The sequence below is a fragment of the Enterobacter sp. RHBSTW-00975 genome (genome assembly GCF_013615235.1).
Taxonomy (GTDB): domain Bacteria; phylum Pseudomonadota; class Gammaproteobacteria; order Enterobacterales; family Enterobacteriaceae; genus Enterobacter; species Enterobacter ludwigii.
Genome location: NZ_CP055883.1, coordinates 3907521 through 4133656, shown reverse-complemented (window position 1 = coordinate 4133656; position 226136 = coordinate 3907521). Strand labels below are relative to the sequence as shown.

General features: G+C 54.6%; 229 protein-coding genes, 2 tRNA genes, 6 pseudogenes and 1 riboswitch (2 of these 238 cut by a window edge). Of the genes and pseudogenes, 147 read left to right on the top strand and 90 right to left on the bottom strand.

The annotated features are described in order from the left end of the window. Together exuR and HV340_RS19950 are read right to left on the bottom strand one after the other, a co-directional pair. Positions 1-421 carry the 5' portion of a transcriptional regulator ExuR gene (gene exuR / locus HV340_RS19955; RefSeq protein WP_014171726.1) on the bottom strand. 356 nt of this gene lie to the left of the window's left edge, so the window shows 421 of its 777 coding nt (coding positions 1-421); it begins with the start codon at positions 419-421; its stop codon lies beyond the left edge, outside the window. 117 nt (positions 422-538) lie between these two features. Continuing rightward, a complete protein-coding gene (locus HV340_RS19950) occupies positions 539-1837 on the bottom strand; it encodes an MFS transporter (RefSeq protein ID WP_014171725.1) in 1299 nt (432 codons plus the stop codon). A 473-nt stretch (positions 1838-2310) separates the two neighbouring features. Between HV340_RS19950 and uxaC the strand changes: the two genes are divergently transcribed. Together uxaC and HV340_RS19940 are read left to right on the top strand one after the other, a co-directional pair. Beyond that, complete coding sequence (uxaC, locus tag HV340_RS19945; protein ID WP_040018780.1) at positions 2311-3723, top strand: glucuronate isomerase; 1413 nt, start codon at positions 2311-2313, stop codon at positions 3721-3723. A 17-nt stretch (positions 3724-3740) separates the two neighbouring features. Then, complete coding sequence (locus HV340_RS19940; RefSeq protein WP_121339858.1) at positions 3741-5228, top strand: altronate dehydratase family protein; 1488 nt, start codon at positions 3741-3743, stop codon at positions 5226-5228. A gap of 101 nt (positions 5229-5329) precedes the next feature. Here HV340_RS19940 and sstT read toward each other — a convergent pair whose 3' ends face one another. The 4 genes from sstT to HV340_RS19920 form a co-directional block, all read right to left on the bottom strand. Next, a complete protein-coding gene (gene sstT / locus HV340_RS19935; RefSeq protein ID WP_014171722.1) occupies positions 5330-6571 on the bottom strand; it encodes a serine/threonine transporter SstT in 1242 nt (413 codons plus the stop codon). A gap of 235 nt (positions 6572-6806) precedes the next feature. Then, on the bottom strand, positions 6807-7775 hold the full coding sequence (locus HV340_RS19930; protein WP_025202952.1) for a TerC family protein: 969 nt from the start codon (positions 7773-7775) through the stop codon (positions 6807-6809). 263 nt (positions 7776-8038) lie between these two features. Beyond that, positions 8039-9037, bottom strand: coding sequence for a Gfo/Idh/MocA family oxidoreductase (locus HV340_RS19925; protein ID WP_059306157.1), 999 nt, complete (start codon positions 9035-9037; stop codon positions 8039-8041). A 70-nt stretch (positions 9038-9107) separates the two neighbouring features. Next, a complete protein-coding gene (locus HV340_RS19920; protein ID WP_025202954.1) occupies positions 9108-9611 on the bottom strand; it encodes a M48 family metallopeptidase in 504 nt (167 codons plus the stop codon). A gap of 85 nt (positions 9612-9696) precedes the next feature. Here HV340_RS19920 and rlmG point away from each other — a divergent pair, with 85 nt between their 5' ends. Then, the gene (gene rlmG, locus HV340_RS19915; RefSeq protein ID WP_014171718.1) at positions 9697-10833 is read left to right on the top strand and encodes a 23S rRNA (guanine(1835)-N(2))-methyltransferase RlmG; all 1137 of its coding nucleotides are present in this window, start codon (positions 9697-9699) and stop codon (positions 10831-10833) included. Between the two features lie 105 nt (positions 10834-10938). On the opposite strand, the gene HV340_RS19910 is transcribed toward rlmG, so the two are convergent. The 3 genes from HV340_RS19910 to lsrR form a co-directional block, all read right to left on the bottom strand. Then, entirely contained in the window at positions 10939-12960 is a 2022-nt protein-coding gene (locus HV340_RS19910) for an NADPH-dependent 2,4-dienoyl-CoA reductase (RefSeq protein WP_063925606.1), read from the bottom strand. A 160-nt stretch (positions 12961-13120) separates the two neighbouring features. Further along, on the bottom strand, positions 13121-14701 hold the full coding sequence (lsrK, locus tag HV340_RS19905; RefSeq protein ID WP_020883580.1) for an autoinducer-2 kinase: 1581 nt from the start codon (positions 14699-14701) through the stop codon (positions 13121-13123). A gap of 33 nt (positions 14702-14734) precedes the next feature. Then, positions 14735-15706, bottom strand: a complete 972-nt coding sequence (gene lsrR / locus HV340_RS19900) for a transcriptional regulator LsrR (RefSeq protein WP_020883581.1) — start codon at positions 15704-15706, stop codon at positions 14735-14737. Between the two features lie 215 nt (positions 15707-15921). Between lsrR and lsrA the strand changes: the two genes are divergently transcribed. From lsrA to lsrG, 6 genes are read left to right on the top strand one after another with little or no spacing between them, the layout of a single operon-like run. After that, entirely contained in the window at positions 15922-17409 is a 1488-nt protein-coding gene (lsrA, locus tag HV340_RS19895) for an autoinducer 2 ABC transporter ATP-binding protein LsrA (RefSeq protein WP_059306154.1), read from the top strand. Continuing rightward, the gene (lsrC, locus tag HV340_RS19890; RefSeq protein WP_059306153.1) at positions 17406-18437 is read left to right on the top strand and encodes an autoinducer 2 ABC transporter permease LsrC; all 1032 of its coding nucleotides are present in this window, start codon (positions 17406-17408) and stop codon (positions 18435-18437) included. The genes lsrA and lsrC overlap by 4 nt, the downstream gene beginning before the upstream one ends. Beyond that, entirely contained in the window at positions 18438-19421 is a 984-nt protein-coding gene (lsrD, locus tag HV340_RS19885) for an autoinducer 2 ABC transporter permease LsrD (protein WP_014171712.1), read from the top strand. Then, positions 19418-20419 (top strand): autoinducer 2 ABC transporter substrate-binding protein LsrB, encoded by a 1002-nt coding sequence (gene lsrB, locus HV340_RS19880; protein WP_059306152.1) that lies wholly within the window; start codon positions 19418-19420, stop codon positions 20417-20419. Before lsrD ends, lsrB begins: the two co-directional genes overlap by 4 nt. Positions 20420-20430: 11 nt before the next feature. Further along, positions 20431-21318, top strand: a complete 888-nt coding sequence (lsrF, locus tag HV340_RS19875) for a 3-hydroxy-5-phosphonooxypentane-2,4-dione thiolase (protein ID WP_014171710.1) — start codon at positions 20431-20433, stop codon at positions 21316-21318. Further along, positions 21315-21608 carry a (4S)-4-hydroxy-5-phosphonooxypentane-2,3-dione isomerase gene (lsrG, locus tag HV340_RS19870; RefSeq protein WP_020883586.1) on the top strand — a complete coding sequence of 98 codons (294 nt, stop codon included), beginning with the start codon at positions 21315-21317 and terminating at the stop codon, positions 21606-21608. The genes lsrF and lsrG overlap by 4 nt, the downstream gene beginning before the upstream one ends. A gap of 38 nt (positions 21609-21646) precedes the next feature. Here lsrG and HV340_RS19865 read toward each other — a convergent pair whose 3' ends face one another. After that, positions 21647-22495: a dihydrodipicolinate synthase family protein gene (locus tag HV340_RS19865; RefSeq protein WP_059306150.1), complete on the bottom strand. Its 849-nt coding sequence runs from the start codon at positions 22493-22495 to the stop codon at positions 21647-21649. A 12-nt stretch (positions 22496-22507) separates the two neighbouring features. Continuing rightward, complete coding sequence (locus HV340_RS19860) at positions 22508-23194, bottom strand: B3/4 domain-containing protein (protein ID WP_059306149.1); 687 nt, start codon at positions 23192-23194, stop codon at positions 22508-22510. 42 nt (positions 23195-23236) lie between these two features. On the opposite strand from HV340_RS19860, the gene HV340_RS19855 reads away from it, so the two are divergent. Then, a complete protein-coding gene (locus HV340_RS19855; protein WP_047956134.1) occupies positions 23237-23839 on the top strand; it encodes a helix-turn-helix domain-containing protein in 603 nt (200 codons plus the stop codon). A 33-nt stretch (positions 23840-23872) separates the two neighbouring features. Here HV340_RS19855 and ygjG read toward each other — a convergent pair whose 3' ends face one another. Beyond that, positions 23873-25252: a putrescine aminotransferase gene (ygjG, locus tag HV340_RS19850; protein ID WP_020883590.1), complete on the bottom strand. Its 1380-nt coding sequence runs from the start codon at positions 25250-25252 to the stop codon at positions 23873-23875. Positions 25253-25688: 436 nt separating this feature from the next. Between ygjG and HV340_RS19845 the strand changes: the two genes are divergently transcribed. After that, the gene (locus tag HV340_RS19845) at positions 25689-27209 is read left to right on the top strand and encodes a PAS domain-containing methyl-accepting chemotaxis protein (protein WP_059306148.1); all 1521 of its coding nucleotides are present in this window, start codon (positions 25689-25691) and stop codon (positions 27207-27209) included. Between the two features lie 335 nt (positions 27210-27544). Then, entirely contained in the window at positions 27545-29104 is a 1560-nt protein-coding gene (locus HV340_RS19840; protein WP_014171702.1) for a methyl-accepting chemotaxis protein, read from the top strand. Here the strand turns inward: HV340_RS19840 and HV340_RS19835 are convergent. Beyond that, positions 29101-29601, bottom strand: coding sequence for a PadR family transcriptional regulator (locus tag HV340_RS19835; protein WP_226876167.1), 501 nt, complete (start codon positions 29599-29601; stop codon positions 29101-29103). The two genes, HV340_RS19840 and HV340_RS19835, sit on opposite strands and share 4 nt — an antisense overlap. Before the next feature lie 140 nt (positions 29602-29741). Here HV340_RS19835 and HV340_RS19830 point away from each other — a divergent pair, with 140 nt between their 5' ends. Further along, a complete protein-coding gene (locus HV340_RS19830) occupies positions 29742-30506 on the top strand; it encodes a siderophore-interacting protein (RefSeq protein WP_059306146.1) in 765 nt (254 codons plus the stop codon). Here HV340_RS19830 and HV340_RS19825 read toward each other — a convergent pair whose 3' ends face one another. Then, positions 30507-31676: a DNA repair protein gene (locus HV340_RS19825; RefSeq protein WP_059306145.1), complete on the bottom strand. Its 1170-nt coding sequence runs from the start codon at positions 31674-31676 to the stop codon at positions 30507-30509. A 280-nt stretch (positions 31677-31956) separates the two neighbouring features. Further along, positions 31957-32532: a phage repressor protein CI gene (locus HV340_RS19820; protein WP_025202968.1), complete on the bottom strand. Its 576-nt coding sequence runs from the start codon at positions 32530-32532 to the stop codon at positions 31957-31959. A gap of 287 nt (positions 32533-32819) precedes the next feature. Between HV340_RS19820 and HV340_RS19815 the strand changes: the two genes are divergently transcribed. The 25 genes from HV340_RS19815 to HV340_RS19695 all read left to right on the top strand — a co-directional run bounded on the left by HV340_RS19815 (position 32820) and on the right by HV340_RS19695 (position 50389). After that, positions 32820-33158 carry a DUF5347 domain-containing protein gene (locus HV340_RS19815; RefSeq protein WP_040018793.1) on the top strand — a complete coding sequence of 113 codons (339 nt, stop codon included), beginning with the start codon at positions 32820-32822 and terminating at the stop codon, positions 33156-33158. Between the two features lie 67 nt (positions 33159-33225). Next, positions 33226-33453 carry a DUF2732 family protein gene (locus HV340_RS19810; RefSeq protein ID WP_040018794.1) on the top strand — a complete coding sequence of 76 codons (228 nt, stop codon included), beginning with the start codon at positions 33226-33228 and terminating at the stop codon, positions 33451-33453. Continuing rightward, entirely contained in the window at positions 33453-33674 is a 222-nt protein-coding gene (locus HV340_RS19805; RefSeq protein WP_020883597.1) for a TraR/DksA family transcriptional regulator, read from the top strand. Before HV340_RS19810 ends, HV340_RS19805 begins: the two co-directional genes overlap by 1 nt. A 7-nt stretch (positions 33675-33681) precedes the next feature. Continuing rightward, positions 33682-35877, top strand: a complete 2196-nt coding sequence (locus HV340_RS19800; RefSeq protein WP_181216560.1) for a replication endonuclease — start codon at positions 33682-33684, stop codon at positions 35875-35877. A gap of 109 nt (positions 35878-35986) precedes the next feature. Next, the gene (locus HV340_RS19795) at positions 35987-36427 is read left to right on the top strand and encodes a DinI-like family protein (protein ID WP_020883599.1); all 441 of its coding nucleotides are present in this window, start codon (positions 35987-35989) and stop codon (positions 36425-36427) included. Positions 36428-36550: 123 nt separating this feature from the next. Further along, the gene (locus HV340_RS19790; protein ID WP_020883600.1) at positions 36551-36754 is read left to right on the top strand and encodes a tail protein X; all 204 of its coding nucleotides are present in this window, start codon (positions 36551-36553) and stop codon (positions 36752-36754) included. Next, positions 36745-36966, top strand: coding sequence for an HP1 family phage holin (locus HV340_RS19785; protein ID WP_014171693.1), 222 nt, complete (start codon positions 36745-36747; stop codon positions 36964-36966). Before HV340_RS19790 ends, HV340_RS19785 begins: the two co-directional genes overlap by 10 nt. After that, positions 36950-37459, top strand: a complete 510-nt coding sequence (locus tag HV340_RS19780; protein ID WP_014171692.1) for a lysozyme — start codon at positions 36950-36952, stop codon at positions 37457-37459. The genes HV340_RS19785 and HV340_RS19780 overlap by 17 nt, the downstream gene beginning before the upstream one ends. Next, positions 37456-37869 (top strand): Rz-like lysis system protein LysB, encoded by a 414-nt coding sequence (lysB, locus tag HV340_RS24545; protein WP_059306143.1) that lies wholly within the window; start codon positions 37456-37458, stop codon positions 37867-37869. The genes HV340_RS19780 and lysB (HV340_RS24545) overlap by 4 nt, the downstream gene beginning before the upstream one ends. Further along, positions 37769-38014, top strand: a complete 246-nt coding sequence (gene lysC, locus HV340_RS19770) for an Rz1-like lysis system protein LysC (protein ID WP_072126476.1) — start codon at positions 37769-37771, stop codon at positions 38012-38014. The genes lysB (HV340_RS24545) and lysC (HV340_RS19770) overlap by 101 nt, the downstream gene beginning before the upstream one ends. Then, a complete protein-coding gene (locus HV340_RS19765) occupies positions 37977-38444 on the top strand; it encodes a phage tail protein (RefSeq protein WP_059306142.1) in 468 nt (155 codons plus the stop codon). The genes lysC (HV340_RS19770) and HV340_RS19765 overlap by 38 nt, the downstream gene beginning before the upstream one ends. A gap of 109 nt (positions 38445-38553) precedes the next feature. Continuing rightward, entirely contained in the window at positions 38554-39195 is a 642-nt protein-coding gene (locus HV340_RS19760) for a phage baseplate assembly protein V (RefSeq protein ID WP_032678996.1), read from the top strand. Next, positions 39192-39542 carry a GPW/gp25 family protein gene (locus HV340_RS19755; protein ID WP_014171687.1) on the top strand — a complete coding sequence of 117 codons (351 nt, stop codon included), beginning with the start codon at positions 39192-39194 and terminating at the stop codon, positions 39540-39542. The genes HV340_RS19760 and HV340_RS19755 overlap by 4 nt, the downstream gene beginning before the upstream one ends. A 5-nt stretch (positions 39543-39547) precedes the next feature. Further along, entirely contained in the window at positions 39548-40456 is a 909-nt protein-coding gene (locus tag HV340_RS19750) for a baseplate assembly protein (protein WP_181216192.1), read from the top strand. Then, on the top strand, positions 40449-40979 hold the full coding sequence (locus tag HV340_RS19745) for a phage tail protein I (RefSeq protein ID WP_040018803.1): 531 nt from the start codon (positions 40449-40451) through the stop codon (positions 40977-40979). The genes HV340_RS19750 and HV340_RS19745 overlap by 8 nt, the downstream gene beginning before the upstream one ends. An 11-nt stretch (positions 40980-40990) precedes the next feature. After that, positions 40991-43072 carry a tail fiber protein gene (locus HV340_RS19740; protein ID WP_080472781.1) on the top strand — a complete coding sequence of 694 codons (2082 nt, stop codon included), beginning with the start codon at positions 40991-40993 and terminating at the stop codon, positions 43070-43072. Between the two features lies 1 nt (position 43073). Next, complete coding sequence (locus HV340_RS19735; protein WP_025202977.1) at positions 43074-43505, top strand: tail fiber assembly protein; 432 nt, start codon at positions 43074-43076, stop codon at positions 43503-43505. A gap of 314 nt (positions 43506-43819) precedes the next feature. Continuing rightward, on the top strand, positions 43820-45007 hold the full coding sequence (locus HV340_RS19730) for a phage tail sheath protein (protein ID WP_025202978.1): 1188 nt from the start codon (positions 43820-43822) through the stop codon (positions 45005-45007). An 11-nt stretch (positions 45008-45018) separates the two neighbouring features. Beyond that, positions 45019-45537 (top strand): phage major tail tube protein, encoded by a 519-nt coding sequence (locus HV340_RS19725; RefSeq protein WP_014171681.1) that lies wholly within the window; start codon positions 45019-45021, stop codon positions 45535-45537. A 56-nt stretch (positions 45538-45593) separates the two neighbouring features. Further along, entirely contained in the window at positions 45594-45902 is a 309-nt protein-coding gene (locus tag HV340_RS19720) for a phage tail assembly protein (RefSeq protein WP_014171680.1), read from the top strand. A 32-nt stretch (positions 45903-45934) separates the two neighbouring features. Continuing rightward, positions 45935-46054, top strand: a complete 120-nt coding sequence (locus HV340_RS19715; RefSeq protein WP_014171679.1) for a GpE family phage tail protein — start codon at positions 45935-45937, stop codon at positions 46052-46054. Beyond that, positions 46047-48494, top strand: coding sequence for a phage tail tape measure protein (locus tag HV340_RS19710; protein ID WP_059306378.1), 2448 nt, complete (start codon positions 46047-46049; stop codon positions 48492-48494). The genes HV340_RS19715 and HV340_RS19710 overlap by 8 nt, the downstream gene beginning before the upstream one ends. A gap of 11 nt (positions 48495-48505) precedes the next feature. Next, entirely contained in the window at positions 48506-48970 is a 465-nt protein-coding gene (locus HV340_RS19705) for a phage tail protein (RefSeq protein WP_014171677.1), read from the top strand. Next, positions 48967-50121 carry a phage late control D family protein gene (locus HV340_RS19700; protein WP_059306379.1) on the top strand — a complete coding sequence of 385 codons (1155 nt, stop codon included), beginning with the start codon at positions 48967-48969 and terminating at the stop codon, positions 50119-50121. The genes HV340_RS19705 and HV340_RS19700 overlap by 4 nt, the downstream gene beginning before the upstream one ends. Positions 50122-50188: 67 nt before the next feature. Continuing rightward, positions 50189-50389 carry an ogr/Delta-like zinc finger family protein gene (locus tag HV340_RS19695; RefSeq protein ID WP_025202983.1) on the top strand — a complete coding sequence of 67 codons (201 nt, stop codon included), beginning with the start codon at positions 50189-50191 and terminating at the stop codon, positions 50387-50389. 167 nt (positions 50390-50556) lie between these two features. Here the strand turns inward: HV340_RS19695 and HV340_RS19690 are convergent, their stop codons facing one another. Genes HV340_RS19690 through HV340_RS19680 form a run of 3 tightly spaced genes read right to left on the bottom strand, consistent with a single transcriptional unit; the run spans position 50557 to position 52811 of the window. Then, positions 50557-51642, bottom strand: a complete 1086-nt coding sequence (locus HV340_RS19690; RefSeq protein ID WP_063160408.1) for a tyrosine-type recombinase/integrase — start codon at positions 51640-51642, stop codon at positions 50557-50559. 2 nt (positions 51643-51644) lie between these two features. After that, a complete protein-coding gene (locus HV340_RS19685) occupies positions 51645-52184 on the bottom strand; it encodes a hypothetical protein (protein WP_063160409.1) in 540 nt (179 codons plus the stop codon). A gap of 3 nt (positions 52185-52187) precedes the next feature. Beyond that, entirely contained in the window at positions 52188-52811 is a 624-nt protein-coding gene (locus HV340_RS19680; RefSeq protein ID WP_180244708.1) for a phage repressor protein CI, read from the bottom strand. A gap of 100 nt (positions 52812-52911) precedes the next feature. Here HV340_RS19680 and HV340_RS19675 point away from each other — a divergent pair, with 100 nt between their 5' ends. The 17 genes from HV340_RS19675 (at position 52912) to HV340_RS19595 (ending at position 62904) form a co-directional block, all read left to right on the top strand. Next, complete coding sequence (locus HV340_RS19675) at positions 52912-53148, top strand: hypothetical protein (RefSeq protein WP_063147870.1); 237 nt, start codon at positions 52912-52914, stop codon at positions 53146-53148. Positions 53149-53182: 34 nt separating this feature from the next. Next, entirely contained in the window at positions 53183-53692 is a 510-nt protein-coding gene (locus HV340_RS19670) for a phage regulatory CII family protein (RefSeq protein WP_062856345.1), read from the top strand. A 7-nt stretch (positions 53693-53699) separates the two neighbouring features. Further along, complete coding sequence (locus HV340_RS19665) at positions 53700-53924, top strand: phage filamentation protein Fil family protein (RefSeq protein ID WP_017441498.1); 225 nt, start codon at positions 53700-53702, stop codon at positions 53922-53924. After that, positions 53914-54114 carry a hypothetical protein gene (locus HV340_RS19660; RefSeq protein ID WP_017382392.1) on the top strand — a complete coding sequence of 67 codons (201 nt, stop codon included), beginning with the start codon at positions 53914-53916 and terminating at the stop codon, positions 54112-54114. The genes HV340_RS19665 and HV340_RS19660 overlap by 11 nt, the downstream gene beginning before the upstream one ends. Before the next feature lie 69 nt (positions 54115-54183). Further along, entirely contained in the window at positions 54184-54609 is a 426-nt protein-coding gene (locus HV340_RS19655; RefSeq protein ID WP_023307010.1) for a tellurite resistance TerB family protein, read from the top strand. Beyond that, a complete protein-coding gene (locus HV340_RS19650; RefSeq protein ID WP_017382390.1) occupies positions 54609-54758 on the top strand; it encodes a DUF3927 family protein in 150 nt (49 codons plus the stop codon). The genes HV340_RS19655 and HV340_RS19650 overlap by 1 nt, the downstream gene beginning before the upstream one ends. Before the next feature lie 102 nt (positions 54759-54860). Next, positions 54861-55094: a DUF2732 family protein gene (locus HV340_RS19645; protein WP_062856344.1), complete on the top strand. Its 234-nt coding sequence runs from the start codon at positions 54861-54863 to the stop codon at positions 55092-55094. Further along, on the top strand, positions 55094-55321 hold the full coding sequence (locus HV340_RS19640; RefSeq protein ID WP_058673041.1) for a TraR/DksA family transcriptional regulator: 228 nt from the start codon (positions 55094-55096) through the stop codon (positions 55319-55321). The genes HV340_RS19645 and HV340_RS19640 overlap by 1 nt, the downstream gene beginning before the upstream one ends. Next, positions 55318-56175: a DNA adenine methylase gene (locus HV340_RS19635; RefSeq protein WP_063933729.1), complete on the top strand. Its 858-nt coding sequence runs from the start codon at positions 55318-55320 to the stop codon at positions 56173-56175. Before HV340_RS19640 ends, HV340_RS19635 begins: the two co-directional genes overlap by 4 nt. Before the next feature lie 42 nt (positions 56176-56217). Further along, positions 56218-58521, top strand: a complete 2304-nt coding sequence (locus HV340_RS19630) for a replication endonuclease (RefSeq protein WP_181216191.1) — start codon at positions 56218-56220, stop codon at positions 58519-58521. A gap of 151 nt (positions 58522-58672) precedes the next feature. Next, positions 58673-59368: a DNA adenine methylase gene (locus tag HV340_RS19625; RefSeq protein ID WP_171857803.1), complete on the top strand. Its 696-nt coding sequence runs from the start codon at positions 58673-58675 to the stop codon at positions 59366-59368. A 159-nt stretch (positions 59369-59527) separates the two neighbouring features. Next, positions 59528-59716, top strand: a complete 189-nt coding sequence (locus tag HV340_RS19620; RefSeq protein WP_014884914.1) for a hypothetical protein — start codon at positions 59528-59530, stop codon at positions 59714-59716. Between the two features lie 10 nt (positions 59717-59726). Then, positions 59727-59960 (top strand): DinI family protein, encoded by a 234-nt coding sequence (locus tag HV340_RS19615; RefSeq protein WP_017382383.1) that lies wholly within the window; start codon positions 59727-59729, stop codon positions 59958-59960. Between the two features lie 73 nt (positions 59961-60033). Next, on the top strand, positions 60034-60294 hold the full coding sequence (locus tag HV340_RS19610) for a hypothetical protein (protein WP_181216190.1): 261 nt from the start codon (positions 60034-60036) through the stop codon (positions 60292-60294). A 291-nt stretch (positions 60295-60585) separates the two neighbouring features. Then, entirely contained in the window at positions 60586-61392 is an 807-nt protein-coding gene (locus tag HV340_RS19605) for a TIGR04255 family protein (protein WP_032707279.1), read from the top strand. A 17-nt stretch (positions 61393-61409) separates the two neighbouring features. Next, positions 61410-62054: a helix-turn-helix domain-containing protein gene (locus HV340_RS19600; protein WP_032707276.1), complete on the top strand. Its 645-nt coding sequence runs from the start codon at positions 61410-61412 to the stop codon at positions 62052-62054. 10 nt (positions 62055-62064) lie between these two features. Continuing rightward, a complete protein-coding gene (locus tag HV340_RS19595; RefSeq protein ID WP_181216189.1) occupies positions 62065-62904 on the top strand; it encodes a hypothetical protein in 840 nt (279 codons plus the stop codon). 49 nt (positions 62905-62953) lie between these two features. Here the strand turns inward: HV340_RS19595 and HV340_RS19590 are convergent, their stop codons facing one another. Together HV340_RS19590 and HV340_RS19585 are read right to left on the bottom strand one after the other, a co-directional pair. Continuing rightward, a complete protein-coding gene (locus tag HV340_RS19590; RefSeq protein WP_181216188.1) occupies positions 62954-64003 on the bottom strand; it encodes a phage portal protein in 1050 nt (349 codons plus the stop codon). Further along, on the bottom strand, positions 64003-65766 hold the full coding sequence (locus tag HV340_RS19585) for a terminase ATPase subunit family protein (RefSeq protein ID WP_175418807.1): 1764 nt from the start codon (positions 65764-65766) through the stop codon (positions 64003-64005). The genes HV340_RS19590 and HV340_RS19585 overlap by 1 nt, the downstream gene beginning before the upstream one ends. Positions 65767-65915: 149 nt before the next feature. Here HV340_RS19585 and HV340_RS19580 point away from each other — a divergent pair, with 149 nt between their 5' ends. The 17 genes from HV340_RS19580 (at position 65916) to HV340_RS19505 (ending at position 75775) form a co-directional block, all read left to right on the top strand. After that, a complete protein-coding gene (locus HV340_RS19580; RefSeq protein WP_053444897.1) occupies positions 65916-66743 on the top strand; it encodes a GPO family capsid scaffolding protein in 828 nt (275 codons plus the stop codon). A 15-nt stretch (positions 66744-66758) separates the two neighbouring features. Next, positions 66759-67907 carry a phage major capsid protein, P2 family gene (locus HV340_RS19575; protein WP_181216187.1) on the top strand — a complete coding sequence of 383 codons (1149 nt, stop codon included), beginning with the start codon at positions 66759-66761 and terminating at the stop codon, positions 67905-67907. 3 nt (positions 67908-67910) lie between these two features. Further along, positions 67911-68564 carry a phage terminase small subunit gene (gene gpM, locus HV340_RS19570; protein WP_006777754.1) on the top strand — a complete coding sequence of 218 codons (654 nt, stop codon included), beginning with the start codon at positions 67911-67913 and terminating at the stop codon, positions 68562-68564. Positions 68565-68662: 98 nt separating this feature from the next. Continuing rightward, the gene (locus HV340_RS19565; protein ID WP_014884903.1) at positions 68663-69130 is read left to right on the top strand and encodes a head completion/stabilization protein; all 468 of its coding nucleotides are present in this window, start codon (positions 68663-68665) and stop codon (positions 69128-69130) included. Continuing rightward, positions 69130-69333, top strand: coding sequence for a tail protein X (locus HV340_RS19560; RefSeq protein ID WP_000868184.1), 204 nt, complete (start codon positions 69130-69132; stop codon positions 69331-69333). Before HV340_RS19565 ends, HV340_RS19560 begins: the two co-directional genes overlap by 1 nt. 3 nt (positions 69334-69336) lie before the next feature. After that, positions 69337-69552: a hypothetical protein gene (locus HV340_RS19555; protein WP_014884902.1), complete on the top strand. Its 216-nt coding sequence runs from the start codon at positions 69337-69339 to the stop codon at positions 69550-69552. After that, positions 69533-70048 (top strand): lysozyme, encoded by a 516-nt coding sequence (locus HV340_RS19550; RefSeq protein ID WP_004206870.1) that lies wholly within the window; start codon positions 69533-69535, stop codon positions 70046-70048. Before HV340_RS19555 ends, HV340_RS19550 begins: the two co-directional genes overlap by 20 nt. Then, positions 70045-70473, top strand: a complete 429-nt coding sequence (lysB, locus tag HV340_RS24540; RefSeq protein ID WP_047726018.1) for an Rz-like lysis system protein LysB — start codon at positions 70045-70047, stop codon at positions 70471-70473. The genes HV340_RS19550 and lysB (HV340_RS24540) overlap by 4 nt, the downstream gene beginning before the upstream one ends. Next, positions 70358-70606 carry an Rz1-like lysis system protein LysC gene (gene lysC / locus HV340_RS24360; RefSeq protein WP_226866662.1) on the top strand — a complete coding sequence of 83 codons (249 nt, stop codon included), beginning with the start codon at positions 70358-70360 and terminating at the stop codon, positions 70604-70606. Before lysB (HV340_RS24540) ends, lysC (HV340_RS24360) begins: the two co-directional genes overlap by 116 nt. Continuing rightward, a complete protein-coding gene (locus HV340_RS19540) occupies positions 70569-71000 on the top strand; it encodes a phage tail protein (protein WP_181216186.1) in 432 nt (143 codons plus the stop codon). The genes lysC (HV340_RS24360) and HV340_RS19540 overlap by 38 nt, the downstream gene beginning before the upstream one ends. After that, positions 70993-71439, top strand: coding sequence for a phage virion morphogenesis protein (locus HV340_RS19535; protein ID WP_181216185.1), 447 nt, complete (start codon positions 70993-70995; stop codon positions 71437-71439). Before HV340_RS19540 ends, HV340_RS19535 begins: the two co-directional genes overlap by 8 nt. Before the next feature lie 68 nt (positions 71440-71507). Then, positions 71508-72086: a phage baseplate assembly protein V gene (locus HV340_RS19530; RefSeq protein ID WP_014884896.1), complete on the top strand. Its 579-nt coding sequence runs from the start codon at positions 71508-71510 to the stop codon at positions 72084-72086. Next, positions 72083-72442 carry a GPW/gp25 family protein gene (locus HV340_RS19525; protein ID WP_032665788.1) on the top strand — a complete coding sequence of 120 codons (360 nt, stop codon included), beginning with the start codon at positions 72083-72085 and terminating at the stop codon, positions 72440-72442. The genes HV340_RS19530 and HV340_RS19525 overlap by 4 nt, the downstream gene beginning before the upstream one ends. Further along, a complete protein-coding gene (locus tag HV340_RS19520) occupies positions 72429-73337 on the top strand; it encodes a baseplate assembly protein (RefSeq protein ID WP_047726008.1) in 909 nt (302 codons plus the stop codon). Before HV340_RS19525 ends, HV340_RS19520 begins: the two co-directional genes overlap by 14 nt. Continuing rightward, positions 73330-73935 (top strand): phage tail protein I, encoded by a 606-nt coding sequence (locus tag HV340_RS19515; RefSeq protein WP_047726006.1) that lies wholly within the window; start codon positions 73330-73332, stop codon positions 73933-73935. The genes HV340_RS19520 and HV340_RS19515 overlap by 8 nt, the downstream gene beginning before the upstream one ends. Continuing rightward, on the top strand, positions 73932-75338 hold the full coding sequence (locus HV340_RS19510; RefSeq protein ID WP_249415709.1) for a phage tail protein: 1407 nt from the start codon (positions 73932-73934) through the stop codon (positions 75336-75338). The genes HV340_RS19515 and HV340_RS19510 overlap by 4 nt, the downstream gene beginning before the upstream one ends. Positions 75339-75340: 2 nt before the next feature. Continuing rightward, the gene (locus tag HV340_RS19505; protein WP_181216184.1) at positions 75341-75775 is read left to right on the top strand and encodes a tail fiber assembly protein; all 435 of its coding nucleotides are present in this window, start codon (positions 75341-75343) and stop codon (positions 75773-75775) included. On the opposite strand, the gene HV340_RS19500 is transcribed toward HV340_RS19505, so the two are convergent. After that, positions 75756-75941, bottom strand: coding sequence for a hypothetical protein (locus HV340_RS19500; protein ID WP_181216183.1), 186 nt, complete (start codon positions 75939-75941; stop codon positions 75756-75758). The genes HV340_RS19505 and HV340_RS19500 overlap by 20 nt on opposite strands. 453 nt (positions 75942-76394) lie before the next feature. On the opposite strand from HV340_RS19500, the gene HV340_RS19495 reads away from it, so the two are divergent. The 9 genes from HV340_RS19495 (at position 76395) to HV340_RS19455 (ending at position 84527) form a co-directional block, all read left to right on the top strand. Then, positions 76395-76952: a recombinase family protein gene (locus HV340_RS19495; RefSeq protein WP_181216182.1), complete on the top strand. Its 558-nt coding sequence runs from the start codon at positions 76395-76397 to the stop codon at positions 76950-76952. 80 nt (positions 76953-77032) lie between these two features. Continuing rightward, positions 77033-78205: a phage tail sheath protein gene (locus HV340_RS19490; protein ID WP_181216181.1), complete on the top strand. Its 1173-nt coding sequence runs from the start codon at positions 77033-77035 to the stop codon at positions 78203-78205. 9 nt (positions 78206-78214) lie between these two features. Next, positions 78215-78730: a phage major tail tube protein gene (locus tag HV340_RS19485; RefSeq protein WP_007848874.1), complete on the top strand. Its 516-nt coding sequence runs from the start codon at positions 78215-78217 to the stop codon at positions 78728-78730. A 54-nt stretch (positions 78731-78784) separates the two neighbouring features. Beyond that, positions 78785-79087 (top strand): phage tail assembly protein, encoded by a 303-nt coding sequence (locus HV340_RS19480; RefSeq protein ID WP_014884889.1) that lies wholly within the window; start codon positions 78785-78787, stop codon positions 79085-79087. A gap of 14 nt (positions 79088-79101) precedes the next feature. Then, on the top strand, positions 79102-79221 hold the full coding sequence (locus tag HV340_RS19475; RefSeq protein WP_007848878.1) for a GpE family phage tail protein: 120 nt from the start codon (positions 79102-79104) through the stop codon (positions 79219-79221). Beyond that, on the top strand, positions 79214-82657 hold the full coding sequence (locus HV340_RS19470; protein ID WP_181216180.1) for a phage tail tape measure protein: 3444 nt from the start codon (positions 79214-79216) through the stop codon (positions 82655-82657). Before HV340_RS19475 ends, HV340_RS19470 begins: the two co-directional genes overlap by 8 nt. Then, positions 82657-83142 carry a phage tail protein gene (locus HV340_RS19465; RefSeq protein ID WP_014884887.1) on the top strand — a complete coding sequence of 162 codons (486 nt, stop codon included), beginning with the start codon at positions 82657-82659 and terminating at the stop codon, positions 83140-83142. The genes HV340_RS19470 and HV340_RS19465 overlap by 1 nt, the downstream gene beginning before the upstream one ends. Further along, on the top strand, positions 83139-84239 hold the full coding sequence (locus HV340_RS19460) for a phage late control D family protein (protein ID WP_181216179.1): 1101 nt from the start codon (positions 83139-83141) through the stop codon (positions 84237-84239). Before HV340_RS19465 ends, HV340_RS19460 begins: the two co-directional genes overlap by 4 nt. Before the next feature lie 69 nt (positions 84240-84308). Further along, positions 84309-84527, top strand: coding sequence for a DNA-binding transcriptional regulator (locus tag HV340_RS19455; RefSeq protein WP_015386379.1), 219 nt, complete (start codon positions 84309-84311; stop codon positions 84525-84527). Between the two features lie 136 nt (positions 84528-84663). Here the strand turns inward: HV340_RS19455 and HV340_RS19450 are convergent. Beyond that, positions 84664-84739: transfer RNA gene (locus HV340_RS19450), tRNA-Ile, on the bottom strand. Positions 84740-84863: 124 nt separating this feature from the next. On the opposite strand from HV340_RS19450, the gene mug reads away from it, so the two are divergent. Further along, on the top strand, positions 84864-85370 hold the full coding sequence (mug, locus tag HV340_RS19445; RefSeq protein WP_025202984.1) for a G/U mismatch-specific DNA glycosylase: 507 nt from the start codon (positions 84864-84866) through the stop codon (positions 85368-85370). 83 nt (positions 85371-85453) lie between these two features. On the opposite strand, the gene rpoD is transcribed toward mug, so the two are convergent. The 3 genes from rpoD to rpsU all read right to left on the bottom strand — a co-directional run bounded on the left by rpoD (position 85454) and on the right by rpsU (position 89527). Further along, entirely contained in the window at positions 85454-87301 is a 1848-nt protein-coding gene (gene rpoD, locus HV340_RS19440; protein ID WP_020883616.1) for an RNA polymerase sigma factor RpoD, read from the bottom strand. A gap of 150 nt (positions 87302-87451) precedes the next feature. Next, a complete protein-coding gene (gene dnaG / locus HV340_RS19435) occupies positions 87452-89197 on the bottom strand; it encodes a DNA primase (RefSeq protein WP_059306380.1) in 1746 nt (581 codons plus the stop codon). A 114-nt stretch (positions 89198-89311) separates the two neighbouring features. After that, positions 89312-89527: a 30S ribosomal protein S21 gene (rpsU, locus tag HV340_RS19430; RefSeq protein WP_001144069.1), complete on the bottom strand. Its 216-nt coding sequence runs from the start codon at positions 89525-89527 to the stop codon at positions 89312-89314. A gap of 236 nt (positions 89528-89763) precedes the next feature. Here rpsU and tsaD point away from each other — a divergent pair, with 236 nt between their 5' ends. Next, positions 89764-90777: a tRNA (adenosine(37)-N6)-threonylcarbamoyltransferase complex transferase subunit TsaD gene (gene tsaD / locus HV340_RS19425; RefSeq protein WP_020883618.1), complete on the top strand. Its 1014-nt coding sequence runs from the start codon at positions 89764-89766 to the stop codon at positions 90775-90777. A 40-nt stretch (positions 90778-90817) separates the two neighbouring features. Here tsaD and ureG read toward each other — a convergent pair whose 3' ends face one another. The 10 genes from ureG to plsY form a co-directional block, all read right to left on the bottom strand. Next, complete coding sequence (gene ureG, locus HV340_RS19420; RefSeq protein ID WP_020883619.1) at positions 90818-91435, bottom strand: urease accessory protein UreG; 618 nt, start codon at positions 91433-91435, stop codon at positions 90818-90820. Positions 91436-91444: 9 nt separating this feature from the next. Beyond that, positions 91445-92119, bottom strand: a complete 675-nt coding sequence (locus HV340_RS19415; RefSeq protein ID WP_063925601.1) for an urease accessory protein UreF — start codon at positions 92117-92119, stop codon at positions 91445-91447. After that, positions 92119-92658 carry a HupE/UreJ family protein gene (locus tag HV340_RS19410; RefSeq protein WP_032680263.1) on the bottom strand — a complete coding sequence of 180 codons (540 nt, stop codon included), beginning with the start codon at positions 92656-92658 and terminating at the stop codon, positions 92119-92121. The genes HV340_RS19415 and HV340_RS19410 overlap by 1 nt, the downstream gene beginning before the upstream one ends. Positions 92659-92667: 9 nt before the next feature. After that, positions 92668-93150, bottom strand: coding sequence for an urease accessory protein UreE (gene ureE / locus HV340_RS19405; RefSeq protein ID WP_063925600.1), 483 nt, complete (start codon positions 93148-93150; stop codon positions 92668-92670). A 9-nt stretch (positions 93151-93159) separates the two neighbouring features. Next, positions 93160-94863, bottom strand: coding sequence for an urease subunit alpha (ureC, locus tag HV340_RS19400; protein ID WP_063925599.1), 1704 nt, complete (start codon positions 94861-94863; stop codon positions 93160-93162). Then, positions 94856-95170, bottom strand: coding sequence for an urease subunit beta (locus HV340_RS19395; protein ID WP_063214087.1), 315 nt, complete (start codon positions 95168-95170; stop codon positions 94856-94858). The genes ureC and HV340_RS19395 overlap by 8 nt, the downstream gene beginning before the upstream one ends. 10 nt (positions 95171-95180) lie before the next feature. Then, positions 95181-95483 carry an urease subunit gamma gene (locus HV340_RS19390; RefSeq protein ID WP_003862556.1) on the bottom strand — a complete coding sequence of 101 codons (303 nt, stop codon included), beginning with the start codon at positions 95481-95483 and terminating at the stop codon, positions 95181-95183. A 10-nt stretch (positions 95484-95493) separates the two neighbouring features. Next, positions 95494-96321 carry an urease accessory protein UreD gene (locus HV340_RS19385; RefSeq protein WP_063925598.1) on the bottom strand — a complete coding sequence of 276 codons (828 nt, stop codon included), beginning with the start codon at positions 96319-96321 and terminating at the stop codon, positions 95494-95496. A gap of 116 nt (positions 96322-96437) precedes the next feature. Then, positions 96438-97904 (bottom strand): MFS transporter, encoded by a 1467-nt coding sequence (locus HV340_RS19380; RefSeq protein ID WP_040018814.1) that lies wholly within the window; start codon positions 97902-97904, stop codon positions 96438-96440. Positions 97905-97996: 92 nt separating this feature from the next. Beyond that, complete coding sequence (plsY, locus tag HV340_RS19375; protein ID WP_020883628.1) at positions 97997-98611, bottom strand: glycerol-3-phosphate 1-O-acyltransferase PlsY; 615 nt, start codon at positions 98609-98611, stop codon at positions 97997-97999. A 107-nt stretch (positions 98612-98718) separates the two neighbouring features. On the opposite strand from plsY, the gene folB reads away from it, so the two are divergent. Both folB and bacA read left to right on the top strand, forming a co-directional pair. After that, the gene (gene folB, locus HV340_RS19370) at positions 98719-99087 is read left to right on the top strand and encodes a bifunctional dihydroneopterin aldolase/7,8-dihydroneopterin epimerase (protein WP_025203002.1); all 369 of its coding nucleotides are present in this window, start codon (positions 98719-98721) and stop codon (positions 99085-99087) included. 107 nt (positions 99088-99194) lie between these two features. Further along, positions 99195-100016, top strand: a complete 822-nt coding sequence (bacA, locus tag HV340_RS19365) for an undecaprenyl-diphosphate phosphatase (protein ID WP_014171656.1) — start codon at positions 99195-99197, stop codon at positions 100014-100016. A 10-nt stretch (positions 100017-100026) separates the two neighbouring features. Here bacA and HV340_RS19360 read toward each other — a convergent pair whose 3' ends face one another. Together HV340_RS19360 and HV340_RS19355 are read right to left on the bottom strand one after the other, a co-directional pair. Then, positions 100027-101268, bottom strand: a complete 1242-nt coding sequence (locus HV340_RS19360) for a multifunctional CCA addition/repair protein (RefSeq protein WP_063925597.1) — start codon at positions 101266-101268, stop codon at positions 100027-100029. Positions 101269-101329: 61 nt separating this feature from the next. Then, entirely contained in the window at positions 101330-101950 is a 621-nt protein-coding gene (locus HV340_RS19355) for a TIGR04211 family SH3 domain-containing protein (protein ID WP_025203004.1), read from the bottom strand. A 229-nt stretch (positions 101951-102179) separates the two neighbouring features. Here HV340_RS19355 and HV340_RS19350 point away from each other — a divergent pair, with 229 nt between their 5' ends. From HV340_RS19350 to hldE, 3 genes are read left to right on the top strand one after another with little or no spacing between them, the layout of a single operon-like run. Beyond that, the gene (locus HV340_RS19350) at positions 102180-103481 is read left to right on the top strand and encodes an inorganic triphosphatase (protein WP_032678982.1); all 1302 of its coding nucleotides are present in this window, start codon (positions 102180-102182) and stop codon (positions 103479-103481) included. Between the two features lie 17 nt (positions 103482-103498). Next, positions 103499-106357 carry a bifunctional [glutamate--ammonia ligase]-adenylyl-L-tyrosine phosphorylase/[glutamate--ammonia-ligase] adenylyltransferase gene (glnE, locus tag HV340_RS19345; protein WP_181216559.1) on the top strand — a complete coding sequence of 953 codons (2859 nt, stop codon included), beginning with the start codon at positions 103499-103501 and terminating at the stop codon, positions 106355-106357. Between the two features lie 40 nt (positions 106358-106397). Beyond that, positions 106398-107828 (top strand): bifunctional D-glycero-beta-D-manno-heptose-7-phosphate kinase/D-glycero-beta-D-manno-heptose 1-phosphate adenylyltransferase HldE, encoded by a 1431-nt coding sequence (gene hldE, locus HV340_RS19340; protein WP_020883633.1) that lies wholly within the window; start codon positions 106398-106400, stop codon positions 107826-107828. Positions 107829-107923: 95 nt separating this feature from the next. Here hldE and ubiK read toward each other — a convergent pair whose 3' ends face one another. Continuing rightward, on the bottom strand, positions 107924-108220 hold the full coding sequence (gene ubiK, locus HV340_RS19335) for a ubiquinone biosynthesis accessory factor UbiK (protein WP_020883634.1): 297 nt from the start codon (positions 108218-108220) through the stop codon (positions 107924-107926). Between the two features lie 117 nt (positions 108221-108337). Beyond that, a riboswitch (FMN riboswitch) is annotated at positions 108338-108488 on the top strand. Positions 108489-108593: 105 nt separating this feature from the next. On the opposite strand from ubiK, the gene ribB reads away from it, so the two are divergent. After that, positions 108594-109247: a 3,4-dihydroxy-2-butanone-4-phosphate synthase gene (ribB, locus tag HV340_RS19330; protein WP_014171649.1), complete on the top strand. Its 654-nt coding sequence runs from the start codon at positions 108594-108596 to the stop codon at positions 109245-109247. Between the two features lie 67 nt (positions 109248-109314). Here ribB and zupT read toward each other — a convergent pair whose 3' ends face one another. Continuing rightward, positions 109315-110088 (bottom strand): zinc transporter ZupT, encoded by a 774-nt coding sequence (gene zupT / locus HV340_RS19325; protein WP_014171648.1) that lies wholly within the window; start codon positions 110086-110088, stop codon positions 109315-109317. Positions 110089-110284: 196 nt separating this feature from the next. Here zupT and ygiD point away from each other — a divergent pair, with 196 nt between their 5' ends. Then, the gene (ygiD, locus tag HV340_RS19320) at positions 110285-111073 is read left to right on the top strand and encodes a 4,5-DOPA dioxygenase extradiol (protein ID WP_020883636.1); all 789 of its coding nucleotides are present in this window, start codon (positions 110285-110287) and stop codon (positions 111071-111073) included. A gap of 69 nt (positions 111074-111142) precedes the next feature. On the opposite strand, the gene HV340_RS19315 is transcribed toward ygiD, so the two are convergent. From HV340_RS19315 to tolC, 3 genes are all read right to left on the bottom strand, one after another. Further along, complete coding sequence (locus HV340_RS19315) at positions 111143-112303, bottom strand: glutathionylspermidine synthase family protein (RefSeq protein WP_014171646.1); 1161 nt, start codon at positions 112301-112303, stop codon at positions 111143-111145. Between the two features lie 2 nt (positions 112304-112305). Next, positions 112306-112971: a DUF1190 family protein gene (locus HV340_RS19310; protein WP_014171645.1), complete on the bottom strand. Its 666-nt coding sequence runs from the start codon at positions 112969-112971 to the stop codon at positions 112306-112308. A 190-nt stretch (positions 112972-113161) separates the two neighbouring features. Beyond that, complete coding sequence (tolC, locus tag HV340_RS19305; protein WP_020883637.1) at positions 113162-114640, bottom strand: outer membrane channel protein TolC; 1479 nt, start codon at positions 114638-114640, stop codon at positions 113162-113164. A gap of 204 nt (positions 114641-114844) precedes the next feature. On the opposite strand from tolC, the gene nudF reads away from it, so the two are divergent. Genes nudF through parE form a run of 5 tightly spaced genes read left to right on the top strand, consistent with a single transcriptional unit; the run spans position 114845 to position 119253 of the window. Beyond that, a complete protein-coding gene (nudF, locus tag HV340_RS19300; protein WP_014171643.1) occupies positions 114845-115477 on the top strand; it encodes an ADP-ribose diphosphatase in 633 nt (210 codons plus the stop codon). Continuing rightward, positions 115474-115896: a DUF1249 family protein gene (locus HV340_RS19295; protein ID WP_014833293.1), complete on the top strand. Its 423-nt coding sequence runs from the start codon at positions 115474-115476 to the stop codon at positions 115894-115896. Before nudF ends, HV340_RS19295 begins: the two co-directional genes overlap by 4 nt. Positions 115897-115923: 27 nt before the next feature. After that, the gene (cpdA, locus tag HV340_RS19290; RefSeq protein WP_014171641.1) at positions 115924-116751 is read left to right on the top strand and encodes a 3',5'-cyclic-AMP phosphodiesterase; all 828 of its coding nucleotides are present in this window, start codon (positions 115924-115926) and stop codon (positions 116749-116751) included. Next, positions 116751-117332 (top strand): esterase YqiA, encoded by a 582-nt coding sequence (yqiA, locus tag HV340_RS19285; protein ID WP_025203008.1) that lies wholly within the window; start codon positions 116751-116753, stop codon positions 117330-117332. The genes cpdA and yqiA overlap by 1 nt, the downstream gene beginning before the upstream one ends. A 28-nt stretch (positions 117333-117360) precedes the next feature. Then, positions 117361-119253 (top strand): DNA topoisomerase IV subunit B, encoded by a 1893-nt coding sequence (parE, locus tag HV340_RS19280; protein WP_020883640.1) that lies wholly within the window; start codon positions 117361-117363, stop codon positions 119251-119253. An 83-nt stretch (positions 119254-119336) separates the two neighbouring features. On the opposite strand, the gene HV340_RS19275 is transcribed toward parE, so the two are convergent. Beyond that, positions 119337-121478 carry a TonB-dependent siderophore receptor gene (locus HV340_RS19275; protein WP_047355865.1) on the bottom strand — a complete coding sequence of 714 codons (2142 nt, stop codon included), beginning with the start codon at positions 121476-121478 and terminating at the stop codon, positions 119337-119339. 384 nt (positions 121479-121862) lie between these two features. Between HV340_RS19275 and HV340_RS19270 the strand changes: the two genes are divergently transcribed. The 5 genes from HV340_RS19270 to HV340_RS19250 are packed head-to-tail and all read left to right on the top strand — an operon-like array spanning position 121863 to position 126536. After that, the gene (locus tag HV340_RS19270) at positions 121863-122675 is read left to right on the top strand and encodes an ABC transporter ATP-binding protein (RefSeq protein WP_014171637.1); all 813 of its coding nucleotides are present in this window, start codon (positions 121863-121865) and stop codon (positions 122673-122675) included. Further along, a complete protein-coding gene (locus HV340_RS19265; protein ID WP_063925595.1) occupies positions 122672-123655 on the top strand; it encodes an iron ABC transporter permease in 984 nt (327 codons plus the stop codon). Before HV340_RS19270 ends, HV340_RS19265 begins: the two co-directional genes overlap by 4 nt. Beyond that, the gene (locus HV340_RS19260) at positions 123652-124692 is read left to right on the top strand and encodes an iron ABC transporter permease (protein WP_063925594.1); all 1041 of its coding nucleotides are present in this window, start codon (positions 123652-123654) and stop codon (positions 124690-124692) included. Before HV340_RS19265 ends, HV340_RS19260 begins: the two co-directional genes overlap by 4 nt. Before the next feature lie 9 nt (positions 124693-124701). Then, a complete protein-coding gene (locus HV340_RS19255; protein ID WP_063925635.1) occupies positions 124702-125652 on the top strand; it encodes an iron-siderophore ABC transporter substrate-binding protein in 951 nt (316 codons plus the stop codon). Continuing rightward, the gene (locus HV340_RS19250) at positions 125649-126536 is read left to right on the top strand and encodes a MurR/RpiR family transcriptional regulator (RefSeq protein ID WP_014171632.1); all 888 of its coding nucleotides are present in this window, start codon (positions 125649-125651) and stop codon (positions 126534-126536) included. The genes HV340_RS19255 and HV340_RS19250 overlap by 4 nt, the downstream gene beginning before the upstream one ends. Positions 126537-126541: 5 nt before the next feature. On the opposite strand, the gene HV340_RS19245 is transcribed toward HV340_RS19250, so the two are convergent. Beyond that, complete coding sequence (locus tag HV340_RS19245) at positions 126542-127381, bottom strand: AraC family transcriptional regulator (protein ID WP_020883647.1); 840 nt, start codon at positions 127379-127381, stop codon at positions 126542-126544. 166 nt (positions 127382-127547) lie between these two features. On the opposite strand from HV340_RS19245, the gene HV340_RS19240 reads away from it, so the two are divergent. From HV340_RS19240 to HV340_RS19230, 3 genes are read left to right on the top strand one after another with little or no spacing between them, the layout of a single operon-like run. Then, entirely contained in the window at positions 127548-129362 is a 1815-nt protein-coding gene (locus HV340_RS19240) for a DUF2264 domain-containing protein (RefSeq protein ID WP_181216178.1), read from the top strand. A 32-nt stretch (positions 129363-129394) separates the two neighbouring features. After that, positions 129395-130660: an oligosaccharide MFS transporter gene (locus HV340_RS19235; protein WP_025203155.1), complete on the top strand. Its 1266-nt coding sequence runs from the start codon at positions 129395-129397 to the stop codon at positions 130658-130660. 27 nt (positions 130661-130687) lie between these two features. Then, on the top strand, positions 130688-131875 hold the full coding sequence (locus tag HV340_RS19230) for a glycoside hydrolase family 88 protein (protein WP_032680288.1): 1188 nt from the start codon (positions 130688-130690) through the stop codon (positions 131873-131875). A gap of 58 nt (positions 131876-131933) precedes the next feature. On the opposite strand, the gene HV340_RS19225 is transcribed toward HV340_RS19230, so the two are convergent. The 4 genes from HV340_RS19225 to qseB form a co-directional block, all read right to left on the bottom strand. Continuing rightward, positions 131934-132248 carry a putative quinol monooxygenase gene (locus HV340_RS19225; protein ID WP_014171627.1) on the bottom strand — a complete coding sequence of 105 codons (315 nt, stop codon included), beginning with the start codon at positions 132246-132248 and terminating at the stop codon, positions 131934-131936. Positions 132249-132278: 30 nt separating this feature from the next. Further along, entirely contained in the window at positions 132279-132860 is a 582-nt protein-coding gene (locus HV340_RS19220; RefSeq protein ID WP_014171626.1) for an NAD(P)H-dependent oxidoreductase, read from the bottom strand. 105 nt (positions 132861-132965) lie between these two features. Continuing rightward, positions 132966-134315 carry a quorum sensing histidine kinase QseC gene (qseC, locus tag HV340_RS19215; RefSeq protein WP_121339833.1) on the bottom strand — a complete coding sequence of 450 codons (1350 nt, stop codon included), beginning with the start codon at positions 134313-134315 and terminating at the stop codon, positions 132966-132968. Next, positions 134312-134971: a quorum sensing response regulator transcription factor QseB gene (gene qseB, locus HV340_RS19210; protein WP_040018828.1), complete on the bottom strand. Its 660-nt coding sequence runs from the start codon at positions 134969-134971 to the stop codon at positions 134312-134314. Before qseB ends, qseC begins: the two co-directional genes overlap by 4 nt. 138 nt (positions 134972-135109) lie before the next feature. On the opposite strand from qseB, the gene HV340_RS19205 reads away from it, so the two are divergent. The 4 genes from HV340_RS19205 to ftsP all read left to right on the top strand — a co-directional run bounded on the left by HV340_RS19205 (position 135110) and on the right by ftsP (position 140262). Continuing rightward, complete coding sequence (locus HV340_RS19205) at positions 135110-135511, top strand: NirD/YgiW/YdeI family stress tolerance protein (RefSeq protein ID WP_020883653.1); 402 nt, start codon at positions 135110-135112, stop codon at positions 135509-135511. A gap of 118 nt (positions 135512-135629) precedes the next feature. Continuing rightward, positions 135630-137888: a DNA topoisomerase IV subunit A gene (gene parC, locus HV340_RS19200; RefSeq protein WP_063925592.1), complete on the top strand. Its 2259-nt coding sequence runs from the start codon at positions 135630-135632 to the stop codon at positions 137886-137888. 164 nt (positions 137889-138052) lie between these two features. Then, complete coding sequence (plsC, locus tag HV340_RS19195) at positions 138053-138790, top strand: 1-acylglycerol-3-phosphate O-acyltransferase (protein ID WP_020883654.1); 738 nt, start codon at positions 138053-138055, stop codon at positions 138788-138790. Between the two features lie 59 nt (positions 138791-138849). After that, positions 138850-140262 (top strand): cell division protein FtsP, encoded by a 1413-nt coding sequence (ftsP, locus tag HV340_RS19190; RefSeq protein WP_020883655.1) that lies wholly within the window; start codon positions 138850-138852, stop codon positions 140260-140262. A 33-nt stretch (positions 140263-140295) separates the two neighbouring features. On the opposite strand, the gene HV340_RS19185 is transcribed toward ftsP, so the two are convergent. Beyond that, entirely contained in the window at positions 140296-141771 is a 1476-nt protein-coding gene (locus HV340_RS19185) for a TrkH family potassium uptake protein (RefSeq protein ID WP_059306216.1), read from the bottom strand. A gap of 200 nt (positions 141772-141971) precedes the next feature. On the opposite strand from HV340_RS19185, the pseudogene HV340_RS19180 reads away from it, so the two are divergent. Continuing rightward, positions 141972-143147 (top strand): annotated as a pseudogene (locus HV340_RS19180) (YgiQ family radical SAM protein); the annotation flags it as partial. 135 nt (positions 143148-143282) lie between these two features. Here HV340_RS19180 and HV340_RS19175 read toward each other — a convergent pair. Then, positions 143283-143918, bottom strand: coding sequence for a hypothetical protein (locus tag HV340_RS19175; protein ID WP_023279901.1), 636 nt, complete (start codon positions 143916-143918; stop codon positions 143283-143285). Positions 143919-144531: 613 nt separating this feature from the next. On the opposite strand from HV340_RS19175, the gene HV340_RS19170 reads away from it, so the two are divergent. The 5 genes and pseudogenes from HV340_RS19170 to HV340_RS19150 all read left to right on the top strand — a co-directional run. Then, positions 144532-145779, top strand: coding sequence for a site-specific integrase (locus tag HV340_RS19170; protein WP_007897923.1), 1248 nt, complete (start codon positions 144532-144534; stop codon positions 145777-145779). Further along, positions 145766-147532 (top strand): hypothetical protein, encoded by a 1767-nt coding sequence (locus tag HV340_RS19165; RefSeq protein ID WP_007897920.1) that lies wholly within the window; start codon positions 145766-145768, stop codon positions 147530-147532. Before HV340_RS19170 ends, HV340_RS19165 begins: the two co-directional genes overlap by 14 nt. After that, positions 147520-149637, top strand: a complete 2118-nt coding sequence (locus tag HV340_RS19160) for a hypothetical protein (protein ID WP_017384059.1) — start codon at positions 147520-147522, stop codon at positions 149635-149637. The genes HV340_RS19165 and HV340_RS19160 overlap by 13 nt, the downstream gene beginning before the upstream one ends. A 3-nt stretch (positions 149638-149640) precedes the next feature. Beyond that, positions 149641-150069 (top strand): hypothetical protein, encoded by a 429-nt coding sequence (locus HV340_RS19155; protein ID WP_017384060.1) that lies wholly within the window; start codon positions 149641-149643, stop codon positions 150067-150069. Between the two features lie 90 nt (positions 150070-150159). Further along, positions 150160-150824: pseudogene (locus HV340_RS19150) on the top strand (IS3 family transposase); the annotation flags it as partial. 570 nt (positions 150825-151394) lie between these two features. On the opposite strand, the gene HV340_RS19145 reads toward HV340_RS19150, so the two are convergent. Continuing rightward, a complete protein-coding gene (locus tag HV340_RS19145; protein WP_032415288.1) occupies positions 151395-151703 on the bottom strand; it encodes a helix-turn-helix transcriptional regulator in 309 nt (102 codons plus the stop codon). Between the two features lie 95 nt (positions 151704-151798). Further along, positions 151799-152923: an alkene reductase gene (locus HV340_RS19140; RefSeq protein WP_023279877.1), complete on the bottom strand. Its 1125-nt coding sequence runs from the start codon at positions 152921-152923 to the stop codon at positions 151799-151801. A 260-nt stretch (positions 152924-153183) separates the two neighbouring features. Between HV340_RS19140 and HV340_RS19135 the strand changes: the two genes are divergently transcribed. From HV340_RS19135 to HV340_RS19115, 5 genes are all read left to right on the top strand, one after another. Further along, the gene (locus HV340_RS19135; RefSeq protein ID WP_158002126.1) at positions 153184-154116 is read left to right on the top strand and encodes a LysR family transcriptional regulator; all 933 of its coding nucleotides are present in this window, start codon (positions 153184-153186) and stop codon (positions 154114-154116) included. Positions 154117-154198: 82 nt separating this feature from the next. Continuing rightward, positions 154199-155074 (top strand): MBL fold metallo-hydrolase, encoded by an 876-nt coding sequence (locus tag HV340_RS19130; protein WP_017384065.1) that lies wholly within the window; start codon positions 154199-154201, stop codon positions 155072-155074. Positions 155075-155252: 178 nt separating this feature from the next. Then, positions 155253-156032, top strand: a complete 780-nt coding sequence (locus HV340_RS19125; protein ID WP_048702732.1) for a DMT family transporter — start codon at positions 155253-155255, stop codon at positions 156030-156032. A 75-nt stretch (positions 156033-156107) separates the two neighbouring features. Then, the gene (locus HV340_RS19120; RefSeq protein ID WP_023279881.1) at positions 156108-156944 is read left to right on the top strand and encodes an AraC family transcriptional regulator; all 837 of its coding nucleotides are present in this window, start codon (positions 156108-156110) and stop codon (positions 156942-156944) included. A 294-nt stretch (positions 156945-157238) separates the two neighbouring features. Then, positions 157239-157898: an SDR family oxidoreductase gene (locus HV340_RS19115; protein ID WP_007897903.1), complete on the top strand. Its 660-nt coding sequence runs from the start codon at positions 157239-157241 to the stop codon at positions 157896-157898. A 41-nt stretch (positions 157899-157939) separates the two neighbouring features. On the opposite strand, the pseudogene HV340_RS19110 reads toward HV340_RS19115, so the two are convergent. Beyond that, positions 157940-158536 (bottom strand): annotated as a pseudogene (locus tag HV340_RS19110) (LysR substrate-binding domain-containing protein); the annotation flags it as partial. Between the two features lie 447 nt (positions 158537-158983). After that, entirely contained in the window at positions 158984-159310 is a 327-nt protein-coding gene (locus HV340_RS19105) for a four-helix bundle copper-binding protein (protein ID WP_022649401.1), read from the bottom strand. Between the two features lie 431 nt (positions 159311-159741). Between HV340_RS19105 and HV340_RS19100 the strand changes: the two genes are divergently transcribed. Both HV340_RS19100 and HV340_RS19095 read left to right on the top strand, forming a co-directional pair. Continuing rightward, complete coding sequence (locus tag HV340_RS19100) at positions 159742-160875, top strand: glutathione-independent formaldehyde dehydrogenase (protein ID WP_022651297.1); 1134 nt, start codon at positions 159742-159744, stop codon at positions 160873-160875. Between the two features lie 569 nt (positions 160876-161444). Beyond that, a pseudogene (locus tag HV340_RS19095) lies at positions 161445-161735 on the top strand (transposase); the annotation flags it as partial. Between the two features lie 80 nt (positions 161736-161815). Here the strand turns inward: HV340_RS19095 and HV340_RS19090 are convergent. Continuing rightward, positions 161816-164467, bottom strand: a complete 2652-nt coding sequence (locus HV340_RS19090) for an excinuclease ABC subunit UvrA (protein WP_012561117.1) — start codon at positions 164465-164467, stop codon at positions 161816-161818. A gap of 616 nt (positions 164468-165083) precedes the next feature. Between HV340_RS19090 and HV340_RS19085 the strand changes: the two are divergent. Next, positions 165084-166217, top strand: a pseudogene (locus HV340_RS19085) (IS3 family transposase). 199 nt (positions 166218-166416) lie between these two features. On the opposite strand, the gene fghA reads toward HV340_RS19085, so the two are convergent. The 5 genes from fghA to HV340_RS19060 form a co-directional block, all read right to left on the bottom strand. Next, positions 166417-167253, bottom strand: a complete 837-nt coding sequence (gene fghA, locus HV340_RS19080) for an S-formylglutathione hydrolase (RefSeq protein ID WP_012561110.1) — start codon at positions 167251-167253, stop codon at positions 166417-166419. A gap of 64 nt (positions 167254-167317) precedes the next feature. Next, positions 167318-167716 carry a VOC family protein gene (locus tag HV340_RS19075; RefSeq protein ID WP_012561111.1) on the bottom strand — a complete coding sequence of 133 codons (399 nt, stop codon included), beginning with the start codon at positions 167714-167716 and terminating at the stop codon, positions 167318-167320. 43 nt (positions 167717-167759) lie between these two features. After that, positions 167760-168869, bottom strand: a complete 1110-nt coding sequence (gene frmA / locus HV340_RS19070) for an S-(hydroxymethyl)glutathione dehydrogenase (protein ID WP_017384070.1) — start codon at positions 168867-168869, stop codon at positions 167760-167762. Between the two features lie 34 nt (positions 168870-168903). Beyond that, positions 168904-169179 (bottom strand): formaldehyde-responsive transcriptional repressor FrmR, encoded by a 276-nt coding sequence (gene frmR / locus HV340_RS19065; RefSeq protein WP_017384071.1) that lies wholly within the window; start codon positions 169177-169179, stop codon positions 168904-168906. A 113-nt stretch (positions 169180-169292) separates the two neighbouring features. Next, a protein-coding gene (locus HV340_RS19060; RefSeq protein ID WP_223195083.1) for an IS1 family transposase occupies positions 169293-169990 on the bottom strand; the annotation gives its coding sequence in 2 pieces (ribosomal slippage) (positions 169293-169741 and positions 169741-169990; 699 coding nt in all). 400 nt (positions 169991-170390) lie between these two features. Between HV340_RS19060 and HV340_RS19055 the strand changes: the two genes are divergently transcribed. Next, positions 170391-171374, top strand: coding sequence for an MDR family oxidoreductase (locus tag HV340_RS19055; RefSeq protein ID WP_023280857.1), 984 nt, complete (start codon positions 170391-170393; stop codon positions 171372-171374). Positions 171375-171436: 62 nt separating this feature from the next. Here the strand turns inward: HV340_RS19055 and HV340_RS19050 are convergent, their stop codons facing one another. Both HV340_RS19050 and HV340_RS19045 read right to left on the bottom strand, forming a co-directional pair. After that, positions 171437-172093 carry a TetR/AcrR family transcriptional regulator gene (locus HV340_RS19050; RefSeq protein ID WP_023280966.1) on the bottom strand — a complete coding sequence of 219 codons (657 nt, stop codon included), beginning with the start codon at positions 172091-172093 and terminating at the stop codon, positions 171437-171439. A gap of 423 nt (positions 172094-172516) precedes the next feature. Continuing rightward, complete coding sequence (locus HV340_RS19045) at positions 172517-172813, bottom strand: helix-turn-helix transcriptional regulator (RefSeq protein WP_023314851.1); 297 nt, start codon at positions 172811-172813, stop codon at positions 172517-172519. Positions 172814-173671: 858 nt separating this feature from the next. Here HV340_RS19045 and HV340_RS19040 point away from each other — a divergent pair. Then, the gene (locus HV340_RS19040) at positions 173672-175798 is read left to right on the top strand and encodes a P-loop NTPase fold protein (protein WP_181216177.1); all 2127 of its coding nucleotides are present in this window, start codon (positions 173672-173674) and stop codon (positions 175796-175798) included. Here HV340_RS19040 and HV340_RS19035 read toward each other — a convergent pair. Continuing rightward, positions 175791-176911 (bottom strand): IS3-like element ISSen4 family transposase gene (locus HV340_RS19035; RefSeq protein ID WP_085950818.1). Its coding sequence is split into 2 segments (ribosomal slippage): positions 175791-176653 and positions 176653-176911, totalling 1122 coding nucleotides; the frame shifts between segments, so codons are not numbered across the junction. The genes HV340_RS19040 and HV340_RS19035 overlap by 8 nt on opposite strands. A gap of 91 nt (positions 176912-177002) precedes the next feature. Here HV340_RS19035 and HV340_RS19030 point away from each other — a divergent pair. The 3 genes and pseudogenes from HV340_RS19030 to HV340_RS19020 form a co-directional block, all read left to right on the top strand. Continuing rightward, positions 177003-178172, top strand: coding sequence for a hypothetical protein (locus HV340_RS19030; protein ID WP_022651850.1), 1170 nt, complete (start codon positions 177003-177005; stop codon positions 178170-178172). Between the two features lie 204 nt (positions 178173-178376). Next, complete coding sequence (locus tag HV340_RS19025; protein ID WP_000140246.1) at positions 178377-178706, top strand: hypothetical protein; 330 nt, start codon at positions 178377-178379, stop codon at positions 178704-178706. A gap of 114 nt (positions 178707-178820) precedes the next feature. Further along, a pseudogene (locus HV340_RS19020) lies at positions 178821-179828 on the top strand (DUF3362 domain-containing protein); the annotation flags it as partial. A gap of 35 nt (positions 179829-179863) precedes the next feature. On the opposite strand, the gene dkgA reads toward HV340_RS19020, so the two are convergent. Both dkgA and yqhD read right to left on the bottom strand, forming a co-directional pair. Further along, the gene (gene dkgA, locus HV340_RS19015) at positions 179864-180691 is read right to left on the bottom strand and encodes a 2,5-didehydrogluconate reductase DkgA (protein WP_014171617.1); all 828 of its coding nucleotides are present in this window, start codon (positions 180689-180691) and stop codon (positions 179864-179866) included. 105 nt (positions 180692-180796) lie between these two features. Next, positions 180797-181960: an alcohol dehydrogenase gene (gene yqhD / locus HV340_RS19010; protein ID WP_020883658.1), complete on the bottom strand. Its 1164-nt coding sequence runs from the start codon at positions 181958-181960 to the stop codon at positions 180797-180799. A 195-nt stretch (positions 181961-182155) separates the two neighbouring features. Between yqhD and HV340_RS19005 the strand changes: the two genes are divergently transcribed. Beyond that, positions 182156-183055, top strand: coding sequence for an AraC family transcriptional regulator (locus HV340_RS19005; protein WP_020883659.1), 900 nt, complete (start codon positions 182156-182158; stop codon positions 183053-183055). 47 nt (positions 183056-183102) lie between these two features. On the opposite strand, the gene yghB is transcribed toward HV340_RS19005, so the two are convergent. Further along, entirely contained in the window at positions 183103-183762 is a 660-nt protein-coding gene (gene yghB / locus HV340_RS19000; protein ID WP_014171613.1) for a DedA family general envelope maintenance protein YghB, read from the bottom strand. A 149-nt stretch (positions 183763-183911) separates the two neighbouring features. Continuing rightward, complete coding sequence (gene metC, locus HV340_RS18995; RefSeq protein ID WP_025203159.1) at positions 183912-185099, bottom strand: cystathionine beta-lyase; 1188 nt, start codon at positions 185097-185099, stop codon at positions 183912-183914. Positions 185100-185350: 251 nt separating this feature from the next. Between metC and exbB the strand changes: the two genes are divergently transcribed. Both exbB and exbD read left to right on the top strand, forming a co-directional pair. Beyond that, positions 185351-186082, top strand: a complete 732-nt coding sequence (gene exbB / locus HV340_RS18990) for a tol-pal system-associated acyl-CoA thioesterase (RefSeq protein ID WP_014171611.1) — start codon at positions 185351-185353, stop codon at positions 186080-186082. A 4-nt stretch (positions 186083-186086) separates the two neighbouring features. After that, entirely contained in the window at positions 186087-186512 is a 426-nt protein-coding gene (exbD, locus tag HV340_RS18985) for a TonB system transport protein ExbD (protein WP_014171610.1), read from the top strand. Positions 186513-186557: 45 nt separating this feature from the next. On the opposite strand, the gene HV340_RS18980 is transcribed toward exbD, so the two are convergent. Both HV340_RS18980 and HV340_RS18975 read right to left on the bottom strand, forming a co-directional pair. Continuing rightward, positions 186558-187010, bottom strand: coding sequence for a hypothetical protein (locus tag HV340_RS18980; protein ID WP_020883661.1), 453 nt, complete (start codon positions 187008-187010; stop codon positions 186558-186560). A 1-nt stretch (position 187011) separates the two neighbouring features. Beyond that, the gene (locus HV340_RS18975) at positions 187012-187416 is read right to left on the bottom strand and encodes a hypothetical protein (RefSeq protein ID WP_020883662.1); all 405 of its coding nucleotides are present in this window, start codon (positions 187414-187416) and stop codon (positions 187012-187014) included. A gap of 102 nt (positions 187417-187518) precedes the next feature. On the opposite strand from HV340_RS18975, the gene HV340_RS18970 reads away from it, so the two are divergent. Both HV340_RS18970 and HV340_RS18965 read left to right on the top strand, forming a co-directional pair. Next, a complete protein-coding gene (locus HV340_RS18970; RefSeq protein WP_020883663.1) occupies positions 187519-188022 on the top strand; it encodes a hypothetical protein in 504 nt (167 codons plus the stop codon). Positions 188023-188103: 81 nt separating this feature from the next. Continuing rightward, complete coding sequence (locus HV340_RS18965) at positions 188104-188592, top strand: TIGR00645 family protein (RefSeq protein WP_014171606.1); 489 nt, start codon at positions 188104-188106, stop codon at positions 188590-188592. A 53-nt stretch (positions 188593-188645) separates the two neighbouring features. Here HV340_RS18965 and HV340_RS18960 read toward each other — a convergent pair whose 3' ends face one another. After that, positions 188646-189686, bottom strand: a complete 1041-nt coding sequence (locus HV340_RS18960; RefSeq protein WP_032680300.1) for an aldo/keto reductase — start codon at positions 189684-189686, stop codon at positions 188646-188648. Between the two features lie 244 nt (positions 189687-189930). On the opposite strand from HV340_RS18960, the gene HV340_RS18955 reads away from it, so the two are divergent. Continuing rightward, positions 189931-191478, top strand: a complete 1548-nt coding sequence (locus HV340_RS18955; RefSeq protein WP_181216176.1) for a methyl-accepting chemotaxis protein — start codon at positions 189931-189933, stop codon at positions 191476-191478. An 80-nt stretch (positions 191479-191558) separates the two neighbouring features. Here HV340_RS18955 and HV340_RS18950 read toward each other — a convergent pair whose 3' ends face one another. Both HV340_RS18950 and yghU read right to left on the bottom strand, forming a co-directional pair. Continuing rightward, positions 191559-191891 (bottom strand): glycine zipper domain-containing protein, encoded by a 333-nt coding sequence (locus tag HV340_RS18950; protein WP_020883667.1) that lies wholly within the window; start codon positions 191889-191891, stop codon positions 191559-191561. Positions 191892-192051: 160 nt separating this feature from the next. Then, the gene (gene yghU / locus HV340_RS18945; protein WP_032678965.1) at positions 192052-192921 is read right to left on the bottom strand and encodes a glutathione-dependent disulfide-bond oxidoreductase; all 870 of its coding nucleotides are present in this window, start codon (positions 192919-192921) and stop codon (positions 192052-192054) included. A 213-nt stretch (positions 192922-193134) separates the two neighbouring features. Here yghU and gss point away from each other — a divergent pair, with 213 nt between their 5' ends. Next, positions 193135-194997 carry a bifunctional glutathionylspermidine amidase/synthase gene (gene gss, locus HV340_RS18940; RefSeq protein WP_063925589.1) on the top strand — a complete coding sequence of 621 codons (1863 nt, stop codon included), beginning with the start codon at positions 193135-193137 and terminating at the stop codon, positions 194995-194997. A gap of 65 nt (positions 194998-195062) precedes the next feature. Here the strand turns inward: gss and pgaD are convergent, their stop codons facing one another. From pgaD to pgaA, 4 genes are read right to left on the bottom strand one after another with little or no spacing between them, the layout of a single operon-like run. Further along, the gene (pgaD, locus tag HV340_RS18935; RefSeq protein ID WP_014171599.1) at positions 195063-195494 is read right to left on the bottom strand and encodes a poly-beta-1,6-N-acetyl-D-glucosamine biosynthesis protein PgaD; all 432 of its coding nucleotides are present in this window, start codon (positions 195492-195494) and stop codon (positions 195063-195065) included. Then, positions 195491-196822 carry a poly-beta-1,6-N-acetyl-D-glucosamine synthase gene (pgaC, locus tag HV340_RS18930; RefSeq protein ID WP_032678962.1) on the bottom strand — a complete coding sequence of 444 codons (1332 nt, stop codon included), beginning with the start codon at positions 196820-196822 and terminating at the stop codon, positions 195491-195493. The genes pgaD and pgaC overlap by 4 nt, the downstream gene beginning before the upstream one ends. After that, positions 196815-198818: a poly-beta-1,6-N-acetyl-D-glucosamine N-deacetylase PgaB gene (pgaB, locus tag HV340_RS18925; protein ID WP_181216175.1), complete on the bottom strand. Its 2004-nt coding sequence runs from the start codon at positions 198816-198818 to the stop codon at positions 196815-196817. The genes pgaC and pgaB overlap by 8 nt, the downstream gene beginning before the upstream one ends. Positions 198819-198826: 8 nt before the next feature. Continuing rightward, the gene (gene pgaA / locus HV340_RS18920; protein WP_181216174.1) at positions 198827-201265 is read right to left on the bottom strand and encodes a poly-beta-1,6 N-acetyl-D-glucosamine export porin PgaA; all 2439 of its coding nucleotides are present in this window, start codon (positions 201263-201265) and stop codon (positions 198827-198829) included. Between the two features lie 671 nt (positions 201266-201936). Here pgaA and HV340_RS18915 point away from each other — a divergent pair. Continuing rightward, positions 201937-202464, top strand: a complete 528-nt coding sequence (locus HV340_RS18915; protein WP_044857798.1) for a LuxR C-terminal-related transcriptional regulator — start codon at positions 201937-201939, stop codon at positions 202462-202464. A 54-nt stretch (positions 202465-202518) separates the two neighbouring features. Here the strand turns inward: HV340_RS18915 and HV340_RS18910 are convergent. Both HV340_RS18910 and HV340_RS18905 read right to left on the bottom strand, forming a co-directional pair. Beyond that, positions 202519-202594 (bottom strand) — tRNA-Phe (locus tag HV340_RS18910). 95 nt (positions 202595-202689) lie between these two features. Then, positions 202690-203403, bottom strand: a complete 714-nt coding sequence (locus tag HV340_RS18905) for a DUF554 domain-containing protein (RefSeq protein WP_014171594.1) — start codon at positions 203401-203403, stop codon at positions 202690-202692. A gap of 255 nt (positions 203404-203658) precedes the next feature. Here HV340_RS18905 and HV340_RS18900 point away from each other — a divergent pair, with 255 nt between their 5' ends. Continuing rightward, entirely contained in the window at positions 203659-205794 is a 2136-nt protein-coding gene (locus HV340_RS18900) for an ornithine decarboxylase (protein WP_104440369.1), read from the top strand. A gap of 49 nt (positions 205795-205843) precedes the next feature. On the opposite strand, the gene HV340_RS18895 is transcribed toward HV340_RS18900, so the two are convergent. Together HV340_RS18895 and HV340_RS18890 are read right to left on the bottom strand one after the other, a co-directional pair. Then, positions 205844-206536, bottom strand: a complete 693-nt coding sequence (locus HV340_RS18895; RefSeq protein ID WP_014171591.1) for a response regulator — start codon at positions 206534-206536, stop codon at positions 205844-205846. After that, the gene (locus HV340_RS18890) at positions 206526-208151 is read right to left on the bottom strand and encodes a sensor histidine kinase (RefSeq protein ID WP_160890523.1); all 1626 of its coding nucleotides are present in this window, start codon (positions 208149-208151) and stop codon (positions 206526-206528) included. The genes HV340_RS18895 and HV340_RS18890 overlap by 11 nt, the downstream gene beginning before the upstream one ends. Positions 208152-208496: 345 nt before the next feature. Here HV340_RS18890 and HV340_RS18885 point away from each other — a divergent pair, with 345 nt between their 5' ends. The 8 genes from HV340_RS18885 to citG are packed head-to-tail and all read left to right on the top strand — an operon-like array spanning position 208497 to position 215814. Then, positions 208497-209858, top strand: a complete 1362-nt coding sequence (locus HV340_RS18885; protein WP_014171589.1) for a 2-hydroxycarboxylate transporter family protein — start codon at positions 208497-208499, stop codon at positions 209856-209858. A 17-nt stretch (positions 209859-209875) separates the two neighbouring features. Continuing rightward, positions 209876-210739: a fumarylacetoacetate hydrolase family protein gene (locus HV340_RS18880; RefSeq protein ID WP_014171588.1), complete on the top strand. Its 864-nt coding sequence runs from the start codon at positions 209876-209878 to the stop codon at positions 210737-210739. 10 nt (positions 210740-210749) lie between these two features. Further along, the gene (gene citC, locus HV340_RS18875; RefSeq protein WP_181216173.1) at positions 210750-211775 is read left to right on the top strand and encodes a [citrate (pro-3S)-lyase] ligase; all 1026 of its coding nucleotides are present in this window, start codon (positions 210750-210752) and stop codon (positions 211773-211775) included. 16 nt (positions 211776-211791) lie between these two features. Continuing rightward, positions 211792-212085, top strand: coding sequence for a citrate lyase acyl carrier protein (citD, locus tag HV340_RS18870; RefSeq protein ID WP_151711734.1), 294 nt, complete (start codon positions 211792-211794; stop codon positions 212083-212085). Next, positions 212082-212957 (top strand): citrate (pro-3S)-lyase subunit beta, encoded by an 876-nt coding sequence (citE, locus tag HV340_RS18865; RefSeq protein ID WP_014171585.1) that lies wholly within the window; start codon positions 212082-212084, stop codon positions 212955-212957. Before citD ends, citE begins: the two co-directional genes overlap by 4 nt. A gap of 10 nt (positions 212958-212967) precedes the next feature. Then, complete coding sequence (gene citF / locus HV340_RS18860; protein ID WP_063156846.1) at positions 212968-214485, top strand: citrate lyase subunit alpha; 1518 nt, start codon at positions 212968-212970, stop codon at positions 214483-214485. Between the two features lie 2 nt (positions 214486-214487). After that, positions 214488-215027 carry a citrate lyase holo-[acyl-carrier protein] synthase gene (gene citX / locus HV340_RS18855; RefSeq protein ID WP_063925585.1) on the top strand — a complete coding sequence of 180 codons (540 nt, stop codon included), beginning with the start codon at positions 214488-214490 and terminating at the stop codon, positions 215025-215027. Then, positions 215005-215814: a triphosphoribosyl-dephospho-CoA synthase CitG gene (gene citG / locus HV340_RS18850; RefSeq protein WP_063925584.1), complete on the top strand. Its 810-nt coding sequence runs from the start codon at positions 215005-215007 to the stop codon at positions 215812-215814. Before citX ends, citG begins: the two co-directional genes overlap by 23 nt. 18 nt (positions 215815-215832) lie before the next feature. Here the strand turns inward: citG and HV340_RS18845 are convergent, their stop codons facing one another. The 4 genes from HV340_RS18845 to mutY all read right to left on the bottom strand — a co-directional run bounded on the left by HV340_RS18845 (position 215833) and on the right by mutY (position 219818). Further along, the gene (locus HV340_RS18845) at positions 215833-217089 is read right to left on the bottom strand and encodes a nucleoside permease (protein WP_020883685.1); all 1257 of its coding nucleotides are present in this window, start codon (positions 217087-217089) and stop codon (positions 215833-215835) included. Between the two features lie 244 nt (positions 217090-217333). Continuing rightward, a complete protein-coding gene (gene mltC, locus HV340_RS18840; protein ID WP_025203253.1) occupies positions 217334-218410 on the bottom strand; it encodes a membrane-bound lytic murein transglycosylase MltC in 1077 nt (358 codons plus the stop codon). 56 nt (positions 218411-218466) lie between these two features. After that, entirely contained in the window at positions 218467-218739 is a 273-nt protein-coding gene (locus HV340_RS18835; RefSeq protein ID WP_032678953.1) for an oxidative damage protection protein, read from the bottom strand. Positions 218740-218765: 26 nt separating this feature from the next. Beyond that, complete coding sequence (mutY, locus tag HV340_RS18830) at positions 218766-219818, bottom strand: A/G-specific adenine glycosylase (protein ID WP_169814973.1); 1053 nt, start codon at positions 219816-219818, stop codon at positions 218766-218768. Positions 219819-219962: 144 nt separating this feature from the next. Here mutY and trmB point away from each other — a divergent pair, with 144 nt between their 5' ends. The 3 genes from trmB to HV340_RS18815 are packed head-to-tail and all read left to right on the top strand — an operon-like array spanning position 219963 to position 221781. Then, entirely contained in the window at positions 219963-220682 is a 720-nt protein-coding gene (trmB, locus tag HV340_RS18825) for a tRNA (guanosine(46)-N7)-methyltransferase TrmB (RefSeq protein ID WP_020883687.1), read from the top strand. Then, positions 220682-221008 carry a YggL family protein gene (locus tag HV340_RS18820; protein WP_032678951.1) on the top strand — a complete coding sequence of 109 codons (327 nt, stop codon included), beginning with the start codon at positions 220682-220684 and terminating at the stop codon, positions 221006-221008. The genes trmB and HV340_RS18820 overlap by 1 nt, the downstream gene beginning before the upstream one ends. 56 nt (positions 221009-221064) lie before the next feature. Beyond that, positions 221065-221781: a DUF2884 domain-containing protein gene (locus HV340_RS18815; protein ID WP_020883689.1), complete on the top strand. Its 717-nt coding sequence runs from the start codon at positions 221065-221067 to the stop codon at positions 221779-221781. 61 nt (positions 221782-221842) lie between these two features. Here the strand turns inward: HV340_RS18815 and HV340_RS18810 are convergent, their stop codons facing one another. The 6 genes from HV340_RS18810 to HV340_RS18785 form a co-directional block, all read right to left on the bottom strand. Continuing rightward, the gene (locus tag HV340_RS18810) at positions 221843-222205 is read right to left on the bottom strand and encodes an endonuclease domain-containing protein (RefSeq protein ID WP_020883690.1); all 363 of its coding nucleotides are present in this window, start codon (positions 222203-222205) and stop codon (positions 221843-221845) included. 63 nt (positions 222206-222268) lie between these two features. Next, positions 222269-223411 (bottom strand): radical SAM family heme chaperone HemW, encoded by a 1143-nt coding sequence (gene hemW, locus HV340_RS18805; RefSeq protein ID WP_063925582.1) that lies wholly within the window; start codon positions 223409-223411, stop codon positions 222269-222271. Continuing rightward, positions 223404-223997: an XTP/dITP diphosphatase gene (locus tag HV340_RS18800; RefSeq protein WP_014171572.1), complete on the bottom strand. Its 594-nt coding sequence runs from the start codon at positions 223995-223997 to the stop codon at positions 223404-223406. The genes hemW and HV340_RS18800 overlap by 8 nt, the downstream gene beginning before the upstream one ends. A 3-nt stretch (positions 223998-224000) precedes the next feature. Beyond that, positions 224001-224297, bottom strand: coding sequence for a DUF167 family protein YggU (yggU, locus tag HV340_RS18795; protein WP_014885193.1), 297 nt, complete (start codon positions 224295-224297; stop codon positions 224001-224003). Further along, entirely contained in the window at positions 224294-224860 is a 567-nt protein-coding gene (locus tag HV340_RS18790) for a YggT family protein (RefSeq protein ID WP_014171570.1), read from the bottom strand. The genes yggU and HV340_RS18790 overlap by 4 nt, the downstream gene beginning before the upstream one ends. A gap of 21 nt (positions 224861-224881) precedes the next feature. After that, positions 224882-225583: a YggS family pyridoxal phosphate-dependent enzyme gene (locus HV340_RS18785; RefSeq protein ID WP_025203259.1), complete on the bottom strand. Its 702-nt coding sequence runs from the start codon at positions 225581-225583 to the stop codon at positions 224882-224884. A 17-nt stretch (positions 225584-225600) separates the two neighbouring features. Here HV340_RS18785 and HV340_RS18780 point away from each other — a divergent pair, with 17 nt between their 5' ends. After that, a protein-coding gene (locus HV340_RS18780) for a type IV pilus twitching motility protein PilT (protein ID WP_063925581.1) crosses the window boundary here: on the top strand, positions 225601-226136 show its 5' portion. It continues 490 nt past the right edge of the window; the window shows 536 of its 1026 coding nt (coding positions 1-536); it begins with the start codon at positions 225601-225603; the stop codon falls past the right edge of the window.

The window sequence follows — 226136 nt, the reverse complement described above, 5'->3', positions numbered from 1 at the left end:
CTGAATCACGGAAACATTTTTCCTTGCGCGCGTTTTCCTGGATTTCCATCAGCTTCATGATGTCCTGCTTGGTCACCTGAGTCGCTGCAAATTCCGCAATATTGCTTTCGATAAGCTGGCGCGCCTGGAGCAGTTCAAACGGACCGTAGCTGGCGAATTCGAGACTTTCGTCGGCGACCGGGGAGTGTTTCGGCTGATTAGAAATCACGTGAATGCCGGAGCCTTTGCGAACTTCAACGTAGCCTTCCACTTCCAGCATGATAATCGCTTCACGCACCACGGTGCGGCTGACGCTTTTTTCATCAGCGATAAAGCGCTCAGCGGGGAGTTTATCACCGACAAGGTAGACACCTTGCTCGATGCGATCTTTCAGCTCGGCAGCAAGTTGTTGATATAAACGACGTGGTTCGGTGATTTCCATATGCGCTCCAGGCAGGGTACGGCGGATTATTTGTTATACCACTTTTGCGTGCCAGTCTCCAGATTTTGCCATGAAAAAAGCCGCCCGGAGGCGGCTGCTGTGACATCAGGAGGGGCGCTAACTTTGCGTTGCCGGTCCCCCCAGGGACTCTTTTAGCACCTCTTCTGCCGACTTACTTTTCAGCACCGTCCAGATAACCACTGCACCCATCAGGTCGAAGATAGCCAGTACGGCAAACAGCGGGCTGAAGCCGATGGTGTCCGCCAGCGCACCGACCACCAGAGCAAACAGGGTGCTCGCCGTCCAGGCAGCCATACCGGTCAGGCCGTTAGCGGTAGCCACTTCGTTACGCCCGAAGACGTCAGAAGAGAGCGTAATCAGCGCACCGGACAGTGACTGGTGAGCAAAACCACCGACGCACAGCAGGGCGATTGCTACATACGGGCTGGTGAAGAGGCCGATCATGCCCGGGCCAATCATCAGCACTGCGCCCATCGTCACGACCATTTTACGGGAGACGATCAGGTTCACGCCAAACCAGCGCTGGAACAGCGGTGGCAGATAACCGCCAACGATACAGCCCAGATCGGCAAACAGCATTGGCATCCACGCGAACATCGCAATCTCTTTCAGGTTAAAGCCATAGACTTTAAACATGAACAGCGGGATCCAGGCGTTGAAGGTCCCCCAGGCGGGTTCGGCGAGGAAGCGCGGCAGGGCGATACCCCAGAACTGACGGGTACCCAGAATCTGCCAGACCGTCATTTTTTTGCCGTTGTTGGTCTGATGCTGAGCTTCCTGACCCCCAATGATGTATTCGCGTTCGTCTTCAGACAGTTTTTTCTGATCGCGCGGGTGTTTATAGAAAATCAGCCACGCCATGGCCCACGCAAAGCTCAGTACACCAGAGATAATGAACGCCATCTGCCAGCTGTGCATCACGATAGCCCACACCACCAGCGGTGGTGCAATCATCGCACCGATGGAAGAACCGACGTTGAAATAGCCGACGGCAATAGAACGCTCTTTCGCCGGGAACCACTCAGAGCTGGCTTTCAGCCCGGCCGGGATCATTGCCGCTTCCGCTGCACCTACCGCACCACGTGCCAGCGCCAGACCGCCCCAGCTGCCTGCCAGCGCCGTGGCGCCGCAGAAAATAGCCCAGGCGATGGCGAAGAAGGCGTAGCCGATTTTGGTCCCGAGAATATCCAGAACATAGCCTGCGACAGGCTGCATGATGGTGTAAGCCGCGGAATAAGCAGCAATGATGTAGGAATATTGCTGAGTGGAGATATGCAGCTCTTCCATCAACGTCGGGGCTGCGGCTGCCACGGTGTTACGTGTCAGGTAGCCCAGCACGGTGCCTAACGTCACCAGTGCGATCATATACCAACGTAACCCTTTAATTTTACGCATCTAAAACCTCATCGTTATGTTAATTCCGTGCCTTGCACGGCAACCTCTCGACCGTGTCCGGGAGCGGTTGTGTAACGGGAGGGGCTTAACCGGGAGATGTCCCGGAACGGCCCGAACCTTGCCATAAGTAAGCGTGCATAAGTCGGTATCCGTACCGTTAAAACCGATGTTTTCACACCGGGAATGCATTCCGTCGGCTTAGTGTTTGCGACGGCGAAAAGATAACTTGTCATACAACTTTAAAAGGTGAGTGACATCACAAATGCATGATTATTTGTAGGGACATTATGTGTTACGGATAAAGCCAGTTCTGGCGCGGCCTGGCGAAGGGTTTACCTCATTTGAGGTAATTAATTTGTCTGCGTTTATTGATCTAACTCACGAAAAAATGTTCTGTCTCTGGAAATTGGTGTGATAACTTTGCAGCATCTGAGCATAAGCTTTCTGACGCTCTCGTTACGAGGAAGACGATAATGACACCGTTTATGACCGAAGATTTTCTGTTAGATACCGAATTTGCTCGCCGCCTGTACCACGACTACGCCAAAGACCAGCCAATTTTCGACTACCATTGCCATTTACCGCCGCAGCAGGTTGCCGAAAATTACCGTTTCAAAAACCTGTATGACATCTGGCTGAAAGGTGACCACTACAAATGGCGTGCGATGCGTACCAACGGCGTGGCTGAGCGCCTGTGTACCGGTGATGCAAGCGACCGCGAGAAGTTTGACGCCTGGGCGGCGACCGTTCCGCACACCATCGGCAACCCGTTATATCACTGGACGCACCTTGAGCTGCGCCGTCCGTTCGGCATCACCGGAAAGCTGCTCTCCCCGGCTACCGCCGATGAAATCTGGGATCGGTGCAATGAATTACTGGCGCAGGATACCTTCTCCGCCCGCGGCATCATGAAGCAGATGAACGTGAAGATGGTGGGGACCACTGACGATCCGATTGACTCCCTGGAACATCACGCTGTGGTCGCCCGCGATACCTCGTTTGATATTAAAGTGCTACCAAGCTGGCGTCCGGATAAAGCCTTTAATATCGAACAGGCGACGTTCAATGATTACATGGCGAAGCTGGCGGAAGTGTCTGACACCGACATTCGTCGTTTTGCAGACCTGCAGAGCGCGCTGACCAAACGTCTGGACCACTTCGCGGCACACGGCTGTAAAGTCTCTGACCACGCGCTGGATGTGGTGATGTTTGCGGAATCAAATGAAGCTGAGCTTGATAGCATTCTGGCACGTCGCCTGTCCGGTGAATCCCTGAGCGAGCACGAAGTGGCACAGTTCAAAACGGCGGTGCTGGTCTTCCTCGGTGCGGAATATGCTCGCCGCGGTTGGGTGCAGCAATACCACATTGGTGCCCTGCGCAATAACAACCAGCGTCAGTTTAAACTGCTGGGCGCGGACGTGGGCTTCGACTCCATCAACGATCGCCCGCTTGCTGAAGAACTCTCTAAGCTGCTGAGCAAACAGAACGAGCAAAATCTGCTGCCAAAAACCATCCTCTACTGCCTGAACCCGCGCGATAACGAAGTGCTGGGTACCATGATCGGTAACTTCCAGGGTGAAGGTATGCCAGGCAAGATGCAGTTCGGTTCCGGCTGGTGGTTCAATGACCAGAAAGACGGGATGGAGCGTCAAATGACGCAGCTGGCACAGCTGGGTCTGTTAAGCCGCTTTGTGGGCATGTTGACCGACAGCCGTAGCTTCCTTTCTTACACGCGCCACGAATATTTCCGCCGCATTCTGTGCCAGATGATTGGCCGCTGGGTGACCGCGGGTGAGGCCCCTGCCGATATTCAGCTGCTGGGCGAAATGGTGAGAAACATCTGCTTTAACAATGCGCGCGACTACTTCGCCATTGAACTGAACTAAGGCCGTTTGAGGTTGATATGCAATACATCAAAATCCATTCGCTGGATAACGTTGCCGTCGCGCTGGCGGATCTGGCCGAAGGTGAAGTTGTCACCGTTGATAACCAGGCGGTAACCCTGCGTCAGGCGGTGACTCGCGGGCATAAGTTTGCCGTGAAGCCGATCGCCCAAGGAGACAACGTTGTTAAATACGGTCTCCCGATTGGTCATGCGCTGGCGGATATTGCGCCGGGTGAGCATATTCATTCCCACAACACCCGCACCAATCTGAGCGATCTGGACGAGTACAGCTATCAACCTGATTTAGCGGCGGAAGAAGCGCAGGCGGCGGATCGCGAGGTACAGATCTACCGCCGGGCGAACGGTGAGGTGGGGATCCGCAACGAGCTGTGGATCCTTCCCACCGTCGGCTGCGTGAATGGGATCGCGCGTCAAATCCAGACGCGTTTCCTGAAAGAGACCCACGACGCCGAAGGTACGGACGGTGTGCACCTGTTCAGCCACACCTACGGCTGTTCTCAGCTTGGCGACGACCACATCAACACCCGCACCATGCTGCAAAACATGGTCCGCCACCCGAACGCGGGCGCGGTGCTGGTGATTGGCCTGGGCTGCGAGAACAATCAGGTGGATGCGTTTCGCGACACGCTGGGTGAGTTTGACCCCGAGCGCGTGCACTTTATGGTGTGTCAGCACCAGGATGATGAAGTGGAAGCGGGCATTGAGCACCTTCACCAGCTGTATGAGGTGATGCGTCACGACAGGCGTGAGCCGGGCAAGCTGAGTGAGCTGAAGTTCGGCCTGGAGTGCGGCGGGTCTGATGGCCTGTCCGGGATCACCGCGAACCCGATGCTGGGCCGCTTCTCAGATTATGTGATCGCCAACGGCGGTACGACGGTGCTGACAGAAGTGCCGGAAATGTTCGGCGCTGAACGTATTCTGATGAGCCACTGTCGCGACGAAGAGACGTTTGAGAAGACCGTCACCATGGTGAACGACTTCAAACAGTACTTTATCGCCCACAACCAGCCGATTTATGAAAACCCGTCTCCGGGTAACAAAGCGGGCGGGATCACCACGCTTGAAGAGAAGTCTCTCGGTTGCACGCAAAAAGCGGGTGCCAGCCCGGTGGTTGATGTCCTGCGCTACGGTGAACGTCTGAAAACGCACGGTCTGAATTTGCTCAGCGCACCGGGTAACGATGCGGTTGCGACCAGCGCGCTGGCCGGCGCCGGCTGCCACATGGTGCTGTTCAGCACCGGGCGCGGGACACCGTACGGTGGCTTTGTGCCGACGGTCAAAATCGCGACCAACAGCGAGCTGGCAGCGAAGAAAAAACACTGGATCGACTTTGATGCAGGCCAGTTGATCCACGGTAAAGGGATGCCGCAGTTGCTGACGGAATTCGTGGATACCATTGTGGAGTTTGCCAACGGTAGACAGACCTGTAACGAGAAGAATGACTTCCGCGAACTGGCGATCTTCAAGAGTGGCGTGACGCTGTAAGTGTGGTGCGGGTGATGCCCTCAACCCTGTGGAGAGGGTCAAACACTAAAACGGCAACCTTCGGTTGCCGTTTTGCTTTACGTTTGTCACCGGGCTTTTGTTTACCCGCGTAACGCGTTCTTCGCTAAACGCGCGTCTTCCGCCTGGCATGCCGCTGCGGTGAACAGCACGTCCGTTGAGGAGTTCAGTGCGGTTTCGCAGGAGTCCTGCAATACACCGATGATAAAGCCGACGGCCACTACCTGCATGGCAATCTCATTCGGGATACCGAACATATTGCACGCCAGTGGGATCAGCAGCAGCGAACCACCCGCCACACCCGATGCACCACACGCACACAGCGACGCCACCACGCTCAACAACAGCGCCGTGGGCAGATCGACCGGAATGCCCAGCGTATGCACAGCCGCCAGCGTCAGCACGGTAATGGTAATTGCCGCACCCGCCATATTCACGGTCGCACCCAGCGGGATGGAAACCGAGTAGGTGTCGCGATCCAGATTCAGCTTCTCCGCCAGCGCCATGTTAACCGGAATGTTTGCCGCAGAGCTGCGGGTGAAGAATGCATACACACCGCTCTCGCGCAGGCAGGTTAACACCAGCGGATACGGGTTACGGCGGATCTGCCAGAACACCAGCAGCGGGTTAATCACCAGCGCAACCAGCAGCATGCAACCAATCAGTACCACCAGCAACTGCGCATAGCCCAGCAGTGCGCCAAAGCCGGTGGTCGCCAGTGTGGAAGAGACCAGACCGAAGATGCCGATTGGCGCAAAGCGAATCACAATTTTGACCATAAAGGTCACGGCGTTCGACACGTCGTTGACCAGGTTTTTCGTTGTTTCGTTGCCGTGACGCAGGGCAAAACCAAGACCGATCGCCCAGACCAGGATGCCGATGTAGTTAGCGTTCATCAGTGCCGTAATCGGGTTAGAGACCATGCTCATCAGCAGGCCGCGCAGCACTTCCACAATACCGGATGGCGGGGTGATATCACCCGCAGCGCTGGTCAGGTGCAGCGAGGACGGGAACAGGAAGCTGAAAACGACGGCTGTTAAGGCTGCAGAGAAGGTGCCCAGCAGATACAGGAACAAGATAGGGCGAATGTTGGTTTTTTGTCCGTGTTGATGATTGGCAATTGACGCCATGACCAGCATCAGCACCAGCACCGGTGCGACGGCTTTCAGTGCGCCAACGAAAATGGTGCCAAGCAGCCCCGTCGCTTCCGCAGCCGGTTTTGACACCATTGCCAGCAGAATCCCCAGTACCAGCCCTACCAGAATTTGTTTAACGAGACTGCCTTGCGCCAGGCGCGCAAAGAGACCAGTTGATTGTGTGCTCATAAAAATTCCTAAGTGAAATTGCGTTCCATCCTTTATGTGCTCTAAGTCACATTTATGTCCGGATGTAAGAAAATGTTTGCCTGGTTGAGTATAGGGAAACCGGATGCGGAGGGAAGCGTAAAATGCTGCATTTTACGTGTTGCGTCATAGTTTTTAACTATTCATTTACAAAAGTGTGCTGGCCCTCTCCCTGGGGGGAAGAGGGCCAGCGTAAAGGCAGCAGGAAGGACCGTAATTACTCCACCTGTTGCTTCTTATCGTGCTGACGATTAACCCAGGTATTGATAAGCAACGTCACGATCAGAATGCCAAACACCACACCGAGCGAGATAGCGATAGGGATGTGGTAGAAATCGACAATCAGCATCTTGATACCGATAAACACCAGGATCACCGACAGACCATATTTCAGCATTGAGAAGCGCTCAGCCGCGCCTGCCAGCAGGAAGTACATGGCACGCAGACCGAGGATGGCGAACAGGTTAGATGTCAGCACAATGAACGGGTCAGTGGTGACCGCGAAGATAGCCGGAATGCTGTCTACCGCGAAAATCACATCGCTCAGCTCAACCAGAATCAGCACCAGCAGCAGCGGCGTGGCAAAAAGCAGGCCGTTCTTACGCACGAAGAAGTGCTCGCTCTCGATCTTGTCGGTCATGCGCAGATGACCACGGATCCACTTCACCAGCGGACGGTCGCCAATGGCGGAGCCATCTTCTTTTGCCAGCGCCATTTTGATCCCGGTGAACAGCAGGAATGCGCCGAAGACATACAGCAGCCATTCGAACTGCGTAATCAGCCAGCTTCCGGCGAAGATCATAATCGTACGCAGGATAATCGCACCCAGCACGCCGTACACCAGCACGCGACGCTGCAGGGCCGCAGGCACGGCAAAGTAGCTAAACAGCATCAGCCAGACGAAGACGTTATCGACCGCCAGGGCTTTTTCAATCAGATAGCCGGTGAGGAACGCGAGCGCCTGAGGATCGGCAACCGCGCGGCCTTCCGTTGAGGCCAGGTACCACCAGAAGGCAGCACAGAAGAGCAGGGAGAGGGTGACCCACACCAGTGACCAGGCCGCAGCCTGTTTCATGGTCATGCCATGTGCGCCGCGACGCCCCTGCAAAAAGAGGTCGATCGCCAGCATGATGAGCACGACAACCGCGAATCCGCCCCACAACATGGGAGTGCCGACAGAATGCATACTATTTTCCTTACACATAAAAAACAAAAACGGCCATGGTCAGAAGACGATAGCCGTTAGCTTTTTATGCATAGACCTCGCCTTCCGGCAAGGTCTCACTTACAACCAAAAAGACGGGCTTTTTGATTGCCCGGCGACCGGATGCGGTTTTGCACGCATCGTAATGACGATCCACCGGCAAGGAAGTTACTCCCCTTTGCAGGTAACAAAATATGTCAGACCAGTGATTTCGTCAATGGTCTGCACCGTTTCATTACACAGCTTTACGCGATAGCTTCTGCGCCCACGCCATCTGCAGGGAAGACCACGCCGGTTTGACGGCGGATCTCGGTTTGCAGTTTCGCCGTGGTGCGGCTGACCGCCAGCCCAGGGTGATTCACTTCGTTGTCTTCCACCAGACGGGCGAAGACCTCTGCCTCATAGAGCATAGTGTTAATATGCTGAGGCTGCGTCAGCTCCTGCGCTTTGCCGCCGCGTGGGACAATGCTCAGCTTCTGACACTCGGAAATCTTCTCGATAACCAGTGAGCCCGCTTCGCCCTGAATTTCGCTGGGCAGAACGGAATCGCTCACCTTGGAGTGCTGCAGCGTAACGCTGAAATCACCGTAATCCAGCACCACAATACCGTGCGCATCCACACCGCTTTCCAGCAGGCTGGCCGTGGCGGTGACGCCGTGCGGCTCGCCCCACAGCGCCACGGCAGAGGCCAGACAGTAAAAACCGATGTCCATAATCGAGCCGTTAGAGAAGGCCGGGTTAAAGGTGTTCGGGTTTTCACCGTCCAGATAACGCTGATAGCGCGACGAGTACTGACAGTAATTAATAAACGCTTTACGCACTTTGCCAATCTTCGGCAGAGACTGCTGTAACAGCAGGAAGTTTGGCAGGCTGGCGGTTTTGAACGCTTCGAACAGCACCACCTGATTGTCGCGGGCAAGCTGAATCGCGGCTTCCACTTCCTGAATGTTCGAGGCCAGCGGCTTCTCGCAAATCACATGTTTTTTATGGCTAAGAAACAGCGACGTTTGCGGAAAGTGCAGGGAGTTTGGGCTGGCGATGTAGACCGCGTTAATGGCGTCACTTTGCGCCATCTCATCGAGTGACGTGAACAGATGTTCAACCAGATAGTCGTTCGCGAAACTCTGCGCCTGCTCCAGGCTGCGGGAATAGACTGCGGTGAGCTTAAATTTGCCGGTTTCATGGGCGGCGTCGACGAACTGGCGGGTGATCCAGTTCGTGCCAATAACTGCGAAACGTATCATAAACGTTTACGTACTCCGTAGCAGGGAACCTTTAGCCACTGTAGCACGTGATTATTGCAAAACCAGTGCGCTACTGCGCATTACTCTTTAACGATAAATGCGTAAGCCATAAACGGGTATCGAACTCCAGCTGGTGGTACTGCGGCTCCATATGGCAGCACAGGGAGTAGAAGGCCTTGTCGTGCTCTTTTTCCTTCAGGTGTGCCAGCTCATGCACCACGATCATCCGCAAGAACGCTTCCGGCGCGTGACGAAACACGGTGGCAACGCGGATCTCCGCTTTCGCTTTGAGCTTGCCGCCCTGAACACGGGAAACGGCAGTGTGCAGGCCGAGCGCGTTTTTTAGCACATGGATCTTGTTGTCGTACATCACCTTATTGATGGGTGGCGCGCTCTTCAGATAGGTGTTTTTCAGATCCTGGGTATACTGCCAGAGCGCCTTATCGGTCGCGAAGTCATGCGTACCCGGATAGCGTTTTTCCAGCACCGCGCCCAGCTTTTGCTCGGCAATTAAGCTGCGAACCTGAGAAAGTAAGTTCTCCGGGTAGCCCTGGAGATAAGTTAGTTGGTTCATCAACGCCCCAATTTGACAATAAAACGGGTATACTCACGCACCCTTTTCAGGGATAACGCCGAAATTTTACCATTCAGGAGGGCCGATGAGCCACTTAGACAACGGTTTCCGTTCACTCAACCTTAAACGTTTCCCGGAAACGGACGACGTTAACCCGCTTCAGGCGTGGGAAGCGGCGGATGAATATCTGCTGCAACAGTTGGATGACACTGAAATCAGCGGCCCGGTTTTGATCCTGAATGACGCGTTTGGCGCGCTGGGCTGCGCTCTGGCAGAACACACGCCTTACAGCATCGGTGATTCCTACTTGAGCGAGCTGGCGACGCGGGAAAACCTGCGCCACAACGACATCGACGAATCCAGCGTTAAGTTCCTCGACAGCACCGCGGACTACCCGCAGGCGCCGGGCGTGGTGCTGATCAAAGTGCCGAAAACAATGGCGCTGCTGGAACAACAATTGCGCGCACTGCGCAACGTCGTAACCCCACAAACGCGTATTATCGCGGGGGCCAAGGCGCGTGATATCCATACCTCAACGCTGGAACTGTTCGAGAAAGTGCTCGGCCCAACCACCACGACGCTGGCCTGGAAAAAAGCGCGCCTCATTAACTGTACTTTCAGTGCCCCCGAACTGGCCGACGCGCCAGAAACCCTGAGCTGGACGCTGGAAGGCACTGACTGGACAATCCACAACCACGCGAACGTCTTCTCCCGCACCGGCCTTGATATCGGGGCGCGTTTCTTTATTGAAAATCTGCCGGATAACCTGGAAGGCGAAATCGTCGATCTGGGCTGTGGTAACGGTGTGATTGGCCTGACGCTGCTGGCGAAGAACCCTGACGCGAGCGTTGTATTTAGTGATGAGTCGCCGATGGCGGTGGCCTCCAGTCGTCTGAACGTTGAAACCAACATGCCGGACGCGCTGGATCGTTGCGAGTTTATGATTAATAACGCGCTGTCGGGCGTTGAGCCGTTCCGCTTTAATGCCGTGTTCTGTAATCCCCCGTTCCACCAGAAACACGCCCTGACGGATAACGTCGCCTGGGAGATGTTCCACCATGCACGCCGCTGCCTGAAAATTAACGGCGAGCTGTATATCGTGGCGAACCGTCACCTGGACTACTTCCACAAGCTGAAGAAGATCTTCGGTAACTGCACCACGGTTGCCACCAACAACAAGTTCGTGGTGCTGAAATCCGTCAAGCTGGGTCGCCGCCGCTAACGCGGGGCGCTGAGTTTACACCGGCCTGCCTCGCGTGCAGGCCCGGTGAGCCTCGCGTGCAGGCCCGGTGAGCGTTGCGTGCAGGCCCGGTGAGCGTTGCGTCACTCAGAGACTCAAGGCCAGCGTTGTGCCCTGCGCAATGGCGCGTCGCGCATCCAGCTCCATCGCCACGTCGCATCCGCCGATCATGTGTACCGTTTTTCCCGCCTCACGTAGCGGATCCACCAGATCGCGCTTCGGCTCCTGACCCGCACACAAAATCACATGATCCACCTGCAGCAGCTGCGGCTCACCGCCGATCAGCACGTGCAGCCCCGCGTCATCGATCTTCTGATAGCTCACCGACGGTATCATCTTCACCCCGCGAGAGAGCAGGGTTGTGCGATGGATCCAGCCCGTGGTTTTGCCCAGTCCTTCACCGGGTTTGCTGGCTTTACGCTGCAGCATGACGATCTGACGCGGGCTTTTCGGCAGCTGGGGTCCTTCCGGTCGCAAGCCGCCGGACTGGTTAAGGCTGGTGTCGATACCCCATTCCACGCAGAAGTCGGCAATGTTCTGGCTGGTGGGTTCGCCGGGCTGACTTAAGTACATCGCGGTATCGAACCCGATCCCGCCGCAGCCGATGATCGCCACTTTTGCCCCCACCGGCGCTTTGTCACGCAAAACGTCCAGATAGCTCAGGACTTTCGGATGATCGATGCCCTCGATCGCAGGCCTGCGTGGTGCGATCCCGCTCGCAAGGATCACCTCATCGTACTCCATTACATCCGCCGGGTTTACAAACTGGTTGAGGCGCAGATCCACGCCCGTCAGGTCGATCATTCGGCGGTAATAGCGCAGGGTTTCGTAAAATTCTTCTTTGCCCGGGATCTGTTTGGCGATATTGAACTGCCCGCCAATCTCAGCGGCGGCATCGAACAACGTCACGCTGTGGCCGCGCGAGGCGGCATTCACCGCAAACGCCAGACCCGCCGGGCCGGCACCGACCACGGCCAGGCTTTTTTTATGCACCGCCGGGAAAATCGGCATTTTGGTTTCGTGGCAGGCGCGGGGGTTGACCAGACACGAAGTGACCTTGCCAACAAAAATCTGATCCAGACAGGCCTGATTACAGCCGATGCAGGTGTTAATCTCATCTGCACGCCCGCTCTGCGCTTTGGAAAGCAGCTCGGCATCTGCAAGGAACGGACGCGCCATGGAGACCATGTCGGCATCCCCGGCGGCGATCACATTTTCCGCCACCTGCGGGTCGTTAATGCGGTTAGTGGTCACCAGCGGGACAGACACTTTCCCTTTCAGCTTGCGCGTGACCCAGCTGAACGCCGCGCGTGGCACCGGCGTGGCGATGGTCGGAATACGCGCCTCATGCCAGCCGATGCCGGTATTGATGATGGTCGCGCCGGCGGCTTCAATCGCCTGCGCCAGTTGCACGGTTTCGTCGAACGTCCCGCCGCCTTCCACCAGGTCGAGCATCGACAGGCGGTAGATAATAATAAAATCCGCCCCGGCACGTTCACGCACGGCGCGCACCACTTCCACTGCAAAGCGCATGCGGCGCGCGTAGTCGCCACCCCACTCATCGTCGCGCTGGTTAGTGCGGGCCGCGAGGAATTCGTTGATCAGGTAGCCTTCCGAGCCCATCACCTCAACACCGTCATAGCCCGCTTCACGCGCCAGTGCCGCACAGCGGGCGAAGTCGTCAATCAGCGTCAGGATCTCATCGTGGCTGAGGGCATGGGGCGTAAAGCGGTTAATCGGGGCCTGAATGGCCGACGGTGCGACCAGATTCGGTTGATAGCTGTAACGCCCGGTGTGCAGGATCTGCAGGGCAATTTTCCCGCCCTCCCGGTGAACGGCGTCAGTGACCACGCGATGATGCGGCAGCTGGCTGGCGTCGTTCAGCACCGCACCGCCTTCCATCCCCACGCCAGAAGGCGCAGGGGCCACCCCGCCGGTAACAATCAGCGCCACCCCGTGACGTGCACGCTCGGCATAGAAGGCCGCCAGACGTTCGGCCCCGTCCGGATGTTCTTCAAGCCCGGTATGCATTGAGCCCATCAGCACGCGGTTTTTAAGGGTGGTGAACCCCAGATCGAGGGGGGCAAATAACGACGGGTAGTGGCTCATAGTCTCTTCCAGTGTAAAATTATTGTTATGTGGTCGGATGAGTTACTAATTTAGCCAGCGATGAGTAAAAGGGAAAAGGGGAATGCGGCGATTGTGATGGGATTCAAATATTGGTGTGGTCTGATGCCCTCTCCCTGAGGGAGAGGGGGCGTTATAGCTCTCAGGGAGAGGGGGCACGCACTAAACCCGGTGCCTGCCACATCGATGTCGTCAGTCCGCTGTCCACCAGCCCAAGCTGGTCGGCATAAACGGCCTGCCACTTCTGCATCATACCGTCATACAGCTCCCGGTGCGCCGGGTTCGGCGTGAACTCGCGGCTCCATTTCACCAGCCGTTCGCCTGTCGCCGCCATATCCGAAAACAGCCCGGCTCCCGTTCCGGCAGCAATCGCACAGCCCAGCGCTGTCGCCTCTTTCACTTGCGGGACGCGCACCGGCAGACCGGTCACGTCGCTTAAAATCTGGCTCCACAACGCACCTTTCGAGCCACCGCCTGCAAACACCAGACCGTCGAACGTTACCCCTGAGAACCGTGAGATCTGCGTCAGGTTACACGCCGAGACAATCGCCGCGTTCTCTTCCAGCGCACGGAACAGCGTGGCTTTGTTGCATTTTTCCGGGTCGATGGAGAGGTTAATAAACGACGGCGCGGCGTGATACCACTGCTTGAAGTGCATAGCATCTGAGAAGATCGGCATCACACCGTGTGAACCGGCAGGCACGCGGCTGGCCATCTCCTCAAGCAGGGAGTAAGTGTCCATTCCCATCCGCTCCGCGATGAGTTTCTCTTCCGCGCAGAAGGCGTCACGGAACCAGCGCATGGTCAGGCCGGTAAAGAAGCTGATCGACTCCGCCTGCGCCATGCCGGGGATCACATGCGGATTCACGCGGATGTTCATCTCCGGGTCGGTGCGTACCTGCGGCAGGTTGACCACCTGCTGCCAGAAGGTACCGCCCAGCACGGCCGTTTGCCCGGCCCGCACGACGCCTAACCCAAGACAGCCAAGCTGCACGTCGCCACCGCCCATCACCACCGGCGTGCCTTCGCGCAGGCCGCTCTGCTGTGCGGCATCTTTGGTGATCGCACCGAGCACGGTGCCGGTCTCCTTCACCGGAGAGAGGATATCGGCACGCAGCCCGGCCATGTCGAGCAGCGCCGGACGCCAGTCACGGGAGAAGAGATCCAGCATACCGGTAGTCCCGGCATTGGACGGATCAACGGCCAGCTCGCCGGACAGTTTTGCCGCCAGCCAGTCGCTTATCATGGTGATCGTGGCGGCTTTGCGATAGATGTCCGGACGATGGTGCGCCAGCCACAGCAGGCGCGGCATGGCGCTCAGGGCCAGGGTCTGGCCGGAGACGTCATACACTTCGGATTCAAAACGGTAGTCGTGGATCTCTTTGAGTTCGGCTACCTCGCGGCTGGCGCGGGCATCGACGTTGGCGCACGCCCAGATGGCGTCGCCATTGCGGTCATACAGCACGATCCCCTCGCGCATTGAGCAGCAGGCCACGGACTGGATATCCGCTGCGCTCAGGCGGGCGCGCTCCAGCGCCTGATGAATACACTGGCAGGTGAGCCGCCAGTTAATGTCGAGATCAAACTCCATCGAGCCCGGCACATTCTCCACGCTCAGGTGTTTCCACTCGGCCTGGCCAACGGCAACCTGATTTCCCTGCAAATCGAAAATTACGGCGCGAACGCTGCCTGTCCCTGCATCTAACGCTAAAAGGTAACTCATGAGCATGCCTCGTGTCAGGCGCAGGACAGGCTCTTAGCTCGCCAGAGCCAGCACCGCGCGGGCTGTCGTCTCCTCCGTCACCAGGCCATTAATACGGCGGCCTTTGAGTGCGGCATAAATCGCATCGGCTTTCTCTTCACCTCCGGCCACGCCAACGATGGTGGGCAACTGCGCCAGTTCATCGAGCGTGACGCCCAGCAATTCCCGGTGGATCTCCAGCTCGTGCACGCATTCCCCTTCGGCGTTCAGGAAATAGCCGAGGATATCGCCCACCGCCCCTTTGCGGGCGTACATCAGCTGTTCACCTTCGCTGATATAGCCGGAGCGCAATATGGTGGCGTCCCGGCGCTGGTTTACTGAACCAATGCCTACCACCGCCACATCGGCCGCGGCGGCGGCGAGGATCACGTCCCGCACGCTGGATTCGCGTTTTAAGATCCCGGCCACTTCGGCGGAGGAAACGCGAAGCGGGGCGGGGATCATGCTGACGCTGCAGGCGGCATCAAGCTGACCGATGCCCGTCATATACGGCCCAACGCCGCCGGAGAGCGTCACCAGGCGGATCTGCTGCGAGCTGATAAAACCGCTTAAGTGCTGCAGGCTGCTCATGGTGGTTTCACCAAATCCCACTGCCAGCAGCTGGCCAGGTTCCAGCACGCCCATCAGCGATTGCGCCGCGCCAATGCCCAGCCGGACATTCATGGGCGGGGTATTCAGGGCCGGCAACACGCGAACCAGCTTGAGCCCGAAGCGTTGCTGCAGCTCGGTTTCCAGCGCCAGACACCCCTCATAGCGGGAGTTGATCTGCACGCGGATCACCCCGGACTGGCGTCCTTTCTCCAGCAGACGCGAGATCTTCAGGCGCGGCAGTCCGAGCCGCTCGCCGATGTCATTCTGGGTTAATCCGTCGTGGTAGTAGCACCAGGCGACGCGGGCAACCAGCTCTTCTTCCGCCAGCGCCAGCCCGGCAAAACGACCTTCTTCCGCAGTGCGTTTATCGCTCATAATTGAACTCTTATAAAAATTTAGATCATATGTTCGTGATCGCGCAGAAAGAAAGTGTGAACCACGCGACAAAACAGATCTTTTAGATTGATTTGTGTCTGTGTGGATCTTAATCGATAAATTTGTGATCCCTGCACGGTTCTAAATATAGTTCACCGTCTACGCTTTTGAACATTATTAAATCTAAAAATCATTTGTTCAATAGCGGAGCGATAATGACGCCACTTATCGAAGCACGTGATATCAGCAAGCAGTTCTCCGGCGTACCGGTCCTGAAAGGTATTCATTTCACGCTGCTTGCGGGTCAGGTGCATGCGCTGATGGGCGGTAACGGCGCGGGAAAATCAACGCTGATGAAAATCATCGCCGGGGTGGAAACGCCGGACAGCGGTGAACTTTCGGTTGACGGCCACGCGTTTGCGCGGCTTTCGCCCGCACAGGCCCACAGGCTGGGGATTTATCTGGTGCCGCAGGAACCCCTGCTTTTCCCCAACCTGACGGTGCGGGAAAACATCCTTTTCCGCCTGCCGCGTGAGACCGGTATGGGGGAACGGCTGGCGGAGAAACTCCAGCAGCTGCAGTGTCAGCTCAATCTTGATGCCACCGCCAGCACCCTGGAAGTGGCGGATCAACAGATGGTGGAGATCCTGCGCGGCCTGATGCGAAACGCGAAGATCCTGATCCTTGATGAACCCACGGCGTCGCTCACCCCGGGGGAAACCGAACGGCTGTTTCGCCAGATCCGCGCGTTGCAGGCGCTGGGCGTCGGCATTGTTTTTATCTCGCACAAATTACCGGAGATCCGCCAGCTGGCGAGCCACGTCTCGGTAATGCGCGACGGCGCGATCGTGCTCAGCGGTGAAACTGCTCAGTTCGACGATAACGCCCTGATTGCGGCCATGACGCCGGTGAGCCGCGAAAAAGGATTAAGTGATGCACAAAAACTGTGGCTGGCGCTGCCGGGCAATCGCCGCACGCAGCCGCAGGATTTCCCGGTGCTGCGGGTGGAAGAGCTTACCGGTGAGGGGTTTATCGATCTCAGCATGGAAATCTATGCCGGGGAAATAGTTGGCCTCGCCGGGCTGGTCGGCTCCGGGCGTACCGAGTTTGCGGAAACGCTGTATGGGCTGCGCCCGGTGCGCGGTGGGCGAGTCTGGCTGGAAAATCAGGAAATAACCGGCGAACCCGTGGCGGCACGGCTGGAGAAAGGGCTGGTCTACCTGCCAGAAGACCGACAGGTTTCCGGCTTGTTCCTGGATGCGCCGATTCGCTGGAACACCGTGGCGCTGAATGAGCCCTCGGTCTGGCAGCAGCGCAAACGGGAGTCGGCGGTGGTGGAGCGCTATCACCGGGCGCTGGGGATCAAGCTTAACCATGCGGATCAAACCGTGCGCACGCTTTCCGGCGGCAACCAGCAGAAGGTGTTGCTGGCGCGCTGTCTGGAGGCGAATCCGCTGCTGTTGATCGTCGATGAACCGACACGCGGAGTGGATGTGTCGGCGCGGGCCGATATCTATCAGCTCATCAAAAGCGTGGCGGCGCAGAACGTGGCGGTGCTGATGATCTCAAGCGATCTGGATGAGTTCCCCGGGCTTGCCGATCGCGTGCTGGTTATGCACCAGGGCGTGCTCAGCGGCGAGCTGTCCCGGCACGCGGTCAGTCTTGACAGAATGATGGCGCTGGCATTCGGAGGGCAGTCATGAAGACCTTACTGAAAAATCGCGAACTGAGCGCGTTCATCGCCATTCTGGCGTTGTTCGCGGTGCTGGTGGGGCTCAATCCGGCCTATTTCAGCCTGCAAACGCTGGGGATGATCTTCGCCAGTTCGCAAATCCTGATCCTGCTGGCGCTCGGCGCCGCGCTGGTGATGTTGACCCGCAATATTGATGTTTCCGTCGGCTCTACCGTCGGGCTGTCTGCCATTGCCGTGGGGGTGGCCCTGAACAGCGGCTACACCCTGCCGGTATCGATCCTCTTTGCGCTGTCGATTGGCGCACTGGCGGGAGCATTTAACGGTTTTCTGGTGGTGGGGCTGCGTATTCCGGCAATTGTGGCCACCCTCGGCACGCTGGGCCTCTATCGCGGGGCGATGCTGCTGTGGACGGGAGGAAAGTGGATTGAAGGGCTACCGCCGAGCCTGAAATCGCTCTCTGAACCTGCCGCTATGGGTATTTCACCGCTCGGAATGGGCGTGGTGTTTTTAGCCGCGGTTGGCGCATGGACGTTGTCGCGCACCGCCTTCGGACGCGATTTCTACGCCGTGGGCGACAACATTACCGCCGCACGCCAGCTGGGCGTGGCGGTGAACCGCACGCGAATGATCGCTTTTACGCTGAACGGCATGCTGGCCGCGGGTGCGGGGATTGTCTTCGCTTCGCAGATTGGCTTTGTACCTAACCAGACCGGCAGCGGGCTGGAGATGAAAGCCATTGCCGCCTGCGTACTCGGGGGGATCTCTCTGCTGGGCGGTACCGGGACGCTTATTGGCGCCTTCCTGGGGGCTTTTTTCCTGACTCAAATCGATACCGTGCTGGTGCTGTTCAGGCTGCCCGCGTGGTGGAATGACTTTATCGCCGGGCTGGTGTTGCTCGGTGTGCTGGTGCTCGACGGGCGCTTACGCCAGGCGCTGGCCCGGCATCAGCGCGCACTTAAGTACAGCCGCTTCCAGCCCGGTAACAAAGGGGGGAAGCATGTCACCCCGTTTACGAAACACAAAAAAGAGGTGGCGTAAATGAAGCTTAACTGGGAAAGCGCGCTGCTGATATTACTGGTGCTGGAAATCCTGCTCTTTGGGGCCATCAATCCGCGCATGCTCGATATCAACATGCTGCTGTTCAGCACCAGTGATTTTATCTGCATTGGCATTGTGGCGCTGCCGCTCACCCTGGTGATCATCAGCGGCGGCATTGATATTTCTCTCGGTTCGACCATCGGCCTGTGTGCCATCGCGCTGGGGGTGATGATGCAGGCGGGCTGGCCGATGGCGCTGGCGATACCGTTGACGCTGCTGCTCGGCCTGCTGTGCGGTCTGGTCAACGCTGCGCTGATCCACTACACCGGCATCAGCCCACTGGTTATCACCCTCGGCACGCTCTATCTCTACGGCGGTGGCGCACTGCTGCTCTCCGGCATGGCGGGGGCGACCGGTTACGAAGGCATCGGTGGCTTCCCGGACAGCTTTACCGCGTTCGCTAACCTCACGTTCCTGGGGTTGCCAATCCCGCTGGTGCTGTTCGCCGTGATTACCGTCTTCTTCTGGCTGATTACCCATCGCGGACGCTTTGGCCGCCATCTGTTTTTGATTGGGCAGAACCCGCGCGCGGCGCGCTATGCGGCGCTCTCGGTCAACGGGATGCCCTACGCCCTGTATGGCCTGGTGGGCGTCGCTTCGGCCATTGCTGCGCTGGTGATGGTCTCCTATTTCGGTTCGGCGCGTTCGGATTTGGGACGCGATTTACTGATGCCTGCACTGACCGCAGCGGTCCTCGGGGGCGCCAATATCTATGGCGGTTCGGGGTCGGTAATCGGTACGGCCCTGGCGGCGTTGCTGGTGGGGTATCTGCAGCAGGGTTTACAGATGGTCGGCATCCCCAACCAGGTGTCGAGCGCGCTGTCAGGGGCGCTGTTGGTTGTGGTGGTGATGGGACGTTCACTGAGTTTGCACCGTGAATGGGTGCGCTCTCTCCTCACAAAACATACCCGGAGCGTAAGATGAAAACAAAACTGATAGTCCTGGCGATGGCACTCAGCTTCGCGTCGGCACAGGCCGCGGACCGCATCGCCTTTATCCCCAAGCTGGTGGGCGTTGGCTTCTTTACCAGCGGCGGCAATGGCGCGAAAGAGGCGGGTAAAGATCTCGGCGTGGACGTCACCTACGACGGCCCGACCGAGCCCAGCGTCTCAGGCCAGGTGCAGCTTATCAACAACTTCGTTAACCAGGGCTATAACGCCATTATCGTTTCGGCGGTGTCGCCGGATGGCCTCTGCCCGGCGCTGAAGCGCGCGATGCAGCGTGGCGTCAAAGTACTGACCTGGGACTCCGACACCAAACCGGAATGCCGCAGCATCTACATCAACCAGGGCACCCCGGCGCAGCTTGGCGGCCTGCTGGTCGACATGGCCGGTAAACAGGTCACCAAACCGAATGCCAAAGTGGCGTTCTTTTACTCCAGCCCGACCGTTACCGACCAGAACCAGTGGGTGAAAGAGGCGAAGGCCAAAATCGAGAAAGATCATCCGCAGTGGCAGGTCGTGACCACGCAGTTTGGCTATAACGATGCCACCAAATCGCTACAAACCGCCGAGGGGATCTTAAAAGCGTATCCGGATCTGGATGCGATCCTCGCCCCGGATGCCAACGCCCTGCCGGCGGCGGCGCAGGCGGCGGAAAACCTGAAGCGAGAAGGGGTGGCGATTGTCGGCTTCAGCACGCCTAACGTGATGCGTCCGTACGTAGAGCGCGGCACGGTGAAAGCCTTCGGCCTGTGGGATGTGGTGCAACAGGGCAAAATTGCGGTCAATGTCGCCGATCGGTTGTTGAAAAAAGGCGATCTTAACGTTGGCGACAGCGTGGACGTGAAAGATATCGGTACGCTGAAGGTCGAGCCGAACAGCGTGCAGGGCTACCAGTATGAAGCGAAGGGCAACGGCATTGTGCTGCTGCCGGAGCGGGTGGTGTTTACCAAAGAGAACATCAACAAATACGATTTCTGACGGGGGAGCAAATGGCTGATTTAGACGACATCAAAGACGGGAAAGATTTTGGCATCGGCACACCGCAGCAGAACGTGCCGTTTACCCTGAAGGGGTGCGGCTCGCTGGACTGGGGAATGCAGTCCAGGCTGGCGCGCATCTTCAACCCAAAAAGCAACCGCACGGTGATGCTGGCCTTTGATCACGGCTATTTCCAGGGACCGACGACCGGCCTTGAGCGTATCGATCTCTCTATCGCCCCGCTGTTTGGGGAAACCGACGTGCTGATGTGCACCCGAGGTATTTTGCGCAGCCAGGTGCCTGTCGCCACCAATAAACCCGTCGTGTTGCGCGCCTCCGGCGGCAATTCGATTTTAGGGGAACTTTCCAACGAGTGCGTGGCGGTGGCGATGGAAGATGCACTGCGCCTGAACGTCTGCGCGGTGGCGGCGCAGGTGTACATCGGCAGTGAGTTTGAACATCAGTCGATCAACAACATCATCAAACTGGTGGATGCCGGTGCGCGCTATGGCATGCCGACCCTGGCGGTAACGGGCGTTGGCAAAGAGATGGCGCGCGACGCGCGGTATTTCTCGCTTGCCAGCCGTATCGCGGCCGAGATGGGGGCGCAGTTCGTCAAAACCTATTATGTCGACGAAGGGTTTGAAAAAGTAACCGCCAGCTGCCCGGTGCCGATCGTGATTGCCGGAGGCAAAAAGCTGCCGGAGCACGACGCGCTGGAGATGTGCTGGCGGGCGATTGACCAGGGGGCGTCCGGTGTGGACATGGGCCGCAATATCTTCCAGTCCAGCGCCCCGCTGGCCATGCTGAAAGCGGTGAAAAAAGTGGTACATGAGAACATGAGCGCGCGGGACGCGTTCCAGTTCTGGCAGGAAGAGAAACAGGGAGAAGCAAAATGAACGTGACATTAGTGGAAATCAACATCAAACCCGAGCGGGTCGATGAGTTTCTGGAGGTGTTTCGCGCTAACCACGAAGGGGCGATTCAGGAGCCGGGCAATCTGCGCTTTGATGTTTTACAGGATCCGCGCGTGAAAACCCGGTTCTTTATCTACGAAGCCTACAAGGATGAAGAGGCGGTGCTGGCGCACAAGAAAACCCCGCACTATCTGGCCTGCGTGGATAAGCTTGAGGACCTGATGTCAGAGCCGCGCAAAAAACGCAGTTTTGTCGGGTTGTTGCCGGCGTAACAGACCGCCGGGTAGCGCTTACGCTAGCCCGGCGATGCTCAGGCGAGGGCCAGTTCCGCCAGGATCGCCGCCAGCGTTTCGCGCGGTTTCCCGCTCAGCGACGCAAGCGGGAACGGCAGTGCAGGCGCGGCCACTTTCCCTGACATTTCTGCTGCTGCGGCCATCACCCGCAAACTGCCGTACTGGCGGAACAGCGCCCACAGCGGCGCCAGCCGGTCAGAGGCTGCGGTGTCTTTGGCTCGGGCAATTGCCAGCGCCGTCTGCGGATAGAGCCCTGCGATAACCGAATACCAGACATCAAACCCGGCCTGCAGGGCTGACGCCGCCCGCCAGTCGCCACTGATGCCCAGGGTGACGCTTTCAGGAAGACGGGCGCGCATGTGGGCGATATTGTCCGGTGTGCGCCCGAGCTTGACGGATTTGACGTTCGGTAGCGCCGCCACGGCATACAGCAATTCGTCGTTAAACTCGAACCCGGTGGTGGCCGGGTTGTCGTAAATGCACAGCGGAACAGAGATCCGGTGGGTCACCGTCTCATACAGGGTAAACACTTCCTCTGCCGTCAGGCGCTGGTACGACACGGGGGCCAGTAACACCCCGCGGGCGCCGGCGCTTTGCGCCTCATCCGCCAGACGGAGAATATCGTCGAGGCGAAGCGCGCCAATACTTACGCTCACCGGAATGTTGTCGGCATGCGCCACGGCACAGCGGGTGATATGCGTGCGCTCCTCAGGCGTCAGATACGCGTAACTGCCCGTCGAACCGAGGATCCCCAGCGAATCGACACCAGCATCCACCAGCGGGCGCAGCAACTGCACAAACGCCTGCTCATCAAATTTCCCCTCTCGCAATGGCGTCAGAGGGAATGCGCTTAACCCGTGAAACATCCGCTTATCCTTTTAGAGTTCAATCAGTTGAAGGTGAGCAGTGGAGCCCGGCATCAGCCGCTGCAGGTTGCTGACTAACTCATCGCCAGCCTCCTGCAACGCCGATAACGGCATCGACGGCAGACTTTCGAGAATAAACCACATGTGTTGCGCCTGGCTATCGAGACGTGTACGCACGCCCTGGCGCCAGTTCCAGCGACGGCAGGTGACGCCGATATCATCGCGCCAGATAACTTCGCCCGCATCCGGGTATTCGATAACCGGCTGACCTTCTTTCAGGGTATCAAACGGTTCATTACCTTCGGCAAGCGTCAGACGCGGTGCGCCTGCATAAGCGGCAAGGTTCTCACCCCCGACGGGAATGGCGTAACGAATGCTGATGGCATTGTAAATATCGACCACTGGATCGAGCGGGGGCAGTGCGCCCTCTTTCAGCACTCGCTTACGCAGGGCCGATGCCGAGCAGGGCGTGCGTTTCGGTTTCGCACCAAACGCTCTGAACACGTCATCCCAGGCGCTGAGGTGCGCTTCCGCCCAGGCGACATCATCAGTGAGGACCTGCTGGCAGGCCTGTGCCAGCGCGGCAGAGGCCACGTCCGGCTGGGTTATGGGGGCGGCTTCAACCAGAATGCTCAGCGCCCGAAAGCCGGGGGCAATCCCGGTAAGACGCGGGTCTATTGACGGCGTAACGAGAGACATAAATAATCCTGTATTGACTGTTTTATACTATGGTAGTGACCAATGACTGATAAAGTCAATATAATGACCGATTCGGGTGCCGATATCGCCCAGGTAAGCCTGGCCGTCGCCACCCGCATTCGCAACTGGCGCAAAGAGAAAAAACTGTCGCTGGATGAGCTTTCACGCCGCGCCAGCGTCAGCAAAGGCATGCTGGTGGAGATTGAAAAAGGGGCGGCGAATCCCAGCATTGCCATTCTCTGCAAGCTGGCTGCCGCGCTGGGCGTTTCGGTGGCGGATATCGTTAACGTCTCCAGCGAGCCGCGGGTGCACGTCATAGAAGCAGCGGCGATCCCGGTTCTGTGGCAGGGCCCACAGGGCGGATATGCCCGGCTGCTCGCGGGCACGTCTGGCCCGGATATGATTGAACTCTGGCAGTGGGTGATGCATCCGGGGGAGCGTTTTACCTCGCCGGGGCATCCGGCGGGAACGTTTGAGCTGCTGCATGTCACTGAGGGAGGATTAACCCTGACGGTGGAAGAGACGGTGACGCAGGTGACGGCAGGCGCTTCGGCGGTGGCGAAAACGGAAGCGGCACACGGCTACGCGAATGAGGGCGAAAATGTGTTGCGGTTTACCATGACGGTGGCGGAGTTTCACCGCTAAAAACGCCCCCTCCGTCAGGAGGGGGAGGGGATATCACGCTTCTTCCACGCTTACCCGCAGGGCTGCCAGCGCTTTACGCGCCGCTTTCAGCACCTGCTCACACTGTTCAACCGTCAGCGTCAGCGGCGGTTCAATGCGAATGGTCTTCGAGTTGTTGAGCGTTCCGGCGACCAGGACCCGCTGGCGGAACATCTCGCTCGCGAAGCTGTAGCCGATTTCGTTGTCGACAAACTCAATGGCCATCAGCAACCCTTTACCCCGCGCATCCTGCACCAGATCCGGATATTCCCGGCCCAGCTGGCGGAAACCGTCCAGCAGCATATCGCCTTTCTGTTCCGCCTGTGCAGGCAGGTTTTGATCCAGTAGCACGTTGATGGTCGCCAGCGCGGCCGCGCAGGCCAGCGGGTTACCGCCAAACGTAGTGGTGTGCAGGAACGGGTTGTCGAACAGCACCGAGAAGACCTCTTCGGTCGCCACCGTCGCGCCAATCGGCATCACGCCGCCGCCCAGCGCTTTTGCCAGACAGAGAATGTCCGGCTGGACGTTCTCATGCTCGCAGGCAAACATCTTGCCCGTACGCCCCATCCCGGTTTGGACTTCGTCGAGGATCAGCAGTGCGCCAAACTCATCGCACAACTGACGCACGGCAGGCAGATAGCCCTGCGGGGGCAGGATCACGCCGCCCTCACCCTGAATAGGCTCCAGGATCACCGCTGCCACATCGTCGCCGGTTTTACGGCATTCGCTCAGCATGGTGCGCATAGCGCTAATGTCACCAAACGGCACGTGGCGGAAGCCCGGCAGCAGCGGCATAAACGGTTTGCGGAAGGTGGATTTGGCGGTAGCCGACAGTGCGCCCAGGGATTTTCCGTGGAACGCGCCGCTGGTGGCGATAAACGTGAATTTGCCGCGCGGCGACTGGTACGCTTTGGCGAGTTTAATCGCCGCTTCGACCGATTCCGTGCCGCTGTTGCTAAAGAAGCTGTACTTCAGTTTGCCGGGCGTTAAGGCCGCGAGCGTTTTCGCGAGCATAGCGCGAAGTGGATCGAGCAGTTCCTGGCTATGGAGAGGTTGTTTCGCAAGTTGATTCTGTACGGCGGAAACCACAACTGGATTACGGTGCCCCACGTTGAAAATTCCAAAACCACCCAGGCAATCTATAAACTCCTGTCCCTGGGTGTCGACAAGCGTATTAAGACTTCCCGCTTGCCACTCTACGGCTCCGTAATCCCCGCCGGCGGTAACAGATTTGCGATACTCCAAAAACCCTGGATTGACATGCTCTTTAAAGTAATCGATGACCTCTCGGTTAAGTTGTTTCATCTCCTCATGATCAAGCGTTCGCTTCTCAATGAGATTCAGTGCGTGCGCGGTACAGGCAAGAGCCGAGGCGCTGGAAGGTAACCTGTTCAAAATGTGCTCCCGGGGATCGCGTATCACATGATACTGGATTAAGTATTGCAGGGATTACGCCACTTCAGATGCCTTAACGAAAATCAGGATAAACACCAGGTTAACATTATGTTGCGCAAAATTTAATCATGCCGATATAACCGATACGGGATTTAGCGGTACGGCGGAAAAGGCCTGGGGAGGTGCGATTAAAAGGCCATTGCACTTATAGAGTGCAGACGCTGCGACTTAAGTGGGCGTTAACGCGTCATACTCTGCAGGTAATTTCTCTACGAAAGTATTTGAAATCAATGAATTATAAAATCTCACAAAAAGTGCGGTTTAAGTGAAATCTGCGATCTCTATCAACTTTAACAACTAAAGATAAATTCTTTACCGCCGAAAAAACATTAATCCACAAAATTAACATTCAAATAACCTGCAAGGGATGCTCACGATGTCCGCTCCAACCTTTGTCACCCAGAATGAATATCCTCTGGACGATGACACCACCTTAATGTCGACCACCGATATCCACAGTTACCTGACCCACGCCAACGACACCTTTGTGCAGGTGAGTGGCTATCAGCTTGATGAGCTGATGGGCCAGCCGCACAATCTGGTGCGCCACCCCGATATGCCAAAAGCGGCGTTTGCCGATATGTGGTACACCCTGCAAAAGGGCGAGCCGTGGAGCGGCATTGTCAAAAACCGGCGTAAAAATGGCGACCACTACTGGGTGCGCGCCAACGCGGTGCCGATGGTGCGTCACGGGCAGGTGACGGGCTATATGTCGATTCGCACCAAAGCCACGGCAGAAGAGATTGCTGGCGTGGAGCCGCTCTATCGGGCTCTGAATGACGGGCGCTGCAAGAAACGTATTCATAAAGGACTGGTGGTAAGGAAAGGCTGGCTGGGGAAACTTCCGGCAATGCCGCTGCGCTGGCGCGTGCGCAGCGTGATGGCGGGGCTGTTTGCGGTGCTGGCTGCCACGCTGGTGGCCACCTCAGCGGGTGCGTACTCGCTGGCTGCCGCCGCGGTAGTCATGTTGCTGGGCACGCTGCTGTTTGAGCAGCAGATTGTTCGTCCGATCGAAAACGTGGCGCGTCAGGCGCTGAAAGTCGCCACCGGCGAGCGCAACAGCGTGCAGCACCTGAACCGCAGCGACGAGCTGGGGTTGACCCTGCGTGCGGTAGGGCAGCTGGGGCTGATGTGCCGCTGGTTGATTAACGATGTGTCAAGCCAGGTGGTGAGCGTGCGTGATGGCAGCGACAGGCTGGCAAAGGGGAATGAAGATCTGAACGATCGGACGCGTCAGACCGTGGCCAATGTGCAGCAGACCGTGGCGACAATGAACCAGATGGCCGCCTCCGTGCAGAGTAATTCAGAAACCGCCGCCGAAGTGGACAAGCTGTCAGTGGCCGCCAGCAGCGCGGCGACCAAAGGCGGAAACGCGATGCAGACGGTGGTGAAAACCATGGATGACATCGCGGATAGCACGCAGCGGATTGGCTCGATTACCTCCCTTATTAACGACATAGCGTTTCAGACCAATATTCTGGCGCTGAATGCGGCGGTGGAGGCGGCAAGAGCCGGTGAGCAGGGGAAAGGCTTTGCGGTTGTCGCCGGCGAAGTGCGCCATCTCGCCAGCCGTAGCGCCAGTGCAGCCAACGATATTCGCAAGCTGATTGATGCCAGCGCCAGCAAGGTGCAGTCCGGCTCTGATCAGGTTCATGCCGCCGGCCGTACAATGGATGATATCGTCGAGCAGGTGAAAAACGTGACGCAGCTTATCGCGCAGATCAGCCACTCGACCTCTGAACAGGCTACCGGCTTGTCAGAGCTCACCCGTGCGGTGGCCGAGCTGGACAGCATCACGCAGAAAAATGCCGATCTGGTTGAGGAAAGTGCCCACATATCCGCAATGGTGAAGCATCGCGCCGGGCGTCTTAAGGATGCGGTAACCGTGCTCCATTGAGCCAGTAAGGTTCCAGAAAGCCGTTTATTTCATCAGGAATAAGCGGCTTTATTTTTTCTGAATGTAATTATTAATGTCTTTTGTTGTTAACTTTATATTAAATAACTAAAGAAAGCACATCAGATATTTACCCCAGCCTAAGTCCGTTTTCCCCGATGCTATTTTGAAAATGCCTCATCAGAGGGTGGTGTAACGATCGATTTACGGATATTAATAGCCTACACCTATCCATTGTCGTGGTTATGAAATAAAAAAACGATCAAAGTCATAAAGTTAGCGGTTTCGTTACCGATAACGGTGATCGTCTGAGAAATAATCACATCGATGGAGAAAATATGTTCTTACATGACGTAAAGATCGGCACGAAATTATTTCTGGCGTTTGGATTCTTTATTGTCCTGATGGTGGTCAGTGCGAGTTTATCCTTGCTAAGCCTGAACCGGGCGAACAACGGAATGCAATCCATCATTACCCGTGATTATCCGACCACGGTAAAAGCGAACCAGTTAATCGACAACTTCCAGGAATTTATTGGCACTCAGCAGCTGATGTTACTGGATGAACAGGGAACGTATACAGCGCAGTCACAGCAGCGTCTTAAAGCGATCAGCGAACAGATTACGGTGATCCTCGGCGAGCTGAATACTGCGCTGCAGGATCCAGAATCACAGCGGGTTCTTGCTGAGATACGTGGCGTGCGTCAGCAGTATCTGGACTCGCGTTATCGCATTTTGCAGGCGGTGCAGAATAACGATCGGGCGGGCGCTATTCAGGAGATGATGACCAACACCCTGAAGCTACAGCAGGCCTATAAAGCCAACGTGCAGGCGCTGATCGCGATTCAGAACCAGGAAATGCAAAGCGCAGGAGTGCAGGTCGAGGGCGATTTCAAATCGAATCGCCTGCTGCTGATCCTGATCACGCTCTTTAGCGTCGCGACCGGCAGCCTGATTGGCTGGTTTATCGTGCGCTCAATCACGCGTCCGCTGGGCGAGGCGGTGGATTTTGCAAAAGCCATTGCTGAAGGCGATCTGACCGGCAGCATCACGCCGCACGGTAAAGACGAAACCGGCCTGCTGCTGCATGCGCTGATGGAGATGAAAACGCGTCTGCTGGACATTGTGCAGCAGGTCCAGACCGGTTCGGAGAATATCTCGAGTGCCGCCGCGCAGATTGTCGCGGGGAACCAGGATCTTGCCGCGCGCACCGAAGAGCAGGCCAGCTCTGTTGAACAGACCGCTGCCTCGATGGAGCAGATCACGGCGACGGTAAAAAACACCGCCTCACACACCGGAGAAGCAACTCACCTCTCGGCGGACGCTGCCATGGTGGTCAAAAACAACGGCGAGATGATGAAGCAGGTCACCAGCAAAATGCGCCTGATTAACGAGACTTCTAACCGGATGTCCGACATCATCGACCTGATCGACGCCATCGCTTTCCAGACCAACATTCTGGCGCTGAACGCGGCGGTGGAAGCGGCACGTGCGGGCGAGCACGGTCGTGGTTTTGCGGTGGTGGCGGGCGAAGTGCGTCAGCTTGCGCAGAAGAGTGCGTCATCTGCCAGTGAAATTCGTCAGCTGATCGAAAGTTCTACCAGCCAGACGCAGGACGGGATGAACCTGGTCGAGAAAGCGAGCGAGTTGATTAACGGTATGGTCGGCAACGTGGAAGAGATGGACGTCATTCTGCGTGAGATCCGCCAGGCCAGCCATGAGCAGACGGAAGGGATCTCGCAGATTAACAGCGCGATTGGCCTGATTGATGCCACCACGCAGCAGAACTCCGCCCTGGTGGAGGAGTCTGTCGCGGCAGCAGCGTCCCTGAACGAACAGGCGATGCACCTGAAAGATCTTGTCCGCGTCTTCCGCGTGAGCGATCGCGTACTGGCTTAATCCAGCTGGGAGATCTCCAGCGCTGCGCGGTCGATCACGCCGATGATCTGCTTAAGCTGCGCATCGCTGAGTTCGCCCTGGTTCACCTTCAGGTCTAGCACCGCTTTGAAGTTATCCAGAGCCCGCTTCATTTGCGGGTTTTTTCTCAGCTGGAAGCCGACAGAGCGCGCTTTGATACGCGCCTGAATTTGCGCTAGCTGCTCCTGATTTTCATCCAGCCACTGCTGACCTGCCGCGGTAATCGCAATTCTCTTGCGGCCATTCTCTTCTTCGGTGATGGTGATATAGGTCTGATCCTGAAGGTAATCGAGGGTCGGGTAGATAACGCCAGCGCTTGGGGTGTAATTCCCCTGCGTCATGTTCTCGATCGCCTTGATCAACTCGTAGCCATGGCTCGCGTTGTGGGTCAGGATATCCAGTATCACCAGACGCAGATCGCCGTGACCAAAAAAGCGTGGTCGGCGTCCGCCGCCGTCGAGTTCGTTTCGCATAATCATCCCTTCAAATTGATATATCTAAACTATATCTTAGATATATTCAGATGCAATCTAAAAGATCTTGCATTCTTGCTGATTAGCAATCATTATCATTTAAAATTGATTTAGATATATCGTATTCACCTGAGAAGGGTCTCACCATGACATCCACCCGTTACCCACAACGTGTTCGTAATGATCTCCGTTTTCGCAAGCTGGACGTGCTTCGCGTTGAGCGTGTCAGCGCAGGTTTCCAGCGCATTGTTTTAGGAGGCGAAGCGCTGGAGGGCTTTAGCTCTCGCGGTTTCGACGACCATACAAAAGTGTTTTTCCCGGCCCCGGGGGCGACCTTTGTACCACCGGTTGTTACCGATGAAGGTATCGACTGGGGCGACGGTGTGCGTCCGCAGGCGCGAGACTATACACCTCTGTACGATGCCGAACGGCATGAGCTGGTGCTCGATTTCTTCATACATGATGGCGGCGTTGCCAGCTACTGGGCGACAGAGGCAAAAGTGGGTGACACGCTCACGATTGGCGGCCCGCGCGGTTCGCTGGTTGTGCCGGAAGATTATGCCTGGCAACTGTACGTGTGTGATGAATCCGGCATGCCCGCGCTGCGCCGTCGCCTGGAAAGCATCGCAACACTGCCGGTTCGCCCGGACATTCATGCGGTGGTGACGGTCGGTGATGCGTCGTATCAGGACTATCTGGCCCATCTGAGCGCGTTCAACATCACCTGGGTTGTCGGCCACAGCGAACAGGCGGTGGCTGAGCGTCTGGCGGCGTTGACGGTGCCTGCGGAAGATTATTTTATCTGGCTGACCGGGGAAGGGAAGGTGGTGAAAAACCTGAGCCGTCAGTTTGAAACCGACGCAATCGACCAGCAGCTGGTGCGTGCCAGTGCATACTGGCACGCTAAATAATTAGGCTGCGGACTCCAGCTGCGCTTCGCTCACCTGATGTTCGAGCGAGGCGCGAACGTCGTGCAGCGCCTTCTCCTGCTGGGCAAAGTAGGTTTCCATATTGCTTAGCGACGAGACCAGCAGCCAGGACTCCTCTTTCTCCAGCTCCGCCAGCTCGTTCACTAACGTGTCAATCTGCTCGCGAACCTGCGCCATTTTTTTGCGGATACGTTCCAGATCGTTCAGCCTTTCGCTGGCCATCAGCGGCTCAAAGCCCTGCTGCAGACGTGCCACCAGCGAACGAATGGCTTTAACGTCACCACGCTGTTTGGCCTGGTTGAGTTGCACCATCATCGCGTTGGCTTCTTCTTTCAGATCGTCAGCGACCAGGTCCGGATGGCAGAGCTTGCTCGCCTGACGCCAGAGACGCTTCAGTTCGTTCTGATCTTCCTCGGAGAGGTTCTTGCCTTTACGCAGACGCATTTCGGCATCGTGATGCTGCTCGCGGTATTTCTCGTACTCTTCATTGGCCTCGTCGCGCGCCTGACGTGCAGGCTCTTCTTCGCGCGTTAAGCCACTCTCCAGCTCCAGCGCTTCGGCCAGCAGGTTAGCAATCAGATTGCTTTGCTGCTGCAGTTGCTTACGCGCCTCGGCAGCCTGTACGGAATCCGCAGGCAGATCGCGCCAGCGCTGGGTCAGCATCGCCAGCACCTCCACCGCCTGCGCCATATAGCGCTGGCAGCGACGGTAATCTTCCTCACGTCGACGCGCCTCCGCCTGCTGACGTCGCAGGTTCAGCTCCGCCAGCGTTTTACGCAGGGCGAGGATCTGCTGCATCAGCGGTCCGAGGCGTGAGAAATAGAGATCGTTGAATTCATCGAGCTGTTGCACGCGGGCATTGCGACGGTCAATCAAATCCCTGAGGCGCTCTTCCAGCGCTTTTAGCTCCATCTTGCTGGCCGCCACCTGCGGGTCACGCCATTGCGTCATGGCGCGCTGGCCCTGTAGCCAGGCAGCGATCGCCGCCATGGCAACGGTATAGTTTTTCTGCTCAAGCGCCGCGACGATTGCCTGTAGCTCATCGTCAAACGCTTCATTTTTCAGCCGTGTCAGCTGGCTCTGGATGATGTCATCGTCTTCCAGTTCAATCGCATTTTTTATGATTTCTAGCCGTTTGATCGGTGTGCTCATGATGCCTTTCGCTTTGGCGCTTAAGTATTTGAGTTAAGGTTAATTGTTGTAAACGCTACAGGAAATAATACACACGGATGATGATCGGCGCGATGGGGGATTTCTTTAGTTTTTAGGGTTTGTGAAGAAGAGTGGCACGAACAGGAAGCCGAAAGGCTGGCGGGGGAGCGTTGGCCCCGGTTCTTGTTCTGCCAGTCCTGAAGGAATACCTAAGGCTGAATGCCCTGCATAGCGAAATCGAATGATGCCATACGAACCATACGTACCATACGACCCGCCATCAGTTCACCTCGCTGTAGATGCCCACCACACGGCCCAGTGTTTTTATCTCATCGATACCGCATTCAAAGGGGACTTTGCCGCCCGCGACGTGGAGTTTTTTCCCCGGCAGCAGGGTTAAATCACGAAGACTGATAGTGCCTTCAATCTCAACCAGCCATAGCCCGTCGGTTAATGACGCCCCTTTTTCAACAAAGTGGAGCTTTGCCTCAGACCGGACTGCGATACCGCGAGTGAGCGGTTTGCTAAAGAGATGTGAATCGATACTCAAAGTGGAATTTTCTTCCAGCTGACCATCACTGAGAGTGAATGTAACAACAGCAACGGGATCGCCAGGCGCAGGGTTACCTTCAAACTGGGCACCCTGTCCGGTCATTAGCCAGCGCAGGCTGGCCCCTGTGTCCAGTGCACACTGTACCGCGAAGTCGTAGGAGATGGTGCCGCGCGCGTAGCGGTTCTGAAGGGAACTGGCGGCAATATTGAAGTGCCGGGCCAGCTGGATTTTTTGGGTAAAACCATATACCTGACAGATTCTATCGAGTAACTCTTCATTATTCACTTGAGAATCTAAAATCAAAATATATTCCTTTGGGTATTTACTAATACTCAATTGGGTATTAGTATCAATGCGAATTCGGGCAATCAGCGGCAGACGTTGGCAAACAGAGGCTAATGATTGCAGACATTATCAAAATGGGAATCATGCAACATGGCTTCTGAAATCGCAATCATCAAAGTGCCAGCCCTGTCGTTAGGCTGGCGCAGTTCGCTGCGCTGGAAAGTGGCGTAACGCGTAGGCCAATCCCGTTTTCAGCCCGTTACGGGTGAGTAATTCACACAGTGTGAATCAACGCGAGGGACGTTATGGCAATAGAAGCGACACGTGCAACGGTCCCACTCAAGGTGGGGGCACGTCTTTCCGGGCTTAATCACGTGGCCGAACTGCGTGCCAGGTACTGGGGCGATAACGAGAAAGCGCTGGCGCGGTTTTTGGCCGAGATGCGTGATAAGCGCGATCCCAGTTTTGAGGAGAATAACAGGGCGCTGGCGGCCATCTTTTTCCTGGCTAAATTACCCGCCGCCCGTCACGAATGCGGTATCAATGAGCTGACGACTGAGGAGAAAAGAGCGCTTATCGGAGCCATGAATCATTTCCGTGCAGTCGTGAGTTTATTTCCTGAACGGCTGACCATGCCGCTTTAATCCACCCCAAAACGTAATGGCGTAAACCCGCCGGGCATTTTATTGCCTGAATTAAGGAGAATGAGTGATGCGAAATAGCGAAAACCGCACTTTTCTGAACGGGCGCGAGGAACTCCAGCACCTGCTGGTGCAGGCGAAGATGGAGGAGCGCAGGGCACTCGCACTCGCCGTCTCCCTGCGTCTGGAGGCATTAGCCAGTCACATCTATAAGACCGGAATGTGTGGCGAAGACGCAGCGGAACTGCTGTGTCACGAGGCTGCCCGTTACGAACGCGAATCCCAGGAGCTGCACTGATGGCCGATTTTATCGATCTGGCGCAGGAGCGTGAGCTTGAAGATCGCGAACGTCATATTAATAGCGCTCGCCAGCGATGCGCATCGCCCTCGCGTTTTACCTGCGAGGAGTGCGACATCCCCATCCCCGAGGCGCGGCGAAAGGCGTTACCTGGAGTGGCCTTATGCGTCACCTGCCAGGAGATAACGGAGCTGAAAAACAAACATTTCCGGGGAGGATAAGTTGGTGATGTCATTTGCTTATCCGTGGAATGAACCCCGATCGGCTATTGCCAGCCCCTACCTGACTCACCCCCAATTACAGCGTCGCGACCGTCTGTTCGCGGCGCTGCAGCAAGCCAGAAAAGCGCTCGCTCTGCAGCCTGACTGCGTGCGTTTTGACGTCTGGCGCACGGTTGATGCTCTTGAACTCCATCAGGGCAGCCTGCGAGCCAATGCCTTTTTGATTCGGTTCTGCAACAGGGTATTACCGCGTCTGCAGCAGGTCTCGGCACGGTATGCCTGTTCAGGTGTTGACCGTAACGTCTCCACCGCCGTTTTTGGTGGACACTTCGACACGCCGCTTTCGCAATATCTTGCATCGCGGATGGTTACGCTGATTGCCCGCTTCAACCGTCTCCCGGATATGTCCCGCGCCGATATTGATTTGCTGGCCGCTGACATCGCTGGCTTTATTCGTTCCGAGCTGGCGAATATCATTGACGCTGGCCTCGGCGAATTTCAAACCCTTCATGTCTGGTATCAGCGCGCTGGATTAATCACCCGCCAGTTCAATGTACTGCCTCCTCACTGGGAGCGCGTGTCGAAGATACTCTTTAACAAAGAGGACATTGCGCCAGCGGTGATCCGCATGTTTTCCGAAGACTGGTGGCGTGGACGACTGCGTCGCATGGCGGCCGCCTGGCGTGAGCATGTGCAGATTGCACTTGGAAACGTCAGCAAAAAGAAGTCTGCCTATGCGAGTAAACGCTGCATCACTGACTGGCGTGAACAGAAGCGGCGCACGCGTGAATTTCTTAAAGGTCTGGAACTGGAGGATGAAGAGGGCAACCGTATAAGCCTGATTGCCAGGCACGATGGCTCGGTGGCCAATCCCGCGATACGTCGCTGCGAACTGATGACCCGCATCCGCGGGTTTGAAAATATCTGCCATGAGCTTGGCTATGTGGGCGAGTTTTATACCTTAACCGCGCCGTCGAAATATCACGCCACCCTGAACACCGGCTATCGTAACGGCAAATGGAACGGGGCGAGCCCTGCGGATACACAAAGCTACCTGACAAAACTGTGGGCGCGGATCCGGGCAAAACTCCACCGGCAGGCGATTCGTCTGTTTGGCATCCGCGTTGCTGAACCCCACCATGACGGTACGCCTCACTGGCACATGCTGATGTTCATGCTGCCCGAAAACGTTGAGCGCGTTCGCCGCATTATGGAGGAATACACACAGGAGGAAGACGCTTTTGAACTGCAAAGCGATAACGCCAGAAAAGCTCGCTTTCACGCTGAAGCTATAGACCCGCAAAAGGGCAGCGCCACCGGTTATATCGCTAAATACATCTCCAAGAATATCGACGGCTATGCCCTTGATGGCGAGACAGATAACGAAAGCGGCGAGTTGCTTAAAGTGACTGCATCTGCTGTTTCGGCCTGGGCGGCGCGCTGGCATATCCGTCAGTTTCAGTTTATCGGCGGTGCACCGGTGACTGTCTACCGTGAGCTGCGCCGTTTGACTGATACGCAGGCCGCGCACGGTCTGAGCGTAGAATTTGCGGCAGCGCATGACGCCGCGGACGCCGGAGACTGGGCAGGATACGTCAATGCACAGGGAGGACCGTTTGTCCGTCGGGATGCGTTGCAGGTGCGCACGCTGTATGAGCCCCGTGCCGAATATAATCAGTACGGCGAAGAACGTGTCTGTATTCGCGGCGTTTACGACGCCGCACTCGGCCCGGGCTCGCCGATTTTGACCCGGCTCACGCAGTGGAAAATTGTGCCGAAGCGTGCCGTTGATTTGGCCGTTGACCTTAACGGCACCGCTGCGCGTTCTTGGAGTTCTGTCAATAACTGTACGGTGAGCGACGTCTCTCAACCCCTCAGCCGGCGTGCGAGACGCGCGTTAGCCGCCCGCATAACCCTCCCCAGACCGGTTGCAAAGACTCCCTTTGTCTATGAAAAGGATCCGCAGAACGGAGTGGCAGAGAGAGTGATTGATGAGATACGGCTCGCCACCGGAATAACGATCAGCCGGGGGGAAGCCCTGCATCTTATGGCGGGGGGCATTAGCCGTTTTAACGACAAATGGTGCCGGGGATCTGCAGACGGATCGCTATTTCCTGCGGCACCGTCTTATCAGCAAAAGGCCCGGAAAATCCTTGAACGTATAAGGTATTTAACGCATCTGATAAGCAAAGGGATTCGCTAATCTTCATCGATATCATGTACATACCTCGCATGGTTCTGATTTTTTGCTTCACTCTTTTTATGAATACATGCTACTGTATGTTTATACAGTATCTCGTGGTGGAGGTTGTGTGGACAGAGAGTTGAACGAGCAAGTCATGATTGAACGCGTCGAGATGATTGCGCGGCTGACGACAGAAGGAACGTGTCAGGAAAGAGATCGTGAAATTGCCCTGAATTTGATCGCTGAGATTGCGAGAGGAAATTTAATCAGGAACAACGCGTTTACCGTGGTTTTCTCGGCATCACCCGTTCCGGACAGAATCAAAAAAGAGGCCAGCGTGCGGGTGAACATTACCCTGGATAAGGATCAGCTTATTGGTCCGTCCGTCGTGGAGGCGTTTCAGGACGAATTAACCCGCAGGATAAGATCCGTGTTTCCGTCAACGCTGGTTACCGTCAAAAAAGGATCCATGACCGGCGTGGAGTTGCAGGGGATTGAAAGAGAGGCCGATCGCGAAGCGCTGGACAATATCCTCCGGGAAGTCTGGGAAGACGAGAGCTGGCGCTAGGCCCTCTGCCATCTCGCGGGCAGTCTGTTGTGTCCGCGATTGTCCATCCTGCAGCAATAGCAAAAAGGGCGCCAGCGCTGGAAACTCAACGGTACCTGGAAATCCGGATGTTGGGAGCGTCTGATGAAAATCTATGCAATGCAGGGGGACACGCTTGATGCCATCTGTGCCCGTTATTATGGGCGCACGGCAGGGGTGGTTGAAACCGTTCTGAACGCCAATTCTGGCCTCGCGGAGTTGGGGGTCATCTTACCTCATGGCACGCCGATAGACATGCCAGAGGTTGATAGCGCACCGACTAAAGAATCAGTGAACCTATGGGACTGAGTCTTGAGAAAATCACCACGTTTATCGCCTACTGGCTGGCCGTAGCGCTGGCCTGGTTCGGGGCGATGTCTCCTGAAAAAGTCGCGCTATACGTGGGAAGCCTCTGCGCCATTTTTACCGCGCTGACGAATTACTGGTTTAAGCGGAAAACCTATCGCTATCTGACCTCTCTTGGACTCGATAAGAAGAGTATTCGTGAACTCAATCATTAAGCGTTGCAGCGCCGCGGGCGTACTGGCCCTGGCGGTGCTGATGCCTGACTTCCGGTTACTGAACACCTCACCGGAGGGGTTGGCGCTCATTGCTGATCTCGAAGGGTGTCGCCTGTCGCCTTATCGTTGCAGTGCGGGCGTATGGACATCAGGCATTGGCCATACGTCAGGCGTCGTGCCGGGACGGGAAATTACAGAGCGTGAGGCGGCAGCGAACCTTGTTGCCGACGTGATGAACGTTGAAAGACGGCTGGCGGTATGCGCACCGGTGGAGATGCCACCCCGTGTCTATGATGCGCTGGTGAGTTTTGCCTTTAACGTTGGAACAGGGGCTGCCTGCCGTTCCACGCTGGTGTCATTCATTAAGCGTAAACAGTGGCCGCAGGCGTGCAATCAGCTTACCCGCTGGGTGTACGTCAATGGGGTCAAAAATGCCGGACTGGAAAACCGTCGAGCTCGTGAGAAGGCCTGGTGCCTGAAGGGGAAGCCATGAAACCTCTTCTGCTGGTACTGGCCGTTCTGCTGGCCATCACGCTGTGGTTTCGTCATGACAACGTGAACCTGTCCCGCTCTCTTGCTAAAGCCAACCAGAGCGCCCGCGATCAAAAAAACACTATCAACACGCTGCTTCAGCAGTTATCCGAAGCACAGCGGATTGCCAGGTCGAACGAAGATGCGCAGGTCAGGCTCCGCGAGGATCTTGCTGCCGTCGGCGAGGAGATGGCACGACGCGAAGCGGCTATCGGGAAATGGGTAAATGAAAATGAAGAGTTACGCCGCTGGTATAACGCTCAGCTGCCTGATGCTGTGCGCAGGTTGCACACCCGCGCCGCCTGCGCCTCCGCAGCACATTGTTTACAACGCCTGCCCGAAGGTGAGCGCCTGTCCGATGCCGGGAAGTGAGCCCATCACCAACGGCGATCTCAGTGCTGATATTCGTCGGCTTGAGCATGCCCTTATCGCCTGCGCGCTGCAGGTCGAAACCATAAAAGACTGTCAGGATAAACTCGATGCACAAACTCAACAGCCTGCGTCAGGCATTAATTGACGCCGTTCCCCAACTGAACGATCACCCTGATTATCTGCAGATGTCGGTGGGGAGCGGAAATATTGACGCCCGCCTCGCGTCCTCGCTCTCCTTTGAAAAAAAGTATGAACTGAAAGCGAATATCAGTAGCTTCGCCGGCGACAGCGAGGGGGTCTTCGTCCCGGTACTGGCCTGGCTGCGTGATAACCAGCCAGATATTTTTACCCTCGATGACGGGCGAAAAAACGGGTTTCTCTTTGGTGTCACCATCAACGACGATGGTACGGCGAATATCAGCTTTAGCCTGCAGCTCACCGAGCGCATTCTTGTTTCGCAGGAGCAGGGAACGTTGCATGCCACCTATTCCCCGGAGCCGCCGTTACCAGAGCCCGTCACACGTCCGCTGGAGCTGTACATCAACGGTGAACTGGTCAGCCAGTGGAAAGCGTAAGTTCACCACGCTGATGGCTGTCCAGCCATCAGCGTGAACGATTGTTGTTTCATCCCGCATAAAACCCCGTCTCGTTGCTGCCGATCCCCCTGAAGGGCATTCTCTTCTCATGAATACACTCACTTCCATGCACGGTATCGCTCGCGCGATCCGTAACCTGATTCGTATCGGTGTTGTCACCGATGTTGACCTCAACAGAGGGCTCTGCCGCGTCCAGTCCGGAGGGATGAAAACCACCTGGCTGAACTGGCTGACCTGTCGCGCCGGCCGTTCGCGCGTGTGGTGGGCACCGTCCGAGGGAGAACAAGTGCTGCTGCTGGCCATCGGCGGTGAGCTTGATACCGCCTTCGTGCTGCCAGGTATCTTTTCCGATGACCACCCGGCGCCGTCAGGTTCCCCTGACGCACTCCACGTCTCGTTCCCTGATGGGGCAGTTATCGAGTACGAGCCCGGGAGCGGAGCACTCATGGCCGCAGGCATTAAAACGGCTGACATCACAGCCTCTGAATCACTCACCGCCACCGTACCGGTGGTCCTGGTGAAGTCTGAGACGCGCATCACCCTGGATACACCTGAGGTGGTGTGTACCAACAAGCTAATTACCGCCTCTCTTGAAGTGCAGAAGGGCGGGGTAATGGCCGGCAATATTGAGCATTCCGGCGGTAAATTCACCTCCAATGGGGTGCAGGTGGACAACCATGCTCACGGCAGTGTGCAAAGCGGCGGAAGCTGGACTAAGGGGACGCAATGACGGTGCGCTACAGGGGAATGAACAGTCAGACCGGGCTCAGCATTTCAGAGGCTGAACATATCAGACAAAGCGTGCGGGACATTCTGGTCACGCCGATTGGCTCGCGGGTGATGCGCCGCGAGTACGGTTCACTGCTGGCGGCAATGATCGACAGGCCGCAGAGTCCGGCGCTGCGCCTGCAAATCATGGCCGCATGTTACTCCGCTATCCAGAAATGGGAGCCGCGGATCAGCCTGACGGCCATCACTTTCGAACGTTCGGAGAATGACGGGACGCTGTATGTCGATCTCACCGGCACCCGCCAGACCTCCGGACATTCCTTTTCTATCACTATTTCATTGAGTTAAACGCTATGGCTATTGTTGATCTGAGCCAGCTCGCCGCGCCGGATGTCGTGGAGGAGGTGGGTTACGAAACGCTGCTGGCAGAACGAAAGGCCACTTTTGTCTCGCTCTATCCTGAAGAAGAGCAGGAGGCAATTGCACGAACGCTGACGCTTGAGTCGGAACCGATTGTGAAACTGCTGCAGGAAAATGCGTATCGGGAAGTTATCTGGCGCCAGCGTGTTAACGAAGCCGCACGTGCGGTCATGCTGGCCTACGCCACCGGTAGCGATCTCGACCAGCTTGGTGCTAACGCTAACCTTGCGCGTCTGGTGATAACGCCTGCCGACGACACGAAGTTTCAGCCCACGCCGGCTGTGATGGAGTCTGACACCGACTTTCGTTTGCGCATCCAGCAAGCCCCGGAAGGGCTGAGCGTGGCGGGATCGACGGGGGCTTATCAGTTCCATGGTCGCAGCGCGGATGGCCGGGTGGCGGATATCTCTGTCATCAGTCCTCAGCCTGCGAACGTTACCGTCTCCGTGCTGTCTCGGGAGAATAACGGCGTGGCGTCTGAAGAGCTGCTGGCCATTGTGCGCAACGCGCTGAACGATGAGGACGTCAGGCCCGTTGCCGATCGTGTGACCGTCCAGTCCGCCAGCATTGTCGACTACAACATTGCGGCTTCTCTTTTTCTCTTCCCAGGTCCCGAAAGCGAGCCAGTGCTCAACGCGGCAAGGGCCCGGCTGCAGGCCTATATAACGGCACAGCACCGGCTCGGGCGGGATATTCGTAAGTCCGCCATTTACGCTGCACTGCATGTTGAGGGTGTACAACGCGTCGAACTGACCGCGCCTGCGGCCGATATTGTGCTTGATGAAACCCAGGCCTCATGGTGCAGCCAGTACAGCGTAACCGTTGGGGGTAACGATGAGTAATGCCCGATTGTTACCGGTGGGGTCGTCGCCGCTTGAGGTCGCGGCGGCGCGCGCCTGTGCCGACATTGAGAATACCCCCGTCCCGCTTCGTCACCTCTGGAATGCCGACACCTGCCCGGCAAATCTGTTGCCCTGGCTGGCGTGGGCGTTTTCGGTTGATCGCTGGGATGAAAACTGGCCGGAGGCCACCAAGCGCGATGTTATCCGCAATGCATGGTTTATCCATGCACACAAAGGAACGATCGGCGCAGTACGCCGCGTGGTGGAGCCACTTGGCTATCTGATCAACGTGACGGAGTGGTGGCAAACCAACGACCCGGCAGGCACGTTTCGCCTGGACATTGGCGTGCTGGAAACCGGCATCACCGAAGAAATGTATTACGAAATGGAGCGGCTTATTGCTGATGCAAAGCCTGCCAGCCGACATCTTATCGGCCTCAATATCATTCAGGACGTTCCGGGCTATCTCTATACCGGTGCCCTGAGCTATGACGGCGACATCATCACGGTTTACCCCGGATAAGTGAGAGCACAATGACAGTGAAGTATAAAACGGTTATCACCAAAGCCGGCGCCGAAAAACTGGCTGCCGCAACCGTCCCGAACGGGAAGAAAGTGAATTTTACGGCGATGGCGGTGGGTGATGGCGGCGGGCAACTCCCGACGCCAAATGCCAGCCAGACGAAACTCATCAATGAGGTCTGGCGTCATGCGCTGAACAAAATCAGCCAGGACAAAAAGAATAAAAATTATGTCGTGGCGGAGCTGCTGATCCCTCCAGAGATCGGCGGGTTCTGGATGCGTGAAATGGGGGTCTATGATGATACCGGGACGCTGATTGCTGTCGGCAATATGGCTGAAAGTTACAAACCTGCACTCGCTGAAGGATCTGGACGTGCGCAGACTGTGCGTATGGTCATCATGGTGAGTGATATCGCCTCCGTCGAGTTGACGATTGACACCTCAACGGTGATGGCGACGCAGGATTACGTCGACGACAAACTTGCCGAGCACGAGCAGTCCCGACGCCATCCTGATGCTTCTCTGACGGCAAAAGGTTTTACTCAGCTCAGTAGTGCGATCGACAGTGTCTCTGAAGTCGTTGCCGCGACGCCAAAAGCGGTGAAGGTCGCGTATGACCTGGCTAAAGGGAAATATACTGCTCAGGATGCCAGCACGGCACAAAAGGGTATCGTCCAGCTCAGTAGTGCGATCGACAGCGTGTCTGAGGTGCTGGCCGCAACGCCTAAAGCGGTAAAGGCCACCTATGACCTGGCCAAAGGGAAATATACGGCTCAGGATGCCAGCACGGCACAAAAAGGTATCGTCCAGCTCAGCAGCGCCATTGACAATGTATCTGAGACACTGGCCGCGACGCCGAAAGCGGTGAAGACAGCTTATGATCTTGCTAAAGGAAAATACACCGCTCTGGATGCTACTACGACACAAAAGGGTATCGTTCAGCTTAGTAGCGCCATTGACAGTCTATCCGAAACACTAGCTGCCTCGCCGAAAGCGGTAAAGGCCGTAAATGATAATGCTAATGGCCGTGTGCCGTCAGGTCGCAGAGTAAATGGTCGGGCGCTGACGGAGGATATTAATATTACTGCGCAAGATATTTTCAACGGCCAGGCTGTAGCGATTGGCAATGCTATTGACCTCAATGCATATACCACACCAGGGCTTTATTACCAGCCTGCGAATGCTCAGGCGCAAACCGGTAAAAACTATCCTGAGGCTGCTGCTGGTTCGCTTGAGGTCTATAAGCATGCGGGACAGACGCAGATATACAGAGTTTATAATAGTTCTCGCACATATATTCGTACGCTCTACGGCGGAGTATGGTCAGCCTGGACCAAGCAATATGACACCGCAAATAAACCCACGGCGGCTGATGTTGGCGCACTCTCACTGACGGGAGGGACTATTACCGGTAGTACTCTTATAAAAGGGGCCGTAAGAGTCGGTAATGAAAGGACACTGGACGTTAGCTCTTCAAATAGCTCGAGTTTAGCTGGGGGAATTTTGCTTTGGGGAAATGTTGACCGGCCAACTGTTTTAGAGTTTAAGGATAGTACTGGTTACCATTTTTACTCCCAACGTAATAAAGATGGTTCTATTGCAATGCAGGTCAATGGGCAAATAATCCCGTCTAACTGGACGAATTTTGACGCCCGCTATTACACGAAAGCGCAGTCAGATGCCGGTTATATGCCTAAAACCAGTGCGTATACTAAAACCGAAAGTGATGGACGTTTTCAGGCGAAAGGCAGCTACACACCTGCTGGCCAGGCTTATACCAAAGCTGAATCGGATGCTCGTTATGGAACGGGAAGAACCACGACGGGTAACAATAGCGCTTATTACACCCACGGCAATGGCACTGTTTTTATGCAGGCAGTTAGAAGTATTGCAGTCGGCAATAACACAGCTGTGACTGTCACCCTGCCAACGTCATTCCCTAATGGTATTTTAGGTACTGGTGTCAGTTATTTTGGAAGCGGTGGTAATAATTCCGATTCATTTTATCTTTGCACACCTGTTGGGAAAAATCAGGTCAAAATAGAAACGCATAACTGTAACGGTACATTTTCATTAATTGTGGCAGGCTATTGAGATGAAAAAATATTTTAGTAACTCAGATAGCAGCTTTTATCTTGAAGACACTATTCAGGTTTACGAAGCTCAAGGTATTGCTGTTCCTCCAGATTTGAAGGAGATCTCAGAACAGGAATACGAATCTTTCATGGTATCACCTGACAGGATGACTCCTCATTACAATGTTAATAAAAGTTGCATGGAATGGGTTGAAATTGCCCCGCCATCACATGAAGAGTATATTTATAATGCCCAGTCAATGAAGTCGAGGTTATTGTCTCTGGCGACACAAGCTATCTCACCTCTTCAGGATGCCGTTGATTTATCTATGGCGACTGAAGCGGAAATTCTCTCTTTACAGCAGTGGAAGAAATACCGGGTATTGCTTAATCGTGTTGATACCAACAACGCACCGGATATTATCTGGCCTGACGCTCCGTCTAACAATTAACACAAAGCCCGCGTATGTCGCGGGCTTCATTTTTTCTTTCTTCTAAACACTAACCCATCATTACACTCTATCCTTCCCCGACAGCAACCGGCATTGTCATATCTACATTTTTCGCGAGATAAGATAAAAAACCTTCATGATTGCTTTGAGTAAGCATTTCGCCTTTTTTTAAACGCTACCGTCAATATTTTTTTTCTGGCAAACCTACGTCCTGCCATTATACGTTGTGCTGTAACTTCACCAACGGCATTTCATTTCTAATATTTCGAACTCACCACAAAATGATTACTCCACTACACCACGGAGTTAAACGGATGGGCGACTATCATCACGGCGTGGAAGTCATCGAAATCAACGATGGCACCCGCACCATTTCCACCGTCTCGACGGCAATCATCGGCATGGTCTGTACGGCCAGCGATGCGGACGACAAGACATTTCCTTTAAACGAGCCTGTGCTCATTACCAACGTGCAAACCGCGATTGCGAAAGCCGGGAAAATGGGGACGTTGTCCGCTTCCCTGCAGGCGATTGCCGATCAGTGTAAACCGGTTGTTGTTGTCGTACGTGTCGCTGAAGGCACCGCTGATACCGCTGAGGAAGCACAGAAAGAGACTATCTCTAATATCATCGGTACAACCGATGAAAACGGTAAATATACCGGTCTGAAAGCGCTCCTTACCGCGAAAACGGTCACTGGCGTTAAGCCACGTATTCTCGGTGTTCCGGGGCTGGATTCTCAGGAAGTGGCGACCGCGCTGGCCGCCATGTGCCAGAGCCTGCGCGCGTTTGGCTATGTCAGTGCATGGGGTTGTAAAACCATTTCAGCCGCTATCGATTACCGCAAAAACTTCAGTCAGCGCGAGTTGATGGTGATTCACCCTGATTTTCTGGCGTGGGATACCACCACCAACACGACGACCCACGCCTGGGCCACTGCACGTGCTCTCGGCCTGCGCGCCAAAATCGACCAGACGATTGGCTGGCACAAAACCCTGTCCAACATCGGCGTTAACGGTGTCACAGGTGTAAGCGCCTCCGTGTCCTGGGATCTGCAGGAACAAGCGACCGATGCGAACCTGCTTAACCAGGCCGGCGTCACCACGCTTATTCGTAACGACGGCTTCAAATTCTGGGGCAACCGTACCTGTTCAGACGATCCGCTCTTCGTCTTTGAAAACTACACCCGTACCGCGCAGGTGTTGGCCGATACCATGGCCGAAGCACACGCATGGGCAATGGATAAACCCATTACGCCAACGCTCATCCGCGACATCGTTTCCGGTATCAATGCCAAATTCCGTGAGCTGAAAACCAACGGCTATATCGTTGATGGCACTTGCTGGTATGACCCGGAATCAAATGATGCATCGACCCTGAAAGCAGGGAAATTGTACATCGATTACGACTACACCCCTGTCCCGCCGCTGGAGAACCTGACCCTGCGCCAGCGCATCACCGATACCTATCTGGCAGACCTGTCCGATTCGGTTAACAGCTAAGGAGCTGAAGCATGGCGTTACCACGCAAACTTAAATATCTGAACATGTTCAACGATGGCCTGAGCTATATGGGCGTTGTTGAGTCTGTCACCTTACCGAAGCTCACCCGCAAACTGGAGAAGTATCGCGGCGGCGGTATGCCGGGCTCGGTCTCTGTCGACCTCGGCCTGGACGATGATGCCCTGGCGCTTGAGTGGACCATTGGCGGTCTGCCGGACGTCGCGCTGTGGGCACAGTATGCCTCTCCAGGCGCGGACAGCGTGCCCCTGCGTTTTACCGGCTCCTTCCAGCGTGACGACACGGGCGAAATCTCCGCCGTCGAAATCGTCATGCGAGGCCGTCATAAAGAGTTTGATGGTGGTGAAAACAAGCAGGGCGAGAGCGGCACCACCAAGATGTCCACCGAGTGCGCTTACTACCAGCTGACCATCGATGGCAAAGAGATCATCGAAATTGACATCATCAACATGGTGCTGAAAGTCGACGGCGTCGATCGTCTGGCGGAACACCGTAAGGCGATTGGCCTGTAAACCTTTAACCGGCCGGGACTGCCGGCCGGTAAGTTAACTTTCTGAAGAGTAACGAAATGGAAAATATCAACGAGACCGTCATTAACGAAAGCGAAAACCCGAACACCATTACGCTCGACACCCCCGTTCTGCGCGGCGAGCAAAAAATCGAAAAGGTGACCGTCGCAAAACCTAACGCGGGGACCCTGCGTGGGGTATCGCTGGCGTCGCTGGCACAATCTGACGTCGATGCGCTGATTAAAGTGCTGCCGCGAATGACCTCGCCGGCCCTGACTGAGCATGAGATTGCGCGTCTGGATGCTTCCGATCTGCTCTCTTTTGCGGGCAAGGTGATCGGTTTTTTGTCACCGGCTTCGGCTCGCTAAAATTTCCCGAAAACCTGTCGGTCGATGATCTGATGGCGGATATCGCGGTGATCTTTCACTGGCCGCCGTCAGAGCTGTACTCGCTGAGCATGACCGAACTCCTTATATGGCGCGAAAAGGCGCTGCAGCGAAGCGGAAACTACCATGAGTAATAATGTCAGACTTCAGGAGTTGCTTAAGGCAGTCGACCGGGCAAGCCGACCGCTTAACGCTATCCAGAACGCCAGTCTCTCTCTCGCGGCCAGTATCCGCGATTCTGAGGCGGCGTTGCGCGCGCTTGATGAACAGGCGGGCCGCATTAACGGCTTCAGAAAAGCCAACGAACAACTCGCCGTGACGGGGCAGTCTCTTGCCCGGGCGAAACAGCAGACCGCGGAGCTGGCGCTCCAGCTCAAAAACACCCAGAACCCAACCCGTGACCAGGCGGATGCGCTGGCGGCAGCCCGCCAATCTGCCGCCGCGCTTAAGCTTGAGTACAACAATTTACGCCAGTCGGTGCAGCGCCAGCGCGGTGAGCTGGCGCAGGCAGGGATTAATACGCGCACGCTGTCGTCAGATGAGCGTCGTTTAAGACAGGGTATCAGCGAAAAAACGCTACAACTAAATCGACATAAAGAGGCGCTTGCCAGGGTCAATCTGCAACAGGAGCGGCTTAATACCGTCCAGAACCGCTACGAGTCTGGCAAACGTGTTGCCGCGGGTGTGCAGCAGTTTGCTAATGCGAGCGCAGGAATGGCAAAGGCGGGCTTTAATCAGACGTCCCGCTTTATTGCCCCAGGCATCCGTTTTGAAAAGCAGATGTCTGCCATACAGGCAAGCCTGGGTCTGCAGAAGGGGGATACCAGGCTGGAGGCCATTCGTCAGCAGGCACGGGATGTCAGCGTCAGTACAGGAACCTCTACAGATGTGGTCACCCGGGCGCAGGGCGAGCTGGCCCGATCAGGCTATGACGCCGACGGGGTGGTGGCCGCCACTGTGCCGACGGTTAACCTCAGCCTCGCAGGGAATATTGATGCCGCAAAAGCGGTCGACATCATTCGCAGCACGCAGGCCTCGTTTAACCTGGCGAATACGGATGTTGAACGCGTTGCAGATGTCCTTACCCGCGGTTTCACTGCGTCCAATACCAGTCTCACCGAACTGAGTACCGCCGTTGCATCCGCCGCACCTGCCGCCGGAGAAGCCGGCGCCAGCCTTGAGGAGACCACCGCGCTGCTTGGTATTCTGATGGAAAAGGGGATGAAAGGTGCCGATGCCGGCGCAGAGGTTAGCGCCATGTTGAGCCGCCTGCAGACGCCGGATGGGCAGCGTTCTGCAGCGCTGAATGAACTGAAGGTGCAAACCCGGGATGGCGAGGGTAATCCACTGCCGACAGAGAATATCCTCAAGGCGATCTCTGCCTCATTCGAAAACAGCAAAATCGGTGCGGCTCAACAAACGGAATACCTGAAGGCCATTTTCGGTGCGGATGCGATGCAAGGCGCAGGCGTACTGGTTTCAGCGGCTGGGAATGGAACGCTGGATAACAAGCGCCAGACACTCCAGGGCGCGAGGGGGAGCACCGCGCTGACAGCCTCGGTTCAGGGCGATAACCTCGAGGGTGATATCAGCAAGTTCCAGGCTGCATTAAACGGCCTGAAGATTGATGTCTTTGATAAGGCCGATGGTGCCCTGCGCACGCTGATCTCAACCGCGACCGGATGGCTTAGTACGCTCTCTCTCTGGATCAACGCTAACCCGGCACTGACGCAAGCCCTGGTCAGCGTGGTTATGGGCGCACAAGCCTTTGCCGGTGTCCTGGGCACGCTAGGTATGGTGGTCGCCCCCATTGTGTCAGGCCTGAATCTGGTGATAACCGCTGCCGGGATGCTGGGCACGGTATTCAGCGTAGTGGGGGGGAGCATCATGACGGTGCTGGGCGCCCTGAGCTGGCCCGTTATTGCTCTCGGAGCGGCAATTGCCGCCGGCGCTTTACTGATTCTTAAATACTGGGAGCCCATTAGCGCCTTCTTTGGCGGGGTGATTGAGGGGCTTTCTGCGGCCTTCGCGCCGCTGGGCGAGCTGTTCTCTCCGCTGTTACAGGCCTTTGGTTTCATTTCAGAAAAACTGGGCGGGATCTGGCAGTGGTTCATCGATCTGATTGCGCCGATTAAGGCGACGCAGGAAACGCTCGACAGCTGCAAAAATGTCGGCGTGGCGTTCGGTCAGGCGCTGGGAGATGCGCTAATGGCGCCGCTAAATCTCTTTAACAGCCTGCGCGGCAAGGCCAGCTGGCTGCTGGAGAAACTCGGCGTCATAAAAAAAGAGTCGGGCAATATCGACTCGGCTGTACCGAAAGAAGGCACCTCCTCTGCTGACGCCGGCAGTGCCTGGGACCCGGCGTCACCTGTTTACAGCGGCTTCATGGGATACCAGCCGATGGCAGCAGCGGGAGGGCGTTCTTACATCGATCAGAGTAAAAGTGAATACAACTTCACGCTGCAGGGAAGCGCAGCCTCCGGAACGGATCTGACTCGTCAAATCCGGGAGGCTATAGAGAGCAGTGAGCAGGAAAAAGCGAGACGGCAGCAATCCAGCTTTATGTATGGTTAAGGAGAGAGAAAATGTTAATGGTGCTGGGTCTGTTTGTCTTTGAACGACGAACCTTACCGTATCAGTCAATGGTATTTACAAAAGACTACCGCTGGGCATCCAACGAACGCATCGGGAAACCCAAAGCCTGGCAGTACCTTGGCGAAGGTGAGACATCCTTTAACCTTTCCGGATTACTTTACCCGGAGCTCACGGGAGGGCGGCTTTCTCTCAAGGCGGTTGAGCTGATGGCGAATGAAGGGCGGGCATGGCCGTTGATAGACGGTACCGGCATCATTCACGGCATGTTTATCATTGAGAAAGTCACGCATACGCATTCGGATTTTTACAGCGATGGCACTGCCCGGAAAATTGATTTTACCCTGGTACTGAAACGCGTGGACGAATCGCTGATGACGACGTTTGGCGACCTGAGAACGCAGGCCTCAGAGCTGGTGGAAAGCGCACGTAATAGCATTGGAGGGCTGGTGGGATGATCACCGAAATGAATATCCGGGCGGGTGGGAAAATCGCCCCTGATTTCATGCTTAAGCTTGACGAGCGCGATATCACGCAAAATTTCAGCCATCGTCTTATCAGTTTGACCATGACCGACAAACGTGGGCTGGAAGCCGATCAGCTGGATATTCTACTGGATGATTCCGACGGGTTGTTAGACCTGCCTGCCCGGGGGGCAAGACTGTCCTTATGGCTGGGATGGGAGGGAACACCGCTCCAGCCGAAAGGGGAGTTTACGATAGATGCGATTGAATTCCGGGGCACGCCGGACACGCTGACCATCCGGGGATGCAGCGCAGATTTTCGTGGGAAGCTCAACGTGCGGCGCGAACAGTCGTGGCATGACACGACGATCGGCGCGATAGTCAACACCATTGCTCAGCGTAACCAGTTTACCGCCAGCGTCGGGGCGGGACTTGCATCCATCGCCATTTCTCATATCGATCAGTCACAGGAGACTGATGCGGCGTTTCTCTCCCGCCTGGCCGAACGTAATGGTGCATTTGTTTCAATCAAAGCCGGGAAGGTTATTTTTATGAAAGCGGGCCATGCCGTGACGGCCAGTGGCACACCGCTTCCCTTAATGATGATTGAGCGTGGGGATGGCGATCGGCACCTTTTTTCCGTCGCTGACCGTGAAAATTATTCCGGCGTGACGGCCAAATGGCTGCAAACGCGTGACCCAAAACAACAAAATACTCAATTGAGTATTTCTCGTCAACCCGGGGGGCAGCCGACAGAAGGACTACAGCACCCGGATGCCGCTGCACCGGTAGCGGGAGCAGGAGGCAAGGCAGAGAAGCCGCAAGAGAGGCTGGTGGGGTCGGCGGAAAACGTTTTTGAGCTCACCACGGTTTATGCCTCTGAAGAGCAGGCGCTCAGGGCTGCGGAGGCGAAGTGGCGCGCGCTTCAGCGGGGTACCGTGAATTTTTCTATCCAGCTGGCGCTGGGACGCGCCGATCTGTATCCCGAAACGCCGGTGCTGGTCAACGGCTTTAAACGGGTCATTGACGAGCAGGCGTGGATTATCAACGAGGTGGTTCATACTCTCAGCGAGAGTGGATTTACCACGCAACTTAAGCTTGAGCTGAACGTCGCCGATGAAAAATTTTCTATCGAAAATGAGTAATGTATTTGCTATTGAGTTCTTTTTGGGTATTATAAATTCACAAATTGTGAATTATGTGGAGGGGTACATGTTTCATTGTCCTAAGTGCAAGCATTCCGCGCATGCGCGTACCAGTCGCTATTTAAGTGAAAATACCAAAGAGCGCTATCACCAGTGCACCAATGTGGACTGCAGCTGTACGTTCGTGACGATGGAGTCCGTGGAGCGTCTGATTGCGACACCTGGCGCCGCTGAGCGTGTCCGAACGGCTTCGCAGACCCACGGTTAGCGACTGCGCCACCGGCTCAAAAAAACCAATAAAAAAGCCACTCAATCGAGTGGCTTAATCATTTGATTCTACAGCTAAATTTGGTGGCCCCTGCTGGACTTGAACCAGCGACCAAGCGATTATGAGTCCGAACTATATTTCAATAAAAACAATTATTTACTGTGAAATCAAGCGCATAGAATTTCGTATATTGTCGAAAAGTATTGCATAGTGGTGCGCTGTGCTGCCATTTTGCTGCCACCTATCAGGTTTAAAGGGTTGAGTTGAACCGCTTCTGTAAGGTGGTCAGGTGCAAAGTGAGCATAACGCATTGTGACTTTAATATCTGTATGTCCAAGGATGCGTTGTAAGACCAGAATATTGCCGCCGCCCATCATGAAATGGCTTGCAAAAGTATGTCGTAGAACATGTGAAAGCTGACCGTCTGGCAGCTCTATCCCCGCGCGCTTAATTGCGCTCCTGAATGCTGAATAACATCCGGTAAAGAGTGGTTTGGAGGTTCGGTTTTTGGGTAGCAACTCGTACAGTTCATCACTGATTGGAACTGCGCGGTTTTTTTTACCTTTCGTTTTGATAAAAGTGATTTTGCCGGGGCTTATCTGTTTACCCGTTAATCCTTCCGCCTCTCCCCATCTTGCGCCGGTCGCAAGGCAGATTTTAACAATTGTGGTTAAATCCCCAGCTTTGCTTTTCTCGCATTCTTCAAGCAAGCGCGTCGCTTCCTCAACCGTCAGCCAGGCCAGTTCGACTTCTGCGATCTTAAACTCTCTGACGTTTTCGAGAGGGTTTGGCGCTGTCCAGTCATCAAGTCTTTTCAGTTCATTGAACATAGCCCGAAAGTAAGCCAGTTCGAGGTTTACCGTACGAGGAGTCACGGCCTTAACGCGATCAGAGCGGGTTATTTTTCCGCTTAACCGCTGTTCTCTATACGTTGAGAACAGTTTAGCGTTGAACTCAGTTGCAAGGGGATCACCCATAGCGAGACAGGCAAACTCCATTGCACCTTTGCGCTTTTCACCATCAGCAAGCGTCACACCATGGGCGTTATACCAGGCTGTAACCAAATCCCTAACACGGCGTTTGTCAGTTTTTTCACCCAGCCACGGCTTGTCCTGGGCTTGTTCCTTAACATGGCGCTCGAACGCCAGGGCTTCCCCCTTTGTGGCGAACTGGCGCCGGATGCGTTTCCCTTCGCGGCCGTTTGGGAAGACTTGCGCTTGCCACTTACCGTTACTTAATTTGCTTACTGCCATCGTTACACCTCTGGAAGTGGATAAAGCAGCGTAATCCAGTCGTATACGTTGATGACTTCGCCAGAGTCGCGGAGAACAATTTCTTGACCCTCAATCCTATCAATACGAAATGTGCGCAACTGTCTGCGTAAATGGCAATAACCAGTAATATGCACTTCATCTACTTCTTTCACATCGACTTCTCTGAAGCTTTTTTCGTTACAGGCATTGAGGTAACTAAAAGAAATAAGTTGATAGTTAGACGAATTCAACGATGCAGGAATTTGTATTGGTTGGTCTATCGCTGACTGCTCAGGCGCTGCATTGGAAGGTTTGGTCTTGTTATCAAAAAGTATTCCCATAGTTCCGAATAAAGCAAACCCGGTAAAAATATGAGCGGCAATGATATGTAAAGACCTGAATATAAAATAAAGGCCGATAAAAAATACAGCAACAATCATGCAATTAATTAAAGTGCTGTTTGTCTTTTTTTTATTTCCCAAATTCATTCCTACGATAACGCCGCAGATAATCATTAGGATTACTTCCATTGCTAAAAGCATCTATTAATCCATGAATTCTGTTTTACTGATGATTTTCCCCAATACTTTAACGTCTGCTACGGCACATTCAAAAGATGCCTTTCCATTCTCTATACGTACACGTCCAGCTGGAAAGCGGTACACCTCACGGACACTGGCAATGCCATCGATCTCGATAAACCAGAAACCATCTACTAACTCGCCGTCATAGCTATCAGCCATATAGCTAATTTTGTCAGACGTCAAAATGAAAGGTGATTTCAATCCCTCAGGAATGGTTGAAACGTCAACTATCACGTCATTCTGGGTTGTTAAGTTCCCATTTGTGATGTCGATGCGTTTCAGATGGATGGAGCGGTCATCTCTGTTATCTACAAATTTGCTTCCAGAACCGGTGCTAAGCCAGATTAACGAAGCTCCCGTTTCAAGATGACAGACGATTACCCAATCCGCAGGGAAGGTATCACGCGCATACCTGTTAGCCATTGTGCTTTGAGACACGCCGAGCTGCCTGCAGAGGGTGATTCGAGTGGTAAATCCATACGCCTCAAGTATGCGGGCGATGACCTCTTTCCCACCGCGATTCTGTGCGATGCAATCTCGAATCAGGTTTAAATCATCCTGTTTTGCGAAGTTGTTTGTTGACATAATGGTTTTGTGATCCTAACATCTCGATTCAAGAAGTATTGAATAGCGTTAAACAGTGCTGAATAGTGAGTTCAGCGCTCAAACTGAGGAATAGTGCATCATGAGTCGACAACTTTCAATGCGGCCAAGCATCAACCTTGTGATATCTGAGCCATTCATCACGCTCGATGAGTTCTGCCGCCGTACAGGTTACAAGCCAAGCTATGCCCGCCAAATGATCCGTGAAAACCGACTTCCTATCAGGAAGAAGGCCGGAGTTAACAGCCTTATCGAAATAAACATGTTTGCTTTAACGATGGAAGCGGCTCAGGGCTGCGAAGTCACAATGCAAGCCTGATAGTTCCATTTTGGGATAAAAAAGGACTTACAACATGTTTGATTATCGCGTTTCCAAACATCCTCACTTTGATGAAGCCTGCCGCGTTTTCGCACTGCGCCACAACATGGCGAAGCTTGCAGACCAGACAGGAATGAAGGTCCAGACGCTGCGCAACAAGCTTAACCCTGAGCAGCCCCATCAGCTCACGCCGCCGGAAATCTGGCTGCTGACGGATATCACTGAGGACTCCACGCTGGTTGATGGTTTCCTAGCTCAAATTCATTGCCTGCCGTGCGTACCTACGAACGAAGTGGCAAAAGAAAAACTCCCGCATTACGTCATGAGCGCGACAGCTGAAATTGGTCGTGTGGCTGCCGGTGCTGTGTCGGGTGAAGTCGGGACAACAGCTGGGCGCCGCGATGTGATCAGCAGCATCAATTCTGTTACCCGCCTTATGGCGTTGGCTGCGATATCCATGCAGGCACGTCTGCAGGCTAACCCAGCGATGGCTAGCACTATTGATACGGTTACAGGTATCAGTGCGACTTTCGGGTTTATGTGAGGTGGTCATGCTGAAAAATGAACCTTCTTTTGCCTCGCTCCTGAAAAAGCAAAGTCCGGCAATGCACTACGGCCACGGCTGGATTGCAGGAGATAACGGTAAGCGCTGGCACCCATGCCGCGATCAGTCCGAATTATTAAACGGGCTGAAAACAAAAGCGGCTAAGCCGTCAGCTTTTTTAATTATTCGCATTGCTCGTTTGATTATTAAAGGAGTGAAACATGTCTCGTAATGAGCTGAGAATTATTCTGGGCGTGATCATCCCAAATATGGCGGAAGGTTTTGAAATTAAAACGCGTGACGGTGCTGTTTTGCGTGTCGATCCTGAATGGGAATGCTGCAAAGAATTTAAAGAAGGTTTGCAGGCTGAAATTATCAACCAAATTAAAAGTAAGCCCGTTCCGGTTGCCGGTTATATCTAATTTGACGCCTGCCTAATGCTCATAACGTGGGCATTGTGAAGACAGTCAACTAAAAATGAGGAAATAACAATGTTTGGAATCTTTAAAAAGAAAGCTCGTAAAGCCGTTGTAGAAGTTAAAAAAATGGAAAACCGCGACGCGGTAGAGGCCACAGTTTGGGGCGCCTATTCCATTGCGTACGCTGACGGAACCTGTGATGCGAAAGAAATCGGCGTGCTGGAAAAAACAATTTCAGCTCTGCCAGCCTTTGCGCCTTTTGCCGGTGAAATTGCGCAGATGAGCAGTAATATCCGCGCCCGTTATGAAGCATCACCGCGTAGCGCTAATGCTCAGGCTCTGCGTGAACTGGCGGATGTTGCGGGAACTGACGACGCGGTGAACGTGTTGTGCCTGTGTCTTGATATTGCTGACCAGGACGGTATCGGCAGCGAGGAAGAAGCGCAGCTTAAGAAAATTGCGCAGGCTCTCCAGTTGCCACTGGACCAGTACCTGTAATGGGAAAGCTGCGTTGTCTCATTATCTGTGTGCTGCTGTTTCTGGTTGTTGCAGTAGATTTCACGGGCCGTCTTATGTCGATGTTGGCTGATGGTGTTTTGGTAGCGGGGATTATTGCAGTAGCGCTCCCAATGTTTAAGAAAGCCTGATTCTTACAGCCCGCGTTGCGCGGGCTATATCCGAGCAAATAACCCGTTTTTTTGGCGTAAACCCGCCGGGCATTTTTTTGCCTGAATTCTGAGGAAATGAATATGAAAAATTTGAAAACCCGCTCAACAAAAATTGGTCCAGACGATGCTGGCCTTTTCGTTTTGTTAAATGAAACGCGCCTGGATGAGCGCCGTTGCCGCGCTGATGCAATGGCGGCACGTCTGGATAGTCTGGCCGCGCTTATCGTTTCCCGTCAGTTGAGCTATGTCGAGGCGGCCGAATTGCTTCGCGTTGAAGCGGTACGCATCCAGAACGAAGCGCAGGAGCTGCACTAATGGCTGATTCGATGGACCTCGCCCAGCTGCGCGAACAGGAAGACCGTGAGCGCCATATCAACAATGCCCGTGCCAGAGTGCCGGGCGTTTCCCGTGTTCTCTGTGCGGAGTGTGATGCTCCGATCCCGCCAGCTCGCCGCCGCGCTATTCCCGGTGTGCAGTGTTGCGTTACCTGTCAGGAAATCATTGAGCTTAAATGCAAGCACTACAACGGAGGCGTTGTATGAGCACTATTCTGAAATGGGCGGGAAACAAAACCGCCATTATGGCAGAACTGAAAAAACACCTTCCCGCTGGCCCGCGTCTGGTTGAACCTTTCGCGGGTTCCTGCGCAGTGATGATGGCAACAGACTATCCTCATTATCTTGTCGCAGATATCAATCCAGATTTAATTAATCTGTATCGTTCTATTGCAGAAGATACAGAAAACTTTATTAATCTTGCTAAGGCGGTTTTTGAAAGTTTTATTGTCGCTGAAAATTATTATCGTGTGCGTGAAGCGTTTAACCACGATCCGCAATTAGACCGACTGCACCGTGCTGTATATTTTCTTTATCTAAACCGCCATTGTTATCGTGGGTTATGCCGCTACAACCTAAGCGGTGTATTCAACGTCCCTTTCGGTAATTATAAAAAGCCGTATTTTCCTGAGAGTGAAATCCGCGCATTTGCTGAGAAAGCGAAGCGAGCCACATTTGTTTGCGCTAACTACGAAGAAACGTTGTCTTTGTTGCAGACGGGCGATGTGATTTATTGCGACCCTCCTTATGACGGGACTTTTAGTAATTACCACACTGCCGGTTTTACAGTGGACGATCAGTATCGCCTGGCGTCTATTCTTGAGCGCCGCGCGTCAGAAGGCCATCCGGTCATAGTTTCAAACAGTGACACCTCACTTACTCGCTCCCTTTATCGGAATTTCACCCATCACCGCCTTACCGCAAACCGCAGTATGGGCGTTGCGGCTGGTGACGGTAAGTCTGCCGTGGAAATCATTGCTACCTCAAAATCGTGTCACTGGCTTGGATTTGATCCTGCAACCGGACCTGACTGCAGCGTGAAGTATGAGGTGCAGGCGTGAGGGCAACGGCGTTTATTCGTGCTTACATTATAGGGTGTCAGAATGTCTGACACCGTTTTCCCCTACGCATGGAATGCCCCGCGCCCTGCAATCGGTGGTTTTAAGCAAGCCGATGTGGCGCCGGGGATCATGTATCTGACGCCGGACGGCAATCGCAAGCGTTTGTCGATTGCCGAACTGGCAGAAACGGATGAAGCACCAGACCGGGGCCGGGCGGTTCGTCGTCGCCTGGCTTCGCTGCCTCATTTTGTCCGTCGTATGTATGCTCAAAAACTTGAACAGGTAGACCGTAAAGGCAAACAAGCGGCTGATGCCTGGCTTATCAATACCTTTGAACGATTCGTTCTGAGTCGCATAGATCAGGTCAATGAGCAATATCTGCCGCAGGGGGTGATGCCTGCGGCTTTGTTGCCTCTGCGTGAACAATTCTGGCGCCTGCTTTGGGCTGGAAAAAAAGAGCTGAAACGGCTGGCGCATAACCTTGCTGATCTGTTGGGTAGCGAGTTTAACCGCGAGTTTGATTTCCAGATGGCCCGCACGTCCGATCCCCATTTCGCCACCCTGTCAGGTTATGGCCGCATGGGGTTTCTTGCCAATCACCTCAAAACACCGGTCCCGTGCTGGACGGCCTACTGCAAAGAAGAGCTGGAGGCGGAAGACGCACTGAAAGCAGTGGCCCGCCTGCAATCTCCGCAGTGGTGGCTTAATCGTCTGCGTCGTATGCACGCTCGCTGGCGTGAACATCTGATGGTTGCGGCTGGATACGTACACAAGAAATCTGCACCGTACTGCAGTGATCCATGCCTGCATGAGTGGACGGCTCAAAAGAAAGCCAACCGCGAATTTCTGAAAGCGATGGAGCTGGAAGATGAGGACACCGGAGAACGTGTATCGCTGATTGATAAAGTGGCCGGCAGCGTTGCCAACCCAGCTAACCGTCGTCGTGAGCTGATGGCGCGCATGCGTGGGTTTGAAGATTTAGCGAATGAGGCCGGGCTGGCCGGGGCGTTCTTCACGCTTACCGCTCCATCCAAATATCACTCAATGCAGTACGACGGGCGCCGGAACAACAAATACAGCGGCGCGTCACCGCGTGAAACGCAGAAATATCTTTGCAAAGTATGGGCGCGCACGCGTGCGGCCTGGCTGCGCAATGGTATTCGCGTGTTTGGCTTTCGCGTTGTTGAGCCTCACCACGACGAAACCCCGCACTGGCACCTCCTGCTTTTCATGCGCCCGGAGCATATCGAACCGGCAACAGCAATCTTTCGCAAGCACGCCATGCGTGAGGATGGGAATGAGCCTGGCGCCGCTGAAAACCGTTTCGAAATGAAACCCATCGAGAAAGAGAAGGGCAGCGCAACGGGCTATATCGCCAAATACATTTCAAAAAATATTGATGGCTATCAGCTTGATGACGATCTGGATGATGAAACCGGCAAGCCTCTGAAAGAAATGGCCCGCCGCGTAAGTGCCTGGGCGTCTCGCTGGGCGATCCGTCAGTTCCAGCAAATAGGCGGCGCACCGGTAACTGTGTGGCGTGAATTACGTCGCCTCGGTGATCGTGAGCTGGTCCTGCACCCCGAAATTGAGCCAGTGCGTCAGGCCGCCGACAGCAGTGCTTGGGATTTGTACGTGAGTGCACAGGGTGGCCCGCTGGTTCCCCGTGATCTCCTGCGCGTGCGCCTCAGCTATGAAGTCACCGAAAACGGCAACCTTTACGGGGATGACGTCTCCAAAATTTCCGGCGTTTACTCCCCGATCCGTGGGCCGGAATCGCTGATTCATACGCGCACTACCAAATACAAAATTGTGCCGAAACGTCAGGCCGACGGCGTTTCAGGTTTTGACCTTGATTTTTCAGGCGGCCCCGCCGCCCCTCGGAGTTCTGTCAATAACTGTACGCGGGAGCCGCGGGAGGTTGAAAAATGCGCCGATCCTGGCGGCACGGTCATGAATGACTGTGCCAGCTGGGCGGATATTGGCTCTTTATCCCGGAAAGAAAAACGGGTGATAGCGCAGCGGCTGAGCGACGCGGCAAGGGTAACTAACAAGCGCGTAAAAGTGAGGCCAAAAGTCAGCGCTATGACGGAGCAGGAAAAGCAAATTAGTGAGCTGCTGGCTCTGCGTGGTGTTGATGCCAGTGCCGGAATGGTCCGTTCGTTGATTTCTGGCGCGGTGGTTGCCTTTGGCGATCAGGTGTTAACAGTTGAAGAAGGGCGCCTTACTGTCCGAAACCGTACTGCGGCAGGTGTTCAACGTCTGCCGTCCCAGATTGTGGAGATTAAACATCAGGCGGGTGACCTTCTGAGCCGAATGAAACGTGCGTTTTCAGGGCGGAAATAGCCCGTGATCAACATGGTCAGGTCTGACTGTGTGGTACCGAATTGAGCGCTTCACCGTCAGAAATGACAGTGCTGGCCATTCATCGAGTAACGTCATTTTTGACTGTGCTGCAGGTGAATTAAAATGAAATCAGGAGTTGAGGAAAACAGAAATGACCTATCTGGGAAGCAAGGCCGCAAGCGGTGTTTTTCAAAAGATTATTGCGGAAATGCCGCCGCATGACACCTACATTGAGACTCACCTGGGCGGTGGCGCTGTCATGTTGCGTAAGCCACCGGCCCGCCGTAATTGGGGCATTGATATTGATCCCCTGACGGTTGAGGCGTTCTGCCAGGGCAATGCTGATTTTCTTGATGCCGTTGGCGATAACCTTTTTATCGAAGTTGCCGATGCTGTGCGATTTTTAAGGGGCTTCGATTTTTCCTCTGCTGGTCGCGTGCTGGTCTATGCTGACCCTCCCTATCTGCATGAAACGCGCACCAGTGCCGCGCGTTATCGCAATGAATATACCGTTGCCGATCATGAGCGGCTGCTGGCCTGCCTTAAAAGCCTGCCAAAAAATGCCAGTGTGATTTTGTCTGGCTACCCGTCCGCGCTTTATGACGAACTGTTAACGGGCTGGCGCCAGAAAGAATTTCAGGCCATGACTCGCGGCGGTGTGCGCACAGAGAAAATCTGGATGAATTACCCGGAGGGGAGAGCCTACTCGCACACTTTTGCGGGTAAGGATTACAACGACAGGGAGCGCATCAAACGCAAGGCGAAGCGCTGGCGCGAAAAGTTCGCAGCTCTGCCCCATGCTGAGCGACTGGCAATAATGACGGCGCTCAGTGAAGTTAATGATTAACCTCAGCAAACAGACTCATCTGATTGATTGATAAAAAATATTTTACAACCTCAAAATCCTCCTATACTGTATATATAAACAGTGGATATGCATACAGTTGTCAGCATCTCTTCCTGGGGATGCTGGCTGGTTTATCCCGTAGTGAGGATAGGAGGGAAAATGCAGGACTATCTTTTGGAGTCGTTGAAACTCCAGCGTATTGATTTCTTTATCAAGCTTGTAGCGGCTAGTGAGTGCAGCGAAGAAGAGAAACGCCTTGCGATCCAGTGGGTGTCGGAATTGACGGACGAGCTGATGGCGAAAATTCGTAACCATGATTACGGCCAGGCGATGGACGTTATCAACTAAAGGGGGCTTTATGCGCATTGAAATAATGATCGATAAAGAGCAGAAAATAAGCCAGGCAACACTGGAAGCCCTTGAATCCGAGCTTTACCGTAATTTGCGCCCTCTCTATCCAAAAACGGCAATCCGCATACGCAAGGGAAGCGCTAACGGCCTTGAGCTGAGCGGCTTAAAACTGGACGAAGATAAAAAGCGTGTAATGGAGATTTTGCAGCAGGTCTGGGAGGACGACAGTTGGCTGCATTAGGTAACGTTGCGAGGGGCGGAACGTTGTTCTGACGCTCGCAAGGTTGAACAACGAGCAATGCGAGGCGTTAGCTATGGGTTCTAAAGACAGCAATTATCAGATTGTTTATCGCGGTGAAGCACTGCAGATAATGATCCCCGGTCAGTGGGTTTTCTTTCAGCGCCCAAAAGAGTGTGGCGGTGGATACTGGTTAGGGAAGACTTATGAAGATAGTTTCTGGTTTGAGCTGGAGCGCCCTGTATCGTTATCTGACGGACTCAATTACCTTATTGTATGTTCGAAAGTTGAGGCAACAAGTCACGAATTTGACGCTAATCTTTCGCTGTTTGACTGATTACACCGTCGTGCATGACTATGCTGCATGAAAATGAATGATCGTTTGAGGATCGTTTATACCTAGGCCCGCCAGTTCTGGCGGGCTTTCGCTTATATCAGGCAGGTGCATGAAAACCATTACGTAAAGCGGGCAGGCGTGGCGGGGCTACGAGCGCGCGCTTATGCCCTGATTTACAAAAATGGCTAGGCATAAATTGCTACGAGTGAACTTAGTAGTGGTTAAAGTGTCAACCAACATGTAAACTATCTACAGTTGATAGTTATTAATAGATATGATTAGGAGGGCGACATGAGTGACAATGTTCGTATGTCCAATGCACCCGTATATTATGTGTTAGCGCAGATAAAGTTTACGCCTGTAAAGGCGATGAAAAAGTATGTGGATGACATACAGGATGCGTTACGTTTGCAAGGCTATCCTCTCTTCGAGAGCCGAGAGTCTACGCAGCTGAAGTTTGAATTTAATACTCCTACTGAACCGGCTCAACCCGCATTTGAAATGGTTCAGCAATGGTATATGTCGGACTTGAAACGTACCTCAGGGTTTGTTTTAGGAAACGATTTCATCACATTTCATACAACAGAATACGATACACACCAACCGTTTATCAAAGAGTTAATGAAGGGTTTGGCGGTTGTGTTGGAACATCCTAAGCCAGCTTTGGTTACTCGTTTGGGCCTTAGATACTTGGATGCTGTATTGCCGGAAGATGGTGAAACTATTGAACAATACCTCTGCGAAGGCTTGCATGGTATCGATTTAGAGTTAAATCAAATTCAGTCTGTCAACGAATTAGTCTTCCAAACCAAAGTTGGACCAGTAATTGAAAATGGTTTCCTAGTTACACGTTTGCACAAAATGCATGGTCAACTAGGATTCCCACCCGACATGGTTCCAATTGGTGTAGATATGATTCAGCGCTTTAGAACTGAACATGTTCTTTGGCATGGTATTATCGATACTGATCATTATGTGGAAGGTAACCTGCCACCTGCTATTGATTTGATTGAGAAACAATTCACTTCTCTTCATAGTGTGGTAAAAGGTACGTTTAATAAAATGATATCTCAGTATGCTATTGACAAGTGGGCATAACGCCGAGGAGGTGTGATATGCGTCAATCCATGACTGGTAGTAACTATGAGACACCCGGCTTTGCACCTTTTGCTGGTGCGGCGTTTATAGTTGCATCATCTTTATTCTTAAGTAGTACAGGATCGAATTTTTCTGTTAAAGATGTTAACCAGTGGCGTGGCTATGTACAACCTAAGGTTCAGTTCGGGTTGTCAAGATCTGAAACTGACGGTGATGTTGAAAATGATATTGTTGACGTCAGAACGATATCTGACCATTTGAACAACGTCAGAAACACGCTTGCTCCCTCTATGTCGGAACTTGCAAAAGATTTAGGTATTACTAGGCAGGCACTCTACAAATGGTTATCAGGTGAAAGTCAGCCTGATGATATGGAAAAGGCTAGCTATATCATTGAGTTGAGCCGATTGTCAGATCGTTTTAATGAAGCAGGCATCTTAAATGCGAAACTGATGGCTAAGATGAAAGCTTTTGACGGTTTCTCTATCATTGATTTGATTAAGAGAGGCGATAATTGGCAACAATCAGTAAATACTTTGATTGAAGAAGCTCGTAATCTTAAAGGCGCTGGTGTTAAAGCAAATCTGACAGGTAGTAAAGCTTCACCTACAGATGGTTGGATGTCATCAGTTTCTATCCCAGGCTCAGGAGTAAGGGAGTAAAAAGTAGTTTATGATTGACTCTGGTACAACTTGGCGCCAAGGCCAAATTCTTAGACATGAAGATGCGGTTTCCCTCGGATTAATTGCCGAAGGGGATGTAGGCGTTAAAGTTGTCGTAATCAGTCATGACTGTGATCTACAGAGTGCTTCTGAACCCAAAATCGAGCTTATAGCTGGCCCTTTATTAAAAGGGGCCAGCAACTTTACCCGAGCCAAACATCCAAGAATTTTGCATTTACATTTTGAAAATGCTTCGGATGCTAACTTAAATGCTATCGAATTGAAGCATGATCATAAGCTTCGTATAGATAAAGAAAGATTCACATGTTCAGAATGTGATCCTTCTTATTCCATATCGCCAGAAGAAAAACAGGGTTTAAAACAATGGCTTGCAGCTCGATATGGGCGACCTGCATTCCCAGATGTCTTTGAAAGTAGGCTACGAGCTTTTGATACCAAAAAATTTAGATTTGAGAAAGAGCTGGCGAAGATAATCAGTCAGCATTCTAATTTTTTGATAGGTGTCTTCTTCGATTTGGGTGAAGATCGATTTGTCGATCTGGAAGAGGGCATTCCTTACGAATTAAATATCCACTTGGTTTATGACGCGATTGACGGTGGCCCTGACGCAAGGCTAGAGGCTGAGCAGGCTGTAGAGCATGTAAACACTCTGTTTACTACTTATCATGGTGACCCATCTGAAAGCGAACTAATCGCTTTAATGTCATGCAATCCTGTGCCCGATACCGAATTCACCCTGTATGCTTTACGAAGAATGGATCAGTGGCGCGTAGAATATATAAGCTTAATGGGCGATGAGATTGGGGATTATCTTAACCCTTCAATTTGAAAGAGATAAGATAGCTGGGCGTTGAGTTAAAACGCCCATTATATAACTGTTAATTCCCGTCTAAATCATACCGTTGGAATTTAATTGTTTCTTCACCAATCCATTCGTTTATCTCTTTCATGCGCTCTTGAAGTGGTATCAATTCGTTACGAACGAAAACATTACTTGCCTTTTCTACATCACCAAAACCGCCCGTATTCGTTGGAATAATCCCCATCAGCTGCGGCGGCACGCGGTGAGCGGCCAGCATGTCATCACGGCTCACGTTTTTGATGTTAAGAAACTCATCTTTCGCGGCGACTTCTGACAGTGGGATGATCTGAATGCCGTCTTTCTTGCCGTTCGGGCTGTACATAAACAGGTTGCGGAAGTTGCCCGGCCCTTTCGATTTTTTAAGTGCTTCGCGTATGTTGTCCACGTCTTTCTGATCGGCGGCGGGGTCGCTCATGTACATAATGAAACCAGCATGGCTACCGTTGAGGTAATACTTACGGCGAAACAGCGTGGCCGATTCATTCAGCAGGGCGGAGGGAATGGCGGAGAGGTATTCCGGCATCCCGTAAAGCTCCTGGTTAACGTCGGGTTCCATCAGGTGAAACACGCTTCCCTCATCGAACTGATAGGGCTGCGCGTTGTAGCCATACTGTGCAAACCAGTAGGTGTCCGGGTCAATGCCACGACGGGTATATTTGGCAAGCGAGGCGCGCAGCTCCATGATCTGGCCTAACCGGTTCATGCGTTTTTCAAGGTAGGCATTACCGAATACCAGAAAGTCCTGGGCGAACCGGGAAAAGGCTTGTTTAGACAGCCAGCGGTGAGGGATGAAGGTACTGGTAAGAATATTGCGTTTTACCTGAATGGCGCTGGAGTGATGCACGGCGGCGCGATAAGTTCGCGCCAGGCCATCCATGCTGATCGGTGGTTCGTACCAGCGGTCCACCTGCACGCATTCCAGGTAATCAAACAACTCCCGGCGGTCCATGACGGGGATCGGATCGCCAAACGTAAACGCCTCCGCATGTGCATTACTGACCATGTTGGCCGTATCGGCGGCGGTCTTGCCGCGCGGTGCCTTGCTGCGGTTTTTGCGGTTAGCCATTAAAAAATCTCCACGATGTTGCTGGTACTGGCGGAAGCTCCTGCCAGTGGTTCGTTATAAAGTGCGTGCATGGTTGCCCAGGCTAAATCCGCGTGGCTGGCTTCCTCTGTGCGGGCTGCTTCGTAGGTTGGCCGGTTGCCGCTGGCGGTGGTTGAGCGGCGAATGGACATAAAGGACTGCGCGATATCCAGCATCCCCGCGTCAAACTCCAGACGGCGCCCGCTGATGATGTCGTAGGCTTTAAGCACCAGGGCATTTTTAACGGTCGGGTTGTAGACAAACTCACGCGCGGCAGGGAAGAACTGCTTAACCGTTTTGTAAACGCCATCGCCAACGCCAGTCGAGTCAATGCCGATGTAGGTCACGTTGTAGCGTCTGGTGATTTCCTCAATCGCTGATGCCTGGGCGCGAAAGTCCATCCCGCGCCACTGGTGACGCTCAAGGATGCGGAATTTACCGCCGGGGACGACGGGAGGCGCAATGACAACGCAACCGGCGCTGTCACCGTTCTGCGTTCCTTTTGCCGGGTCATAGCCGATCCAGACCGGGTGGTATGCAAACGGACGCGGTAAAAGCGGTTCGAAATCGTCCCACACATCCCAGCTGTCAACCATGCAGGACTGCAGCAACGCCAGCGGGAACACGGACGCCAGGTCGTCAACAAACTGACACATCAGCAGGTTGTTGTATTCGTCCGGGCTGTACTCCAGGCGCAGCTGGTCCAGGTCGAAAAGGTTACACCCGCCGTTTACTGCATCTTCGATGGTGACTATCTGGCGGTACTGGCCGTCAGGACATAAAACGCCGTGCGCCAGGCTACTGTGAGAAAGGTCAAATTCTACCCTGTCGGCTTTCGGGCGCCCTTTATTGAACAGGGCACCAGACCAGAACGGGTAGGCGCTGTGCGTCAGGCTGGAAGGTGTTGAGAAATAGGTCTGGCGCCATTTTTTGTGCAGCGCCATACCGGAGGCCACCTTGCGTAGCTCCTGGAATTTCGGTATCCAGAAATACTCATCAAGATACAGATTGCCGTGATAGCTCTGCGCGGTACGGGCATTTGTACCGAGGAAGTAAAGACAGGCACCGTTAGGCAGCACCATCGGATCGCCTTTCAGTTCAACGTCCACCTCTTTTGCGAAGTCGATGATGTACTGTTTAAATACGTGCGCCTGCGCTTTACTCGCTGACAGAAAGATTTGATTTCGCCCCGTGGTGAGCGCGTCTATCAACGCTTCACGGGCGAAATAGTAGGTTGCACCGATCTGGCGTGACTTTAAGAGGTTGCGAATACGGTGCTTGATGCCAGCGTCCCACCAGTGGCGCTGGTACTCGAACATACCGGCGCGGAAAATCTCTTCCAGCTTTTCGATCTGCTCGTCGGTAAACAGGTTTTTTTCCGGCGGCTTGCGCGGACCTTTATTGCGGTTCGCCACGTTCGGATTCAGGTCTGCTTCATTCCCGCCATTGTTAAATTTGCCGATTCTGGCCTGTCGTTCGGACTGACGCGCCAGCAGGTCAATTTCTTTAAAGTCCTTTCCTTCCTTCTGCTCCTTCATGACGAGCTGGCAGTAACGTGCGGCGGTGGTGAGCTGCATCTGATCCAGTGGGCCATATTCGCCCCACTTATCGCGTTTTTTCCAGCTGTGAACGGTTGCAACTTTTTCGCCCAGCATTTCAGCAATGCGGGCTACGCGGTATCCCTGAAAGTACATCAGCATTGCCTGACGACGGGGATCGAGGTCTGCGGGGGTCAGTGTTGTCATGGCACAAACATACGGCCTCAAATCAGCACTTTCCCCGGCTTCGCATTGTGTGGGAGTTCGCACAAGCCCAACGCGTTGTTTACACGCGCCCATCACCGCAAACATAAGGCTCTGAACGTGTTACGAACTAACTAACCGGAGCCGGACCGATGGCAAAAAAATCTAAGCGTTTTCGCATTGGGGTCGAAGGGGCCACCACTGACGGGCGCGTTATTGAGCGTGAATGGCTCACCCAGATGGCAGCGAGCTATAACCCGCAGGTATACACCGCGTTGATCAATATGGAACACATCAAGGGCTTCACCCCTGATGGGCCTTTCCGTCGTTTTGGCATGGTGGAAAAGCTGGAAGCGGAAGAAATCACCGAAGGGGCATTGTCCGGGAAAATGGCGCTGTATGGCTGGATTGCCCCGACTGACGATCTGGTCACGATGACAAGCAACTGGCAGAAGCTTTTCACCTCAATGGAAGTTAACACCAGTTTTGCCGATACCGGCTCCGCTTATCTGGTTGGCCTGGCGATTACTGACGATCCGGCAAGCCTCGGCACTGAAATGCTGCAGTTCAGCGCCAGCGCAGAACATAACCCCCTGGCGCGCCGCAAGCTGGATAAAGACAACCTGTTTACCGCTGCTGTTGAAACACTGATCGAGTTTGAGGACGTGCCGGAAAAAACCAGCCTGTTTACCCGCGTAAAAGAGCTGCTGTCCCGCAAAAGCGCCGATGATAACGCCCGCTTTGCTGATGTGAATCAGGCTGTTGAAACCATCGCGCGTGAGCATCAGACGCTGGCGGAGCAGGTCAGCACCCATCAAACCGATTTCAGCAACAAGCTGAGCGATTTGCAAAAGGTTGTTGATGAGACAACCAGCGCACTCTCCACCCTGCGTGAGCAGCTTTCCACCCAGGACAGCCGCAGCGAGCGCCGCCCTAATGCGACCGGTAATAACGGCGCAGAACAAACCACCGATTGCTGACGGAGCAAAAGTACAATGAAAAAAGAGACTCGCTTTAAATTTAACGGCTATCTGACGCAGCTCGCCAAACTCAACGGCGTATCTGTGAGCGATATCGCCTCGAAATATACGGCTGAGCCGTCAGTGGCGCAGACGCTGGAAACCAAAATCCAGGAGTCTTCCTCGTTCCTGCAGAAAATCAGCATTGTCCCGGTTGATGAGCAGTCCGGCGAGCGCCTGGGGCTGGGTATTGGTTCCAGTATTGCCGGAAATACTGATACCACCCAGAAAGACCGTGAACCCGTTGATCCGACTTACATCGACGGTGAAGGGTACAAGTGTACCCAGACCAACTCTGATACGGCGTTGCCTTATGCGAAGCTGGATTTATGGGCTAAATTCCAGGACTTTCAGACGCGCATCCGTGACGCCATCATTACCCGCCAGGCACTTGACCGCATCATGATCGGCTTCAACGGTGTGAAGCGTGAGAAAACGTCAGACCGCAAGACCTATCCGCTGCTGCAGGATGTGAATATCGGCTGGCTGGAAAAAATCCGCCAGGAGAAGCCCGTTCAGGTTATGGACAAAATCGTGTCCGAAGGCGAGGTGATTTCTCAGACTATCCGTGTCGGCAAAGGCGGCGATTTCCTGAATCTGGACGCGCTGGTTATGGGCGCCGTGAATGAGAAAATTGCGCCGTGGTATCAGGAAGACACAGAGCTGGTTGTTATCGTCGGGCGCCAGTTACTTGCGGATAAATATTTCCCGATCGTCAACCGTGACCAGCCAAACAGCGAAGCGCTGGCGGCAGATCTCATCATCAGCCAGAAGCGTATCGGCAACCTCCCGGCCGTTCGCGCGCCTTTCTTCCCGGCGAATGCCATGCTGATCACCCGTCTGGATAACCTGTCTATTTACTGGCAGGCCGGTACTCGTCGTCGTTCAGTTATCGACAATCCGAAGCGTGACCGCGTGGAGAACTACGAATCCGTTAACGAGGCGTATGTTGTTGAAGATTACGACGGCGCTTGCTTGGTTGAGAACATCGAGTTGTTACCAGAGCAGGCAGACGGCAATCCGGGCGCGGCGCTTACTGCTGAAAATATTCAGACCATCGTTGCTGCAGCAGTGCAGGGCGCGCTTGATGCTCAGAATGCGGGCGGCACTGGCGACGGGGCGTGATAAATGAATCCGTTCCGTGCTCACACTCAGTATGTACAGGCACAGGATGCCGCCCGGCAGGGCGGCAGTAATGCCAGCCTGACGGGCTACAACCAGATGCTGTTACAGCTGACAGAACACCGCAGGCGCCTTAAAACCGTCCAGTCAAATGAGCGCAAGGCTCAGCTCAAACGTGAGTTTCTTCCCGCTTATGCCTCATGGATTGCCGGTTTACTGGATGCTGACGCGTCAGGCCAGGACGACGTGGCGATGTACGTCATGATCTGGCGGATTGATGCCGGAGACTATACCGGCGCGCTGGACATTGCCCGCCATGCCATTAAACACGGCTGGGTCCTGCCGCAGCGATTCAACCGTACCTGCGGGACCGCTGTTGCGGAAGAGTTTGCCGACGCGGCAATGCGCGCTTTTTCTGCCGGTGAATCATTCAGTGCCGCCATTCTTACCCAGGTGCTCGATATCGTTGAAGGTCAGGATATGCCGGATCAGTCCCGCGCCAGACTTCATAAGGCGATGGGCTACGCGCTGCGGGATAACGATCAGGCAGTGGCGGCACTTAACCATCTGAAGCGTGCCCTGCAGCTGGATAACAGTTCTGGCGTCAAAACCGAAATCAACAAGCTTGAAAGCCGATTGCGACAGGCAATGTCGGCTTAACGAATCGTGCCAACGCGCGGGGCGGCACGGGGTGGCGACAGGCTTTATGCCGCGTCAAAACCCCGTCCACCGCCCAACTATTTGGGAGTGCCAGAAATATGCAATTCGTTTCGCCGGAACAGGCCGGGGAAAGTACCCAAGACGTTATTAAAAACACCAGTTTCTGGCCTGATGTCAGGGTTTCAGAGTTCCGCCGTGATATGCGCATGGATGGAAGTGTCACTGATCCGCGCCTGCGTCTGGCATTGCTGACAGCGATTGCTGAAGTTAACGCCGATCTTTATGAGTTCCGCGAGAAACAACGGGCGCAGGGGTATGCGAGCCTGGCCGACGTCCCTGCTGATGTGATCGACGGCGAAAGCCAGCGGCTCATGCTGTATCGCCGTGCGGTGTTTTGCTGGGCAAAAGCAAACCTGGTTGAGCGCTATCGCGATTTTGACGCAACCGGCGACGGAAGCAAGAAAGCCGAAGATATCGAAACAACCTTAGGCGAGCTGTGGCGCGATGTGCGCTGGGCGGAGTCCCGCCTGCGCGATATGCCGCATATGACGGTGGAGCTGATTTGATGAAAGTGCGTGCGCATCAGTATGACACGGTGGACGCACTCTGCTGGCGCCATTACGGGCGCACGCAGGGAGTCACTGAGCAGGTGCTGCAGGCGAATCCGGGGCTGGCTGAATATGGCCCCTTTTTACCGCACGGGCTGCAGGTGGAGCTGCCGGATATCACGGCGTCAACCACTGCGCAGACTGTCCAGTTATGGGACTGAACTATGACGCTTGAACGAATCAGCGCCTTTATCACTTACTGCGTTGCCCTGCTTCTGGCATGGCTCGGCGATTTGTCTCTTAAAGATGTATCGACCATTACCGGTCTTGCGCTGGGGATTATTACTGCAGCGGTGACCTGTTATTTACGCTGGAAAGCCTACCAGCTGCTGCGGGACGGCAGAATATCCAGGGGGGAATATGAGTCCTTCAATCGTTAAGCGTTGCCTAGTTGGCGCGGTGCTGGCGATTGCCGCCACGCTGCCGGGCTTTCAGTCGCTTCATACTTCCGTCGAGGGGCTGAAACTGATTGCTGATTTCGAAGGGTGCCGCCTGCAGCCGTACCAGTGCAGCGCCGGGGTCTGGACTGACGGGATCGGCAATACGTCCGGGGTAGTGCCGGGCAAAACCATAACGGAGCGACAGGCCGCGCAGGGGCTGATTAATAACGTGTTGCTGACGGAAAAAAGGATTGAAGCCTGCCTGCAGGTTAAGCCACCTCAGCATGTTTACGATGCCCTGATCAGTATCGGCTTTAATGTCGGAACGGGAGCAATCTGCCGGTCAACAATGGTTTCTTACATCAATCGCCAGCAATGGTGGCAGGCGTGCAACCAGCTCCCCCGCTGGATTTATGTAAATGGTCAAAGGAGTAAAGGGCTGGAAAACAGGCGCGCCCGTGAGCTTGCTTGGTGTCTTAAAGGGGCAGGGGCATGACGCGCGCGCTGGCGGTGATCCTGGCTCTGGTGCTGGCATTGCTGGGCTGGCAGTCATGGCGGCTTAACAATGCCGGTCACACCATCGGGACGCAGGCTGAGGCGCTTAAAAATAACAAGCAGGAGCTGGCGAAGAAAAACAGCCAGCTCATCAGCCTGTCCATTCTTACTGAAACCAACAGCCGGGCGCAGATGCAACTTTATGCTGCAGCGGAGGAGACTTCCGCGCTGTTGCGGAGCCGCCAGCGCCGGATCGAGGAGCTAAAACGTGAAAACGAGGATTTACGCCGCTGGGCTGACACTCCTTTGCCTGCTGACATTATCCGGCTGCGGGACCGCCCGGCCCTCGCCGGAGGTGCAGCTTACCGTGAGTGGTTGTCCAAAAGTGACGCAGTGCCGCCTGGACAGGTCAGCGCCGCGCAGTAATGGGGATTTGAACCAGGTGCTGGATGAGACTGAGGCCGCCTGGGCGGTATGTGCCGACAAAGTGGACACGATCATAGCGTGTCAGGAGCAAGACAGTGAACAAGCCGCAGTCCTTACGCAACGCCCTGAATAAATCGGTGGCGTATGTCCGTGACAACCCGGACAAACTGCACCTTTTTGTTGATAACGGTTCGCTGGTTGCAACCGGCGCCCGTTCAATGTCATGGGAATACCGCTACACCCTGAACGTGGTGATTGAAGATTTTAGCGGCAACCAGAATTTAGTGATGGCGCCCGTATTGCTCTGGTTAATGACCAATCAACCGGACGCTATCAACAACCCGGAGCTGCGCGAAAAACTTTTTACCTTTGACGTCGATATCCTGAGCAATGATCTGTGTGATATCAGCCTCAATCTGCAGCTCACGGAGCGCGTGATTGTCAGCACAGACGGCATCGTATCGAGCGTTGAAGCGGTGCCGGAACCCGACGTACCCGACGAAATGTGGACGGTGAAACGTGGATGACCTGCAGATGGTAGATGACTGGCTGGCGGCCCTGCTGGCGAATCTGGAACCGGCAGCCCGCAACCGTATGATGCGACAGCTGGCGCAGGAGCTGCGCCGGTCGCAACAGCAAAATATCAGGCTGCAGCGCAATCCAGACGGCACCACCTTTGAGCCTCGCCGGGTGACGGCCAGAAGTAAAAAGGGGCGCATCAAGCGCCAGATGTTCGCCAAATTGCGCACCACTAAATACCTGAAAACCGCAGCCACTGCGGACTCTGCCAGCGTGCAGTTTGAAGGGAAAGTCCAGCGCATCGCCCGTGTTCACCATTATGGTCTGCGTGATCGAGTCAGACGCAACGGCCCGGAGGCCCGGTACCCGGCACGCCGTCTTTTGGGCGTGAATGATGAGGTGGAAACCATCACCCGTGACACGCTGTTGCGCTGGCTGTCGGAGTGAAATTTGTGCCACGGACGGCACAAAACCCAACGCTGCCTCCCTTTTCCCTCTGATGGCAACCTTTCGTTATGAACGCACAACTAACCGAAATCATGCGCCTTATCACCAACCTGATCCGCACCGGCACCGTAACCGAAGTGGACCGGGAAAACTGGCTGTGCCGGGTGAAAGTGGGCGAGCTTGAAACCAACTGGATTAACTGGCTGACATTGCGCGCAGGTGGTGCCCGTACATGGTGGTGCCCGTCGCCGGATGAGCAGGTGGTGGTGCTGAGTATGGGCGGCAATCTGGAAACCGCTTTTGCCTTACCTGCGATCTATTCCAACCAGTTCGCGCCGCCGTCGGACTCAGTGGACGGCTGCGTAACGGAATACCCGGACGGTGGCTGGTTTGAATATGAACCCGCGACCGGCCGCTGGCATGTGCGGGGCATCAAATCCATGGTGATCGAGGCTGCAGATAACATAACCCTGAAAACGGGGGAATTTGTGGTGGAAGCAAGCAACACGCGCATAAACAGCGAAGTGGTGATCAATGGCGGCGTCACCCAGGGCGGCGGCGCCATGAGTTCTAACGGGATCGTAGTCGATAAACACGGTCATACCGGCGTTAAGTCCGGCGGTGATACATCGGGAGGTCCGGTATGACGCTGTATATCGGCATGAGTCAGGGCAACGGCAGGGCCATTACCGACACGGACCACCTGCGCCAGTCGGTCCGGGATATTCTGCTGACCCCGCAGGGGAGCCGCATTGCCCGGCGGGAATACGGCTCGCTTCTGTCTGAACTGATAGACCAGCCGCAGAACCCGGCGCTGCGCCTGCAGGTTATGTCTGCGGTCTATGTGGCTCTGAGTCGCTGGGAGCCACGGCTTACCCTGGATTCCATCACCATAAACAGCAGTTTTGATGGTTCGATGGTGGTTGAGCTTACCGGGCAGCGTGATAACGGCGCGCCGGTTTCACTTTCGGTATCAACAGGAGCAGACAATGGCAGTCATTGACCTTTCCCAGCTGCCCGCCCCGCAGATAGTGGATGTGCCGGAGTTTGAAACGCTGCTAAACGAACGGAAAGCCGCGTTTGTAGCCCTTTATCCGGCAGACGAGCAGGACGCGGTAAGGCGCACGCTTGAGCTGGAGTCTGAACCCGTGACCAAGCTCCTGCAGGAAAATGCGTATCGTGAAATCCTCCTGCGTCAGCGCATTAACGAGGCGGCGCAGGCGGTCATGGTGGCTTATTCCATGGGGAGTGATCTCGATCAGTTGGCCGGTAACTGCAACGTAAAACGTCTGACGGTTATACCTGCAGATAACGACGCGGTACCGCCGGTTGCTGCCGTGATGGAAAGTGATGAGGCTCTGCGACAGCGTGTTCCTGCAGCTTTTGAAGGGCTGTCAGTTGCAGGCCCAACGGGAGCTTATGAGTTTCACGCTAAAAGCGCTGACGGGCGAGTGGCTGACGCCAGCGCAACTAGCCCGGCCCCGGCGGAGGTGGTGCTTACCGTGCTGAGCCGTGAGGGCGACGGAACGGCTGCGGCGGATCTGCTGGCTGTGGTTGAACAGGCGCTTAACAGTGAGAACGTGCGGCCGGTTGCTGACCGTCTGACGGTGCGCAGCGCTGAAATCATTCCGTACAGCGTGGATGCGACGATCTTTCTTTACCCGGGGCCAGAAGCTGAGCCGGTGATGGAGGCGGCAAAAGCCAGCCTGCAGAAATATATCGCCAGCCAGACGAGGCTGGGGCGCGATATTCGCCGCAGTGCTATTTATGCCGCGCTGCATGTTGAAGGTGTGCAGCGTGTTGAACTGGCCTCGCCGCTCGCTGATGTGGTGCTGGATAAGACACAAGCCGCTTCATGTACGGAATGGAGCGTAACCAACGGGGGAACGGATGAATAGTCTGCTTCCTCCTGGTTCATCGCCGCTTGAGCGCCGCCTGGCGCAGACCTGCAGCGGAATTTCCGATCTGCAGGTGCCGCTGCGGGATTTATGGAACCCGGCAACATGCCCGGTCAAGTTTCTGCCGTATCTGGCGTGGGCCTTTTCGGTTGATCGCTGGGACGAAGGATGGGCGGAGGGCGTGAAGCGCCGCGTGGTGCAGGATGCGTTCTATATCCATCAGCACAAAGGCACAACCAGCGCGGTGCGGCGTGTGGTGGAGCCGTTCGGCTTTCTGATCCGCATCATTGAATGGTGGCAGACCGGCGAGGCGCCGGGCACGTTTCGCCTGGATATCGGAGTGCAGGACCAGGGCATAACAGAGGAAACCTATCTGGAGCTGGAGCGCCTGATTGGTGACGCCAAACCCTGCAGTCGGCATCTGATCGGCATGTCCATAAACCTGCAGACGAGCGGGCCATATTTTGTGGGAGCTGCCACTTACACTGGCGAAGAAATCACGATTTACCCGTATATCAACGAAACCATCATTTCCGGTGGCACTGCTTACGAGGGCGGCGCCGTCCATGTTATCGACACAATGAGAGTGAACCCATGAGCGCAAAATTTTATACCCTGCTGACGGATATTGGCGCGGCGAAACTGGCAAGCGCTGCCGCGCTCGGTGTGCCGCTGAAAATTACCCAGATGGCGGTGGGGGATGGCGGCGGCGTGCTTCCAACTCCCAGCGCACAACAGACGAAGCTGGTTTCCGAAAAGCGGCGCGCTGACCTGAACATGCTTTACATCGATCCGCAGAACAGTAGCCAGATTATTGCTGAGCAGGTGATTCCTGAAACGGAGGGCGGTTGGTGGATTCGTGAGGTTGGGCTGTTTGATGAAACGGGCGCGCTGATCGCCGTGGGGAACTGCCCGGAGAGCTATAAGCCGCAGCTGGCAGAGGGAAGCGGCCGCACGCAGACAGTGCGCATGGTACTGATTACCAGCAGCACCGATAACATTACGCTGAAAATTGATCCGTCCGTAGTGCTGGCTACCCGAAAATATGTGGATGACAAGGTGCTGGAACTAAAGGTGTATGTAGATGAGCTGATGGCGGCGCATCTTGCAGCAGCTGATCCACATACGCAATATGCTCCAAAAGCCAGCCCTACGTTTACCGGCACCCCAAAAGCACCGACTGCAGCTGCAGGTAACAATACCACTCAGCTTGCCACAACTGCGTTTGTGCAGGCGGCTCTGATCGCCCTGGTGAATGGTGCCCCGGCTACGCTGGACACGCTGAAAGAAATTGCTGCGGCTATCAACAACGATCCTAATTTCAGCACCACCATTAATAACGCGCTTGCACTCAAAGCCCCACTGGCAAGCCCGGCCCTGACCGGAACGCCGACAGCCCCCACGGCTGCGCAGACTGTCAACAATACGCAAATAGCCACTACTGCTTTCGTAAAATCAGCTGTGGCTGCGCTTGTTGGCTCATCACCTGCGGCGCTTGATACCCTGAACGAGCTGGCGGCGGCGTTAGGAAACGATCCTAACTTTGCAACTACCATGACAAATGCGCTGGCAGGCAAACAGCCTCTTGATAGCACGCTGACAACGTTGTCTGGAAAAACAGCTGATGGGATTATCGAATACCTTGGTTTAGGAAATGCCGCCAGTCGGAACGGTATCACGGGGCTTTTGTCCGGTAGCGGGTATCTGAAAATCCCTTTTCTTAATGGCGCGACAGAAAGAACATTCATCCTCCAATGGGGGTCGGTATCGAATAGTGGATCTGGCACTACAGGTAGCGCGACTTTTCCCATTGTTTTTCCTTCCGCGATTATAGGTGGGGCTTTTGGGCCTTTAGATACTGAAAATGGAGGATTTAGTGTTTCTTTCAGCACGAGGTCTGTGTCAGGGTTTACTGCTATTTTTCGTGACGTGTCCAACGCACCATATCCACATGTACCAACACGCCTACAGTCGTCTACTTATTTAGTTTTTGGGTATTAATTATGAGCAATTATATCTACAGTCCTTCCCTGAATCTTTTTTATGATGCAGATCTTGAGGAGACATATAAAGAGACTCACAGCTGGCCTGACGATGGTCTAAATGTAACAGACGAGATTTTTTCAATTTTCACAGGTGCAGCCCCGGAAGGTAAAGTCAGGATCTGCGGTGAAGATAACCAGCCAGCCTGGGGAGATATTCCGCCACCAACGCATGATGAGCTTGTGTCCGCAGCTGAGGCGGAAAAACAATCACGTATTGAACAGGCCAATGACTACATAAACAGTAAGCAATGGCCCGGAAAAGCGGCGATTGGACGCCTGAGAGATGATGAACTGGCTCAATACAATGTATGGCTTGATTATCTCGATGCGCTGGAGGTAGTCGATACCAGCACTGCACCTGATATTAACTGGGCTATTCCTCCATCACTGTAACATCAATCAAAACAGGCTCGCCTTTCTCATTGGCGGCGAGCATTTTTCCTTCCGGTATCTCAGTTGTTTTGAAAAACCAGTTATCATCCGGCAATTCAATTGCATCTGTGATGTCATGAAAGCCTGGAATAACTTCGGTCAGCGTTCTCGGATTAAACAGGCGCATAATAAACTCTCCAGGAGAAACCATTACTTGATGGATTACCCGTTGCGGACATTGTGCAACGGGCTTTGAAGCCAGCTTTTGTTGTTAATGAGTCAATGATCATAGATGTATGGGTAGAATTGACCGCAGACCCAGAATCCCCGGAGAGGCGTTCAGCGATGCTGATATAACGTGTCAAGTCAGGTAACTCTATCGGGTAATTAACTGTGGCTAAGCCATTATCTATGGTTACGCCATATCCCATCATCTCAATGGCACCATCAGACCATATCACCCACACACCGTTTGCGTTCCGGCCTCGACTCGTTACGAATTTAGCTCCTCCTAAACCAAGGTTTTTTATCCACCACGGTCATGATTGTCCGTGGTGGCCATTCTCTGCAGTACAGTCAGAAATGACCATGCTCGATAAAATGGTGGCATCAATCACCACTTTTTTATGGGCGAAAAATCATGCAAATAGGTTACGTAAGGGTGTCAACAAATGACCAAAACACAGCGTTACAACGAAATGCGCTGGAGTGCGCAGGATGTGAGCTGATATTTGAGGATAAAATAAGCGGTAAAACCTCTGATCGTCCGGGGCTTAAGAAGGTCCTGCGCACGCTCTCCGAAGGGGACACGCTGGTAGTCTGGAAGCTGGACAGGTTGGGCAGGAGTATGCGGCATCTTGTTACTCTGATCGAAGACCTGCGAGGGAGGGGAGTAAATTTCCGCAGCCTGACAGATAGCATTGATACATCAACTCCGATGGGGCGTTTCTTTTTCCATGTTATGGGTGCCTTGGCAGAAATGGAGCGAGAGCTGATCGTAGAGCGAACCCGTGCCGGACTGGCAGCGGCCAGACAGCAAGGACGTATCGGTGGCAGGCGGCCAAAACTGACAGAGCAGCAATGGGCGCAGGTCGGGCGACTGCTTGAGGCAGGGGAAAGCAGGAAGCGCGTTGCACTAATTTTTGATGTTGGTATATCTACACTGTACCGAAAATTTCCTGCGGCATTGTATGGATAACAGGACAATGCAGCAAAGCTGTCTACAAAGTTGATTCACTTCACCATAGGGCGAAACCTAAACACCGGAGGGTTCGCCGTATGGCTCAGGATTATCACCACGGTGTGCGCGTCGTTGAGGTCAACGATGGCACCCGCCCCATTTCAACAGTAAGCACGGCAATTGTCGGTATGGTCTGTACTGGCGATGATGCAGATGCGTCCGTGTTCCCCCTCAATAAGCCGGTCCTGCTCACCGACGTGCTGACCGCCAGCGGTAAAGCAGGCGAGTCCGGCACGCTGGCTCGCTCGCTGGATGCAATTGCCGACCAGGCTAAACCCGTGACCGTTGTTGTGCGCGTTGCACAGGGTGAAACCGAAGCGGAAACAACTTCCAACATTATCGGCGGCGTGACAACTGACGGTAAAAAAACGGGCATGAAAGCGCTGTTATCTGCGCAGTCCCAGCTCGGCGTTAAGCCGCGCATTCTTGGCGTGCCGGGGCATGACACGCAGGCGGTTGCCACTGAGCTGCTGAGCGTGGCGCAGAGTCTGCGCGGCTTCGCCTATCTGTCAGCCTACGGCTGCAAAACGGTAGAGGAGGCCATTGCCTACCGCGCTAATTTCAGCCAGCGCGAGGGGATGCTGATCTGGCCTGATTTCATCAGTTTTGACACCGTGCTGAACGCTGACGCAACGGCTTACGCCTCAGCCCGTGCGCTTGGCCTGCGTGCCAAAATTGACGAACAGACCGGCTGGCACAAATCCCTGTCCAACGTAGGCGTGAACGGCGTCACCGGCATTTCTGCTGATGTGTTCTGGGATTTGCAGGACCCGGCAACCGATGCGGGGCTGCTGAACCAGAATGATGTCACCACGCTGATCCGCAAAGACGGTTTCCGCTTCTGGGGTTCCCGCTGCCTCGGTGACGATCCTCTGTTTGCCTTTGAAAACTACACCCGCACCGCTCAGGTACTGGCTGACACCATCGCAGAAGCGCACATGTGGGCGGTGGATGGCGTGCTTAACCCGTCGCTGGCCCGCGACATTATCGAAGGTATTCGCGCCAAACTGCGCAACCTGAAAACGCAGGGCTACATCATCGGCGCCGACTGCTGGCTGGATGAGTCCGTAAACGATAAAGATTCCCTGAAAGCCGGGAAGCTCACTATCGATTACGACTATACGCCGGTACCGCCTCTGGAAAACCTGATGCTGCGCCAGCGCATCACCGATCAGTATCTGCTGGATTTCTCCAGCCAGGTCAGCGCGTAAGGGGACAATATGGCTTTACCACGCAAGTTAAAACACCTGAACCTGTTTAACGACGGGAATAACTATCAGGGGATCGTTGAGTCCCTGACCCTGCCTAAATTCGGCCGCAAGTTTGAAAAGTATCGCGGCGGCGGTATGCCCGGTTCGGCTGATGTTGATCTGGGGCTGGATGATGGCGCGCTGGACACGGAATTTTCAATTGGTGGCACTGAACTGCTGTTATTCAAACAGATGGGTAAAGCCACTGTTGACGGTATCCAGCTGCGTTTCACCGGCTCCATTCAGCGTGACGATACCGGCGAAGTGCAGGCCGTTGAGCTGGTTGTGCGCGGGCGACATAAAGAAGTCGATTCCGGCGAATGGAAAACCGGCGAGAGCAACACCACAAAAGTCAGCAGCACCAACAGCTACGCGAAGCTGACTATTAACGGCGAGGTGCTCTATGAGGTTGATGTGATCAACATGATTGAAATCGTTGATGGCGTGGACCTGATGGAAGAACACCGCAACGCCCTGGGCCTCTGATCTACTTTAAAGGCGCGGGCAGCCGCGCCAGTACCTTATTAACAGGAAATGACAATGAGCGAACAACAGACTGAAAAAACCGTACAGCTGGACACCCCAATCAAACGCGGTAAAACCGAAATTGCCGAAATTGTGCTGCGTAAGCCGCAGTCCGGCGCGCTGCGTGGCACCCGTCTGCAAGCGATCATGGATATGGACGTCGGCGCGATGATGACGATTATTCCCCGCATCTCCACGCCCGCGCTGACCGCTCAGGAAATGGCTGAAATGGACCCAGCCGATCTCACCGCGCTGTCGGTTGAGGTGGTCACTTTTTTGTTGAAGAAATCGGTGCTTGCCGGTTTGCCGACAGCCTGACGGTAGAAGACCTGGTGGCTGATATCGCCACCATTTTTCACTGGCCGCCGTCCGTCACTGACGTTATGCCGCTGACCGAAGTGCTGGAGTGGCGGCATAAAGCGATTCAGAGAAGCGGGGCCAGCGATGAGTGACACTAACCTGCGTTTGCAGGTAATTCTAAATGCGGTTGATAAGCTCACCCGCCCATTCCGATCAGCGCAGGCCAGCTCTAAAGAGCTGGCTACCGCCATTCAGCAAAGCCGCGCAAGATTAAAAGAACTGGACGCCCAGGCGGGCCGTATTGACGGTTTCCGCAAGGCAAGCAAGCAGTTGGCCATCACCGGCAACAGTCTTAAAGCCGCACGCGAAGAAGCGGCGAAGTTTGCCACGCAGTTCTCTGCTACTAACCGCCCGACGGCGGCGCAGGCTCGTCTGCTTGAGCAGGCAAAAAACCGCGTTAACGAGCTGCAGAGCAAATACAACGGCCTGCGTCAGTCGGTGCAGCGTCAGCGTCTTGCGCTCAATGAGGCCGGGCTGGACACAAAAAAGCTGAGCAGTGCGCAGCGTGAGCTTCGGCAGAATGCCGATGAAACCCGGCAGGCGCTGGACCGACAGCAGAAATCCCTTAAACGCCTGGGCGAGCAGCAGGCTCGAATGAACGCCATCCGCGATCAGTATTCGCGGCGCCTTGAGGTGCGGGATCGTATCGCGGGCGCCGGAGCAACGACTACTGCCGCCGGGCTGGCGCTGGGCGCGCCGGTTATGGCTGCCGTTAAAAGCTATGCCAGCATGGAAGATGCGATGAAAGGCGTGGCAAAGCAGGTTAACGGGCTGCGGGACGACAACGGCAACCGAACAAAACAGTTTTACGACATGCAGGATGCCATCAAGGCCGCCAGTGAACAGCTGCCGATGGAGAATGGCGCCATCGACTATGCCGCGCTGGTTGAAGGTGGCGCCCGCATGGGCGTGACAAACCAGAACGATTCTTACGAAGACCAGAAGCGTGACCTGCTGGCCTTTGCATCCACTGCAGCAAAGGCCGCAACGGCATTCGAGCTGCCCGCTGATGAGCTGGCGGAGGGGCTGGGGAAAATCGCGCAGCTGTATAAAGTGCCGACCCGTAATATTGAACAGCTGGGCGATGCCCTGAACTACCTGGACGATAACGCCATGTCTAAGGGCGGCGATATCATCAATGTGCTGCAGCGCATGGGGGGGGGGGCCGACCGGCTTGATTTCCGCAAGGCGGCCGCGCTGGGTTCCACCTTCCTGTCTCTGGGTGCCGCGCCTGAAATTGCCGCCAGCGCATCAAATGCGATGGTGCGCGAACTGTCGATTGCGACCATGCAGAGCAAGCGGTTCATGGAAGGTATGGATCTGCTGAAACTCAATCCAGAAGAGATTGAAAAGCAGATGACAAAGGACGCAATGGGGACCATTCAGCGCGTGCTGGAGAAGGTCAACAAGCTGCCGCAGGATAAACGCCTGTCCGCCATGACGATGATATTTGGTAAGGAGTTTGGCGACGATGCGGCGAAGCTTGCAAACAACCTGCCGGAGCTGCAGCGACAGCTGAAACTCACCTCAGGCACTGAGGCTAACGGCTCCATGCAGAAAGAATCCGATATCAATAAGGATTCACTTTCCGCGCAGTGGTTGCTTGTTAAAACGGGCGCGCAGAACGCTTTCAGTAGCCTGGGTGAAACCCTGCGCCAGCCGCTGATGGATATCATGGGGTACGTCAAAAGCGTTACCGGGGCACTGCGTCGATGGGTTGAGGCTAACCCGCAGCTGGCGGGCACGCTGATGAAAGTGGCTGCAGCCACAGCTGCGATCACCGTTGTGCTCGGCACGCTGGCGGTGGCCGTGGCTGCCGTGCTGGGGCCGCTGGCGGTGATCCGTTTTGGCCTGTCCGTGCTGGGTGTAAAAACACTCCCCTCCGTTATGTCTGCAGTGACCCGCACCGGCGGCGCGCTGTCCTGGCTGGCAAATGCGCCGCTTTCCCTGTTGCGCCGTGGCCTGGCTGCATCCGGCAGCAGCGCCGGATTGCTGGCGTCTCCCCTTAACTCCCTGCGCCGTTCTGCCGGGCTGGCTGGCAATGCGCTGAAAGCGCTGGCCGGTGCGCCGCTTGCTGTCCTTCGCGGCGGAATGTCTGGTATTCGCAACATTATCGGCATGGTAATGAATCCGCTGGCCGCGTTGCGCGGGGGATTATCCGCAGCGGGTGGCGTGCTGCGTTTTCTGGCGTCCGGCCCGCTGGCCCTCCTTCGCGTTGCGCTGTACGGGATTTCTGGATTGCTGGGCGCCCTGCTTAGTCCGATAGGGCTCGTTGTGGCGGCGCTGGCTGGCGTGGCGCTGGTTGTCTGGAAATACTGGCAGCCGATAAGCGCATTTTTAGGCGGAGTGGTTGAAGGATTCAAAGCTGCAGCTGCGCCTATCAGTGCGGCGTTTGAGCCACTGCAGCCTGTTTTCCAGTGGATAGGTGACAAGGTCCAGGCATTGTGGGGCTGGTTTACTGATCTGCTGACGCCGGTTAAATCCACCTCTGCAGAGCTGCAAAGCGCGGCGTCGATGGGGCGGCAGTTTGGGGAGGCGCTGGCGGCAGGGCTGAACATGGTCATGCACCCGCTGGATTCGCTTAAATCGGGCGTGTCCTGGCTGCTTGAAAAACTTGGCATTGTCAGCAAGGAAGCGGCCAAAGCGAAGCTTCCTGAGCAGGTCACGCGGCAGCAACCAGCCACGGTAAACACAGACGGTAAAGTGGTGCTGCCGCCTGGCGGATTCCCGCCGATGGGTTTTGCTGGCATGTACGACAGCGGCGGTACCATTCCGCGCGGCCAGTTCGGCATCGTGGGTGAGAATGGCCCAGAGATCGTAAACGGGCCCGCCAATGTCACCGGCAGGAAACGGACTGCTGATCTGGCGAGGGTAGCGGCAACGCTCAATCCTTCCCGGACGGAACCGGTCAGCGCTAAACAACGTCCTGAACGCGGGATAGTTCTGCCGCCTGATAGTGTGAACGGTCCGGCAAATATTCCGGTAATCAATCGCACTACTGAACTGGTGAAACTGGCGGCAACAGTAAGCCCCGTTCGTGATGTAACAGCCAGCCCGGAGCAACGGCCTGAAAGCAGGTTAATACTGCCTCCTGAGATTGTTAACGCCCCGGTAAAACTTCCTGGTCGGGATCGTGCTGCGGAGCTGGCTGATATCGCTGCTGCCGTCATGCCAGCACCGGCCATTATGGAAATCACGGATAACAGGGCTGACCCGATGGCTATGCGCCAGAAGGTGTTCGCTTCCGTGGTCGCTGGCGTAATGGGCCTGGCGGCTGCCCCGGCAGAAGCCGCACCACTTCATCCGTACAGTGTGCCTGTCAGGACGCAACCGGCGCCGTCGCCGAAGGAAGAGAGACAGCCGCAGGTAATTAAGTACGAGATAAGCGCGCCAATTCATATTGTCGCGCAGCCAGGGCAAAGCGCGCAGGATATCGCCCGCGAGGTGGCCCGGCAGCTTGATGAGCGTGAGCGCAGGGCCAGGGCAAAAACACGCAGTAATTTCAGTGATCGAGGGGGTTACGAATAATGATGATGGTGCTGGGGTTGTACGTATTCATGCTGCGAACAGTGCCCTATCAGGAGCTGCAGTATCAGCGCAGCTGGCGGCACGCAGCCAACAGCCGGGTTAACCGGCGCCCGTCAACGCAGTTTCTTGGACCGGATAACGATACGCTTACTCTGTCCGGTGTCCTGCTGCCGGAGATTACCGGCGGCAGGTTGTCTTTGCTGGCGCTGGAGCAGATGGCGGAGCTGGGAAAAGCCTGGCCTCTGATTGAGGGGAGCGGGACGATTTACGGCATGTTTGTGATCGAGAGTCTGAGCCAGACAAAAACAGAATTTTTTGAGAGCGGTATGCCCCGGCGCATCGAATTTTCGCTGAGCCTGAAACGGGTGGATGAGTCGCTGTCTGATATGTTCGGCAGCCTCAGCGACCAGCTCAGTAATTTGCAGGAATCTGCCACCTCTGCGATAGGCAATATGAAAAATACGGTTGGAGGGTTACTGCAGTGAATTTCAGCTCTGATCTCCTGAACCTGAACAGCAAAACTCCCGGTTTCAGTATCATCATTGAAGGTAAAGATGTGACTACCGTGCTGGATGCGCGCCTGATGAGTCTGACGCTGACGGATAACCGGGGCTTTGAAGCGGACCAGCTTGATCTGGAACTGGACGACTCGGACGGGCTAATCGTTCTGCCGCGTCGGGGGGCCATTATTCAGTTTGCGCTGGGGTGGAAAGGTCAGCCGCTTTTTCCGAAAGGGGCGTTTACTGTCGATGAGATTGAGCACAGCGGCGCGCCTGATCGTCTCACAATCCGCGCGCGTAGTGCAGATTTCCGTGAAACCCTGAATACGCGGCGTGAAAAGTCCTGGCACCAGACAACGGTGGGCGAAGTTGTGAAGGAAATCGCGGGCAGGCATAAATTAAAGATGGCGCTGGGAAAGGACCTGTTGGACAAGCCTGTCGATCATCTTGACCAGACTAATGAAAGCGACGCCAGCTTTTTGATGAAGCTGGCGCGGCAGTATGGGGCGATAGCCTCAGTTAAGGACGGCAATCTGTTGTTTATCCGCCAGGGGCAGGGCAGAACGGCAAGCGGTAAGCCGCTGCCGGTTATCACCATCACCCGCCAGGCTGGTGACGGTCATCGTTTTACCCTGGCTGATCGCGATGCCTATACGGGGGTAATTGCCAGCTGGCTCCATACCCGTGAGCCAAAGAAAAAAGAGACAGCAAAGGTTAAGCGCCGTCGAAAGAAAACCACTGCGGCAAAGGAGCCGGAAGCAAAACAGGGAGATTACCTGGTTGGGACGGATGAAAACGTGCTGGTACTCAACAGAACTTATGCAAACCGCAGTAATGCAGAGCGAGCGGCAAAGATGCAGTGGGAGCGCCTGCAGCGCGGGGTTGCAACATTCTCCCTGCAGCTCGCAGAGGGAAGGGCTGATCTGTATACCGAAATGCCGGTGAAGGTGAGCGGCTTTAAACAGCCCATTGATGATGCCGAATGGACCATTACCACGCTGACGCATAGTGTCAATGCAGATAATGGTTTCACTACGACTCTGGAGCTTGAGGTAAAGATAGATGATTTAGAAATGGAATGATAATGTTCACAAAATGGATGTTCGTGTATCATTATGGGATTGCGGGTAATGACTTGGGGAGAAACGGATATGATGAATTGTCCGAAATGCGGACACGCGGCACATACTCGCAGTAGCTTTCGTGTATCAGATAATACGAAAGAGCGTTATTGCCAGTGCCAAAACATAAACTGTGGAACCACTTTTGTTACTCATGAAACCGTAGTGCGCTTTATCGTAACTCCCGGACAGGTCGATCATGTGCCTCCGCACCCTCTAAACAGTGGTCAGGGACACATGAATTTTTGACAAACTAACCCGCTTCGGCGGGTTTTTTATTGGTGGCAGCTTATTTCCTGCTGCCATTTTGCTGCCAATGATGAAACTATAAACAAAAAAGCCACTCATGTGAGTGGCTTAATCATATGATTCTAAAGCTAAAATTTGGTGGCCCCTGCTGGACTTGAACCAGCGACCAAGCGATTATGAGTCGCCTGCTCTAACCACTGAGCTAAGGGGCCGTGGCGGTGAATTATAGAGGAACTCCCTTCAGCAATCCAGCCATTCACACCTGCCTGCTGTTTTTATAAACAATGCATAATCAATCCTTTATACTTCCATAAGGATGTATCAATGGGAGTAGAGATGATCAACGATATTCTGGCCCCGGGCTTGCGGGTGGTGTTTTGCGGGATTAACCCGGGGAAGTCCTCGGCGCACACCGGTTTTCACTTTGCCCATCCGGGGAATCGCTTCTGGAAGGTTATCTACCAGGCCGGGTTTACCGACAGGCTACTGAAGCCTGAAGAGGAGCAGCACCTGCTGGATACGCGCTGCGGGATTACCATGCTGGTCGAGCGGCCCACGGTACAGGCGAGTGAGGTGAACCTGCATGAACTGCGCAGCGGTGGGCGGGAGCTGATTAAGAAGATTGAAGATTATCAGCCGGCAGCGCTGGCCATCCTGGGCAAGCAGGCTTACGAACAGGCGTTCAGTCAGCGCGGTGCGCAGTGGGGCAAACAGGCCATCACCATTGGCGTCACGCAGGTGTGGGTGCTGCCGAACCCGAGCGGGCTTAACAGGGCAACGCTGGATAAGCTGGTGGAGGCGTATCGGGAACTGGATGAGGCCCTGGTTGTGCGTGGGCTGTAGGGCGGTGTTTCCTTGTCCCTGAGGGGCGGAGAAAATGCAAAAAAAAAGCTCCCCAAAGGGAGCTTTTTCACTGACAGGATCGATTAATCGTCCAGGAAGCTACGCAGTACTTCAGAGCGGCTTGGATGGCGCAGTTTACGCAGCGCCTTCGCTTCGATCTGACGGATACGTTCGCGGGTAACGTCGAACTGTTTACCCACTTCTTCCAGCGTGTGGTCGGTGTTCATATCGATACCGAAACGCATACGCAGCACTTTTGCTTCACGGGCGGTCAGGCCAGCCAGAACGTCGTGCGTTGCAGCACGCAGGCTCTCGGTCGTCGCAGAGTCCAGCGGCAGCTCGAGGGTGGTATCCTCGATGAAATCACCCAGATGCGAATCTTCATCATCACCGATTGGTGTTTCCATGGAGATTGGCTCTTTGGCGATCTTCAGCACTTTACGGATCTTGTCTTCCGGCATCAGCATGCGCTCAGCCAGCTCTTCTGGCGTTGGCTCGCGGCCCATCTCCTGCAGCATCTGGCGGGAGATACGGTTGAGCTTGTTGATGGTCTCAATCATATGCACCGGAATACGGATGGTGCGCGCCTGATCCGCGATAGAGCGGGTGATAGCCTGACGGATCCACCAGGTAGCATAGGTGGAGAACTTATAACCACGACGGTATTCAAACTTATCAACCGCTTTCATCAGACCGATGTTGCCTTCCTGAATCAGATCCAGGAACTGCAGGCCACGGTTGGTGTACTTCTTGGCGATAGAGATAACCAGACGCAGGTTCGCTTCAACCATCTCTTTCTTCGCACGGCGGGCTTTCGCTTCACCGATGGACATACGACGGTTGATGTCTTTAACCTGCTCAATGGTCAGGCCGGTCTCTTCTTCAATCTGATGCAGTTTCTGCAGGCCGCGGAACACGTCTTCTTTCACGTCATGCAGTTTTTCAGACCACGGCTTGTTCATCGCGATAGCCGCGTTGAACCAGGTTTCGCTGGTTTCGTTGCCGGTGAAGAGGGTGATGAAGTTCTTCTTCGGCATTTTGCACTGCTCAACGCACAGTTTCATGATGATGCGTTCCTGGGTACGTACGCGATCCATCATCACGCGCATGCTGTTAACCAGGTAGTCGAACTGTTTAGGCACCAGACGGAACTGTTTGAAGACTTCAGACAGTTTCAGGATCTCTTCCTGTGCGGCTGCGTGGCTGCGACCTTTTGCTTTGATGGTGTCACGCGTGACTTCGTACTGGGTACGCAGCTCGGCAAACTTCTCGCGCGCCAGTTCCGGGTCGATGCTGTTGTCATCATCGGCGGTGTCGTCGTCGGCATCTTCCTCATCTTCGTCTTCGTCATCATCCATCTCTTCCTGAGACAGTTCAGAACCCACGTGAGTGGCGGTCGGTGCCATATCTTCTTCAGCGTTCGGGTCGACAAAACCGGTGATCAGGTCAGACAGGCGCGCTTCTTCCGCTTCAACACGATCGTACTGCTCCAGCAGATAGGTGATCGCTTCAGGGTATTCGGCAACAGAGCACTGAACCTGGTTGATCCCGTCTTCGATGCGTTTCGCGATGTCAATTTCGCCTTCGCGGGTCAACAGTTCAACGGTACCCATTTCGCGCATGTACATGCGGACCGGGTCAGTGGTACGCCCGATTTCAGATTCCACGCTGGACAGGACCTGTGCAGCAGCTTCTTCCGCATCTTCGTCAGTGTTGTTGGAGGTTTCAGCCAGCAACAGATCATCGGCATCAGGTGCTTCTTCCATCACCTGAATACCCATGTCATTGATCATTTGGATGATGTCTTCGATTTGATCTGAATCGACGATATCTTCCGGCAGATGGTCATTGACCTCGGCATAGGTCAGATAGCCTTGCTCCTTACCGCGTTGGACAAGAAGTTTCAGCTGTGACTGCGGGTTTTGCTCCATAAGACGGTATCCACACTTAATTCGTTTGATTGGTGTCGGCGATGGGGCTGCCAACCTTTAAAGCGAGGGCGTACTTATATTTGTGCCGCTGCCTCTCAGTGCGGCTGCCGGGGGCTTCCCGATCGATATTCGGCACTTAAGCCGTTGAATTCATTTTTTTGCCAGCTCCTGGTTCAGCATCCAGAGTTCCCGGCGTTCTTCGCTGCTTAAGCCGTGTGTGCGCTCGCGAGCTATCAACTCTTCCTGGCGCAGCTCAAGCATCGAATCAAACATATGGTTGAGTGAGTCGGTGAACGTTTTTTCTGCAATGTCCTTATCTGCTATATCGTCCCACATCGACAGTTTTTCAAGGGTAGCAGCCTCTTTTGTGCCGCGATAATGTTCTAAAAGTTGTCCGGTGGTCAGACCTGGCTGAGACAAACAAGTGTTGACCAATTCTGAAAATAAGCCAAGCCCGGGCAATTTTTCGTGGTTCAAACCCGCCAGCGATGGCACTTGCGGAGCAAGTTCGGGGTTTTGAACCAGTAACCCTATCAGTATACGCATGGTTGTGCGTTTTAGCTGAGGCGCGGGACGAACCGCACCGTTTTCAGACTGTTTAGGCATTAAACGTTCAAGCTGGCTGTCATCCAGAATGCCGAGCTTGTTGCCTAGCTCCTGACGCAGATAGATGCGCAGCGTTTCGCCGGGCACCTGACTGATTAACGGCAGCGCCAGCGTGCTGAGCTGCGCGCGCCCGTCAGGGGTACTCAAATCGACCTGCGGCATCAGGCTGTTAAACAAAAACGTGGAGAGCGGCTGAGCCTGCTCCATCCGCGCTTCAAACGCCGCTTTGCCCTCTTTACGCACCAGCGTATCCGGGTCTTCACCGTCGGGCAGGAACATAAAGCGTAACTGACGCCCGTCGGTCATATAAGGCAGTGCGGTTTCCAGCGCACGCCAGGCGGCATCGCGCCCTGCACGGTCACCGTCGTAACAGCAGATGACATTGTTAGTCACCCTGTACAGCAGCTGAATGTGATCGGCTGTGGTCGAGGTGCCCAGAGATGCAACCGCATAGTTGATGTCGTACTGCGCCAGCGCGACGACATCCATATAGCCTTCGACGACCAGAAGGCGCGGAGGTTCCGCGTTATCCTTCAGCGCCTCATAAAGACCGTAAAGCTGGCGGCCTTTATGAAAAATATCGGTCTCCGGGGAGTTGAGGTACTTCGGCAGGGCATCACCCAGCACGCGACCACCAAAACCAATCACCCGGCCACGCTTGTCGCGGATCGGGAACATTACCCGTTCGCGGAAGCGGTCGTAGCTTCGTCCCAGGTCATTGGTGACCAGCATGCCGGCATCGATAAGAGACTTACGATCTTCGCTATTGCCGCCAAAACGCTTTAACACGTTGTCCCAGCCGGGCGGGGCGTAACCAATAGCGAAACGCGCAATCACATCGTCACTCAGTCCGCGCGCTGTCAGGTACTGACGCGCAGGCTCAGCAGCAGCGTGCTTAAGAGACTGTTGATAAAACGAGTTCAGACCATCCATCAGTTGGTACAGCGTCTGCCGTTGATGGCGCTCGATCTGGCTTGGTCCACTGCCTGCTTCATACGGCACTTCAAGGTTGTGCATCGCCGCCAGCTCTTCGACGGTTTCAACGAACTCGAGCTTGTCGTAGTTCATTAAAAAATCGACAGCATTACCGTGAGCACCACAGCCGAAGCAATGGTAAAACTGCTTTTCACCGTTTACGGTGAAGGAGGGGGTTTTTTCGTTATGGAAAGGACAGCACGCATGGTAGTTCTTGCCCTGCTTTTTCAGCTTTACCCGCGCGTCGATGAGATCGACGATGTCGGTTCTGGCTAGCAGGTCATTGATGAATACGCGTGGGATTCGTCCGGCCATATGCCCCAAAAATTTTAGTAACTCATAAACGAAAACAAGCCGCGCATTCCTTCCGGAAGCACGGCCTTACGACTACAACTCTGTCTGTCATTGAGGGCTGAAGCCCTCAACTGATTAGTACAGACGAGTACGGCGTGCGTTTTCGCGAGCCAGTTTCTTCGCGTGACGTTTCACAGCAGAAGCTTTAGCGCGCTTACGTTCGGTCGTTGGTTTTTCATAGAACTCACGACGACGAACTTCAGCCAGAACACCTGCTTTCTCGCATGAACGTTTGAAGCGACGCAGTGCAACGTCGAACGGCTCGTTTTCACGTACTTTAATTACCGGCATGTAACTCTCACCTTTGATAAATTCGGTTTGCCGCTGGCATCAACGCCAGCTTATTTCAAAATGGTGCGGAATTTTACTGCAAATGCTGCTGCTTTGTAAAGCACCGACGCGTTTTTGAAAGGGACTTTAATAAGGGTGAGGAGTATACACGAGGCTTCTTCCTGGGGCGAACAAAGTTTTACATCAATCCGCATTGGCCCTACACTGCGCGGTATTGAAACGAGGTAAAACAAGTCATGCGTGTACTGGGTATTGAAACATCCTGCGATGAGACCGGCATCGCCATTTACGACGACGAAAAAGGGCTTCTTGCCAACCAACTGTATAGTCAGGTGAAATTACACGCTGACTACGGCGGCGTCGTGCCTGAACTGGCTTCTCGTGACCACGTGCGTAAAACGGTTCCCCTGATTCAGGCGGCGCTGAAAGAAGCCGGGTTGAGCTCTACTGATATTGATGCTGTAGCGTATACCGCAGGCCCAGGCCTGGTGGGTGCGCTGCTGGTCGGCGCAACGGTGGGCCGTTCGCTGGCGTTCGCGTGGGATGTGCCGGCCATTCCGGTTCACCATATGGAAGGGCATCTTCTGGCACCGATGCTGGAAGATAATCCGCCTGCGTTTCCTTTTGTGGCGCTGCTGGTTTCAGGTGGCCATACCCAGCTGATTAGCGTAACGGGGATTGGCAAGTATGAGCTGCTCGGCGAGTCCATTGACGACGCAGCCGGTGAGGCCTTCGACAAAACGGCCAAACTGCTGGGTCTGGATTATCCTGGCGGTCCGATGCTCTCGAAAATGGCATCGCAGGGCACGGAAGGGCGTTTCGTCTTCCCGCGTCCGATGACTGACCGTCCAGGGCTGGATTTCAGCTTTTCCGGTCTGAAAACCTTCGCGGCCAATACCATTCGCAATAATGACGATAGCGAGCAGACCCGTGCTGATATCGCCCGTGCGTTCGAAGACGCGGTGGTCGATACCCTAATGATCAAATGCAAACGCGCCCTGGAAAAGACCGGCTTTAAGCGTCTGGTGATGGCCGGGGGCGTCAGCGCCAACCGCACGCTGCGTGCAAAACTCGCGCAGATGATGCAAAAGCGTGGTGGGGAAGTATTTTATGCCCGTCCGGAATTCTGTACCGATAACGGGGCGATGATCGCCTACGCGGGTATGGTACGTCTGAACGCTGGCGCGACCGCCGATCTGAGTGTCTCTGTACGTCCACGCTGGCCGCTGGCGGAGTTGCCGGAGGCGTAATGCCTGACCCTCTCCCGCCAGGGAGAGGGGATTTAAACGGTTACACCCGCAACATCCCTTTCTCTTCCAGAAATGTCACGATCGTTGCCAGTCCGTCGCCCGCCTTCAGATTGGTGAAGGTCCACGGGCGCTCGCCGCGCATGCGGTGGGTGTCACGCTCCATCACCTCCAGTGAGGCCCCCACATAGGGTGCCAGGTCGGTTTTGTTGATCACCAGAAAATCGGATTTGGTAATCCCTGGGCCGCCCTTACGCGGGATCTTCTCCCCTTCAGCGACGTCAATCACATAGATCGTCAGGTCAGCCAGCTCCGGGCTGAAGGTGGCGCTCAGGTTGTCACCGCCGCTTTCAACGAAGATCAGGTCCAGATTGCCGAACTTTTCGCTTAACGCTTCCACTGCCGCCAGGTTCATTGAGGCATCTTCCCGGATTGCGGTATGCGGGCAGCCGCCCGTCTCCACGCCCACGATGCGCTCTGGCTCAAGGGCGCCCGCTTCGGTGAGAATGCGCTGATCCTCTTTGGTGTAGATATCGTTAGTCACCACTGCCAGGTGATAGGTGTCGCGCATTGCTTTGCAGAGTGCTTCCAGTAACGCGGTTTTACCCGACCCCACCGGGCCGCCCACGCCCACGCGCAGGGGATGTTTGTAATCAGCCATGTTGTCTCCTCAGGAACGGAATAATCGTGAATATTGTGTTTCGTGGCGCGCAGAGGCGATGGCCGACAGCGGCGTTGCCGCACCCAGCGCGTCGTCGCCACGCAAAAAAGCCGGTTCAAGCCCGGCGGCAAAGTGGTCGCTCAGGTCGATAATCAGCTGCTGCGCCGTCTGTTGCCCGAACGGCACCAGCTTGACGCCCGCCATGACCGCGCTCTCAATCCAGCTGTAGCCCAGGCTCAGGGCCAGCTCTTGGGCGCTAATGCCCCAGCGTACTCCGAGCCACGCCATGCCGCTGAGCTGGCTTTGCATAAACAGCGTCCGCCACTCTGCCGGACAGTCCGGCTCCCAGCTTTTGAGCAGGCGCGTAAAGGCCGCCCCGCGGTTGCGTTCCTCTTCACGCAGTTCACGCGTTTCCCGGCAGGCGAGAAGGTAGGCCGTCCAGCGTGTTGCCGTCGCCAAATCGTTTTGCTCGCACGCCTGATAAAGTCGGGAAAACAGCGGCAGGTCGACACAGAAAAAGCTCTGCTCCATCTGCAGGATCTGCCAGTTTTTGAACGCCTCAGCATCGGGGACCCAGCCTGCTTCTACGGCCCACTCCAGCCCCTGCGACCAGGTGAATGACCCGACCGGAAGGCTGCTGCTGGAGAGCTGCATCAGGCGCAGCCGCTGGCGGACGTGCTCCATCAGCCCATCAGCGCCAGCAGCGCAGAGACAATCAGCCCGCCACCAAAGGTTTTACGTAACCCGTCGTGACGGCGCAGCAGCAACCCGGCGGCGAAGCTGGCGCACAGCACCGTGGCACTGGCAAACATAAAGCCGCTGGTGAAGAGCCAGAAGTTGTGGCCAGACATCTCTACCCCGTGCGCCCAGCCGTGGAACATAGCCAGCGCCGGCACGGCCAACAGCAGGCGATTTTCGGTTTTAAACATCATCGCGCCGCAGACCGCCAGCGAGGCGATAATCAGCATTTCCATGCCGCTAAAGCCGCCAAGCAGGCTGCCTGCAACGGCCCCGGCCAGCATCATGCCGAGAGTGGCAAGAGGCAGCAGCAGCTTGCGCCCGCTCAGGGCCGAAAGTACGCCCGCACCGGTTAGCATCAGCAGATGATCAAGACCCGTCAGCGGATGGAAAAAACCGGCCTGAAAGCTGTCTGTGCCGTGTCCGGGATGCGCCAGGGCAGGAAGAGAAAAGGCCAGCAGTAGCAGAGGTAAAAACGTACGCATGATGAATCCTTAATGTGAATGAGCGTGAGAGTGACTATGACTATGACTATGACTATGGCTGTGGGCATCGCTGGTATACGCCCCTGCTTCCGGTTCAAACGGGAGGGTGGCAAATGTCACCTCGAGCCCGAACTGGCGCAGCATGTCATCGAGCACATGATCGTGGTGGTAGCGCAGCTCGCCGGGCATGATCTGCAGCGGCACGTGGCGGTTGCCGAGGTGGTAGCAGGCGCGGGCGAGCAGGAACGGATCGTCGCAGCGCACCACGGAGACCGATTCCGGCGCGGCGATCACCTCGATCACCTCGCTGCCGTCGTCAGTGGTCAGCAGATCCCCCCCGCGCAGCAGCAGGCCGCGCGGCAGCATCAGCCCGGCTTCGCGACCGTCATTCAGCGCCACGCGGGCACGGCTTTTTACCCGGACATCAATCGGCAGCGTGACGCTGGCGGTTATCGGATGGGCATGGTCAAGGCGTTGGGTCAGGTAGATCATCGTCACTCCTTAAAACAGGAAATAGCGTTGGGCCATCGGCAGAACGTCTGCCGGCTCGCTGGTAATGAGCTCGCCATCAACGCGAACCTCGTAAGTTTGTGCGTCAACGGTGATGTTGGGCTGCAGGCTGTTGTGGATCATGTCGGCCTTTTTCACCGTGCGGCAGCCTTTTACGACGGCTATGCCGCTCTGCAGGCTGAGCTGGTGCGAAATGCCCTTCGCATCGGCAGCCTGGGAAACAAACGTCAGCCGTGTCGCATGGCGTGCGGCACCCAGCGTGCCAAACATCGGACGGTAATGGACCGGTTGCGGCGTTGGGATAGAGGCGTTGATATCCCCCATCGGCGCGCAGGCGATCATCCCGCCTTTCACAATGGTGGCGGGTTTGACGCCAAAGAACGCGGGGGACCAGACCACTAAATCCGCCAGTTTCCCGGCCTCAATCGAGCCCACTTCATGAGCAATCCCGTGGGTCAGCGCCGGGTTAATGGTGTATTTGGCGATATAGCGTTTCACGCGGAAATTATCGTTGTTCCCGGTCTCTTCCGGCAGTGCGCCACGCTGAACCTTCATACGGTGCGCCACCTGCCAGGTACGAATAATCACTTCGCCGACGCGACCCATTGCCTGGGAGTCGGACGAGGTCAGCGAGAAGGCACCGATATCGTGAAGGACATCTTCCGCGGCGATGGTCTCCCGGCGAATGCGTGATTCAGCAAAGGCCACATCCTCGGCGATATCCGGGTCGAGGTGGTGACACACCATCAGCATGTCGAGATGCTCGTCGATGGTATTCACCGTGTAGGGCAGCGTCGGGTTAGTGGAGGAGGGCAGAATATTCGGGTGCGCGCAGGCGGTAATAATATCCGGTGCATGTCCGCCGCCCGCCCCTTCCGTATGGAAGGTGTGAATGGTCCGTCCGCCGATAGCCGCCAGCGTGTCCTCAACAAACCCGGATTCGTTCAGCGTGTCGCTGTGCAGCGCCACCTGAATATCCATCTCCTCCGCCACCGCCAGTGAGCAGTTGATGGCGGCCGGCGTCGCGCCCCAGTCTTCGTGGATCTTCAGCCCGATGGCACCCGCTGCGATCTGCTCGCGCAGGGCATCAGGGTTGGAACCGTTACCTTTGCCAAGCAGGCCGATATTCACCGGTAGTGTATCGGCCGCCTGCAACATTCGCGCGATATACCAGGGCCCCGGCGTACAGGTCGTGGCGTTGGTGCCTGCCGCAGGGCCCGTGCCCCCGCCAATCATGGTGGTGACGCCAGAGACCAGCGCCTCTTCCGCCTGCTGCGGGCAGATCCAGTGGATGTGCGTGTCGATCCCGCCGGCGGTGACAATTTTCCCCTCGGCGGCGATCACTTCTGTCGCTGCGCCAATCGGGATCGTGACCCCGGGCTGTATATCCGGGTTACCGGCTTTACCCACGGCAAAGATCCGTCCGTTTTTTACGCCAATATCGGCTTTAACGATCCCCCAGTGATCGATAATCAGCGCGTTGGTCAGCACCAGATCCACGCAGCCGTCGGATGTCATCTGCCCCTGGCCCATACCGTCGCGGATCACCTTCCCGCCGCCGAATTTGACCTCTTCGCCGTAGACCGTGAGATCGTTTTCCACTTCAACCCACAGCTCGCTGTCGGCCAGACGCACTTTATCGCCAGTGGTGGGGCCGAACATATCGGCGTAGGCCTGGCGTGAAATTTCAGCCATTTTTCACCTCTCCCATCACCTCGCCGCGAAAGCCGAAAATACGCTGCGCGCCGCTGACCTGAACCAGCGTCACCTCGCGCTTCTGTCCGGGTTCGAAACGCACGGCGGTGCCTGCCGGAATATTCAGCCGATAGCCTCTGGTGGCTTCCCGGTCGAATTTCAGCGCCGGGTTAATCTCATAAAAGTGGTAGTGCGATCCCACCTGGATCGGCCTGTCGCCATGGTTTTCGACGATCACGTTTTGCGTGTCTCGCCCAACGTTGATCGCAATGTTTCCGGATTGGATCTGGTATTCGCCTGGGATCATCACGCGCTCCTTATACGATCGGGTTATGGACGGTGACGAGCTTTGATCCGTCCGGGAACGTCGCTTCCACCTGAATGTCGGGGATCATCTCCGGTACGCCTTCCATCACCTGGTCGCGCGTCAGGACGTGACGGCCCGCTTCCATCAGTGAGGCGACGGTTTCGCCATCGCGGGCGCCTTCCATAATAAACGCGCTGATCAGCGCGACTGATTCCGGGTAATTCAGTTTTACCCCGCGCGCAAGGCGGCGTTCGGCAACCAGCGCAGCGGTAAACAGCAACAGCTTGTCTTTTTCTCTGGGGGTCAGTTCCATAACGTTTCTCTTATGTCTGCCAGATACGCGGCGAACAGGCGGTTTTGGGGGTTAAAAGCGGGCGAAGCGACTGCCAGATATCGCGCATCACCCGCTGGCAAATCAGGTTGTCGTGGGAGAGAAAACGTACCGACAGCAGATCGTCTGTGAGCGTTGCCCCGGCAAAGTGGCTCAGCGGCGTCAGCAGCTCGCGCACCGTTTCGAGGTGCGCTTCCCTGGCCGGAAAGAACAGCAGCGTGCCGACCCACGGGAGACCTGCAACGGGCGTGAGATCGCCATTGTTGAGGTGCTGACGTTCAATCAGCCGTGGCTCATCGTCGACCCAGATCTCAAGGCGGCTTTCCAGCGTGCCGTGGCTGAAGGTTTCGCCGATCACCGGGCGACCCAGACAGTACAGCTCCCACGCCAGCAGCGTACTGGAGGCCTTCAGATGAAAAACGGAACGCAGGGCGGCATTCGCACCGGGAAAGATAATGGTGTCCTGTGGCAACCACTCCAGCGTAGCCTCATCACCGAGCCAGAAGTGCTGATTGAGACAGGCCTGCGGGCCGCTGCTGCGATAGAACTTGCTCGCGCCGGGCATGGTGATCAGCGCATGGCTTTTCGCGTCCAGATGCACCGAAATATCCAGCGTATCGCCGCCGACTATCCCGCCTGGCGGGTGCAGTAAATACAGGTGGCAGGTGTCGCCTTCGGGATAAAAAGGTCGCTGTACGGTGAGGGGCCCGATGTGATGAGCAGCGTGCAGGAGGGTTTTCTCAGGGGTGTAACAAAACTGCAGGGCAAGCGATGCCTGCCAGCCTTTGTAAGAATTATCAGTGACCTGAGCTGCTAACATGCTGCATCCATCTGCTCATCATCGGGAGACGTTTCAGTATGCCCTGGCAGAAATGAAGGCTGTCATATGAGTCGCTTATGGATAAAAAAACCGGCTCAAGGAGCCGGTTGAGAAGGTTATCGATAATCCTCTGCATCCACATCATAGCCGGACGGTTCCCAGCGGATCGCCAGTAGCGAAGCCAGCCCGATAAACGGTGCCAGGGCGATCACCCAGAACACGGCGGTATCAAGAGAGGCCACCAGCAGCGGGAACAGAAACAGCGAGAGCGTAGAACTGCTGCGCATCAGCGTCTGGTTAAGGCCCACGCCCACGCCGCGCAGAGAGGTGGGATAGCTCAGGGACGCAAACGTCATGGTATGGGCGCCGGGCCCAAATCCCTGACCGAACAGGAACAGCGCCAGCATCGCGACGGCGATAATGCCTTCCGATACGCCTTCCGGACGACCAATCAGCGCCAGCCCCAGCAGAGCAACAAGCTGACAGGCGTAGCCCGCCAGTGACATCCGCCACGCGCCGAAGCGCGGAACATAGCGCACTGCCAGCAATCCGCCGACGAAGGCAAACAGCAGGTTTAGCACCAGCGAGATCAGAATAGTGGTCAGCATCGACTGCACAAAGAAGCTGGAGATAATGACCGGCAGACCAAATGCGACGGCGTTATAGGCGAAAGACGACACCACCGAGAGCAGGGTAGCGAGCGTGGTACGTCGCAAATAGACGCCACGGAACAGGTTCAGATAGTTTGCCCACTTCGCCTTGTTGACCACCGGTGCCGGTTGGTTAAGCGCATCCTGCGGCACGTGGGCGTTGATGTTATACGATTGCCGCAAGATAGCGGCCGCCTCTTTCAGGTTGCCCTGATTCGCCGCCCAGACCGGGGACTCGCTCATGTAGCGGCTACGAATGGCGATAATCACCAGCGCTGGCACCGCGCCAAACCCCAGGATTAAGCGCCACAGCCAGTCGCTGTGACTTTCTGGCAGTACGGCGTAGAAGAATAACACCAACAGGTAAGAGATGCTGATTGCGGCATACCAGGTTGGGCACCACATTGCCACGCTGGAGGCCTTGTTTCCGGGGCCTTTGAGCCTGGCGAACTCGCTAAGAAACGCCATCGCCACCGGCAGATCGATCCCCACGCCGAGGCCCATCACAAAGCGTGCGCCCGCCAGCGCATATTCGTTGGGTGCCAGTGCACAGGCGATGGCCGCTACCACGAAGAACAGCATATCGGCCATAAAGACGCGGTAGCGTCCGATCTTGTCCGTGAGATAGCCACCCAGTAGCGCCCCGACAATCGCACCAAAGGTAATGGCCGAGGCCACCATGCCGGTACCGGCGGGGGTGAGATTAAATTCGCGGGTGATGTCTTTGATGCCGAACGCCAGCGCGCCAAGGTCGTACGCATCGAGGAAAATACCGCCCAGCGCGATACCGACTACGATGCGGGCGTTGGCCCGACCCTGAGAACCGTCGTTGACCAGACGTGAAACGTCAGAGGCGTTACGTACCCACTTGATGTCGCCATCAGGCGAATGTCCTGCCGTTGAAAGGGGAGTTGTGTCTGTAATGTCTGCCATTTTCTTTTTGTGTGGTTGTGTTGTGTCATTAACAGTTACCACAGGCAGAGGGTGACCAAAATCACATTTGGTTATAAGGCATAACTAACCCCTTACGGGGCGTCTTTTTTCTTTCTCTTGAGCTTCGACCAGATTTTGGTCTCCTGGCGACGCCACAGGCGCTGAATATTATCGTGATGACGCAGCAGGATGAGGCAGGAGAGCATCGACACCGGGAAGGTGAACTGCGGTTTGAACCACCAGACATAGAATGGCGCGATCAGCGCGCTGACGATGGCGCCCAGTGACGAGTAACCGCTCAGAAGAATGGTCAGTAGCCAGGTGCCGGCCATTACGCCGGTTAAGTCCCAGCCGATTGGGGCAATAGCACCAAAGGCGGTGGCGACGCCTTTACCGCCTTTAAAACCAAAGAATACAGGCCAGATATGGCCGACACAGGCGGCGATAGCAATGAGCCCCAGCCAGAACGGCGTTACGCCCAGCGCATACGCTCCCCAGACGGGTAACATTCCTTTCAGAACATCAAAAATCAATACCGCTACGGCTGCTCCCTTGCCGCCAATTCGTAGTACATTGGTCGCCCCCGGATTCCCGGAACCACTTTCGCGCGGGTCAGGTAACCCGGCAATGCGGCAGACCAGAATGGCGCTGGAGATTGAGCCGCAAAGGTAGGCGAGGAGGATCATTCCAGGCGCGATTGCACTCATAACGCTGTTCCGTTTTGAAAATGTATCTGTATTCTCAGCATCTGTGGATAATACGCATAATTCGCCGGAAGTGGTATCCGGTTTAGCCAAAAAGCAGGCAGGTCGTGATGGATATTGTATTTATAGAGCAACTTTCGGTAATCACCACTATTGGTGTTTACGACTGGGAACAGACCATTGAGCAGAAACTCGTGTTCGATATCGAAATGGGCTGGGATAACCGCAAGTCAGCAAAAAGCGACAACGTGAATGACTGTCTGAGCTACGCCGATATCAGTGAAACGGTCGTGGGCCACGTCGAAGGGCAACGTTTTGCGCTGGTGGAGCGTGTGGCAGAAGAGGTGGCCGAGCTGCTGCTGAGCAAGTTCAACGCACCGTGGGTACGCATCAAGTTGAGCAAACCGGGGGCCGTGGCGCGTGCTGCTAACGTCGGCGTGATCATTGAGCGTGGCACAAATCTGAAAGGGAAGATTTAACGTCATAATAGCTAAACCATTTTAGGTTATACCGGTCTTAAAGCTGTATCTTTCACGGTTGTCCGCGTGGGACACCGTTTTTTTTATATCTTTTTAGGGGTTTATAGATGAGCGATATGCACTCGCTGCTGGTGGCGGCAATACTGGGTGTGGTCGAAGGATTGACGGAGTTTTTGCCGGTTTCCAGTACGGGCCATATGATTATCGTTGGCCATCTGCTGGGCTTTGAAGGCGATACCGCAAAGACGTTTGAAGTTGTCATTCAGTTGGGGTCTATTCTGGCGGTCGTTGTGATGTTCTGGCGTCGTCTGTTCGGGCTTATCGGTATCCACTTTGGCCGTCTTCCTCAGCGCGAGGGTGAAAGCAAAGGTCGCCTGACGCTTATCCATATTCTGCTTGGCATGGTTCCGGCAGTGGTTCTGGGCCTGGTTTTCCACGACACCATTAAATCGCTGTTTAACCCGATTAACGTCATGTATGCGCTGGTCGTCGGCGGTTTCCTGCTGATCGCGGCAGAACTGCTGAAGCCGAAAACGCCACGTGCGGAAGGTCTGGATGACATGACCTACCGTCAGGCGTTTATCATTGGTTGTTTCCAGTGTCTGGCGCTGTGGCCGGGCTTTTCACGCTCAGGCGCGACCATCTCTGGCGGGATGCTGATGGGCGTTAGCCGCTATGCTGCGTCGGAGTTCTCGTTCCTGCTGGCAGTGCCGATGATGATGGGCGCGACCGCACTCGACGTCTATAAAAGCATTGGCTTCCTCACCACGGGTGACATTCCGATGTTCGCCGTGGGCTTTGTCACCGCCTTTATTGTGGCGCTGATCGCCATCAAAACCTTCCTGCAGTTGATTAAACGTATCTCGTTTATTCCGTTCGCGATCTATCGCTTTATCGTGGCGGCTGCGGTTTACGTGGTCTTCTTCTGACCGACGGCCCTCAGTCTTTAGGCTGAGGGCAATGCTTTTCCTTCCAGTCCGACACCGCCTGAATTCGACGTTTCGTCAGCTCTTCCCGGATTTCCGGTCCCTTGAAGCCCGCCTCGACAACCGCTTTAGTCGGTACCGCTTTTGCCACGTCCCACGCTGCGCGTAACAGCCGCCCCTGCGGATAATCGCAGGCTTCAAAACCGGTGCGGCCACGTACGTCGGCTTCGCTGGTCAACGCGATCTGCTCGACGCGCTGGGGTTTGCGCCATGCGTCGATGTTATCAAACAGCTTAACGATGGTGGCCGGTTTGAGGATCGGGAAGGTGTGGATCAGGTCGTGAAATTCCGCCACCAGTCTGGCGAGATCGCGGATCTCGTTGGGTACCCGCAGGCGCTGGCAAAGCCCTTCGACCAGCTTCACCCCGGCAGGACCGTGGCCATGGTGGCGCGGCCACATGGCTTTTGGCGTTAATCCTTTGCCGAGATCGTGGCACAGCGTTGAAAAACGCACATCCACCTCGGGGCTGAGCATGGCAGCCATACTCAGGGTCATCAGGGTATGCACGCCGGTATCGATTTCCGGGTGCCATTTCGCCGGGGCGGGCACGCCGAACAGCGCGTCAATTTCCGGGAACAGCACTTTCAGTGCGCCACAGTCACGCAGCACCTGGAAAAAGACCTGCGGGTTGCGGGTAGTAAGGGCGTTTTCCGTCTCTTTCCAGACGCGCTCTGGCGTGAGGTGGGCCAGTTCGCCCGCCTCGGTCATGGCGGTCATCAGTGCCAGGGTCTCATCGGCAATGCGGAAGCTCAGATGCGAGTAACGCGCCGCAAAGCGCGCCACGCGCAGCACGCGGAGCGGATCTTCAGAAAACGCCGGGGAGACGTGACGCAGCAGTCGATTACGCAGATCGTCCTGACCGCCATACGCGTCAATGATCTGGCCGTCTTCGTCCTGCGCCAGCGCGTTGATGGTGAGATCGCGACGCAGGAGATCTTGCTCCAGCGTGACGTCCGGTGCGGCATAGCAGGTGAAGCCGGTATAACCCGAACCGGATTTCCGTTCGGTACGCGCCAGGGCGTATTCCTCACGGCTTTGCGGGTGCAGAAACACGGGAAAATCGCGGCCTACCTGCTGGTAGCCCGCGTTAAGCATCTCTTCAGGTGTGGCTCCCACCACCACCCAGTCTTTATCTTTGACCGGCAGACCTAACAACGCATCACGTACCGCACCACCGACCAGATAACTCTTCACGCCCTGTACTCCCGTTTTCTCTTTTCGCAAGATAATACGTAAGTCTGGCAGAGAAGACGAATTAGTTCATCCAGCGGTCTTTACGCTTACGGCTAGGGATCAGGTGAGGAAGCACCAGACCCAGCACCAGGCCAACGCCCAGCACACCGCCACCGTACATAAACCACTGCATGATGATGGTACGTTGTTTGTCATCAAGTTGCAGATTGGCGGCGTTCACCTTCTTCTGCGCGACAATCAGCTCGTTTTTCAGTTTCTGATTCTCGTCTTTCAGACCGTTAATCACGCTGTCGCTCTGGGCCACTTTCTGCTGCATTTCCGCGGTGCGCTGGTTCCAGGTACCGTCGATATTGTTCAGCTTGTCGGTCAGCGTTTTCACCTGATTTTCCAGATCCGGCACGCGGGTGCGCAGGCTTGGCACCGCGCTCAGCTCTTTCAGTGGGATCCAGGACGTGCGGCCGGTACTGTCGCGAACCTGACCATAATTGGTCTCCGCGTTGGTCTGTAACAGCGTCACTTCCTCGCCGGCATTGACCGTACCCACGAGGCGATAATTATCTCCAGGGCCACTGCGTACCCAGGTGTTCAGTTCATCAGAAACGTAACGCTTCTCTTCAGCGTGCACGGCGGTTGCGGCGCTAAAAGCGAGGAAAGTAAGTCCAATCAGGCGTAATTTAAGCATCATTAGTCGTTATTTTCATAAATAGTGGAACGATAGTAGTGGCAACAGTGTCTCTACGCAAAGCATTCGTCAGCAATCAGAATCATCTGTGTCACGACCCTAAACATTTACGCCCGTCAAATTGCTCATTGCGTGGCAATTTGGCGCAAAATACTATGTACTGACAAACAAATGGCGAGGAAGTTCGCCCTCATTGACGCGTCTGTGACGCCTGCAAAAGTACAAGGCTATGGCTCAAGAAATCGAATTAAAATTTATCGTCGAAAAAGACAGCGTTGACGCACTCCGTCAGCATCTGCAGACCCTTTCCGGCGAACACCATGAACCGGTACAACTGCTTAATATCTATTACGAAACGCCAGACAACTGGCTGCGCCGCCATGATATGGGACTGCGCATCCGTGGCGCGAACGGGCGCTACGAGATGACGATGAAAATCGCTGGCCGCGTGGTCGGCGGTTTGCATCAGCGCCCGGAATACAATATCGACATCAATCAGCCAGAACTTGAGCTGGATCGTTTCCCGGCAGAAGTCTGGCCGGACGGCGTGCTGCCAGAAACCTTATCCGCCGAGGTGAAACCGCTGTTTAGCACCGATTTCTGGCGTGAAAAATGGCTGGTAACGGAAGGGAAAAGCCGCATTGAAATCGCCCTCGATCAGGGTGAGGTAAAAGCGGGTGAGCTTCAGGAGCCGATTTGCGAGCTGGAGCTTGAACTGCTGGAGGGTGAAGTCCAGGACGTACTGAAGCTGGCGCGTAAGCTGGTAAGCCAGCCGGGCCTGCGTCAGGGCAGCCTGAGCAAAGCGGCGCGGGGGTATCATCTGGCCGCCGGGAATGCGCCGCGCCTGCTGAAAGAGACGACTATTTTGCACGTGCCACCGAAAGCCAGCGTTGAGCAGGGCATGGAGGCGGCGCTGGAGCTGGCGCTCTCACAGTGGCTTTATCATGAAGAGCTGTGGGTGCGTAATGTGAAAAACGCAAAAGCGCACGTGTTAGCGGCGATGAGCCTTGTGCGTCATACCCTGGCGCTGTTCGGCGGCATCGTACCTCGCAAAGCGAGCGCTCACTTACGTGACCTGCTGACCCAGACCGAAGCGCTGCTGCTCTCTGACGTATCCGCACAAACGGCACTCTACAGCCCGCAAAACGCCGCCGCCAGGCTGGCGCTGACCGAGTTTCTGGTGACGCGCAGCTGGCGTGCCTTCCTGGATGCAAAAGCGCAGGCCAAAATTGAAGATAACTTCAAACGTTTCGCGGATATCCATCTTTCACGCCACGCGGCGGAGCTTAAAACCACCTTTGCGTATCCGCTGGGAGACCAGTATGGCGATCAGCTGATCCGCCTGTCGCGCAATATCGACAGCATGCTGCTGCTGTCGGGTGCCTATGACGGCCCTAAAGCGCAGGCCTGGCTGGAGAACTGGCAGGGGCTGAAACATGCTATCGAAACCCGTCAGCACATTGAGATTGAGCATTTCCGCAATGAAGCCATTTCGCAGGAGCCGTTCTGGCTGCACAGCGGAAAACGTTAACTCTGGCAAGGAACCCTATAATGCCGCTTTCTTCGCAGTTACAGCAGCAGTGGCAGACCGTTTGCGAACGTCTGCCTGAGTCATTACCGGCGTCATCGTTAAGCGAGCAGGCCAGGAGCGTGCTCACCTTCAGTGATTTTGTGCAAGAAAGTATCACCGCTTACCCGGACTGGCTGGGGGCGCTTGAGAGCACCCCGCCACAGGCAGACGAGTGGCGGCATTATGCGGGCTGGTTGCAAACCGCACTTGAAGAGGTCGCGGATGAAGCGACACTGATGCGCGTCCTGCGCCAGTTCCGCCGCCGGGTGATGGTGCGTATTGCCTGGGCTCAGGCGCTGGAACTGGTCAGCGAAGAAAGTACCCTGCAGCAGCTGAGCGAGCTGGCACAGACGCTGATTGTTGCCGCACGGGACTGGCTCTATGCCGCCTGCTGTAAAGAGTGGGGCACGCCGTGCAATGAGGATGGGGTTCCTCAGCCACTCTTGATTCTGGGCATGGGCAAGCTCGGGGGCTGCGAACTGAATTTCTCCTCGGATATCGACCTGATTTTTGCCTGGCCGGAGAACGGCTCCACACGTGGGGGCCGCCGTGAACTGGACAATGCGCAGTTCTTTACCCGTCTCGGGCAACGTCTGATTAAAGCGCTGGATCAACCTACCCAGGATGGTTTTGTCTATCGCGTGGATATGCGCCTGCGCCCGTTTGGCGACAGCGGTCCGCTGGTGCTGAGCTTTGCGGCACTGGAAGATTATTACCAGGAGCAGGGGCGCGACTGGGAGCGTTACGCGATGGTCAAAGCGCGGATCATGGGAGACAGCGACGATGCCTACGCCAACGAGCTGCGCGCCATGCTGCGCCCGTTCGTGTTCCGTCGCTATATCGACTTCAGCGTTATTCAGTCGCTGCGCAACATGAAAGGAATGATCGCCCGTGAAGTGCGTCGCCGGGGTCTGAAGGACAACATCAAGCTCGGCGCGGGCGGCATTCGCGAAATCGAATTTATCGTTCAGGTCTTCCAGCTGATCCGCGGCGGACGTGAGCCTTCACTGCAATCCCGTTCGCTGCTGCCGACGCTGTCAGCCGTAGAGCAACTGCATCTGCTGCCGGAAGGCGACGCGCAGATCCTGCGCGAGGCCTATCTGTTCCTGCGCCGCCTGGAAAACCTGCTGCAAAGCATCAATGACGAGCAGACCCAGACTTTGCCAGGCGATGACCTGAACCGGGCGCGGCTGGCCTGGGGGATGCACGTCGACGACTGGTCAACGTTGACCGGGCAACTGGACGCGCATATGGCCGGCGTGCGCCGTGTCTTTAACGCGCTGATTGGTGACGATGAAAGTGAATCGCAGGACGATACGCTCTCTGAACACTGGCGCGAATTGTGGCAGGACGCGCTGCAGGAGGATGACACCACGCCGGTGCTGGCGCACCTGAGCGACGACGATCGCCATCGTGTGGTGGCGTTAATTGCTGATTTCCGTCTCGAACTGAATAAACGGGCCATTGGTCCGCGCGGTCGTCAGGTGCTGGATCATCTGATGCCGCACCTGCTGAGCAACGTCTGCTCGCGTGCGGATGCGCCGGTCCCGCTGTCGCGCATGATGCCGCTGCTGAGTGGCATCATCACCCGTACGACCTATCTTGAGTTGCTGAGCGAGTTCCCGGGCGCGCTCAAGCATCTGATTACGCTTTGCGCCGCCTCACCGATGGTGGCCAACAAGCTGGCGCGGTATCCGCTGCTGCTGGATGAGCTGCTCGATCCCAATACGCTCTACCAGCCGACGGCAACGGACGCCTACCGCGACGAGCTGCGTCAGTATCTGCTGCGCGTACCGGAAGAGGACGAAGAGCAACAGCTGGAGGCGCTGCGTCAGTTTAAGCAGGCGCAAATGCTGCGCGTGGCGGCGGCAGATATCGCCGGAACGCTGCCAGTGATGAAAGTGAGCGATCACTTAACCTGGCTTGCAGAAGCGATCATTGATGCGGTGGTGCATCAGGCATGGATTCAGATGGTGGCGCGCTACGGCCAGCCGAAACACCTTGCTGACCGCGAAGGCCGCGGTTTTGCCGTTGTGGGTTACGGTAAGCTCGGCGGATGGGAACTGGGGTACAGCTCGGATCTCGATTTAATCTTCCTGCATGACTGCCCGGCAGACGTCATGACCGACGGCGAACGTGAAATCGACGGGCGTCAGTTCTACCTGCGTCTGGCCCAGCGCATTATGCATCTGTTCAGCACCCGCACGTCATCCGGCATTTTATATGAAGTGGATGCGCGTCTGCGTCCTTCCGGCGCGGCCGGAATGCTGGTGACCTCAACGGAGTCCTTCGCTGAGTACCAGAAGAATGAAGCCTGGACGTGGGAACATCAGGCGCTGGTGCGTGCCCGCGTGGTGTACGGCGATCCGTCACTGAAAACGCAGTTTGATGCCATTCGTCGGGAGATTATGACAACCCCACGTGACGGCAGCACGCTGCAGACCGAGGTGCGTGAGATGCGCGAGAAAATGCGCGCACACCTGGGCAATAAGCATCGCGATCGCTTTGATATTAAAGCGGATGAGGGCGGCATTACCGATATTGAATTTATTACGCAATATCTGGTGCTACGCCATGCGCACGCTAAACCGAAGCTGACCCGCTGGTCTGATAATGTGCGTATTCTGGAACTGCTGGCGCAAAACGACATTATGGATGAGCAGGAGGCGCAGGCCTTAACGCGCGCCTATACCACGCTGCGCGACGAGCTGCACCACCTGGCCTTACAGGAGCAGCCTGGCCACGTTGCGCTGGACTGTTTCGCCACTGAACGCGCGCAGGTCACCGCCAGCTGGCAGAAGTGGCTGGTGGAACCGTGCGTAACAAAACAAGTGTGATATTATCGCGCGCAAATTGTGAATCTTTCTGGAGTCAGGAATGAAAGTAACACTGCCAGAGTTTGAACGTGCTGGAGTTATGGTTGTCGGGGATGTCATGCTGGATCGCTACTGGTACGGGCCGACCAGCCGCATCTCTCCGGAAGCACCGGTACCGGTAGTTAAGGTCGACACCATTGAAGAGCGTCCTGGCGGCGCGGCAAACGTGGCGATGAACATTGCCTCTCTGGGCGCGCAGTCGCGTCTGGTTGGCTTAACCGGCATTGACGATGCGGCGCGTGCGCTGAGCAAGTCGCTGGCGGACGTGAATGTGAAGTGCGACTTCGTTTCGGTTCCGACACACCCGACGATCACCAAACTGCGCGTTCTGTCGCGTAACCAGCAGCTGATCCGCCTCGACTTCGAGGAAGGCTTTGAGGGCGTTGATCCTGAGCCGCTGCACGAGCGCATTAACCAGGCGCTGAGCACTATCGGCGCGCTGGTGCTGTCCGACTACGCCAAAGGTGCGCTGGCAAGCGTACAGCAGATGATTCAGCTCGCGCGTAAAGCCAATGTGCCCGTGCTGATCGACCCGAAAGGTACTGACTTTGAGCGCTATCGCGGCGCAACGCTGCTGACGCCAAACCTCTCTGAGTTTGAAGCGGTGGCGGGCAAATGTAAGACGGAAGAAGAGCTCGTTGAGCGCGGCATGAAGATCATTGCTGACTTCGAACTCTCCGCGCTGCTGGTGACCCGCTCCGAGCAGGGGATGACGCTGCTACAGCCTGGCAAAGCGCCGCTGCATATGCCGACCCAGGCGCAGGAAGTGTATGACGTGACCGGTGCCGGCGACACGGTCATTGGCGTTCTGGCGGCGACGCTGGCGGCAGGGAACTCTCTGGAAGAAGCGTGCTACTTCGCTAATGCTGCGGCAGGCGTGGTCGTCGGCAAGCTGGGGACTTCCACCGTTTCGCCGATCGAACTGGAAAACGCGGTGCGTGGTCGTGCCGATACCGGTTTTGGCGTGATGAGCGAAGATGAGCTGAAAGTGGCCGTTGCCGCCGCCCGTAAACGCGGTGAAAAAGTGGTAATGACCAACGGCGTGTTCGACATCCTGCATGCCGGTCATGTCTCTTATCTGGCCAATGCGCGTAAGCTGGGCGACCGTCTGATTGTGGCGGTGAACAGCGATGCGTCGACGAAACGTCTTAAAGGTGAAACGCGTCCGGTGAACCCGCTGGAGCAGCGCATGATCGTACTGGGTGCGCTGGAAGCGGTGGACTGGGTGGTGTCGTTTGAAGAAGATACCCCGCAGCGCCTGATTGCCGGTATTTTGCCGGATCTGCTGGTGAAAGGCGGCGATTACAAACCGGATCAAATCGCGGGCAGCGAAGAGGTCTGGGCCAATGGCGGTGAAGTGATGGTGCTCAACTTTGAGGACGGGTGCTCAACCACCAACATCATCAAGAAGATCCAGAAAGACAGCAAATAAAGTCAGCCAATAAAAAACGGGCCATCTGGCCCGTTTTTTTCACCCTCTCTTTGCAGGAGGGGGGATCTTCGCAAACAACCCGTTATACGCGGCTGTTATTCTGCTTCATCAACCGGTGGAATGGCCGGTGCCGGTTTTACTTCCGCTGGCGTATTGCGGTTTTCCAGCTCGTTCAGACGCTGCTCCAGCAGGGCCAGCTTCTCGCGGGTACGCAGCAGAACCTGCGTCTGCACGTCAAACTCTTCGCGGCTGACTAAATCAAGGCGAACCAACTGCGCCTGCAGCGTCTGGCGGATTTTCTTCTCTACGTCATCCCCAAACTCACGAATACCTTTTGGCATAGACTCATGAACCTGACGCGCAATTTGCTCAATTTTCTTCGGGTCAATCATTGTGGCTTCCCTTGATAAGACGGTGTTAATGAACATTGTAGCGCGTCATGCCCCAGGATAAAGGAGATTTTATGTCTGCGCATTGCCCAGGGTAATCAATCGCGTTATAGTTATCTCGCTTATTCTCAGGGCGGGGCGAAATTCCCCACCGGCGGTAAATCAGCGTAACGCTGAAAGCCCGCGAGCGCTTTGGGTCACCACTCAAAGGACAGCAGATCCGGTGTAATTCCGGGGCCGACGGTTAGAGTCCGGATGGGAGAGAGTAACGATCAAGTCGGGCCTGGCCCGCTCACGTTATCTTTTTGCCGCTTATACGGCGCTCCTAAGACTGCCCTGATTCTGGTAACCATAATGTTAATGAGGTTTTTTTACCATGAATCAGACGCTACTTTCCTCTTTTGGCACTTCTATTGAACGTGTTGAACATGCACTGGATGCACTGCGCGAAGGCCGCGGCGTAATGGTGCTTGACGATGAAAACCGTGAAAATGAAGGCGACATGATTTTCGCCGCCGAAAACATGACCGTTGAGCAGATGGCGCTGACCATCCGTCACGGTAGCGGCATCGTGTGCCTGTGTATCAACGAAGACCGTCGTAAGCAGCTCGACCTGCCCATGATGGTTGAAAACAACACCAGCGCCTTTGGAACCGGTTTTACCGTGACCATCGAAGCGGCACATGGCGTGACCACCGGCGTGTCGGCGGCTGACCGTCTGACCACCGTACGTGCCGCGATTGCCGATGATGCGAAGCCATCAGACCTGCATCGTCCAGGCCACGTCTTCCCGTTGCGTGCGCAGGCCGGCGGTGTATTGACCCGTGGCGGTCACACCGAAGCGACCATTGACCTCGTGACCCTGGCAGGCTTTAAACCTGCGGGCGTACTGTGTGAACTCACCAACGACGATGGCACCATGGCGCGTGCGCCGGAGTGCATCACCTTTGCCCGTCTGCATAATATGCCCGTGGTGACGATTGAAGATCTGGTAGAGTATCGCCAGGCGCACGCGCGCAAAGCCAGCTGAAAGGGCTGATGTGAAAAAGCCGGGGAAACCCGGCTTTTTTGTTGTGAGACGTTAATGCGCGATTGTCTTAGCCGATCCCTGCCGTTTGCAGCAGCACCAGGCTCAAGCCCATCACCGACATGCCGCACAGCACGCCATAGCTCGGGTTATTATTCGGATCGATCTCTTTCGCCAGCGGCATCAGCTCATCCACGGAGAGCGCCACCATTATCCCGGCCACGGCGGCCATGATAGCGGCCATCACCACAGGCGAGACCAGGCTGCCCAGAATCAACCACGCCAGCACGCCGCCGAGAATTTCGGCCATCCCCGAGATCCCCGCCCAGAAGACCGCGGTCCGTTTCGAGCCCGTGGCGGCATAAACCGGCCCGGCCACCGCCAGTCCTTCAGGAATATTGTGCAAAGCGACCGCCAGGGCGATACCAAAGCCCATCTCCAGATTGCTGCTGGCGGTGACATAGGTTGCCACGCCTTCCGGGAAGTTGTGCAGGCTTATGCCGAGCGTTAACAGAATGGCCGTGCGCTTAATATTGCGCGGCATCGGGGTCACGCTTTTTTGCATTAAATCCTGCGGATGCGCGTGCGGCAGCATGCGGTCGAGGGCAAAGTAGCCAAGCAGGCCGAATACAAACATGCCATACCCCAGCACCGGAGACATGCCTTCGGTGCCCAGTGCGGCAGGGAGCATCTCCATCAAAGAGATGAGCAGCATGATCCCGGCAGCAAAGCCCAATGAGAAGGCCAGCACGCGGTTAGACGGCTTTTGACCAAGCACACCGAGAATGGCACCGATGAACGTTGCGGCGCCCGCCAGTATAGTCAGGATCAAGGGGACTGACATGCATTGCTCCTTATGATAATGATTATCATTAATATTAATGGTTCATTTCGGTCAAAGCGAGAGGCGAAACCCTGCTTTACACATTCCTTACATTCAAATTTCCTGATGATGATCTTCACGCTTATCAGCGTTCATCCGGGCGAGATTGCGCGTAATGTAGAACCATTAAATTGACACCTTCTGTAAGGATATCATCATGACTTCTTCCCGTATGCCAGCACTGTTTTTAGGCCACGGTAGCCCAATGAACGTTCTGGAAGACAACGTCTATACCCGAGTATGGCGTCATCTGGGCGAGACGCTACCGCGTCCGAAAGCGATTGTGGTGGTGTCTGCGCACTGGTTTACCCGGGGCACGGGCGTCACCGCAATGGAAACGCCAAAAACCATTCATGATTTCGGCGGCTTCCCGCAGGCGTTGTACGACACGCACTATCCGGCACCCGGCTCGCCAGCGCTGGCCCGACAGCTGGTGGAATTACTCGCGCCTGTGCCTGTGGCGCTGGATAACGAAGCCTGGGGCTTTGACCATGGCTCGTGGGGCGTACTGATAAAGATGTATCCCGAGGCGGACATCCCAATGGTGCAGTTGAGTATCGACAGCACTAAACCGGCGGCCTGGCACCTGGAGATGGGGCGAAAACTGGCGACCTTACGCGACGAGGGCATCATGCTGATCGCAAGCGGCAACGTGGTACATAACCTGCGGACAGCGCGCTGGCACGGTGAGAACACGCCATACCCGTGGGCGACATCTTTTAACGATTACGTGAAAGCGAATCTGACCTGGCAAGGGCCGGTTGAGGAGCATCCGCTGGTGAACTATCTGGATCACGAAGGCGGTTCACTCTCTAACCCGACGCCGGAACACTTTCTGCCGTTGCTGTATGTACTGGGCGCGTGGGATGGTCAGGAGCCGATCAGCATACCGGTCGATGGCATTGAGATGGGAAGCTTAAGTATGTTGTCGGTGCAGATTGGATAACGTATGCATGCCTTTCCCAAAGAGAAAGGGCCGGGGTGAGGGCTTCCGCTCGCACCCCGGCACACCCGATCACTCGACGAAAATGTGCGGATAGAACCGTGACAGATCCTGCGTGATCAGCGCGCGATCTTCGCGGATGCCAATCCCGGCTGGCTGATCGTTGATGAGCCAGCTGCCAATCAGGGTATAGCTGTCACCAAACTTCGGCAGTTGATAAAACGCCTGGACGATCATTCCTTCCTCGCCGTAAGGCCCTTCAACGGCTTCCAGCGTTTTGCCATTTTCAATAATCGACACGTTCGCCCCTTCGCGGGAGAAGATCGGTTTAACGACGTATTTCTCCATCGGCGGGTGATCGTCTTCCGCAAAGTAAGCCGGCAGCAGGTTCGGATGGTTCGGGAACATCTCCCAGAGCATCGGCAGCAGGGCTTTGTTGGAGATAATGCTCTTCCACGCCGGCTCCAGCCAGCGCACGCCAGCGTCTTCCAGCTTGGTGGAGAACATTTCACGCAGCATGTATTCCCACGGGTAGAGCTTGAACAGGTTGCTTATCACCTGATCCTGCAAGTCAGTAAACTGACCTTTCTCACCCAGGCCGATATCTTCGATATAGAGAAACTCGGTCGCCACTTCAGCTTCAGCCGCGCAGTCCTGCAGATATTGCACCGTGCCACGGTCTTCTTCCGTGTCACGGCAGCAGGCAAGGTGCAGCAGATTAAAACCATGCTGTTCGCGCAGTTCGGCGAAACGCTCAATCAGCTTTTCCTGCAGGCTGTTGAACTGGTCGCTGCCTTGCGGCAGGTTGCCGGCATTGGCCTGGTCTTCCAGCCAGATCCACTGGAAGAACGCCGCTTCGTACAGCGAGGTTGGCGTATCAGCATTGTTTTCCAGAAGCTTAGGATCGCCCACGCCGTCCCACGCCAGATCCAGACGTGAGTAAAGCGAAGGCTGGTGGGTTTTCCACGACTGGCGGACGAAACTCCAGGTGTGCTTCGGAATGCGGAACTTCGCCATCAGCGCGTCGCTGTCGATGACTTTATCCACCACTTTCAGGCACATCTGGTGCAACTCGGCGGTCACCTCTTCCAGTTTCTCAACCTGGGCAAGCGTGAGCTTGTAGTAAGCGTCTTCACACCAGTATGGCTCGCCGTACATCGTGTGGAAGTTAAAACCGTATTCGGTCGCTTTTTCGCGCCAGTCCGGGCGCTCGGTGATACTGACTCGTTCCATGATCAGCCGCCCATTGAGCGAGTGGACGTGCCTGACGCGCTACGCTGCATGCTGGTCTGTTTCGCCACAGACTCACCGAACCCGCCACGGGTAATGGTGCTGGTGGTCGCGGGTTTCGGAGCCATCGCCGTTTTCGGTACGGTTACGGAGCGGCCAGGGGTGGCTGCGCCATAGCCTTTGCCGCTGGCATCGGTATATTGACCATAAGCCGGGCTGGCCGGGTTTTTCGAGCTAAACAGCGGCTGCTGCTGGTAACCCGCACCACCACTCATCAGGCGGCCCATCATGTAACCTGCCATCAGCGGCATCCAGAAACTGCCGCTGGACTGGGCCTGTGCCTGGTTTTCAGGGGCCGTGCCTGCCTGAGCCGGTGCCTGCTGACACTGACCTTCACCGAACTCTGCCACGCAGTCTTCACGTGAAGCATATTTCGGCGCAGTACGTTCCGCCTCTTTCAGGGCGTTGGTATACGCCGTTTTACACTCTGCGGCGTTGCCGGTTGCAGCAGAGCAGTCGTCCGCGTTTTGATAAAGCGAAACTGTTTCATCGCTTTTCTCACAGCCTGCCAGCATAAAGACAGCCGTGACGGCCAGCGCAACAGGGGTGAGATGACGCGCGTTCCAGCTTTTGCGGAACGAAGCGTGATTGATAGATTTTGTCCGTTTCATCGTTGTCTTCCTGGACCCAGTGGTAATAACGCTCAGGATAGAGGATGAGTGGTTGAAAATGAAGCGATGATGGCCGGAATGAGGGGGATCTTTACGTTGGCTTACGTTCAGGTGTGATTTACGTACGCCCTCTCCCGAAAGGAGAGGGGTATAGCGAAGGCATCAGGCCGCAATGGGCCCGATGACATGCTTAATTGCGGAACGGATTGTTACCGCTGCTGGCGGGGGCAGTCGTACGTGCGGCAGCTGGCTGTGCGGCAGGTGCAGCGCCGTTACCGTTGAAGTTATCAACGGCGGCAACCTGCTCAGGGTTCTCTGGCGCAACATTTTCCGGAGAAGTAGAGACAGGTTTACCCAGGGTGCTGTTCAGCATCTGCAGATCCTGCTCGTTCAACGTACCCAGCGCCTGTTTGATGTTCAGCTGGTTAATCAGGTACTGATAACGTGCGCTGGAGAGCTGCTGTTTCGCGTTGTACAGCGTGGTCGTTGCGTCCAGGACGTCAACGATGGTACGCGTACCCACGGAGTAACCCGCTTCCATGGCATCAAGAGAGCTCTGCGCAGACACAACGGCCTGTTTATAGGCGTTGATGCTGCTGATAGAGGCATTCACGTTGTTGAAGGACGAACGAACGGTCTGTACCACGTTGCGGTGGGCACTTTCCAGCTGTTCGCTCGCGCCAACAAAGTTGTACTGCGCCTGTTTCACCTGAGAGGTCACCTGGCCGCCCTGGTACAGTGGCAGCGAGAAGTTCAGACCCACTTTGTTCTGACCCATGTTGCTGTCGTCGTACTGGGAGGTGTTCGTTTTAGAACCGCTGTAAGTGGTATCAGACACGCCGGTAGACGCGCTCAGGCTCAGGGTCGGCAGGTGGCCGTCCTGTGCCTGACGGATTTGCTCGCGGGCCAAATCCTGGCTCAGACGCGCCTGCAGTAACGTCAGGTTGCGGTTTTCCGCTTCTTTCAGCAGGGCGTTAACGGCCTGCGGTTTATCCGTTTTGAAGCTGTCGACGTTCAGAGACGCCAGCTCAGGGTAGTAATTCCCGGTAACCTGACGCAGGGATTCCAGCGCGTTATCGAGGTTGTTACGTGCGGTCACTTCGTTGGCCAGGACGCTATCGTATTGTGAACGGGCGTTCTGAACGTCAGTGATTGCCACCAGACCCACGTTGAAACGCTGGGTGGTTTGATCTAACTGGCGGTAAATCGCCTGTTTCTGCGCTTCGGTGTAGGAGAGCGAGTCAATTGCGCTCAGCACGTTGAAGTATGCGGTGGCGGTGTTCAGGATCAGCGTTTGCTGATCGGTCTGATACGTCACATCCTGGATGCCCGCGCTCTTTTCCTGCAGGGTCAGGGCGCGCCATTTGGACATATCAAACAGCGTCTGTGTTAATTGCAGTGAGGCGCTGGTAGCATTGGAGTTAACGCCATTGGCGTCGCGGAAACCATTGCTGTAGGTATAATCTGCACCTAAACCTAACTGTGGCAGCAATGGGCTACGCGCTTCGTTAATCTTTTCAAACGCAGCATCACGATCGGCCGCTGATTTACGTAAATCAGGGTTGCCCAGACGTGCCTGCTGGTAGACCTGTAACAGGTTTTCCGCCTGGCTCATTGCACTGAAGCCCGTCAGGCTCAGGCCGATAAGGATGGGGAGCAATTTCTTCATTTGCATTCCTTGTTGTGAAGCAGTATTAGCGCTGATCTAATTAAAAAATAATTGCCGATTCTAACAGAATCTTCCATACCAAAAGGTTGGCGTTACGTGCCATCTGGCGGTAATTTGCACCAATCTACCATATAGCCTTACAAACGGCAGCCAAACAGCCTTGAAATTCATAATTTCATCACCATTGCTACCAGGACTCGACTCATGCAAAAACCAGAAAACTTGCCCGTGACATTCGCGAAAAACGATGTAGAAATTATTGCACGAGAAACGCTTTATAGCGGTTTTTTTTCAATGGAACTTTACCGTTTCAGGCATCGCCTGTTTAACGGCGAAATGAGCGGTGAAATCAGACGCGAAATTTTTGAGCGCGGGCATGCGGCAGTCTTGCTACCCTTTGACCCAGTGCGTGATGAAGTCGTGCTGGTGGAGCAGATCCGCATTGCCGCGTATGACGTCAGCGCCAGCCCCTGGCTGCTGGAGATGGTGGCCGGCATGATTGAAGAGGGTGAATCGGTCGAAGACGTTGCCCGCCGCGAGGCGCTGGAAGAGGCGGGGCTGGTGGTTGGCCGGACAAAACCGGTGCTGAGTTATCTGGCAAGCCCAGGCGGCACCAGCGAGCGCTTGTCCATTATGGTGGGCGAAGTGGACGCCACGACGGCGGAAGGGATCCACGGTCTGGCAGATGAAAACGAAGATATTCGGGTTCATGTGGTGAGTCGGGAGCAGGCTTATCAGTGGGTAGAAGAGGGGAAAATCGACAACGCAGCGTCTGTCATCGCTCTGCAATGGCTGCAACTGCATTATCAGACTTTACGAAACGAGTGGAAAAAATGAAGCGTTATACACCTGACTTCCCAGAAATGATGCGCCTGTGCGAAACCAATTTCGCACAATTGCGCCGCCTGCTGCCGAAAAACGACGCACCCGGCGAAACGGTGAGCTATCAGGTGAGCAACGCGCAGTATCGATTAACGATAACAGAATCAACGCGCTACACTACGCTTGTCGAAATTGAACAAACGGCGCCCAGCATTAGCTACTGGAGCCTGCCGTCGATGACGGTGCGCCTTTACCATGACGCGATGGTCGCTGAAGTGTGTTCAAGCCAGCAGATCTTTCGCTTCAAAGCGCGGTATGATTATCCGAATAAAAAGTTGCATCAACGCGACGAAAAGCATCAAATTAACCAGTTTTTAGCCGACTGGCTAAGATATTGTTTAGCACATGGAGCAATGGCGATTCCGGTTTGTTAGCGTCATAAACCTACCTAAGGACACCATTTGGAAAGCCTGTTGAACCTGACTGTTGCTGGTGGGGCACCAGTCAGGATATTACAAATCACCGATACCCACCTTTTTGCCGAAAAGCATGAAACTCTGCTTGGGGTGAATACCTGGGAGAGCTATCAGGCGGTACTTAGCGCCATTCACGCTGAAAATCGCCCATGCGATCTGATTGTCGCGACGGGCGATCTGGCGCAGGACCAATCCTCCGCGGCCTACCAGCATTTCGCTGAAGGCATCGCGAGTTTTAGCGTGCCTTGCGTCTGGCTACCGGGAAATCACGATTTCCAGCCTGCCATGTACAGCTCGCTGCAGGATGCGGGGATCTCTCCGGCAAAATGTGTTTTTGTGGGTGACCACTGGCAGATCCTGCTGTTGGACAGCCAGGTCTTTGGCGTCCCACACGGTGAGTTAAGCGACTTTCAACTCGACTGGCTTGAAACCAAACTGTCTGCCGAACCTGAACGTCATACGCTGCTGTTGCTGCATCATCATCCTTTGCCGGCGGGCTGTAGCTGGCTTGATCAACACAGCCTGCGCAACTCTGCCGCGCTGGACAGAGTGCTGGCGAAATTCCCGCGGGTGCAGAATCTCCTGTGCGGACACATTCATCAGGAACAGGATCTCGACTGGAATGGCCGCCGGCTGCTGGCCACGCCCTCGACCTGCGTTCAGTTCAAGCCGCATTGCGCAAACTTTACCCTGGACACCATCGCACCGGGCTGGCGCTGGCTCGAACTGCATCCCGATGGCCTGCTCACCACGGAAGTCTGCCGTTTAACCGGCGCAAAATTCCGCCCGGACACCGCTTCAGAAGGCTATTGATGTCTACGCTCCTCTATCTGCACGGATTCAACAGTTCGCCGCGCTCCGCGAAAGCGACGCAGTTTCGCCAGTGGCTGAGCGAACATCACCCGCACGTTGAGATGATTATCCCTCAACTGCCGCCTTACCCGGCGGAAGCCGCAGAAATGCTGGAATCGGTTGTGATGGAACACGGCGGCGAATCGTTCGGCGTGGTCGGTTCTTCGCTGGGCGGATATTACGCCACCTGGCTCTCGCAATGTTTTATGCTGCCCGCGGTGGTGGTTAACCCGGCGGTTCGGCCATTTGAGCTGCTGCGGGACTTTCTCGGGCAAAACGAGAACCCCTACACCGGCCAACAATATGTGCTAGAGTCACGCCATATTTACGATCTCAAAGTTATGCAGGTAGACCCGCTTGAAGCGCCCGATCTTATCTGGTTGCTGCAACAGACGGGTGATGAAGTGCTGGATTACCGCCAGGCAGTGGCGTATTACGCATCCTGCCGCCAGACTATAGAAGAAGGCGGAAACCATGCTTTCACGGGCTTTGAGAATCATTTCACCCAGATTGTCGATTTTCTTGGACTGCACAGCCACTGACAATCAATGCGAACTGCTAGTTTAAATCATGACGCAAACCTATAACGCTGATGCCATTGAGGTACTCACCGGGCTTGAGCCGGTTCGCCGCCGCCCTGGGATGTACACCGATACGACACGCCCAAACCATCTGGGCCAGGAAGTTATTGATAACAGTGTGGATGAAGCGCTGGCTGGCCATGCCAAACGCGTTGACGTCATCCTCCATGCCGATCAGTCGCTGGAGGTCATCGACGACGGACGCGGCATGCCGGTGGATATCCACCCGGAAGAGGGTGTGCCAGCCGTTGAGCTGATCCTCTGTCGTCTTCATGCGGGCGGTAAGTTCTCCAACAAAAACTACCAGTTCTCGGGTGGTTTGCACGGCGTGGGGATCTCCGTGGTTAACGCCCTGTCGAGACGCGTGGAAGTCAACGTCCGCCGCGACGGTCAGGTGTATAACATCGCCTTTGAAAACGGCGAGAAGGTGCAGGATCTGCAGGTCGTCGGCACGTGCGGCAAGCGCAATACCGGGACCAGCGTCCACTTCTGGCCTGACGAAAGCTTCTTCGACAGCCCTCGTTTCTCTGTTTCACGCCTGACGCACCTGCTGAAAGCCAAAGCGGTACTGTGCCCTGGCGTAGAAATTACCTTTAAAGATAACGTCAACAACACCGAACAGACCTGGCGCTATGAAGACGGTCTAAACGACTATCTGTGCGAAGCCGTTAACGGCCTGCCAACCCTGCCGGAAAAACCGTTTGTCGGTAATTTCACCGGTGATACGGAAGCGGTGGACTGGGCGCTGTTGTGGCTGCCGGAAGGCGGCGAGCTGCTGACCGAAAGCTACGTCAACCTGATCCCGACCATGCTTGGCGGTACGCACGTCAACGGTCTGCGTCAGGGGCTGCTGGATGCAATGCGCGAGTTCTGCGAATACCGCAACATTCTGCCCCGCGGCGTGAAGCTGTCGGCGGAAGATATCTGGGATCGCTGCGCCTACGTTCTGTCGGTGAAGATGCAGGATCCACAGTTCGCCGGTCAGACCAAAGAACGTTTGTCCTCACGTCAGTGTGCGGCGTTCGTCTCCGGCGTGGTCAAAGATGCTTTCACCCTGTGGCTGAACCAGAACGTGCAGGCCGCCGAGATGCTGGCAGAAATGGCCATTTCCAGCGCCCAGCGTCGTCTGCGTGCCGCCAAGAAGGTGGTGCGTAAAAAACTGACCAGTGGCCCGGCGCTTCCGGGCAAGCTGGCGGACTGTACCGCGCAGGATCTGAACCGCACCGAGCTGTTCCTCGTGGAAGGGGACTCGGCAGGGGGCTCTGCCAAGCAGGCGCGCGATCGTGAATATCAGGCGATCATGCCGCTCAAGGGTAAGATCCTGAACACCTGGGAAGTGTCGTCGGATGAAGTGCTGGCCTCGCAGGAAGTGCATGATATCTCCGTTGCGATCGGCATCGATCCGGACAGCGACGATCTGAGCCAGCTGCGCTACGGTAAGATCTGTATCCTCGCGGATGCGGACTCCGATGGTCTGCACATCGCTACGCTGCTGTGCGCGCTGTTTGTGAAGCACTTCAGGACGCTGGTGAAAAACGGTCACGTCCACGTGGCGCTGCCGCCGCTCTACCGTATCGACCTCGGCAAAGAGGTCTACTACGCGCTGACGGAAGAGGAAAAAGCGGGCGTACTGGAACAGCTCAAGCGTAAGAAGGGCAAACCGAACGTGCAGCGCTTTAAAGGGCTGGGCGAGATGAACCCGATGCAGTTGCGCGAAACCACGCTGGATCCAAACACCCGCCGCCTGGTGCAATTGACCATCAGCGACGAAGACGAACAGCAAACCAACGCCATGATGGATATGCTGCTTGCTAAGAAGCGTTCGGAAGACCGACGCAACTGGCTGCAGGAAAAAGGCGATATGGCGGATATTGAGGCCTGATGCCCTCTCTTTACTCCTCTCCCACCGGGAGAGGGGATGGAACGAAGGCCCGGTAGGCGCTAGCGCCACCGGGCTTTTTTACATCAAAATTCCATCTTCACCGTAAACTGCACTTCACGTGGATCGCCTGGCTGGTTGCCGAGGTTATTGGTCGCAATCGACGAGGTGTAGTAGGTCTTATCAAACAGGTTCTTCACGTTGACCTGCAGCGTCACCGGATACTGTAGCTTCATTTTATAGGCCGCAAAGGCATCAGCAACAACGTACCCTGGCAAATAATAATCCGCACCGTTGGTCGCGGAGCGACGGCTCACGCCGTGTCCACCGCCGCCGATTGTCAGGGTATTCCCGCCGATGACGTTGTGAATATCGTACGTCAGGAACAGCGAACCGGTATGGCGCGGCACGTTTGGCAGCGGTTTGCCGGCATAATCCGGGTCTTCCAGCACTTTCGCGTCGGTGTAGCCATAGCTGGCAATAATATTGGTGTTCTCGGTCAGAGAGCCTGCCAGATCCACTTCCACGCCCTGCGAGCGCACGCGGCCAGCGGTTTTAGCAATGTTTTCACCCGCCACGCTTTCGGTGTACAGCACGTTGCGCTTGTGGATATCAAACAACGCGATGTTGGCGGTAATGCCGTTGAACAGGTCAAATTTAGCGCCGACTTCGTAGGCATTGGACGTTTCTGGCGGCAGGTCGCCAATGTAGCTCGCGATGGACGATTGCGGCATAAACGTCTGGGCGTAGTTAGCAAACAGCGAGACGGATGGCGTGAGCTTGTAGACCAGCCCCAGCTTTGGCGTCCACTGCTCGTCGCGGCTGTCGGTATTGACGTTGAACGGCCGGCCCTTGCCCGCGTACTGGGTGTAATACTGATAACGCAGCCCCGCGACGGCAATCCATTTATCCGTCAGGTACAGGGCGTCCTGAGCATAAGCGGAGTAACTCTCCTGTTTGAGCGTCTGATCGCTGTCCGCGGCGGAAACGGTCGTACACTTGCTCAGATTGCCGTAAGACGGATGGTAAATATTGAAATCTTTTACATTCTTACAGCGAATCATATCCGTGCGCAGCAGGTCGTAATTCTCATACGACACGCCGGTCAGGATCTCATTGTAAAATCCCGCGATATCCACGTTCCCCTGCAGGTCTGCACGGGTGGAATGCATGCGCTGCGTTGATCCTTGCGTCGCATCGACACGACGGGTCAGGTTGCCGGTTTTCGCGTCATAGGCCATCACCCGCGCCTGGTTATCGCTGTATTTATCCTGGCTGTAGCTGTAATCGAACTTCGCCGTCCACTGGCTGTTAAGGCGGTATTCCGCGTTGAGTTGCGCCAGATCGGACTGGCCATCGGTAATGTTGAACGGCTCGTCAAACCGGGTTTTACGGTCAACATTCACCGGCTGTTTGGTCGTGAGATCGAAGATCGTACCGCGATCGAACGGCGTCTTATAATCACGATGTGAATAGAGCACGGTCACGGTGGCGTCATCACCAAACCAGGTCAGCGAGGGCGCGATAAAGGTGCTGCGCGCCTTGCCGAAACTTCGCCAGTAATCTTCGTCCTGGTACTCGCCCGTCAGGCGGTAAGCCAGGCGCGTTCCTTCAATGGGACCTGTGACATCGAGCTGGCCGGTACCGCCGCCAAAACTTGAGGAGGTGCCCGAGATCGAACCGCCAAACTGTTTTTCCGGACGTCGGGTGACCACATTGATAAGCCCTCCCGGATCGAGGATGCCGTACAGCGTTGAGGCCGGTCCCTTGAGGACTTCCACACGCTCGGTGGCTGCGTTAAAGCTGCGCGGCAGCACGGTGCGCAGGCCGTTGGTCATGATTGAGCCGTCGCGGTTCGCGCCAAATCCACGGCGTACAAACGCATCCTGCGTGCCGCCCAGCGTGTTGGTCTGCACCACGTTACTGACGTTATAGAGGGCTTCATCCAGCGTGGTAGCGTGCTGATCTTCCAGCACTTTATCGCTGACAGTATTTACCACCTGCGGGATATCCAGCATCGGCATATTGGTCAGTGTGGCGGTGGAGGTGTTCAGCGGCTGATAGCCGTTGGTGGCATCGGCCACGGCATTAGGATCGGCGGTGACGGTAAGCGTTTCGCCGTCCTGAGCCGCGGTGTTGTCTGCTGCCTGCACCAGCGGCGCCATAAACAGCAGTGAAAAGAGCGCGCGCCCTTTTACCCCAGAGAGTGAAGGAGTGAACGTAGCCATTACATCTGTTTTCCCGAAATATCCCGCGAATGAAGCTTCACGGAAGAATGTGTGAGTCATTGCCCTTTACGGTCTGCTCGTTAGCCATCGCTGGCATCGAACATGTAATTGAGAATCATTCAATCATGCGCTGATGTAGTAGTAAATGGAAAAAAGCAAAAATCGACTACAGCAGTACGCCCCCTCTGATACTTAGCGTGGTAAGCAATTAACTTGTTGAAAATAAATTAATTAATTCGTTTAGCGGTTTTCCCGTTCCTGCACGATAACCCTGGGGTTTTAAGGGTGTTTCTTCTCTTGACTACTACATGGCGCAGCGGCAAACTCTCAAAAGAGAATGAGTTTTATTTTTATTTGTTAGTTTTTTATTAAGTTGGCGTTCACGTGGCTCACAACACGAATAAGTCAGGGCTGGTTCTTGAGAACCTCTCTGCTGGCTATCAGAAAAAAATCATCGTCGATGAGATCTCGCTTGCGATCCCCCCACAGAAAATAACCGTTCTGGTGGGCGCGAACGGCTGTGGAAAATCCACGCTACTGAGCACGATCGCACGTTTGCTGCAACCGCTCGGGGGAGCTGCGCTGCTGGATGGCAAAGCCATTCATCAACAGCCAACCAAAGCGGTCGCCCGTCAGCTGGGCATTCTGCCGCAGTCACCGCTGTTGCCGGAAGGGTTAACCGTGTTTGAGCTGGTTTCGCGCGGGCGTTTCCCCTGGCAAAATTTTATGCGCCAGTGGAGTGACGAAGACGAGCAGGCCGTGGAAGAGGCACTGCGCCTGACCGGTACGGCGGAGTTTGCCCATTTGCCGGTGGAAAGCCTTTCCGGCGGCCAGCGTCAGCGCTGCTGGATTGCGATGGCGCTGGCGCAGCAAACGCCCTATATCCTGCTCGACGAGCCGACAACGTTTCTTGACCTCCGCTATCAGGTGGAAATCCTTGAACTGCTGCATACGCTGACCCGCCAGCACGGGCGCACCGTCGTGGTGGTGCTGCACGATCTTAACTTCGCGGTGAACTACGGTGATTCCCTGGTCTTTTTACGCCAGGGGAAAGTAGAGGGTGTGCTTCACGAGGGCGATACCTGTACGCCGGAACTGATCAAAGCGGTGTTTGAGGTTGACGTACATATGTCAGTTAATCCGCTCACCGGCAAACCGTTCTTCATGCCGTTTCGCCAGGTCGCAGAAAAATCATGATACGAACGTCACTGGCTTTTCTGCTTTTTGCGCTGCTGCTGGTGATGGGCGCAATTGCACATCTGGGCACGGGCGCACGCGTTATTTCTCCCCTGACGGTCGTGCAGGCTTTTGTCGATTTCGACCCGCGCAATTTCGACCATAACATCATTATCAGGCTGCGCCTGTTACGCCTCCTTGCGGCCATGCTGACCGGCGCTGCACTTGGCGTGGCAGGCGTCTTGCTGCAGTCCGTTATCCGTAACCCGCTGGGTGAGCCACATATTCTGGGGCTGAATGCCGGCGCCGCGCTAGCCGTCGTGCTGACAAGTGCACTCGGGTTCACCCTGCCGTTTGGTCGCCCGTTGATTGCCGCCGCCGGCGCCGCCGCACTCTTTCTGCTGGTACTGATGCTCTCCTCTTCGGGACGCACCGGGTTGACGCCGATGAAAGTCACCTTGTGCGGGGTGGCGATGTCGGCGTTCGCCTCCTCGATTACCGCCACGGTCCTGATCCTTGATGAGCAGACGCTTCTCGCCTTACGCACCTGGCTGGCGGGGGATTTGGCCGGGATAACAGAAGGAACGCTTCGCAGCGCTTCGTGGGCCGCTGGCGCGGGTTTCGCCCTTGCGCTCTGGCTGTCGCGGTCACTCAATATGCTGGCACTGGGTGACCGGATGGCCCAGGGGCTTGGCGTATCGCTTCTCCGAACGCGCCTGTTCGCGCTGCTTTCAATTGCGCTGCTGTGTGGCGCGGCAGTCTCCGTTGCCGGGCCGATTGGTTTTATTGGCCTCGTGGTGCCGCAGCTGATACGGCGTCTGGTGACGGTGGATCTGCGCGTGATGGTGCCGCTTTCAGCCCTGTGTGGAGGGTTGGTTTTGCTGCTGGCGGATCTCGCCGCCCGCACGCTGTTTACCCCTTATGAACTGGCGACCGGCATTATGACCGCGCTGGTCGGTGCTCCCGTCTTTATCTTTATGGCCTCGAGGGCGTTCAAATGAGCCGGGCCGGACTGCGCGCGTTGCGTATTGGCACCTTTTCAACGCTGGTACGCCCGAGGGCGCTGGCCTGCCTTGCGTTGATTTCGCTCGCGGCCTTTATCCTGCTCGGGTTTGGCCTGATGCACGGCTCGCTGCCGATCCCGACGTCGGCCATCGGACGGGCGCTGCTGTATCCGCAAAGTCTGGAGGCGGATACGCGCTACATCGTGATGGATATCCGCCTGCCGCGTCTGCTGATGGCGGTGTTATGCGGTGCCATGCTCGGCATGGCGGGGGCAGCGATGCAGTCTGTCACTCGTAATGGCCTTGCCGACCCGGGGCTTATCGGCGTGAAAGAGGGATGTAGCGCGGCGGTGCTGGTCCTGATTTTTCAGTTCCCGGCGCTCAGCCTGGCCTGGCGACCGCTGGCGGGAATGGCGGGGGGCATACTCACCGCGCTGCTGGTGGTGGCGCTGGCGCGCGATATTTCGCGGCCGCGATTTATCCTGACGGGGATCGGTGTTTCCTGGGCGTTTGCCGCGGCAATGGGGGTCTTTATGACCACCGCCGACGTGCGTGACGTGCAGACGGCGATGCTGTGGCTGGCGGGAAGCCTGCATGCAGCAAACTGGACGCTGGTAGGCATTGCGGCAGCCTGGACGCTGCCGGCATTTGCGCTATTGCTGTTGACCGCGCGCGCCGCAGACGTGGCCCTGATGGGCAACCCCACCGCAACGGGGCTTGGCGTACACACCTCACGGCTGGCGCTGCTGCGCGTGCTTGCCCCGGTGGTGCTGACCGCGGCCTGCGTCTCCTGCGTGGGCAGTATCGGTTTTGTGGGACTGATTGCGCCACATATGGCACGCCTGCTGCTGTGCGGCGGACAAACCGCGCTGCTGGCGGGAAGTGCCGTGCTGGGTGCGTTGCTGGTTCTGCTGGCAGATAACGTCGGACGTCTGGCTTTCCTGCCGCTGCAGCTGCCGGCAGGCGTAGTCATTTCATTGATTGGCGGACCGTTTTTCCTGTTGCTGCTCTGGCAGCGACGGGACAGATTTTAGGGGATGATGATGCGTATACTTTTTTCGATGTTGTTGCTGGTGGGGTTTACCGTGAGTGCGGCGGAGCCGACGCAGACGTTTACCGACGATCTGAACCGCAAGGTGACTGTGCCCCTTCACCCGAAGCGGATTGTCTCGCTGCACGATCTGGATATCACCATTCCGCTGATTGAGCTCGGCGTGCCGCCAGTGGCAAGCCACGGGCGCACGCGGCCGGACGGTAGCCATTTTCTGCGCGCCAGCGGCATGCTGACGGGCGTTGATTTTGATAACGCCGACATCAAATTTATCGGCTCCGCGGATATCGACATCGAGGCCATCGCCGCTGCAAAGCCGGATTTGATCATCACCGAACCGACCCGTAACACGCCGGTTGAACAGCTGGAGAAAATTGCCCCGACGGTGAGTATCGATCATCTCGATGGCGGCGCGCCGGAGATCTACCGCAAGCTGGCACAGCTCACGGGCACCGAAGCCCGGTTGAAGATCCTTGAACATCGCTATCAGGAGCAGATTAACGCCCTGAAAGCGACCATCGACACCCGCAACATCACCGTGTCGGTGATACAGGCCAACCAGGGCAAAATCAACGCCATGCACAGCTACCACTCGCTGGGGCGCGTGCTGCGTGACGCAGGATTCACATTCCCGCCGCTGATTGAGTCCATCCCTGACGGCGGTCGAATTGACGTCAGCGCCGAGCGTCTGCCCGAGCTGGATGCAGATTTTGTCTTTGCCACCTGGCGCGGGGATACCGGCGGCAAACCGCAGGATGAGCTGGCAGCGATGGATGCCGTGATGCCTGGCTGGTGTCAGTTCCTCAATGCCTGTCGCACCGGCCACTACATACTGATCTCCCGTGAAGAGGCCATCTCGAACTCCTTTGCCTCCTTAGGCCTGATGGCCGCCCAGGTGCAGTCGCAGATTGCCGGCCGACCGCTGCCGGAGGCGTCACAGTGATCAGAAAAGACAAAGCCCGGGTTGATGTCTATGGCGACCGCTTTCGCTCGCGGGGGCACCAGCTCACGCCGCGCCTGCTGCAGGTTGCGCGTTACATCAATGAAAACCGCGAAGCGGTGATGGAGCAGACGGCGATGGAGATTGCCGCGTTGCTGAAAACCTCGGACGCTACGGTGGTACGCGCCATTCAGGCTCTTGGCTTTGCCGGGCTGCGTGACCTGAAGCAGACTCTGGAGCAGTGGTTTGGGCCGGTGGTCTCCTCCAGCGAAAAAATGTCCACCACGGTGAATACGCTCACCAGCGACGTGAACGCGAGCATCGATTTTGTGCTGGAAGGGCATCAGCATACCTGTGACGTGCTATCCGAGCCGCACAACCGCTACGCAATGGCGCAGGCGGTGTCGTTGCTGGCGCAGGCACGTCAGGTCGCGATCTTTGGGATTGGGGCTTCCGGCATTCTGGCCGAGTACACTTCCCGGCTGTTCAGCCGTATCGGCCTGCCCGCTATTGCACTCAACCGCACCGGCATTGGTCTGGCAGAGCAATTGATTGCCTTACAGCGCGGCGACGTGCTGGTGATGATGGCGCAAAAATCGGCCCACCGGGAAGGACAAACCACGCTGCGTGAAGCGAAACGGCTGGGTATTCCCACGATATTGCTGACCAATGCTACGGACTCGCGCTTCAGCAAAGAGGCCAGCGTGGTGATCCACGTTCCGCGCGGCGGTGAAAAGGGAAAAATTCCGCTCCACGGCACGGTGCTGCTGTGTCTGGAGATGATTATTTTATCTGTAGCGTCAACGGAGCCCCAGCGCACCATCAGGTCGATGAAGCGCATTAACGAATTTCATCGCGGGTTAAAACCGGGCAAGAAGAGCGGGTGAGGGGTTCACGCCGCGCCATGATTTTTCCGGTACTGCAGCGGCGTCTCACCAATCCCTTTTTTAAAGGCGCTGATAAACCACGTCACGTCGGAAAATCCCACCCGCGCGGCAATCTCACGCACGCTGGCATCACTGTGCAGCAAGTACTCGCAGGCTTTTCGCAGCCGTAGCGTATTCAGATAGTCGTGGATCTTCTCGCCTGTTTCCGCATGGAATTTTCGCGATACATAGCTGCGTGATTTTCCCAGCTCAGCCGCCAGCGCATCCAGGCGAAATTTCTCCCGATAGTGCTCATCCAGCCAGAACATCACCTGGCTTGCCACCCCCTGACTGCTCCCCGGCGCACCGTCGTTATCATCCGGCAGCATGGCAAACAGGCTAATCAACAGCCCGGCAATGTTTTCGCTGTTCAGCGGCGGCTGATAACAGCCAAGAAGATAATCGATATGCTTCTGGCAATGCGCCAGGTCAGCGACCCAGGCCTCGCCGCCACGACGAGACAGCTTCTGTAGACGCTGCTGAGCCTGCGGAAAATCACGCAGGGTTTTCAGTACGGCATGCTGGTCGAGATGAATAATGGTGCGCCTGTAAAGGGCTTCTGCCTTCTCGTCCACCATCACCTTATGCAGGGTAAACGGTGGGAAGAAAAACAGCCGCCCGGGGCGCATGGTGTAATGACGGTTATCGACAATCGCCACGCCAAAGCCCTCTTCCACATAGAGAATTTCCAGACACTGATGCCAGTGGTGATAGCGCACCGTATTGGCGAACAGGCGGCTAAACGACACCACGGTGTCATTTAAGGTAATCAGCTCCAGATGATCGGATGTTGGCGTGTCGCGCATAGTGCAATAAAACTCAACTTTTTCCCGTCAGAATCTCTTTATAAACCACCTTTTTAAATTTTCTTAACTGCGGGTTTATTCATCGCTCTTACCTGTGACATGGCTAACATTTCTGCCCCGTGTGGATTCACTATGCTTTGCCGCAGTTGATTACGAGGGTGAGCGTATGTGGGCAGCAAATAAAGAAAAATCAAATCCGTTGTCTTCACGCCAGGATATCGTGGCGTCACTGAATACTCTGTTGAGTGCGCTGGATAAGGCGTTTGCGCCGGGCAGTTCACGATTTTCGCTGGGCGAAACCTGTGCGCATTACAGCACGGATATCGCGCAGATGGAGGGACTCTCACGTGCGCTATGGGGGCTGTTTCCGCTGCTGGCATCCGGTGATGCCAGCCCCTTTTGCGAAAAATACCTTACCGCGATCAAACTCGGCACCGATCCGCACAGTGACGGTTACTGGGGCGAAACCGGCCCCTACGATCAGCGTCTGGTCGAAATGGCGGCCTACGGTCTGGGGCTTGCCCTGCTGGGGGATAAACTCACCGCGCACTTTACCGGGCGCGAGGTCATAAACCTGCACGCATGGCTCAACCAGATCGCCCATGCGCAAATGCCGGACAGCAACTGGAACTACTTTGCCATTATGGTGCAGCTCGGTTTTAAGCGCGCTGGCCTGCCGTATGACCAGACGGCGATTGACCGACGGTTTGCGATGATGGAGGCCTATTACCTGGGCGATGGCTGGTATTCCGACGGGCCGGGGCGGCCGAAAGACTATTACATCTCGATGGCATTCCATTTCTACGGCCTGATTTACGCCACCCTGAGTGGTGACGAGGAGAGGACGCAGGTGCTGCGAGCGCGTTCGCGCCTGTTCGCCGAAGACTTTATCTATTGGTCAGCCGCCGACGGTGCCTCGGTACCGTTTGGTCGCAGCCTGACCTATCGCTTTGCAATGGTCGCCTTCTGGAGTGCCGTCGCCTTTTCCGGTCTGGAGGTGTTCACGCCGGGGATTGTGAAGGGCATCGTGCTGCGCCATCTGCGCTGGTGGCAGCAACAGCCCATCACCGATCGGGACGGCATTCTGACCCTCGGTTTTGCTTATCCGAACCTGGCGATGTGTGAGGACTATAACGCCCCCGGCTCGCCATACTGGGCGCTGAAAACTTACCTGATTCTGGCGATGCCGGAGGACCATCCGTTCTGGCAGGCTGAAGAGCAGCCGCTGCCCGCGCTTGCGGAAAAACGCGTCATCCCGCATGCACAGCAGATCCTGATGCATGCCGGTCAGTCGCAGCACGTCACCCTGCTTACCGCCGGGCAGCTTGAGCTGAATAACTACGTGAATACGGAAGCCAAATACACCAAATTTGCCTACTCCAGCCGCTTTGGTTTCACGATTGAGCGCGGACGGTTTGGCCTGAAACATGCCGCCTGCGACTCCATGCTGCTACTGGCTGACGGGGATAACTATTTCCGCGGGCGCCGCGAATGTGAAGCGGTGCGGATCACTGAAGATTATCTCTACTCACGCTGGTCTCCGTGGCATGACGTTCATATCGAAACCTGGCAAGTGCCGTTTGGTGAGTGGCACCTGCGCCTGCACCGTATCAACAGCGCCCGTCGACTGAATACGGCGGAGGGCGGTTTTGCGGTGATGAACACCGAACCGCAGATCCGTGAGAACGGATGCTGGCTTGTCGCCGGTAATGGCACCAGCGTGCTGGTCGATCTCTCTCCGGTGATTAACCGTGAACCGGACAGCATCATCACACCGCCGAACAGCAGCATCATGTTCCCGGAATGCGCTGCCATTCCGCTGTTGAAAACCACGCTTGCGCAGGGGGAGAGCTGGCTCTGTTGTGCCGCCGTCGCCGGCGAAAGCCAGCCGGTTATGGCAGTCCCACAACTGAATATTAGCGAGAACCGGGTTGTTATCCGCGAGCCCGGCGGTGAGCGACAGCTGTCGTTCTCATTATAAAAACTCTGACCCTACACGTCGGCGAGGATGATATGAAAAAGACCGCTACAACAAACAGAACTGAATATTACAAAATCAGCAGTTTTATATTTCTCTATTTCTTTACCTGGTCTGCCAGTATTGGCCTGCTGGCTATCTGGTTAGGCCAGAAAGCGAACCTCAGTGGTTCGGTGATTGGTACCGTATTTGCGGTGAACGGTATTTTCTCCGTCATTCTGAAGCCCATTTATGGCTATATTCTCGATAAGATCGGCATGAGCAAATACCTGCTCTATTTTGTGGTGGCAATGTCTGCCCTGATGGCGCCGTTCTTTATTTATGTTTATCAGCCGCTGTTAATGTCCAACACGCTGCTGGGGATTATTATTGGCGCACTCTATTTAAGCTTTGCCTGGTATGCGGGCGTGGCGGCGTGCGAATCCTATTCTGACCGGTTTAGCCGTTTAAACGGCATGGAGTTTGGTCAGATCCGGATGTGGGGCTCCCTTGGCTGGGCAGTGGCGTCCTCCTTCTCCGGCCTGCTGTTTAATCTCTCGCCAGCGTATAACTTTATTATGGGCAGCGTGGCATCGGTGGTGATGCTGATTGTCCTGTTGAGCCTGAAAGTGAATACTAACTCCGCACATGCCGGCGAAGTGCTGACGAAAGAGAAAATTGCCCCGTCAGACGTTTACGCGCTCCTGCGTAACCGTAAATTCTGGGCCTTCTGTCTGTACGTGGCCGGTGTGGCGTGGATGATGTTTATCGCCGAGCAGCAGTTTTCGCGCTATTTCGTGACCTTCTTTGATGATATTCACCAGGGCAATGCGGTGTTTGGTTATCTGGGGACCGTGCAGTCGGGAATGGAGTTTGTCATGTATATGGTGATCCCGCTGCTGGTGAACGCTATTGGTGCCAAACGTGGGCTGTTAATTGTCGGGCTGGTGGTCGGTGCGCGTCTGATTATTTCCGGTCTGTGTGATTCACATCTGTTAATTTCCATTCTTAAGCCGCTGTACGGTCTGGAAATTTGTCTGCTGCTGGTCTCCGTCTTTAAATATATTGCCGAACATTTCGATAAGCGCGTTAACGCCACCATGTATTTGCTGGGATATCAGGCGATGCTGTACGTCGGCAATGTCGTGGTCTCGTCGCCTGCCGGCTATATGTATGACCGCATTGGTTTCGAGAACACCTATATCATCATGGGCGCCACGGCGCTGATCTTCACGTTTATTTCTGCCTTTACGTTATCTGCCTGCCAGAGTAAATGGCGCGGCCCCCGCGCGCTGAACGTAGCAGAACCCTCATCACGATAATTAAGCCGTCAAAGAAGGAACCGAAATATGTTAAGTCGTATCGCAGAGGAACGCCTGCCCGCTATCCCCGTGCCCGTTGATTCGCGCGTATTCCGCGATGAACTGAGTTCAGCGCGCGACCATGTCCTCGCGCTGATTAGCCGCCATTTAACGGCGTTTGGTGAGCAGTTCCCGGCGGAAACCTGCCAGCAGGGTTTTTATCCGCTGACCGACAACGTGGAGTGGACCACCAGCTTCTGGACCGGGCAGCTGTGGCTGGCGTGGGAGATGAGCGGCGAAGCGAAATTCCGCGCGATGGCGGAAAAACATGTGCGCTCGTTTGGACTGCGTATCGCCGGGCGCCACGACACAAATACCCATGATCTGGGCTTTTTGTATACGCTCTCCTGCGTGGCGGCCTGGCGACTGACCGGTAACCGTGAGGCGCGTGGCTTCTCGCTGCTGGCGGCAGAGGCGCTGCTGGAGCGCTTCCACGAGAAGGCAAAAATTATTCAGGCGTGGGGCGATCTGGCTGACCCGGAACAGGCCGGGCGGATGATTATCGACTGCAATATGAACCTGCCGCTGCTCTACTGGGCGAGCGAACAGACGGGCGATCCGCGCTTTGCCGATGCTGCTAAAGCACACGTGATGCAGGCAGCGAGGTACCTTATCCGTGAAGATGCCTCAACGTTCCACACCTACTATATGGATGTGCACACCGGCGCGCCGCGCTACGGCAATACTCAGCAAGGCTATGCCGATGACTCCTGCTGGTCACGCGGGCAGGCGTGGGGAATTTACGGCTTCCTGTTGAGCTACATCTATACCGGTGATGCGACGATGATTGCCCTGTCGAAACGGCTGGCGAACTACTTCCTCAACCGTCTGCCGGAAGATTACGTCTGCCACTGGGACCTGGCGCTGGTCGGCACGGATGCGCTACGCGACGCATCCTCGGCGGCGATTGCGGTATGTGGCCTGCTGGAGCTGGTGAAGCATCTGCCGGTGACCGACCCGGATCGCGAGCAGTATTCTGAATGGGCAAAAGGAATGATGTCGTCACTGACGAAACACTACCTGATGGGCAAAGATGAGAAGGGAACTGGGCTGCTGAAGCACTCCGTTTATCATCTGGCAAGCAATAAAGGCGTGGACGAGTGCGCGAGCTGGGGGGACTACTTCTACGTGGAGGCGCTGGTCAGGTTTACCCAAAGCTGGAAGTTGTACTGGTAATATGCCTCCCTGACCCTCTCCCGAAAGGGGGAGGGCAGGAATCAGGAACTGGGTAAACTTACACCCCTTGCTCCAGAATGCGGATATGCGTTTCCAGCACATCGCCCTTCACCGCGTCGCTCCACGCTTTCATGTGCGCGGTCTGCAGGTGGGCTTCAAGATGGGCCACGGTTTCCCACTGCTCAATCATAATGATCGAGTCTGGGGCCGTAGCCTGGAAGCTGGCGGTGGTGGTGGCGTCGACCATCGGCGCGTAGCCGTGGCAGCCTTCTTCCTTCAGTACAGTGGGGATAATTTTCACGAACTCATCCAGCACCGCCTGGCGGTGATGTTGGCCTGGACGAGTACGGATTTCAGCAATAACAGTAAGCATGGTTAACTCCTTCTAATTCCAGGTTACCAGTTAAGCAAAAATTTCCGCGAGATGCTTGCGATATTCTGCGATATAGCGCGGGACGTCAGGCATTTTGATGACGTCGTTCACGATAAAGGTTGGCAGCGGCGTCATTCCGAGGAACTGGTTAGCTTTGTGGAACGGCAGATACGCACCGTCAACGCCCACCCCTTCAAAGAACTGATCTTTTTCGGTGAACGCTTCCAGCGGTGCGTTCCAGGTCAGGGACAGCATATATTTTTTGCCCTGAATCAGGCCGCCAGAACCGTATTTTTTGGATGCGTCGGAGCGGGTGCGACCGTCGCTGGCGTACAGTGCGCCATGGCCTTCGGTGAAGACATCATCCATGTATTTTTTCACGGTCCAGGGGGCGCCCATCCACCAGCCAGGCATCTGCCAGATAATCACGTCAGCCCACAGGAAGTTCTGCACTTCCGCGTTGACATCGTAATCGCTGTCCGCGCGCACGACCTTAACATCATGCCCGGCGTCGCGCAGAAAACCGTCCGCGACCTCGGTCAGGGTGTCATTCAGTTGGCCTTTAGAGTGCGCAAATTCTTTTGCACCGTTGATAATCAGAATGTTGCTCATGAGGTGTCCTCGAAGATGAAAGTATGGCGAGGATTCTACGCGCGCGAGCGATGCGGTTAAATGAGCAAAATGTGCAAAGTCTTTTGCATTAAACGCAATAATCCCTTACCAGCTGACCTTCACTTCGAAGCCGCCTTCTGCCGCATTGCCCAGCGCGACGCGCATACCATGCAGGGCGGCAATGCGCCTGACGATAGATAACCCCAGGCCGCTACCCGTTGCATCCTGTCCCGGTGGGCGATAAAAACGCTCGCCAATACGCGCCAGCGCATCGGTGGAAACGCCGGGGCCGGTATCACGCACGGTAAAACGCCGGCTATCCAGCGTGACGTCCACCACGCTGCCATGCGGACTATAACGCACGGCGTTGTCCAGCAGGTTACGCACCAGCAGGCTCAGCAGCAGCGGCTGGCCCTGACGTGTGACCTGTGGGGCATGAATGTTCAGACGAATATCAATCCCGGCCTGCTGTGCCGGATGCCAGATATCCAGCACCGCCGACTGCAGGAGATCGGCCATCACGATCGGTTCGATATCGTCGAGGTTATCCAGCGAGTCCAGACGCGACAGCGTAAGGAGCTGATCCACCAGCCGGGATGCGCGATCGATACCCGCATGCAGCTGCGCCAGCGCTTTTTGCTGCGCCTGCGGATCGTCCTGATACAGTTGCGCCACGTCGGTTTGCACCTTCAGGGCCGCGAGAGGGCTGCGTAGCTCGTGCGCGGCATCTGAGGTAAAACGACGCTCGCGGGTCATCATCTCCTGGGTTCGCGTGAACAGATGGTTCAGCGAGTCGAGCAGCGGGCGCACCTCAGTGGGAACCCCCTGAGTCGGGAGCGCGTCGGTGGCATCCGGTGAGCGGGAGCGCAGGGTCTGCGCCAGTTTTTTTAACGGTTTCAGTTCCCGGCTCAGCAAAACGATCAGCAACAACAGCATCAGGGGCAGCGCCACCAGCCACGGGGTCAACTGGGAGCTGACCACATCTACCGCCATCTCCTGGCGATACTCCCACTCCTGGCCGACCACCACGCGGTACTTCCCGTCGGGTGAGGTGAGCCATAAAAAACGCCACTCGTCGTTGTCGCCCTGTAACCGGCCATTATCAAACCCGTCGCGGCGATAATGGTACGGAATGTCCCGCCCGTTTTCGCCGTCATTTAACATCATCTTGCCGTCGGTGGCGTAGATGGCGAAGGCCAGCGCGTCGTCATCCAGACGACCATGCTTCGCTTTTTTGGGGATCTCACGCATCCGTTCGGGGGCCCGGATCTCATCCAGATCCATGGTCAACAGCCGTTTGGCAAACAGCATCTGCTGCGTATCGAACAGCTTATCCAGCGTGTGGGTGGTCTGCTGCCAGGCGACCAGGCTTGCGGCAAACCACGCCGTCAGCGACAGCACTAAAAAGAGGAGCGTCAGGCGCAGCTTCAGGCTCAGGCGTTGGGTCAGTTTCATGCGTCACCCAGGGTATAGCCGATGCCGTGCACGGTGCGGATAAATTCGCTGCCCAGTTTACGACGAAGATGGTGGACGTGGACTTCAACGGCGTTGCTGGAGACGTCGTCGTCCCAGGTGTAGAGCTTTTCCTCGATCAGCTTGCGCGGCAGCACGCGGCCCGCGTTACGCATCAGCAGCTCCAGCAGGGCGAACTCTTTCGGCTTGAGCGTCAGCGTTTCGCCGTCCAGCGTGGCCACGAGACTGGTGGGATCGAGCGTGACCTTTCCGTGGTGCAACTCGCTGCGGGTCTGGCCGTGGCTTCGGCGCACCAGCGCCTCAAGGCGGGCGGCCACTTCGATCAGTGCAAAGGGCTTGCACAGGTAATCATCCGCCCCCAGACGCAGCCCTTCGACACGCTGGTTCAACGCATCCCGCGCCGTCAGAATCAATACCGGCTCGCGGCGTCCGCTTTCGCGCCAGGCGCGCAGAATCTCCAGTCCGTCGATTTCCGGCAGCGTCAGATCCAGCACTACGGCATCATACGGAGCGGAATGAAGCGCGGTCTGGCCGGTTTTTCCGTCGGTGAACCAGTCCACGCTAAAGCCCATTTTGCTTAAACCCGCCTTGATGCCATCGCCGATTAGCTTGTCGTCTTCAACCAGTAAAATGCGCATGTTCCCTCCTTGATAACGTCAGTAAACCCTCTGCATCAGCCTGCTGTACAGTAATAATAAATAAATTTTTCCCTTAAGAAGTTGTTAAGGTTTACCCTGTTAAATGGACTGCGAAACCACATTAAAGGGAGAGTTAATATGAAAAAATTCGCTGCGATTGCCGCCATCATGATGATGACCACTGCCCCTGTTTTTGCTGCACAGGGCGGATTTAACGGCCCCTCTGCCGCACAAACCCAGGCCCAGACGCAGGCGGGCGGTTTTGTCGATAATGACGCGAACCTCACCACCGCGGTGAAAGTGAAGGACATGAAGGACGACAGCTGGGTGAAGCTGCGCGGGAACATCACTCAGCGCCTGTCTGATGACCGCTACACCTTCCGCGATGAGACCGGTACGGTTAACGTGGAGATTGACCACAAGCGCTGGAACGGCGTGACCGTAACCCCGCAGGATAAGGTGGAAATTCAGGGTAAAGTCGATAAAGAGTGGAACGATTTTGAAATCGACGTGAAGCAGGTTATCAAACTGAACAAATAACCCCGAAAGGGCCGCGGATGCGGCCCTTTTTCTTTGTGACTCAACACGCCAGATAAGGTAGTATCTGCGGCAATATTGCCTGAAACCTTTCGGTTTCTGAGTTGAGGAATCACACATAATGAGCGATATGGCAGAGCGCCTCGCGCTACATGAATTCACGGAAAACGCCTACCTGAACTACTCCATGTACGTCATCATGGACAGGGCGTTGCCGTTTATCGGGGATGGCCTGAAGCCCGTTCAGCGCCGCATCGTCTATGCGATGTCCGAGCTGGGGCTGAATGCGACCGCCAAGTTCAAAAAATCCGCCCGTACCGTCGGTGACGTACTGGGTAAATACCATCCGCACGGCGACAGCGCCTGTTATGAAGCGATGGTGCTGATGGCACAGCCGTTCTCTTACCGTTATCCGCTGGTGGATGGTCAGGGGAACTGGGGGGCGCCGGACGATCCGAAATCCTTCGCAGCGATGCGTTATACCGAATCCCGTCTCTCCCGCTACGCTGAAGTGCTGCTGGGCGAGCTGGGTCAGGGAACCGTGGACTGGGTGCCAAACTTCGACGGTACGATGCAGGAGCCGAAAATGCTGCCTGCGCGTCTGCCGAACATCCTGCTGAACGGCACTACCGGTATCGCGGTGGGTATGGCGACGGACATTCCGCCGCACAACCTGCGTGAAGTGGCGAAAGCCGCCATCACCCTGATTGAACAGCCGAAGACCACGCTGGACGATCTGCTGGATATCGTGCAGGGGCCGGACTACCCGACCGAGGCCGAAATCATCACCTCGCGCGCGGAAATCCGCAAAATCTACCAGAACGGCCGCGGCTCCGTGCGCATGCGTGCGGTGTGGACCAAAGAGGACGGCGCAGTGGTCATCACCGCGCTGCCGCACCAGGTCTCCGGCGCGAAAGTGCTGGAACAGATTGCCTCCCAGATGCGCAATAAAAAGCTGCCGATGGTGGATGACCTGCGCGACGAATCCGACCACGAGAACCCGACGCGTCTGGTGATCGTGCCGCGTTCCAACCGCGTGGACATGGAGCAGGTGATGAACCACCTGTTTGCCACCACCGATCTGGAAAAAAGCTACCGCATCAACCTGAACATGATCGGCCTTGACGGTCGTCCGGCAGTGAAAAACCTGCTGGAGATCCTGAGCGAATGGCTGACGTTCCGCCGCGATACCGTTCGCCGCCGTCTGAACTATCGACTGGAAAAAGTGCTTAAACGCCTGCACATCCTTGAAGGTTTGCTGGTGGCGTTCCTCAATATCGACGAAGTTATTGAGATAATCCGTTCCGAGGACGAGCCGAAGCCGGCGCTGATGTCGCGCTTTGGCATCAGTGAAACCCAGGCCGAAGCAATCCTTGAGCTGAAACTGCGTCATCTCGCCAAACTCGAAGAGATGAAGATCCGCGGTGAGCAGAACGAACTGGAAAAAGAGCGCGATCAGCTGCAGGCGATCCTCGCGTCCGAACGCAAGATGAACAACCTGCTCAAGAAAGAGCTGCAGGCTGACGCCAATGCATTCGGTGACGACCGTCGTTCTCCGCTGCATGAGCGCGAAGAAGCGAAGGCGATGAATGAGCACGACATGCAGCCATCAGAACCGGTCACCATTGTGCTGTCTCAGAGCGGCTGGGTGCGCAGTGCTAAAGGTCACGATATCGACGCGCCAGGGTTGAGCTACAAGGCGGGCGATAGCTTTAAAGCGGCCGTGAAAGGTAAGAGCAACCAGCCGGTCGCCTTTATCGACTCGACGGGGCGCAGCTACGCCATCGACCCGATCACGCTGCCATCTGCCCGCGGACAGGGCGAACCGCTTACCGGTAAGCTGACGCTGCCGCCGGGTGCGACGGTTGACCATATGCTGATGGAAGCCGATGACCAGAAACTGCTGCTGGCGTCTGACGCGGGGTACGGCTTTATCTGTACCTTTAACGATCTTGTTTCCCGCAACCGTGCCGGTAAGGCGCTGATCAGCCTGCCTGACAACGCGCATGTGATGCCGCCGCTGGTGGTGGAAAACGACAGCGATATGCTGCTGGCGATCACTGCCGCCGGACGTATGCTGATGTTCCCGGTCAGCGACCTGCCGGAATTGTCAAAAGGCAAGGGCAACAAGATCATCAGCATCCCGTCAGCGGAAGCGGCGAAAGGGGTAGATGGTCTGGCGCACCTCTTTATTCTGCCGCCGCAGAGCACGCTGACCATTCATGTCGGCAAACGTAAAATCAAGCTTCGTCCGGAAGAGTTGCAGAAAGTGGTGGGCGAGCGCGGTCGACGTGGCTCGCTGATGCGCGGCCTGCAGCGTATTGACCGCGTGGAGATTGACTCTCCTGCGCGCAGTACCGCGGGCGACAGCGAAGAGTAACGCCGTTATCTCCCCCTCTGTTCCGGAGGGGGAATTTCAATAAAATTTCCCGTAAAATCGTTGTTAATTCGTGCGTTGCGATTAACAATACGCGCTCGTAATAAAGTCCTTACCTGGCCACAGGTGAAGTATAATTGTCAGCTGTCAGGGCTTCAGAGGTCGCTATGCTATTCATTGTTCGTTTAATTCTTACCATTATTTACTGCATTCTGGTCTGTATTTTCGGCTCTATTTATTGCCTGTTCAGTCCGCGCAATCCGAAACATGTCGCCACCTTCGGCCATATGTTCGGCCGCCTTGCGCCGCTGTTTGGCCTGAAGGTTGAAAAACGCCTGCCGGAAGGGGCTGAGAACTTCGGTAACGCCATCTTTATCGCTAACCATCAGAACAACTACGATATGGTGACGGCCTCCAACATTGTTCTGCCACCGACCGTGACCGTGGGCAAAAAGAGCCTGCTGTGGATCCCTTTTTTCGGCCAGCTGTACTGGCTGACCGGTAACCTGCTGATTGACCGTAACAACCGCGCGAAAGCGCACAGCACTATTGCTGAAGTGGTTAATCACTTCAAAAAGCGCAGGATCTCAATATGGATGTTCCCGGAAGGGACGCGCAGCCGTGGCCGTGGCCTGCTGCCGTTCAAAACCGGTGCGTTTCATGCTGCAATTGCGGCAGGTGTTCCAATTATTCCTGTGTGTGTTTCCAATACTTCTAATAAGATTAATCTTAACCGCCTGAATAACGGGCTGGTGATTGTCGAAATGCTGCCGCCGGTGGATACCAGCAAATACGGTAAAGATCAGGTTCGCGAGCTGGCAGCACACTGCCGTGAACTGATGGCTCAGCATATTGCGCTGCTCGACAAAGAAGTCGCAGAGAGAGAAGCCGCCGGTAAGAAGTAAGCCGGCGTTAAAAGGGAAAACGAATTCCCGCGTTGTTAGTCGTTTCAGATGGAGCTTATATGTCATTCAGTCGGCGTCAGTTTATTCAGGCTTCCGGGATCGCCCTTTGTGCGGGTGCGCTGCCGCTGACAGCCAACGCCGCCGGGCAGCAACAGCCGCTGCCCATTCCGCCGTTAATAGAATCCCGTCGCGGGCAGCCGCTTTTCCTGACGCTACAGCGCAGCCACTGGTCCTTTACCCAGGGGACGCGTGCGCCGGTGTGGGGCATTAACGGGCGTTACCTTGGGCCGACCATACGCGTGTGGAATGGCGATGACGTTAAGCTGATCTACAGTAACCGTACGACAGAAAATGTCGCCATGACCATCAGTGGTTTACAGGTGCCTGGCCCGCTGCTTGGCGGCGCGGCACGCATGATGTCGCCTAACGCTGACTGGGCGCCCGTTCTGCCGATTCGTCAGAGCGCGGCGACGCTCTGGTATCATGCCAATACCCCTAACCGCACGGCCCAGCAGGTGTATAACGGCCTGGCCGGCATGTGGCTGGTGGAAGATGAAATCAGTAAATCCCTGCCAATCCCGAACCACTATGGCGTGGATGATTTTCCGGTCATTATTCAGGACAAACGGCTGGATAATTTCGGCACGCCGGAATACAGTGAGCCGGGCAGCGGTGGCTTCGTTGGCGATACGCTGCTGGTTAACGGCGCGCAAAGTCCGTATGTCGAAGTGTCGCGCGGATGGGTACGTCTGCGTCTGCTGAATGCTTCTAACTCGCGCCGCTACCAGCTGCAAATGAGCGATGGCCGCGCGCTACACGTCATCTCCGGCGACCAGGGCTTTTTACCGGCCCCGGTTTCCGTGAAGCAGCTGGCGCTGTCGCCAGGCGAACGCCGCGAAATCCTTATTGATATGACCAACGGTGATGAGGTGTCGATCACCTGTGGCGAAGCGGCCAGCATTGTGGACCGCATTCGCGGTTTCTTTGAGCCGTCGAGTATCCTGGTCTCCACCCTGGTGCTGACCCTGCGTCCTACCGGCCTGCTGCCGCTGGTGACCGACAGCCTGCCGATGCGCCTGCTACCGCAGGAGATCATGAGCGGTTCGCCGGTGCGCAGCCGCGATATCAGCCTGGGCGACGATCCGGGGATCAACGGCACGCTGTGGGACGTTAACCGTATCGATATTACCGCGCAGCAGGGTACCTGGGAGCGCTGGACGGTTCGCTCGGACATGCCGCAGTCGTTCCATATCGAAGGGGTGAGTTTCCTGATCCGCAACGTCAATGGCGCGATGCCGTTCCCCGAAGACAGGGGCTGGAAGGATACCGTCTGGGTGGATGGGCAGGTCGAACTGCTGGTCTACTATGGACAGCCTTCGTGGCCGCACTTCCCGTTCCTGTTCCACAGCCAGACGCTGGAGATGATGGACAGGGGATCCGTCGGCCAGATGCTGGTCAACCCGGCACCCTAAACCACGATACGATTCCCGGTTCGCCGGGAATGTTTATGCCCGCCAGAAAAAGCGTGAGCACAGGATCAGTACCGGATAAATTTCCAGACGCCCCATAATCATCGCCGCACACATCAACAGCTTGGCCTCGTCTTTTAACGTCCCGAAGGTTGATGCCGTTTCGCCGAACCCCAGCCCCATATTGTTAATGCAGGCCGCAACGGTGGCAAATGACGTGAACAGATCGTATCCCAGCAGGTTCAGCGCCCAGACGAAAAAGCCCGTTATCATCACGTAGAGAAAAAAGAAACTCCACACCGAGCGCAGAACGCGTTCATTCACGACGCTTTTGCCGACCTTAATACTCAGCAGCGCGCGCGGATGCGCGAGTTGATTCATCTCCTGAATACACTGCTTAAACATGATGAGAAAACGCAGCGCTTTGATCCCGCCGCAGGTAGAGCCGACGCAGCCGCCAAAAAAGCTGGCGCTCAGCAGCAGGAAAATGGTGTGGGGAGGCCAGTGAGCGTAATCGGCCGTCGAAAGACCGTTGTCGGTCATCATGGAGCTGGCCAGAAAGAAGGCATGTACCAGGCTGTCGGTACCGTTGTACATCCCCGCGTGCCACACCTGCCAGGCGGTGATGGCGATAATGACGGTGGCGGCACCGAGAAAGAATTTCACCTCCGGGCTGCGCCGAATCGGTTTCAGCGTGCGGCGCGCGATGACGACATACCAGAGGGTAAAGTTAAACGCGGAAAGCAGTGAAAAAGCCCCGGCGACAAGCTCAATCGCGTGGCTGTCGTAAAACCCGATGCTCTCACTTCGGGTTGAAAACCCACCCAATGAGACGGTGGAAAGCCCGTGACAGACGGCGTCAAAAAAGGGCATGCCCGCCAGCCAGTACGCCAGCGTGCAGACCAGTCCCAGCGCCAGATAGGTTACCCACAGCGTACGCGCGGTATCGGCGAGTCGGGGCGTCAGGCGCTCCTCCTTAAACGGCCCAGGCATTTCCGACTGATACAGCTTCATGCCACCGATACCGAGCAGCGGCAGGACCGCGACGGCCAGTACGATGACCCCTAATCCGCCAATGAAATTGAGCTGAGCGCGGTAATAAAGGTACGACTTCGGCAGGGCACTGACGTCTCCAATCACCGTCGCCCCGGTGGTGGTGATCCCTGATACCCCTTCAAAGAGCGCATCGGAAAAGGAGAGTTGCAGACCGTCATCCATCCATAACGGCATGGCGCTAATCAATGAAAACAGCAGCCAGAACAGAACGATAATCACGAAACCGTCACGGGTGCGCAGCTGTATACCGGAATGACGTGTTGCCCGCCAGGTAAGTCCGCCAAGGGTAAAAAAGGTCAAAAAGTTGGTTAAAAAAGCAAAGTAGGTTCGCTCTTTATTCAGCAGGGCGATAACCATCGGCGGCAGCATGGACAGGCTGTACAGAAGAACCAGAAAACCGCAGAGGTGAAGCACAACCCGCAGCTGGGACACATGTAACGAATCGTTGAACTTCACAAAGAAACTCCGTGCCAGAATGCATCCCGGTAACTGATTACCGCAAGATATAGTGGATATTATGATCCAAAATTAACAGTGCGCTGTATTTTAACGGCTTCCAGGATTTTCTGTTTACTTCTTGCATCCTTTTCTTCAAATCCGGCGGACTAACAGCGTATAATCCCGCTCCTTTTGTCTATTTTTTCTTCGGAAGCACTATGAGCGCAATTTCCCTGATCCAGCCGGATCGTGACCTCTTCTCCTGGCCCCAGTACTGGGCGGCCTGCTTTGGACCGGCACCGTTCCTGCCGATGTCCCGGGAAGAGATGGACCAACTGGGCTGGGACAGCTGCGATATCATTCTGGTGACGGGCGATGCCTACGTCGACCACCCGAGCTTTGGCATGGCTATCTGTGGCCGTATGCTTGAAGCGCAGGGCTTCCGTGTGGGGATCATCGCCCAGCCTGACTGGAACAGCAAAGACGACTTTATGCGTCTGGGGAAACCCAACCTGTTCTTCGGCGTGACCGCAGGCAACATGGACTCGATGATCAACCGCTATACCGCCGACCGTAAGCTGCGTCATGACGATGCCTACACGCCGGATAACGTCGCGGGTAAACGTCCTGACCGTGCGACGCTGGTCTACACCCAACGCTGCAAAGAAGCCTGGAAAGACGTGCCGGTTATCCTGGGCGGCATCGAGGCGAGTCTGCGCCGTACCGCGCACTACGACTACTGGTCAGACACCGTGCGCCGTTCGGTGCTGGTGGATTCCAAAGCCGATATGCTGATTTACGGTAACGGTGAACGTCCGCTGGTGGAAGTGGCGCACCGTCTCTCACAGGGTGAGCCGGTGAGCAGCATCCGCGACGTGCGCAACACCGCGATCATGGTGAAAGAGGCGCTGCCGGGCTGGAGCGGGGTGGATTCCCGTATCATTGATATGCCGGGTAAAATCGACCCGATCCCGCACCCGTACGGCGACGATCTGCCGTGTGCGGATAACAAACCGGTAGAGCCAAAGAAAGCCGAAACGAAAGCTATCGTTGTTCAGCCGCCGCGCCCGAAACCGTGGGAAAAAACCTACGTGCTGCTGCCTTCCTTTGAGAAGGTCAAAGCCGATAAAGTGCTCTACGCGCATGCGTCCCGTATTCTGCACCACGAAACCAACCCGGGCTGCGCGCGTGCGCTGATGCAAAAGCACGGCGAGCGCTTTATCTGGATCAACCCGCCGGCCATCCCGCTTTCCACCGAAGAGATGGACAGCGTCTTCGCGCTGCCGTACAAACGCGTGCCGCATCCGGCATACGGCGAGCGCCGAATCCCGGCGTATGAGATGATCCGTTTCTCAATAAACATCATGCGCGGCTGCTTCGGCGGCTGCTCCTTTACTCTTGTTTTTATGTATTTAGAGTTAAACTCTACTTTTCTATTTTTAGAATTCAAGCTATTCATCGTAATTGAGAGATATCCTTTTAATGTTCAGCAAGCCTGTTAAAAGCACTTTATCTGAACCGCGTTTTGCCTAAATCCTGCTCAATATATACTCTCCCTGAGTTCTGAAATCCTCAAATTCCCCAATCTTAAAGCATTGATACATAGATGATGTCAGATAATGCGCAATCATCTCACCGCCAATATGGATCCGTTCCGGGTGTGAGTATGTCGCCTGTATAGCCCTTTGTTCATTCATCATTACAGGAATTGTCTGCAACAAATCCCCATCCAGGATTTGGCACTCAGGTTTTACTCCTGTTCCGTATTGTAATTGCTCTGATTCGAAATCATGGACTGAGCGATAGGCGAACGAAACGATATTTCCTGTTTCCTCGCAAATTGCGAACTGATAAACACTGGTTGTCACCGTTGAAGAAGAGGGAATTGCATGGTCATGCTTGTATTGTTTCCACAGCCTCCTTAGACAGGCCGATGTATGATAATTGAGATTTTGTATACCTGATACGACCATTCTGGTTGATGCTTCAAGCAACCAGGTGTTAGAAAATCCACCTGCCCCCGTACCTGCTATGATGGTTCTTAGCTGGGGGATGTAACCTGCTTTGGAAACAAAAGATAACGGCTCCCCATTATCGGTGACGGCAAGGGTATCTGTTACAATCAGTGCTTGTGCTTCGTCTGTATAAAATATCAGTGATGACATATTTTCCTCATCCAGAAAAGACATTACATGAATCACAGAACAGGTCACTACAACCACGTGAAAGGGAGTCAGACCATTTTCCAGAGGTAAATATATTCTTGTGTTTGGACGCGTTGCGGTTCTCTGTAAAAAATATATAGCACAAACAAAAGTCCCCGCAGGGATAAATATAGTTATATGCGCTTTTTCTGCTGGCTTTTACAATTGAAAGTGACAGGTAAACGAAATGTGTTACAGGTTTCTTTTGCTTTTCGTTGGGTTCTGTATATGCGAATTTACCCTGTGTGTTATTTTTGCAATGGACTCAGGCTGTATTCAATCAATTAAGGTTTACTTCTGGCATTAAGATGTATCCGTTGCCTGTTTTTTAAGGGCACGGTTTGTGCCGGGAAATGAAAATCACATCTTAAGTTCTTCACTCAAAGGATTTGTGATGTTTATCACGTATGGTCCGGGTAACGTGTTGAGGTCAATGTATTGCATCGTGATGGTGTCGTTACATCTTTTACTTTCCTCCTGATTTGCATATTCACTCCCGGCAACCTGGTTGTTTGTTTTTTCTTCTTCCGGATTTATAGTGTAGGCATGAGGTGGCGTTTCAGGGCGACAGACTGTGAGGATAATCACTAACATTCATGCGCGTTATGGGCGTGTCAGCAAACTGGATGCAACAGAGCCGAAACTGAAATTTGAACCCGGATTTCTGTATGCTGAAATACCTTATATTAGCGGCATCCAGAATCGAAAACTGAGCCGATATGTACACTTTTATCTTATGGATAAAGCTATCCTGCAGGCCAGGGATTTAAAGCCTTTAGCCCGGGCATTTTTACGCTGGATAAGGTGGCTGGAGGATAACGGACTTGACCCTTTCACCCCGGGAACGTTGAAATACCAAAGCCCTACATATGGCTTCAGGGAGTATCTTCTGGGGGCCGTAAGGCAGGGGCGCATCGCCTCATCCACCGCGGCGGTGTACATCAGCGTTATCCGACGGTTTTACGTATTTCTGGGCAAGTGTGGTGAGCTGGCTGCCAGCTCATTTTTTACGTTGGTCGAAAAAGTCGTTGACGGGCGACGCAAGGTGATAAGTTCGGATCTTGCCATCAGGATAACCAGCACAACAAAAAGGACAATCAACCCACTGAATGATGCAGAGGTTCATATCCTGGATGAGGCACTGAAATCTGAGTCCGGGTTGTTCAGTTTAATGATTGTGCTGATGAAAAATTGTGGGTTACGGCTGGATGAAATGCTGACCCTGCCGTCGTCACTCTTTACTGAAGAGTACCTTGCCAGTGTCCCTGTATCTGAGTTGACCATCAGGGGGCTTCATATTGGTCCGAGATGCGGAGTTCATACGAAGTTTGGGATGACGCGAGAACTCTTCATCACCAGACGATTGTACGAGCAGGTTCTGGATTATCTGGCGGATGAGGAGTATGAAAAGAAGATCCAAAAATGGCGTGCACGACAGGGTGGGGAAGGGCGGCACGAGCCTTTATTTTTAATGGCAAACGGGAAACGGATGTCTGAAAAAGCCTTTTACTCCCGCTGGTACAGTTTTCGCCATCGCCTGGCCCGGTCTGCTCCGGGAAATGTGTTCAGACATAAACCCCATGATTTGCGGGCAACGTTTGCGACCCATTTTTTACGCTCGGCACTGAGTTGCTATCCCGATCAGGCCGCAAATGCGCTGGGTACAGTAAAATACTGGATGGGCCATAAAAGCGAAAATACGACGATGAAATACATCGTCTTTCTTCAGCAAAACCAGATTTCTGATGCAGTCGCCGGGGTCATGGACGCATTGATTGACGGTGCTGCAGGTCGCGATGGAGCCATATATGAGCCGGAGTGAAACGCAGATAACGTGGATGGCCGAAAATGTGCTGTCATGGGAGACGGTCAGCGGACACATCACTCAGCGGGATCTGAACCGATATTATTTACTTGACGTTTATCTTCAGGCTCATTTTTCAGATTATGTGTTGCTCCCCGGATGGTTTAGTGAACATTCGCATCTTGCCCGCCCTGAAAAACGCGATTTTATTGCCTCTCTGAAACGATTTCTTCTGTCTTACCGTCCCGCCGGAAGGTTAACCATTTTCCGTTATCTCAATATGTTTTTTATATGGCAGTCAGTCAATCAGTATGACTATGGCACGGCTGAAGGCGTTGAAATGTATATTAAACATCTCATGAACGATATTCGTCGGCGAAAAATTTCAGTCAGGATGGCAAGACACTACTTGTCCGTGGTCAACCGGTTTTTGCTTACGGGCGGGCAGATTCAGAGGCGGTATGAATATGAATTCTTACCGAAAGGAACGTATCAGCAGCAGGGAAGGGATAGCTATACCAGGAATGAACTTTCCGAGATCCTGAGGCAGTTGTCATCCATGAATGAGTTCCTTGCGGGATGTATCCGGGAGCATATCGCTAAATCGGAAAAAGGGGTGCGGCATTTCTCACCGTCTTTGCTGGCACCTGTTTATGAAGCGTATTTCCGGTATCCGGGAGAGAACGGGGTCAGCAGGGCAGAGATCATCATCAGGGACGTTCTGGAAAATTACTTTCTTACTTCTTTTTTTCTGTTCTGTTACCACACATGGGGAAACACCTCTCAGGTTCTGGGTCTGACGCGGGATGATATACATCTGGATGAAAAGGGTATCAGCACTGATTATGTTTATAAGGGGAGAGCGAATAAGTATATACGTCTGACGATAGGTAAATCGGAGTATGTGACCAAACGTGCGGGCTATTACTGGTTTCTGTCTTTTATCAGGCTCAGGGACGACATCGTTAACTATCTGGTTTCCGCAGATAACTTCCCTCCGGTACAGGCGCTGTTTCTGAGTGAGCCGCAGGTGAAATTCCGTAAGCTTTATTCTCTTAATCCCAGTCATCTGACTAAATTTTCTAACTCTGAGGGGGCGTGGGCCACGATGCGGCAGCTTAATCCCTCGCTTCCATCAATTACCGTTTCTGGCTTGCGCAAAACGTCTGAGCAGTATACGGACAGAACATTAAAGAATGGTCTGATTACGGCGGAAAAAGCACAGCATAACTGGGGCACTTACAGGCGGAATTATGCTGCAGGTAACCCACAGGGGGCGAAGGAAAACTTCAGTGCTGCACTTGATACGCTTATGAATCAGGGGATTGCGACACGTGCGTTATCCGAGCGGGTAAAAGTTGCTGATGAGCTGGGGATCGATCTGCGTGGAAGCGATGAGGGTGTGGATCTTTTATTGAATGGCCTGGGATGTCGATCGCAGGAGCCGCCTACAGATATTGAATTGCGCTTTATAAAAAAGCAAAAACGATTTGGCCGGACACCAAAGGCTTGTGCGGATTTTTCTCATTGTGTCGAATGTTCAAAAAGTTGCGTTGTGGAAACGCTGGAGTCTGTATGGCTCCTGCTGTCATTCAGGCATGCTATCGAGTATGGAAAACCGTTGTACATCGGTTCGGTCAATGCTGTGGAGCGTTATGAAACGTTACTCCTGAAGATTGATTTACGGCTTGGGCTGGTAGATGAGGCGACCCTGAAAAAAGCGCGCGTTAAACTTCAGCGAGAAGGTGTGGCTCCGGTATGGCAGATTTGAAGAAAAAAGAGGTAAGCCGTAGTCGAATGGCGGAGTTTCCTGCCGGAACGCCGCTTCGTTCAGGGGATGAGTTTCCGACTGAGGATATCATCTGTGAGGCACTAGAAAACAAAAGCTTTGAACGTCTGAATAACTGCCTGGTTATCGCCAGCTCAGATGAACATGATATGCGTTTTATCAATGAGGAGACGCTGAATATTTATTTCAGGGATGATGTCTGGACCAATCGCTATGTCAGAACCCATATTGGTGAAACGTTAAGAACCGTTAATTTTTCAGGCATACGGGATCCTGAACTGCGTCTTGAAGCCAAAATCATCTCAGCCAGCCTGCTCTGGATTGTCGGCAGGACCGCGAAGACGCAGTCCCTGATCCGGAAATGTGCAAACATTGTGGCGGGAGCCCGTATTATTGAGTCTATGGGGTATCGCAGTCTGTTTCAGCTTCGTTTTCCGCTTGTCCGGAATGCTTTCATTGTAAAGATGAAGGAGGAGGATGAGCACGGCAGGAAGCGTTCTGAAAGAACATTACGTAATTACTTTATGGACCTGGCGGATATCTCGCTGACAGGTCATACCCGTCTTCGAAAATACGGTTACTTTCCTGATATTAGCTTCGACAGTTACAACAGTGTGGATGATTCAAACCAGACATATTGTATGCCTTTCAGTCTTATGATGTCTGTCTGGGAAGGGCTGATTACTGAACTGGATGCTGAAATCAGTGATTTCGATTTTGACGGGTTTTCCCGGCTGTGCGCTATCATAAACGGTTTTTATGATTCGCCTTACTATACGTCGATGCTGGAAGCCCGTAAAAGAGGGACAGCAAAAAGCATACCGGATTACCGGGCCGCGTATTACTACAATATTGTTGCCGGGGAAATTCGGGCGCTTTTCGCGACACTTGGCCCCGGGATGCAGGGCTGGTTCTCGGTACATAAAAATAAGCGCTGGAGATCTGATTTTATTGGCGTTGATCACATAAAGCTGAACACCTGGCATTTTGAGCTGACGTTAAAAGTCATGAATGTGATACAGGCCATGTCGGGGATGAGACACAGCGAAGTGCTTGGCGTGATGCACGGTTCACTGATTTATGATGGTGATATCCTGGGACTTCGTTCGGTGTTGCATAAGTTCGCCCCGGAAGGTGGAAGTCACGAAGACTGGGTTGTTTGTCGCTATGTGGAAAAGCCTTTTCAGCATTTACGCAGAATTAATCAAATCATGACAGGCCTGGACGGGAAGACGCTGGACAATGTTCCATTGTCTTTAAATATCAGGTCGTGGTTCTCGGAGCAAAAACTCTCTTTTATGGGGACGCAGCGCCAGACTGAGTGGGCAAAGAAATTTGTGAAAAGACACCATCTGTTCATCCGACGTGACCATATTGATGAGTTCAGGCTTTTAAATCCAAACATACGTGATGATGAACGCGTTGCGATGGAGATTCGGGAGGGGGCTTTCTGGCCATTGCGAACCCATCAGTTTCGCCGTTCACTTGCTGTACACCTCAGGCGTCTTGATCTGATTTCTACTAATGATCTTATCCGGCAGTTTAAGCACTTAATCAGAGGCATGACGGAGTGGTATATGTCCGGTGCACTCAACGCTTCGCATTTTAGCCGGGCGATCCCTCAGGCATTCGCTGCCGAGATTGAGAGGGTTGATACCGAACTCTCAGCTTCCAGGGCTGTTTCTTATCAGCATGAAGGCCTGCTTTATGGCGAAGGCGGGAAGTTACTGATGTCCCAGAGAGGTGGGCACTTACATCAGATGACGTTTCCTACACTGAAAAAAGCGATGAGCATGGCTAAACGAGGCGGGCAAAAACTGGTATCTCTTGGAAACGGTTTTTATTGCATGAATGGCCATGACTGCGAGTTTAAGGCGGTTGTTCAGTCAGCGTCCTGCAATCCGGGATGTGAGAACATGCTGGCCGGAGCTGATTCTGTTCCCGTGTGGAAACGCAGGATGGCTCATTATGACAACCTTCTGGAGATTGCCGTGCGAAATAATGCTCCTCAGGCTGACAGGGATTTTCTGATGCTTGAGAGAGATTTTTATGCAGATGCTGTCCGTTTTTTTGAAAAGGATGAATAGAGCATGACGAACGAACAGTCGGGGGTTAAAAAAACACAGGCAAGAGCAGAGCAGGCCCTGAGGGAACTGATGTTATCAGGGGAGCGTATCAGCCAGTATGCTGTGGAAAAACGAGCGGGGCTGGCAAACGGCACCCTGAATTATAACTGTCCTGAGTACAGGCAGGTCAGGGAGGCTATCCGCAGTCTGAAAAAAACGTGCCAGGGCACCGCGCCGGTTGATGAGCAGGGCATTGAGCAGCAGATCAAGCTGAAAGAAAAGTATCGCCGTCAGAGAAATGAGCTGAGGGAAGAAATCAAAAAGATGATGGCTGAAAATGTAGAGCTGTTACATAACCTTATACTTTTACAGCAGTATGTCAGGGAGCTTGAACGCAACACCGGGAGGGAGAAAGGGGACGTCATTCCGTTCTCGGGTGGTGTCAGGGACTGAGGCTATACTGAACGGAAGGACGCGAGGTGAATCGCCACAGGTTTAACAGACACCTCAGAGTCATTTAAGATGACTTAAAGAGAGGTGCCCATGAGCGGTAAGCGTTATCCTGAAGAGTTTAAAATTGAAGCAGTCAAACAGGTTGTTGATCGCGGTTATTCTGTTGCCAGCGTTGCAACGCGTCTCGATATCACCACCCACAGCCTTTACGCCTGGATAAAGAACTACGGTCCGGATTCTTCCACTAATAAAGAACAGTCAGATGCTCAGGCCGAGATCCGCCGTCTTCAGAAAGAGCTGAAGCGGGTTACCGACGAACGGGACATATTAAAAAAAGCCGCGGCGTACTTCGCAAAGCTGTCCGACTGAGGTACGCCTTTATTCGTGACAACACCTATTGCTGGCCTGTTCGCCTGCTCTGTCGGGTGCTGGATGAACATCCCAGTGGTTTTTACGCCTGGCTTCAGCAGCCGCATTCACAACGCCATCAGGCAGACCTGAGACTGACAGGACAGATTAAACAGTTCTGGCTGGAATCGGGATGCGTCTATGGTTATCGCAAAATCCATCTGGATCTGCGGGACAGCGGGCAACAGTGCGGAGTGAACAGAGTCTGGCGACTGATGAAACGTGTCGGGATAAAGGCTCAGGTCGGATACCGGAGCCCGAGGGCATGTAAAGGCGAGGCCAGTATCGTGTCGCCCAACAAGCTCCAGCGACAGTTCAATCCGGATGCTCCGGATGAGCGTTGGGTAATCACAGCGTGGTTTCCTCAAACCCTCGCTGTGAATTAACTGAAATACTTCATTGAAGCTGTAACCAAACAGTTAACTGAAAGAATGAGCCCGCAGAGCATTGCACAGCGATGACACCATTTGTTGAGCTTCACCGTTTTCGCATACAACCGTCCGGAATTTGGAAAAGCACTGTCTTTTTGTACTGACCGATCATGATTAAGTGACACCTCTTCGAAAAAGAGAGCGCGATGAGCGATTAATATATGGCTCGAAAGACAATTATGTTGGGCTTTTATGACCGCTGTCAGAGGTATTATCTTACCCGGACGGCAACAGGGTCGGAATGTCATCAGCGGCACTGTAACAAGCTATCCGCCATCTTAAATATCTGCAGGTCCTTGCACCGAGTATGCACACCAACCGACAGAGTGATTTGACCCAAACTGGTGGATATTTTGCAAAACTATTAGCCTCTTATGACCGGTCTGCAGCCTGATATTGAGGAATTAGTGCGCTTTCATGGAATGCCTGCCGGGATCGCAAGTACGAACCCCCGGTACTGTTACACTGAATGTGCTCAGTCCTGTATCAGATTGTATTTTTCAGCAACTCAAGAACAACCCTTATTTTATCATTGTCACGTTTGTAGTACGTCCAGGGACCGATGCGCTGAGAAGTAACAAGTTGTGCCCGTTGAAGAGCTGAGAGGTAAAGAGAAACGGTAGACTGTGAGAGCCCGACCTTTTCCTGAATGATACTGACACACACACCGAACTCGTCCGCATCAGCATAAGGCTGATGGAAGTGTATTTTCGGTTCCTTGAGCATATGCAGAATTTTTCTTCTAACAGGGTTTCCCAGCGCCTTAATCACGTCATTCAAATCAATATCAGGCATAAACTCTGTCACTTGTCGCATTGAGGAATTGCAATGTTACGATACTTCTCTACGTTAAGCATCAGCTTTTGAAAAGCTGATGCTCATAAGAATGGTTAGCCAAAGGCGGGATAATCTGTGTAGCCTTTTGCCGTTCCACCATACATGGTTGTTGGATCGACCGGATTCAGTGGCCATTCATGATAAAGGCGCTGCGGTAAATCCGGATTAGCTATGAACGGGCGGCCAAATCCGATAATGTCTCCCCAGCCAGCACCGATAATCCGTTCGGCTTTTTCTTGCGTATATCGCCCGGCATACATAATTACACCGCTGAATAACTTACGGACTTCAGCTCTGAATGCTTCAGGCAATTCGGGAGCATCATCCCAGTCGGCTTCAGCAAGAGAAATATAGGCTATTCCGATTTCTTCAAGAATTTTAACGGCTTCGGTATAGGTTTCATGGGGATCATCTTCCACCAGGCCAAGATAGACCCTTACTTCATCCGTGGTCTGAAAGAGCGGAGCAAAACGGACTCCCACACGGTCTTTACCGACCACATCAGCGACAGCCTGCGTCACTTCGCGCAGAAACCGCAGCCGGTTATGTAATGAGCCACCATATTCATCCTCTCTTTTGTTGCTATGGGATGACATGAACTGGTTAACCAGGTATCCATTTGCACAGTGAATTTCCACACCGTCAAAACCGGCATCAAGGGCGTTCTGAGCTGCCCCGGCGTACATCCTGACAATCTCACTAATTTCCTCTTTTTCCAGTGCGCGGGGGCAGGAAGCGGTAGCCAGCGCACCCTCTCCCGGCCCGGTTTCGATGAATACCTTAACGTTTTCCCCTGCCGGTATCGCCGACGGAGCGACAGGCGAGGCGTTACATGGCTGCAGGGAGTTATGGGATACTCTTCCGACATGCCAGAGCTGGGCAAAAATGATGCCTTCTTTTTCATGCACTGCCCGCGTCACTTTCTTCCAGCCTTCCACTTGCCGTGAGCTGTAGATCCCCGGGGTCCACGCATAACCCTGCCCACGAGGTTCGATTTGTGTTCCTTCGGTCACCATAAACCCGGCACTGCTGCGCTGTGCGTAATATTCAGCCATCAGTTCGTTCGGAATATCACCCGGTTGTGAGCTCCGTGAGCGGGTTAAAGGCGGAAGTACAACACGATTCTTCAGGGTGTAGGGACCTAGTCTGGTGGGAGAGAACAGGTTTTTCGTCTTCATTACATATCCTGATATAGCGAATTTTCAATATCACTGAAACGCCATGTCTCAGCATTTACGACCTGGCATGTCGTCGTTCGGCCGATGTAGCCGCAGAACCACGACACTTTATTCCACATATTGAGATTTACCAATATCTAGATTTATAAAAATTATGATCGGATGAGCGGAACGGGGGGGTTGCCTGATGGCTCACAGAATCGGCATCATGAACCTAAATGGTTCTGATAATGTTATCGGAGATCCTGAACGGGAACGGTATGCGTCACGATTTTAATGACTATGTTGCATTCATGGCAGTAGCACAGGAGTGCAGTTTTTCACGGGCTGCTGTCCGCCTCGGGATCTCGGCATCCACGCTTTCACACACGATACGTCGTCTCGAGGAGCGCGTTGGCATGCCGTTACTTATGCGTACAACCAGGCGGGTGGCTGTCACCGAAGCCGGTAAACAATTATTACTGACGCTTGAACCCGGTCTTGCGCGCATTGAAGCGGGCGTGACAGCTCTTCAGAGACTGCGCCATACACCGGCTGGGCTGGTCAGACTTACGGTATCAGATCACATGATTCATGAATGTCTCTGGCCACGATTGTCACCGTTACTAAAAAAATATTCGGATATCAAGGTGGAAATGTCGCAGCAGAACGGTTTTGTCGACATTGTTGAGGGCAATTTTGATGCCGGAGTCCGAATTGGTGATGACATATTAAAGGATATGGTGGCCGTCCGAATCGCACCGGACATACGGTTTGTCGTCATTGGATCGTCCACCTATCTTGCAGAAAGAGGTCTGCCGCTACATCCCTCTCAGCTGGAAAAACATGACTGCATCAATATACGTCTGTCACCCACAGGCCCGCTGTATGGCTGGGAATTTGTCAGGCAGGGGGAGATTGTGAAAAAAGTGGACGGGCAGCTTACTTTTTCAAGCATTTATCCAATGCTTCAGGCAGTAAAAGATGGCTACGGCCTGGCCTACCTGCCGGAGTCTTCTGCCCTGGCGGGGATTGAGGCGGGACACTATTGTCGGGTGCTTGAGGACTGGTCAGAGGCTTTTCCCGCCGACATGATAATTCCAATAATGTCCATTACAGGCTCCGGTAAAGATAATACCGACACCTTACATGAGAAAGGCAAAAGCAATATAACCTGCTGTGCTCCGGATTTTAAGAATGAGCGGTTTACGTAGCAGGATGAGCAGTTCGAACCAGAAATTTCGTTACTATTGCTAAAGTAAAACCTGATGACCTCTAATCGTAACGGAGACCAATATGACTTCACAACTGAACTGGCAGGCCCCGGCTATCAATCGCAAAAAAGTAGGTGACATGACTGTGACCATGCTGAGTGATGGCTATCTGGACGTATCTTTTGAGCTGCTGTCTGGTATTGACGGCTCACGTGCCGAGGATTTACTGCAGAAGCGCGGTGTGCCAGCAGTACCCCGTATTAATATCAACGTCTACGTTATCCAGACGCCTGAGCGAACCATCCTGATTGACAGTGGTGCCGGAGGTATCAATGGCTGGGGCGGTCGGCTTCAGGTAGCCCTGGCCGCGGCAGGCATTGACCCGCTTCAGATTGATACCCTTCTCCTGACTCACGCGCATCCTGACCATATCGGCGGGCTTGCAGGCCCCCTGCAGACTCCCGTTTTCCGCAATGTTCAGCAGTTGTTTGTGCATGAGAAAGAACTCGCTTTCTGGCGTGATGAAACCATTTCCGCTGGCGCGCCTGACGCATTCAAGCCGTTCTTTGAAGTAGCAAGGAACGCCTTCAGCGCTTATGACGACAAACTGGTGCCATTCCGCGAGGAAGCGATTTTACCAGGTATTCAGACTGTACCGCTGTTCGGCCATACACCAGGACATACCGGTTATCTGCTGGGTGATGAAAAAGAGTCGCTGCTCATCTGGGGTGATATTGTTCACTTCCCGCACATTCAGGTTGCTCAGCCTGACGTTACTATCGCGTTCGACAGCGATCCTGCGGCGGCGGCGGCCATCCGTAGCAAAGTGCTTGACCGCGCAGCGAGCGATAACCTGGCTGTCAGTGGTATGCACTTCAACCTGCCTACTACCGGTAAGGTTATCCGTGAAGGTAACAGCTTCGCACTGAATTACGACCTGTGGTCACCCGCAGTCTGATCACCTTCCTTCCCGGTGCACACAATAGTGACCGGGAAGATCCCCTTTCATATCGCCCGACAAGAACCCACCTGCAATACTATGAATATCACTGCCTCACAAAAAAATGGCTCATTACTCTTGCGCCCTGGCTTTTTGTATTCCTCTGGAGTCAGGGTTTGTCGCAGCCAAATTTACCGTGCAGTACAGCGCGCCGTTTCATCTTTTATTCCTGCGTGGCGCATTTTCCTGTCTGGTCCTTCTGCTGCTTACACTGGGGTTCAGGGCCCGTTTTCCGTCCGGCAGAGGAATGGTTCGCAACCTGATTGTCGGACTTTTCCTGCAGAGCTTCTTTCTGGGCGGATGCTTTTATGCCATCCATCGTGGCATGCCGTCAGGCATTGTGGCGCTCATCACCGGCCTGCAGCCGGTACTGACTGCAATACTGGTTTCACTCATGCACCGTCAGTCCCTGCATCCCCGGAAATGGCTGGGTATTGCGATTGGCTTTGCGGGCGTTTTCCTGGTGCTCTCGCCAGGCCAGCATAGTTTTGCACTGGATCCTGTGGCTTTTGGGTCGGTCATGCTGGGGTTATTTGGCGTAACGATCGGAGCGCTTTATCAGCGCCGTGCTCAGGGAGATGGACATATCTTTGCGAACACGTTTTTACAGTACGTCACTTTGACAATATCGATGGGTGCAATTAGCCTGATGTTCGAATCTGCTCCGACGCAGTGGAGCTTATCATTTGCGCTGGGTCTGGGCTGGCTGGTTATTGGCGTATCGGTTCTGGCGATTATGTTGCTGATTTTTATGATACGAAGCGGTGAAGCAACCAAAGTCGCTACTTACTTTTACCTGGTTCCCATTCTCACGGCAGCTGAAGCGTGGTTGCTGTTTGGAGAGGCCATTACATTGCCCATGCTTGTGGGTATGGCAATAACTATAATCGGCCTGATTTTTGTCATCCGGGAATAGACAACCGCACGCGTCGCTGTATGCTTTTGTATATGGCGACGTATAATAGCGGTCAAAGTCAAATTCCGGATGAATATGCAAACAGTCAGCTTTTCCGATTCTCCCGTTGATGATCTCCTCGCTGAGCTTCTTACCCTGGCACGCTCCCGTTTTCCACTTCCCTGCGATTGCCTTCGCGCAGAACAGACGCATCAGGTAAAGAAGTTCGAGGTGGAAGGTGCGACCCTTTCCTTCCCGCTGGAAGGAGAATTCCGGTATCGTGAAAATGAGAAATGGCACCGGGTGATCCCGGGCGAGATTATGGTCGTCCCGAATGCCCGTAGCATCGATATAGAATATGCCCCTTCAGAACAAAGTGGTGAGTTTGTTGCCCTGAGCGTGGTGCTCGCGGAGGAACAGCTTGAAGCAGCCAGGCTGTTACTTGCCGCACCACCACCACAGGACACCGGCAGCATCGCAGCCATTTCCGTATCAGCTCTTCTTTCACCCCTTAACCGCTGGACAGCCGCAATGCGGGAAGGGAAGCGTCCGCTTTCCCTGCACGCCATGGTTGAAGTGGTGCTCTGGCTTTATGGCATGGGATACCATGCTTTGCTGCGAGCCCGGCAGCCAAGTCTGGCCATGAAAATCCGTCAGATGGTAGCGGACAAACCGGCTCATCCCTGGAGTGCTGCTGAAATTGAAGATCTGACGGGACTCAGTGGCCCCACGCTTCGGCGCCACCTGGCCAGTGAGTCAACCAGCTTACGCTCAGTTATCGCCGATGCACGTATCGCGGAGGCTCTCCGCCTGCTGATGACATCGACGCTGCCGGTAAAAACGGTCGCGGGGCGGGTGGGTTACAATTCACTATCGAGCTTCAGCAAGCAGTTTTCTGAACGCTATGGAATCGAACCTTCAGGGTTCCGCTGACTTCAGTTCGTTCAAGGTACACATTGCGTCCCTCGCACTTCAGTAACTTGCGTGGATCTTTCGAATATAACGGAAGATATTGGCCGGCATTGCGTGTAACCGGTTCAGGAGTTCTCATCGTGACGGGAGAGCTAAATCGGTACGGCTGTTGTTCTCAGCTATAAGAACAACTGAGTATCTGACCAGCTGTCTGGTGCTGGCAGCAGCATGCAGTGCAATCGGTCAGGCTCAAAGGAACTGACCTGATGTCAGGTTATAATTTCGGACACATCATAACCCCAGAAGGAGACAACTGTGGTTCATGTTTTCATTATCGGTGGTGCAGGCAAAATCGGCCAGCGTCTGTGCAGGATCCTTTCAGGTAGGGGGCATGCTGTTCGTGCCCTCTACCGTAAGCCAGAGCAGCAGGCATTGCTAGGCGAGCTGGGTGCTGAGCCCGTCAGTGGGAGCCTGACAGAGCTGGATGCAGCTGCGCTGGCGATGCACTTTGCAGGTAGTGATACAGTGGTGTTTACTGCCGGTGCCGGCGGTAAGGGGGGACAGGAGATGACCAATGCGGTCGACGGCGAAGGGCTGAAAAAGTCGGTAGCTGCCGCCCTCAGTGCCGGTGTGTCTCGCTTTCTGCTCGTTTCTGCATTCCCGGAGTCCGCACGGGGAGAAACCACTTCTGAATCATTCGAAAATTATATGCGTGTTAAAAAAATGGCCGATGTGGAACTAGCACAAAGCGAGCTTGACTGGGTGATCCTGCGCCCCGGCGCGCTGCAGGATAAGACTGGTACGGGTTATGTACGTGCCGGCCTGGCCATCCCGTATGGTAACGTGCCCCGTGATGACGTGGCGGCTACGCTGGCTGAACTCATTGAGCAACCTGCCGTCAGCCGCGTCATCATTGAGCTGACGTCTGGCGATGCTCCTGTCCGTGAAGCCATACAGAAGCTGGCGGGCCGATAAAAGGCAGCGCACGTACCAGCAGGCTGCAGGCCCCCAGGCGTTTACAATAAACTTTCCAGCCAGTCGGTAAACGCCCGTACTTTTCGGGAGAGATGGCGGTGCGGATACAGAAGTTACAGTTTGCGATTCGGGGACGTATTATCTGGCAGAACCTCTACCAACAGCCCGCGATCGAGATAAGGCTGCAAAAAAATATTCATGCCCTGTAGTATTCCCAGCCCCGCCAGGCCTGCTGCAATGTAGGCTTCTGAGTTATCCACGACAAGCCTGCCTGGAAGTTCAATTTCGGTGGAGCCCTCTGACGTCCCGAATGTCCAGGGCATAACTTGTCTGTTGCTGCTGTTAATCCAGTTGACGGCCTGATGCTGCTGCAACTCGTCCATTGTTTCCGGGGTGCCGTGTTGATCAAGATACGCAGGACTGGCGCAGGTCGTCATTTTAACGGTTCCCACCTCCTTTGCGATATAGTCGCCATCGTCCAGCTCCCCCACCCTCAGTATGCAGTCCAGGCCATCATGCAGCATATTCCGTCGGCGGTCTGAGCTGCTCAGGATAATTTCAATTCCGGGATGCTGGCGATAAAAATCAGGCAGGTTGGGTATAACAAGTAAAGCCGCAAACGCGACAGGCATATCTATGAGCGAATAGCGGGCGTCAAAATGATAGCGACAGGAAAGTTCTGCCATATTAAACATAACAACCCTTGGGCGCACCGCCGCAGGCGCCCTCAGCACGTTTCTGCGGCCTCCCGCCTGTTTCCGGCACCTTTCAAACGCCCCTGATGATTTCTGCGCGTCTGCATGGCTATGCAGTGAGATCTGCTCTCCACCGATTAGTGCATGCAGATTTTGGAAACGTCCAATTCTGGCACGAAGCGGTCACCCCGGCGGGGTGCAGTCCGCTGTCAGCGAAAACGGACATTGAGCCAATCAAATAATCTGTGCCAGAATTTGTCATTGAGGCTAGTACTTTCGAGTAGATCTATTTCCCGCCCGTACTCTTAAACTCATCTATCTCATCCTTCTACGACTTATTACCGGGAATATAAAACCCCGCCGAAGCGGGTTTGGTAATTTGAGTTTTTCTCAGGCGGCCATCTTTCTGCATTGTTCGGCGCAGTGATGACAAGCGCTTGAGCAATCCTGACAATGGTCATGTTCATGCTTTCCACACTCGTCACCGCACTTCTGACAAACATCAGCGCAAAGACGGCAAAGATCCTGGGCAGACCCGCTATTTAGTGTCATGAATTGAGCTGCAAGACGGCAGATATTTGCACACTGCATATCCAGTTTTATGCACTCGCGCATCATCTCCAGATTCTCTTCGTCGAGACACGAAGCCGCACAGTTATCACATGCCGTTGCACATAGATAACAGGCTTCGATGCATTTTTTGTATTCGTCTAACATAATTTCTCCTTAGCTAAGGTTACGTATTAAGCATGGAAGAGATAACTGATTATTCAAATTTTGAATTAGTTAATTACCTTTTCAGCATTTCATATCATTGATTCAAAGTGCATCTCTAGGGTTACCTAATTCACCTATGTCTACTTCTGGCACAATGCAGAAATGAGATAGATTTACTTTATCCGCTTCTCGCTCAAAGCTGTCCGTAATCCCTTGCCTGCTTAAAAAAACCGGATTAACGTGTGATGTTTTTACGTTTTCCAGGCAGCCTTCATCGGTAAGTACCTGTCTTACAGACTTCAATGCACTTAGTTAAGAAACATCCTAATCGTCCTTTCGCCGATCGCGAGATCTGTTATGGCAGCTAAACTCGATTGATACCCCAATCCGCGGGGCAGCATTTCCTTTCCGCACGCAAGAAGGAGAAGATCATGAAAGCAGTAATTTACAACGGTCCTTATGATGTAAAAGTAAAAGACGTACCGGATGCGAAAATTGTCCGCCCCACGGATGTACTCGTCCGCATCACCACCACCAACATTTGTGGGTCGGACTTGCACATGTATGAGGGCCGGACCAGCTTTGAACAGGGACGGATTCTGGGTCACGAAAACCTGGGTGAAGTGGTCGAAATTGGCTCAGGCGTTGAACGTATTAAGGTGGGCGACTATGTTTGTCTGCCGTTTAACGTGGGATGTGGTTTTTGCGAAAACTGTGAAAAAGGTCTGACCGGCTTTTGTCTCACTACCAATCCGGGTACGGCAGGCGCAGCTTATGGTTTTGCTGAAATGGGTCCCTGGGAGGGAGGTCAGGCGGAACTGCTTCGGGTGCCATTTGCCGACTTTAACTGCCTTGTTCTTCCCCCTGATGCGGCAGAAAAAGAAGATGATTATGTGATGCTCTCTGACATTTTTCCTACCGGCTGGCATGCAACAGAACTTGCCGGATTGAAGCCTGGTGAAAGCGTGGCCATTTATGGCGCGGGGCCGGTCGGTTTGATGGCAGCTCATTCGGCGATCATTAAAGGTGCTTCACAGGTGTTTGTGGTTGATACGCACACAGACCGGTTGGCTCTGGCTGAAAAAATGGGGGCGACGGGCATCAATGCTACTGGCGATGAAGCTGTACAAAAAATTCTCGACCTGACGGATGGACGCGGTACGGATTGTGGCTGCGAATGTGTTGGCTATCAGTGCTGTAACAAACATGGCCATGAAGATAACTCTGTTACCATGAACAGTCTTGTTGCGTCGACGAAAGCAACCGGGGGAATTGGTGTGGTTGGCGTCTTTATTCCTCAGGATCCGGGGGCTGAATCGGAGCTTGCCAGAGAGGGTAAGATGCCATTTGATTTTGGGAGTTTCTGGTTTAAAGGACAGGCAATCCGTACCGGCCAGGCGAACGTTAAGGCCTATAACCGTCAGCTGTCTCGCCTCATCCATCACGATAAAGCCAGTCCGGGCAAAATAATTTCTCATCGTCTTTCGCTTGAAGAGGCTCCTGCCGGATATAAGCACTTCGATGAGCGGGATGAAGGATGGACGAAGGTTATCCTTAAGCCTTAAATAGAGTTATCCGGTATGAGAAAGCAAAAACCGGGAAAGAATGTATGACTTTTGACAGGGTGCAATAAAATATCCTGTCAGGGCGTTATTATTCATACTTTCAGCTGCCAGGCGCTTCCATATCCAGACTTGTTCCCTGATTTTGCCGACGAGATAGCAAAATTAATACATTCAGGAGGAGGCATCTGCGGTTGATCTGTTCCGTATTTATTAACGCCCTGTGCTGTAAGTATTGTCTGCCTCTACCACATAGCAGACATGTGCGCAGGAACGGTCCGCTATGAGCGAAAAGCGGACTTCCGGTCCTTGCGCAAACTCCCGTTCCGAGAAGTTGCAGTTCACAAATCACCTGTTAAAGAAGGTATGGTAGCCCACAGCATTAATTTTGCTTCCATCTTCAGTCAGACTGGCCGGTACCGGCTTCCGATAAGTTTCGTCGGCTGAGGCCCGCTAAAGTAGAGAGGTCAAAAAATAACCTTGACGTACAATAATTTTCGATATCCAAACTGACCCCTAATTAGGTGGACACCTGATGACTGACTTAAAATTTCTATCACGCCAGCGTTACACATCCGCAGTCGCATCTTGCGGGGTTCAGCGGGGTGTTGCAGGCGGACGTGCACGTGCGGACGCCCTCTGACACCACGACCGAAGCGCTGTGCCGTATCGGCGAGCTGTATGGCATCGAGGCGGGCATCCGGGGCAAAAGCGCGGCGGAACGGCTGGCCATTCGGCAGGAAAAAGCGGTACCGCTGCTGACCGCGCTGGAGGGCTGGCTGCGTGAAAAGCAGAAAACGCTGTCACGGCACTCGGAGCTGTCGAAGGCGTTCGCGTACGCGCTGAACCAGTGGGATGCGCTGAAATTATACCTGCGGGAGATTACTGATACAGAACACGCCGGGAATGTGCCGCCATTGACGCAATGACGACACAGCCCTTTTTAACCGTTCCGTGAGAGTTCCCTGGCAATATACTGTGCGGTACGGCTTTCTTTGACCTGCGATACCTGTTCGGGAGTTCCTGCGGCAACCAGGCGTCCTCCCTCATGTCCCGCTCCAGGACCGATGTCGATAACCTGGTCTGCCTGAGTAACCGCCCGCATATCGTGTTCAATCATTATCACCGTATTTTCTGCATCAACAAGCCGCTGCAGCTGCACAAGGAGGCGGTCGGCGTCTGAAGCATGCAGGCCGGTTGTCGGTTCATCTAGGATATACAACGTGTGGCCACGTTGGCTACGTTGTAGTTCGGTTGCCAGCTTGATCCTTTGCGCCTCCCCTCCGGATAACTCGGTTGCTGGTTGTCCCAGACGCAGGTAGCCCAGACCAATTTCACTCAGCAGACGGAGGGGACGAGCCACTGGTTCTTCAGTCGCAAAGAACTGACTGGCTTCATCCACCGTCATATGCAGGACCTCCGCGATATTTTTGTCCTGCCAGCAGATCCTGAGAGTATCCCGGTTATACCGCGCGCCATGGCAGGTCGGGCACGGTGCATACACGCTCGGCATAAACAACAGCTCCACGCTGACGAATCCTTCACCTTCACAGGTTGCACAGCGGCCTTTTGCCACATTGAAAGAGAATTGACCCGCATCGTAATGATGGAGTTTGGCGTCAGTCGTTCCGGCAAAGAGCTTACGAACAGGATCAAACAACCCGGTATATGTCGCCAGGTTTGAACGGGGGGTCCTGCCTATCGGTTTCTGGTCAACCTGAACCAGACGCTTTACCAGTCCGGTATCACCGGTCAGGGTACCGTACGTTTTCTCCGTTACGGATGGCCCCTCAGCGTCGCTGGCTTCGGAAAGCACGTCTTCTGGCTCACCGCCAAGTGAAGAAAGCACCAGTTCCGGTAAGGCCTGGGCAATCAGACTGGATTTACCGGAGCCAGAGACTCCCGTCACGGCTGTCAGCACACCCAGAGGAATATCAACATCGATCCACTTAAGATTGTGGCGATGGATCCCCTGCAGTTTCAGCCACCCGGATGGGATACGGGCAAAAGATTGTGGTGGCCGGACTTCATCAAATAAATAACGCGCGGTACGAGATTGGGTGACGGCTTTCAGATCTTCAGGAATACCACTGTAGAGAACATGTCCTCCCTGTTCACCAGCCGACGGTCCCACATCAACAAGCCATTGCGCCCGTCGCATCAGGTTAAGATCATGTTCAACGACAAACACCGAGTTGCCGGCATCACGAAGGTTCTCAAGCGCATCGTAAAGCGCTTTACTGTCTGAGGGGTGCAGACCCGCAGACGGTTCATCAAGAACATAGACCACACCAAACAGCATCGAACTGAGTTGCGTGGCAAGACGCAGTCGCTGAAGCTCTCCTGCAGATAGAGTTGGGGTTGCTCTGTCCAGCGTAAGATAACCCAGCCCCAGCTTCTGCAACTGATACAACCGGGCCATGACACCACCGGTCAGCCGTTGTGCCGCCAGTCGTTTCTCTTCCGATAACGCCGATGTCCGGCAGACATCGGCGTTATCGGAATGGACCGCTTTTCCGGATGCAGCACGCTCTGTCAGATCCCGACGGGTGATATCCCTGTCGGCATCTGCGCCGGCGTGGTGGGCACTGAAATCCCCCCGGGAGATTGGAAGGAGCAATTCCGCCAGCTGGTCTAAGGGCATCTGCATAAATTCACCAATGTCCACACCGGCAAAGGTGACGGACAATGATTCTGACTTCAGTCTTTTCCCGTGACAGACCGGACACAGCTTGCCTTCCATAAAACGGGAGACTCGTTTTCTCATCAACGCGCTTTGCGTGCTGGCGAAGGTATGTAGCACATAACGACGTGCCCCGGTGAAGGTCCCCATATAACCCGGCGTCATTTTTTTCCTGACGGCTTCGCGCGTATCTTCCGGACTCAGTCCCGGGAAAACCGGTACAGTGGGGGTGTCTTCGGTAAAAAGGATCCACTGACGGTCTTCCGCTGGCAGATTTTTCCAGGGAGTGTCGATGTCATACCCCAGCGTCACCAGAATATCCCGCAGATTCTGTCCGTGCCAGGCCGGGGGCCAGGAAGCAATAGCCTTTTCACGGATACTAAGTGAGGGATCGGGCACCATCAGTGTTTCAGTTACCTCATAGATATGGCCCAGACCATGGCAAGAAGGGCATGCCCCCTGCGGCGTGTTGGGAGAAAAATCCTCGGCATACAGCATCGGTTGTCCGGCAGGATAAGCGCCCGCCCGTGAGTACATCATTCGCACCAGACTGGATAAGGTGGTCACGCTGCCGACAGAGGAGCGCGCGTTACTGGCACCGCGTTGTTGCTGAAGCGCAACGGCTGGCGGCAGTCCGTCAATGGCATCCACATCCGGAACCCCGACCTGATCAATGAGGCGACGAGCGTAGGGGGCAACCGATTCAAAGTAGCGCCGTTGCGCCTCAGCATAAATGGTGCCAAAGGCCAGTGAAGACTTACCCGAGCCTGACACACCCGAAAAAACAACCAATGCGTTGCGCGGAATGGAAACATCCACCTCTTTAAGGTTGTTCTCGCGAGCACCGCGAATCACAACTGAATTGTTGTCGTCAGTCAGGATGGGATGATAACCGAAAAGTTTCTTTGCCATAGAATTTCCTGTGCTAGGTGTGTCCGCTCTTAATAAGGCCACCTCTTGTGACGGTATCTGGTGTGCCGGACCGCTCGATCAGAAAGCCCGTCGAAAAAAGCGTTTGTGTGACTGGAAACAGATTGCTGAAGCTGGGCCCGGTGGTACCATGTGGGACACCGCTGAAGTTTCAGCGGTACCCTGCGGATCCGCCTTCTGTATGAGAACTGGCTGGCGGCGTACCCGGGACCGGAGATTTGGCTCCCGTGATAATGCGGGCTCCCCGGTACGCGACGCTGTGGTTCCAGACCCAGCTGATGGCGACACTCAGGCGGTTTCGGGTACCAATTAAAAAATACAGATGAATAATGCACGTGATTTCATATGTCATTTCCTTTCATTACAGTTTTAGACCCCATCAGACATCTGCCTGGCAGAGTTAACGGAGATAGGAGCGGACTATCGAAATGGTGTCGTCGATTGACCTCTTCTGCGACTCATTTCGTTTGCCCGTATCGGGGAATTCCTCCCGAAGATAGCTTTCCAGAACAACCGCCATCAGGTCGTTAACGGCTCCCTGGACTGACCCCGCCCCGGTAGACGATCCTGCCCTATAGTTTGAGTATAGGAGGAGCGTATGGGCACACCACGATTTACACCTGAATTTAAGGAAGAAGCCGTCCGTCAGATAACGGAACGCGGTTATTCCGTCGCCTAAGTATCTGAGCGTCTGGGCGTCTCTGCACACCGCCTCTACAAGTGGCTACGGGCTATCAAACCTGATAACAGCGAGCAGCATGCCCGGGATTTACTGGAAGCTAAAAGCGAGATCCTGAAACTCCGGGCGCAGCTAAAACGCACCGAAGAAGAACGGGATATCCTGAAAAAGGCCGCGCGGTACTTTGCAAAGGAGCCCGACTGAAGTACCGCTTTATCAATGAGCACCGAACTGTATGGGGTGTGATGACGATGTGTCGGGTACTGAATGTCGCCCGGGCCGGGTTCTATGCGTGGCTGCATAACCCTGTCTCGGCGCGTGATAAAGATAACCAGCGCCTGCTGATGCTTATCCGCGACTCATATTCCCTGAGCGGAGGCGTATACGGTTACCGGCGGGTTCATGGCGATCTGAACGAAATCGGGGAAACCTGTGGTAGAAACCGGGTGGGTCGGATCATGCAACTGGACCGGATTAAAGCTGTGCGCGGCTATAAAGCGCCACGTCGTATCGCTGGCAGGCCTTCAGTCGTTGCTCCTAATCTCGTGCAGCGGCAGTTCACCGTTGTCCGGGCCACCCAGGTCTGGGTCACCGATATTACTTATATCCGCACCTGGCAGGGCTGGCTGTATCTGGCGGTGGTTATCGATCTCTTCGCCCGTAATGTGGTCGGCTGGTCGATGAAACCCACTCTCTCACGCGAACTGGCGCTCGACGCGCTGATGATGGCGGTCTGGCGCCGAAAACCAGACAGCGAGGTTATCGTACATAGCGATCAGGGCAGCCAGTACGGCAGTGACGACTGGCAGCGCTTCTACCGGGCCAATAACCTGGCGCCGAGCATGAGCCGGCGTGGCAACTGCTGGGATAATGCGGTGGCCGAATCGTTCTTCAGTTCGCTGAAAAAAGAACGGATCAGAAAACGCATATATAAAACCAGGGATCTGGCCCGGGCGGATCTTCGATTACATTGAAGTCTTCTATAACCGGTCCCGGCGCCACAGCCACCTCGGCGACGTCAGTCCGGAGGCCTTCGAACAGGCCTCGTCGTGAGGACAGGATTTGTCTACAGGCGTGGGGTCAGTCCAAACTATAGGGCAGGATCGTCTACCGGGGCGGGGTCAGTCCATCAACGGCTCGGAAGTGTCTAGATTATCCGTGGCGATTCAGTTACAGTACATCTCAGGTCTGCAGGGTTCAGGCCCTGTTCAGGCCTGAAAATTAAGCACATTTTCTGAGGCTGGAAATCAACTCATGCTGACAGCCTGAGCCTGTTGGCATGGTAAGCAATGTGCTCACCAATAAAGCTGGAAATGAAATAATAGCTGTGGTCGTATCCAGTATGATATCGGAACGACGCATTGAGGTTCATCTCATTGCATACTCTCTCAAGGATTTTGGTGCGCAGTTGCTCTTCATAAAAGGCGTCACTCAGCCCCTGATCAATGAAGATTTCTGGTAATTTTTCACCCTGTAAAATGAGGCTGACTGGATCGTAGGCTTCCCACGTTTTTCTGTTTTCACCCAGGTAAGCGCTAAATGCCTGTTGCCCCCATGGCACCTGAGAAGGCGATACTATCGGGGAAAATGCTGATACGCTCACATATTCACCAGGATTTCGCAGAGCCAGCACCAGAGCACCCAGCCCTCCCATAGAATGACCGGATATAGATTTTCTTGCCGTTGCAGGAAAATGATTCATGACGACATCCGGAAGCTCTCTGAGAATATAGTCATACATCCTGTAATGAACATTCCACGGCTGTTCCGTCGCGTTCAGATAAAAACCGGCCCCCTGGCCAAGATCGTAACTGTCGGCATCCGGGACATTATTACCCCGGGGACTGGTATCCGGGACAACAACGATGACGTTATGCCGGGCTGCATAATGCTGCATACCTGATTTGGTGATGAAATTCTGCTCAGTACAGGTCAGGCCCGACAACCAGTATAGTACCGGCAGTTTTTCTGTTACTGCTTTGGGAGGAAGATACACACCGAAATTCATTTCACAATTAAGGGATTGTGAATAATGCCGGTACACGTTTTGCCAGCCGCCAGAGCTGGCATGCTGCTCAATGAGTTCCATCAGCCGTTATCTCATGGTTATTTCCCCTGACCGAAGCCAGGGGAAGTATCTTTAAATCCGGACGTCAGATAAACGTATACGCCGTGATTTTGTTACCCGCCGGATCCCGCAGGTAGGCAGCATAGGCCCCGGGAAGGTGACCACGCGGGCCAGGTTGACCTTCATCAGCTCCACCGGCGGCAAGGCCGGCAGCATGGAAAGCATCAACCTCTTCCGGGGTGGCAGCAGCGAAGCCGACAGTCACCCCGTTAGCGGAAGGTGCTTCACCGTTGCCCGGACGGGCAATGATAAATGCCGGCTTTTCGCGGCCATAGAGTACCCAGCCGTTGCCAAACGGGCCGAGGTTATTGATACCAAGCGTGCCCAGGACGACATCGTAAAATGCGGAGGATTTCTCGACATCGGCTGCGCCAATGAACACATGAGAAAAGATGCCGTCACCAGAAATTACCGGAGTTGTCATTTTCCACTTCCTTCAGTTTGAGTTGATTAAAATTCTGATGGGATCAGTAATGAATCACTGTCCGGATAGATTTGCCTTCATGCATAAGCTCGAAGGCGTCATTGATTTCATCCAGTGTCATCGTATGGGTTACAAATGGCTCAAGGTCAATATCCCCCTTCATGGCATCCTCGACCATACCGGGGAGCTGAGTGCGGCCTTTTACTCCGCCAAACGCGGAACCTTTCCATACGCGCCCGGTGACCAGCTGGAAAGGACGGGTGGAAATCTCCTGTCCGGCCCCTGCGACACCAATGACAACGGACTGCCCCCACCCACGGTGAGCACTTTCCAGCGCTGCACGCATGACGTTAACGTTACCGATACATTCAAAGGTATGGTCAATACCCCACTTGTTGATATCCAGCAGAACATCTTTAATCGGTTTGTCATAATCATTCGGGTTAATGCAGTCAGTGGCCCCGAACTGACGGGCCAGGTCAAATTTTGTCGGATTAGTATCGATAGCGATAATACGTCCCGCTTTTGCCTGACGGGCCCCCTGTACCGCAGCCAGACCAATTGCCCCCAGACCAAAAATGGCAACTGAATCGCCCGGCTGCACTTTAGCCGTGTTATGGACGGCGCCAATACCGGTAGTCACGCCACAACCCAACAGGCAGACGTGTTCATGGTTCGCCTCCGGGTTAATTTTTGCCAGAGAAACCTCGGCCACAACGGTGTATTCACTGAATGTGGAACATCCCATGTAGTGGTAAAGAGGCTGACCGTTGTATGAAAAGCGAGTGGTCCCGTCAGGCATCAGTCCTTTGCCCTGAGTCTCGCGAACCGATACACAGAGGTTCGTTTTACCGGACTGGCAGAATTCACACTCCCCGCATTCAGCGGTGTAGAGCGGAATAACATGGTCACCCGGCTTCACACTGGTGACGCCTTCACCAACTTCAACGACGATACCGGCTCCCTCGTGGCCGAGAACCACCGGGAAAACGCCCTCAGGGTCATTCCCTGAGAGGGTAAAGGCATCGGTATGGCAGACACCTGTGTGGGTGTTTTTAATCAGCACCTCGCCTTTTTTAGGCGGAGCAACATCAATTTCAACAATCTCCAGGGGCTTCCCTGGTGCAAATGCAACAGCGGCACGTGATTTCATACGTAATATATCCTCAATGTAATAATGGCCTCACCTATTTAAGATAGGCACGAACCAGCTCAATCGTATCGTCAACTGATTTACTGACTTCATGACTGTAGCTGTCATTCTGGTCAAAGGTTTCCCGTATGTGGCTCTCCAGCACCTCTGCCATCAGTCCGTTAGCGGCGCCCCGGACGGCGGCGATTTGCTGGAGAACGGAACGGCATTCAGCGCCACTTTCAAGTGCTCTTTCCAGAGCATCAATCTGACCCCGGATACGGCGAACCCGGGTTAGGACCTTTTTTTTCTCTTCAGGAGTACTGGGCATTGCTTACCTCACTGCTCTGTATTTCTTATACTATAGGGGAGTATTACATTAAGATCAACACATACCCCACTATAGTATAATAAATATATCAGAGCACCGGTAATGACTCCAACTTACTGATAGTGTTTTATGTTCAGATAATGCCCGATGACTTTGTCATGCAGCTCCACCGATTTTGAGAACGACAGTGACTTCCTGCCCAGCCTTGCCAGATGCTGCCTCAGATTCAGGTTATGCCGCTCAATGCGCTGCGTATATCGCTTGCTGATAACGTGCAGTTCTCCCTTCAGGCGTGATTCATAAAGCGGCCAGCCATCCGTCATCCATACCACGACCTCAAAGGCCGACAGCAGGCCCAGAAGACGCTCCAGCGTGACCAACGTGCGTTCACCGAATACGTGCGCCACAACCGTCCTCCGTATCCTGTCATACGCGTAAAACAACCAGCGCTGGCGTGATTTAGCGCCGACGTAACCCCACTGTTCGTCCATTTCCGCGCAAACAATGACGTCACTGCCCGGTTGTATGCGTGAGTTTACCGACTGCGGCCTGAGTTTTTTAAGTGTCGTAAAATCGTGTTGAGGCCAACGCCCATAATGCGTGCACTGGCGCGACATCCGACGCCATTCATGGCCATATCAATAATTTTCTGGTGTGTACCGGGCTGAGAGACGGTGTAAGTGAACTGTAGCTGCCATGTTTTACGGCAGTGAGAGCAGAGATAGCGCTGATGTCCGGCAGTACTTTTACCGTTACGCACCACGCCTTCAGTAGCTGAACAGGAGGGACAGCTGATAGAAACAGAAGCCACTGGAGCACCTCAAAAACACCATCATACACTAAATCAGTAAGTTGGCACCATTACCCGAATTACCAGCGTCTGCTCTTGGCACGGAGCGGACCTATTTACTGAGCCGAAGGTCCGCTCAGACTAACTCATTAAAGCCTGGTTGTTTTATCGCATCATCAGCCGTGTTCTGAAGCATTAGCTATGTATCTTCAGGGATGCTGATTTTCCCTCTGCACCAGATAAACCAGAATACAGTTTGATGTCGGTCAAAAAAGACAGCTTTAAGTGCATGAAATGAATAATGTTTCTTGAATGCTGGCAAAGCACTGGGATCGTAGTGTTGATTATTAGACGATCGGTCAATATTATTTATTGACGACTTAATGACTGAACGGTAAACGCCCGGACAAACGAGGTGAACGTGTTTAAATCTTTATTAATCAACAAAACAGATGGACGCTATAGTGCGCAACTTGCTGAAATCGCTGAAAGTGAACTACCGCAGGGGGATGTGGAGGTCAATGTTGACTATTCATCCATCAACTACAAAGACGCACTGGCCATTACGGGCCGGGGCCCAATCGTCCGACGCTTTCCCATGGTGCCCGGCATTGATTTTACCGGTACAGTGTCCGCCAGTTCACATCCCGAATATCAGGCCGGAGATAAGGTTCTCCTGACCGGCTGGGGTGTTGGGGAAAAACACTGGGGCGGACTATCCGAAAAAGCACGGGTAAATGGAGACTGGCTGACGCCGCTCCCGGCTGGCGCTAACGGCAAACACGTAATGGCAATCGGAACAGCTGGGTTTACCGCGATGCTGTGCGTAGACGCACTTCTGAATCATGGTATTAAGCCTGAAGATGGTCCGGTACTTGTTACCGGTGCCAGCGGCGGCGTCGGGAGCATTGCGGCCATGATCCTTGCATCAATGGGGTACCGCGTTACGGCGTCTACTGGACGCCCGGAAGAGGCTGCCTGGCTCTATAAAACGGTCGGTGTGGACGAGATTATTAACCGTTCCGAGCTCTCCTGTCCCGGAAAACCGTTACAGAAAGAACGCTGGGCTGCCGCCATTGATACAGTCGGTAGCCATACGCTCTGCAATGTATGCGCCGGGGTGCGTTATGGCAGTATTGTTGCAGCCTGCGGCATGGCACAGGGGATGGAACTAATGGGGAATGTGGCTCCGTTTATCCTGCGTGGCGTCACGCTGAAAGGGATTGACAGTGTCATGTTCGCGAAGGAAAAAAGAGCGGCGATCTGGCAGCAGGCGGTACAGTATTTACCGGAGTCCAGACTGGATAGCCTGACCACCGTTTATCCGCTGAGTGATGCCATCAATGTGGCCGAAAAACTTCTGAGTGGCGGAATTCGTGGCCGGGCAGTAATTCAGTGTAGCTAATGAAGTGGAAGCCAGGCTCAGCCTGGGTTTGATAATTATTATCAGGGGCTGCGGCCCCTTTTTTACTTTTCAACAGCCGTGTCCTTAGAGGGCTGATAGCGTACTGACTTTTTGAAATAGCTCCAGAAGTCGTACACAGGCTGGGTTGAGCAATAAAGTTTGGCACGCATTACGGCACCCTCCCAACTGCTCCAGAAAATGGCCGCCAGTTGCGTATTATTCATATCGGAACGGATTTCGCCCGAAGATAACGCGTCGGACAGACAGCACGCCACAAGCGCCTGCCAGCGCTCAAGTATTTCGTGGAGCTGTTTGATAAAGGACAGTGGAAGACCCGGACTCTCCTGCATCATATTGCCAACCAGACAGCCCCGGGTGAAATTGTACTTTTTAATGCCGTCGCAGGCATCGTCGATGAAATTTTCCAGACGCATCATTGGTGTGAAGGATGATTCATACAGATGTTTTTGGAGTTTATGCACAAAGAAACTGTCATAGGCGCTCAGAACAGTCTGGGCATACTCTTCTTTGCTCTTGAAATAGTAATAAAATGAGCCTTTAGGAACACTGGCATTTTTGACAATGGCATCGACTCCCGTTGAAAGAAAACCATTCTGCGTGAGCAGTTCAAGCCCGCTTCGGATCAGGTCATTACGGGTATCTGTATAGGTACTCTCTGTTTTTCGTGGCCTGCCTCGCCCACGAATTTCGCCAGTCATGACTTTGCTCCTGCATTTTATTAACGGAAAAGAATAAGTGATTTTGCGCGGAGGCTTCAATCAGTTTATCCCCGGCGGTGACGAGGTGGCCACCTATGCCGACTGGACAGGGGACTGACTATTGCCATAACGCCATCGCAGGTTGCTTCAGTAAACCTGCTAATCCCGTACAATGGCGAATTCGCTATATCCGCTTCTCGCACTTAGCTGCCATAAATCGGCCAGGCAATCACAGGTCATTTCTGTCTCGCAAAGAAGGTGCCGTTTCTGCTTTGCGTTGACACCCCTAAATATTAGAATTAAAAGGAGAGAGTTACTGGAAAAAGGCAGCGGAGGCAGTGACAATCGTGGCTTGAAGCCACTACTCGATGGATGCGGACATGTAGTTGGCGTCATTCGACAAAACTAGCAAACTTCTAATAGTCACCATTTCTCCCGTCTGGCGGGAGTGCTGTCAAATGCCCCCCTCATCTCTGTGTGGGAAATGAAGGGTGAAGGGGAAATAGATGACAGCGTTATTTCTACGCCCAGAATACTGAATACCTTGTACAGACGATCAATACTGGCGCTAGCAGGGTTTGCTTCCAGGCGGGCATAGGTTTGCTGCGTTACGGCAAGCCTCTCAGACACATCTTTTTGCGTGAAGCCCTTGATTTTGCGAAACCCGATTAGCACAGGTCTGAGCTGGTTCAGCGTTTTTATCGGGAACTGATTATTCATAAGTGACCTGCCTCGCAGACTGAGTAGGGAGTACCGCCCTGTAATACAGCAGGTAAGGTGTATTTTGTGTTATACAGACTATAGGCTGTAAAACCTTTATTGAAAAGATGCTGATGTTCCAGGGGCATGCCGAGCATGGACGATTTTCTGCGGGGCGGTATTTCGCTACGGGGGAGATTGCGTTCGGGCAATGTACCGGTGTAAAAAACGTCAATTTTTCAAAACCGCTGTTATCGGGATAAGCTGAAAACTCCGAAGGCAGACACAGCCACGAATAATGTCAGACTTAAACTCTGTAGCTGTCTTCTTTTGCCTGTAAATAACGTCTAGTTTGACTCTGATGAAGGCTGTACCAGGCAGAGAACATGTCACTCTCGGGGCCGGATGATAAAATGTGTTCAACTGGCTGGGCAGGGTAATAGCGAAGAACGTTCTCTGAAATTCGATTCAGCTCAGCGTAACGTGCGCTGTAGGTATGTATAATCCATTGCATCAATTTTGCATCCGTATTATTCGCAGATTACACACAAGAAGCTTAACAATGGCTGAAAGAGTGAGCAGGGATATGTAACAAAAACAAGGGCTTCAAGATGAACTGGATAAAACCGGAGCAGAGCAAGCCCTGTTCCGGTTTGTCAGGCTTTGGAATTTCTTCCAGGCCCCTGCAGCTAGTCACAACAAACACATTAATGTTTTCATTGCTTCAATTCAATATTATTGTGTGAAAGGGATTCCATCGAAATCGGCTTATGCATGCTTAAAACTAAACTGCCCCGGCTGCAGTCATTTGGTTGCTGTGGGCTCTGTACTGTGTCTAATAGTGAAAGAATCTTACGTTATAACGAAGGAAATTGCTGAATGACTCTACGATTGCAGACGGAATCACCCGCTGACCAGGATATGTTTAGAGGCAGCAGTCATGAAAAAGTTGCAGAGAATGTGGCTCAGATCATCAGGACACCTGATGTCAATATTATTGGTCTGGAAGGTGAGCTGGGTTCAGGTAAGTCAACAATATTGAAGTTCCTGCAGAAAAAGCTTAAAGATGATTTTACGTTCATTAACTTTGATGCAGAACGTTACCATCATGGCTCAACTAAAAAAGCGCTTATCGATGTCATCCACCACGGGGTCAGCCTACAATGTCCGGGCTCCCGGGATGTGTTGGATAAGTATAAAAATCTGGCTCTGGGTAACATCGTTGAATACGACAAGAGGGTCAGCAGCAGGCTAAGCTGGTTGACCGTCGTTTTTATTTTACTGTCATTGCTTTCCGTGCAGATGCTTCGTTATGTGCTAACAGACCTTAATCAATATTTTACTAACAAGGAGTCATTATTAGGGTGGCTTTTTTATGTTGAGGTGGCCGCGTTTCTTTCTCCTGCCATTATGGTCGCAGGACTGGCATGCCTGCAGAACATGGAATGGTACAGAAAGAAAGGGTATTCGAGTATTGGTGATTTGTTCAAACGCAACAGTACTGACAGGATTGAAGAGACTTGGCTAGTTAATAAGGAGGTCGGAGCTATTGAGCTGGCTGAAGCTCTGCAGGGATTTACCTCCAAAGAGGTCATTTCCCATGGAGATCGCTTCATCCTTATCATTGATAATCTGGACCGAATCAGTGCAGACAAAGTGAAAGAGCTCTGGAGTGATATGGAGCTTATTGCCGGAGCCACTCATGAACACTTCAGGATAGTGGTGCCCTATTCGGCAAGACAGGTTTCAGCCTCACTTTCTGTGGCGGGTTTCAGCGGGCGTGAGTTTATTGCAAAGCGGATTCCTGTAAGTTTTCAGGTTCCTCCTCTTATTTCGGCAGGATGGCAGGAAGCGTTAAGGCAGTACTGGAAAGAAACAGTAAATGAGGATGCAGGGATAGCGTGCCGGGAAGCAACGGTGTTGCTTGAGCGCTGGAAACCCTCTGAGTATCCTCGTATCACACCGCGATTAATGAAGAAGTTTGTTAATGATATTCATATTCTGAACCTTACCGTTCCTGCAACAGAAGATCATCGCCATATTCTTATTGCTCTCTACTTACTGGTGGTCAGATACGGGGAGCGAGATATTAAAGTATTACTTCGCGATCCCAAAGCTAGTCAGACCGAACCCGGTATTGCTCCGGATGATTTTGACGAGATGCTCTCGCTAACTTATCAACAAATATCCCGAATTTTTAATAACGATACAGAAAGATGGAGCGAATTTCTGATGAGCATCCACTATCAGTCCACGGTGGAGCTTGCCAGGAGCGAGTTGCTTGATACGCCTCTTAAAGACGCGATTGGTGCTATAAATATCCCACGGCTTGAAGAACTGACGGCCTTGTGGGGTTTCGCTGAAGCATGGCAGCGAGTGGCACCACATATTCAGATGCGAGACTGGCTGGTTTCTTATAGCCGGATGGATGAGAAGTGTCAGGCTCTCGCCGAACCGCAACTCAAAGTCGCAGTGCAAATGCTGAATCAGAGTTATGCTGTTTCACTCAGAGAAAAGAATGATGAAGGTTTCGTATTGAGTCTGCAGAAACTGATGGCTGACGGGCGGATAAGCCTAGAGCCTTTCGTCGAAAGGCAAATATCGTTTATTGTGAGTAAACTTGATGAAATTCAGGATTCAGAAAAATTGGAGGCTGAATCCACGCAGACGTTGCTGCAGGAAGCTGATTCATACTCTGTTCTGGCCGGTGAATCACTACTGAATAAAATGGAGAATTTTGTAGATGGCGTATTTTATGTGGAATACCTTGTCAATAATGAAGAGACCTTGTCAAACCTGAAAATTGGCACACTAGATATCGGAAATCACGGTCGGGAGGAGATGTTACGCTATGGAGCTGAGCAACCTCAGATAGACCTTTTTAATCCGGGAATTATCCGGCATATCAATATTGCATCGAAGGCGGTACAGAACGTAATTGGAAAGAATGATGGTACAGGTGGGGCTCATGACCTGCCCCCACGATTAGATACAACACTCAGTTAGTAACGTCGGAATCTTCATTCTCAGAATGACCCTTTCTCCAGCCCGCTGCAAATTCAGACGGTGTCTGATAATTCAGCGTGGAGTGCGGGCGGCATTCGTTATAATCCTGCCGCCAGTCATTAATAATTTTCCTGGCATGAACGATATCGCTGAACCAGTGCTCATTCAAACATTCATCGCGAAATCGTCCGTTAAAGCTCTCAATAAATCCGTTCTGCGTTGGCTTGCCCGGCTGGATTAAGCGCAACTCAACACCATGCTCAAAGGCCCATTGATCCAGTGCACGGCAAGTGAACTCCGGCCCCTGGTCAGTTCTTATCGTCGCCGGATAGCCTCGAAACAGTGCAATGCTGTCCAGAATACGCGTGACCTGAACGCCTGAAATCCCAAAGGCAACAGTGACCGTCAGGCATTCCTTTGTGAAATCATCGACGCAGGTAAGACACTTGATCCTGCGACCGGTGGAAAGTGCGTCCATGACGAAATCCATCGACCAGGTCAGATTGGGCGCCGCCGGACGGAGCAGCGGCAGACGTTCTGTTGCCAGCCCTTTACGACGTCTTCTGCGTTTTACGCCCAGGCCACTGAGGTGATAAAGCCGGTACACGCGCTTATGATTAACATGAAGCCCTTCACGGCGCAGCAACTGCCAAATACGACGGTAGCCAAAACGCCTGCGCTCTAGTGCCAGCTCAGTGATGCGCCCTGATAAATGCGCATCAGCAGCCGGACGGTGAGCCTCATAGCGGCAGGTCGACAGGGATAAACCTGTAAGCCTGCAGGCACGACGTTGCGACAGACCGGTCGCATCACACATCAACATCACGGCTTCCCGCTTCTGGTCTGTCGTCAGTACTTTCGCCCAAGAGCCACCTGAAGCGCCTCTTTATCCAGCATGGCTTCGGCAAGCAGCTTCTTGAGTCTGGTGTTCTCTTCCTCAAGCGACTTCAGGCGCTTAACTTCAGGCACCTCCATACCGCCATACTTCTTACGCCAGGTGTAAAACGTGGCATCGGAAATGGCATGCTTGCGGCAGAGTTCACGGGCGGGTACCCCAGCTTCGGCTTCGCGGAGAATACTGATGATCTGTTCGTCGGAAAAACGCTTCTTCATGGGGATGTCCTCATGTGGCTTATGAAGACATTACTAACATCGGGGTGTACTAATCAACGGGGAGCAGGTCACTCAGGTTAGCTCTGCAATAATGACGCTTAAAAATCGTCAGGTTGTTGAGGACGTTATCCATTTCAGAAAAATTGTTCTGAGCCCGGACTGGAATAATAATGTTTTAAATCAATATTATCTTAATAATACGGCGACGAGGAATCTCTTCCCTGCGGAATTTGCTGCACAGGCTGTTGCTCACATGGTGCTCCATGGTAACTATGCCGGTATCGAGTCGTACAGTGAACATATTGGTGAGGAACGGTTTGACCTGGCTTTGGCTGCATATCTTCGTTATCTACGTACTGCCGAGAGTATCTTTATAGCACTTAAGGATAAAAATGTTCTGCCGTACATCAAAAATGCTGTTGGCAGGATTGTTGATTTAGGTCTTCTGGTGAATATACCTGTCCTGAGCTTTGTTAAAGGTCAGTATGACGTCATCAAAGAAGCTACAAATGCAACCTCTCTTTTAATATTTGTGCGAGAGCGTCAAAAAGCACTGTCAGAGAAAATAATTGAGTCTGATGTGAATGCTATGGGTCCAGTATTTCTCCATGACGTATATCAGTCAGGTGAGCAGTTTGATATTTTGAAGAAAAAGCTGAACGCCCTGGCATGTGGAGTATTTAGTTCTTCTGAAAGGCTTATTGAGTGTTTTACGGTTCTTCCTGTGAACATGCGCTTTATCCTTGAACAAATGCAACTTCAGGGGCAGCATATCCGGATGGAAGGTAGTGTGGGTATCTTTGCATCATGGTTCCGTGATGCAGAGCCAGACGTTGTCACAAATGCCGAGAACATTCATTTCCTGTGGTCTTGCCTCGACGATACCCAGAGAGAGACTGTACTTGATGAGTTGCACGATGTCTTACTTGAAAGACATATTCGTATTGACAGCCGTATTGCGATTATTACCCGTTTTCATAATGAGTTGTCGTTTATTGAACCTGAGAAGGCCGTTGAACGCAGGGCTATTGCGGCGCTGTTTAGCGCTTCTGTTGATAATGTATTATTGTCTCAATGGCTTGACCGTCAGACGTTTTCATTTTCATCATGGTCTCCGGAGGACGCCCGTACGGCAACGAGTTGTATAATGAATAACTCGGAGATTTTTCCTCTCATCTGCAGGAATTCACAGTATATTAAAAACAGAATGTTACCAGAGAAAGCGGACGTTACAGAAGATAGTGATACGTTTCCGGACTGAGTTCGTTCTTTAAATCCTATACCTGAAGACCACAGCGGTGGTCTTTGGGAGTTTTTTTATTGCCTGATATACATTAAGCATGTTATATCTTGCTAAGAAATAATCATTCAGGGATTAATCATAACTACTGAAGTTATGTTGTGTTCTTTTCTTTTAAAAATAAATTATTCAGATTTATTTTCTATTGATTTAATGAGGTAGGGAATGACAGAAAGTGCTTTGCTTTTGCGAGAGGCATTTAATGAATCGGTTAACTATATGACATGGTCTTTTTATTCACTGATAACTGCTTACGTTTCGATGGCTTTTTATGATAGAGTTGAGGTTAAGACCCGAATAAATAATTATCTGAATAAGTTACTTTTCGTGATTGCTATGTCCGTTTTTATCCCAAATATGTACTTTGTTTCAATGGTGTTCAGTCAGAAGTTAGGCACCGCAGCTGGCGTTGCGTCATTCATTATTGGGCTACTTTTCATGATGTTAAACTCGGCGCCTGTAATTACTGGTATCGTACAGCAGCGCAAAGATTGAGTTTTATGAGTATAGTCAGTTGGGTTTTCATCTGTTTTATCAGACTTAGAAAAATGAAATCTTTCAATTCATTGATTTTAAACGCAAAAAAATTTCTAAATGATCAGAATTATAGGGTGCTCGCTCTGCTCCATTACCGAGCACGAAGGGCGCATTATTCAGAGTCGCTCCGAAGATTCGATCATCAATGAGATCGAAGCCATTCGCGATACCGTGCCTGGCTTCACCGGGGTGATCTCCGATCTGGGCGGTCCGACTGCCAACATGTACATGCTGCGCTGTAAGTCACCGCGCGCGGAACAGACCTGCCGTCGTCTGTCGTGCGTGTATCCGGATATCTGTCAGCACATGGATACCAACCATGAACCGACGATCAACCTTTATCGTCGTGCGCGTGACCTGAAAGGGATCAAGAAGATCCTGATCGCTTCCGGGGTGCGTTACGATATTGCCGTGGAAGATCCGCGCTACATCAAAGAGCTGGCGACGCATCACGTGGGTGGCTACCTGAAGATTGCCCCTGAGCATACCGAAGAAGGCCCGCTGTCCAAGATGATGAAGCCGGGTATGGGCAGCTACGATCGCTTTAAAGAGCTGTTTGACACCTACTCGAAGCAGGCGGGTAAAGAGCAGTATTTGATCCCATACTTCATCTCCGCGCACCCTGGCACGCGCGATGAGGACATGGTGAACCTGGCGCTGTGGCTGAAACAGCGTCGCTTCCGTCTGGATCAGGTGCAGAACTTCTATCCATCACCGCTCGCGAACTCAACGACCATGTATTACACCGGCAAGAACCCGCTGGGTAAAATTGGCTATAAGAGTGAAGATGTGGTGGTGCCGAAAGGGGATAAACAGCGCCGTCTGCATAAAGCACTGCTGCGCTACCACGATCCGGCTAACTGGCCGCTGATCCGTCAGGCGCTGGAAGATATGGGTAAAAAGCATCTGATCGGCTCGCGCCGCGACTGCCTGGTGCCTGCGCCTACGCTTGACGAGATGCGTGAAGCGCGCCGCCAGAACCGCCATACGCGCCCGGCATTGACCAAGCACACGCCGATTGTGCATCAGCGTTCAAACGGTAACGCCAGTGCGAAGAAACCCGTGAAACGTAAAGCGTAAAAAATAAAAACCCCGGCGAGCCGGGGTTTTTTTATTCACCCGCCAAACTGATCGGGATCCGGGCCTAAACGCTTGCCCTTGTCCAGCTTCGCAATTTCACTCAGTTCATCTTTATCCAGGCGGAAATCCCAGACGTCGAAGTTCTCAGCGATACGCGATGGCGTGACCGATTTCGGGATCACCACCAGGCCGTTGTCCAGATGCCAGCGAATAACGATTTGCGCCGGCGTCTTGCCGTATTTATCCGCGAGATCGCGAATAATTTTCTGGTCGAACACCCCTTCACCGCCCTGTGCCAGCGGGCTCCAGGACTCGGTCTGGATCTTGTGCGTGGCGTTCCAGGCGTGAAGCTGACGCTGCTGCATCAGCGGGTGCAGCTCAATCTGGTTGATAACCGGCGCGACACCCGTCTCGTCAATCAGGCGCTGCAGGTGGTGAACCTGGAAATTACACACGCCGATGCTTTTCACCAGCCCTGCCTGCTGTAGCTCAATCATCCCTTTCCAGGCGTCAACATAGTGATCGATAGCCGGGACTGGCCAGTGCATCAGATAGAGATCGACGAAATCGAGCTGGAGTTTGTCCAGACTCTCCTGCAAGGCTTCGCGGGGGCGTTTTTGATCGTCGTTCCACAGTTTGGTGGTAATGAAAAGGTCTTCGCGGGGCATGCCAGCGCTGGCCAGTGCCTTACCCACGCCGTCCTCATTTTTGTACGCGGCGGCGGTATCAATCGACCGATAGCCGACTTCCAGTGCTTTATGAATGGCGGAGACGACCTCGTCGTTACCGGCTTTCCATACACCTAGCCCCAGTTGGGGCATCACGTTGCCATCCTGCAGCTTGATTACGGTTTGGTTTGCCATTTTTCCTCCTTCAGGTGCTCATCGTCGGAGGGAACCCCCGACGATGTGATGTGCATTAAGTCTGGACGAAATGTCAAAAAACGAAAGGCGGGATGTCAAAAACGCTTAGCGTGCCGCTTCGTAGATACGACGGCTCACTTCCAGCGTAATGTCGCCGTGCTCGCCCAACTGGGTCATACCGTGTTCTTCAAGTTTCGCCAGCAGGGCAGGGATGGAGCTGCCATCCAGACCATAGCCGGACAGACGCGTTGGCACGCCCAGACCTTCAAAGAAGCTGCGGGTTGCTTCGATAGCCGCGTCGATACGCGCATCGTCAGAACCTTCGGTGATGTTCCACACGCGCTCAGCGTACTGCAGCAGTTTGGCGCGTTTGGTATCACGTTTTTCGTTCCACAGTGCAGGCAGGACGACGGCCAGCGTTTGTGCGTGATCCAGACCGTGCATGGCCGTCAGTTCGTGGCCCAGCATATGGGTTGCCCAGTCCTGCGGCACGCCGGCACCGATCAGACCGTTCAGCGCCTGGGTTGCCGCCCACATCACGTTGGCGCGCACATCGTAGTTTTCCGGCTCTTTCAGCGCTGTCGGGCCGTCTTCAATCAGCGTCAGCAGAATGCCTTCCGCGAAGCGATCCTGAATTTTGGCATCTACCGGGTAGGTAACGTACTGCTCAACGGTGTGCACAAACGCATCAACCACACCGTTCGCGACCTGACGTGCAGGCAGGGTGTAGGTGTAAACCGGATCGAGGATGGCGAATACAGGCTGAACGTGATCGTTCATAAAGGCCTGCTTATCACCCGTGGTTTTACGGGAGATAACGGCACCTTTGTTGGATTCAGAACCGGTCGCGGGCAGGGTCAGCACGGAACCCATTGGGATCGCGCTTTTGATATCGCTGCCGCGGGTTTCCAGAATGTGCCACGGATCAATACCGTCCGCGTAGTGCGCCGCAGCGGCGATGAATTTGGTGCCGTCCAGGACGGAGCCGCCGCCGACTGCCAGCAGGAAGGTGACTTTTTCATCACGGGCGATCTTGACCGCGTTCATCAGTGTTTCATAAGACGGGTTAGGCTCGATACCGCCGAACTCACGCACGTCCAGACCTTCCAGCGCGCTGTAAACCTGATCCAGTACGCCGGTTTTTTTCACGCTGCCGCCACCGTAGGTGATCAGTACGCGGGCGTCAGCGGGGATCTGTGCGCGCAGGTCGGCGATAGCGCCTTTACCAAACAGAATGCGGGTTGGGGTGTGGAGATTAAAATTATTCATTGCTCGTTCCCTTATGTGGGTGAAAAACCGTGGTGGCGCTGAAGGCGACCTGATGCTGCACATTGTGGCCGTCCGGGGCTATCCTCTCAATGCACATTCCTGCCGATGTCTTGCCCATTTCTACAGAGCGCTGGAGAAAACACGGTAAACTGCGCACACTGTTAACGTCGGAAACCGTAGCCGGAGTAACGTAAAATGAACCGTGAAGCGATCTGCCTTCAGCTTACTGCGCAGATTAAAAGACTGATTGATAAAGAAAATGGCGTCGGTGACATGTTGCCTGACATTCGTCTTCTGTATGGGACGCAGCCAGGGACACGCACACCGGTCATGTACCAGCCGGGCATCGTTTTTCTCTTTTCAGGCCATAAAATTGGCTATATCAATGAGCGCGTATTCCGGTATGACACCAATGAATATCTTCTGCTCACAGTACCTTTACCCTTTGAATGTGAAACTTTCGCGACAGAAGCGGTACCGCTGGCGGGCATTCGTTTAAATGTCGATATCCTTCAGCTGCAGGAGCTGCTGATGGAGATTGGCGAGGACGCATTGTTCCGCCCGTCGATGCCCGCGAGCGGGATTAACTCCGCGACGTTATCCGAGGAGATCCTCTGCGCCATTGAGCGTCTGCTCGACGTTATGGAACGGCCGCTGGATGCTCGCATCCTGGGCAAACAGATTATCCGCGAAATTCTTTACCATGTGCTGCTGGGGCCGGGCGGTGGGGCATTACTCGCGCTGGTCAGCCGCCAGACGCACTTCAGCCTGATCAGCCGCGTGCTCAAGCGAATCGAAAGCCAGTACACGGAAAACCTGAGCGTTGACCAGCTGGCGGCGGAAGCAAACATGAGCGTCTCGGCGTTTCATCATAATTTTAAGTCGGTGACCAGCACCTCGCCGCTGCAGTATCTCAAAACCTATCGGCTGCATAAGGCTCGTATGCTGATGATCCACGACGGCATGAAGGCCAGCGCGGCGGCGATGCGGGTGGGCTATGAAAGTGCGTCGCAGTTTAGTCGGGAGTTTAAGCGTTACTTCGGCGTCACGCCGGGGGAAGATGCGTCGCGCATCAGAATGATGCAGGGGACCTGAGGGGAGAGTCCAGCCGGGTAAGCGTAACGTCACCCGGCTTTTTTATATCACGCGCTGCAGTATTTCTTCTTAATCACGACCGCAATCGTCCCGAGCAGTCCCGCGACCAGCAGGAAAAGCGGGAGGATCATCAGGAAAGTCATTACCTGGTCTTCGTGGTGTTTCACAAAGGGGATCATATTCAGCGCGTAGCCAAGCGTGGTCACTACGCCTACCCACAGCAGGGCACTCAACCAGTTGAAGAACTGGAAGCGGCGGTTTGACAGCCCGGAAATGCCTGCCATGGTGGGCAGCAGCGTGCGAACAAACGCCAGAAAACGCCCGGCCAGCAGCGCCAGCAGACCGTGGCGGTCAAACATGCAGGTCGCACGTTGATGATATTTATGCGGTAACTGAGCCAGCCAGCCTTTCACGACGCGCGTATTGCCGAGCCAGCGGCCCTGCAGATAGCTCAGCCAGCAACCGAGGCTGGCAGCGGAGGTAAGTATGACCATCGTCGGCGTGAAGTCCATGACGCCTTTACCGATTAACGCCCCGGCCAGTAAAAGCAGGCTGTCACCGGGTAAAAATGAGGCTGGCAGTAATCCATTTTCCAGAAACAGGGTTGCGAACATCACGAAATAGACGATACCTACAACGTGAGGGTCCGCCAGCGCGGCAAAATCGTGTTGCCAGAGCGCCGCAATAATATCTTGAATAACAGCCATGGACTTTCCTGTGGAACAGCAGATGCAGATATAGCGCTATTGTACTCCCTAATTCGCCCGTGGGGTTTGATCGCGGGCGCAACTAATGCAGACTTTTCTGGTGGCAGTGTTCACAAAAGCGTCCAGGGAGTACATTTTCAGCATGCACTCTACACGATACGTTCAAACCCTGCCGCTAAATCCGCAATTAAATCGTCAACATCTTCTAAACCAATATGCAGTCGGATCAGCGTGCCGCTGAAATCCACTTCTCCACCGGGGCGCAGAGCCGCAATTTGCTCCGGCTGGTTAGGCAGGATCAGAGATTCAAACCCGCCCCAGGAGTAAGCCATGCTGAAGAGGGTAAAATGATCCAGGTAGTTCGCCAGTTCGTCGTTACTGAGCCGTTTTTTAAGAACAAATGAGAACAACCCGCTACTGCCCGTAAAGTCACGTTGCCAGAATTCATGGCCTTTGCTGCCCGGAAGCGCCGGATGGTTAACGCGCTCGACCTGCGGGTGCCGGGCCAGCCATTCGGCCACCTTCAGACTGCTTTCATGGTGCTGACGCAGGCGCACCCCCAGCGTACGGATACCGCGGCTGGTCATGTAGGCCGTATCCGCATCCACCATCTGGCCCATCAGGTAGGCATTCTCCCGAAGTTGATCCCAGCAGCGCGCGTTGGATACCGCAGTACCGATCATGCCATCAGAGTGGCCAATCAGATATTTGGTCGCTGCCTGAATAGAGATATCAATGTCGAATTCCAGCGCCCTGAACAGAACGCCCGCCGCCCAGGTGTTGTCGATCATGATGATTGCCTCGGGGGCTTTGCTGCGCACTGCTTTCACAATAGCCGGGACGTCGTGCACTTCCATGGTGATAGAGCCTGGGGATTCCAGAAACACAATGCGCGTGTTCGGCTGGATAAGTTCAGCGATACCTTCGCCAATCAGCGGATCGAACCAGCCGGTGGTCACGCCGAGCTTGCTGAGGATTTTGGTGCAAAAATCCTGGCTTGGTTCATAAGCGGTATTGGTCATCAGGATATGGTCGCCCTGTTCCACAAACGCCAGAATGGTATTGGCGACTGCCGCCGCACCGCAGGGGAACAGGGCGCAGCCCACGCCGCCTTCCAGTTCGCACATGGCTTCCTGAAGTGAAAAATGGGTTAGCGTGCCACGACGGCCATAGAACAGCCCGCCTTTGGCGCGGTTGCGCGTGGCGATTTTTTTATCCTCGACGGTATCAAATACCAGTGAGGAGGCGCGTTGAATCACGCTGTTGACCGATCCCTGAGTGTATTTTTTGCTGCGTCCTGCCTGTACCAGCGTGGTATCAAGATGCTTCTTTGTCATGTTCGCTAACCCTGTTTTTATACGTCTGGACGTCCAGACTACCACGATTGTAAAAATCTGCACCCGGGGGCTTATCGAATAAGCAGAAAATATTAGCAAAAATACGCATAAGAAATTTTTACTGCGTAAGCGCAAGGAAAGTGAACGAAAATTACGGCAGTATGTAAATACTAATGAGAACTACTATCAATTCGACGACGTTTTGATATTATTACGGTCAGATTTTGTGATTTGCGTCCTGGAGATACAGAGTGGGTAATAATTTGATGCAGACGGATCTCTCCGTCTGGGGCATGTATCATCATGCTGACATCGTGGTTAAGATTGTGATGATCGGCCTGGTTCTGGCGTCCGTGATCACCTGGGCTATCTTCTTCAGTAAGAGCGTCGAACTGCTGTCGCAGAAGCGTCGCCTCAAGCGGGAGCAACAGCAACTGGCTGAAGCCCGCTCCCTGGATCAGGCCTTAGACATGACCTCATCCTTCCATGGAAAAAGCCTGACCACCCTGTTAGTCAACGAAGCACAGAACGAGCTGGAACTCTCCGCAGGCAGTGAAGATAACGAAGGCATTAAAGAACGTACCGGCTTCCGCCTGGAGCGTCGCGTTGCTGCCGTTGGCCGCCATATGGGCCGCGGTAACGGTTATCTGGCCACTATCGGGGCGATCTCACCGTTTATCGGTCTGTTCGGTACGGTCTGGGGCATCATGAACAGCTTTATCGGCATTGCGCAGACGCAGACCACCAACCTGGCGGTGGTTGCGCCAGGGATTGCCGAAGCGCTGCTGGCGACTGCAATCGGTCTGGTCGCGGCCATTCCGGCGGTCGTCATCTATAACATCTTCGCGCGTATGATTGGCAACTATAAAGCCACGCTCGGTGACGTCGCCGCGCAGGTGCTGCTGCTGCAAAGCCGCGATCTTGACCTCAATGCCAGCTCCGTTAAACCGGTGCATGCGGCGTCTAAACTGCGCGTAGGTTGATTGTATGGCGATGCGTCTTAACGAAAATCTGGACGATAACGGCGAAATGCATGAAATCAACGTGACGCCGTTTATCGACGTCATGCTGGTTCTGCTGATTATCTTCATGGTGGCTGCGCCGCTGGCGACGGTCGACGTGAAGGTGAATCTTCCTGCCTCTTCCAGCCAGCCGCAGCCGCGTCCTGAGAAACCTGTCTATTTGTCGGTGAAAGCGGATAAATCGATGTTCCTCGGCAACGACCCGGTGACGGATCAGTCTGTTATCCCGGCGCTGGATCAGCTCACCGGCGGCAAGAAAGACACCACGGTCTTCTTCCGCGCGGATAAAACCGTCGATTACGAAACCATGATGAAGGTAATGGACACGCTGCATCAGGCGGGTTATCTCAAGATTGGGCTGGTCGGCGAAGAGAAAGCGGCCGCGAAATAACAAAGAAGCTGGCGAAAGCCGGCTTTTTTTATGCGTGTCGGGCGATCAGTTTTTTGTCTCAGTGGACGCAGGTGCAGGCGCGTGGGACGCCAGCGCGTCTTCATCAAGCGCAACGCAGGTGACGTTTGACGTGCGGTACTCGCCGTCAGACAGTTTGCGCGTCAGACGCAGGGTGGCCACTTCTCTGGCGAGCAGATACTGATAATTGGCCTCCAGACGCCCGAGAAGCTTCTCTTTCAGCTCAGGCCGCTGTTCGATGAGGGTATTCATCACCGCGCCGTATATCTCTTCCTTCACCTGCAGAGGATAAATCTCGCGGCGATTATGCCATTTCAGGCGTACCAGCGTCGCCGGGATCGATACCAGGTCCTGAGTTATTCGCGTCATCTCGGCATTTTTTGTGTTTCGCAGTGCATCGAGATTTTGCTTTAAGATAAATTCATCACTTTTTTTGTTATCTAAAGCCAAATAAACGTCGTTATCTTTAATTTCTTTCACGTTACTCTTCCCCCAGGTTATAAAAAATAGGGTTGTTGGTTTCACGCGTAATTAGATTAAGCCAAATTTCATTGCCGGCTTCGTTTATTTCTTTGGTTTTTTCCGCGATTATTTGACTTAGTTTCTGGGCATCTATTTCACCTTCGGCCTGCAGGTCATTCAGCAGGTGGACAAAGGCTTCTATTTTAACGGCGCGAAATAACCGGTCCTTTATATGACGGTCGTGCTCTTCCAGTAACATATTACGGGATTTACCGGTGCGAGAAACGCCTATTAATATGTCAGACTCGTAATCAGAGAGCTTTCTTTTCCCCTGAGTGAAATTAGCCTCTTTTTCTGCTTCCGTCGTTTGCTGTTCCACAGGCGCAATGTGGTACTTAGCCGGGACGAGGTAGTCGGGCAGCATTTTAATTTCCTTTAATTACAACAGGGTGGGGTTGGTAAAGGCGTGAGATTCGTTGACAATATCATGAGGCAATTTTAAAATCAAAAAAAATGGAGCCTACCCATGAACAGCATTTTTTTTACGGTCATCACATTACTATTACTGACCGCTGGTGTTCTTTTATTGATGCAGGAGTTCAATAAAACGCAAGTGTCGAAAGACGCCAGTGAACCTCCGCTACCTGAACTGATGACAAAAGAGGAAGGTGAAGACCATTTCTCCGTATTGATGAACTCGGTTACACCGGTTTGGTACTGGCGGGTGAACCATGAATATATCGACTTTTTGCACGCGACAATTAAGCGAATGAAAATGTCGGAAATTAATGACACGCCTGGGTTGTTTGAAGCGCAGCGCCGCTGCAGCGACCTGAATTCCGCGGTGTATAAATATTATGACAATATCAAAAAGCGTTGCCTTAACGGTGAGAAGGTCTCCTGTTCCGATCTGGACGTATTAAACCTGCGCCAGTGTTTTCGTGAGTTCAGCCTGGAGGCGTATCCGGAACTGGTGGTGCTGGTCTGGCCGGAGTACGCGCGCCCGGACGTTAATCCTGACAATGTCTGAACGTACAACGAGTGAGTTGTTGCAAACAGTCAGCGCCGTTGAGATATACTGGGCGCTGGTTTCGTTTGCAGACAGGACTTTATGGAACGCTTCTTTGAAAACGCGATGTACGCCTCTCGCTGGATACTGGCACCCGTCTATTTTGGCCTTTCGCTGGCGCTGATTGCGCTGACGATTAAGTTTTTCCAGGAAATCTTGCATGTTCTGCCGAACATCTTTTCCATTGCCGAAGCAGATTTGATTCTGGTTCTGCTTTCGCTGGTGGATATGACGCTGGTGGGCGGATTACTGGTGATGGTGATGTTCTCCGGCTATGAGAACTTTGTCTCTCAGCTCGATATCGACGAGCGCAAAGAGAAGCTCAACTGGCTGGGCAAAATGGATGCCTCGTCGCTGAAGAATAAAGTGGCCGCGTCGATTGTGGCGATCTCATCTATCCACCTGTTACGCGTATTCATGGACGCCAAGAATGTCCCGGACAACAAACTGATGTGGTATGTGATTATCCATCTGACGTTTGTGCTGTCTGCGTTCGTGATGGGGTATCTGGATAAGATCAGTAAGAAGTAATTTTCCACCCCTCTTCCCAAGGGAGAGGGGTGACGTGAGCGCGACAGACCGCGCTATTTATCCGACGACGCCTGCCACAAATTCAATTCCCCATCCGCAACATGCTGGTCAATCCTTTTCAGCTCATCGTCGCTAAAGCGCAGGTTATTCAGGGCCTGCACGTTCTCTTCGATCTGCTCCGGACGGCTCGCACCAATCAGTACGGACGTCACGCGTTCATCCTTCAGCAGCCAGCTCAGTGCCATTTGCGCCATCGTCTGACCACGGGCCTGTGCCATCTCATTCAGTAAACGCAGGCTGTTCAGGTTGGCTTCAGTCAGCATGTTTTCCGTCAGACCGCGCACCTTCTTGCCTTCACGCTGCATACGAGAATCTTCAGGAATACCGTTCAGGTATTTTCCGGTCAGCAGACCCTGCGCCAGCGGCGTAAACGCAATGCAACCCGCCCCGTTTTTCTCAAGCGTATCCAGCAGGCCGGTGTGATCGACCCAGCGGTTGAGCAGATTGTAGGACGGCTGGTGGATAAGCAGCGGGATCTTCCACTCACGCAACAGGTCCGCCATTTTCTGGGTGCGCTCCGTGGAGTAGGAGGAGATACCGACATACAGCGCTTTACCGCTCTGCACGGCCTGGGCCAGCGCAGCGGCGGTCTCTTCCATCGGCGTATTTTCATCCACGCGGTGAGAATAGAAAATATCCACATACTCCAGCCCCATGCGCTTGAGGCTCTGATCGAGGCTGGCGAGCAGGTATTTGCGCGACCCGCCCGACCCATACGGCCCCGGCCACATGTCATAGCCTGCTTTGGTTGAGATGATTAGTTCATCGCGATACGCGGCAAAATCTTCCCGCAGCAGACGACCCATGTTTTCTTCCGCGCTTCCCGCCGGCGGGCCGTAGTTGTTGGCAAGATCGAAATGGGTAATGCCGAGGTCGAAGGCTTTATGCAACAGCGCCCGCTGAGAGTCGAGAGGCTGTACGTGGCCGAAACTATGCCACAGACCAAGCGACAGCGCCGGCAGGCGCAGGCCGCTTTTTCCGCAGTAGCGGTACTGCATATTTTCGTAGCGGGCGGGGTAAGGGTGCCAGGACATGATGTCTCCTTTCTTGTCGATGAATTTTCGAAACAACGTTTTCATTCTGTGCTTATCAAATCACAAATCCTGTTGATAAGCGATGACATGCCTGACAGCCGGGAATGATTAACTTCTGCTGTGCTACCTGTGAAGTCGTGCTAATCAAAAATAATCACAAAAGGTTATAATTTCCGCTTTCTCTGCCGATAACGAAAGTAGTACTCGCCTCTGGGCGAATTCACCCTCACGGCAAGGAAGACTTATGAATATGTTGCGTAATTTCACGATCCGTTTCGTCATGCTGACGATTCTCGGGATCTTTTGTTTAATGTGGGCGGGCGTAGGGCTTTACAGCACCTGGTCTCTGTCACGGGTATCAGAGGGCAATGAGGTGGATCGCCAGCTGGTCAAACAGATGACCATACTCAGTCAGGGTAACGATCAGTATTTTCGCTTTGTAACCCGGTTGAGTCGCGCGATGGAAGTGAAAGCCGCGGGCGGCACACCGGACCTGGCCCCTGCCCAGCAGGCGCTGGACAATATGGGGAAGAAACTGGCTGAGATGAAGGCAATCTCACCAGGACCGATGGATGAGCAAGTTTCAGCTCAGGTGATCGGTAGCTGGCAGGCTTTGCTTGAGCAGGGCGTAACGCCGCAAATGCAGCAGGCGAAGCAGTCCTCTCTGGAGGGCTACCGTCAGCAGGCGAATAACATCACCCCTCCGCTGAGTCGTGCGTTTGGTGCTGCTGCGGAGAACTTTAACAACGCGGCCGCCCGGGCACTCGACAGCACCCGAGTGGTCGTGGACAGCCTGACCAGCATGACCCGCACGGTGATTATCACCGCCACGATTATTGGCCTGTTAATCCTGCTCTTCACCGACCGTTACCTGGTGGCGATGCTGGTAAAACCGCTGGCTCGCATTCGCCAGCAGTTACGCCAGATTGCCCAGGGCGATCTCAGTCAACCGATTGAACCGTTCGGTCGCAACTGCGTGGGGCAACTGGTTCCCCTGCTGAGCGCGATGCAGGATAGCCTGCGAGAAGCGGTGAGCTCTATTCGCTCCGGCAGCGAGAATATCTGGCGCGGCGCGACGGAAATCTCCAGCGGTAATAACGATCTCTCGTCCCGTACCGAAGAGCAGGCTGCCGCACTGGAAGAGACGGCGGCCAGCATGGAACAGCTGACCGCCACCGTGAAGCTGAACGCGGAAAGTGCGCGTCAGGCCAGCCAGCTGGCGGATGTGGCGTCAACAACGGCCAGCCGCGGCGGCTCGCTGGTGGAAGAGGTGGTGACCACCATGAGCGGTATTTCTGAGAGCTCGAAGAAGATTGCTGAAATCACCAATGTGATCAACAGCATTGCCTTCCAGACCAATATCCTGGCGCTCAACGCTGCCGTGGAAGCGGCGCGCGCGGGCGAGCAGGGACGTGGGTTTGCCGTCGTGGCCGGCGAGGTGCGTAACCTGGCAAGCCGCAGCGCCAACGCGGCAAAAGAAATTGAGGGATTGATTACCGATTCCGTTTCCCGCGTAGAGCAGGGCGCAAAGCTGGTGGGCGACACGGGCACCACCATGGATGCCATTTTGCGTGATGTGACGGAAGTGACGACCATCATGAAGCAAATCGCGTCTGCCTCTGAGGAGCAAAGTAAGGGGATTTCGCAGGTGGGTATTGCTATCACGCAAATGGATGGCGTGACACAGCAAAACGCCTCGCTTGTGGAAGAGGTCTCGGCAGCGGCCTCCGCGCTTGAACGTCAGACCGAAGAGCTCCAGCGGTCGGTGCAGAAATTCCGCCTCTCGGCATAAACACTGCTAAAAGGCCGCCGTGTGCGGCCTTTTTTTCGGTTAAATGCAGGCGAGCCAAACGGAGCGCCGCCCGCCGCTTATCAGTGGGTGGCTTCACCAATCAGTGCGCCAGAGCCGGCACCGACGGCGGCCCCTTTCAGTACGCTGTTGCCTGTTACCGCCGCAGCACCTGCACCCACCACGGCACCCACCGCACCGCCTTTACGCGCAGCTTTACCTTTGTCGCCGTTTTTGAACATCGCACCGGTACCCGCGCCAACGACCGCACCGCCTACCGTGGATTTCAAATCTTTGCCCGTGGCTGCGCCAATTGCCGCACCGGCCACTGCACCGGCGGCGGTTTTATCTATCGCCATACCAGAAGTGGAAAAGATCAGGGTGCTGATAATCAGCGCTGTTTTCATCAATTTCATAACAAATCCTTTGTGACTGCTGTCGGTTGAGTCCGTTTTTCTCGTCATCTGATCTGAGAAAAACGTCCGCATAGTGCCAGTAATACCGGCTCAACCCTTAAGCAAATCATGCCCCTGGCAGGGATCCCTGTTGCCGGGCGGTGGTCCGCCCGGCAGAGCATTACGCCTGACGCTTGTCTTCCGTATGGGTCTCGAAGTCGCTCGCCGCGTGGCGTTCGTGGAGCTGCTCGTTGAGCTCGCCGCTGGTGCGGTTAACGATACGCCCGCGCTTCACGGCAGGGCGGTGTGCCACATCTTTCGCCCAGCGCTGAACGTTGGTGTACTTCTCAGCGTCGAGGAACTCGGCGGCGTTATACACGCTACCCAGCGCCACGCAGCCGAACCACGGCCAGACCGCCATATCGGCGATGGTGTACTCTTCACCGGCCACGTAGCGGCTACGCGCCAGCTGTTTATCCAGCACGTCGAACAGGCGTTTGGCTTCCATCGTGAAGCGGTCAATCGCGTACTCAATCTTCACCGGTGCGTAGTTATAGAAGTGGCCGAAACCGCCGCCGAGGAACGGGGCCGCGCCCTGCAGCCAGAACAGCCAGTTCAGGGTTTCCGTACGTCCCGCCGGATCTTTTGGCAGGAAATGGCCGAACTTCTCTGCCAGATAGAGCAGGATGCTGCCGGATTCAAATACGCGCGTGGGCGGTGTCGTGGAGTGGTCACGCAGCGCCGGAATTTTCGAGTTCGGGTTCACTTCAACAAAGCCGCTGGAGAACTGGTCGCCTTCACCAATGCGAATCAACCATGCATCGTACTCGGCACCCGTCACGCCAAGCGCCAGAAGCTCTTCCAGCATGATGGTCACTTTCTGCCCGTTTGGTGTGCCCAGAGAATAGAGCTGCAGCGGATGCGAACCCACGGGTAACTCTTTCTCATGCGTCGCACCGGATATCGGACGGTTAATATTGGCGAACGCGCCGCCGCCGTTCTTTTTCCATTCCCACACTTTGGGTGGCTGATAGGTATTTTCGTCTGACATGTTGGCCTGCCTTTTTTGTGATGTGTTGAGGGAGTGTAGCAGGAGTTCATAGGAGGGTTTAGCGAACTGAGCGCAATACATTTCCCCTTCGCGCCACACTACACAGACAGCGGAACGGGTGTATGATAAATCCCACCTCTGTCAGGTTAATTACAACGTGCAGACGACGACAACCCTTTCAACATTGCCGCCTGCCCGTCTTAGGTTGGATACATGCGTAAAGGAAAGTTAAGCAGTGACGCGCCATTCGGGACGTTATTAGGTTATGCGCCGGGTGGCGTGGCGATTTACTCTTCAAACTACGGCAGTCTCGATCCGCGTCGTTATCCGGAAGACGCGGATTTTCGCAGCTATATTGGCAATGAATACATGGGCCACAAGTGGCAGTGTGTTGAGTTCGCCCGCCGTTTTCTGTTCCTCAATTATGGATGTGTTTTCACCGACGTCGGTATGGCGTGGGAGATCTTCTCTCTGCGCTTTTTGCGCCAGGTCGTGAACGATAACATCCTGCCGCTTCAGGCCTTTGCTAATGGGTCGAAACGTGCGCCGCAGGCCGGGGCGTTGCTTATCTGGCAAAAGGGCGGGGAGTTTCATGAGACCGGCCACGTTGCCGTGATCGCGCAACTGTTAGACGATAAGGTGCGCATTGCCGAGCAGAACGTTGTTCACTCTCCGCTCCCGCTCGGGCAGCAGTGGACGCGCGAGCTGCGAATGACCGTTGAGAACGGTACTTACACGCTGCATGACACCTTTGACGATACCGAAATTCTCGGCTGGATGATCCAGACGGACGACACGGAGCACAGCATCCCGCAGCCGGAACTCGACGGTGAACTGCTGAAAATCAGCGGTGCGCGGCTGAAGAATAAACGTCAGTTTGACGGGAAATGGCTCAACGAAAACGACGCCCTGCAGCAGGCGTATGTCCGCGCAAACGGCCACTTTATCAATAAAGATCCCTGCCAGTATTTTACCATTACCGAAAGTGCCGAGCAGGAGCTGATCAAAGCGACCAATGAACTGCACCTGATGTACCTGCACGCGACCGACAAAGTGCTGAAGGACGATAACTTACTGGCGCTTTTTGACATCCCTAAAATCCTCTGGCCGCGTCTGCGCCTCTCATGGCAGTGGCGTCGTCACCATATGATCACCGGTCGTATGGATTTCTGTATGGATGAGCGTGGCATCAAGGTTTACGAGTACAACGCCGATTCTGCCTCCTGCCACACGGAAGGGGGATTAATCCTCGAAGAGTGGGTGAAGAACGGTTATCGCGGTAACGGCCACAATCCGGCGGAAGGTTTGCTGGAAGAACTTACCGGCGCGTGGAAGCACAGCCATGCGCGTCCGTTCGTGCACATCATGCAGGACAATGACGTCGAAGAGGATTATCACGCGCTCTTTATTCAGCGCTCTCTGCTGCAGGCCGGGTTTGAAACCAAAATTCTGCATGGGCTTAACGCTCTCAGCTGGGATGCGGCCGGGCAACTGATTGACGACGAAGGCCGTCACGTTAACTGCGTGTGGAAAACCTGGGCGTGGGAGACGGCGATAGAGCAGATCCGCGAGGTGAGCGAAACCGAATACGCCGCCGTGCCGATCCGCACAGGGCATCCGGCGGGTGACGTACGGCTGATTGACGTCCTGCTGCGTCCGGAAGTGCTGGTGTTCGAACCGCTGTGGACGGTTATTCCCGGCAACAAGGCGATCCTCCCGGTGCTCTGGCAGCTGTTCCCGAATCACCGTTATCTGCTCGATACCGATTTCGAGGTTAACGACCTGCTGAAACAAACCGGTTACGCCATCAAACCGATTGCCGGACGCTGCGGCAGCAATATCGATCTGATTAGCGCCGGGGATGAAGTGCTGGATAAATCGAGCGGCAAGTTTGTCGATCGCAAAAATATCTACCAGCAGCTGTGGTGCCTGCCGAAGGTGGATGGCAAGCATATCCAGGTCTGTACGTTTACCGTGGGCGGTAACTACGGCGGCACCTGTCTGCGTGGGGATGATTCGCTGGTGGTGAAGAAAGAGAGCGACATCGAACCGTTGATTGTGGTGAAAGACAAGTAAGCCGTTCCGGCTGTCAACACACACCCGCAAGTGTTCCTTGCGGGTGTTTTTCGTTTTCCGGCGGCTCAGGGATGCTCGTCGTGCTGCTGACTTATCTTCAGGTCAATGATGCGGCCGATCTGGTCATGATAGACCGTCAGCAAATTGTACTGACTCATCTCTGAAATGATTTGTGGGGGAACGTTAAAGCTTCTCGCCAGCTCATCGTGACGCCAGGCATCGGGACGCCGCCGCCTTACCTGGGCGCGACGACGATTGTACTGATACCACAGAATGAGCAACCAGCCGTTAAGCGCGGCGATCAGCAAATAGATCAGCACCGTATTAAACGAGGCAATAATAATGCCCCAGCGGTAGTTGCTCTCCTCGGTTACCTGCATCCACAGATTGGCATAGAGGAAAAACAGAAAACCTCCCCATGCCAGCAGCGTCAGCACCGCATCAAAAAGACGGGGCAATAGCCGATGTTCAGTCAGAATTAGCGTATTTTCGTTCATTGAATGCTTCCTTTTCCCCGGTCCGGACTGATCCAGCGCGCACGTGCACGCTGGCGTTTAAGCATGACTTTTGGAAAGGCGACGAGGGTGGTGAACAGACCAATCATCCAGTACACCATCGGGAACCAGATCACCCAGAAAAGTGAACTCGCCACGTTTCTTTCATAGCGCCGCTCGATATACAAACTGACGAGGAATTGCATCAGACACATGACCCCCAGAAGCAACCCGGTAAATTCAGGAGGAAACAGGCTCTCGACGGTCAGGTTTGTGGGTAACGTAATGATATGGCTGACAATGAAAAGCAACACGGTCACCGCATAGGCGAATGCCCACAGCGTTGACAACGCGTACTCTAAAAACAGCGGCCACATGCGATGATGTTCCCAGCGCACGATCTTGCGAAGGTTAACCAGAAAGACCTCTGCACCGCCCTGAGCCCAGCGTAAACGCTGTTTCCACAGACCTTTTAACGTCTCTGGCATCAGGATCCAGCACAGCGCCCGCGGCTCAAAAAAGATATCCCAGTGTCGAAGCTGAAGCTTCCAGCTGATGTCGATATCTTCGGTGATCATATCCGGGCTCCAGTACCCCACATCTGCCAGCGCCTGTCGGCGAAAGGCCGCAATAACCCCGGAGACGGTAAAGACCCTGCCGTAGATCCGCTGCGTCCGTTTGATGAGACCAATAATCGACGAGAACTCGCCTACCTGAATACGGCCAATCAGCGTTGATCGTGTGCGAATACGCGGGTTTCCGGTGACGGCCCCGACGTGGGGATACTTAATCAGCGGCTCCACCAGATAGGCTGCGGTATCACGATCGAGCAGGGCGTCGCCATCAATACAGACCAGCAGATCGCCGCGCGCTGCCGCCGCGCCGGCCTTAAGCGCCACCGCCTTCCCCTGGTTTTCTGCGAGGTGAATGACGCGCAGGCGCGGCTGTTCCTGCGCCAGCTGCTGCAGCACCTCTGCGGTGTTGTCAGAAGAACCATCGTTGATCGCGATAACTTCGATATGGGGGTAGCGCTGATCCAGCGCGGCACTAATGGTCTCCCGGGCATTTCTTTCCTCGTTGAAACACGGGATCAGGATTGAAATTAACGGATCGCCGTCTAACGTCGGAGCAGGCGTCTGCTTATCCCATGACCAGTGCCGTTCAAGCTGAAACCAGAAATAGAGTCCCCCGGTTATCCAGAGCACGGACATGAACAGTGGCCAGAAGAAGACAAAATCCAGAATCAGTTCTCCGGTAAAGAGGGCAGCCACGCCCAGAGGCAACCCGAATACCAGGCATAAAATAGAGAATGCGATAATGCGATCAGTCATTGTCAGGGTACCAGTACGAAGAGAATTCAGGCCTGATGCGTGAAATATCAGGTTGGTTGTTGATGAAATCGTCGGGGTAGTAACCATAATTTTTGATGCCGTTCAGCTGGAGTACGCGCATCCACTGCGCCAGACGCGTGTCGGGCACGGCACGTTGAGGTTTCTGCTCCCAGTCCCGGGCCTGTAGCTCGAAAATGGTTTTATTGAGCGCACCGGGCCGTGCGGCAACGGCGGCGATCAACCGCGTGAGCCAGGCATCGCTTTCCTCGGCCGGAACGGATTCCATCAGCGGCATAGCCATCGGAACCGTCCAGTCGTAGGTCATCAGAAAATCATCCAGATTTTGTGCAAACCACGCTTCGCTCTCGGGCTGCAGGATGGGCAGGGCGAACATATTCCGTGCGGTTTTAATCTGCGGGCCGCGTATGTTTTTCACCGCCTGGCTAAGGCTGCGGGTAAAGCCGATGAGCGTCTGACTTTTAAAGCGACTCCAGGCGTGAAGGGCGGCCGGATCGTGTTGCATCGCGGCGATGCTGCGGTTATTCCAGGCGCGCAGGGCATCCGGGCCGGCATCTTCAAAGTCTGTCAGCACCGCATCGTCGTGAAATAAGATCCCATTGAAGCTGGCGTAGCGGGCAAGATCTTCATAGATTTCCGTGACCTGCTGACGAACCTCGGGGTTCCACGGGGAGAGGCGGATGTAGGGGTCGGTAGCCTCGTGCAATTGGCCCGTTTGACGATCCCAGCGCTGTACCCGCGGGAGTGCGGGTGAGAGATCGAAAGAGAGCACCGGCATCCACGCATAGACTTTTACGCCTGCGCGGGTTTGCAGCTGCCAGGCGACAAAATTAAACAGATCGGCGCGCACCGGAAGCCGGCTGTTAGGGAAGTAGAGCGCTTTGATCGTGCCATCGCCCAGCGGATCGGAAAACGCCTGCAGGAAAACATGACTGATTTTCATGTCGTAAACCCGCTGGACAAGTTTGTTGATGTTGTTGGTTTGCTGGGCCGGATCGGGATCGTAGACATAATCGAGATCGACATGCATGACGCGCACGGGATCGGCCTCCTGAATCTGGCTGACCGTGCTGGCAAAGGATTTGAGCGAGGGATTTCCGGAAATCAAAAGACGCGGAATATTGCCGAGATCGCGCACATCTGCCAGCCCGTCTTCAAGGGTAAAGGCCAGTTGATAACCCTGCTTTCTGGCGATGGCGAGCGATGTGCCGTTCGCGGCGCCATAGGGCCAGACCCAGGCGCGGGGCGCTTTTCCCGTCACCCGGGTAATTTTATCGGTAACTTTGCGCACGTCATCAGCGATCCGCTGGTTGAACTGCCGATCGGTTTCATAACGCCCCGTCGCTTTATCGTAAAAGCGGTTGGCGATGGCGGGTTCACGGCTTCCCTGTGGGTTAGCCGGTATGCCGTAATGCGAAGCCCAGGTATGCGAGCCAATCTCAACCAGCGGAGACTGGCTTAGCTCCCGCACCATATCCCAGGTTGCAAAGCGCTCGCGGGGCGTCATCAGTCCGCCGAAATTGACCTGCTGATTCGCTGGCGTATCTACCCAACTGCCCACCGGTGCCCACAGCGCAGGGACGTTCCAGGCCTGAAGGAGTGGCCAGACGCGGGTGTAGAAACTGCTGTAGCCATCATCAAAACTGAGTAAATAGGCTCTGGGCGGCAGCGTTTTTTTGCCCTCATGCGCATCCAGAATATCCTGCACGCTAATGGCGTGATAACCGTGATGCACAAGCCAGCCGATCTGCTCGTTTAGGGCGCTGGTACGAACGGACAGGTAGCGCTGATCGGCTGCATCATCTTCAACGTCATGGTAGGCCAGAACCAAAAAATGGTTCTTTGGCCAGGGTTTACTCGCCTCAGGCTGTGGCCGTTCCTGGGGGGACATAAACGGGAGGGCCTGAGCGCAGACGCTCGCGCTGAGGCATAACCAGCCGATAATTATCAGGCTCACAGAAAAACGTTTGTTCAGCATATTCATCCTTAAAAGCGTAAATTCGCATCAAACGTGACGGAGAGATTGCTTTCTCGTTTACCGTCGAAAGGGCGCTTGTCCCAGTTCAGCATCACGCCGCTATCAATGACGTTGTTCCATTGAATGCGCTGCCCGTAACCCAGCAGGGCGATGGCGCCAGCGGGCTGATTTTTCTGCCAGTATTCCCCACCTCCGAGAACGACCTGCTGGCTCCAGAGCGTGTCGTAATGGCGGTACATCTGATGATCGACGGACAGGGCCGCCGTTACGGACAGATCCCGCTCCGGGTTGTAATAGAGCGTGTCCCGCAGGGTGTTGGTACTCGCTGATATACCCGGTTCGAGATCCAGCGTCAGGGTGGGTGTCTGCCACAGCCGCTCTTTACCCGTAAGGGCGAACTCCTGGCGGCGGTTATGGTCGGAAAAGTGGCTGGCAGAGGCGTTAAACTGGTACTCACGGCGTTCGTTTTGATACCAGCGGACCCAGCCTTCTCCCCGGTTTGCGCTGACGCCATTACGCAGTGCCCGTAAAGGCGTCGTGCGTGAAAGACGTTCGAGGTTTCCACCCACCTGCCAGCTATCGTTCAGGCTGTACGCCGCCGAGAGGCGAGCACCGGGCTTGTTTGCACCGTGATAATGGTTACCGGAGAGTTCTGCTTCGACCAGAAGGTCGCGAGGCCGCCATTCGATGCCGGCAAACAGGTGGCGGCTGCTGCCTTTGCCTTCGTCAAAATTGCCCTGCGCAAATCGGGTTCCACCAAACAGCCGCCAGTTATCCGCGACGGGCGGACCGTAGAGCGTGGCATCCCAGCTCAGATCGTGTGTGCCGCTGACGGGGTTATCAGAGTGCAGTCCTTTGCCCGCGTTCAGACGCAGTTCGGACAGGTGATGGACGTTTCTGAGCCTGTCCAGACGTCGGGCGCTCCCGTCGACAGGCGCGCGGGCGATAACGTCATCGGCCAGTAAATCCATCTGTCGCCACTCCTGCAGATCCATTGCGACGTAGGCCTGCTGCCGTTCGAGCTCGATATTGGATGGCTCCAGCGTCTCGGCCATTTTGAGCTTTTGCTCCGCCGCCCGCGGCAGACCCCGCGCCTGAAGTAAGGTGGCGTAATCAATCTGTAATCCCTGATTTCCCGGCGCTGACGCAGCCAGACGTTGCGCCAGCTTTTCGGCTTGCGGAAGGGCATTGGTCATCAGCAAATAGTTAAAGGTGAGCGACTGCCCGATGAGCCATTGATCGTTGGGTTGCGGGGTTGGCGAACCGAAATCGTAGCGGGTCCAGGGCGTGTTACGGGTTATCTTCTCAACATACTGGCGAGCGGCCTGATACTGCCCGGTATCCAGCCAGGTGTAGAAAAGCGCATGATCGTCGTCCTGCGGATCCGGCGCATAGTCTGGATAACGTTTGAGAAGCGAGAGGGCGGCATCGGCATTTTTCTCCTCCAGATACGCGGAGATAACCCAGCCAATTGCCCAGGTCGGCACGGGATGCTGAGCCGACGTTAACGCCTGATATTCCCTGATGACCTGTGGATAATCACCGTGGGCGTGAAGCGCGCCAAGCCGATCGACACGGGCCCGGATAACGTCCTCCGCTGCCTGAGGTTCGTTTTGCCAGCGGGACAGCAGTTCGTCATAGCGGTTCAGCGCCGCTTGCGCGAGCCGCAAACGCTCTGTTTCAGTACGGGCAGGCACATCGGCAAGGCGTACCATTTCAGCGGCGGCGTTGAGTGCCAGACGGCGGCGTTGCGCGGGGGGCAGCGTCACCGTTTGTGAAAGCCGCAGGGCAGGCGTGTCGGCCCGGTTGTCTGTTAACGCATCAATCAACTCAGTACGAAGGGCGTCATCCGCTGGCGCACTATTCAACGCACGGATGTCTGCCAAAAGCCGCTCCTGGTTTTTCCCCTGACGTGAATAGACATAAGAGAGCGTCTGGAGGTGAGCCAGAGAGGGCTTTTCCGCCACCCGTTGCCGGGCTTCCTGCAGAGCCAGTGTATCCATGCGGGCGTCGGCGAGGGTTTTGATGTAGCCGATGCGATAATCGTCGTTATCCGGTGCAAGGTTACACGCCTCCTTCCAGAGCATTAACGCAGGTTGCCACGCCTTTTGGTTTCGCCTTGCCTGAGCAGCAGCAGCCACGCCACGGGCAGGAAGAGCCATATAGACCTTGTAACGCAGCCAGACCTGAATAACGTCGTCATCACGACCCGCCCAGGACGCCACCTGCAACCAGTCCGCAACCTGCTCAGGCGTCAGGGCATGTTGCTGCTGATAACGCTGAAGATATTGCAGAAAAGGAGCGTAATTACCGTTACGCGCCTGCTGAATCTGTTGTTCATATACTGATTCTGCTGCCTGAACCAGAAAGGGGAAAAGTAATAACAGAAACAATAAAGCGGGAGTGCGGTAAAAGAATAACGTATTGAAGCGAAGTGATCTTTCCATATCTATTTGCCATTTGTTTATCATAAATCCATTGCATAACACGGCCGCCTTTAAGCACGGGGTTAAAGGCCATAAATGAGAACGTTTAATCTGAATGCAGTTACGTTATGGGGTACTTACTTAAAGGTAATTATGGGTCCTTATGGTCAGGGCTAAGTGGCTGGTAATGTACACCCGATATGTTGGCAGATAAATATGTTGAAAAGCAGGGTGGTTGTTTTGAGATAATTCTGTAATGAGCTGTCCTGAGCGATTATTTTGAAATGAGTTTATATTTGTAAAATTATGATTTTATTGGTTTTTATTTATTTTGTGACAAATTTGTTTATATTTTTAATGTGCCTTATTGGCGTGAATTAAAGTACTTTCCGGTGCATGTTTGGGAAGTTTCATGACAAAAATTCTTAATATCCATAAAAGTGACTTTTCTGAGATTGTTTTTTACTTATAATTAATGGCAGCCATTGAATGATAGTCTATGGGAAGGCGTATCAATGAATGTGCGAATTGAGGGTCAATCAAAGCCAGAATACATTTATCGTTAATATAAAAGCGCTATAAAACGAAGGCGGACTTCTTTCCGAAGGGTCGTTCTTGCTTTAATCTAAAAGGGATGGTTAGTGGCAACTTCAATAGTGTTAGTGACACAGGATCGCTACCTTGTCAGGGGGATGAGGATATTTTTTCCGGATATAATCCTGCTGGACTCCATTGACAGAAAGATATTTGATAACGGCGCAGATGAATATTCTGTATTGATTGATAGCCGTGCACCGCTGCGTTTATATGATTACCTGATACGCCATCCGGCCAGAACGAAAAAAACAATCTGCTGCGTTATGCTCGATATGCGGCATCGCGAGGAGAATCTGCTCAGCATGAAGTTGTTTATGAACACGTCGCTCACGGCACCCGATATGGCGTCGTTATTCAACCTGGTGCTCAACATGAAGGGCAAACGTCTGACAACAAAGTGGCTGCTGAACTTACGGCTGAGCACGCATGAAGCCATTATGCTGCGGTTGCTCAGGGCTGGCATGGCGATGGAAGAGGTGGCACAGGAACTGAATACGTCGATTAAAAGCCTCTACCGTAAACGGACCGCGCTTTCAGAACGGCTGGGGGCAGAGAACTTCAACGAGGCTTGTTTGTTTATCTTTAAAAATAAACTGCTGGATTCGGATGGGAACGATCCCTAGCTTTGCTTTACCCCAAAAGCAAAAACCCGCCACGAGGGCGGGTTTTCTGAAGAGTGGTGCCCGGACTCGGAATCGAACCAAGGACACGGGGATTTTCAATCCCCTGCTCTACCGACTGAGCTATCCGGGCAACGGGGCGCATTAAACCTGATATGCCCTCTGCCGTCAACGAAATTTGTTGTTTTCGTAACGGACTGCACACTCTCTCACCAGTTCGCCGTAAACTTAAGCAAAAAAGTGCGTCCAGAGCGCGGATAGCGGCATTGCAATCAACAACGCGGGCAGCATATTCACCACCGCAAACATCTTTATTCCGCATATCCGCAGCCCTGTCGCCAGCAGCAGCAGGCCACCGACGGCGGTGAAGTCGGCCATCATCGCCGGCGTGGTGAGAGGAAGGATCAGTGTGGCGCAGGTAGCGAGGGCCAGCTGGATAAGCAGCATGGGCACGCAAATCGCGGCGACGGCGATGCCGAGGGTCGTGGCGAAAATGGTGGCCGTGAAGAAATCAAGAAACGCCTTCGCAATCAATATGCTGGGGTCGCCAGTCATGCCTTCCTGCATTGAACCGAAAATGCCTGTGCCGCTGGCGCAAAAAAGAATAATTATCGCGACGTAGTTCTGAATAAACGACTCGTGAGTGCCGTTTTTCGCCTTGCCCGGGTGGGCAATCAGGTTTTTGGCTTTGCTGACCGCACTGTTAATACCCTTTTCCAGATAGCAGAACTCGCCAATGAGCGCGCCGAGCAGGGTAGCAAGCACCATCACCGGCAGGTTGGCGCACTTGATCACCAGTAAAATGCCGATACCTAACGAGGCCAGGCCGAATATTGAGGGCATGGAAGAGCGAATACGCTCCGGCAACCGTTGACTTAATACGGCGCCAAGTACGCCGCCCAGCAATACGGCACCGGCATTGATAAAGGGTCCGATAACCACCGTGAACTCCTGTTAGTTAATCATGGGTATTGCAGGATTATGACACGCCAGGGGCCTGTTAAGCTTAGGTTTAGGCGGGTTAACGCATACTGATTGCTTCTTGCACCTCAAAATAAAAGGTGACATGATTGCGCGAAATTTCTCCTTCCTGTGTACGGAGCCGCCAATGATGATGTTGTCTGTCGCTGCGCGAACGCTCACCCGTATCGATATTATCTACTCCTGTCTCACCGTTCGGTGAGGGTAACTGCACTTATGAAAACCATGAAAATCGCCGTCAGCCGCGAGCTGGTCTCTACTGTGTCTACGCACCGCGAAAAGGTGACGCTGGATAACACTGATTTTACGGATGTGGCGGCAGTCGTCATTACCCCCGCGGAAAGTTGCAGCGGCGTTCTGGCATTGCTTAAACGCACGGGCTTTCAGCTTCCGGTGTTTATTTACTCGCAAGAGCCGTCAGACGTTCCTGATGGCGCAACGGCAGTGATATCAGGTAAAGCTCAGGAGTTTCTGGAACTGGAGACGGCGGCCAGCCGGTATGAAGAGAATCTGTTGCCGCCATTTTTTGACACCCTGAGCCAGTACGTGGCGATGGGCAACAGTACTTTTGCCTGTCCGGGACACCAGCACGGTGCATTTTTTAAAAAACACCCTGCGGGGCGGCAGTTCTATGAATTCTTCGGTGAGAACGTATTTCGCGCCGATATGTGCAATGCCGATGTGAAACTGGGCGATCTGCTGATCCACGAAGGCTCCGCCAAGCATGCCCAGAAGTTCGCGGCAAAAGTCTTTAATGCTGATAAAACCTACTTTGTGCTGAACGGCACCTCCGCTGCAAATAAGGTGGTCACCAATGCGCTGCTGACCCGCGGTGACCTGGTGCTGTTCGATCGCAACAACCATAAGTCCAACCACCACGGTGCGCTGATCCAGGCGGGTGCCACGCCGGTTTATCTTGAAGCGGCGCGTAACCCGTTTGGTTTTATTGGCGGGATTGACGCGCAGTGCTTTGACGACGCGTACCTGCGAAATCAGATCCGTGAAGTTGCGCCGGAAAAGGCCATGGAGAAACGCCCGTTTCGTCTGGCGATCATTCAGCTTGGTACCTACGATGGCACGATCTACAACGCCCGTCAGGTGATCGACAAGATCGGCCATCTTTGTGACTACATCCTGTTTGATTCGGCCTGGGTGGGCTACGAGCAGTTTATTCCGATGATGGCGGAAACCTCTCCGCTGTTACTGGATCTGAACGAGAACGATCCGGGCATTTTCGTGACGCAGTCGGTGCATAAACAGCAGGCCGGGTTCTCGCAGACTTCGCAGATCCATAAAAAGGATAATCACATTCGCGGCCAGGCGCGTTTCTGTCCGCACAAGCGCCTCAACAATGCGTTCATGCTCCATGCCTCGACCAGTCCGTTCTATCCGCTGTTTGCAGCTCTTGATGTGAACGCGAAAATCCATGAAGGGGAGAGCGGGCGCCGGCTTTGGGCGGAGTGTGTTGAGCTGGGCATTGAGGCCCGCAAGGCGATCATTGCCAACTGCCATATGATCAAACCGTTTATTCCGCCGATGGTGGCCGGGCGTCCGTGGCAGGATCATCCCACTCACGCCATCGCCAGCGAGCGCCGCTTCTTCAGCTTTGAGCCGGGGGCTAAATGGCACGGGTTTGAAGGCTATGCCAGCGAGCAGTATTTCGTCGATCCGTGCAAGCTGCTGCTGACCACGCCGGGTATTGATGCGGAAACCGGGGAATATACCGAGTTTGGCATTCCGGCGACCATTCTTGCGCACTACCTGCGTGAAAACGGCATTGTGCCGGAGAAGTGCGATCTCAACTCGATCCTCTTCCTGCTGACGCCTGCCGAAAGCAGTGAGAAGCTGGCGCAGCTGGTGGCGATGCTGGGTCAGTTTGAACAGCATATTGAAGACGATACGCCGCTCGCTGACGTCCTGCCGACCATCTACCAGAAATACCCGGTACGGTATCGCGATTACACCCTTCGCCAGCTCTGCCAGGAGATGCACGATCTCTACGTGAGCTTTGACGTGAAAGATCTGCAGAAGGCAATGTTCCGTAAAGAGAGTTTGCCAGAACGGGCGATGAATCCGCAGGATGCGAATCAGGCGTATATTCGCGGGAAGGTGGAGTTGGTGCGCATTCGTGATGCCGGCGGACGCATTGCCGCCGAGGGCGCGCTGCCGTATCCCCCTGGCGTACTGTGCGTGGTGCCGGGTGAAATCTGGGGTGGGTCGGTACAGCGTTACTTCCTGGCGCTGGAGGAGGGCATCAACCTGCTGCCAGGCTTCTCGCCGGAGCTGCAGGGCGTTTACAGCGAAAAGGATCCCGATGGGATTAAGCGACTGTACGGGTATGTTTTGTCATAGCCGCCGTCATCAGTAATCCCGGCCCTCTCCCAAAAGAGAGGGTCAGGGCTCACACCGCACTTCTCTTATACATCCTCCGCGGATGCCCAATCTTCCCGTACAACATCTCTACGCTCAGAAACCCCGCCTCCACGCAGTGCTCAAGATAGCGTCGGGTGGTGGTTTTACTTAATCCTGTCTCCTGCACGACCTCGTCGACGGAAAAACAGTGTGTCGCCTTGTCGTTAAACAACGCCTGCACCCGTGCCAGCGTATTCTCCTCAATGCCTTTGCTGCCGTTATCCAGACGGTAGTTTTTCGCCTGCAGCTGGTAGAGCGAGTCGACGTTCTGCTGGTCGACAATCTTCCAGACCCGCTGTTGTTCGGCAAACTGCACAAAGCGTTCAAGCGACTGGCTGAGGCGTTTCCAGGAGACCGGCTTCAGGATGTAATCAAAGGCGCCATTTCGGATGGCCTGGCTGCAGGTGTCCATGTCGCTGGCAGCAGTAATGAAAATTACCGAACAGTTGGCGCGGGTGAGCATGGGGTCATTGATCAGTGTGATCCCTTTACCGTCCGGCAAATAGTTATCCAGCAGCATAAGCTGCGGCTGCTTGCTTTCAAGCTGGACCTGGGCGGCAGCGAGAGACGAGGCGATCCCTACCAGCCTCAGGCGCGGATGTTTACCGATAAGTTCCGCGTGCAGTTGCGCCAGTTCGTTCTCGTCTTCAACAATCAATACGTCGATAAGTTCATGTTGCATAGTCGGTATCTTCCAGTTGCTGGGCGGGACGCCGGGCGGGAATAAACAGTGAGAAAATGGCGCCGCGCGGGGTGTTATCGGCAATTTCTATCGCGCCGCCAGCCTGCGTAACATAGCTTTCGATCAGATACAGGCCAATCCCGTGATCGCCGCGTGTTTTGGTGGTGATGCCGCGTTCAAATATCCTGTCACGGATCTCCGGTTTGATGCCAACGCCCTGGTCGGCCACTTCGATAATCAGCTCCTGCTCGCTCAGTTTGATCAGCACTTCGACCGGTGCATGGGGAAGCGGTGAGCGCTGCGTCGCTTCGATGGCGTTATCCAGCAGGTTGCCGATGATTGAGATCAGCTCTTCTTCAGCCAGCGACGGGAACGGCCTGTCCAGCCGGCAGGCCGGGTCAAAACTGAGCTCGACCCCTTTCTCCCGCGCGCGGGCGGCTTTACCCAGCAGCAGGCCACACAGGGTCGGGGAGTTGAAGCGGGAAGAGATAAAGTCCAGCAGCTCCTGAGCATGTTCCGACTGCGCCTGAATATAGCCAATCGCCTCTTCATAGCGGCCCATGTGCAGCAGGCCGGACAGAGTGGTCATACGGTTCAACTGCTCATGACGCATGATGCGCAGGTTATCGACATAGCGTTTAACCTGGCTGAGCTGGGCGCTAAGCGAGTCAATTTCATTCCGATCGCGAAAGGTGATCACCCAGCCCTGCAGCGAATCCTCAAGCATGATGCGCACCCGGCTGGCAATCACCGTGAGGGTGTTAAAACGGCAAATTTCATCATGGGTATCTTTCGCCAGCATCGTCTGCGTCGAGAAGAACGGGACAGGGTCGATAACCTGGCTAATCAGCTGCCCGCGCAGTTCACGGGCTGGCTGGCTCAGGCCAAGCAGCTTGCGCGCCGCCTGGTTGATCACCTCGATGCGCAACTCATCATCAATGGCGATCACCCCTTCATAGATAGACTCCATCATCGCCTTTTGCTGGCGCACCAGCAGGCCGATTTCCCGTGGCTCCAGGGAGAAGATCTGCTTCTTGATACTGCGGGTAAAGAACCAGGAGAAGATAAAGAGCGCAATCAACAGCAGCACGGCGGCCAGCAGGATATTGACCACTTTGCTGACGGTAATGGTATCAAGGTAGCTGGTGAGATAACCCACCGAGACAATCCCCACCACTTGCCCCGCATCGTTGAAGATGGGCGCTTTGCTGCGCAGCGAAATACCCAACCCCCCTTTGCGGATGGTGGTGGTGCTTTTTCCCTGCAGGACCTCCTCATTGTCTCCACCGATAAGCGTCTTGCCCACTCTGTCGGCAAAGACCGAATGAAAAAGATGCAGACCTTTATTATCTCCAATCACAATAAAGCTGGCGTCACTGTGAGCGGCAATTTTCTGCATAAAATCATGGATGGCTTTGATATCTTTTTGTTCAACCTCATCACGTAATGAGGGAATAAGTGCGATCTCTTCCGCCTGTATTTTGGCACGTGCGCTCATTTCCTGATAAAGCTGCTTGCCGACATCGACGTAATAATATCCGCCCAGTAACGCAAAAAGTACTGAGAAAAAGGCGACCAGCGAAATAAACAGCTTAATCTGAAACGATACTTTCATAACTATCACGCGAGGTAGCAGCAAAGATTGCCAATATATCATCTTTTTTCGCGCGGATACCCGGTTTGCCGAAAACTTGTGATCCCTTGCACAGCAGGCCCTGTAAAAGAATTTTCCGAATAGCCTATGCGCCTGAAGCCGTCTGGAGAAATGTTATTTGATTGTTCGTTTTAGAAAAGAAACCATAAAAACCACGGCAATAAATAAGGCGTAAATCACATTAAATAAAAGAAACCATTAAAACCATAGCTGCCATAAAAACTTCGCTTTTAATATGCCATTCCTCACATAAAGTAAGCCTTTGTGACTCTAAGCTGAACGCACAAAATAACTAAGGGGCTTATTATGAGCACAACTGACGATTCTTTCTCTGTTACCCACGACCCGATTGATATTCAGCGACCATCACTCAAAGAGCGCTGGTGGCATATTATGGATACGTGGAAAATCGGAATTATCCCTCTGCCACTGTTTGTCCTGGCCGGCGCGCTGATTGCCATTGATTGCCTCGGCGGCAAACTGCCCAGCGATATCGTGGTGATGGTCGCCACGCTCGCGTTCTTCGGTTTTGCCTGCGGTGAGTTTGGCAAGCGCCTGCCGATTGTCGGTAAACTCGGTGCGGCGGCGATTTGCGCCACCTTTATTCCTTCGGCACTGGTCTATTACGGTCTGCTGCCGGATGTGGTGGTGGAGTCCACCACGAAGTTCTACAAATCCACCAACATTCTGTATCTCTACATCTGCTGCATCATTGTCGGCAGCATCATGAGCATGAACCGCACCGTGCTGATTCAGGGCTTCCTGCGCATCTTCTTCCCGATGCTGTGCGGCGAAATTGTCGGCATGATTGTTGGCATGGGCGTAGGGATAGCGCTGGGCCTTGAGCCATTCCAGATCTTCTTCTTTATCATTCTGCCGATCATGGCGGGCGGTGTTGGGGAAGGGGCGATCCCGCTCTCCATCGGCTATGCCACCCTGCTGCATATGGACCAGGGCGTGGCGCTCGGTCGCGTTCTGCCTATGGTTATGCTCGGCGGTCTGACGGCAATCATCATCTCCGGCTGCCTCAATCAACTCGGTAAACGTTACCCGCACCTGACCGGCGAAGGCCAGCTGATGCCTAACCGTGCGAATACCGATGAAACCACCGCACAGCCTGCGTTCTCCGGTAAAGCAGACGTCACCACGATCGCTTCTGGCGCACTGCTGGCCGTTCTGCTCTACATGCTGGGGATGCTCGGCCACAAGCTGATTGGCCTGCCTGCGCCGGTTGGCATGCTGTTTATGGCGGTGCTGGTCAAGCTTTGCAATGGTGCTTCTCCACGTCTGCTGGAAGGTTCTCAGGTGGTGTATAAATTCTTCCAGACGTCAGTAACCTACCCCATTCTCTTCGCCGTGGGCGTGGCCATTACCCCCTGGCATGAGCTGGTCGCCGCATTCACGTTGACCAACCTGCTGGTGATTGTCAGCACCGTCTCCGCGCTGGTGGCGACCGGTTTCTTCGTGGGCAAAAAGATTGGCATGCACCCGATTGATGTCGCCATCGTCTCCTGCTGCCAGAGCGGTCAGGGCGGTACCGGTGACGTGGCGATTCTGACCGCAGGCAACCGTATGAGCCTGATGCCCTTCGCCCAGATTGCTACCCGTATCGGCGGTGCGATTAACGTCTCCATCTCTCTGCTGATACTGGGCAACTTCCTCGTTTAAGTCTTCAGGAAAGAACAATGAAACTCGCAAGCTTTTTATACCAGGGAACACGCAGCTACGGCATCGTTCAGGCCGAAGGTGTGATTGATTTAGGTCGCCGTCTCGGCGACCGCTACAGCGACCTCAAAGCGCTGCTGCAGGGCAACGGGCTGGCCGAGGCCACCCGTTATCTCAACGACGCCGTGGATGTCCCTCTGAATGCCATCACCTTCTTACCGGTGATTGAGCAGCCGGAAAAAATCCTCTGCGTGGGCATGAACTACGCCGACAAACGCAAAGAGTTTGACCAGCACAACCCGGCGCCGACGCTGTTCGTCCGCTTCCCGGATTCGCAGACCGGCCATAACGAACCGGTGCTGAAGCCGCGTCACTCCAGTGAATTCGACTACGAAGGAGAGCTGGCGGTCATCATCGGCAAAGCCGGAGAGAACATCAGCCGTGATGAGGCGCTGCGCCATGTGGCGGGTTACAGCTGCTATATGGACGGCTCCGCCCGCGACTGGCAGCACACCTGGTTTACGGCGGGCAAGAACTGGCGTCAGACCGGAGCGTTTGGCCCGTGGATGGCGACGGCGGATGAGATCCCGGACCCGCACCAGCTGGCGATCCGCACCTGGCTTAACGGCCGTATGGTGCAGGAAGACAACACCAGCAGCATGATCCACAAGGTCGCGGAGCTTATCGAATACATCAGTACCTTTACCCGCCTCAGCCCGGGCGATGTGATCATCACCGGCTCCCCTGGCGGCGTGGGCAAAAAGCGCAACCCGCCGCTGTTCATGAAAGAGGGCGATCGCATTGAGGTGGAGATCGAGCATATCGGTCATCTGAGCAATGTGATCATGGAAGCGCCCGCCACCGGGCTTGCGGCAGCACACTGAGTAAAACGGCATGAACAGTCAACCCACTATCGATTTTCGCCACACCCTTGTGGCGAAACACCCGGAACGCTTAAGCCAGATCCGTTACCTGCTGGCAGACAGCGGCCTTGGCCTGGACAACGACATCACGCTGTTTGTCGAAGCCTGGTCCGGCACGCAGCTGGTGGGTTGTGCCGGGCTTGCCGCTAACGTCATCAAGTGCGTGGCGGTAAACGAGCAGCTTCGTGGGGAGAACCTCAGCGCACGGTTGCTGGCAGAGGTGGAAAATGCGGCGCTGGAGCGCGGCCATTTTCACCTCTTCCTCTGCACCCGTCCGTGCAACAAGGAGCGCTTTGGCCGCAGCGGCTTCTGGCCGATTGCCCAGAGCGGGAACGACGCGGTGCTGATGGAGAACACCCCGCAGGGGATCCAGCGCTACTGCCGCGCGCTCAAGTGCCAGCGCAAGGCCGGGAAGAAGATTGGCGCGATCGTGATGAATGCGAATCCGTTTACCCTCGGCCACCGGCATCTGGTCGAGCAGGCCGCGGGGCAGTGCGATGCGCTGCATCTGTTTGTGGTGCGCGAGGATGCCTCGTTCTTCCCGTTCAGCGCCCGGCTAGAGATGGTACGGGCGGGCGTGGCGCATCTGCCGAACGTGATTGTGCATGAAGGATCGCAGTACATCATCTCCCGCGCCACGTTCCCGGCCTACTTCCTGAAAGAGACCGGCAAAGTACAGCAGGCGTGGAGCGAAATCGATGTGCTGATCTTCCGGGACTTCATCGCCCCGGCGCTGGGTATTACGCATCGCTTTATCGGTTCGGAGCCGTTTTGCGATATCACCCGTCAATACAACCAGACGCTGCACGACCTGCTGGCCTCGCAGATTGACGTGGTGGAAATGCCGCGCATCAAGGTCACCGGCAACGCTATTTCCGCGTCGGAAGTCCGCCGCTTGCTGAAGACACAGCAGTTTTCCCGGATCCGGGAGATTGTCCCGGACTCCACCTTCGCGCACCTCGAAACGCATTACCGTGCGAGTGCGGAAGTCGCATAACTATCAGGAATTTATCATGAAAATTGTAAGGGAGGCGCTGGCCGGTACACAGGAGTCCAGCGACCTGATGGTAAAAATTGCCCCCGCTCAGGGTGAGCTGGAAATTATCATCCACAGTGAAGTGATTAAGCAGTTTGGCGAACATATTCGCCAGGTCGTTAACGACACATTGCGCGCCATGAACGTGCACCAGGGATTAATTATTGTTGAAGACAAAGGGGCGCTGGACTGTGTGATCCGCGCCCGCCTGCAAAGCGCGCTCCTGCGCGCAGCCGATGAGCCGACACTCAACTGGAGGGCGCTGAAATGAGCAAACTCCGCCGCAGTATGCTGTTCCTGCCGGGCGCAAACGCCGCCATGCTCTCTACGGCATTTATCTACCGCCCGGACTCCATCATGTTTGACCTTGAAGACGCCGTCGCCCTGCGCGAGAAGGATACCGCGCGCATGCTGGTGTTTCATGCCCTGCAGCACCCGATGTATCAGGATATCGAAACCGTGGTGCGCATTAACCCGCTGAGCACGCCGTTTGGCTTGCTGGATCTGGAAGCCGCCGTGCGGGCAGGGGTGGACGTGATTCGATTGCCGAAAACCGACACCCCAGAGGATATCGATGAGCTGGAAGGGCATCTGGCGCGTATCGAGCGTGAATGCGGGCGCGAGCCGGGCTCGACCCGCGTCATGGCGGCTATTGAATCGGCGATTGGGGTGATTAACGCCGTGGCCATTGCCCGCAGTTCTCCGCGCTTAATCGGGATCGCGCTGGCCGCCTTTGATTATGTGATGGACATGCAGACGGAACGCGGGGATGGCACTGAGCTGTTTTATGCCCGCTGTGCCGTGCTGCACGCCGCCCGCGCCGCGGGTATCGACGCTTTCGACGTGGTGTGGTCGGACGTTAACGATGAAGCCGGCTTCCTGCGCGAGGTCGATTTGATCCGCAAGATGGGCTTTAACGGTAAATCGCTGATTAACCCACGTCAGATTGACCTGTTACATAACGCCTATGCCCCAACCCAGCAGGAAGTGGATCACGCGAAACGGGTCATTGAAGCGGCAGAAGAGGGGGAGCGTAACGGCCTGGGCGTCGTGTCGCTCAACGGCAAAATGGTCGATGCCCCTATTATTAACCACGCGCAGATGGTGCTGGAACGCGCGGCGGCCTCCGGCGTGCGTCGTTAAGGATTACACAATGAACCAGACTGAACTTCTCCATGTGAATTTCCCCCATCTGCGGGACTTAAAACCGTTTGATACCGCCCACAGCGCAACGCCATGGCTGAACAGCCCTGACGAAAAACACACCCGTAAGCTCTGTGCTTCGGTCGAAGAGGCGGTGTTACGCAGCGGGTTACAGGACGGGATGACCGTCTCCTTCCACCACGCGTTTCGCGAAGGCGACCGGGTGATCAATACCGTCGTGGCGCTGCTTGCGCGTATGGGCTTTAAAAACCTGACGCTGGCTTCCAGCTCGCTGATGACCTGTAACGACGCGCTGATCGAACACATCGAAAGCGGCGTCATCACCCGGATTTACACCTCCGGTATGCGGGGCAAGCTGGCGGACGCTATCTCACACGGGTTGATGGCCGAGCCGGTACAAATTCACTCCCACGGCGGGCGCGTGAAGCTGTTGCAGGACGGCGAGCTGAATATCGACGTGGCGTTTCTTGGCGTGCCGTGCAGCGATGAATTTGGCAACGCCAACGGCACGCACGGGAAATCGTGCTGCGGCTCGCTTGGCTATGCAATGGTGGACGCGCATTTTGCCCGCAAGGTGGTGCTGCTGACCGAAGAACTGGTGCCGTTCCCGAATATGCCCGCCAGCCTGGTGCAGGATCAGGTGGATTACATTGTGCAGGTGGAGAGCGTGGGTGACCCGGCGAAAATCAGCGTCGGTGCGGCTCGCGTGACCAGTAATCCGCGTGAGCTGATGATTGCCCGCTACGCGGCGGATGTGATTGAACATTCAGGCTATTTCAAACCCGGTTTTTCTATGCAGACCGGCTCCGGTGCGGCGGCTACCGCCTGTACCCGCTTTATGGAGGAGAAAATGGAGCGCAGCGGCGTGAAGGCGCGCTTCGCGCTCGGGGGCATTACCGGCAGCCTGGTGGATCTGCACGAGAAAGGCCTGATCGAAAAGCTGCTTGATACCCAGTGTTTCGACGGCCAGGCCGCGGCCTCGCTGGCACGAAATCCGAATCATGTGGAGATCTCCACCAACGTTTATGCCAACCCCGGCAGCAAGGCAGCAAGCTGCGACCAGCTTGATGTGGTGATCCTCAGCGCCCTGGAAATTGACGTCGATTTTAACGTCAATGTTATTACCGGCTCTGACGGCGTAATGCGTGGGGCATCCGGCGGACATTGTGATGTGGCCGCGGCGGCGAACCTGACCATCGTAGTCGCCCCCCTGCTGCGTAGCCGTATTCCAACCGTCGTGAAGCGGGTGACCACCCGGCTGACGCCCGGGGAGAGCATCGACGTGCTGGTTACCGATCACGGCATCGCGGTTAACCCGGCACGCCCGGAAATCCGCGAACGACTGCTTGCCGCAGGCCTCAACGTTGTCGATATCAACGCGCTTTTCGAGCGGGCGATATCACTGACCGGCGTACCAAAACCCATTGAGTTTACCGACAAAATCGTCGGTGTGATCCGCTACCGCGACGGCAGCGTCATCGACACCGTTCGACAGGTGAAGGAGTAATGATGACTGTAGCGACACCCGCGCGGGCGGGTGTCAGCCTGGAGGAGCTGCTGGCGGCGAAAGAGCGCCGTGCAGCACGCCAGACTGACTGGCTCACGCACTATCAACAACCGGTGATTTCTCTCACGCTCGTCACCCCCGGGGAGATCAAAGACAGCCTGCGCTATCGCAATACGATGGGCGTGGCATTGCAGATGTGCGACCAGCTGCTGTGGGAAAACCGCTGGCAGGTGCTGGACCGCCAGGTGCTGTGGCTGCCCACCGGGCCAGAAGCAATCTGGTGCGTGGCGCATCCGGCGGCGGAAATCAAAGCGCACTGTACGGATCTGGAGCAGACTCACCCGCTCGGCAGGCTGTGGGATTTGGATGTGATCTGCCCGGCACAGGGGCATGTGGGGCGCCAGTCTTTAGGGGCACACCTCCGGCGCTGTCTGGTGTGTGATGAGCCTGCCCACGCCTGTTCCCGTTCGCGTAAGCATCCTGTAGAGCAGGTGGTGGCTCGCGTGGAGAAGATGATCGATGACTGGTTTGCTCGCGACTAACCCGCAGCCATGCGATGTGCCAGGGCTCGCCGAAGAGGCGTTATGGCAGGAGCTGGCGTTGACGCCAAAGCCGGGTCTGGTGGATAAGCTCAACAACGGTGCACACCGCGATATGGATCACGCGCTGTTTGCCCGCAGTATTGCGGCTATCACCCCGTGGTTTGCGCGCTTTGCAGAGCTGGGTCATACCCATGCGGATAAACCCGCGGCGGAACAAATACGGATCATTCGCCCGATGGGCATTGCCTGTGAACAGGCAATGTACGCTGCAACGTGCGGGGTGAACACGCATAAAGGCGGCATTTTTGCCCTCGGTTTGCTGTGCTTTGCCGCCGGACGTGTGAAACACGCCACGGCTGAGAGCCTCTGTAGTGAGGTGAGTCACCTCTGTCGCGGGCTGGTGGCGCGTGAGCTGGCAGCGCGCAGTGGACAGGCGACGGCAGGGGAGCGGCAGTTTCAGCAGTATGGTTTAACCGGCGCGCGGGGCGAAGCGGAAAGCGGTTTTGCCACGGTGCGTGCAGCGCTGGCGCAATGGAACGGGCACGCGCTGCATGACCTGCTGCTGCGCCTGATGGCGATGAATCAGGACAGTAACCTGGTGTCGCGCGGCGGTATGGAAGGGCTGCGTTATGTGCAGGGTTATGCGCGGTCATTACTGACGCGTGGCTGGGATCGTGATGCATTAATACAGATGGACAATGCGCTCATTGAACGGAATTTAAGCCCGGGGGGCAGTGCGGATTTATTGTCGGTAGGATGGGTGCTGGCGAAATTACCCCTCTCCTGAAAGGAGAGGGGATAATCATTAATGCGCGATAGGCTGCGCAGCGTGCGGTTCGCGTACGTGCTTGTACTTGAACAGTGCGATAAACGCGAAGAACAGTACCAACGAGTACGCGGCGAAGATAAGCCACACGGGCTGCCAGTTGGTGATGCCGTTAGTGGTGTACATCTCAACCACTTTACCGCTCACCACACCGCCCAGAATACAGCCGAAGCCGTTGGTCATCATCAGGAACATACCCTGAGCACTGGCGCGAATTTCAGGTTTCACCTCTTTTTCCACAAACACCGAACCAGAGATGTTGAAGAAGTCGAAGGCGCAGCCGTAAACAATCATCGACAGAACCAGCAGCACGGTACCGAACGGGCTTGGGTCGCCGTAGGCAAACAGACCGAAGCGCAACATCCATGCAGCGATACTGATCAGCATGACGTTCTTGATGCCATAGCGGCTCAGGAAGAACGGGATGGTCAGGATGAACAGCGTCTCAGAGATCTGAGAGATGGACATCATCACTGACGCATGTTCAACGATAAAGCTGCCAGAGAACAGCGGGTTATTGTCGAAGCTGTGCAGGAAGGTGTTGCCGAACATGTTGGTGATCTGCAGTTCCGCACCCAGCAGCATGGAGAAGATAAAGAAGATCGCCATGCGTTTGTTTTTAAACAGCGCAAAGGCGTCCAGACCGAGCATGGTGCTCCAGCTCTGGTTTTTCTGCTGGTTAGACACCGGAATATGCGGCAGGGTCAGGGTGAACAGCGCCAGCACCACGGAGAGTGCCGCCCCGATGTAGAGCTGCATATGGCTCAGTTCGAAGCCTGCGAAGCTCACGCCCCACATTGCCATGATAAAACCGATGGTGCCCCAGATACGGATTGGCGGGAAATCGGTGACGATTTCCATACCGGCAGATTTCAGGCGGTAGTAGGAGATGGTGTTGATCAGGCCAAGCGTTGGCATGTAGGCCAGCGAGTTAAACAGGATCACCATGAACATCGCCCCCGGCGTGGTGACCTGGGCTGCCATAAACAGCGTCCCCGCACCCACCAAATGGCAAAGCATGTACAGCCATTTCGCACTTAACCATTTATCCGCCACGATACCCAGCAGCGTTGGCATAAAGACAGCCGCAATGCCGAGCGAGCTGTAGACGGCACCGATAGACGCACCATCGAACTTGAGCGTCACAAACATATAGGAGCCGAGTGTAGTCAGCCAGCTACCCCACAGGCAGAACTGCAGAAACGACAATATTTTAAGCTGCAGCTTAAGGTTCATGTTACTTTCCTCACAAGTGAGCGGGAGATATGTTGTTATAGGAACATTCAGGGTTGTTATTTGATGCAATTCTATCAGCAGGCGAGGTTATGTTTTGTTACCTCCCGCAAAAAAATGCAATCCACATTAATTTGCAGTTTGGATTGTGATGCAAATAACATTTTCGTATGAGTGGGGCGGGGAGGGCGCGGTCTGATGCCCTCACCCTGGCCCTCTCCCACAGGAAGAGGGCAGGGTAAAGGGTTTAGCGTCGACGGTAGTTTTTTTGCGCCGTGTTCACTTTATACAGATAACGACGCGATTCCGCAGACGGGTGTCGGGTGGTAAGCGTGGAATAGACATCCCCCGGCGCCATACTGTTGATGATATTCGCCGCCTGCACTTTGTCACTCGAGAAGACGCGCAGGACGCTGCCCGCTCCGCCGTTATACGCGGTGATCACCGCATAGCGACGTGATGTCGGGTTATCAATCCCGCCCAGGTAGACATTGTTGAGCATCGCCAGGTAGGCGGTACCGGTATCAATGTTGCTTTGCGGATCGAACAGATAACTGCGGCTCGGCGTACCGGATTTACCCTGAGCGCGGAAGACGTCTTTACCTGCGCTGTGCTGCACGACCTGCATCAGTCCCAGCGCGTCGGAACGGCTTACCGCGTACGGGTTAAACGACGATTCGGTCTGCATGATCGCCAGGATAAGCGACTCATCCACGCCGTACTTACGCGAGGCCTGACGCACCATGCCAATGTACTTATGCGCACGTTTGTCGAGGTGGTTCGGCACGAGGTTAATGGTGACGCTGTAGATGATCTTCAGGCCGTTAGAGCGGCTTTTCAGGCGCGTCTGCAGCAGATAATCGGCAAATTTTGTCGCACGCCCTTCCCAGCGGATGGCCTGTCCGGTCTGATCGACAACCTGGCCGTACAGGAACGGTTCTTTGGAGATGGTGATGTCATCGGCGTCGGAGTAGAGATCGATTGAGCCTGGATCGTCACCCATCAGCAAGGTTTTCACGATCGCCTGACGTAACCGTGCGGCAGGTTCGGTGCCTGCGATGGTTTCAACCGTGATAGTCCCCTCATCAAAATTGATGTGGCTACGGGTCTGATAGGCGTCGGTGTACTTAACGTAGTCCTTAGGTCCGGCAATAAGAACTTCGTTAAATCCCCATATATTTTCGATGTTATGGGCAAACTGCCCCATCAAAATGTCAAAACCGTTGGTGTCCTTTATCCAGGCTTCGTTGTAATCATCGCCTTTTTTGGAAGAACAAGAGACAAGCAACGGCGCAACAAGGGCTAGCGCTAAAAATTTTTTCATCATTCCGGGAGTGCGTGTTGTGTTTGCTTGTACGGCGGAGTTGCCCCCGCACGCTGTTATTGTTCCGGCGGCGTATAGCCTTCGATGTGGACGTCTTTGCCTTCGAACAGGAAGTTCACCATCTCCTGTTCAAGCAGTTTGCGGTGCTCCGGGTTCATCATGCTGAGTTTCTTCTCGTTGATCAGCATGGTCTGTTTTTTCTGCCACTGTCCCCAGGCTTCTTTGGAAATTTCGTTATAGATGCGCTTACCCAGTTCGCCCGGATAAAGCTGGAAATCCTGGCCTTCAGCGTCACGCTGCAGGAAAGTACAAAAAATAGTTCTGGCCATACTCATTCCTCTGTTGGTGGCTGATGCTAAACCATTGCACCGGCACGTAATTGCTGTAACAGGCGCTCCACGGGAGCCGCCAGCCCGACTGATGGCGGTTGCGCTAAGTTATACCAGAGAGCCGTTTCTTCATCCATGCAGGCAGTGATTGAAGACACGGGAAGCCACATCGGTACAATATCGAGATGGAAATGGCTAAAGGTATGACGAAACGCGGTCAGCTGCGTCAGGTTATCGGCAGCGATGCCGCGCTGTTTAAGCCATTCCCGTAACAATTCTTCATCTTCAAACTGTGGGAAGCAGTATAGACCACCCCACAGGCCGCTCGGCGGCCGCTGCGCCAGAAAGACGCCTTCGCCATGCTGCATCAACAGCATGTAGCCGGTGCGCTCTGGCAGCGTCTGCTTTGGCTTTTTGCCCGGATACTGCGCCCATGCGTGGTTCGCATAAGCCACGCAGAGATTATTAACTGGGCAAAGTTCGCATTTCGGTTTTGATCGCGTGCAGACCATGGCCCCCAGGTCCATCATCGCCTGGTTAAAGCGCTCCACGCCTTTTGCCGGGGTAACCGCTTCGCTGATCTCCCACAGCCGTTTTTCGACCTCTTTTTTTCCCGGCCAGCCGTCAACGGCATAGCATCGTGCGAGGACGCGCTTCACGTTGCCGTCGAGGATCGGGAAATGCTTGCCTAAAGACAGGGAGAGGATTGCGCCAGCGGTTGAACGTCCGACGCCGGGCAAATCGGCCACTTCATCGAAGGTTTCCGGAAATGTGCCGTGGTGTCGGGTCGCCACCTGCTGCGCGGCTTTATGCAAATTGCGCGCACGGGCGTAGTAACCGAGACCGGTCCACAGGTGCAGCACCTCGTCTAATGGCGCATTGGCCAGGTCGGTCACCGTTGGGAAACGTGCCATAAAGCGCTCGAAGTAAGGAATCACCGTGGCGACCTGCGTTTGTTGCAACATCACTTCGGAGAGCCATACTTTGTAAGGCGTTTTTTCAATTTGCCAGGGCAGGGTTTTACGCCCGTATTTGTCGTACCAGTCCAGCACCTGGGCTGAAAATTGAGAGGCTTGCATGGTCATCGATTCGCATAATCAGGGACGCCGATTGCAGCACAGCGTCAATCTGCTGTAAACCGGATCTTTCCCATGCTTGCATAGAAGCCTTAACTTTGGATAATGCCCGTTTCCCGAACATTCTCACAAGCAGACAACTCTTTTATGAAAAACGACGTCATTTCACCGGAATTTGATGAAAACGGTCGCCCGCTGCGCCGTATTCGCAGCTTTGTCCGCCGTCAGGGTCGCCTGACCAAAGGGCAGCAACATGCGCTGGACAACTACTGGCCGGTGATGGGCGTTGAGTTCAGCGAGCAGCCTCTGGACTTTACCGAGCTGTTTGGTCGCGACGCGCCGGTAACACTGGAGATTGGCTTCGGTATGGGGTCTTCACTGGTTACCATGGCCCACGCGCGCCCGGAGCAAAATTTCCTCGGCATTGAGGTGCACTCACCAGGCGTAGGCGCATGTCTGGCAACGGCTCATGAAGAGGGCGTTGAGAACCTGCGCGTTATGTGTCACGACGCGGTTGAAGTGCTGCACAAAATGATTCCTGACAATTCTTTGACGATGGTTCAGCTCTTTTTCCCTGACCCGTGGCACAAAGCACGGCATAATAAACGCCGTATCGTTCAGGCGCCGTTTGCTGAGCTGGTAAAAAGTAAGCTGAAACTGGGCGGTGTCTTCCATATGGCGACCGACTGGGAACCTTATGCGGAACATATGCTGGAAGTCATGTCGTCTCTGGACGGGTATAAAAACCAGTCTGCAAGCAACGACTATGTACCGCGTCCGGATTCACGTCCGGTGACAAAATTTGAACAGCGTGGCCATCGTCTTGGTCACGGCGTATGGGACTTAATGTTCGAGAGGGTGAAATAATGGCAAAGAATCGTAGCCGTCGTCTGCGTAAAAAAATGCACATCGAAGAATTCCAGGAAGTGGGCTTCTCCGTTGCGTGGCGTTTCCCGGAAGGCACCAGCGTAGACCAGATCGATCAGGACGTAGATGCGTTCATTAATGAAGTGATCGAGCCAAACAAGCTGGCCTTTGATGGTAGCGGTTACCTGGCATGGGAAGGTCTGATCTGCACCCAGCAAGTCGGTAAATGCACCGAAGAACATCAGGCGCTTGTGCGCAAATGGCTTGAAGACCACAAACTGGAAGATGTCCGCGTCAGCGAACTTTTTGACGTTTGGTGGGACTAATTAAGCAGTAAGGGGCCAGCATTAGCTGGCCCATTTTGTCTGAGGGAGTGTTTAAGATGCGCAAAACGTTGCTGGCTGTTGCCTTAATGGCAACCGGATTCACCGCTCATGCGGAGTATAAATGTAGCGTCACCCCGCGTGATGACGTGGTGTTAAGCCCGCAAACCGTGCAGGTCAAAGGCGAGAACGGTCATCTGGTGATTACGCCGGACGGGAATGTCACATTTAACGGTAAACAGTACAACCTGACCCCCGCTCAGCGTGAGCAGGCGAAAGACTACCAGGCCGATTTGCGTACCGCGCTGCCGTGGATTGATGAAGGTGCCCTGACGCGCGTAGAGAAGAGCCGCGTCGCGCTGGATAAGATCATCACCAAAGAGGTCGGTGAGAGCAGTAACATGCGCACCCGCCTGACGAAGCTCGACAAACAGCTGAAAGAGCAGATGAACCGCATTATTGAGCATCGCTCCGACGGCCTGACGTTCCATTACAAGGCAATCGATCAGGTTCGTGCCGACGGTCAGCAGCTGGTGAACCAGGCAATGGGTGGCATCCTGCAGGACAGTATTAACGAGATGGGGGCTAAAGCGGTGCTGAAAGGCGGCGGTAACCCACTGCAGGGCGTGCTCGGTAGTTTGGGTGGGCTGCAGACCTCGATTCAGAACGAGTGGAAGAACCAGGAAGACGATTTCCAGCAGTTCGGCAAAGACGTCTGTAAACGCGTGGTGTCGCTGGAAGATAGCCGCAAGGCGCTGGTGGGAACGCTGAAGTAATTTCCCCTCACCCTAACCCTCTCCCCAAAGGGGCGAGGGGATGGTTTGCGCCCTCTCCCTTTCAGGGAGAGGGCCGGGGTGAGGGTTGCAGCATTTGCAGTGTTTCAAGGATCTTTTCTAACACCGCTTCTTCGTTATTCCAGAGTTCGTTGTTCCAAAATCGAATGACATACCAGCCTTTCTCGTTAAGCCAGCACGTTCTTTGACGATCGTATTCCTGCTTTTCATCATGTTGCCCGCCATCCAGTTCAATAGCCAGATGAGCCGCACAGCAGGCGAAATCCAGAATGTAGTGATCTACAGGATGTTGTCGACGAAATTTATAATTTTCGAAGCGGCGGCTGCGCAGTAGATACCAAAGCCGTCTTTCTTCTTTTGTCAGCTCCCGTTTGAGCTGTTTTGCATAAGTACGAGTAATATCCATCCCCACACTCTGCCAGCCTTTTCCTCAGCCGGCAGAATGGGGTGCAAAATCCTGAATCAGCCTTCAGGAATCATCTGCGAGGAACAACTCAAGCAGGGAGTTTAAAAACAGTTTGCCGTGCTCGGTGATTTGCCAGTAATCCTCACACTCGGTGAGATATCCCTGCGCCAGCGCCTCGTCAATCTGCGGACGAATCGTGGCGTCCGGCAATCCGGTATAACGCGCAAACTCCGCACGTGGTGCGGGTTCCAGCAAGCGGAAGCGGTTCATAAAGAACTCAAACGGTTTATCCGCCGCCTCAACATCATGCTGACGTTCAAGGTAGCGGCCTTCCATGTAACCACGCGGATGACGCGTTTTGGCGGTACGCAGGATGCGCCCGTCAGGGAAGGTCACTTTACCGTGCGCGCCACAGCCAATCCCCAGATAATCACCAAAGCGCCAGTAGTTCAGGTTGTGCTGACACTGGTAACCCGGCTTCGCGTATGCGGAGGTTTCGTACTGCTGATAACCTGCTGCGGTCAAAAGCTGATGACCTTGCTCAAAGATATCCCACAGGGCGTCATCATCCGGCAGCACCGGCGGACGGGAACCAAACAGCGTGTTTGGCTCAATAGTCAGCTGATACCAGGAGAGATGCGGTGGGTTAAGCGCGATCGCCTGACGCAGATCGTCCAGCGCTTCCTCCAGCGACTGGTCCGGCAGGCCGTGCATCAAATCCAGGTTAAAGCTGCGCAGGCCTAAGCCAGTGGCCAGGTTTGCCGCGCGCTTTGCCTCTTCCGGGCCGTGAATGCGTCCCAGACGTTTCAGCTTCGGCTCGCTAAAGCTCTGGACACCGATCGAGATGCGGTTTACGCCTGCACGTTGATAATCGACAAAACGGTCGGCTTCAACGGTGCCGGGGTTGGCTTCCATTGTTATTTCAGCATCCGCGGCCAGGTTCAGGCGCGCACGCACGCCGTCCAGCAGCGTTTGCATCGCCGGGCCAGAAAGCAGGCTCGGCGTACCGCCACCAATGAAAATGGTCTTAACTTCACGTCCCTGTGCGTAAGGTACATCGGCATCCAGGTCGGCCAGCAGATGCGCAACATAGTCATCATGCGGCACTTCACCTTTCAGCGCGTGCGAGTTGAAATCGCAGTACGGGCATTTCTGCACGCACCACGGGATGTGAATATAAAGACTCAGAGGCGGCAAATTAGCCATTACGCAGTGCTTCCAGTAACAGTTTCAGGGCGCGTCCACGGTGGGAAATCGCGCTTTTCTCTTCGCGGGACAGTTCCGCAGCAGTTTTGCCCTCAGACGGGACAAAGAAAATCGGGTCGTAGCCAAAACCACCACTGCCTGCCGCTTCACGGGTAATCACACCCGGCCAGCTGCCGTGGCAGACGACTGGTGTAGGGTCTTCGGCATGACGCAGATAGACCAGTACGCAGTGGAACTGAGCCTGGCGTTTATCATCTGGCACGTCTTTCAGCGCGACAAGCAGCTTTTCCAGATTCTGCTGGTCGGTGGCATCGACGCCTGAATAGCGTGCGGAGTAGATACCCGGCGCACCGCCAAGGGCATCTACCGCCAGACCGGAGTCGTCGGCAATCGCGGGCAAACCGGTAATCTGTGCGGCATGGCGCGCTTTCAGGATCGCGTTTTCGATAAACGTCAGCCCTGTCTCTTCGGCGGAATCCACACCCAGTTCGGTCTGTGCAACGACATCCAGTCCAAAATCATTTAATAGCGAGGCCAGCTCGCGCACTTTACCGGCGTTACCGGTAGCGAGAACAACTTTCTGCATGGTTTAATCCTGCTCTGTCAGCGCCGCGACTTCCGTCGGGATAGATTGCGGGTTGAGAATTTTTACCTGTTTATGCCGCCCAAGTTCACCTTTCTCGATGATCACCTGGCTTTTGGCGACACGAAACTGTTTTGCCAGATATTTGGTCAGATGCGCATTCGCCTGGCCATCAACCGGTGGGGCAGTGATGGCGACTTTTAGCTCGTCGCCATGCAGTCCAACAATACTGTCACGGCTGGCTTTCGGCTGAATATACAGCCGTAAAACCAGCCCGTCAGCGCAGGTGCTCACTGCACTCATAGCGCCATCCACAGCCCCGGCAGCAGCATATCGCCCGTGGACTGTAACAGCTCAGCGATCCCCATATTCACGACGTACAGCAGCAGAACCAGGATCATCGGAGAGAAATCGATGCCGCCCATAGATGGAAGCAGGTTACGGATTGGACGCAGCAGCGGTTCAGCCAGCTGAATTAACGCGTACTCCACCGGGCTACGGCCCTGGCTCACCCAGCTCATGATCGCCATGACCAGCAGCACCCAGAAGATCAGCAGACCGACGGTTTTTATCAGGATCAGAACAGCGGCAATCCAGATTATCGGCTGGAAGGTGATAACCATAAACAGCACAATCGCTTTGATAACGCTCAGAATAAACGCGACCAGCAGAGAAGCACTGTCAATGGGGCCCATCGCCGGAATGACGCGACGCAGCGGTCCTACGATAGGTTGCGTGATTTTCACGACAAACTGCGAGAACGGATTGTAAAAATCACAGCGGGCCCACTGCATCCAGACGCGCAGTAACAGCGCCATCGTATACAGCTCAATGACCGTTGAAAGCAGGAAAGTCAACGTCTTCATGGCGTTCCTCAGGTTTCCTTATTATTGGGTGTAATCGCGCGCACCGAAAATTGCCGTGCCGATGCGCACCATAGTGCTGCCTGCCGCGATGGCGGCTTCCATATCATCCGACATGCCCAGAGAAAGCGTGTCTACCGTTTCATAGCGCGCTTTAAGCGCCTCAAATGCTACAGCCATTTGCTGTGCCACGGCAAACTGCCTTTCATAACTTGACTCCGGTGCCGGGATGGCCATTAACCCGCGCAGGGTTAAGCGCGGCAGTGCCGCGACGTCTGCTGCCAGCGCATCCAGTTCTTCCAGCGCTATACCGGACTTGCTGTTTTCGTCACTGATGTTGACCTGAATCAGCACATTCAGCGGCGGTAACGCTTCAGGGCGCTGGTCGTTCAGGCGCGAAGCAATACGCAAACGGTCAATGGTATGGCACCAGTCGAAATGTTCAGCGACCAGACGGCTTTTGTTCGACTGCAAGGGGCCAATAAAGTGCCATTGCAGATCCGTCTTCCCCTGTTCCTGGAAGAAGCGAATTTTATCCACGCCCTCCTGCACGTAGTTTTCACCAAACGCATGCTGACCCGCCTCAATCGCATTTGCGATGGCGCTCGCAGGCTTGGTTTTACTCACTGCAAGTAACGTAATTTCTTCTGAAGCACGGCCGCAACGTGTTGCTGCAGCTGAGATTTTGTCCCGGACCTGTGCCAGGTTGTGCGCAATGTCGTTCATTTTCCGAGGAGTATTGTATGGATGTGGAAGAAATTGTGGCCCTTAGTGTAAAGCATAATGTCTCCGATCTACACCTGTGCAGTGATTCACCACCGCGCTGGCGCAGATCAGGTCGCCTTGAACCCGCACCGTTTCCGCCGCCCGAAGTCGATACGCTATTAAAAGCGTGGCTCAACGATGAACAGCAGGGAACGTGGTGGGCGAACGGGCAGGTGGATTTTGCCGTCACCCTGGCGGGCAACCAGCGCCTGCGCGGAAGCGCGTTTAAACAGACAAGCGGCGTCTCAATGACGCTGCGGCTGTTGCCCGGGGTCTGCCCGCAACTCTCCGCGTTGGGGGTGCCCCGGGTTGTTCCTGAGCTGTTATCCAGTGACAACGGGTTGATCCTGGTCACCGGGGCAACCGGCAGCGGTAAGTCCACTACGCTGGCAGCGATGGTAGATTTTCTTAATCACCATACTGACGGGCATATTCTGACGCTCGAAGACCCGGTGGAGTTTCTATACCAGAGCGAACGGTGCCTGATCCAGCAGCGCGAGATTGGCCAACACAG

Excerpts from the sequence above, each read along its gene's own strand:
- HV340_RS19950 (WP_014171725.1), bottom strand. The coding sequence starts at position 1,837 with ATGCGTAAAATTAAAGGGTTACGTTGGTATATGATCGCACTGGTGACG.
- uxaC (WP_040018780.1), top strand. The coding sequence starts at position 2,311 with ATGACACCGTTTATGACCGAAGATTTTCTGTTAGATACCGAATTTGCT.
- HV340_RS19940 (WP_121339858.1), top strand. The coding sequence starts at position 3,741 with ATGCAATACATCAAAATCCATTCGCTGGATAACGTTGCCGTCGCGCTG.
- sstT (WP_014171722.1), bottom strand. The coding sequence starts at position 6,571 with ATGAGCACACAATCAACTGGTCTCTTTGCGCGCCTGGCGCAAGGCAGT.
- HV340_RS19930 (WP_025202952.1), bottom strand. The coding sequence starts at position 7,775 with ATGCATTCTGTCGGCACTCCCATGTTGTGGGGCGGATTCGCGGTTGTC.
- HV340_RS19925 (WP_059306157.1), bottom strand. The coding sequence starts at position 9,037 with ATGATACGTTTCGCAGTTATTGGCACGAACTGGATCACCCGCCAGTTC.
- HV340_RS19920 (WP_025202954.1), bottom strand. The coding sequence starts at position 9,611 with ATGAACCAACTAACTTATCTCCAGGGCTACCCGGAGAACTTACTTTCT.
- rlmG (WP_014171718.1), top strand. The coding sequence starts at position 9,697 with ATGAGCCACTTAGACAACGGTTTCCGTTCACTCAACCTTAAACGTTTC.
- HV340_RS19910 (WP_063925606.1), bottom strand. The coding sequence starts at position 12,960 with ATGAGCCACTACCCGTCGTTATTTGCCCCCCTCGATCTGGGGTTCACC.
- lsrK (WP_020883580.1), bottom strand. The coding sequence starts at position 14,701 with ATGAGTTACCTTTTAGCGTTAGATGCAGGGACAGGCAGCGTTCGCGCC.
- lsrR (WP_020883581.1), bottom strand. The coding sequence starts at position 15,706 with ATGAGCGATAAACGCACTGCGGAAGAAGGTCGTTTTGCCGGGCTGGCG.
- lsrA (WP_059306154.1), top strand. The coding sequence starts at position 15,922 with ATGACGCCACTTATCGAAGCACGTGATATCAGCAAGCAGTTCTCCGGC.
- lsrC (WP_059306153.1), top strand. The coding sequence starts at position 17,406 with ATGAAGACCTTACTGAAAAATCGCGAACTGAGCGCGTTCATCGCCATT.
- lsrD (WP_014171712.1), top strand. The coding sequence starts at position 18,438 with ATGAAGCTTAACTGGGAAAGCGCGCTGCTGATATTACTGGTGCTGGAA.
- lsrB (WP_059306152.1), top strand. The coding sequence starts at position 19,418 with ATGAAAACAAAACTGATAGTCCTGGCGATGGCACTCAGCTTCGCGTCG.
- lsrF (WP_014171710.1), top strand. The coding sequence starts at position 20,431 with ATGGCTGATTTAGACGACATCAAAGACGGGAAAGATTTTGGCATCGGC.
- lsrG (WP_020883586.1), top strand. The coding sequence starts at position 21,315 with ATGAACGTGACATTAGTGGAAATCAACATCAAACCCGAGCGGGTCGAT.
- HV340_RS19865 (WP_059306150.1), bottom strand. The coding sequence starts at position 22,495 with ATGTTTCACGGGTTAAGCGCATTCCCTCTGACGCCATTGCGAGAGGGG.
- HV340_RS19860 (WP_059306149.1), bottom strand. The coding sequence starts at position 23,194 with ATGTCTCTCGTTACGCCGTCAATAGACCCGCGTCTTACCGGGATTGCC.
- HV340_RS19855 (WP_047956134.1), top strand. The coding sequence starts at position 23,237 with ATGACTGATAAAGTCAATATAATGACCGATTCGGGTGCCGATATCGCC.
- HV340_RS19845 (WP_059306148.1), top strand. The coding sequence starts at position 25,689 with ATGTCCGCTCCAACCTTTGTCACCCAGAATGAATATCCTCTGGACGAT.
- HV340_RS19840 (WP_014171702.1), top strand. The coding sequence starts at position 27,545 with ATGTTCTTACATGACGTAAAGATCGGCACGAAATTATTTCTGGCGTTT.
- HV340_RS19835 (WP_226876167.1), bottom strand. The coding sequence starts at position 29,601 with ATGATTATGCGAAACGAACTCGACGGCGGCGGACGCCGACCACGCTTT.
- HV340_RS19830 (WP_059306146.1), top strand. The coding sequence starts at position 29,742 with ATGACATCCACCCGTTACCCACAACGTGTTCGTAATGATCTCCGTTTT.
- HV340_RS19825 (WP_059306145.1), bottom strand. The coding sequence starts at position 31,676 with ATGAGCACACCGATCAAACGGCTAGAAATCATAAAAAATGCGATTGAA.
- HV340_RS19815 (WP_040018793.1), top strand. The coding sequence starts at position 32,820 with ATGGCAATAGAAGCGACACGTGCAACGGTCCCACTCAAGGTGGGGGCA.
- HV340_RS19810 (WP_040018794.1), top strand. The coding sequence starts at position 33,226 with ATGCGAAATAGCGAAAACCGCACTTTTCTGAACGGGCGCGAGGAACTC.
- HV340_RS19805 (WP_020883597.1), top strand. The coding sequence starts at position 33,453 with ATGGCCGATTTTATCGATCTGGCGCAGGAGCGTGAGCTTGAAGATCGC.
- HV340_RS19800 (WP_181216560.1), top strand. The coding sequence starts at position 33,682 with ATGTCATTTGCTTATCCGTGGAATGAACCCCGATCGGCTATTGCCAGC.
- HV340_RS19790 (WP_020883600.1), top strand. The coding sequence starts at position 36,551 with ATGAAAATCTATGCAATGCAGGGGGACACGCTTGATGCCATCTGTGCC.
- HV340_RS19785 (WP_014171693.1), top strand. The coding sequence starts at position 36,745 with ATGGGACTGAGTCTTGAGAAAATCACCACGTTTATCGCCTACTGGCTG.
- lysB (WP_059306143.1), top strand. The coding sequence starts at position 37,456 with ATGAAACCTCTTCTGCTGGTACTGGCCGTTCTGCTGGCCATCACGCTG.
- lysC (WP_072126476.1), top strand. The coding sequence starts at position 37,769 with ATGCTGTGCGCAGGTTGCACACCCGCGCCGCCTGCGCCTCCGCAGCAC.
- HV340_RS19765 (WP_059306142.1), top strand. The coding sequence starts at position 37,977 with ATGCACAAACTCAACAGCCTGCGTCAGGCATTAATTGACGCCGTTCCC.
- HV340_RS19760 (WP_032678996.1), top strand. The coding sequence starts at position 38,554 with ATGAATACACTCACTTCCATGCACGGTATCGCTCGCGCGATCCGTAAC.
- HV340_RS19755 (WP_014171687.1), top strand. The coding sequence starts at position 39,192 with ATGACGGTGCGCTACAGGGGAATGAACAGTCAGACCGGGCTCAGCATT.
- HV340_RS19750 (WP_181216192.1), top strand. The coding sequence starts at position 39,548 with ATGGCTATTGTTGATCTGAGCCAGCTCGCCGCGCCGGATGTCGTGGAG.
- HV340_RS19745 (WP_040018803.1), top strand. The coding sequence starts at position 40,449 with ATGAGTAATGCCCGATTGTTACCGGTGGGGTCGTCGCCGCTTGAGGTC.
- HV340_RS19740 (WP_080472781.1), top strand. The coding sequence starts at position 40,991 with ATGACAGTGAAGTATAAAACGGTTATCACCAAAGCCGGCGCCGAAAAA.
- HV340_RS19735 (WP_025202977.1), top strand. The coding sequence starts at position 43,074 with ATGAAAAAATATTTTAGTAACTCAGATAGCAGCTTTTATCTTGAAGAC.
- HV340_RS19730 (WP_025202978.1), top strand. The coding sequence starts at position 43,820 with ATGGGCGACTATCATCACGGCGTGGAAGTCATCGAAATCAACGATGGC.
- HV340_RS19725 (WP_014171681.1), top strand. The coding sequence starts at position 45,019 with ATGGCGTTACCACGCAAACTTAAATATCTGAACATGTTCAACGATGGC.
- HV340_RS19720 (WP_014171680.1), top strand. The coding sequence starts at position 45,594 with ATGGAAAATATCAACGAGACCGTCATTAACGAAAGCGAAAACCCGAAC.
- HV340_RS19715 (WP_014171679.1), top strand. The coding sequence starts at position 45,935 with ATGGCGGATATCGCGGTGATCTTTCACTGGCCGCCGTCAGAGCTGTAC.
- HV340_RS19710 (WP_059306378.1), top strand. The coding sequence starts at position 46,047 with ATGAGTAATAATGTCAGACTTCAGGAGTTGCTTAAGGCAGTCGACCGG.
- HV340_RS19705 (WP_014171677.1), top strand. The coding sequence starts at position 48,506 with ATGTTAATGGTGCTGGGTCTGTTTGTCTTTGAACGACGAACCTTACCG.
- HV340_RS19700 (WP_059306379.1), top strand. The coding sequence starts at position 48,967 with ATGATCACCGAAATGAATATCCGGGCGGGTGGGAAAATCGCCCCTGAT.
- HV340_RS19695 (WP_025202983.1), top strand. The coding sequence starts at position 50,189 with ATGTTTCATTGTCCTAAGTGCAAGCATTCCGCGCATGCGCGTACCAGT.
- HV340_RS19690 (WP_063160408.1), bottom strand. The coding sequence starts at position 51,642 with ATGGCAGTAAGCAAATTAAGTAACGGTAAGTGGCAAGCGCAAGTCTTC.
- HV340_RS19685 (WP_063160409.1), bottom strand. The coding sequence starts at position 52,184 with ATGCTTTTAGCAATGGAAGTAATCCTAATGATTATCTGCGGCGTTATC.
- HV340_RS19680 (WP_180244708.1), bottom strand. The coding sequence starts at position 52,811 with ATGTCAACAAACAACTTCGCAAAACAGGATGATTTAAACCTGATTCGA.
- HV340_RS19675 (WP_063147870.1), top strand. The coding sequence starts at position 52,912 with ATGAGTCGACAACTTTCAATGCGGCCAAGCATCAACCTTGTGATATCT.
- HV340_RS19670 (WP_062856345.1), top strand. The coding sequence starts at position 53,183 with ATGTTTGATTATCGCGTTTCCAAACATCCTCACTTTGATGAAGCCTGC.
- HV340_RS19665 (WP_017441498.1), top strand. The coding sequence starts at position 53,700 with ATGCTGAAAAATGAACCTTCTTTTGCCTCGCTCCTGAAAAAGCAAAGT.
- HV340_RS19660 (WP_017382392.1), top strand. The coding sequence starts at position 53,914 with ATGTCTCGTAATGAGCTGAGAATTATTCTGGGCGTGATCATCCCAAAT.
- HV340_RS19655 (WP_023307010.1), top strand. The coding sequence starts at position 54,184 with ATGTTTGGAATCTTTAAAAAGAAAGCTCGTAAAGCCGTTGTAGAAGTT.
- HV340_RS19650 (WP_017382390.1), top strand. The coding sequence starts at position 54,609 with ATGGGAAAGCTGCGTTGTCTCATTATCTGTGTGCTGCTGTTTCTGGTT.
- HV340_RS19645 (WP_062856344.1), top strand. The coding sequence starts at position 54,861 with ATGAAAAATTTGAAAACCCGCTCAACAAAAATTGGTCCAGACGATGCT.
- HV340_RS19640 (WP_058673041.1), top strand. The coding sequence starts at position 55,094 with ATGGCTGATTCGATGGACCTCGCCCAGCTGCGCGAACAGGAAGACCGT.
- HV340_RS19635 (WP_063933729.1), top strand. The coding sequence starts at position 55,318 with ATGAGCACTATTCTGAAATGGGCGGGAAACAAAACCGCCATTATGGCA.
- HV340_RS19630 (WP_181216191.1), top strand. The coding sequence starts at position 56,218 with ATGTCTGACACCGTTTTCCCCTACGCATGGAATGCCCCGCGCCCTGCA.
- HV340_RS19625 (WP_171857803.1), top strand. The coding sequence starts at position 58,673 with ATGACCTATCTGGGAAGCAAGGCCGCAAGCGGTGTTTTTCAAAAGATT.
- HV340_RS19620 (WP_014884914.1), top strand. The coding sequence starts at position 59,528 with ATGCAGGACTATCTTTTGGAGTCGTTGAAACTCCAGCGTATTGATTTC.
- HV340_RS19615 (WP_017382383.1), top strand. The coding sequence starts at position 59,727 with ATGCGCATTGAAATAATGATCGATAAAGAGCAGAAAATAAGCCAGGCA.
- HV340_RS19610 (WP_181216190.1), top strand. The coding sequence starts at position 60,034 with ATGGGTTCTAAAGACAGCAATTATCAGATTGTTTATCGCGGTGAAGCA.
- HV340_RS19605 (WP_032707279.1), top strand. The coding sequence starts at position 60,586 with ATGAGTGACAATGTTCGTATGTCCAATGCACCCGTATATTATGTGTTA.
- HV340_RS19600 (WP_032707276.1), top strand. The coding sequence starts at position 61,410 with ATGCGTCAATCCATGACTGGTAGTAACTATGAGACACCCGGCTTTGCA.
- HV340_RS19595 (WP_181216189.1), top strand. The coding sequence starts at position 62,065 with ATGATTGACTCTGGTACAACTTGGCGCCAAGGCCAAATTCTTAGACAT.
- HV340_RS19590 (WP_181216188.1), bottom strand. The coding sequence starts at position 64,003 with ATGGCTAACCGCAAAAACCGCAGCAAGGCACCGCGCGGCAAGACCGCC.
- HV340_RS19585 (WP_175418807.1), bottom strand. The coding sequence starts at position 65,766 with ATGACAACACTGACCCCCGCAGACCTCGATCCCCGTCGTCAGGCAATG.
- HV340_RS19580 (WP_053444897.1), top strand. The coding sequence starts at position 65,916 with ATGGCAAAAAAATCTAAGCGTTTTCGCATTGGGGTCGAAGGGGCCACC.
- HV340_RS19575 (WP_181216187.1), top strand. The coding sequence starts at position 66,759 with ATGAAAAAAGAGACTCGCTTTAAATTTAACGGCTATCTGACGCAGCTC.
- gpM (WP_006777754.1), top strand. The coding sequence starts at position 67,911 with ATGAATCCGTTCCGTGCTCACACTCAGTATGTACAGGCACAGGATGCC.
- HV340_RS19565 (WP_014884903.1), top strand. The coding sequence starts at position 68,663 with ATGCAATTCGTTTCGCCGGAACAGGCCGGGGAAAGTACCCAAGACGTT.
- HV340_RS19560 (WP_000868184.1), top strand. The coding sequence starts at position 69,130 with ATGAAAGTGCGTGCGCATCAGTATGACACGGTGGACGCACTCTGCTGG.
- HV340_RS19555 (WP_014884902.1), top strand. The coding sequence starts at position 69,337 with ATGACGCTTGAACGAATCAGCGCCTTTATCACTTACTGCGTTGCCCTG.
- HV340_RS19550 (WP_004206870.1), top strand. The coding sequence starts at position 69,533 with ATGAGTCCTTCAATCGTTAAGCGTTGCCTAGTTGGCGCGGTGCTGGCG.
- lysB (WP_047726018.1), top strand. The coding sequence starts at position 70,045 with ATGACGCGCGCGCTGGCGGTGATCCTGGCTCTGGTGCTGGCATTGCTG.
- HV340_RS19530 (WP_014884896.1), top strand. The coding sequence starts at position 71,508 with ATGAACGCACAACTAACCGAAATCATGCGCCTTATCACCAACCTGATC.
- HV340_RS19525 (WP_032665788.1), top strand. The coding sequence starts at position 72,083 with ATGACGCTGTATATCGGCATGAGTCAGGGCAACGGCAGGGCCATTACC.
- HV340_RS19520 (WP_047726008.1), top strand. The coding sequence starts at position 72,429 with ATGGCAGTCATTGACCTTTCCCAGCTGCCCGCCCCGCAGATAGTGGAT.
- HV340_RS19515 (WP_047726006.1), top strand. The coding sequence starts at position 73,330 with ATGAATAGTCTGCTTCCTCCTGGTTCATCGCCGCTTGAGCGCCGCCTG.
- HV340_RS19510 (WP_249415709.1), top strand. The coding sequence starts at position 73,932 with ATGAGCGCAAAATTTTATACCCTGCTGACGGATATTGGCGCGGCGAAA.
- HV340_RS19505 (WP_181216184.1), top strand. The coding sequence starts at position 75,341 with ATGAGCAATTATATCTACAGTCCTTCCCTGAATCTTTTTTATGATGCA.
- HV340_RS19500 (WP_181216183.1), bottom strand. The coding sequence starts at position 75,941 with ATGCGCCTGTTTAATCCGAGAACGCTGACCGAAGTTATTCCAGGCTTT.
- HV340_RS19495 (WP_181216182.1), top strand. The coding sequence starts at position 76,395 with ATGCAAATAGGTTACGTAAGGGTGTCAACAAATGACCAAAACACAGCG.
- HV340_RS19490 (WP_181216181.1), top strand. The coding sequence starts at position 77,033 with ATGGCTCAGGATTATCACCACGGTGTGCGCGTCGTTGAGGTCAACGAT.
- HV340_RS19485 (WP_007848874.1), top strand. The coding sequence starts at position 78,215 with ATGGCTTTACCACGCAAGTTAAAACACCTGAACCTGTTTAACGACGGG.
- HV340_RS19480 (WP_014884889.1), top strand. The coding sequence starts at position 78,785 with ATGAGCGAACAACAGACTGAAAAAACCGTACAGCTGGACACCCCAATC.
- HV340_RS19470 (WP_181216180.1), top strand. The coding sequence starts at position 79,214 with ATGAGTGACACTAACCTGCGTTTGCAGGTAATTCTAAATGCGGTTGAT.
- HV340_RS19465 (WP_014884887.1), top strand. The coding sequence starts at position 82,657 with ATGATGATGGTGCTGGGGTTGTACGTATTCATGCTGCGAACAGTGCCC.
- HV340_RS19455 (WP_015386379.1), top strand. The coding sequence starts at position 84,309 with ATGATGAATTGTCCGAAATGCGGACACGCGGCACATACTCGCAGTAGC.
- mug (WP_025202984.1), top strand. The coding sequence starts at position 84,864 with ATGATCAACGATATTCTGGCCCCGGGCTTGCGGGTGGTGTTTTGCGGG.
- rpoD (WP_020883616.1), bottom strand. The coding sequence starts at position 87,301 with ATGGAGCAAAACCCGCAGTCACAGCTGAAACTTCTTGTCCAACGCGGT.
- dnaG (WP_059306380.1), bottom strand. The coding sequence starts at position 89,197 with ATGGCCGGACGAATCCCACGCGTATTCATCAATGACCTGCTAGCCAGA.
- rpsU (WP_001144069.1), bottom strand. The coding sequence starts at position 89,527 with ATGCCGGTAATTAAAGTACGTGAAAACGAGCCGTTCGACGTTGCACTG.
- tsaD (WP_020883618.1), top strand. The coding sequence starts at position 89,764 with ATGCGTGTACTGGGTATTGAAACATCCTGCGATGAGACCGGCATCGCC.
- ureG (WP_020883619.1), bottom strand. The coding sequence starts at position 91,435 with ATGGCTGATTACAAACATCCCCTGCGCGTGGGCGTGGGCGGCCCGGTG.
- HV340_RS19415 (WP_063925601.1), bottom strand. The coding sequence starts at position 92,119 with ATGGAGCACGTCCGCCAGCGGCTGCGCCTGATGCAGCTCTCCAGCAGC.
- HV340_RS19410 (WP_032680263.1), bottom strand. The coding sequence starts at position 92,658 with ATGCGTACGTTTTTACCTCTGCTACTGCTGGCCTTTTCTCTTCCTGCC.
- ureE (WP_063925600.1), bottom strand. The coding sequence starts at position 93,150 with ATGATCTACCTGACCCAACGCCTTGACCATGCCCATCCGATAACCGCC.
- ureC (WP_063925599.1), bottom strand. The coding sequence starts at position 94,863 with ATGGCTGAAATTTCACGCCAGGCCTACGCCGATATGTTCGGCCCCACC.
- HV340_RS19395 (WP_063214087.1), bottom strand. The coding sequence starts at position 95,170 with ATGATCCCAGGCGAATACCAGATCCAATCCGGAAACATTGCGATCAAC.
- HV340_RS19390 (WP_003862556.1), bottom strand. The coding sequence starts at position 95,483 with ATGGAACTGACCCCCAGAGAAAAAGACAAGCTGTTGCTGTTTACCGCT.
- HV340_RS19385 (WP_063925598.1), bottom strand. The coding sequence starts at position 96,321 with ATGTTAGCAGCTCAGGTCACTGATAATTCTTACAAAGGCTGGCAGGCA.
- HV340_RS19380 (WP_040018814.1), bottom strand. The coding sequence starts at position 97,904 with ATGGCAGACATTACAGACACAACTCCCCTTTCAACGGCAGGACATTCG.
- plsY (WP_020883628.1), bottom strand. The coding sequence starts at position 98,611 with ATGAGTGCAATCGCGCCTGGAATGATCCTCCTCGCCTACCTTTGCGGC.
- folB (WP_025203002.1), top strand. The coding sequence starts at position 98,719 with ATGGATATTGTATTTATAGAGCAACTTTCGGTAATCACCACTATTGGT.
- bacA (WP_014171656.1), top strand. The coding sequence starts at position 99,195 with ATGAGCGATATGCACTCGCTGCTGGTGGCGGCAATACTGGGTGTGGTC.
- HV340_RS19355 (WP_025203004.1), bottom strand. The coding sequence starts at position 101,950 with ATGCTTAAATTACGCCTGATTGGACTTACTTTCCTCGCTTTTAGCGCC.
- HV340_RS19350 (WP_032678982.1), top strand. The coding sequence starts at position 102,180 with ATGGCTCAAGAAATCGAATTAAAATTTATCGTCGAAAAAGACAGCGTT.
- hldE (WP_020883633.1), top strand. The coding sequence starts at position 106,398 with ATGAAAGTAACACTGCCAGAGTTTGAACGTGCTGGAGTTATGGTTGTC.
- ubiK (WP_020883634.1), bottom strand. The coding sequence starts at position 108,220 with ATGATTGACCCGAAGAAAATTGAGCAAATTGCGCGTCAGGTTCATGAG.
- ribB (WP_014171649.1), top strand. The coding sequence starts at position 108,594 with ATGAATCAGACGCTACTTTCCTCTTTTGGCACTTCTATTGAACGTGTT.
- zupT (WP_014171648.1), bottom strand. The coding sequence starts at position 110,088 with ATGTCAGTCCCCTTGATCCTGACTATACTGGCGGGCGCCGCAACGTTC.
- ygiD (WP_020883636.1), top strand. The coding sequence starts at position 110,285 with ATGACTTCTTCCCGTATGCCAGCACTGTTTTTAGGCCACGGTAGCCCA.
- HV340_RS19315 (WP_014171646.1), bottom strand. The coding sequence starts at position 112,303 with ATGGAACGAGTCAGTATCACCGAGCGCCCGGACTGGCGCGAAAAAGCG.
- HV340_RS19310 (WP_014171645.1), bottom strand. The coding sequence starts at position 112,971 with ATGAAACGGACAAAATCTATCAATCACGCTTCGTTCCGCAAAAGCTGG.
- tolC (WP_020883637.1), bottom strand. The coding sequence starts at position 114,640 with ATGAAGAAATTGCTCCCCATCCTTATCGGCCTGAGCCTGACGGGCTTC.
- nudF (WP_014171643.1), top strand. The coding sequence starts at position 114,845 with ATGCAAAAACCAGAAAACTTGCCCGTGACATTCGCGAAAAACGATGTA.
- HV340_RS19295 (WP_014833293.1), top strand. The coding sequence starts at position 115,474 with ATGAAGCGTTATACACCTGACTTCCCAGAAATGATGCGCCTGTGCGAA.
- yqiA (WP_025203008.1), top strand. The coding sequence starts at position 116,751 with ATGTCTACGCTCCTCTATCTGCACGGATTCAACAGTTCGCCGCGCTCC.
- parE (WP_020883640.1), top strand. The coding sequence starts at position 117,361 with ATGACGCAAACCTATAACGCTGATGCCATTGAGGTACTCACCGGGCTT.
- HV340_RS19275 (WP_047355865.1), bottom strand. The coding sequence starts at position 121,478 with ATGGCTACGTTCACTCCTTCACTCTCTGGGGTAAAAGGGCGCGCGCTC.
- HV340_RS19265 (WP_063925595.1), top strand. The coding sequence starts at position 122,672 with ATGATACGAACGTCACTGGCTTTTCTGCTTTTTGCGCTGCTGCTGGTG.
- HV340_RS19260 (WP_063925594.1), top strand. The coding sequence starts at position 123,652 with ATGAGCCGGGCCGGACTGCGCGCGTTGCGTATTGGCACCTTTTCAACG.
- HV340_RS19255 (WP_063925635.1), top strand. The coding sequence starts at position 124,702 with ATGCGTATACTTTTTTCGATGTTGTTGCTGGTGGGGTTTACCGTGAGT.
- HV340_RS19245 (WP_020883647.1), bottom strand. The coding sequence starts at position 127,381 with ATGCGCGACACGCCAACATCCGATCATCTGGAGCTGATTACCTTAAAT.
- HV340_RS19240 (WP_181216178.1), top strand. The coding sequence starts at position 127,548 with ATGTGGGCAGCAAATAAAGAAAAATCAAATCCGTTGTCTTCACGCCAG.
- HV340_RS19235 (WP_025203155.1), top strand. The coding sequence starts at position 129,395 with ATGAAAAAGACCGCTACAACAAACAGAACTGAATATTACAAAATCAGC.
- HV340_RS19230 (WP_032680288.1), top strand. The coding sequence starts at position 130,688 with ATGTTAAGTCGTATCGCAGAGGAACGCCTGCCCGCTATCCCCGTGCCC.
- HV340_RS19225 (WP_014171627.1), bottom strand. The coding sequence starts at position 132,248 with ATGCTTACTGTTATTGCTGAAATCCGTACTCGTCCAGGCCAACATCAC.
- HV340_RS19220 (WP_014171626.1), bottom strand. The coding sequence starts at position 132,860 with ATGAGCAACATTCTGATTATCAACGGTGCAAAAGAATTTGCGCACTCT.
- qseC (WP_121339833.1), bottom strand. The coding sequence starts at position 134,315 with ATGAAACTGACCCAACGCCTGAGCCTGAAGCTGCGCCTGACGCTCCTC.
- qseB (WP_040018828.1), bottom strand. The coding sequence starts at position 134,971 with ATGCGCATTTTACTGGTTGAAGACGACAAGCTAATCGGCGATGGCATC.
- HV340_RS19205 (WP_020883653.1), top strand. The coding sequence starts at position 135,110 with ATGAAAAAATTCGCTGCGATTGCCGCCATCATGATGATGACCACTGCC.
- parC (WP_063925592.1), top strand. The coding sequence starts at position 135,630 with ATGAGCGATATGGCAGAGCGCCTCGCGCTACATGAATTCACGGAAAAC.
- plsC (WP_020883654.1), top strand. The coding sequence starts at position 138,053 with ATGCTATTCATTGTTCGTTTAATTCTTACCATTATTTACTGCATTCTG.
- ftsP (WP_020883655.1), top strand. The coding sequence starts at position 138,850 with ATGTCATTCAGTCGGCGTCAGTTTATTCAGGCTTCCGGGATCGCCCTT.
- HV340_RS19175 (WP_023279901.1), bottom strand. The coding sequence starts at position 143,918 with ATGTCATCACTGATATTTTATACAGACGAAGCACAAGCACTGATTGTA.
- HV340_RS19165 (WP_007897920.1), top strand. The coding sequence starts at position 145,766 with ATGAGCCGGAGTGAAACGCAGATAACGTGGATGGCCGAAAATGTGCTG.
- HV340_RS19160 (WP_017384059.1), top strand. The coding sequence starts at position 147,520 with ATGGCAGATTTGAAGAAAAAAGAGGTAAGCCGTAGTCGAATGGCGGAG.
- HV340_RS19155 (WP_017384060.1), top strand. The coding sequence starts at position 149,641 with ATGACGAACGAACAGTCGGGGGTTAAAAAAACACAGGCAAGAGCAGAG.
- HV340_RS19145 (WP_032415288.1), bottom strand. The coding sequence starts at position 151,703 with ATGCCTGATATTGATTTGAATGACGTGATTAAGGCGCTGGGAAACCCT.
- HV340_RS19140 (WP_023279877.1), bottom strand. The coding sequence starts at position 152,923 with ATGAAGACGAAAAACCTGTTCTCTCCCACCAGACTAGGTCCCTACACC.
- HV340_RS19135 (WP_158002126.1), top strand. The coding sequence starts at position 153,184 with ATGCGTCACGATTTTAATGACTATGTTGCATTCATGGCAGTAGCACAG.
- HV340_RS19130 (WP_017384065.1), top strand. The coding sequence starts at position 154,199 with ATGACTTCACAACTGAACTGGCAGGCCCCGGCTATCAATCGCAAAAAA.
- HV340_RS19120 (WP_023279881.1), top strand. The coding sequence starts at position 156,108 with ATGCAAACAGTCAGCTTTTCCGATTCTCCCGTTGATGATCTCCTCGCT.
- HV340_RS19105 (WP_022649401.1), bottom strand. The coding sequence starts at position 159,310 with ATGTTAGACGAATACAAAAAATGCATCGAAGCCTGTTATCTATGTGCA.
- HV340_RS19100 (WP_022651297.1), top strand. The coding sequence starts at position 159,742 with ATGAAAGCAGTAATTTACAACGGTCCTTATGATGTAAAAGTAAAAGAC.
- HV340_RS19090 (WP_012561117.1), bottom strand. The coding sequence starts at position 164,467 with ATGGCAAAGAAACTTTTCGGTTATCATCCCATCCTGACTGACGACAAC.
- fghA (WP_012561110.1), bottom strand. The coding sequence starts at position 167,253 with ATGGAACTCATTGAGCAGCATGCCAGCTCTGGCGGCTGGCAAAACGTG.
- HV340_RS19075 (WP_012561111.1), bottom strand. The coding sequence starts at position 167,716 with ATGACAACTCCGGTAATTTCTGGTGACGGCATCTTTTCTCATGTGTTC.
- frmA (WP_017384070.1), bottom strand. The coding sequence starts at position 168,869 with ATGAAATCACGTGCCGCTGTTGCATTTGCACCAGGGAAGCCCCTGGAG.
- frmR (WP_017384071.1), bottom strand. The coding sequence starts at position 169,179 with ATGCCCAGTACTCCTGAAGAGAAAAAAAAGGTCCTAACCCGGGTTCGC.
- HV340_RS19050 (WP_023280966.1), bottom strand. The coding sequence starts at position 172,093 with ATGACTGGCGAAATTCGTGGGCGAGGCAGGCCACGAAAAACAGAGAGT.
- HV340_RS19045 (WP_023314851.1), bottom strand. The coding sequence starts at position 172,813 with ATGAATAATCAGTTCCCGATAAAAACGCTGAACCAGCTCAGACCTGTG.
- HV340_RS19040 (WP_181216177.1), top strand. The coding sequence starts at position 173,672 with ATGACTCTACGATTGCAGACGGAATCACCCGCTGACCAGGATATGTTT.
- HV340_RS19030 (WP_022651850.1), top strand. The coding sequence starts at position 177,003 with ATGACGCTTAAAAATCGTCAGGTTGTTGAGGACGTTATCCATTTCAGA.
- HV340_RS19025 (WP_000140246.1), top strand. The coding sequence starts at position 178,377 with ATGACAGAAAGTGCTTTGCTTTTGCGAGAGGCATTTAATGAATCGGTT.
- dkgA (WP_014171617.1), bottom strand. The coding sequence starts at position 180,691 with ATGGCAAACCAAACCGTAATCAAGCTGCAGGATGGCAACGTGATGCCC.
- yqhD (WP_020883658.1), bottom strand. The coding sequence starts at position 181,960 with ATGAATAATTTTAATCTCCACACCCCAACCCGCATTCTGTTTGGTAAA.
- HV340_RS19005 (WP_020883659.1), top strand. The coding sequence starts at position 182,156 with ATGAACCGTGAAGCGATCTGCCTTCAGCTTACTGCGCAGATTAAAAGA.
- yghB (WP_014171613.1), bottom strand. The coding sequence starts at position 183,762 with ATGGCTGTTATTCAAGATATTATTGCGGCGCTCTGGCAACACGATTTT.
- metC (WP_025203159.1), bottom strand. The coding sequence starts at position 185,099 with ATGACAAAGAAGCATCTTGATACCACGCTGGTACAGGCAGGACGCAGC.
- exbD (WP_014171610.1), top strand. The coding sequence starts at position 186,087 with ATGGCGATGCGTCTTAACGAAAATCTGGACGATAACGGCGAAATGCAT.
- HV340_RS18975 (WP_020883662.1), bottom strand. The coding sequence starts at position 187,416 with ATGCTGCCCGACTACCTCGTCCCGGCTAAGTACCACATTGCGCCTGTG.
- HV340_RS18970 (WP_020883663.1), top strand. The coding sequence starts at position 187,519 with ATGAACAGCATTTTTTTTACGGTCATCACATTACTATTACTGACCGCT.
- HV340_RS18965 (WP_014171606.1), top strand. The coding sequence starts at position 188,104 with ATGGAACGCTTCTTTGAAAACGCGATGTACGCCTCTCGCTGGATACTG.
- HV340_RS18960 (WP_032680300.1), bottom strand. The coding sequence starts at position 189,686 with ATGTCCTGGCACCCTTACCCCGCCCGCTACGAAAATATGCAGTACCGC.
- HV340_RS18955 (WP_181216176.1), top strand. The coding sequence starts at position 189,931 with ATGAATATGTTGCGTAATTTCACGATCCGTTTCGTCATGCTGACGATT.
- HV340_RS18950 (WP_020883667.1), bottom strand. The coding sequence starts at position 191,891 with ATGAAATTGATGAAAACAGCGCTGATTATCAGCACCCTGATCTTTTCC.
- yghU (WP_032678965.1), bottom strand. The coding sequence starts at position 192,921 with ATGTCAGACGAAAATACCTATCAGCCACCCAAAGTGTGGGAATGGAAA.
- gss (WP_063925589.1), top strand. The coding sequence starts at position 193,135 with ATGCGTAAAGGAAAGTTAAGCAGTGACGCGCCATTCGGGACGTTATTA.
- pgaD (WP_014171599.1), bottom strand. The coding sequence starts at position 195,494 with ATGAACGAAAATACGCTAATTCTGACTGAACATCGGCTATTGCCCCGT.
- pgaC (WP_032678962.1), bottom strand. The coding sequence starts at position 196,822 with ATGACTGATCGCATTATCGCATTCTCTATTTTATGCCTGGTATTCGGG.
- pgaB (WP_181216175.1), bottom strand. The coding sequence starts at position 198,818 with ATGCTGAACAAACGTTTTTCTGTGAGCCTGATAATTATCGGCTGGTTA.
- pgaA (WP_181216174.1), bottom strand. The coding sequence starts at position 201,265 with ATGGAAAGATCACTTCGCTTCAATACGTTATTCTTTTACCGCACTCCC.
- HV340_RS18915 (WP_044857798.1), top strand. The coding sequence starts at position 201,937 with ATGAGGATATTTTTTCCGGATATAATCCTGCTGGACTCCATTGACAGA.
- HV340_RS18900 (WP_104440369.1), top strand. The coding sequence starts at position 203,659 with ATGAAAACCATGAAAATCGCCGTCAGCCGCGAGCTGGTCTCTACTGTG.
- HV340_RS18895 (WP_014171591.1), bottom strand. The coding sequence starts at position 206,536 with ATGCAACATGAACTTATCGACGTATTGATTGTTGAAGACGAGAACGAA.
- HV340_RS18890 (WP_160890523.1), bottom strand. The coding sequence starts at position 208,151 with ATGAAAGTATCGTTTCAGATTAAGCTGTTTATTTCGCTGGTCGCCTTT.
- HV340_RS18885 (WP_014171589.1), top strand. The coding sequence starts at position 208,497 with ATGAGCACAACTGACGATTCTTTCTCTGTTACCCACGACCCGATTGAT.
- HV340_RS18880 (WP_014171588.1), top strand. The coding sequence starts at position 209,876 with ATGAAACTCGCAAGCTTTTTATACCAGGGAACACGCAGCTACGGCATC.
- citC (WP_181216173.1), top strand. The coding sequence starts at position 210,750 with ATGAACAGTCAACCCACTATCGATTTTCGCCACACCCTTGTGGCGAAA.
- citD (WP_151711734.1), top strand. The coding sequence starts at position 211,792 with ATGAAAATTGTAAGGGAGGCGCTGGCCGGTACACAGGAGTCCAGCGAC.
- citE (WP_014171585.1), top strand. The coding sequence starts at position 212,082 with ATGAGCAAACTCCGCCGCAGTATGCTGTTCCTGCCGGGCGCAAACGCC.
- citF (WP_063156846.1), top strand. The coding sequence starts at position 212,968 with ATGAACCAGACTGAACTTCTCCATGTGAATTTCCCCCATCTGCGGGAC.
- citX (WP_063925585.1), top strand. The coding sequence starts at position 214,488 with ATGACTGTAGCGACACCCGCGCGGGCGGGTGTCAGCCTGGAGGAGCTG.
- citG (WP_063925584.1), top strand. The coding sequence starts at position 215,005 with ATGACTGGTTTGCTCGCGACTAACCCGCAGCCATGCGATGTGCCAGGG.
- HV340_RS18845 (WP_020883685.1), bottom strand. The coding sequence starts at position 217,089 with ATGAACCTTAAGCTGCAGCTTAAAATATTGTCGTTTCTGCAGTTCTGC.
- mltC (WP_025203253.1), bottom strand. The coding sequence starts at position 218,410 with ATGAAAAAATTTTTAGCGCTAGCCCTTGTTGCGCCGTTGCTTGTCTCT.
- HV340_RS18835 (WP_032678953.1), bottom strand. The coding sequence starts at position 218,739 with ATGGCCAGAACTATTTTTTGTACTTTCCTGCAGCGTGACGCTGAAGGC.
- mutY (WP_169814973.1), bottom strand. The coding sequence starts at position 219,818 with ATGCAAGCCTCTCAATTTTCAGCCCAGGTGCTGGACTGGTACGACAAA.
- trmB (WP_020883687.1), top strand. The coding sequence starts at position 219,963 with ATGAAAAACGACGTCATTTCACCGGAATTTGATGAAAACGGTCGCCCG.
- HV340_RS18820 (WP_032678951.1), top strand. The coding sequence starts at position 220,682 with ATGGCAAAGAATCGTAGCCGTCGTCTGCGTAAAAAAATGCACATCGAA.
- HV340_RS18815 (WP_020883689.1), top strand. The coding sequence starts at position 221,065 with ATGCGCAAAACGTTGCTGGCTGTTGCCTTAATGGCAACCGGATTCACC.
- HV340_RS18810 (WP_020883690.1), bottom strand. The coding sequence starts at position 222,205 with ATGGATATTACTCGTACTTATGCAAAACAGCTCAAACGGGAGCTGACA.
- hemW (WP_063925582.1), bottom strand. The coding sequence starts at position 223,411 with ATGGCTAATTTGCCGCCTCTGAGTCTTTATATTCACATCCCGTGGTGC.
- HV340_RS18800 (WP_014171572.1), bottom strand. The coding sequence starts at position 223,997 with ATGCAGAAAGTTGTTCTCGCTACCGGTAACGCCGGTAAAGTGCGCGAG.
- yggU (WP_014885193.1), bottom strand. The coding sequence starts at position 224,297 with ATGAGTGCAGTGAGCACCTGCGCTGACGGGCTGGTTTTACGGCTGTAT.
- HV340_RS18790 (WP_014171570.1), bottom strand. The coding sequence starts at position 224,860 with ATGAAGACGTTGACTTTCCTGCTTTCAACGGTCATTGAGCTGTATACG.
- HV340_RS18785 (WP_025203259.1), bottom strand. The coding sequence starts at position 225,583 with ATGAACGACATTGCGCACAACCTGGCACAGGTCCGGGACAAAATCTCA.